The organism is Annamia dubia NIES-4383 (genome assembly GCF_055394725.1).
The window spans coordinates 519,044-749,729 of record NZ_AP025630.1 but is presented as its reverse complement, the minus strand read 5'-3'; the positions used below and the strand labels follow the sequence as shown (position 1 = coordinate 749,729).

General features: G+C 32.7%; 193 protein-coding genes, 4 tRNA genes and 2 pseudogenes (2 of these 199 cut by a window edge). 97 read left to right on the top strand and 102 right to left on the bottom strand.

Features of this window, described 5'->3' with window-relative positions; genetic code table 11:
- Together cpcA and Anndu_RS03510 are read right to left on the bottom strand one after the other, a co-directional pair.
- Positions 1 to 465: the 5' portion of a phycocyanin subunit alpha gene (gene cpcA, locus Anndu_RS03515; RefSeq protein WP_464103041.1), read on the bottom strand. 27 nt of this gene lie to the left of the window's left edge; only the first 465 of its 492 coding nucleotides appear in the window; the start codon lies at positions 463 to 465; the stop codon falls past the left edge of the window.
- A gap of 139 nt (positions 466 to 604) precedes the next feature.
- Positions 605 to 1,123 carry a phycocyanin subunit beta gene (locus Anndu_RS03510; RefSeq protein WP_464103040.1) on the bottom strand — a complete coding sequence of 173 codons (519 nt, stop codon included), beginning with the start codon at positions 1,121 to 1,123 and terminating at the stop codon, positions 605 to 607.
- A 1,132-nt stretch (positions 1,124 to 2,255) separates the two neighbouring features.
- On the opposite strand from Anndu_RS03510, the gene Anndu_RS03505 reads away from it, so the two are divergent.
- The 4 genes from Anndu_RS03505 (at position 2,256) to Anndu_RS03490 (ending at position 6,112) form a co-directional block, all read left to right on the top strand.
- On the top strand, positions 2,256 to 3,116 hold the full coding sequence (locus tag Anndu_RS03505) for a phycobilisome rod-core linker polypeptide (protein WP_464103039.1): 861 nt from the start codon (positions 2,256 to 2,258) through the stop codon (positions 3,114 to 3,116).
- A gap of 32 nt (positions 3,117 to 3,148) precedes the next feature.
- Positions 3,149 to 3,385 (top strand): phycobilisome linker polypeptide, encoded by a 237-nt coding sequence (locus tag Anndu_RS03500; RefSeq protein ID WP_464103038.1) that lies wholly within the window; start codon positions 3,149 to 3,151, stop codon positions 3,383 to 3,385.
- Between the two features lie 936 nt (positions 3,386 to 4,321).
- Entirely contained in the window at positions 4,322 to 4,540 is a 219-nt protein-coding gene (locus Anndu_RS03495) for a DUF4327 family protein (RefSeq protein WP_464103037.1), read from the top strand.
- A gap of 342 nt (positions 4,541 to 4,882) precedes the next feature.
- Complete coding sequence (locus Anndu_RS03490; RefSeq protein ID WP_464103036.1) at positions 4,883 to 6,112, top strand: LL-diaminopimelate aminotransferase; 1,230 nt, start codon at positions 4,883 to 4,885, stop codon at positions 6,110 to 6,112.
- Positions 6,113 to 6,192: 80 nt separating this feature from the next.
- On the opposite strand, the gene pdxA is transcribed toward Anndu_RS03490, so the two are convergent.
- The gene (pdxA, locus tag Anndu_RS03485) at positions 6,193 to 7,269 is read right to left on the bottom strand and encodes a 4-hydroxythreonine-4-phosphate dehydrogenase PdxA (protein ID WP_464103035.1); all 1,077 of its coding nucleotides are present in this window, start codon (positions 7,267 to 7,269) and stop codon (positions 6,193 to 6,195) included.
- Between the two features lie 157 nt (positions 7,270 to 7,426).
- Here pdxA and petM point away from each other — a divergent pair, with 157 nt between their 5' ends.
- Positions 7,427 to 7,540 carry a cytochrome b6-f complex subunit PetM gene (gene petM, locus Anndu_RS03480; RefSeq protein WP_464103034.1) on the top strand — a complete coding sequence of 38 codons (114 nt, stop codon included), beginning with the start codon at positions 7,427 to 7,429 and terminating at the stop codon, positions 7,538 to 7,540.
- Positions 7,541 to 7,684: 144 nt separating this feature from the next.
- Entirely contained in the window at positions 7,685 to 8,053 is a 369-nt protein-coding gene (psb28, locus tag Anndu_RS03475) for a photosystem II reaction center protein Psb28 (protein ID WP_464103033.1), read from the top strand.
- 108 nt (positions 8,054 to 8,161) lie between these two features.
- Here psb28 and Anndu_RS03470 read toward each other — a convergent pair whose 3' ends face one another.
- Positions 8,162 to 8,536, bottom strand: coding sequence for a Crp/Fnr family transcriptional regulator (locus Anndu_RS03470; protein ID WP_464103032.1), 375 nt, complete (start codon positions 8,534 to 8,536; stop codon positions 8,162 to 8,164).
- An 81-nt stretch (positions 8,537 to 8,617) separates the two neighbouring features.
- Here Anndu_RS03470 and Anndu_RS03465 point away from each other — a divergent pair, with 81 nt between their 5' ends.
- Positions 8,618 to 8,875, top strand: coding sequence for a hypothetical protein (locus Anndu_RS03465; RefSeq protein WP_464103031.1), 258 nt, complete (start codon positions 8,618 to 8,620; stop codon positions 8,873 to 8,875).
- Positions 8,876 to 8,987: 112 nt separating this feature from the next.
- On the opposite strand, the gene Anndu_RS03460 is transcribed toward Anndu_RS03465, so the two are convergent.
- Positions 8,988 to 9,716, bottom strand: a complete 729-nt coding sequence (locus Anndu_RS03460; RefSeq protein ID WP_464103030.1) for a 2-phosphosulfolactate phosphatase family protein — start codon at positions 9,714 to 9,716, stop codon at positions 8,988 to 8,990.
- An 88-nt stretch (positions 9,717 to 9,804) separates the two neighbouring features.
- Here Anndu_RS03460 and Anndu_RS03455 point away from each other — a divergent pair, with 88 nt between their 5' ends.
- From Anndu_RS03455 to Anndu_RS03445, 3 genes are all read left to right on the top strand, one after another.
- Positions 9,805 to 10,170: a hypothetical protein gene (locus Anndu_RS03455; RefSeq protein WP_464103029.1), complete on the top strand. Its 366-nt coding sequence runs from the start codon at positions 9,805 to 9,807 to the stop codon at positions 10,168 to 10,170.
- A 61-nt stretch (positions 10,171 to 10,231) separates the two neighbouring features.
- The gene (locus Anndu_RS03450) at positions 10,232 to 10,825 is read left to right on the top strand and encodes a DUF3611 family protein (RefSeq protein ID WP_464103028.1); all 594 of its coding nucleotides are present in this window, start codon (positions 10,232 to 10,234) and stop codon (positions 10,823 to 10,825) included.
- Between the two features lie 58 nt (positions 10,826 to 10,883).
- Positions 10,884 to 11,231, top strand: a complete 348-nt coding sequence (locus Anndu_RS03445; RefSeq protein WP_464103027.1) for a DUF565 domain-containing protein — start codon at positions 10,884 to 10,886, stop codon at positions 11,229 to 11,231.
- A 130-nt stretch (positions 11,232 to 11,361) separates the two neighbouring features.
- On the opposite strand, the gene glnA is transcribed toward Anndu_RS03445, so the two are convergent.
- Positions 11,362 to 12,777, bottom strand: a complete 1,416-nt coding sequence (gene glnA, locus Anndu_RS03440) for a type I glutamate--ammonia ligase (RefSeq protein ID WP_464103026.1) — start codon at positions 12,775 to 12,777, stop codon at positions 11,362 to 11,364.
- A 313-nt stretch (positions 12,778 to 13,090) separates the two neighbouring features.
- On the opposite strand from glnA, the gene apcB reads away from it, so the two are divergent.
- A complete protein-coding gene (gene apcB, locus Anndu_RS03435; protein ID WP_464103025.1) occupies positions 13,091 to 13,600 on the top strand; it encodes an allophycocyanin subunit beta in 510 nt (169 codons plus the stop codon).
- 75 nt (positions 13,601 to 13,675) lie between these two features.
- On the opposite strand, the gene Anndu_RS03430 is transcribed toward apcB, so the two are convergent.
- Positions 13,676 to 14,200: a hypothetical protein gene (locus tag Anndu_RS03430; protein ID WP_464103024.1), complete on the bottom strand. Its 525-nt coding sequence runs from the start codon at positions 14,198 to 14,200 to the stop codon at positions 13,676 to 13,678.
- 77 nt (positions 14,201 to 14,277) lie between these two features.
- Here Anndu_RS03430 and Anndu_RS03425 point away from each other — a divergent pair, with 77 nt between their 5' ends.
- Positions 14,278 to 16,518 carry a hypothetical protein gene (locus Anndu_RS03425; RefSeq protein WP_464103023.1) on the top strand — a complete coding sequence of 747 codons (2,241 nt, stop codon included), beginning with the start codon at positions 14,278 to 14,280 and terminating at the stop codon, positions 16,516 to 16,518.
- A 166-nt stretch (positions 16,519 to 16,684) separates the two neighbouring features.
- Positions 16,685 to 18,049: a ribosome biogenesis GTPase Der gene (gene der / locus Anndu_RS03420; protein ID WP_464103022.1), complete on the top strand. Its 1,365-nt coding sequence runs from the start codon at positions 16,685 to 16,687 to the stop codon at positions 18,047 to 18,049.
- A gap of 112 nt (positions 18,050 to 18,161) precedes the next feature.
- On the opposite strand, the gene Anndu_RS03415 is transcribed toward der, so the two are convergent.
- The gene (locus Anndu_RS03415; protein WP_464103021.1) at positions 18,162 to 19,229 is read right to left on the bottom strand and encodes an energy transducer TonB; all 1,068 of its coding nucleotides are present in this window, start codon (positions 19,227 to 19,229) and stop codon (positions 18,162 to 18,164) included.
- A 301-nt stretch (positions 19,230 to 19,530) separates the two neighbouring features.
- Between Anndu_RS03415 and Anndu_RS03410 the strand changes: the two genes are divergently transcribed.
- Entirely contained in the window at positions 19,531 to 20,406 is an 876-nt protein-coding gene (locus Anndu_RS03410; RefSeq protein ID WP_464103020.1) for a tetratricopeptide repeat protein, read from the top strand.
- A 22-nt stretch (positions 20,407 to 20,428) separates the two neighbouring features.
- Entirely contained in the window at positions 20,429 to 21,592 is a 1,164-nt protein-coding gene (locus Anndu_RS03405) for a cysteine desulfurase family protein (protein WP_464103019.1), read from the top strand.
- Between the two features lie 15 nt (positions 21,593 to 21,607).
- Here the strand turns inward: Anndu_RS03405 and pdxH are convergent, their stop codons facing one another.
- The 6 genes from pdxH to sufR form a co-directional block, all read right to left on the bottom strand.
- On the bottom strand, positions 21,608 to 22,243 hold the full coding sequence (pdxH, locus tag Anndu_RS03400; protein WP_464104027.1) for a pyridoxamine 5'-phosphate oxidase: 636 nt from the start codon (positions 22,241 to 22,243) through the stop codon (positions 21,608 to 21,610).
- 48 nt (positions 22,244 to 22,291) lie between these two features.
- Positions 22,292 to 23,032, bottom strand: coding sequence for an HAD family hydrolase (locus Anndu_RS03395; protein WP_464103018.1), 741 nt, complete (start codon positions 23,030 to 23,032; stop codon positions 22,292 to 22,294).
- A 93-nt stretch (positions 23,033 to 23,125) separates the two neighbouring features.
- Positions 23,126 to 23,470: a YbaB/EbfC family nucleoid-associated protein gene (locus Anndu_RS03390; protein ID WP_464104026.1), complete on the bottom strand. Its 345-nt coding sequence runs from the start codon at positions 23,468 to 23,470 to the stop codon at positions 23,126 to 23,128.
- Between the two features lie 80 nt (positions 23,471 to 23,550).
- Positions 23,551 to 23,745, bottom strand: a complete 195-nt coding sequence (locus Anndu_RS03385; protein WP_464103017.1) for a heavy-metal-associated domain-containing protein — start codon at positions 23,743 to 23,745, stop codon at positions 23,551 to 23,553.
- A gap of 83 nt (positions 23,746 to 23,828) precedes the next feature.
- Complete coding sequence (locus Anndu_RS03380; protein ID WP_464103016.1) at positions 23,829 to 24,077, bottom strand: hypothetical protein; 249 nt, start codon at positions 24,075 to 24,077, stop codon at positions 23,829 to 23,831.
- A gap of 152 nt (positions 24,078 to 24,229) precedes the next feature.
- Positions 24,230 to 24,874, bottom strand: coding sequence for an iron-sulfur cluster biosynthesis transcriptional regulator SufR (gene sufR / locus Anndu_RS03375; protein WP_464103015.1), 645 nt, complete (start codon positions 24,872 to 24,874; stop codon positions 24,230 to 24,232).
- Between the two features lie 371 nt (positions 24,875 to 25,245).
- Here sufR and sufB point away from each other — a divergent pair, with 371 nt between their 5' ends.
- The 8 genes from sufB to Anndu_RS03335 all read left to right on the top strand — a co-directional run bounded on the left by sufB (position 25,246) and on the right by Anndu_RS03335 (position 32,792).
- Positions 25,246 to 26,685 (top strand): Fe-S cluster assembly protein SufB, encoded by a 1,440-nt coding sequence (gene sufB / locus Anndu_RS03370; protein ID WP_464103014.1) that lies wholly within the window; start codon positions 25,246 to 25,248, stop codon positions 26,683 to 26,685.
- Between the two features lie 84 nt (positions 26,686 to 26,769).
- Entirely contained in the window at positions 26,770 to 27,357 is a 588-nt protein-coding gene (locus tag Anndu_RS03365) for a zeta toxin family protein (RefSeq protein ID WP_464103013.1), read from the top strand.
- On the top strand, positions 27,338 to 27,508 hold the full coding sequence (locus Anndu_RS03360; RefSeq protein ID WP_464103012.1) for a hypothetical protein: 171 nt from the start codon (positions 27,338 to 27,340) through the stop codon (positions 27,506 to 27,508). The genes Anndu_RS03365 and Anndu_RS03360 overlap by 20 nt, the downstream gene beginning before the upstream one ends.
- A gap of 40 nt (positions 27,509 to 27,548) precedes the next feature.
- Positions 27,549 to 28,415, top strand: a complete 867-nt coding sequence (locus Anndu_RS03355) for an Rpn family recombination-promoting nuclease/putative transposase (protein ID WP_464103011.1) — start codon at positions 27,549 to 27,551, stop codon at positions 28,413 to 28,415.
- Between the two features lie 89 nt (positions 28,416 to 28,504).
- Positions 28,505 to 29,302 (top strand): Fe-S cluster assembly ATPase SufC, encoded by a 798-nt coding sequence (gene sufC, locus Anndu_RS03350; RefSeq protein ID WP_464103010.1) that lies wholly within the window; start codon positions 28,505 to 28,507, stop codon positions 29,300 to 29,302.
- Positions 29,303 to 29,307: 5 nt separating this feature from the next.
- A complete protein-coding gene (gene sufD / locus Anndu_RS03345; RefSeq protein WP_464103009.1) occupies positions 29,308 to 30,684 on the top strand; it encodes a Fe-S cluster assembly protein SufD in 1,377 nt (458 codons plus the stop codon).
- 96 nt (positions 30,685 to 30,780) lie between these two features.
- The gene (locus tag Anndu_RS03340; protein WP_464103008.1) at positions 30,781 to 31,755 is read left to right on the top strand and encodes a DpnII family type II restriction endonuclease; all 975 of its coding nucleotides are present in this window, start codon (positions 30,781 to 30,783) and stop codon (positions 31,753 to 31,755) included.
- A gap of 8 nt (positions 31,756 to 31,763) precedes the next feature.
- Entirely contained in the window at positions 31,764 to 32,792 is a 1,029-nt protein-coding gene (locus tag Anndu_RS03335) for a site-specific DNA-methyltransferase (RefSeq protein WP_464103007.1), read from the top strand.
- Between the two features lie 145 nt (positions 32,793 to 32,937).
- Here Anndu_RS03335 and truB read toward each other — a convergent pair whose 3' ends face one another.
- The gene (gene truB / locus Anndu_RS03330) at positions 32,938 to 33,843 is read right to left on the bottom strand and encodes a tRNA pseudouridine(55) synthase TruB (RefSeq protein ID WP_464103006.1); all 906 of its coding nucleotides are present in this window, start codon (positions 33,841 to 33,843) and stop codon (positions 32,938 to 32,940) included.
- Positions 33,844 to 34,002: 159 nt separating this feature from the next.
- Positions 34,003 to 35,022, bottom strand: a complete 1,020-nt coding sequence (gene purM, locus Anndu_RS03325; RefSeq protein ID WP_464103005.1) for a phosphoribosylformylglycinamidine cyclo-ligase — start codon at positions 35,020 to 35,022, stop codon at positions 34,003 to 34,005.
- Positions 35,023 to 35,353: 331 nt separating this feature from the next.
- Between purM and Anndu_RS03320 the strand changes: the two genes are divergently transcribed.
- The 3 genes from Anndu_RS03320 (at position 35,354) to Anndu_RS03310 (ending at position 40,356) form a co-directional block, all read left to right on the top strand.
- Complete coding sequence (locus Anndu_RS03320) at positions 35,354 to 36,322, top strand: septal ring lytic transglycosylase RlpA family protein (protein WP_464103004.1); 969 nt, start codon at positions 35,354 to 35,356, stop codon at positions 36,320 to 36,322.
- Positions 36,323 to 36,624: 302 nt separating this feature from the next.
- On the top strand, positions 36,625 to 39,957 hold the full coding sequence (locus tag Anndu_RS03315) for a ribonucleotide reductase N-terminal alpha domain-containing protein (protein ID WP_464103003.1): 3,333 nt from the start codon (positions 36,625 to 36,627) through the stop codon (positions 39,955 to 39,957).
- A 162-nt stretch (positions 39,958 to 40,119) separates the two neighbouring features.
- Positions 40,120 to 40,356: a hypothetical protein gene (locus Anndu_RS03310; protein ID WP_464103002.1), complete on the top strand. Its 237-nt coding sequence runs from the start codon at positions 40,120 to 40,122 to the stop codon at positions 40,354 to 40,356.
- A gap of 263 nt (positions 40,357 to 40,619) precedes the next feature.
- On the opposite strand, the gene rppA is transcribed toward Anndu_RS03310, so the two are convergent.
- The 3 genes from rppA to Anndu_RS03295 all read right to left on the bottom strand — a co-directional run bounded on the left by rppA (position 40,620) and on the right by Anndu_RS03295 (position 43,163).
- Positions 40,620 to 41,318 (bottom strand): two-component system response regulator RppA, encoded by a 699-nt coding sequence (rppA, locus tag Anndu_RS03305; RefSeq protein ID WP_464103001.1) that lies wholly within the window; start codon positions 41,316 to 41,318, stop codon positions 40,620 to 40,622.
- Positions 41,319 to 41,350: 32 nt separating this feature from the next.
- Positions 41,351 to 42,523: a radical SAM family heme chaperone HemW gene (gene hemW / locus Anndu_RS03300; protein ID WP_464103000.1), complete on the bottom strand. Its 1,173-nt coding sequence runs from the start codon at positions 42,521 to 42,523 to the stop codon at positions 41,351 to 41,353.
- 70 nt (positions 42,524 to 42,593) lie between these two features.
- On the bottom strand, positions 42,594 to 43,163 hold the full coding sequence (locus Anndu_RS03295) for a late competence development ComFB family protein (RefSeq protein ID WP_464102999.1): 570 nt from the start codon (positions 43,161 to 43,163) through the stop codon (positions 42,594 to 42,596).
- Positions 43,164 to 43,432: 269 nt separating this feature from the next.
- Here Anndu_RS03295 and Anndu_RS03290 point away from each other — a divergent pair, with 269 nt between their 5' ends.
- Positions 43,433 to 44,512: a PIN/TRAM domain-containing protein gene (locus Anndu_RS03290; protein ID WP_464102998.1), complete on the top strand. Its 1,080-nt coding sequence runs from the start codon at positions 43,433 to 43,435 to the stop codon at positions 44,510 to 44,512.
- A 185-nt stretch (positions 44,513 to 44,697) separates the two neighbouring features.
- Entirely contained in the window at positions 44,698 to 45,165 is a 468-nt protein-coding gene (locus Anndu_RS03285; RefSeq protein ID WP_464102997.1) for a hypothetical protein, read from the top strand.
- 108 nt (positions 45,166 to 45,273) lie between these two features.
- Here the strand turns inward: Anndu_RS03285 and Anndu_RS03280 are convergent, their stop codons facing one another.
- The 13 genes and pseudogenes from Anndu_RS03280 to Anndu_RS03220 form a co-directional block, all read right to left on the bottom strand.
- Positions 45,274 to 45,444 carry a microviridin/marinostatin family tricyclic proteinase inhibitor gene (locus tag Anndu_RS03280; RefSeq protein WP_464102996.1) on the bottom strand — a complete coding sequence of 57 codons (171 nt, stop codon included), beginning with the start codon at positions 45,442 to 45,444 and terminating at the stop codon, positions 45,274 to 45,276.
- A 197-nt stretch (positions 45,445 to 45,641) separates the two neighbouring features.
- The gene (locus Anndu_RS03275; protein WP_464102995.1) at positions 45,642 to 49,892 is read right to left on the bottom strand and encodes an SDR family NAD(P)-dependent oxidoreductase; all 4,251 of its coding nucleotides are present in this window, start codon (positions 49,890 to 49,892) and stop codon (positions 45,642 to 45,644) included.
- A gap of 73 nt (positions 49,893 to 49,965) precedes the next feature.
- Complete coding sequence (locus tag Anndu_RS03270; protein WP_464102994.1) at positions 49,966 to 52,038, bottom strand: ABC transporter ATP-binding protein/permease; 2,073 nt, start codon at positions 52,036 to 52,038, stop codon at positions 49,966 to 49,968.
- A 158-nt stretch (positions 52,039 to 52,196) separates the two neighbouring features.
- Positions 52,197 to 56,663: a non-ribosomal peptide synthetase family protein gene (locus tag Anndu_RS03265; protein ID WP_464102993.1), complete on the bottom strand. Its 4,467-nt coding sequence runs from the start codon at positions 56,661 to 56,663 to the stop codon at positions 52,197 to 52,199.
- A gap of 90 nt (positions 56,664 to 56,753) precedes the next feature.
- Complete coding sequence (locus tag Anndu_RS03260; RefSeq protein ID WP_464102992.1) at positions 56,754 to 57,530, bottom strand: SDR family NAD(P)-dependent oxidoreductase; 777 nt, start codon at positions 57,528 to 57,530, stop codon at positions 56,754 to 56,756.
- 48 nt (positions 57,531 to 57,578) lie between these two features.
- Positions 57,579 to 60,857 carry an amino acid adenylation domain-containing protein gene (locus Anndu_RS03255; protein ID WP_464102991.1) on the bottom strand — a complete coding sequence of 1,093 codons (3,279 nt, stop codon included), beginning with the start codon at positions 60,855 to 60,857 and terminating at the stop codon, positions 57,579 to 57,581.
- Between the two features lie 33 nt (positions 60,858 to 60,890).
- The gene (locus Anndu_RS03250) at positions 60,891 to 61,691 is read right to left on the bottom strand and encodes an SDR family oxidoreductase (protein ID WP_464102990.1); all 801 of its coding nucleotides are present in this window, start codon (positions 61,689 to 61,691) and stop codon (positions 60,891 to 60,893) included.
- A gap of 78 nt (positions 61,692 to 61,769) precedes the next feature.
- The gene (locus tag Anndu_RS03245) at positions 61,770 to 62,396 is read right to left on the bottom strand and encodes a cupin domain-containing protein (protein ID WP_464102989.1); all 627 of its coding nucleotides are present in this window, start codon (positions 62,394 to 62,396) and stop codon (positions 61,770 to 61,772) included.
- 16 nt (positions 62,397 to 62,412) lie between these two features.
- Positions 62,413 to 62,562 (bottom strand): annotated as a pseudogene (locus Anndu_RS03240) (acyltransferase); the annotation flags it as partial.
- Positions 62,563 to 62,575: 13 nt separating this feature from the next.
- Positions 62,576 to 63,514 (bottom strand): putative capsular polysaccharide synthesis family protein, encoded by a 939-nt coding sequence (locus Anndu_RS03235; protein ID WP_464102988.1) that lies wholly within the window; start codon positions 63,512 to 63,514, stop codon positions 62,576 to 62,578.
- An 85-nt stretch (positions 63,515 to 63,599) separates the two neighbouring features.
- Complete coding sequence (locus Anndu_RS03230; RefSeq protein WP_464102987.1) at positions 63,600 to 64,205, bottom strand: LysR family transcriptional regulator; 606 nt, start codon at positions 64,203 to 64,205, stop codon at positions 63,600 to 63,602.
- Positions 64,206 to 64,286: 81 nt separating this feature from the next.
- On the bottom strand, positions 64,287 to 69,032 hold the full coding sequence (locus Anndu_RS03225) for an amino acid adenylation domain-containing protein (RefSeq protein ID WP_464102986.1): 4,746 nt from the start codon (positions 69,030 to 69,032) through the stop codon (positions 64,287 to 64,289).
- Positions 69,033 to 69,208: 176 nt separating this feature from the next.
- Positions 69,209 to 70,819, bottom strand: a complete 1,611-nt coding sequence (locus Anndu_RS03220) for a GUN4 domain-containing protein (RefSeq protein WP_464102985.1) — start codon at positions 70,817 to 70,819, stop codon at positions 69,209 to 69,211.
- Between the two features lie 430 nt (positions 70,820 to 71,249).
- On the opposite strand from Anndu_RS03220, the gene Anndu_RS03215 reads away from it, so the two are divergent.
- The 3 genes from Anndu_RS03215 (at position 71,250) to Anndu_RS03205 (ending at position 75,123) form a co-directional block, all read left to right on the top strand.
- Positions 71,250 to 73,019, top strand: a complete 1,770-nt coding sequence (locus Anndu_RS03215) for an ABC transporter ATP-binding protein/permease (RefSeq protein ID WP_464102984.1) — start codon at positions 71,250 to 71,252, stop codon at positions 73,017 to 73,019.
- Positions 73,020 to 73,107: 88 nt separating this feature from the next.
- Entirely contained in the window at positions 73,108 to 74,082 is a 975-nt protein-coding gene (locus Anndu_RS03210) for an MvdC family ATP-grasp ribosomal peptide maturase (RefSeq protein ID WP_464102983.1), read from the top strand.
- A 33-nt stretch (positions 74,083 to 74,115) separates the two neighbouring features.
- Positions 74,116 to 75,123, top strand: a complete 1,008-nt coding sequence (locus Anndu_RS03205) for an MvdD family ATP-grasp ribosomal peptide maturase (RefSeq protein ID WP_464102982.1) — start codon at positions 74,116 to 74,118, stop codon at positions 75,121 to 75,123.
- Positions 75,124 to 75,132: 9 nt separating this feature from the next.
- Here the strand turns inward: Anndu_RS03205 and Anndu_RS03200 are convergent, their stop codons facing one another.
- Entirely contained in the window at positions 75,133 to 76,704 is a 1,572-nt protein-coding gene (locus Anndu_RS03200) for a rhomboid family intramembrane serine protease (RefSeq protein ID WP_464102981.1), read from the bottom strand.
- Positions 76,705 to 76,782: 78 nt separating this feature from the next.
- Here Anndu_RS03200 and Anndu_RS03195 point away from each other — a divergent pair, with 78 nt between their 5' ends.
- Positions 76,783 to 77,766, top strand: coding sequence for an ABC transporter ATP-binding protein (locus Anndu_RS03195; protein ID WP_464102980.1), 984 nt, complete (start codon positions 76,783 to 76,785; stop codon positions 77,764 to 77,766).
- 92 nt (positions 77,767 to 77,858) lie between these two features.
- Positions 77,859 to 79,391 (top strand): LCP family protein, encoded by a 1,533-nt coding sequence (locus Anndu_RS03190; RefSeq protein WP_464102979.1) that lies wholly within the window; start codon positions 77,859 to 77,861, stop codon positions 79,389 to 79,391.
- A 56-nt stretch (positions 79,392 to 79,447) separates the two neighbouring features.
- Here the strand turns inward: Anndu_RS03190 and Anndu_RS03185 are convergent, their stop codons facing one another.
- The 3 genes from Anndu_RS03185 to Anndu_RS03175 all read right to left on the bottom strand — a co-directional run bounded on the left by Anndu_RS03185 (position 79,448) and on the right by Anndu_RS03175 (position 82,996).
- On the bottom strand, positions 79,448 to 80,593 hold the full coding sequence (locus Anndu_RS03185) for a hypothetical protein (protein ID WP_464102978.1): 1,146 nt from the start codon (positions 80,591 to 80,593) through the stop codon (positions 79,448 to 79,450).
- Between the two features lie 407 nt (positions 80,594 to 81,000).
- The gene (locus Anndu_RS03180; protein ID WP_464102977.1) at positions 81,001 to 81,330 is read right to left on the bottom strand and encodes a Nif11-like leader peptide family natural product precursor; all 330 of its coding nucleotides are present in this window, start codon (positions 81,328 to 81,330) and stop codon (positions 81,001 to 81,003) included.
- 73 nt (positions 81,331 to 81,403) lie between these two features.
- Entirely contained in the window at positions 81,404 to 82,996 is a 1,593-nt protein-coding gene (locus Anndu_RS03175; protein WP_464102976.1) for a glucose-6-phosphate isomerase, read from the bottom strand.
- A 191-nt stretch (positions 82,997 to 83,187) separates the two neighbouring features.
- Here Anndu_RS03175 and Anndu_RS03170 point away from each other — a divergent pair, with 191 nt between their 5' ends.
- The 3 genes from Anndu_RS03170 to Anndu_RS03160 all read left to right on the top strand — a co-directional run bounded on the left by Anndu_RS03170 (position 83,188) and on the right by Anndu_RS03160 (position 87,764).
- On the top strand, positions 83,188 to 84,105 hold the full coding sequence (locus Anndu_RS03170) for a methyltransferase domain-containing protein (protein ID WP_464102975.1): 918 nt from the start codon (positions 83,188 to 83,190) through the stop codon (positions 84,103 to 84,105).
- An 87-nt stretch (positions 84,106 to 84,192) separates the two neighbouring features.
- Positions 84,193 to 84,264, top strand: a tRNA-Thr gene (locus tag Anndu_RS03165).
- 410 nt (positions 84,265 to 84,674) lie between these two features.
- A complete protein-coding gene (locus tag Anndu_RS03160) occupies positions 84,675 to 87,764 on the top strand; it encodes a DUF726 domain-containing protein (protein WP_464102974.1) in 3,090 nt (1,029 codons plus the stop codon).
- 161 nt (positions 87,765 to 87,925) lie between these two features.
- Here the strand turns inward: Anndu_RS03160 and Anndu_RS03155 are convergent, their stop codons facing one another.
- Positions 87,926 to 89,239: a M16 family metallopeptidase gene (locus Anndu_RS03155; RefSeq protein ID WP_464102973.1), complete on the bottom strand. Its 1,314-nt coding sequence runs from the start codon at positions 89,237 to 89,239 to the stop codon at positions 87,926 to 87,928.
- Between the two features lie 159 nt (positions 89,240 to 89,398).
- On the opposite strand from Anndu_RS03155, the gene Anndu_RS03150 reads away from it, so the two are divergent.
- Complete coding sequence (locus Anndu_RS03150) at positions 89,399 to 89,971, top strand: Uma2 family endonuclease (protein ID WP_464102972.1); 573 nt, start codon at positions 89,399 to 89,401, stop codon at positions 89,969 to 89,971.
- 350 nt (positions 89,972 to 90,321) lie between these two features.
- On the opposite strand, the gene Anndu_RS03145 is transcribed toward Anndu_RS03150, so the two are convergent.
- From Anndu_RS03145 to cdf31, 3 genes are all read right to left on the bottom strand, one after another.
- On the bottom strand, positions 90,322 to 91,452 hold the full coding sequence (locus Anndu_RS03145) for a CO2 hydration protein (RefSeq protein ID WP_464102971.1): 1,131 nt from the start codon (positions 91,450 to 91,452) through the stop codon (positions 90,322 to 90,324).
- Positions 91,453 to 91,586: 134 nt separating this feature from the next.
- Entirely contained in the window at positions 91,587 to 93,068 is a 1,482-nt protein-coding gene (locus tag Anndu_RS03140) for an NADH-quinone oxidoreductase subunit M (protein WP_464102970.1), read from the bottom strand.
- 233 nt (positions 93,069 to 93,301) lie between these two features.
- Positions 93,302 to 94,207 carry a CDF family zinc efflux transporter Cdf31 gene (gene cdf31, locus Anndu_RS03135; RefSeq protein WP_464102969.1) on the bottom strand — a complete coding sequence of 302 codons (906 nt, stop codon included), beginning with the start codon at positions 94,205 to 94,207 and terminating at the stop codon, positions 93,302 to 93,304.
- A 176-nt stretch (positions 94,208 to 94,383) separates the two neighbouring features.
- Between cdf31 and Anndu_RS03130 the strand changes: the two genes are divergently transcribed.
- The gene (locus Anndu_RS03130) at positions 94,384 to 95,529 is read left to right on the top strand and encodes a quinone-dependent dihydroorotate dehydrogenase (protein WP_464102968.1); all 1,146 of its coding nucleotides are present in this window, start codon (positions 94,384 to 94,386) and stop codon (positions 95,527 to 95,529) included.
- Positions 95,530 to 95,704: 175 nt separating this feature from the next.
- Here Anndu_RS03130 and Anndu_RS03125 read toward each other — a convergent pair whose 3' ends face one another.
- Complete coding sequence (locus Anndu_RS03125; protein ID WP_464102967.1) at positions 95,705 to 95,938, bottom strand: hypothetical protein; 234 nt, start codon at positions 95,936 to 95,938, stop codon at positions 95,705 to 95,707.
- Between the two features lie 365 nt (positions 95,939 to 96,303).
- Between Anndu_RS03125 and zwf the strand changes: the two genes are divergently transcribed.
- The gene (gene zwf, locus Anndu_RS03120) at positions 96,304 to 97,833 is read left to right on the top strand and encodes a glucose-6-phosphate dehydrogenase (RefSeq protein ID WP_464102966.1); all 1,530 of its coding nucleotides are present in this window, start codon (positions 96,304 to 96,306) and stop codon (positions 97,831 to 97,833) included.
- 90 nt (positions 97,834 to 97,923) lie between these two features.
- Here zwf and Anndu_RS03115 read toward each other — a convergent pair whose 3' ends face one another.
- The gene (locus Anndu_RS03115; RefSeq protein WP_464102965.1) at positions 97,924 to 98,169 is read right to left on the bottom strand and encodes a DUF6761 family protein; all 246 of its coding nucleotides are present in this window, start codon (positions 98,167 to 98,169) and stop codon (positions 97,924 to 97,926) included.
- Between the two features lie 212 nt (positions 98,170 to 98,381).
- Positions 98,382 to 98,828, bottom strand: a complete 447-nt coding sequence (locus Anndu_RS03110; RefSeq protein ID WP_464102964.1) for a Fur family transcriptional regulator — start codon at positions 98,826 to 98,828, stop codon at positions 98,382 to 98,384.
- A gap of 138 nt (positions 98,829 to 98,966) precedes the next feature.
- Between Anndu_RS03110 and purS the strand changes: the two genes are divergently transcribed.
- Both purS and purQ read left to right on the top strand, forming a co-directional pair.
- On the top strand, positions 98,967 to 99,221 hold the full coding sequence (gene purS / locus Anndu_RS03105; RefSeq protein ID WP_464102963.1) for a phosphoribosylformylglycinamidine synthase subunit PurS: 255 nt from the start codon (positions 98,967 to 98,969) through the stop codon (positions 99,219 to 99,221).
- A gap of 72 nt (positions 99,222 to 99,293) precedes the next feature.
- Positions 99,294 to 99,977, top strand: a complete 684-nt coding sequence (purQ, locus tag Anndu_RS03100; protein ID WP_464104025.1) for a phosphoribosylformylglycinamidine synthase subunit PurQ — start codon at positions 99,294 to 99,296, stop codon at positions 99,975 to 99,977.
- A gap of 957 nt (positions 99,978 to 100,934) precedes the next feature.
- Here the strand turns inward: purQ and Anndu_RS03095 are convergent.
- A complete protein-coding gene (locus tag Anndu_RS03095; protein ID WP_464102962.1) occupies positions 100,935 to 101,966 on the bottom strand; it encodes a permease in 1,032 nt (343 codons plus the stop codon).
- Between the two features lie 261 nt (positions 101,967 to 102,227).
- Here Anndu_RS03095 and Anndu_RS03090 point away from each other — a divergent pair, with 261 nt between their 5' ends.
- On the top strand, positions 102,228 to 102,572 hold the full coding sequence (locus Anndu_RS03090; RefSeq protein WP_464102961.1) for an STAS domain-containing protein: 345 nt from the start codon (positions 102,228 to 102,230) through the stop codon (positions 102,570 to 102,572).
- Positions 102,573 to 102,609: 37 nt separating this feature from the next.
- Here Anndu_RS03090 and Anndu_RS03085 read toward each other — a convergent pair whose 3' ends face one another.
- Positions 102,610 to 103,449: an HAD family hydrolase gene (locus Anndu_RS03085; protein ID WP_464102960.1), complete on the bottom strand. Its 840-nt coding sequence runs from the start codon at positions 103,447 to 103,449 to the stop codon at positions 102,610 to 102,612.
- A gap of 187 nt (positions 103,450 to 103,636) precedes the next feature.
- Here Anndu_RS03085 and Anndu_RS03080 point away from each other — a divergent pair, with 187 nt between their 5' ends.
- The 3 genes from Anndu_RS03080 to Anndu_RS03070 all read left to right on the top strand — a co-directional run bounded on the left by Anndu_RS03080 (position 103,637) and on the right by Anndu_RS03070 (position 105,570).
- A complete protein-coding gene (locus Anndu_RS03080) occupies positions 103,637 to 104,659 on the top strand; it encodes a DnaJ C-terminal domain-containing protein (RefSeq protein WP_464102959.1) in 1,023 nt (340 codons plus the stop codon).
- A 62-nt stretch (positions 104,660 to 104,721) separates the two neighbouring features.
- Complete coding sequence (locus tag Anndu_RS03075) at positions 104,722 to 104,937, top strand: hypothetical protein (RefSeq protein WP_464102958.1); 216 nt, start codon at positions 104,722 to 104,724, stop codon at positions 104,935 to 104,937.
- A gap of 36 nt (positions 104,938 to 104,973) precedes the next feature.
- Positions 104,974 to 105,570, top strand: coding sequence for a M23 family metallopeptidase (locus Anndu_RS03070; protein WP_464102957.1), 597 nt, complete (start codon positions 104,974 to 104,976; stop codon positions 105,568 to 105,570).
- 100 nt (positions 105,571 to 105,670) lie between these two features.
- Here the strand turns inward: Anndu_RS03070 and rplI are convergent, their stop codons facing one another.
- Together rplI and Anndu_RS03060 are read right to left on the bottom strand one after the other, a co-directional pair.
- Entirely contained in the window at positions 105,671 to 106,129 is a 459-nt protein-coding gene (gene rplI, locus Anndu_RS03065) for a 50S ribosomal protein L9 (protein ID WP_464102956.1), read from the bottom strand.
- 137 nt (positions 106,130 to 106,266) lie between these two features.
- On the bottom strand, positions 106,267 to 106,920 hold the full coding sequence (locus Anndu_RS03060; RefSeq protein ID WP_464102955.1) for a tetratricopeptide repeat protein: 654 nt from the start codon (positions 106,918 to 106,920) through the stop codon (positions 106,267 to 106,269).
- A 414-nt stretch (positions 106,921 to 107,334) separates the two neighbouring features.
- Between Anndu_RS03060 and Anndu_RS03055 the strand changes: the two genes are divergently transcribed.
- The 4 genes from Anndu_RS03055 (at position 107,335) to Anndu_RS03040 (ending at position 108,718) form a co-directional block, all read left to right on the top strand.
- Entirely contained in the window at positions 107,335 to 107,799 is a 465-nt protein-coding gene (locus tag Anndu_RS03055; RefSeq protein WP_464102954.1) for a hypothetical protein, read from the top strand.
- 140 nt (positions 107,800 to 107,939) lie between these two features.
- On the top strand, positions 107,940 to 108,167 hold the full coding sequence (locus Anndu_RS03050; RefSeq protein ID WP_464102953.1) for a hypothetical protein: 228 nt from the start codon (positions 107,940 to 107,942) through the stop codon (positions 108,165 to 108,167).
- A 72-nt stretch (positions 108,168 to 108,239) separates the two neighbouring features.
- Positions 108,240 to 108,449, top strand: a complete 210-nt coding sequence (locus tag Anndu_RS03045; protein ID WP_464102952.1) for a hypothetical protein — start codon at positions 108,240 to 108,242, stop codon at positions 108,447 to 108,449.
- Positions 108,449 to 108,718 (top strand): type II toxin-antitoxin system RelE family toxin, encoded by a 270-nt coding sequence (locus Anndu_RS03040; protein WP_464102951.1) that lies wholly within the window; start codon positions 108,449 to 108,451, stop codon positions 108,716 to 108,718. Before Anndu_RS03045 ends, Anndu_RS03040 begins: the two co-directional genes overlap by 1 nt.
- An 87-nt stretch (positions 108,719 to 108,805) precedes the next feature.
- Here Anndu_RS03040 and Anndu_RS03035 read toward each other — a convergent pair whose 3' ends face one another.
- The gene (locus Anndu_RS03035) at positions 108,806 to 109,684 is read right to left on the bottom strand and encodes a 4-hydroxybenzoate solanesyltransferase (RefSeq protein WP_464102950.1); all 879 of its coding nucleotides are present in this window, start codon (positions 109,682 to 109,684) and stop codon (positions 108,806 to 108,808) included.
- Between the two features lie 92 nt (positions 109,685 to 109,776).
- Here Anndu_RS03035 and Anndu_RS03030 point away from each other — a divergent pair, with 92 nt between their 5' ends.
- The 4 genes from Anndu_RS03030 (at position 109,777) to rpmB (ending at position 114,394) form a co-directional block, all read left to right on the top strand.
- Positions 109,777 to 111,402, top strand: a complete 1,626-nt coding sequence (locus Anndu_RS03030) for a Ppx/GppA phosphatase family protein (RefSeq protein ID WP_464102949.1) — start codon at positions 109,777 to 109,779, stop codon at positions 111,400 to 111,402.
- Between the two features lie 38 nt (positions 111,403 to 111,440).
- Positions 111,441 to 113,048: a hybrid sensor histidine kinase/response regulator gene (locus Anndu_RS03025; RefSeq protein WP_464102948.1), complete on the top strand. Its 1,608-nt coding sequence runs from the start codon at positions 111,441 to 111,443 to the stop codon at positions 113,046 to 113,048.
- Positions 113,049 to 113,151: 103 nt separating this feature from the next.
- Positions 113,152 to 113,988 carry a ribosome biogenesis GTPase YlqF gene (ylqF, locus tag Anndu_RS03020; RefSeq protein WP_464102947.1) on the top strand — a complete coding sequence of 279 codons (837 nt, stop codon included), beginning with the start codon at positions 113,152 to 113,154 and terminating at the stop codon, positions 113,986 to 113,988.
- 169 nt (positions 113,989 to 114,157) lie between these two features.
- On the top strand, positions 114,158 to 114,394 hold the full coding sequence (gene rpmB / locus Anndu_RS03015) for a 50S ribosomal protein L28 (protein ID WP_464102946.1): 237 nt from the start codon (positions 114,158 to 114,160) through the stop codon (positions 114,392 to 114,394).
- A 204-nt stretch (positions 114,395 to 114,598) separates the two neighbouring features.
- Here rpmB and Anndu_RS03010 read toward each other — a convergent pair.
- The 3 genes from Anndu_RS03010 to Anndu_RS03000 all read right to left on the bottom strand — a co-directional run bounded on the left by Anndu_RS03010 (position 114,599) and on the right by Anndu_RS03000 (position 115,974).
- Positions 114,599 to 114,685, bottom strand: a tRNA-Ser gene (locus tag Anndu_RS03010).
- A gap of 154 nt (positions 114,686 to 114,839) precedes the next feature.
- Entirely contained in the window at positions 114,840 to 115,607 is a 768-nt protein-coding gene (gene larB, locus Anndu_RS03005; RefSeq protein ID WP_464102945.1) for a nickel pincer cofactor biosynthesis protein LarB, read from the bottom strand.
- A 34-nt stretch (positions 115,608 to 115,641) separates the two neighbouring features.
- The gene (locus Anndu_RS03000) at positions 115,642 to 115,974 is read right to left on the bottom strand and encodes a hypothetical protein (protein ID WP_464102944.1); all 333 of its coding nucleotides are present in this window, start codon (positions 115,972 to 115,974) and stop codon (positions 115,642 to 115,644) included.
- Between the two features lie 302 nt (positions 115,975 to 116,276).
- On the opposite strand from Anndu_RS03000, the gene Anndu_RS02995 reads away from it, so the two are divergent.
- From Anndu_RS02995 to Anndu_RS02985, 3 genes are all read left to right on the top strand, one after another.
- Entirely contained in the window at positions 116,277 to 116,729 is a 453-nt protein-coding gene (locus tag Anndu_RS02995) for an ATP-binding protein (protein ID WP_464102943.1), read from the top strand.
- Between the two features lie 286 nt (positions 116,730 to 117,015).
- Entirely contained in the window at positions 117,016 to 117,849 is an 834-nt protein-coding gene (locus tag Anndu_RS02990) for a metal ABC transporter solute-binding protein, Zn/Mn family (RefSeq protein ID WP_464102942.1), read from the top strand.
- Between the two features lie 41 nt (positions 117,850 to 117,890).
- Positions 117,891 to 118,634 carry a metal ABC transporter ATP-binding protein gene (locus Anndu_RS02985; protein WP_464102941.1) on the top strand — a complete coding sequence of 248 codons (744 nt, stop codon included), beginning with the start codon at positions 117,891 to 117,893 and terminating at the stop codon, positions 118,632 to 118,634.
- Positions 118,635 to 118,755: 121 nt separating this feature from the next.
- Here the strand turns inward: Anndu_RS02985 and Anndu_RS02980 are convergent, their stop codons facing one another.
- From Anndu_RS02980 to Anndu_RS02970, 3 genes are all read right to left on the bottom strand, one after another.
- Positions 118,756 to 119,367, bottom strand: a complete 612-nt coding sequence (locus Anndu_RS02980) for a CP12 domain-containing protein (RefSeq protein ID WP_464102940.1) — start codon at positions 119,365 to 119,367, stop codon at positions 118,756 to 118,758.
- 338 nt (positions 119,368 to 119,705) lie between these two features.
- The gene (locus Anndu_RS02975; RefSeq protein WP_464102939.1) at positions 119,706 to 121,082 is read right to left on the bottom strand and encodes an aldehyde dehydrogenase; all 1,377 of its coding nucleotides are present in this window, start codon (positions 121,080 to 121,082) and stop codon (positions 119,706 to 119,708) included.
- A 183-nt stretch (positions 121,083 to 121,265) separates the two neighbouring features.
- Positions 121,266 to 121,350, bottom strand: a tRNA-Ser gene (locus Anndu_RS02970).
- Positions 121,351 to 121,436: 86 nt separating this feature from the next.
- On the opposite strand from Anndu_RS02970, the gene Anndu_RS02965 reads away from it, so the two are divergent.
- The 4 genes from Anndu_RS02965 (at position 121,437) to Anndu_RS02950 (ending at position 128,145) form a co-directional block, all read left to right on the top strand.
- Positions 121,437 to 122,402: a PhoH family protein gene (locus Anndu_RS02965; RefSeq protein ID WP_464102938.1), complete on the top strand. Its 966-nt coding sequence runs from the start codon at positions 121,437 to 121,439 to the stop codon at positions 122,400 to 122,402.
- Positions 122,403 to 122,469: 67 nt separating this feature from the next.
- Positions 122,470 to 123,447, top strand: coding sequence for a PAS domain-containing protein (locus Anndu_RS02960; RefSeq protein WP_464102937.1), 978 nt, complete (start codon positions 122,470 to 122,472; stop codon positions 123,445 to 123,447).
- Between the two features lie 6 nt (positions 123,448 to 123,453).
- Positions 123,454 to 126,465: a PAS domain-containing protein gene (locus Anndu_RS02955; RefSeq protein ID WP_464102936.1), complete on the top strand. Its 3,012-nt coding sequence runs from the start codon at positions 123,454 to 123,456 to the stop codon at positions 126,463 to 126,465.
- A gap of 411 nt (positions 126,466 to 126,876) precedes the next feature.
- Complete coding sequence (locus Anndu_RS02950; protein WP_464102935.1) at positions 126,877 to 128,145, top strand: response regulator; 1,269 nt, start codon at positions 126,877 to 126,879, stop codon at positions 128,143 to 128,145.
- 188 nt (positions 128,146 to 128,333) lie between these two features.
- On the opposite strand, the pseudogene Anndu_RS02945 reads toward Anndu_RS02950, so the two are convergent.
- A pseudogene (locus tag Anndu_RS02945) lies at positions 128,334 to 129,792 on the bottom strand (NF041680 family putative transposase).
- A gap of 292 nt (positions 129,793 to 130,084) precedes the next feature.
- On the opposite strand from Anndu_RS02945, the gene Anndu_RS02940 reads away from it, so the two are divergent.
- From Anndu_RS02940 to tnpA, 3 genes are all read left to right on the top strand, one after another.
- Positions 130,085 to 130,825, top strand: a complete 741-nt coding sequence (locus Anndu_RS02940; RefSeq protein ID WP_464102934.1) for a response regulator — start codon at positions 130,085 to 130,087, stop codon at positions 130,823 to 130,825.
- A gap of 57 nt (positions 130,826 to 130,882) precedes the next feature.
- On the top strand, positions 130,883 to 131,428 hold the full coding sequence (locus Anndu_RS02935; RefSeq protein WP_464102933.1) for an NUDIX hydrolase: 546 nt from the start codon (positions 130,883 to 130,885) through the stop codon (positions 131,426 to 131,428).
- A gap of 704 nt (positions 131,429 to 132,132) precedes the next feature.
- Positions 132,133 to 132,555, top strand: coding sequence for an IS200/IS605 family transposase (gene tnpA, locus Anndu_RS02930; protein WP_464102932.1), 423 nt, complete (start codon positions 132,133 to 132,135; stop codon positions 132,553 to 132,555).
- Here the strand turns inward: tnpA and Anndu_RS02925 are convergent.
- The 3 genes from Anndu_RS02925 to Anndu_RS02915 all read right to left on the bottom strand — a co-directional run bounded on the left by Anndu_RS02925 (position 132,545) and on the right by Anndu_RS02915 (position 135,496).
- Positions 132,545 to 133,612, bottom strand: coding sequence for an aromatic ring-hydroxylating dioxygenase subunit alpha (locus tag Anndu_RS02925; RefSeq protein WP_464102931.1), 1,068 nt, complete (start codon positions 133,610 to 133,612; stop codon positions 132,545 to 132,547). The genes tnpA and Anndu_RS02925 overlap by 11 nt on opposite strands.
- Positions 133,613 to 133,753: 141 nt before the next feature.
- Positions 133,754 to 135,169: a DUF3084 domain-containing protein gene (locus Anndu_RS02920; protein WP_464102930.1), complete on the bottom strand. Its 1,416-nt coding sequence runs from the start codon at positions 135,167 to 135,169 to the stop codon at positions 133,754 to 133,756.
- 66 nt (positions 135,170 to 135,235) lie between these two features.
- Complete coding sequence (locus Anndu_RS02915) at positions 135,236 to 135,496, bottom strand: hypothetical protein (protein WP_464102929.1); 261 nt, start codon at positions 135,494 to 135,496, stop codon at positions 135,236 to 135,238.
- A gap of 97 nt (positions 135,497 to 135,593) precedes the next feature.
- Here Anndu_RS02915 and Anndu_RS02910 point away from each other — a divergent pair, with 97 nt between their 5' ends.
- Complete coding sequence (locus Anndu_RS02910) at positions 135,594 to 136,256, top strand: class I SAM-dependent methyltransferase (protein WP_464102928.1); 663 nt, start codon at positions 135,594 to 135,596, stop codon at positions 136,254 to 136,256.
- A gap of 95 nt (positions 136,257 to 136,351) precedes the next feature.
- On the opposite strand, the gene Anndu_RS02905 is transcribed toward Anndu_RS02910, so the two are convergent.
- Positions 136,352 to 137,092, bottom strand: a complete 741-nt coding sequence (locus Anndu_RS02905) for a cytochrome c biogenesis protein CcdA (RefSeq protein WP_464102927.1) — start codon at positions 137,090 to 137,092, stop codon at positions 136,352 to 136,354.
- Positions 137,093 to 137,271: 179 nt separating this feature from the next.
- On the opposite strand from Anndu_RS02905, the gene Anndu_RS02900 reads away from it, so the two are divergent.
- The 7 genes from Anndu_RS02900 to pheS all read left to right on the top strand — a co-directional run bounded on the left by Anndu_RS02900 (position 137,272) and on the right by pheS (position 143,176).
- The gene (locus tag Anndu_RS02900) at positions 137,272 to 137,484 is read left to right on the top strand and encodes a hypothetical protein (protein WP_464102926.1); all 213 of its coding nucleotides are present in this window, start codon (positions 137,272 to 137,274) and stop codon (positions 137,482 to 137,484) included.
- Positions 137,485 to 137,870: 386 nt separating this feature from the next.
- Positions 137,871 to 138,404, top strand: coding sequence for a LabA-like NYN domain-containing protein (locus tag Anndu_RS02895; RefSeq protein WP_464102925.1), 534 nt, complete (start codon positions 137,871 to 137,873; stop codon positions 138,402 to 138,404).
- 102 nt (positions 138,405 to 138,506) lie between these two features.
- Complete coding sequence (locus Anndu_RS02890; protein ID WP_464102924.1) at positions 138,507 to 138,926, top strand: Fur family transcriptional regulator; 420 nt, start codon at positions 138,507 to 138,509, stop codon at positions 138,924 to 138,926.
- Positions 138,927 to 139,368: 442 nt separating this feature from the next.
- Positions 139,369 to 139,542, top strand: coding sequence for a hypothetical protein (locus Anndu_RS02885; protein ID WP_464102923.1), 174 nt, complete (start codon positions 139,369 to 139,371; stop codon positions 139,540 to 139,542).
- Positions 139,543 to 139,648: 106 nt separating this feature from the next.
- Positions 139,649 to 140,758 carry a Holliday junction branch migration DNA helicase RuvB gene (ruvB, locus tag Anndu_RS02880; protein ID WP_464102922.1) on the top strand — a complete coding sequence of 370 codons (1,110 nt, stop codon included), beginning with the start codon at positions 139,649 to 139,651 and terminating at the stop codon, positions 140,756 to 140,758.
- A gap of 92 nt (positions 140,759 to 140,850) precedes the next feature.
- Positions 140,851 to 142,047, top strand: coding sequence for a Coenzyme F420 hydrogenase/dehydrogenase, beta subunit C-terminal domain (locus tag Anndu_RS02875; protein WP_464102921.1), 1,197 nt, complete (start codon positions 140,851 to 140,853; stop codon positions 142,045 to 142,047).
- Positions 142,048 to 142,183: 136 nt separating this feature from the next.
- Positions 142,184 to 143,176 carry a phenylalanine--tRNA ligase subunit alpha gene (gene pheS / locus Anndu_RS02870; protein ID WP_464102920.1) on the top strand — a complete coding sequence of 331 codons (993 nt, stop codon included), beginning with the start codon at positions 142,184 to 142,186 and terminating at the stop codon, positions 143,174 to 143,176.
- Positions 143,177 to 143,265: 89 nt separating this feature from the next.
- Here the strand turns inward: pheS and Anndu_RS02865 are convergent, their stop codons facing one another.
- A complete protein-coding gene (locus Anndu_RS02865) occupies positions 143,266 to 144,876 on the bottom strand; it encodes an iron uptake porin (RefSeq protein WP_464102919.1) in 1,611 nt (536 codons plus the stop codon).
- A gap of 684 nt (positions 144,877 to 145,560) precedes the next feature.
- On the opposite strand from Anndu_RS02865, the gene rne reads away from it, so the two are divergent.
- Positions 145,561 to 147,582: a ribonuclease E gene (gene rne, locus Anndu_RS02860; protein WP_464102918.1), complete on the top strand. Its 2,022-nt coding sequence runs from the start codon at positions 145,561 to 145,563 to the stop codon at positions 147,580 to 147,582.
- A 173-nt stretch (positions 147,583 to 147,755) separates the two neighbouring features.
- Positions 147,756 to 148,415 (top strand): J domain-containing protein, encoded by a 660-nt coding sequence (locus Anndu_RS02855; RefSeq protein ID WP_464102917.1) that lies wholly within the window; start codon positions 147,756 to 147,758, stop codon positions 148,413 to 148,415.
- Between the two features lie 37 nt (positions 148,416 to 148,452).
- On the opposite strand, the gene Anndu_RS02850 is transcribed toward Anndu_RS02855, so the two are convergent.
- The 3 genes from Anndu_RS02850 to Anndu_RS02840 form a co-directional block, all read right to left on the bottom strand.
- Positions 148,453 to 149,553: a hypothetical protein gene (locus Anndu_RS02850; protein ID WP_464102916.1), complete on the bottom strand. Its 1,101-nt coding sequence runs from the start codon at positions 149,551 to 149,553 to the stop codon at positions 148,453 to 148,455.
- Positions 149,554 to 149,642: 89 nt separating this feature from the next.
- A complete protein-coding gene (locus Anndu_RS02845; protein ID WP_464102915.1) occupies positions 149,643 to 151,388 on the bottom strand; it encodes an NAD+ synthase in 1,746 nt (581 codons plus the stop codon).
- 62 nt (positions 151,389 to 151,450) lie between these two features.
- Positions 151,451 to 152,302, bottom strand: coding sequence for a hypothetical protein (locus tag Anndu_RS02840; RefSeq protein ID WP_464102914.1), 852 nt, complete (start codon positions 152,300 to 152,302; stop codon positions 151,451 to 151,453).
- 251 nt (positions 152,303 to 152,553) lie between these two features.
- Between Anndu_RS02840 and Anndu_RS02835 the strand changes: the two genes are divergently transcribed.
- On the top strand, positions 152,554 to 153,804 hold the full coding sequence (locus tag Anndu_RS02835; RefSeq protein ID WP_464102913.1) for a branched-chain amino acid ABC transporter permease: 1,251 nt from the start codon (positions 152,554 to 152,556) through the stop codon (positions 153,802 to 153,804).
- A gap of 61 nt (positions 153,805 to 153,865) precedes the next feature.
- On the opposite strand, the gene Anndu_RS02830 is transcribed toward Anndu_RS02835, so the two are convergent.
- Positions 153,866 to 155,290: an AAA family ATPase gene (locus Anndu_RS02830; protein ID WP_464102912.1), complete on the bottom strand. Its 1,425-nt coding sequence runs from the start codon at positions 155,288 to 155,290 to the stop codon at positions 153,866 to 153,868.
- A 174-nt stretch (positions 155,291 to 155,464) separates the two neighbouring features.
- Positions 155,465 to 156,244 carry a nuclear transport factor 2 family protein gene (locus Anndu_RS02825; RefSeq protein WP_464102911.1) on the bottom strand — a complete coding sequence of 260 codons (780 nt, stop codon included), beginning with the start codon at positions 156,242 to 156,244 and terminating at the stop codon, positions 155,465 to 155,467.
- Positions 156,245 to 156,339: 95 nt separating this feature from the next.
- Here Anndu_RS02825 and murG point away from each other — a divergent pair, with 95 nt between their 5' ends.
- On the top strand, positions 156,340 to 157,401 hold the full coding sequence (gene murG / locus Anndu_RS02820; protein ID WP_464102910.1) for an undecaprenyldiphospho-muramoylpentapeptide beta-N-acetylglucosaminyltransferase: 1,062 nt from the start codon (positions 156,340 to 156,342) through the stop codon (positions 157,399 to 157,401).
- A 79-nt stretch (positions 157,402 to 157,480) separates the two neighbouring features.
- Here murG and Anndu_RS02815 read toward each other — a convergent pair whose 3' ends face one another.
- Positions 157,481 to 158,494, bottom strand: a complete 1,014-nt coding sequence (locus Anndu_RS02815; protein WP_464102909.1) for a DMT family transporter — start codon at positions 158,492 to 158,494, stop codon at positions 157,481 to 157,483.
- A 101-nt stretch (positions 158,495 to 158,595) separates the two neighbouring features.
- On the opposite strand from Anndu_RS02815, the gene sppA reads away from it, so the two are divergent.
- The 5 genes from sppA (at position 158,596) to Anndu_RS02790 (ending at position 162,195) form a co-directional block, all read left to right on the top strand.
- On the top strand, positions 158,596 to 159,417 hold the full coding sequence (gene sppA, locus Anndu_RS02810; protein ID WP_464102908.1) for a signal peptide peptidase SppA: 822 nt from the start codon (positions 158,596 to 158,598) through the stop codon (positions 159,415 to 159,417).
- 153 nt (positions 159,418 to 159,570) lie between these two features.
- Positions 159,571 to 159,987, top strand: coding sequence for a chorismate mutase (gene aroH, locus Anndu_RS02805; RefSeq protein WP_464102907.1), 417 nt, complete (start codon positions 159,571 to 159,573; stop codon positions 159,985 to 159,987).
- Between the two features lie 68 nt (positions 159,988 to 160,055).
- Entirely contained in the window at positions 160,056 to 161,093 is a 1,038-nt protein-coding gene (gene lpxD, locus Anndu_RS02800) for a UDP-3-O-(3-hydroxymyristoyl)glucosamine N-acyltransferase (protein WP_464102906.1), read from the top strand.
- Between the two features lie 101 nt (positions 161,094 to 161,194).
- Positions 161,195 to 161,608 (top strand): hypothetical protein, encoded by a 414-nt coding sequence (locus tag Anndu_RS02795; protein ID WP_464102905.1) that lies wholly within the window; start codon positions 161,195 to 161,197, stop codon positions 161,606 to 161,608.
- Between the two features lie 62 nt (positions 161,609 to 161,670).
- Complete coding sequence (locus Anndu_RS02790) at positions 161,671 to 162,195, top strand: GNAT family N-acetyltransferase (protein ID WP_464102904.1); 525 nt, start codon at positions 161,671 to 161,673, stop codon at positions 162,193 to 162,195.
- A gap of 79 nt (positions 162,196 to 162,274) precedes the next feature.
- Here Anndu_RS02790 and Anndu_RS02785 read toward each other — a convergent pair whose 3' ends face one another.
- Positions 162,275 to 163,579, bottom strand: coding sequence for a sensor histidine kinase (locus Anndu_RS02785; protein ID WP_464102903.1), 1,305 nt, complete (start codon positions 163,577 to 163,579; stop codon positions 162,275 to 162,277).
- 104 nt (positions 163,580 to 163,683) lie between these two features.
- Here Anndu_RS02785 and Anndu_RS02780 point away from each other — a divergent pair, with 104 nt between their 5' ends.
- Positions 163,684 to 164,340 (top strand): metallophosphoesterase family protein, encoded by a 657-nt coding sequence (locus tag Anndu_RS02780; RefSeq protein WP_464102902.1) that lies wholly within the window; start codon positions 163,684 to 163,686, stop codon positions 164,338 to 164,340.
- 124 nt (positions 164,341 to 164,464) lie between these two features.
- Here Anndu_RS02780 and Anndu_RS02775 read toward each other — a convergent pair whose 3' ends face one another.
- On the bottom strand, positions 164,465 to 164,680 hold the full coding sequence (locus Anndu_RS02775) for a hypothetical protein (protein ID WP_464102901.1): 216 nt from the start codon (positions 164,678 to 164,680) through the stop codon (positions 164,465 to 164,467).
- Positions 164,681 to 164,802: 122 nt separating this feature from the next.
- On the opposite strand from Anndu_RS02775, the gene Anndu_RS02770 reads away from it, so the two are divergent.
- Positions 164,803 to 167,874, top strand: coding sequence for a hypothetical protein (locus Anndu_RS02770; RefSeq protein WP_464102900.1), 3,072 nt, complete (start codon positions 164,803 to 164,805; stop codon positions 167,872 to 167,874).
- Positions 167,875 to 167,970: 96 nt separating this feature from the next.
- Here the strand turns inward: Anndu_RS02770 and Anndu_RS02765 are convergent.
- Both Anndu_RS02765 and Anndu_RS02760 read right to left on the bottom strand, forming a co-directional pair.
- A tRNA-Ala gene (locus tag Anndu_RS02765) sits at positions 167,971 to 168,043 on the bottom strand.
- Positions 168,044 to 168,134: 91 nt separating this feature from the next.
- Complete coding sequence (locus Anndu_RS02760; RefSeq protein ID WP_464102899.1) at positions 168,135 to 168,785, bottom strand: sigma-70 family RNA polymerase sigma factor; 651 nt, start codon at positions 168,783 to 168,785, stop codon at positions 168,135 to 168,137.
- Between the two features lie 110 nt (positions 168,786 to 168,895).
- Here Anndu_RS02760 and Anndu_RS02755 point away from each other — a divergent pair, with 110 nt between their 5' ends.
- The 3 genes from Anndu_RS02755 to uvrA all read left to right on the top strand — a co-directional run bounded on the left by Anndu_RS02755 (position 168,896) and on the right by uvrA (position 174,372).
- Entirely contained in the window at positions 168,896 to 169,471 is a 576-nt protein-coding gene (locus tag Anndu_RS02755; protein ID WP_464102898.1) for a glyoxalase-like domain protein, read from the top strand.
- A gap of 152 nt (positions 169,472 to 169,623) precedes the next feature.
- Positions 169,624 to 171,483, top strand: coding sequence for an ABC transporter ATP-binding protein (locus Anndu_RS02750; protein WP_464102897.1), 1,860 nt, complete (start codon positions 169,624 to 169,626; stop codon positions 171,481 to 171,483).
- A gap of 69 nt (positions 171,484 to 171,552) precedes the next feature.
- Entirely contained in the window at positions 171,553 to 174,372 is a 2,820-nt protein-coding gene (gene uvrA, locus Anndu_RS02745; RefSeq protein ID WP_464102896.1) for an excinuclease ABC subunit UvrA, read from the top strand.
- 127 nt (positions 174,373 to 174,499) lie between these two features.
- Here uvrA and Anndu_RS02740 read toward each other — a convergent pair whose 3' ends face one another.
- The 3 genes from Anndu_RS02740 to htpG form a co-directional block, all read right to left on the bottom strand.
- Positions 174,500 to 175,729 (bottom strand): DNA methyltransferase, encoded by a 1,230-nt coding sequence (locus tag Anndu_RS02740; protein WP_464102895.1) that lies wholly within the window; start codon positions 175,727 to 175,729, stop codon positions 174,500 to 174,502.
- Entirely contained in the window at positions 175,726 to 176,349 is a 624-nt protein-coding gene (locus tag Anndu_RS02735) for an ApaLI family restriction endonuclease (RefSeq protein WP_464102894.1), read from the bottom strand. Before Anndu_RS02735 ends, Anndu_RS02740 begins: the two co-directional genes overlap by 4 nt.
- A 104-nt stretch (positions 176,350 to 176,453) precedes the next feature.
- Entirely contained in the window at positions 176,454 to 178,454 is a 2,001-nt protein-coding gene (htpG, locus tag Anndu_RS02730; RefSeq protein WP_464102893.1) for a molecular chaperone HtpG, read from the bottom strand.
- Positions 178,455 to 178,782: 328 nt separating this feature from the next.
- Here htpG and Anndu_RS02725 point away from each other — a divergent pair, with 328 nt between their 5' ends.
- From Anndu_RS02725 to Anndu_RS02710, 4 genes are all read left to right on the top strand, one after another.
- Entirely contained in the window at positions 178,783 to 179,622 is an 840-nt protein-coding gene (locus Anndu_RS02725; protein ID WP_464102892.1) for a prohibitin family protein, read from the top strand.
- Positions 179,623 to 179,749: 127 nt separating this feature from the next.
- Positions 179,750 to 181,483 carry an ABC transporter ATP-binding protein gene (locus tag Anndu_RS02720; protein ID WP_464102891.1) on the top strand — a complete coding sequence of 578 codons (1,734 nt, stop codon included), beginning with the start codon at positions 179,750 to 179,752 and terminating at the stop codon, positions 181,481 to 181,483.
- A 227-nt stretch (positions 181,484 to 181,710) separates the two neighbouring features.
- Positions 181,711 to 181,905, top strand: a complete 195-nt coding sequence (locus tag Anndu_RS02715; protein WP_464102890.1) for a hypothetical protein — start codon at positions 181,711 to 181,713, stop codon at positions 181,903 to 181,905.
- A 68-nt stretch (positions 181,906 to 181,973) separates the two neighbouring features.
- Positions 181,974 to 182,717, top strand: coding sequence for a carbonic anhydrase (locus Anndu_RS02710; protein ID WP_464102889.1), 744 nt, complete (start codon positions 181,974 to 181,976; stop codon positions 182,715 to 182,717).
- A gap of 40 nt (positions 182,718 to 182,757) precedes the next feature.
- Here Anndu_RS02710 and Anndu_RS02705 read toward each other — a convergent pair whose 3' ends face one another.
- From Anndu_RS02705 to aspS, 12 genes are all read right to left on the bottom strand, one after another.
- On the bottom strand, positions 182,758 to 184,293 hold the full coding sequence (locus tag Anndu_RS02705; RefSeq protein ID WP_464102888.1) for a lysostaphin resistance A-like protein: 1,536 nt from the start codon (positions 184,291 to 184,293) through the stop codon (positions 182,758 to 182,760).
- 112 nt (positions 184,294 to 184,405) lie between these two features.
- Complete coding sequence (locus Anndu_RS02700; protein ID WP_464102887.1) at positions 184,406 to 185,191, bottom strand: hypothetical protein; 786 nt, start codon at positions 185,189 to 185,191, stop codon at positions 184,406 to 184,408.
- A gap of 304 nt (positions 185,192 to 185,495) precedes the next feature.
- Positions 185,496 to 187,058 carry a photosystem II high light acclimation radical SAM protein gene (locus Anndu_RS02695; RefSeq protein WP_464102886.1) on the bottom strand — a complete coding sequence of 521 codons (1,563 nt, stop codon included), beginning with the start codon at positions 187,056 to 187,058 and terminating at the stop codon, positions 185,496 to 185,498.
- Between the two features lie 148 nt (positions 187,059 to 187,206).
- Positions 187,207 to 187,875, bottom strand: coding sequence for a HEAT repeat domain-containing protein (locus Anndu_RS02690; RefSeq protein ID WP_464102885.1), 669 nt, complete (start codon positions 187,873 to 187,875; stop codon positions 187,207 to 187,209).
- A 120-nt stretch (positions 187,876 to 187,995) separates the two neighbouring features.
- Positions 187,996 to 190,401, bottom strand: coding sequence for an HD family phosphohydrolase (locus Anndu_RS02685; protein WP_464102884.1), 2,406 nt, complete (start codon positions 190,399 to 190,401; stop codon positions 187,996 to 187,998).
- A 100-nt stretch (positions 190,402 to 190,501) separates the two neighbouring features.
- Positions 190,502 to 191,383, bottom strand: a complete 882-nt coding sequence (locus Anndu_RS02680; protein WP_464102883.1) for a hypothetical protein — start codon at positions 191,381 to 191,383, stop codon at positions 190,502 to 190,504.
- Between the two features lie 205 nt (positions 191,384 to 191,588).
- Positions 191,589 to 193,052, bottom strand: coding sequence for a DUF1802 family protein (locus tag Anndu_RS02675; protein ID WP_464102882.1), 1,464 nt, complete (start codon positions 193,050 to 193,052; stop codon positions 191,589 to 191,591).
- A gap of 22 nt (positions 193,053 to 193,074) precedes the next feature.
- On the bottom strand, positions 193,075 to 193,263 hold the full coding sequence (locus Anndu_RS02670; RefSeq protein ID WP_464102881.1) for a type II toxin-antitoxin system HicA family toxin: 189 nt from the start codon (positions 193,261 to 193,263) through the stop codon (positions 193,075 to 193,077).
- A 2-nt stretch (positions 193,264 to 193,265) separates the two neighbouring features.
- Positions 193,266 to 193,484 carry a type II toxin-antitoxin system HicB family antitoxin gene (locus Anndu_RS02665; RefSeq protein WP_464102880.1) on the bottom strand — a complete coding sequence of 73 codons (219 nt, stop codon included), beginning with the start codon at positions 193,482 to 193,484 and terminating at the stop codon, positions 193,266 to 193,268.
- A gap of 167 nt (positions 193,485 to 193,651) precedes the next feature.
- Entirely contained in the window at positions 193,652 to 195,574 is a 1,923-nt protein-coding gene (locus Anndu_RS02660; RefSeq protein WP_464102879.1) for a P-loop NTPase fold protein, read from the bottom strand.
- A 61-nt stretch (positions 195,575 to 195,635) separates the two neighbouring features.
- On the bottom strand, positions 195,636 to 196,322 hold the full coding sequence (locus Anndu_RS02655; protein WP_464102878.1) for a hypothetical protein: 687 nt from the start codon (positions 196,320 to 196,322) through the stop codon (positions 195,636 to 195,638).
- 177 nt (positions 196,323 to 196,499) lie between these two features.
- Positions 196,500 to 198,296 (bottom strand): aspartate--tRNA ligase, encoded by a 1,797-nt coding sequence (gene aspS / locus Anndu_RS02650; protein WP_464102877.1) that lies wholly within the window; start codon positions 198,294 to 198,296, stop codon positions 196,500 to 196,502.
- 214 nt (positions 198,297 to 198,510) lie between these two features.
- On the opposite strand from aspS, the gene cobG reads away from it, so the two are divergent.
- Together cobG and Anndu_RS02640 are read left to right on the top strand one after the other, a co-directional pair.
- On the top strand, positions 198,511 to 199,872 hold the full coding sequence (gene cobG / locus Anndu_RS02645) for a precorrin-3B synthase (protein ID WP_464102876.1): 1,362 nt from the start codon (positions 198,511 to 198,513) through the stop codon (positions 199,870 to 199,872).
- 131 nt (positions 199,873 to 200,003) lie between these two features.
- The gene (locus tag Anndu_RS02640; protein ID WP_464102875.1) at positions 200,004 to 200,282 is read left to right on the top strand and encodes a hypothetical protein; all 279 of its coding nucleotides are present in this window, start codon (positions 200,004 to 200,006) and stop codon (positions 200,280 to 200,282) included.
- A 61-nt stretch (positions 200,283 to 200,343) separates the two neighbouring features.
- Here the strand turns inward: Anndu_RS02640 and Anndu_RS02635 are convergent, their stop codons facing one another.
- The 3 genes from Anndu_RS02635 to Anndu_RS02625 all read right to left on the bottom strand — a co-directional run bounded on the left by Anndu_RS02635 (position 200,344) and on the right by Anndu_RS02625 (position 204,878).
- Positions 200,344 to 202,068, bottom strand: a complete 1,725-nt coding sequence (locus Anndu_RS02635) for a hypothetical protein (protein WP_464102874.1) — start codon at positions 202,066 to 202,068, stop codon at positions 200,344 to 200,346.
- Between the two features lie 64 nt (positions 202,069 to 202,132).
- The gene (locus Anndu_RS02630) at positions 202,133 to 203,725 is read right to left on the bottom strand and encodes a hypothetical protein (RefSeq protein WP_464102873.1); all 1,593 of its coding nucleotides are present in this window, start codon (positions 203,723 to 203,725) and stop codon (positions 202,133 to 202,135) included.
- A 178-nt stretch (positions 203,726 to 203,903) separates the two neighbouring features.
- The gene (locus tag Anndu_RS02625) at positions 203,904 to 204,878 is read right to left on the bottom strand and encodes an ABC transporter ATP-binding protein (protein ID WP_464102872.1); all 975 of its coding nucleotides are present in this window, start codon (positions 204,876 to 204,878) and stop codon (positions 203,904 to 203,906) included.
- A gap of 243 nt (positions 204,879 to 205,121) precedes the next feature.
- Here Anndu_RS02625 and Anndu_RS02620 point away from each other — a divergent pair, with 243 nt between their 5' ends.
- Positions 205,122 to 206,897: an ArnT family glycosyltransferase gene (locus Anndu_RS02620; RefSeq protein ID WP_464102871.1), complete on the top strand. Its 1,776-nt coding sequence runs from the start codon at positions 205,122 to 205,124 to the stop codon at positions 206,895 to 206,897.
- Positions 206,898 to 207,049: 152 nt separating this feature from the next.
- Here the strand turns inward: Anndu_RS02620 and rpsD are convergent, their stop codons facing one another.
- On the bottom strand, positions 207,050 to 207,658 hold the full coding sequence (gene rpsD / locus Anndu_RS02615) for a 30S ribosomal protein S4 (RefSeq protein WP_464102870.1): 609 nt from the start codon (positions 207,656 to 207,658) through the stop codon (positions 207,050 to 207,052).
- 100 nt (positions 207,659 to 207,758) lie between these two features.
- Between rpsD and Anndu_RS02610 the strand changes: the two genes are divergently transcribed.
- Genes Anndu_RS02610 through Anndu_RS02595 form a run of 4 tightly spaced genes read left to right on the top strand, consistent with a single transcriptional unit; the run spans position 207,759 to position 216,539 of the window.
- Positions 207,759 to 212,198, top strand: a complete 4,440-nt coding sequence (locus Anndu_RS02610; protein ID WP_464102869.1) for a PAS domain S-box protein — start codon at positions 207,759 to 207,761, stop codon at positions 212,196 to 212,198.
- Positions 212,199 to 212,255: 57 nt separating this feature from the next.
- The gene (locus tag Anndu_RS02605) at positions 212,256 to 213,371 is read left to right on the top strand and encodes a hybrid sensor histidine kinase/response regulator (protein WP_464102868.1); all 1,116 of its coding nucleotides are present in this window, start codon (positions 212,256 to 212,258) and stop codon (positions 213,369 to 213,371) included.
- A 38-nt stretch (positions 213,372 to 213,409) separates the two neighbouring features.
- On the top strand, positions 213,410 to 214,651 hold the full coding sequence (gene argJ, locus Anndu_RS02600) for a bifunctional ornithine acetyltransferase/N-acetylglutamate synthase (RefSeq protein ID WP_464102867.1): 1,242 nt from the start codon (positions 213,410 to 213,412) through the stop codon (positions 214,649 to 214,651).
- A gap of 31 nt (positions 214,652 to 214,682) precedes the next feature.
- The gene (locus Anndu_RS02595) at positions 214,683 to 216,539 is read left to right on the top strand and encodes a chromosome segregation ATPase (RefSeq protein WP_464102866.1); all 1,857 of its coding nucleotides are present in this window, start codon (positions 214,683 to 214,685) and stop codon (positions 216,537 to 216,539) included.
- Between the two features lie 83 nt (positions 216,540 to 216,622).
- Here Anndu_RS02595 and Anndu_RS02590 read toward each other — a convergent pair whose 3' ends face one another.
- From Anndu_RS02590 to Anndu_RS02530, 13 genes are all read right to left on the bottom strand, one after another.
- Positions 216,623 to 216,787, bottom strand: a complete 165-nt coding sequence (locus Anndu_RS02590; protein WP_464102865.1) for a hypothetical protein — start codon at positions 216,785 to 216,787, stop codon at positions 216,623 to 216,625.
- A 299-nt stretch (positions 216,788 to 217,086) separates the two neighbouring features.
- Complete coding sequence (locus tag Anndu_RS02585; protein ID WP_464102864.1) at positions 217,087 to 217,398, bottom strand: RNA recognition motif domain-containing protein; 312 nt, start codon at positions 217,396 to 217,398, stop codon at positions 217,087 to 217,089.
- Positions 217,399 to 217,588: 190 nt separating this feature from the next.
- Positions 217,589 to 219,064 carry a bifunctional metallophosphatase/5'-nucleotidase gene (locus tag Anndu_RS02580; protein WP_464102863.1) on the bottom strand — a complete coding sequence of 492 codons (1,476 nt, stop codon included), beginning with the start codon at positions 219,062 to 219,064 and terminating at the stop codon, positions 217,589 to 217,591.
- A 21-nt stretch (positions 219,065 to 219,085) separates the two neighbouring features.
- The gene (yidD, locus tag Anndu_RS02575; RefSeq protein WP_464102862.1) at positions 219,086 to 219,325 is read right to left on the bottom strand and encodes a membrane protein insertion efficiency factor YidD; all 240 of its coding nucleotides are present in this window, start codon (positions 219,323 to 219,325) and stop codon (positions 219,086 to 219,088) included.
- A 45-nt stretch (positions 219,326 to 219,370) separates the two neighbouring features.
- On the bottom strand, positions 219,371 to 220,150 hold the full coding sequence (locus tag Anndu_RS02570) for a BsaWI family type II restriction enzyme (RefSeq protein ID WP_464102861.1): 780 nt from the start codon (positions 220,148 to 220,150) through the stop codon (positions 219,371 to 219,373).
- 23 nt (positions 220,151 to 220,173) lie between these two features.
- Complete coding sequence (gene dcm / locus Anndu_RS02565; RefSeq protein WP_464102860.1) at positions 220,174 to 221,196, bottom strand: DNA (cytosine-5-)-methyltransferase; 1,023 nt, start codon at positions 221,194 to 221,196, stop codon at positions 220,174 to 220,176.
- A gap of 123 nt (positions 221,197 to 221,319) precedes the next feature.
- Positions 221,320 to 221,721, bottom strand: a complete 402-nt coding sequence (locus Anndu_RS02560; RefSeq protein ID WP_464102859.1) for a fasciclin domain-containing protein — start codon at positions 221,719 to 221,721, stop codon at positions 221,320 to 221,322.
- Positions 221,722 to 221,818: 97 nt separating this feature from the next.
- Positions 221,819 to 223,108, bottom strand: a complete 1,290-nt coding sequence (locus Anndu_RS02555) for a CO2 hydration protein (RefSeq protein WP_464102858.1) — start codon at positions 223,106 to 223,108, stop codon at positions 221,819 to 221,821.
- A 234-nt stretch (positions 223,109 to 223,342) separates the two neighbouring features.
- On the bottom strand, positions 223,343 to 224,833 hold the full coding sequence (locus Anndu_RS02550; protein WP_464102857.1) for an NADH-quinone oxidoreductase subunit M: 1,491 nt from the start codon (positions 224,831 to 224,833) through the stop codon (positions 223,343 to 223,345).
- 111 nt (positions 224,834 to 224,944) lie between these two features.
- Positions 224,945 to 226,795, bottom strand: a complete 1,851-nt coding sequence (locus tag Anndu_RS02545; protein WP_464102856.1) for an NAD(P)H-quinone oxidoreductase subunit F — start codon at positions 226,793 to 226,795, stop codon at positions 224,945 to 224,947.
- Between the two features lie 399 nt (positions 226,796 to 227,194).
- Positions 227,195 to 228,106 (bottom strand): LysR substrate-binding domain-containing protein, encoded by a 912-nt coding sequence (locus Anndu_RS02540; RefSeq protein WP_464102855.1) that lies wholly within the window; start codon positions 228,104 to 228,106, stop codon positions 227,195 to 227,197.
- A gap of 148 nt (positions 228,107 to 228,254) precedes the next feature.
- Positions 228,255 to 229,298, bottom strand: a complete 1,044-nt coding sequence (gene rlmN / locus Anndu_RS02535; protein WP_464102854.1) for a dual-specificity RNA methyltransferase RlmN — start codon at positions 229,296 to 229,298, stop codon at positions 228,255 to 228,257.
- A gap of 49 nt (positions 229,299 to 229,347) precedes the next feature.
- Positions 229,348 to 229,491 carry a hypothetical protein gene (locus tag Anndu_RS02530; RefSeq protein ID WP_464102853.1) on the bottom strand — a complete coding sequence of 48 codons (144 nt, stop codon included), beginning with the start codon at positions 229,489 to 229,491 and terminating at the stop codon, positions 229,348 to 229,350.
- 495 nt (positions 229,492 to 229,986) lie between these two features.
- Between Anndu_RS02530 and Anndu_RS02525 the strand changes: the two genes are divergently transcribed.
- Positions 229,987 to 230,686, top strand: the 5' portion of a protein-coding gene (locus Anndu_RS02525) for a vWA domain-containing protein (protein WP_464102852.1). The gene runs 419 nt beyond the window's last position; the window shows 700 of its 1,119 coding nt (coding positions 1-700); the start codon lies at positions 229,987 to 229,989; its stop codon lies beyond the right edge, outside the window.

Sequence of the window (230,686 nt, the reverse complement as noted above, 5' to 3'; positions counted from 1 at the left end):
AATATAGTTGTTAACTTCAACTAAAGCTTCGCCAGTTACACCATGATTAGCTTTGACATATTTTAAAGCTTCAACATACCAGCTAGGAGCTAAGTCAAATGCACGGTTGATTTCATCAAGACCAGCAACTAAGTATTCATCCATGGGGCCAGTACCACCAGCAACTAAGCAATAGGTGATCATACGAACATAGTAGCCGATGTCACGAACACACTTAGCTTTACCTTCTGCAGTAGAAGCAAAGTTGCTACCAGGGGTAGAAGTGGTGTAAGGGAATTTGCTGTAAACAGCATTAGCAGCTCCACTAGCTAAAGAATCAGCTTTACCAGCGATAGCTTGAGCAGCAGCTAAACAAGAAGCCGCAGTTCTGAAACGACCGAAAGCGATTTGTAATTCAGTGTTGCTTAAAAAACGTCCTTGAGAATCAGCAGCAGCTACTGCTTCGGTTAAAGGTGTTTTAGACATTGTTAATTCTTCCTATGATTGTTTTAAGTTTTCCAAAAAACAGACTGTCTGAAAGTAAAGTTTGACAAATCTGCTAATTTCTCCTAACTAACTTTGGCTTAGTTAGAGAATGTGCGAGATAGTTTAAACTAACTATCTATTATGCAACTGCACTAGCTGCACGGTCGAAGTAGGTTGCGATTTCAGCAACTAAAGCACTGCAATCTCCAGGGGTGATTCCAGAAGGATCGTTAACAATAGCGATCGCAGCTTCTTTCATTTTTTGAACACCTACAGCAACGGAAGCACCAGGAACTCCTAAAGCAAGATAGGTTTCACGCAAACCATTAAGGCAACGATCTTCTAATACACTAGCGTCACCTGTGAAAATAGCATAGGTAACATAGCGTAAGATGATCTCCATGTCTCTTAAACAAGCAGCCATGCGACGGTGGGTATAAGCGTTTCCACCAGGAGCAATTAAAGAAGGCTGTTCAGCAAATAAAGCACGAGCAGCATTGGTAACGATCGCAGAAGCGTTTCCGGTAATACGGTTAACAGCATCAGCACGTTTTGCACTATCAGCAACTAAAGCTTTAAGAGCATTGATTTGGGAATCGCTTAGAAATTGTCCTTGGGCATCTGCCTGAGCAACAACCTTAGTGAATGCGTCGAACATTGAAGTTAATCTCCTACTAAATCGTTTGAGCTTTTGATTGAAGCTTAATCAAAAAATTAAGCTAAGGTTAAACGTTTGTTCTTAAACGTTAATTTTGTTTTTCGTTTTTTAGTTTCTCACCAATCTGACTAAATTTAACAAAATTAATAAAATTTAACAGAATCTTAAGAAACCTAAACAAGTTTTTATTTTGTCTGAGAAAACGGCTTTGATTATACACCACCTTTTAGGGTCTTAGTCAATCAGTCATTAATAAAACTTAATTTTATTTAACATTTTATTTAACCTATTGCCTGAGACTCGCCTGAGATTTACCAGAGATATTCTACTCAATATTGGTATTAAAGCTTTGGTATTCAAGCTATAGTTAAAAGGCTTAAGTCTAATCTCAACGCCCTCAGATTGTATTTATACAACACTGATGAACTTTTGTTTGTTACAACTTGTTAAGTTTTGTTTGTAGTTGTTGAATTTTTTGCTGTTCGTGATTTTTGCCCTTGAACTAAGCTCAAAATATTCCTTTTCCACAAACTGTTTTAACTTGTTGCTCCTTGGCAAAAATTTAAAACAGTGGTTTTGTTTATCTCCATTTTCGAGATTAAGGGAAGATGGAATTATTTGCTTATTTTTGTTAAATAACTATAAGAAACTTTACACAACTTTACAAACTACTTTTTTCAGCCCTCTATTTTTGAACATCAAAAATGGCTATGAGTCCGATCAATTATGCTTTATAGCTATTCTGTTAAAAATAGATTTTTTGACCATAATTTCAGGCTCAATCTAAATAATCAAGAAAACATTAAAATATCTCAATGAAAATTGAGTATTTTTACTTAAATTAAGCTAGTTAAAAAAAAATTTTTTGGCCTTAGTTATCAACCTAGAACAAAGGGAAAAAGCTTGATTTGATTAGAAAAAATTGATTGATCTCACCAAAAAAAAAGATAAATTTTGAGGTGATTAAACCTTGATTTTTAAATTTTTGTAACAAAAAGTAATAAATCTTTAATTTTTCGTTAGACAATTAAGCTAATAATCAATAATTGTACTTAAGACCTTAACTAAAAATCTCAACAAGGTTTTAGGTGATCATATTTTTTAAAAACCATCTCAATAGGAGAAAATTAACGTGGCAATTACAACCGAAGCATCCCGTTTAGGAGTGTCCCCCTTTTATGAAACCGCACCTGTAGAGTTACGCCCTAACTGGTCGGCTGAAGATGCACAGATCGCTATTAATGCGGTTTATCGTCAAGTGCTTGGCAATGATTACATCATGAACTCTGAGCGTTTAACTGCGGCTGAGTCCTTATTATGTAACGGTTCGATCACCGTGCGTGATTTTGTGCGTTTAGTCGCAAAATCTGAACTTTACAAGGAAAAATTCCTTTATAACAGTTTCCAAACCCGCACCATTGAGTTAAATATTAAACATTTACTTGGCCGTGCGCCTTACACTGAAGCTGAAGTGATCGAACATTTAGATCGCTATCAAAATGAAGGATATGGGGCTGATATTGATTCTTACATTGATTCTGATGAGTATGTTCAGAACTTTGGAGATAATATCGTTCCTTACTATCGTGGTTTTGAGACTCAAACCAATCAAACGATGGCGGGTTTCCCTCGGATGTTCCAACTTTATCGTGGTTATGCCACCAGCGATCGCTCTGCTTTAGGTAGTAAATCTTCTCGTTTAGCGGGTGATCTTGCGGCCAATAAAGTTTCTGCTGTAGTTGCTCCTTCCGGCTCTCTTGGAGCTTGGAACTACAAAGAATCTGTTAAAGGTATTACTCCTAACTTAGCTTTCCAAAATCCCAACCGTGATGGTCGTGTTTACCGTGTGGAAGTTGCTACTATGAACTTACCCAGATACCCTAAAGCACGTCGCATCAATAAAGCGATCTTTGTTCCTTTTGATCAATTACTTGATACTATGCAACAAGTTCGCAAAATGGGTGGAAAAGTAGCTAGTGTTACTTTAGCCTAGTTTAAAAACCAACTCAGGAGAGAATAAAAACTATGTTAGGTCAAACTGGTTGTATTTCCCCATCTAATAATCGAGTTTTTGTTTATGAAGTTACTGGCTTAAAACAAAACGATAATAATGATGGGAATAATTACTCGATTCGTAGTAGTGATAGCATTTTTTTACAAGTTCCCTATTCTCGGATGAATGATGAAATGCGTCGTATTTCGCGCATGGGTGGCAAAATTGTGGGCATCCGTCCTCTTGATAGTAATTCATCTGGAGAATAATTAAATAAATTAAATTTTTGTTAAATAATTTATTTAATTAATAATTTTTAATCTTAAATAAACGGAACTGCTTTGGTTTAAGGATTAAAGTAGTTCCGTTTATTGTTTTTTTTGCAATCCTAAACAATAACCCTGAATGTCTCTCAAAAAAAGCGATCTTTAAGCCAAAAAGCTAACCAGAGTAAACTGAGAGCTATTATTTGCTCAAAGCTCGAAAAATCAAAACTTGTTGTTAAAAGATAATCATAAATCCCAAGTAAAAGGTGTCAAAAAAGGAAATTCTTTCTTAATAATTTTGCCTAAAAACTAATAATAAATAAGTTGATTTATTATTTAATATTTGTTATAATAAAATCAATAATGTATAGAACTAAATCAATCACAAAATAAACACCAAAATCTGAACCTCGGAAAATTAGAATCAAAAAAATTAGTATAAATTTTGAAGGGGAAAGACTTACATCAGATGGTAGAATAGTTATGGTTGGGAAAACAAAAGCAATCAAAATGATATAATGTAATGGTTTGCATACTTTAATTTTTTAAAAAAACTTGCATTTAGATCAAAAGTAAGGTATAAGATAAGTAAGATTGCTTTTTCCGTTGCCAATCCTTTGTTTAGTTGGTAAAATCTTGATGGCAAAAATAAAAAGCAATAAGCCCACTCTCAAGGCTAATCTTAAGACGAATAAGCTGGTTCTCAACTATGCTTTCCAAACAATAACCATAAACAAAACAAAACAACAGGAATTAGCGTTCTTAATTAGGTAGTATTTATCAGTTTAAATTAATCGGTTGACAGTTAATAATTATTCATAATTAACTGCTATAAGTTTGATCTAATTGATAAATTGCTGTCAAATGTTTTCTAAAAACGTTGAATTTCAAAAACGTCAAATTACACAATTAGAATAGTATTTCACAACAAAATAATATATGATTAATACCGTTGCTCACCCAATGGTGAAGTTACAAAGTAAAGTTTCTTCTCTAGTTGCATCTAATATTCTTAAGCCTAGTGATAGCATCTGGAAAATTGCTTTTCTTTATGGAGATAATTGGGCTTATTGGAAACAAGAATTATTAGATTTTGGTTTTACAATGCAGGATCCCATTAGTGAATTAATAGCTGTTGAAGCTTGGGATGAAGAATAATTTTTGATTGAAAGTTTTTTCAATTTTATAGAGCTTTTTTCTAATAAGATTTTTAGGTTAATTTTAAGATTAATTAATCAAAAATCAATCTAAAAACAAAATTACTCGGATCAACTAAAAATTGTATTTTACCCCTAACTTTGCCAATACCCTTCTCCAGTGGGAGAAGGGTGGTTTTTTCCTAATATTAAATCAAAAATTATTAAATAATCCTTATATCGCTGATCCTACAAGGGTTTGGCTATAAAGATTAACATTTTTACCTTAACTTTAAATAACTAATAATTAAGGTTCAACAAATAAGATAAAATATTTAATGAACTTTATCTTATCAATTACAAAATGACCACAATTAACGATAATTATCTCAAACTTAAAGCCGGATATTTATTCCCTGAAATAGCCAGACGGGTTAATGTTTTCGCCGAAGCTAACCCCAACGCACCTATTATTAGGTTGGGGATCGGCGATGTGACAGAACCCTTACCCCAAGCTTGTTTAAAGGCGATGACTCAAGCTGTGCAAGATATGGGCGATCGAGCTAGTTTTAAAGGCTATGGGCCAGAACAAGGTTACTTGTGGTTACGGGAAAAGATTGCTAAATTTGACTTTCAGGCTAGAGGTTGCGATGTTGATGCTAGTGAAATCTTTGTTTCTGACGGTGCAAAATGCGATAACGGAAATATTTTAGATATTTTTGGCAATGATAACATTATTGCGGTGACTGATCCGGTGTATCCGGTGTATGTTGACACAAATGTTATGGCTGGACATACGGGGGAATGTAATGAAAAAGGAGAATATGAGGGTTTAATTTACCTTCCTGTTACTGCTGAAAACAATTTTGTGGCTGAGATTCCCTCACAAAAAGTTGATTTAATTTACCTTTGTTATCCTAATAATCCCACCGGAGCCGTGGCCACTAAAGCCTATTTAAAACAGTGGGTAGACTACGCTAAAGCTCACGGTTCAATCATTTTCTTTGATGCGGCCTATGAAGCATTTATTAGCGATCCCACCTTACCCCACTCCATTTTTGAAATAGAAGGGGCGCGTGAGTGTGCGATCGAGTTTCGTTCCTTTTCCAAAAATGCCGGATTTACCGGAACTCGTTGTGCTTATACCGTTGTACCAAAAACCTTGACTGGTAAGGCTTCAGACGGATCAGATGTGGAATTATGGAAACTGTGGAATCGCCGTCAATGTACGAAATTTAACGGTGTTTCTTACATTGTGCAAAGAGGGGCGCAAGCAGTTTACTCAGAAGAAGGACAGGCTCAGATTAAAGAATTAGTGAGTTTTTATCTCGGTAATGCTAAAATTATTTGTGACCAATTAACTGGGGCGGGATACACCGTTTATGGAGGGGTTAATTCTCCTTATATTTGGTTGAAAACTCCGAATAATTTATCAAGTTGGGATTTCTTTGATCAATTATTAGAAAAAGCCAATGTCGTAGGCACACCTGGCTCCGGTTTTGGGGCGGCAGGTGAAGGTTATTTCCGCATTTCCGCTTTCAATAGTCGGGAAAATGTAGAAGAAGCAATGAAACGAATTATTGCCAAAATGTAAGGCATAAGTATCTGAAAACAATCAGAGTAGAGACGTAAAATTTTACGTCTCGGCGTTTAAGCTTTTGATTTTAGATTGTTTTACAAGCTGTTTAATATTCTTTTTTCTGCTAATTCTTTAGCCAATTTAATCGCTGATTTCATACTATTAGCATTGGCGATTCCTTTTCCGGCAATATCAAAAGCGGTGCCGTGATCGGGAGAGGTGCGGATAAAAGGTAAACCAATGGTAGTATTCACCGCTTGATCAAAGGCCATGAGTTTCACCGGAATTAATCCTTGATCATGATATAACGCTAAATAGGCATCAGCTAAATGTTCCTCAGAAACCTCACTATTACCATACCATGCTTGAGCAGGTGTTACCCATAAAGTATCAGGTGGAATCAGACCTTTAAGAGTTGAATCTGAGTATTTTTTCTGCATTTCTTCTAACCATGAATTTAACCAATCTTTTTCCTCGGTGCCGAGTTGGCCATTTTCACCGCTATGGGGATTTAAACCAGAAATTGTAATTTTAGGGTAATTAATTCCGAAATCTTCTCTTAATGATTCAATTAAAATATGTAATTTTAATGACATTAATTCTGGGGTGAGGGTTTGTGAAACTTTATTCAGAGGAATGTGAGTTGTAGCCAATAAAGTGCGTAAAGTCCAGCCTGTATAGGGCGATCGCCCCACAAAGAGCATCCCATAATGTTTAACGCCACTGCGGTGTGCTAAAACTTCCGTTTGCCCCGGATAGTCATAGCCGGCCATTTTCCAATATTGCTTGGCGATGGGGGCTGTCACAATACCCTGAAACTCCCCGATTAAAGTGCGAGAAATGGCCTCTTGTAAATAAATAAAACTGGCCTCACCACTGGCCCCATTACCCCGCCCCGCTAAAATCTGTTTTAAAGTCACATTTTCCAAGGGAAGGTCTAGGATCTCAAAATCATCGGGATCAGCCAAAATAGAGGGATCAGGGAGTTGCTGATAGGCTTTTTTTAAAAGGGATGCACTGCCGATCAAAGTAAGTCGACAATTTTGGGTTACGCTGGGATCCTTTAAAGCCTTTAAAATAACTTCAATACCAATTCCACAGGGATCACCGATCGCAATTGCCAAATGGGGACATTTCTTGGTATTTTTCAAAAAGGTCGCTTTTTGCGTCATACTTAAAATTACACTTTTGTTTGGTTAAATCATGGGACTTGTAACAAGATTGTTTACATTGTCTCATGTTTACCACTCAAATTGGTATTATTTCAGTCAACTGTTACCAGAAAACGGTTATTATTATTAATAATGAAAAAAATAAGGAGATTAATAAATGTCTGCTGAATCAATGTTATTTAATGGAGCAATTTTATCAGTTGTTTTAACTTTAGTCGGAATGGCTTGGGGATTTTTATTAGTAAAAATTGAAAATGGCCAGTCTAAATAATTGAAAAATTAACTGCTTTCAATGGTGTTAAAAAAGAACAGGTGATAGATAACAGATTGATCTTTTCAATCTTTCTCCCTGTTCTTTTTAACAAAAAAAGAGTTAAAATATAATTAATATCTTAACTAAAATTGGTACAAAATTATGGTAACACCATCTATTGAATTTTTTGTCGGTCTTCCTGAAATTTTAAGTGATGTTCGTCTGCGCACTAATAAAAATACAGGAGTTCATAGTGTGGTTATGATTTTTGAAAATTTAAAAGCTTTAGAAAAAGGCAATAGTTTTACTCAACAGTCTACCGGAAATTTACATTTAATAGATGAGGAGGGAGAAATTACCGTTTCACCTTCTTCTACTAAAATGATTTTTGGGGGGGATGAAGGCCATGATTTAAAACAAGTAAAATGCACTTTTGAAGTCAATGATCAAACCCATTTAGAAAGGGTAATGCGTTTTTTACACCGTTATGCTGATGCCAATGGAATGGGCTATCAACCAACTGACAATTGATCCTTAACAATTGACAATTTTTCCTTATTTTCAATCCTCTCACTTTAGGGAGAGGTAATTGTCAATTGTTGATGTGGCCTAACCCTTGAGGCTTTGGGCTTGAAATAATTAATTAAAATTTTTTTCTATTTTTTGATCCATTAATTGTAAACGCCGAGCTAAAACTTTCATAATTTCTATGGAAAAAAAGGGGTTTTGTTGTACTAAAAAAGTAAATCTTTTTTGATCAATTGCCACTAATTTACAATCAGTATGAGCGATAGCCGTTGCACTGCGAAAAGCTCCTGGCTCAAGCATTGCCATTTCGCCAAGAGGCTCACCTTCGCCTACTGTTTCGATTAATTGATCTTTGAGTAAAATATTAACTTTACCCTCTTGAATTATATACATAATATGACCGGGTTTATCTTCTTGAAAAATGATACTTCCCGCTTTAAAAAGTTCAAAATTAGGATCATTTTTAAATAAACTAAATGTATTCATTGTTGATTCATTAAAAAAAATTTTTTCTATTATCTCAGATTTTTACCATAATTGATCAAGATTAAGCATTTTCTTAAAACAATGACTTTAGAACATTGCAAAGTTTGCGGCTCTTTAACCAGTACGGAATCGGAAATTTGTCTGATTTGCGGTTATCCTAGAAAGGGGAGAACAATGCCAAGATGGGTTAAATTTGTGGCTTTTTTTCTCGTTTTAATCTTCACTTTACCTGTAATTTTAAGCTTTTTTTATAAAATTGATTTTGAGGAATTTAAAAGAAGAAAAAAACATTTTGAGCCGACCGAAATAACCTCAATCTTAATCAATGAACGACAATAATTAGGGTTAAAATTTGGGGGAAAATGTTTTAACTTAACCCCCTAACCTTTCTCCTCTCAAGACAGAGGTAATTATTTAATCATTGTTAAATCTCAAACATCAATCAATTAAATTATTCTAAAAATTTAACTAAAACCCCTAATTCTGTTTGAATTGGTACAATGTCTAAAATGTCACTTTCAGAACAATATTTAAGATCTTCATACTGTTCTAATCTTAATAAGCGTTGACCATGACTAGAAAGGTGAAATAATCTTAATAAATTATCTTCCCATTGATTATATAAAGTTTCGGCGGCAATTACTTCGTCATTACCAATAGTTAAATCAACAGATTTTTTTAAACCAGAAACGATCGCCCCTGCACAGGCCGTATCTTCTAAAGAAAAAGTACCTTCCCATCCTGAGCCAATTAACCAAATAGTTTGGGGTTGATGAGCTAAAATAAAATTAACTGTAGCTTGACGATTTACTTGTGAAGCTGTAATAACCGTTTTAGCCTTGGCCACTCGATTTAAACAGCGAGTGCCGTTGGTGGTACTAATAAATAACCTTTTTCCGGTGACAGTGGCTGGGGTACAATCAAGGGGGGAATTTCCCATATCACACCCTTGCACTTTGGCACCGCCTCTTTCTCCTGCTCGGAGGCGTAAATTTGCCGGCCATTTTTCGCTGACTCTCATCAATTGATCAAGATCAGGGAATGCTTGTACAGAGTCGGCACCAGCATTTAAAGCAGTGGCGATCGTACTGGTGGCGCGTAAAACATCAATGACCACCGCACAATCGGGTAAACTATCAGAAGGTGTTTGTTCGGGAGTGTGATAAACGAAAAGTTCCACGATTTATAATGAAGTTATTACAATAAACATCAATTTTTAATTTTAAACGATTATGGGTGTAATTGTGGCAACTATTCTCAATAACAATATGAAAAATTATTTTGTATTTCAACGTCAAAAATCCGGTTTTTACTTGTATCTAGGGTTTTTATTAGGGTTTTTATTGTTAATATTAAATTTAACCAAAGTACAAGCACAAACCGTACCTTTAGATTATGATCTTCACCGAAATGATACTTCAAATCCAGTAACATTTCCTGATGAAACTATCAATAATAATGATAATTCGGCTGAAGAATTATCTGAAAATCAAGGGTCAAATTCACAAGAAAATAGCAATGAACCAATTATGATTTTTGTTCCACCCCCTGACAGAAATGGGCAAATTAATGTGAATCCGCCTCGTAAAAATTTAGCTGATCTTTTAATAATTCAACCAATGTTAATCCCTTAAACAATTAACATTAACAAATTACAAATTACCAATTATTATTATTATTTAAGTATTATTAATTATGACCAGAAAATCATCAGATTTAGCCGCTTCACCCATTCCGGGAGCAGTGTTAAGAGCCTCAGCTACTTTAAGATTAGCAGGAAATATTGGCTTTTGGGTGCAATTAGTTTTAGGTGTTGTGGCCGCTTTAATTTTATTATTTGCTAGTGCTAGTGTGATCGGTGGAAATCAAGCCCCCCAGCCCAGTAATTTCAGTCAAGGTAGTAATTTTGGTATCTTTTGTGCTACGGGGGGAATTTTAGCTTTAATGGTGAGTATTTTCTTCTTTTTTAGATATAGAACAATCTCCCAATATATGTTAACAACCGAACAAAGTTTAAGACCTAAAAAAGCTTATACTTTACAGATTATTAAATTAGGTTTAATTGCTAATTTAATTGGGATGGCTTTTGCGATTATTGGGGCTGAAGCTTTTGTAGGATTAGTATTAGGAAAATCTTTAACTATTCCTCAAGGTGCGGTTTTTAATAATACATCCCAATTAATTCAACCTAAAGATTTATTTATTATTTTAGCAAATACCCATACGATTACTTCCCATTTTACGGGTATTGTGATCGCTCTATGGTTATTAAATCGTATTAATAAATAGGGAATAAGTAACAAGTAATAAGTAATAAGTTAAAAGTAGAAAATAATCAAAAACGAAAATGCAAAAAACCCGTTTAAATCTTTTATTAACACAAACCACCGTCAAAATAGACTTATTTTTTATTAATCCTTGGCGTAGAATTGCTTTAATTTTAATTAGTTTTTTATTGGGAACAGTGATGGGAAATACCATTCCCACAACCGCAGGTCAAACTTCAGTAATTGATTTATTTTTAGCTGTTTTTTTAATCATTTTTACAGAATTAATTAGTATTTTTGTTTATGGAAGAAAAAAAATAAAACCACAAAATGATCAAAATAATTCTGTTTTTATTTCCGTGTTAAATTCGTTTAAAATTGGTTTAAGTTTTGGTTTATATTTAGAAGCGGTAAAATTAGCAACTTAATTAGACTTCTTGCACAATTCAAGGAAAAGGTAAAAGTATTCAACTATTATCAATTGAGAAAAAAAGCCCCTTTCTTTACTTAGGAAAGGGGTTTGAATTGGGTTAACTTAACTCTTAAAACAATCACTTTTTAGCAATCATAATAGAGAGAAAACTCATAAGGATGAGGACGTAAACGCATGGGGTTAACTTCATTATCTAACTTGTACTCGATCCAGTTTTGGATAAAGTCGGTGGTAAATACACCAGAGTCAGTTAAGAAACCATGATCTTTTTCTAAGGCTTCTAAAGCCGCTTCTAAAGAGCCGGGGGTAGAAGGAATTTTACTTAATTCGTCAGGGGTGAGATCGTAAATATCCACATCTAAAGACGCACCGGGATCCATTTCTTTTTTAATACCATCGATCGCCGCGCATAAAATGGCCGCAAACGCTAAATAGGGGTTACAAGTAGCATCAGGACAACGGAACTCAAAGCGTTTAGCTTTGGGGTTAGTACCCGATAAAGGAATACGGATGGAAGCGGATCTGTTACCTTGGGAATAAGCTAAGTTTACAGGAGCTTCAAAACCCGGAACTAGACGCTTATAGGAGTTGGTGGTGGGGTTAGTTAAAGCTAGTAAAGCGGGGGCATGGTGTAAAACACCGCCGATCGCATTTAAAGCCATTTTACTTAAATTTGCATATTCATTACCCCAGAATAAAGGCTGGCCATCTTTCCAAATGGATAAATGGGTGTGCATACCCGAACCATTATCATTAAATAAAGGCTTAGGCATGAAAGTAACGGTTTTACCATATTTCTTGGCCACATTTTTAACCGCATACTTATAAGTCATTAAATAGTCAGCCGCTTGGATAATGGGCGCAAACTTAAGCCCTAACTCATTTTGACCGCCTGTGGCCACTTCATGGTGATGTTTTTCGATGGGAACACCACATTCGGCCATGGTTAATAACATTTCGGTACGAATATCTTGAGCCGTGTCAGTGGGAGGAACGGGGAAATAACCCTGTTTGTAAGCAGGTTTATAGGCCAAGTTACCGCCTTCTTCAATGCGTCCGGCATTCCAACGTCCTTCAATACTGTCTAAAAAGTAGAAACCTTGATTTTCTTTTTGATCAAAACGAGCATCATCAAAAATGAAAAATTCAGCTTCAGGCCCAAAATAAGCAGTATCACCGATCCCAGAAGCACTTAAATAGTCAAGAGCTTTTTTGGCAATACTACGGGGATCACGGCTGTACCATTCCCCTGTACGGGGTTCTTTGATACTACAGATCATGCTTAAGGTTTTTTCCTTGAAAAAGGGATCAATCCAAGCCGTGTTAGGATCAGGCACCATGGCCATGTCGGACTCATTGATCGCTTTCCAACCACGAATACTAGAACCGTCAAAGGCTACACCTTCGGTAAAAGCATCTTCATCAATTAAATCTTTATAGAAAGAACAATGTTGCCAAATACCGGGCATATCAATGAATTTGAGGTCAATGATTTTAATATCATCGTCTTTGATCCACTTTAATACTTCTTGGGGGGTCATTATATTTTATAGCTCCTAAGATTTTAAGATATTGAGATATTGTAAAAGAATAACTTAGTTATGAACAGAATGAATCTTTACTCAAAATAAAAATGTTACTAAATATACCAAACTAAAAATTTTTATCTTCATTTCTTAAAGAAATGTATCAAAATGAGTTTATTTTATGGGTTGAGATCAAAATTTAACATCTTTGATGAGAAGATATACAGTGACCAGTGAACAGTGAACAGTTAAAAGCTAATAGCTGATAGCTGATAGCTAAACTAAGTTAAAATAAAAAAATTAAATTAATTTTAGGGAGAAAAATTTAATGAGAGATAAGGTGACAAGCCTCATTAGAAACTATGATGGTACTGGACGCTATTTCGATCGTGATGCGTTTGATACCCTCAAGTCCTATTTTGCATCGGGTACTGCTAGAATAACCGCCGCTAATGTTATTAATGCTAATGCGGCTAAAATTGTTAAACAATCTAGTAGTGAACTTTTTGAAACTGTACCTGAATTATTACGTCCGGGTGGTTATGCTTATACGACTCGTCGTTATTCGGCTTGTTTAAGAGACATGGACTATTATCTTCGTTATGCTAGTTATGCTTTAATTGCAGGTGATAACGATATTTTAGATGAGCGTGTTCTTCAAGGTCTACGGGAAACTTATAATTCTCTAGGGATACCGATCGCTCCTACGGTGGTGGGTATTCAAATTATGAAGGATATTGTTAAATCTTTAGTAGCTGATAGTGGTATTGAAGATACTTCTTTTGTGGATGCACCTTTTGATCACATGGCTCGTAAATTCGGTGATGCTTCTCTTTAATTTTCAAGCCAATTAATTATTATTATATTTCAAAAGTCGGGGATTTGTTAAATCTCCGACTTTTATCTTAAAATCTTAAAATAAGGGAATCATTATCCAAAGATCAAATAATAATAATAATAAACTAAAAATTAACAAAATAAAATACATCCAAGGTTGAGCTAAAGGGCGAATATCTGTAGTATCAATGTTGGTTTTTTCTTGAATTAATGTTACCATTTTATTAAAACCTGCAATCCTCATTGGTAACAGATAAGCCCGATCTTCTTGATGGGTAATAAAATAATAAACTAAGCCTCCTTGGCCGGTTGTTCTCATTTTTAAATTTTTAATTTCTTGCCAAGAAAGTTGCCATCCTTTTCTAAAAAATTTGGGGATCCATTGAGGATAAAATACCCCTATTTTTTCCGGATCTAAAATAACTTTTTCACTTAAAGCACCATTAATAATAATTAAACCAAAAATTAAAGCGATCAATAATATTTGAGGGGAAACGGGGGCTAAAGTTAATTTAGCTAAAAAAGGTAAGGGTAAAGTTAAGCCTAAATATAATAAAATTAAAGTGATTCTAATTAACGGAGAAATCGCAAAAATATTCATAAATAATTGATAATTGATAATTGATAATGGATCATTGATCATTGACCAATAACATCATTCTACCATAAATTAAAACATTGAATCAAAATCAACAAACATATCAAAGGTTAAAACAAGCGCTAAGTTTAGGGTTGCGCCGTCAAATTTTAATGGCGGTTTGTGAGAATATTAATCTTCGGGATCATTATGTGGCTAGTTTAGATCGGGAAATTTATCCTAGTTTACATTATGATTCAATTGAAAATGATAATTCTAGTCTTTTTGTGTCAATTAATTTGAATTTAGCTTCCCCTAATTTTTGGCATCAAATTGCACAATGGTTTAAACAAAATCAATCTAATATTTTACCAGATCAAAGAATTTATTTTCAAATTATTGGCATTGAAAAATTAACTAAAGAAACACCAGAAATTCAACGAAAATTTATTAAAAGTTTAAGTTATATCAAAAAATATATTCATAATTTAGATTTTAATTTATTATTATGGGTGTCTCGCCCTTGGTTAAATTATATTCAAAATACTGTGCCTGAATTTTGGTGTTGGCATACGGGAATATTTGAATTTGAAGGTGAGCCTACTCCTGTAATTTCAGCTATTTCTAAGCCTGAATTAACCTCTAATTCCCATGATTCTTATTTTGTTTTTAACTATCAAAATGAGTCTCATTTTAATCTTATTCAAGAGCCAATTTTACCGGAAAAAGTGACCGAAACCATCAGCCCTATTGTTGATCTTGATGATGATGAATATTTATTTAATTTAGTTAATTATGATCAAAGTGGTAATATTATTCAGGATGAAGAATTATCTGAAGTAGCAGAAGAATTTAATTTAGTAATTCCTCCTAATTTAAGTCAGGAATTAATCACAGAAGAAGACTTAGAAGAAGTTGATGCTGAAGCATTAGGAGAAAATTTAATTTCAGAAGAAGAATTACAATTTAATTTTCAAATTAATTTACCTGAAAATCAAACGGATAAAAGTGATGAAAATAATCAATTAATAACTATTAATGAAGGGGAAAACTCAAGGGAAATAAAAATAGAAAAAGAATGGAAAAATCAATCTTTATCATTAAATAATCTTGAAGACTTAGAAACTTTAGAAACATTAAATTATCCCCCTGAAATTATAGCAACTGCTTCTTTTCAAGTGGCCTATCAATATCGAGATCGCATAGCGGCAGGAGAAGTAAGTAAAGAAAATTTAAAAATAGCAATTCAAGCCTATCAATATGGGTTAAAATATTTACCTGAACAGGATCAAAATTTACCCGATCTTTTAAATGATTTAGGTAATTTATATTGGATGTTATCTCGTCAAATTGAACAAACAGAAGAAATTACTAATTTATTAAAAATAGCCATTCAATCTTATCAATTAGCGTTATATAAAATTCATCAATTACCGTTAGATTTAAGTCAAACTTATGCGATGATTCAAAATAATTTAGGGGCAGTTTATAGTGATTTAGCTAGATATAATGATCCCGAAATTAATCTAAAATATTCCATCGAATCTTATCAAGAAGCTTTAAAATTTCGTTCAAAAGATGAAGATCAAATTAAATATGGAGCAACTCAAAATAATTTAGGTACGGCCTATTGGCATTTATCCCAATTAACAAAATCAATTCATAATTTAAAAAATGCAATTAAAGCTTATCAAGAAGCTTTAGAGCAATATAATTCAGAAATTGATGGTCATAATTGGGCAATGATTCAAAATAATATAGGTACTGCTTATTGGAATTTATCTAATTATGAAGAACCGCAAAAATGGCTCAATAATGCTATTAATTGTTATCATCAAGCTTTAAAATATCGAACTCCTGAAACAGCCCCAGCCGCCTATGCGGCCACTCAAAATAATTTAGGTACTGCTTATTGGCATTTAGCTGAACAAAATCAACATGATTCTCAACAGTGGTATAATTATTTACAACAGTCAATTACTGCCTATGAAATTGCCCTTTATTTTGTAGATTTATTAAGCAAAAATCAACCCCCTATTGCGGTCAATTTTGAATTTTTAGTAACCTTAAATAACTTAGGTTTAATTAATTATCAAATTGCCAATAATTACTGTTTAAATTTATCCCAACTTGAAAAAAGTCATTATCTTGATTTAGCTTTAATTAGTTATGTTAAAGTATTAGAAGGAGAGAAAATAAATACTGACAATTATCAAACGGCTTTTAATGCTATTATTAAAACAATTAAAACTAAATTTGAACAGGAAGGAATGGCAGGCCAAACTTCTGCTTTATCCAAAATTCCTAGCAAATTTTTACCCGAAATTTTACCTAAACTTTAAATTTTTATTGGTTATTTCTTCTATCTAAAATTTATTTTCTTAAAAGCAATCCTATTTCTGCTATAATCAATAAAAATTTATTTTTTATTCTTTATTTGTTAATTTTTATCGTTGATCGTTCATACTTTATTCTTATTATTTGTTACTTATTATTTATTACTTAATTATGAAAAAATTACCGATTGTTGCTGTAATTGGTCGCCCTAATGTGGGTAAATCAACCCTTGTTAACCGCATTGCAGGAGATCAACAGGCGATCGTCCATGATGAGCCGGGGATCACCCGTGATCGCACCTATCGCCCCGCATTCTGGAGCGATCGAGATTTTCAAATTGTGGACACGGGGGGCTTAGTTTTTGATGATGATACTGAGTTTTTACCCCTAATCCGTGAACAAGCTACAATGGCTTTAAATGAGGCTTCTGTGGCGATTTTTGTCGTAGATGGCCAGCTAGGCGTGACGGCGGCCGATGAGGAAATAGCCCACTGGCTACGCCATCAGTCCGTACCCATCTTACTCGCCGTTAATAAATGTGAGTCTATTGAGCATGGTTTAACCCAAGCCGCTCAGTTTTGGTCTTTAGGTTTGGGCGAACCCTATCCCATCTCTGGTATTCATGGTAGTGGTACAGGTGAACTATTAGACGAAGTGATTAAATTTTTTCCTGAGTCTGATCAATTGGAAGAAACCTCAGAAATAAAAGTGGCGATCGTGGGTCGTCCCAACGTAGGAAAATCGAGTTTACTGAATGCCATCACCGGAGAAAATAGAGCAATTGTGAGTCCAATCTCCGGTACAACCAGAGATACTATTGATATGATTGTAGAAAGAAACGGACAAATTTTCCGTTTAATTGATACAGCAGGGATTCGGCGGAAAAAAAATGTGGAATATGGGGCGGAATTTTTCAGCATTAATCGTTCTTTTAAAGCGATTAGACGTTGTGATGTAGTATTATTTGTAATTGATGTTTTAGATGGTATTACAGAGCAAGATTTAAAATTAGCAGGGCGCATCATTGAAGAAGGAAAAGCAGTGATTATTATTGCTAATAAATGGGATGCAGTGGAGAAAGATTCTTATACAATTTATGACCAGAAAAAAATCATTTTTGATCGCCTTTATTACATGGATTGGGCTGATTTAATTTTTACCAGTGCAGTAACAGGAAAAAGGGTTGATAAAATATTAGAATCTGTGGTCATTTCTTATGAACAATATAACAGAAGAATTAGCACATCTGTTATTAATGAAGTTATCAAAGAAGCCGTCACATGGCACACTCCCCCCACTTCTCGCCAAGGAAAACAAGGTAAAATTTATTACGGTACACAGGTAAGAAGTCAACCGCCAACCATCGCTTTATTTGTTAATGATCCCAAAAGATTTAATGAAAATTATCGCCGTTATATTGATCGGCAATTTCGTCAACATTTAGGTTTTCAAGGAACACCTATTCGCATAGTTTGGCGTGGTAAAAAAGCCAGAGAAATGGAGAGAGAAACTGTCAATCGAGCGGTTAAAGTTTAAGGAGAAAATTAAATTAATTTTAGAATAATTGTAGAGAAGTAATTTATTACTTCTCTACCTAAATTTAGAATATCAAAAAGATTAAATAAGGTTAACAATTTTCAACGATTAATTATAATTGATTGTTATTTTCAGAAGTGGTCTCTTGAGGGGGAGTTGGTTCAGTGGTTGGTTCGGGAGTTGGTTCGGGAGTTGGTTCAGTGGTTGGTTCGGGAGTTGGTTCGGGAGTCGGTTCGGGAGTTGGTTCTACTGTTGGTTGGTTACAACGGTTCGGATCATAAGTAAATGAAATTTCCCCAGCATAGATTTTATAACGTCCGGTATCATTGCCAAAAGATTGATTATTCAAAAATTCACGGGCGGCCGGTGCGAAAATACCCTCACCAGGCCTCAAGGTTATATTTGTTAAATTTCCTTGAGGATCAATTCCTACTACATAAAATACTGTTTGTTCTAGTTTTTCAGTACAGGCACCTTGAGGATAAGTACCTCTAAAATTAATTATTTCACGGTTACAAATAGGATCACTAGAGTTATTTTTACAGTAATCATTTTCCCCATTACCATTGCTTTGTGTGTTATTATTATTGTTAATATTATTGTTAGAATTAGTATTATTTGTATTCGTATTATTGTTGTTAGTATTATTAGGATTTTTTGCAGTTTGCATTGCGGGAGGAGGTGGTAAAGGACTTCCTTCTCGAATAGAATTATTATTATTAATTCTTTGACGATTAGAAGTAGTTTGATTTTCTGAATTAATTACATAACGCTTCGTTGGTGGAACTGTAATATTATTATTATTATCCGATAATGAAGGAAGATTTGGTCTCATTGGAGGATAAGAAAAGCCCCGATTAAGATTTTGAGGCAGATCGGGGGGTAAAAGAAGATTTTGTGAGGGTAAAGGAGTATTAATATTGGGTAATGGTAAGGAATTAGTAGGTAAAGAAGCGTTTGCAGTGGCCGCTAAATTAGGTAAACGGGCTTGATCTTGTTCACTTAATGTTACAATACGCACAGTTTGAGGGATTTTGGGGGTTGAATTATCCGCTAATTTACTTAAGGCCGGAAAAAATACTGCGACTAACCCATGTAAGACAAAAGAGATGCCAAAACCTAGATTAAGAGGTTGTATTAATTGATCAGATAAAGATTTTAAATAAGTTAATTTAGACATAGTTAGTTAGTTAATTTATTAATTAATTTATAAATAAAAAATCTTTGACAATAGAAAATTGATAATTAACTATCCACTCTCAATGGTCAATTGTTGAACGATTAATAATTATAAAGATTTAATTATGTCATTGATTGTTCCATTTAGAATCATTTAAGATCTAGTTATTCAGTGGACAAGAATGGATAATTAAAAAAATTATGGTCAAGTTCTTAAAAAATTGTCCCAAGCTAGATTTGTCAACATCTAGTTATAATGAAAAATAAGAATATAATAATTATTATTGATTTTTTGACAAAAAATGCCTAAACGCTCTTGGTTAATTTCTCTTTTTACCTGTTTAAATCTTACCACTTTTTCGGTGGGAGGGGTTTGCGCTCAAGCCCTTTTACCCTATGCCATTGACTTAAATTCTGAACATTTAGAGGCTCAAGGGCAGGAATTAATTGAAGATGCGATCCAGTTAGTTCGCTTTCAACAAATTGATTTGGCTTTACCTTATGCCCAACTCGCCACACAATTAGCTTCTGAGAATTATGAAAGTTGGTTTATTTTAGGCTCTCTGTTGAGTCAACAAAAAAAATTTGACGAGGCCTTGAAAGCTTTACAACGGGCTTATCTTCTCAATCCCCGTGAGGCTGGGATTTTATTCAGTTTGGGATCGGTTTATTTTCAAACGGCTGATTATGAAATGGCCGCACAAAAGTTAGAGGATGCTTTAATACTTAAACCCGACTCGGTTAATGGTTTATTTGATCTAGGTAATACTTATTTAATGTTAAAACGCTATCCAGAGGCGATCGAGGTTTATCAAAAGTCCATTTCCCTTGAAGCCCAGTTTTGGCCTTCTTTGAATAATATTGGTTTAATTTATTATGAACAGGGGGAAATCGATCGCGCGATGGAATATTGGGAACAAGCCACTGAAGTTGATGATCAAGCCACTGAACCCCTTTTAGCCCTTGCTGTGGCATGGTATGATCAAGGACAAAGGGATAAGGCTTTTGCTTTAGCTGAATCTGCTTTAAGATTAGATTCCCGTTATGCTGATTTAAACTTTTTGAAAGAAAATCTCTGGGGGGATCAATTATTAGAAGATACGAAAACTCTGATTGAAACCTCTCGCATTCAAGCTTTATTACGACAACTGCCCATTCCCGATCTCGAAAACCAATAATCAATCATATAAATAACAAATAATGTCCCAACGTCCTATTTATCTTGACTGTCATGCTACCACACCAGTTGATCCTCAAGTTTTAGAGGCGATGTTACCCTATTTTACTGAACATTTTGGCAATCCTTCTAGTATTAATCATCTTTATGGTTGGGAGGCAGAAGCAGGTGTAAAAAAAGCCAGAAATATGGTTGCCCAAGCCATTAATGCCACTGCTTCAGAAATTATTTTTACCAGTGGGGCGACAGAGGCAAATAATTTAGCCATTAAAGGGGTAGCTGAGGCCTATTTTAATCAAGGTAGACATATTATTACGGTTCAAACGGAACATCGTGCGGTTTTGGATCCTTGTTTATATTTAGAAAAATTAGGTTTTCAGGTGACATTTTTACCTGTGCAAAAAGATGGTTTAATAGATTTAAACGAGTTTAAAAAAGCCCTTCGTTCTGATACAATTTTAGTTTCCGTGATGGCGGCCAATAATGAAATTGGGGTATTACAACCAATTCAAGAAATAGGAGAAATTTGTCATCATCAACAAATTTTATTCCATTGTGATGCGGCTCAAGCTTTAGGAAAAATTCCTTTAGATGTTCAAAATATGAAGATAGATCTGATGTCTTTAACTGCTCATAAAATTTATGGAGCGAAGGGGATCGGGGCTTTATATGTGCGTCGTCGTGAGCCAAGAGTTAAGTTAGCTTCCCAGATCCAAGGGGGGGGACAGGAAAGGGGTCTGCGATCGGGTACATTGTACACCCCTCAGATCGTGGGTTTTGGCAAAGCAGTAGAATTGGCTTTAGAAAAAATGGACTCTGAAAATGAGCGTTTACAAGCCTTAAGGGATCAACTTTGGCAGAAAATCAGCCATTTACAAGGCATTCACCTCAATGGCCATCCGACTCAACGCTTAAGCGGTAATCTTAATCTGAGTGTGGAAGGTGTGGACGGAGGCGCTTTATTATTAGGTTTACAGCCGATCGTGGCTTTGTCTTCGGGATCGGCGTGTTCTTCCACCGCCTCTGCACCTTCCCACGTTTTAACGGCTTTAGGTCATTCGGAAAAATTGGCTTATGCTTCTTTACGTTTCGGGATCGGGCGTTTTAACACGCAACAAGACATTGATCAGGTGGCTGAAGCAACCGTTTCCACGATCCAAGCTTTACGCATGGCCAAAAATTTTTAATTTGACCTCAAACCTTTAGGGGGCTAGTCTGTCTCTGAGCCAAAGCCCATTTTCCCGCCGATAACGGAGGCGATCGTGTAAACGGTTCGGTCGCCCCTGCCAAAATTCGATCGCATCGGGGATCACTCGAAAACCGCCCCAATGTTCAGGCCGTGGGATCGTTTGATCTTCATAGTCTTCTTTTAATTTCGCAAAATTTTGATCTAAAATTTCCCTTGAGGGGATCACTTCACTTTGTTGAGATACCCATGCGCCCAATTGTGAGTCTCTCGGACGTGAATAAAAATATTGATCGGATTCTTCAGAGTTTATTTTTTCAACTTTACCTTCAATCCTCACTTGACGCTCTAATTCTCCCCACCAAAAAACAAGAGATGCGTAAGGATTTTGACTTATTTTTTGTCCTTTTTGGCTTTTATAATTAGTAAAAAAGACAAATCCCCTTTGATCAAAGGCTTTTAACAAGACAATTCTGGCGGAAGGTTTACCGTCTGACGTTGTGGTGGCAAGGGTCATGGCGTTAGGCTCTAACAATTCTGAGTTTAAAGCCTGATCAAACCAGAGCTTAAACTGAGCAATGGGATCGGGATCGGCTTGTGTTTCTAATAAGCCTCCCTTGGTATAATTTAATCTTAAATCAGCAATAGACATCATAGATAATTAATAATGGATAATTGATAGTTAATAAATGACCAATGACTAATCACAAATTATAATTTGATCTAAAGATGAGATGGTAATATCCGCCGTTTCTAAATGGGAGGCTTCCGGTTTTCCCCAACAGATACCGATCGCCCCAGCCGCCTGAGCATTGTGAGCCATTGAAATATCCCCTAACGCATCCCCTACCATCAGCGTTTTCTGAGCTTTGATCCCCAATTTTTGACAAGCTTCTAAAAATAAACGGGGATCGGGCTTAGTTAAACCACCGTCTACCCCCATCATTAAACTAATATAAGCTGATAATTGATGATCTTTGACGAATTTTTCTACATTTTCCGTAGAATCAGCGGATAATATCCCTAATTTTAATCCTCCCTCAGCTAATTCTCTGATTACCTCTAAACTTCCGGTAAATAAAGGAGAAGTTTCACTGCGATCGCTCAGATATTGATCCGCCTGTTCAAAAGCAATTTTAGCCATATTTTTAGCCTCATACCAACTGCGGCCAGTTTCCGCAATATAGGCCGCCGCCGCAATTTCATTTTCCTTATGACTGCCCACCGCCATTAAACCAGTGGGATCCAAATATTGATCCTGTACCCCAAAAGCCATTAATAAAGGCTCACCAATACCAGGCACTTGAGCATCTACCATTCTGGCACGTTTGATCGCCAATGCCCATAAAAACTGATGGGAGTCTTGTAAAGTCCCATCTTTATCAAAAATAATACCTTCAATTTCTGTAAATTTAATATTTTTTACTTGAATATTTACCACTCAATAACCTCTATGAACTTACTTTTTAAGCAACAGGAGTTAACCTGTTGCCAATTAATTAAGATAAAATCATCTTAAATTAGTCTGAATTAATTATAAACCCGGAATATTTAAACCACTGGTTAATTCTTCCATTTTTTCGCGCATAGTTTGGGTAGAAGTTTGATAAGCATTTTTCATCGCTTCTAAAGTCAAGACCGAAAGTTCTTGCGCACTTTTACCCATTGCATCTGCGGAAATTATCACATTTAAAGGCTCTTGGTTTCCACTTAAAACCACTTCAACTAAATTATCAGAACTTTTACCGGAAATTTCCATTTTTTCCAGATCTTCTTGAAGTTGTTGCGCCCCTTCTTGAACTTGCTGTGCTTTTTTAAATGCCTCAGCAATTTCCCTCATTTTTCCTAAGCCTAAACCAAATCCTTTTCCAGCCATAATTTTTAGATTTATTTTTTTATTTAAAAGTTTACATTTCAATAATGTATCATAGTTTAAGTCATTGTGGCTAATTTCTGAAATTATGCCACTTCATGACCTGTTTGAGTAATTATTTTTTGTAATTGATCTTCAGTAATATCGTCACTTTCTACTGTCACGATTTTACTATTTATATCAATAGAAACTTGAGCATTACTAATATTATTTTTAATGGCCTTAGTAATATTATTTGCACAAACTTCACAGGCGATCGTTGGCACTTTTAAAGTAATCATAATTAGTTATTTGTTATTTGTTATTTGTACAATTAATTCCAGTTTAATTGTCCAGTGTCAATTGTCAATTGTCAATTATTTAATTACCATTTTAACACAGAAGCATCCGCTCCCTGTTCAAATCTAATTTTAGCTTCTTTTTCAAACCATTGAATAATTTGATCGCAAGTTAAATTTTCCAGATTAACTTGATATTCTTGAGCAATAATAGTTAAAAGTTTTAAAGAAGAAATAGTTAAACGAGTTAAAAATTTTTCCGAAGAAGTAAGCAAAGCTTGATCAACTTTTTGTGATTCTTCTAAAGTTAAAAATTGAGCAGGATTTTCTGACATATTGATTATTAATGATTAATTGTTATTTATTATATAATAAAAAGCTACATTTGTGATTCAAAAGTCGGAGATTTTTTAGATAATTAAAGACTAACTTTTATCTTTAAAGAAAATCCCCGAATTTTCTTCCTAACCAATAACAAATAATAAATCTATTTAGCTTTAATTAAATAGCCACAACTATGTTCACCATTATTAATCCAATGGGTTCTTTCTACAACACAATCAGGTAAAATATCAGAAAACATCTCTAATTCATGACCACAAATATTAGGAAAAGATTCCGCCACATCTGAGATCGCACAGTGATGTTCAGCTAATACAAATTGTTCCAATTCTTGAGAGCGTTTGATAATATGTAATTCCGCCATATAGCCTTCTTGCTGACGAATAGAAACTAAATTATTAATCCTTTCTTTTAAAGTTCCTTCACCTATTTTTTCCCGATATTCTAATGCTTTTCTTTGCCATTGTTTCTGCAAAACTTCTGCAACTTGTTCCTCTCCTACCGTCTCCATTAAAGTATCTAAAAAGGAAATTGTAAATTCTCCATAACGATGGGGATAGCGATCGCGCCCTAAACGACTGAGTTGATAAACATGGTTAGGTCGCCCCATGCCAGTCTGTACCGACTTAAACTCGATTAAACCCATTTCTTCAAGGTCTTTGAGATGTCGGCGGGTAGCTTGAGGGCTAATATCAAAGGTTTCAGCCAACTCTAAAGCCGTACCTTCTCCCTGCTTGAGTAAATAATCTAAAATATCCTGTTTAGTGGAGGCGTGTTGAGTGGTGGTCATATTATCCTAGAAAAAATGTACTATCTCAAGATGAATTTATAGAAACTAAAAATTTTTTCGTTTGACAACATATTTGTTGTTAATATATTCTACAATAAGAGTAAAACAACAAATTAATTGCTTTACTATGATTATAGTACAGTAGATTAAGATTTTAGCATTAACAAACAGTTTTATTTGTTATTTTAGTGCATGATAGATAATTAGCTATGGTAATCATATATACATAAATGAGGACAAGCCGAGAAAAAGCAGAGGTCAAAGCCTTACTAATCAAGGTTTTTAACCCTAACTTCTCCCCCAGAGCTAATTTAAAAATTTCCTGACTTTTTAACTATTTAGTTATCCTAAACAAGAGAACAATTTTTATTATGAGTACAACAGTAAAAACATTGGTAAATCAACCATATAAATATGGATTTGTGACTGATATTGAAGCAGATACTATTCCTCGTGGTTTAAATGAGGATATTATCCGCTTAATTTCTGCTAAGAAAAACGAGCCAGAATTTATGTTAGAATTTCGCTTAAAAGCTTACCATCAATGGTTAAAAATGAGCGAACCAAATTGGGCTGATGTTAACTATCCTCCGATCAATTATCAAGATATAATTTACTATTCTGCACCCAAACAAAAGAAGGAAAAACTAAATAGTTTAGAGGAAGTTGATCCCACTTTATTAGAAACATTTGAAAAATTAGGTATTCCCTTATCGGAACAAAAAAGATTAGGAAATGTGGCAGTGGACGCAATTTTTGACAGTGTATCTGTAGCCACCACATTTAAAGAAAAATTAGCTAAAGATGGGGTTATTTTCTGTTCAATTTCCGAAGCATTACAAGAGCATCCAGAATTAGTTAAAAAGTATTTAGGTTCTGTCGTTCCCATTGCCGATAATTACTTTTCTGCGTTAAATTCTGCGGTCTTTAGTGACGGTTCATTTGTATTTATTCCTAAAGGGGTAAAATGTCCAATGGAATTGTCAACTTATTTCAGAATTAATAATGGTGATACCGGACAATTTGAGCGCACTTTAATAGTAGCAGAAGAGGGAGCATCAGTTAGTTATTTAGAAGGGTGTACAGCCCCCATGTATGACAGCAATCAGCTTCATGCGGCCGTAGTAGAATTAGTGGCATTAGATGACGCTGATATTAAATATTCTACGGTGCAAAATTGGTATGCTGGAGATGAAAATGGCAAGGGAGGAATTTACAATTTTGTAACAAAAAGAGGCCTATGTAAAGGGGTAAATTCTAAGATTTCTTGGACACAAGTTGAGACAGGTTCAGCTATTACTTGGAAATATCCCAGTTGTGTGTTAGTGGGTGATAATTCTGTAGGGGAATTTTACTCGATCGCCCTAACAAATAATAAACAACAAGCTGACACAGGAACAAAAATGATCCATGTGGGAAATAATACGAAAAGTACAATTATTTCTAAAGGAATTTCTGCGGGAAAATCAAGTAATAGTTATCGAGGCTTAGTCAAAATTAATCCTAAAGCAAAAGGAGCAAGAAATTACTCCCAATGTGACTCAATGTTAATAGGAGATCAAGCTTCAGCTAATACTTTCCCCTACATACAAGTTGATAATAATACTGCCAAAGTTGAACATGAAGCATCAACCTCAAAAATAGGAGAAGATCAATTATTTTTCTTTGCTCAAAGGGGTATTTCTGAAGAAAATGCGATCTCAATGTTAGTAGGAGGTTTCTGTAAAGATGTATTAAATGAATTACCGATGGAATTTGCCGCCGAAGCCGATAAATTATTAAGCTTAAAATTAGAAGGCACTGTGGGATAATTAATAGTTGATAGTTAATAGTTATTATTAATCTGTGGAACAGACATCTTGCCTGTTAAAAAATCAAAATTTTATCAGTATAAAATGCCTAATTTATATATAATTAGCGGTGCAAATGGTTCAGGCAAAACCACCACAGCTAAAACAATCTTACCCTATTTTTTAGATGTTTATGAATATGTAAATGCCGATGAAATAGCCAAAGGAATTTCACCTTTTCGCCCTGAAAATGTAGCAATACAAGCAGGAAAATTAATGTTAAAACGACTAGATTATTTAGTCAAAAATCAAATAGATTTTGCTTTTGAAACTACATTATCAGGTTTAAATTATGTGAAATTCTTAAAACAATGTCAAAATCAAAATTATCAAATAAATTTAATTTATTTTTGGTTAAAAAGCCCTAAACTTGCTATAGAAAGGGTAAAACAAAGAGTTAAAAGCGGAGGACATAATATTCCAGAAGATGTGATAATTCGTAGATATTACAGAGGACAAAAAAACTTAATTAATAACTATTTAGCCTTATGTGATACATGGATTATTTATGATAACTCTAGTTTACCAATTCAATTAATATCAGAAAAAACACTTAATCAAGAAATAATTATTTATGATAATCAAATATATTCAAAGATAATTAAGGTAAATAATGAACAATCAAAAAACTGAATTATTATCACAAAAAATAGATCAAGGAGTAAAAAAAGCCATTAATTCTGCAATAGAAAAACATAAAAAATTAGGTGAATCTATTGCAATTTGGCAAGATGATCAAGTAGTCATTTTATCAGCCGATCAAATACCAATTATTAAACAATAGAAATTAATCTTATTTTATCACAAGCAAAATTAGAACAAATATGAGATTTATTAACCCTAAAACCGATTTTGCCTTTAAAAAAATTTTTGGATCGGATCAAAGTAAAGATATTTTGATCAGTTTTCTTAATAGTATTTTATATGAAGGTAATAATATCATTGAAGATTTAACAATTTTAAATCCCTATCAAGCCCCTGCTATTAGAGGAATTAAAGATACTTATTTAGATGTGAGGGCGAAAATTACAGGTAATAAAACTGTGATTATTGAAATGCAAGTTTTAAATGTAGAAGGCTTTGAAAAACGCATTTTATATAATGCGGCTAAAGCCTATTCCATTCAGTTAGAAACAGGGGAAGATTATACCCTATTAAATCCGGTAATTGCCTTAACAATTACTGATTTTAATATGTTTGAAATGGAAAAAGTTATCTCGAAATTTATCTTAAAAGAAAAAGATTATTTAGTTGATTATTCCATAGATGATTTAGAATTAGTGTTTGTAGAATTACCAAAATTTAAGAAAGAATTAACAGAATTAGAAACAGTAACGGATAAATGGATTTATTTTTTAAAAATGGCAAGAGAATTAGAAGAAATACCTGCTAATATGGAAGAAATTAAACCCATTAAAAAAGCATTTCAAATTGCTAATGAATCAGGCTTAACCAGAGATGAATTAGAAGATTTACAGAAAAGAGAAATCTATATTCATGATCAAAAAAATGCCATTCTTAAAGCTAAAAATCAGGGTATTGAAGAAGGAATTAAACAGGGAATTAAACAAGGTGAAAAACAAAAAGCCTTAGACATTGCTCAAAAATTAATTAATGTGTTAGATGATGAGACAATTTCTCAAACTACTGGCTTAACTTTAGCTGAAATTCAACAGTTAAAATTAAACTAAAAAATAATGACAAAAAATACATTTTATGATAAAATCTAAAAAGATTATTAAATCAACTTACAACCTTAATTTATTAACACAATTTAATTATGATTATAGAAAATAGCAAATTAATTTTATCCGTTAAAAATTTAACCGCTAATGTGAACGGTACACCCATTTTAAAAGGGCTTAACTTAGAAGTTAAAGAGGGAGAAGTTCACGCTATTATGGGGCGCAATGGCTCAGGAAAAAGCACTTTTTCTAAAGTTTTAGCCGGCCATCCTGCCTACGAAGTAACGGGCGGAGAAATTATTTATAAAGGGGAAAACTTATTAGAAAAAGAGCCTGAAGATCGAGCTTTAGCAGGTATCTTTTTAGCTTTTCAATATCCTTTAGAAATTCCGGGAGTTAGTAACTTAGAATTTTTAAGAGTTGCCTACAATGCTAAACAAAAATATTTAGGTTTAGAGGAAGTAGATGTGTTTGAATTTGAAGATTTAGTAGAGGAAAAATTAGACGTTGTAAAAATGGATCCCGCCTTTCTTCAAAGAAGTTTAAATGAAGGGTTTTCCGGTGGTGAAAAAAAACGCAATGAGATTTTACAAATGGCATTATTAGAGCCTACTTTATCTATTTTAGATGAGACTGATTCCGGCTTAGATATTGATGCTTTAAGAATAGTTGCTAACGGTGTCAATCAATTAGCAACCCCCCATACTTGTTCTTTAGTTATTACCCATTATCAACGCTTATTAGATTACATTGAACCTGATTTTGTTCATGTAATGTATGATGGTAGAATTATCACCAGTGGCGGTAAAGAATTGGCTTTAGAATTGGAAGAAAAAGGCTATGATTTCTTAGATGAAATTGCCGAAAAACAATTAGTTGGAGTGGGAGGTTAATCATCATGACATTAACACAAGATTTAATCTTTAAGCCTGAAGAAATATCTTTAAAAGAGGCCTATTTAGGCAAAATTTTAAGACAATGTGAAGAACAAAAACCTGTTTTTAATGTGGAGTTAGCAGGGTGGCTTCAAGAATTACGTCAAAAAGCCGCTTATGATGTGGTAAAATCAAATTTACCCACAACTAAAGATGAAGAATGGCGTTTTACCGATCTATCTTCTTTGTTAGAAAATGAATTTAAAATTGCTGAAGAAAGTAAACTTTCATTGTTAGATATTGAGCCTTTTATTTATCCTGAAGCTAATCAAAGTAGACTGGTTTTTGTTAATGGAATTTATGCCCCTAAATTATCAAATCTTTCCGCACTTCCTGAAGGAATTTATGTAGGAAATTTAGAAAATTTAGACTTAACAAATAGTCAAAAATTAGTTAAATATTTAGGGAAACAAGAAGAATCAAATGATGTTTTCACCTCTTTAAATACTTCTGGCTTAAAAGATGCTGCTATTATTTGGATTAACCGCAATATAGAGGTAAAAACTCCTATTCATCTCTTATTTTTATCTGTTCCCTCTTTTGATCATCCTACCATTGATCAACCTCGTACTTTAATCGTTTCTGAGCCTAACTCACAAATTGAAGTGATTGAGCAATACGGAGCGATTACTTTAGGATGCTCAGATCGCCCTCAGAATCATCCCTATTTTACCAATGCTGTTACCGAAATTTTCTTAGAAGAAAACTCACAAATTAAACATAGTCGAGTACAAAGGGAGTCGGGGGATGGTTTTCATATTGGGAAAACGGCAATTTTTCAAGCAAGGGATAGCCGTTATTCCTGTGTGGAGATTAATCTAGGCTCAAAGTTATTCCGTCATAACTTAGAAGTTAATCAACAGGGAGAACAAACGGAAACTAATCTTAATGGTTTAACCATTTTAGGAGGAAGACAGGTAGGAGATACTCACAGTATTATCCAATTAAATTATCCTCATGGCACAACTAATCAATTACATAAATATATTATTGATGAATTTGCTCAGGGTATTTTTAGTGGAAAAGTGTTTGTTCCTCAGAATGCACAGTTAACTAATGCGAGTCAATTAAACCGTAATTTATTATTATCTCCGAAAGCTCGGATTCATACCAAGCCAGAGTTACAGATCACGGCGGATAACGTCAAATGTTCTCACGGTGCAACGGTGAGTCAACTAGAGGATGATGAAATCTTTTACTTGCGCAGTCGGGGCTTAAATGAATATGATTCACGTCATTTATTAATTGATGCTTTTGCGGGTGAAATTTTAGATTTATTACCCATTGAATCATTAAATCATCGTTTAAGTCAATGTGTGGCTTGTCGCACTTTAGATTAGTTTTTCAATCATCAAAAATCAGGGATTTAATATTATTAAATCTCTGATTTTTAAAAATGGATCAAGAGTACATTAATTAAATAATTTGTAAATTTAATGAAGCGAACAACTGAAGATAAATTTCAAACAGTTATTAATAAAAACACATTTTATTTCTTCAATGCGAAATTTGAGGAAAAATATGAGGGTTATATCAATTCTATTAAAGAAACATTATTGAATGTCAAAAATAGAATTGAAATTGAAGGTTTAAAAAAAGAAATTTTTGAGGAATTAATCTCAGAAAAAGAAAATGGACTTAAAGCATTATTAGCATTATCTGGTTTATCAAATGAATCTTTAAAAAGATTAATAACTGTTATTAGAATAATTGATCATCCTGAGCTAAATAAGATTTTTTACAAACAACAATGGTCTCCTGAAAATGATGGTAATAATATCAAAGAATGGAGTGATAATCAAATATTGTCCTTAATCAAAAACAATAAATATTTTAGAAAAGGTATTGTTAATTTATTTTTTGAAGGTGCATCAATTAAATTTTTAGCACAAACAATACCATTATTTGAACTGAAAAAATTAAGTATTTCTAAATTAAAATTTGAAATACCAGAGTTACTAGACACGATCATACGTTATAAAGAAAAAGGTAGTTATTCTGGTAATAAACAAAATAATCCTGAAATTGTAATTGCAGAAATTTTAGATAAATTTAATCTTACTTTTGAAACAGGTGATTTAACCGAATTAATAGATAATGTTCCCGATAAAAAAAGAACAATGGATTTTATTATTCCTAACAAGAAAAATCCTTTGATTATTATAGAAAGTTCTTTTTTAGCTACAACTTCATCAGGACAAGGTGATAAATCTAAAACAGAAATTTCGATCAATACTCTCATTAAAAAACATTATCCTCAAGCTATATTTATTGGTTTTATTGATGGTATTGGCTGGTATGTTCGTAAAGGTGATTTAAAAAGAATAGTAACAGCTTATGATGATGTTTTTACTTTTCATCAAGATGAATTAAAAAGATTTGAAAAACTATTACAAAAAACTTTAAAATAATGAAAAATATGGAAAATTTTATTAATCAAATACATCAGGGAGACTGTTTAGAATTATTTAAAAATATTCCTGATAATTCTATTGATATGACTTTTGCCGATCCCCCTTTTAACCTCAAAAAAAAATATGCAACTTATCATGATAGTTTAGAATTTCAAGAATATTTGAATTGGTGTGAAAAATGGATTTTTGAAATGGTTAGAGTTACTAAACCTACGGGATCAATTTTTTTACATAATATTCCAAAATGGTTAACTTTTTACGCTAGTTATCTTAATAAAATTGCTTATTTTAAACATTGGATTTCATGGGATGCCCCTACTGCCCCTATGGGAAAATCCTTACAACCAGCCCATTATGGCATTTTATTTTATGGAAAATCAGCAAAAGAAACGAAAATTTATGAATTGCGATCACCCCATAAAAGAGACAGGAAACAAGGTTTTTTATTAAAAGATTATGGAGGCAAAAAAGATAAATTACATCCTTATGGACCATTAATTTCTGATGTTTGGACAGATATTCACAGAATTAAACATAATAAAAAAAGAGACTGCCATCCCTGTCAATTACCTATTCATTTGCTAGATAGATTAATATTACTTTGTACCGATGAAAATGATACAATTTTAGATCCTTTTTCTGGAACAGGTACTACCGCTATTTCTGCTAAAAGATTAGGTAGAAAATATATCGGGTTTGAATTATCACCTCATTATGTTAAAATTGCTCAAGATAAGTTACAATTAACAGAAGCTAATTATAAAATTAATGATATTTTTGTTAGTTTTTATCTCAATGAAATTGTCACAATTAGAGATCAAGATTGGGAAAATTTACAAAATTATTTTATTATTCCTGAACCAATCAGAAATATTGATTTTGACAAAACTAAATTAAAAAATAATATTTTTTTACCTGAAGATTTTATAGTAAGAGTTAATGAAGATAAAGATTATAATAAAAACGATTTAGAGCTTTTTCAAATTAATCCAGACTCGAATAATTTTGATTACATTCCCAATTTTAACTTTTAAAAGAACAAGCTTTTAAGACAAGATTTATTGATTCTTCCATTGATGGTTTGGCACAACTTGAGTTAATTCTTGATCATATAACTATTACTAATTTAGATTATAAGTTAAAGAGGGAAGTTCACATATATAAATAGAAAGGCAATTTTTAAAAACCCTGTAAAACTACTTTAGCCTTTAAAATTGTTTCATTTTCTGTTAAATTTAATTCTCCTATTCCTAACAGTAAACCTTCTTCATTTTTAACCCTAATACCTCGATCAAATGGTAAATTTGAATAATCATCTATCTCAATTTTTTGCCCTTGACACCATCTTTTTCCAATCTCATCTTTTAAAGTAATAACTGTTAAATGATCTAAAACTTTTTCTGGTGAAATAAAAGTTAAATTATCCTCTTGAATTTTCCTTTCTATTTCCTCAAAAGTTAAACTTTCTTCTATCATTAAACCACAACTTACAACCCTTTTTAAATTGGCTAAAGTTGCCCCCCTTTTGCTTAAAAAACCCAGATCCCTTGCGATCGATCTGATATATGTGCCACTACCACAGGTAATTTTTAATTCTAACTCAGGAAAATCCCCTGAAAACCAATTTAAAACTTCAATCTTTTCAATTTTAACTATTCTTTTTGGGACTTCTATATTTTTGCCTTTTCTAGCTAATTTATAAAGGGGTGTACCCCCTTGTTTAATCGCACTGAAAGCCGGAGGAATTTGCTCTATTTCCCCTAAAAAGCTAGGTAAATGATTTTTTACTTCTTCAAGGGTTAAATCGGGGCTTAAAATCGTTTTTAAAATTTCTCCTTCCAAATCATCAGTATTTGTGGAAATACCAAAACGAATTTTAGCGATATAAGCCTTAGTTTCCGGTAAAAATTGTAATAAACGAGTCACATTTCCAACGGCTAAAGGTAAAACTCCTGTCGCCAAAGGATCAAGTGTACCGCCATGTCCAATTTTTTTTAAGTGTAATAAACGTCTCATTTTTCCCACACAATCATGGGAGGTAAAACCTAAAGGTTTATTAAGATTAATAAAGCCTGATTTTTGCATTTTATTTTAATTTTTAACTTAAAAATTAAGTGTCATTTATTGAAGGGTTTATGGTAACAATGAAATTAATTTCATTGGGCGTTAATTATTAATTTGTTATTGCTTAAAGTATAGATGGCCTTGAAATTAATTTCAAAGACATCTATCCTATTAATAATATTAAAAAATAACCTCTCCTTTTCCTTCCATAACCTCACCAATCACATTGACAATTAACTTTTGATTGGTAAAATAGTTAATAGTTTGGTCTGCATCTTCTGGTGATACAATTAACACAAAACCAACCCCCATATTAAAAGTATCAAACATGGCCAGATCAGGCACATTTCCCATCTTTTGTAACCATTGAAAAATGGGGGGTATTTCCCAACTATTAGGAATAATTTTAACCGATTGATTTTGATTTAAACAACGGGGTAAATTTTCCGGTAAACCTCCTCCGGTAATGTGAGCCATACCCTTAATTTTTAAGTTAGATTTTAAGGCAGTTAATACAGGTTTAACATAAATTTTAGTCGGGGTTAAAAACATTTCTCCTAATGATTTTCCTTCAAATTCTTGAGGGCAATTTTCCCAACTTAAATTATTAGTTTCAATAATTTTTCTAACTAAAGAAAAGCCATTACTATGTACTCCACTACTGCCCAAGGCGATCGCCACATCGCCAATTTTAATTTGAGAACCGTCTAAAATTTTAGATTTTTCCACAATACCCACACAAAAACCTGCTAAATCATATTCCCCTTTTTGATAGAAACCGGGCATTTCAGCAGTTTCACCTCCTAATAAGGTACAATTACTCTGTTTACAACCCTCAATAATTCCCGTCACTACCTGAGCTAATTGTTCTTCATTTAATTGACCAGTAGCTAAATAATCTAAAAAGAATAAAGGTTCAGCCCCAGATGTGAGAATGTCATTGACGCACATGGCAACTAAATCAATTCCTACCGTGTGATGAGTATTCAGAGTATGGGCAATTTTAAGTTTAGTACCGACTCCATCCGTACCTGAAACGAGAACAGGCTCTTGATAACCAGTAGGAATTTGAAAACACCCTCCAAATCCTCCCAAACCTCCCAATACTTCAGGGCGATAGGTACTTTGTACGCCTTGACGGATTCTTTGCACAAAGGAACGTCCGGCCTCAATATCCACACCTGCATCTTTATAATCCATATTTTTTCCTCTAATTCAGCTTAAACAAACTATTTTAACGGATTAGGCCTTAACTTTAACAAAACTTAAAGTTATATAAAAAAAATTTATATAAAAAATTCTAATCAAAGGCTGTATTTATTGCATAGCTAGTTCTTTGGTCAGTTGTACTAATAGAAGTAAATACTTTTGTACTGTTTACATTTGTTCACAATGTTTAAGATTGTGCTAGTTTAAAAACTGTCAACTTATTACAAAAATTAATTTGCAATTTTGAAAGAGTCACAAGACTAACTCAATTTAGAAGTTAGACATAATTGGACTCAAAGTATCCCAATTCAAAGTATAAATTATGAACAAAACATTAGGACTTAGCCTTACGGCTATTTTATTAACGGCTACTCATGCCCTTCCCGTGCATAGCTCTACCAATTTTAGAACTAATGCTAAAATAGATGAAACCAAAAATACCAATCATAGGAGTTTATTCTCCTCGAATCAAAACTTAAATCAACAAAACTTAAATCAAGACAATTTAACTCAACCTTTTTGGTTAGAAGCGTTTAATCCAATTAAACATCCCCTCCCCCCTACCGATACTCAGCCTGAGTCTGATGGTGTTATCTCCTCTGTTTATGATTATCAAATAGATGGTAAAGCAGTTGCTACCGTTTATGTTGAAGAAATACCTGTTTTAACTTTTCTCAATCAAAATGCCCACCTTAGCGCTACACAACTGAGCGATCAACTCAATCAACTTCACCGCAACAATGTTGATCCTGAAACGATTACGGCTCAATGGAATGAAGAAAATAAATCCTATACCATCAATGTGGGTGATCAAGTTTTAATCACAATTAATAATAATGTCATCCTTGCGGATACAACCCAAGATCCCGCACAAGATAGCCTCCAAGTGGCTAACCGTTTACGCCGTTTATTAAGCGGTAATACCGTTGAATATTTATCGGAAATAGAAGGCCAACCCGAACCCCAAGCCGAACCCCAAACCCCAAACGTAGAGGTAATTAGACAGATCACGGGGATGGCTTCATGGTACGGGCCGGGCTTTAACGGTCGTCAAAGTGCCAATGGTGAAATCTTTAATCAAAATGCTTTGACGGCGGCTCATCGGAGTTTACCCTTTGGTACAATGGTGAGAGTTACGAACTTAAATAATGGCAGATCTGTGATTGTGCGCATTAACGATCGAGGCCCTTATGTTGGCAATCGTATTTTAGACCTTTCCGCAGGAGCGGCGCAACAGATCGGCATGATTTCTAGTGGTGTTGCACCCATTAGTTTAGAAATTTTAAGATAATTCTCAATTGAGAATCAATAAATTTTAGGGATTTTAAATCCGATTGAAAGTGTAGAGACGTAAATTTTTACGTCTCTACAGGTGTTTTAAACTAAATTAATTAAATTTAATGGCCTTGTCAATTGTCTATTAATAATGTATCGAGTTTTACATTTTAAAAAAAACTCTTGAGCAAAATCAACAAAAAAAACAGTATTTTAACATAAAATAACAAAAGTTTATATAGTGTTCTTTTTCAATATCTGTGTAATAATAACGCTACAGCTAGTGTTTTATTCAGTCAAATCATTACGAAGCTTATTATGCAACAAACTCTTACTTTGGAAAATCCTTCATGTTTTTCCCACCCGTCTGGGATCAATTCTTCTAAAATTCAAGTGATTAAACGCAATGGTACAAGAGCAAATCTTGATATTGCCAAAATTCGCTCCGTAGTAGAATGGGCTTGTCTTAATTTAGATGTCAATTCGATCGAATTGGAGGCGGGGTTGGATACCCGTTTAAAGGATGGAGTTACCACTAGGGAAATTCAAGATAATTTAATTCATTGTGCTTTAGAAATGTGTAGCCCTGATGAGCCGGAATGGCGTTATGTGGCGGGAAGATTACATATATGGAGTTTGTGGAAAGATACCCTCGTCAAAAGGGGTTATCAATATAGCAATTATCCCAAAACTGTACAGATGAAGGTGGCCGCCCAACAATATGATGAGCGGATCCTCACCTATACTAATGCGGAGTTAGAGGAAGCGGGAAGTTGGATTAATCCTGACTGGGATACGGATTATGATTATGCAGGGGCAGTATTATTAAGTAAGCGTTATCTCTTGCCCACTGAGTTACCTCAAGAGGCTTTTCTGACTTGTGCTTTATTGTTGGCGGTGGTGGAAAAACCCCAAGAGCGTTTAAAATATGCCCGTCAATTTTACGAGGCGATCGCTAAACGCAAAATTTCCCTAGCTACACCCATTTTAGCCAATTTAAGAATCCCCAATGGCTCATTATCTAGTTGTTTCATCTGTGCCATTGACGATAATTTAGAAAGTATTTTTGGGGAAATTACCAACGCCGCCCGTATCTCTAAAAATGGCGGTGGTGTGGGCATTAATGTGAGTCGGATCCGCGCTACGGGTAGTTGGGTAATGGGTAAGGAAAACGCCTCTGGTGGGGTGATCCCTTGGATTAAATTACTCAACGATACCGCCATCGCTGTAAACCAAGGTGGCAGAAGGGCTGGAGCGATTACGGTTTCGTTAGATGTATGGCATTTAGATGTGCCGGAATTTTTAGAAATGCAGACTGAAAACGGGGATCAACGTCGTAAAGCTTATGATATTTTTCCCCAATTAGTTATACCCGATGAGTTTATGCGTAGGGTAGTCACTAAAGAAGATTGGACTTTAGTTGATCCCTACGAAGTTAAGATGAAATTAGGGATTGATTTGGCTGAACTTTGGAGTAAAGAGTTTGAATCTGCTTATCAAAAAATCGAGGCTTCTTTAGCTGTTAATAATAACAATTCCCATGATACTCTGAAACTTTATCGAAAAGTTAATGCTAGAGAATTATTTAAGGAAATCATGCGATCGCAGGTTGAAACAGGGATGCCCTATTTAGCATTTAAAGATACGATCAACCGTGAAAATCCCAATCAACATGAGGGTTATATCCCCGGAGTTAACCTTTGTGTTGCTCCCGAAACCAAAATATTAACAGATAAAGGTCAATTTCCTATCATTGATCTAGTTAATCAATGGGTAAAAGTATGGAATGGTTTTGAATGGTCTGAAGTGCAAGTTAAGCAAACAGGAATTAACCAACCATTGTTAAAAGTTAATTTATCTAATGGAGAATCTCTTGAATGCACTTATTATCATCATTTCTGGATCAAAAAAACCTATCGTAGTCAACCGATCAAAGTAGAAGCAAAAGATCTCAATGTTGGAGATAAATTAATCAAGTATGAATTACCCTTGATTAGTAATGACAGCGATGTTGATTTTCCTTATGCTTATACATCGGGCTGTTTTTCTGGGGATGGTAGTTATTCAGGGGAAAATCACCCCGAATTAGATCTTTATGGAGAAAAGAAAAAATTAGTTGATTTTATTGCTATTCGTAATAAACTTTGGGGTAGTAAAAATCACACTAAAGTATTAGATGAAATAGCTATTTATCACGATGTTAAACAAGATCGAATAGTTTGTAAATTACCTTTAGATTTACCAAAAAAATACACCGTTCCTATTAATGGTTACACCGTTCAATCTCGCTTAGAATGGTTAGCAGGATTATTAGATACTGATGGCACAGTCTATTGCAATGGAGACAATGAAGGCTTTGCGATAAGCTCAATTCACAAGCAATTTCTATTAGATATTCGCTTAATGCTTCAAACATTGGGAGTTGACTCCAAAGTAACATTAATGTCCAATGAAGGTTTGAAATTAATGCCAAATGGAAAAGGTGGGCAAAAAGAATATTTTTGCCAAAAAACTTATCGGTTATTAATTAATTCTAATGGAGTATTTCAGTTAGCAAAATTAGGATTGAAAACTAACCGTTTAAAATGGAAAATCAAAAAACCGCAAAGAAAAGCCACTCAATTTATTCAAGTAACAAGTGTTGAGTTAACTTGCCGTCGTGATGATACTTATTGTTTTACTGAGCCTAAACGTAATTTAGGAATGTTTAATGGTATTTTAACTGGTCAATGTTGTGAAAGTTGGTCAAATGTTTCCCCCGGGAAAGAGGCTCACACCTGTAACTTAGATTCTCTCAATTTAGCTAATATTGAAGATTCCGAGCTTAAAGAGGTTTGTGATGTGGCGGTGCGGATTTTAGATAATACGATCGAGATTACAAAAGCACCTTTTACGGAAAGTGCCAACCATAACCAAAAATATCGCACCATTGGCGTGGGGGCGATGGGTTTAGCTGATTGGTTAGCTAAACGCCAATTATCCTACCGTCATTTAGAGGAAATTAACCAATTATTTGAAAATATTGGTTATCATTGTACTAATGCCAGTATGAAATTAGCCCAAGAAAGGGGAGCTTATCCTGCTTTTAAAGGTAGTGAATGGAGTAAAGGTAATTTAATCGGTGCAAAACCTTTAGAGTGGTTTTTAGAAAATGGCTCTGATCCTCAAAAATGGCAAGAATTAAGCGATAATGTGAAAAAATACGGCATTCGTAACTCCCATATCACAGCGATCGCTCCTAATACCTCATCATCCTTAGTACAGGGTTGTAGTGCAAGTATATTACCCGTGTATAGCCGTTTCTTTTATGATAAATGGGCAAAAGGCACAGTGCCGATCGCGCCTCCTTTCATTAATACGGCTTTTTGGTATTATCAAGAAAATAAAACCCTTGATCAAAAAGTAGTAGTAGAAGCGGTGGCAACTATTCAAAAATGGATAGATACGGGCATTTCAATGGAATTAATTTTCAACTTAAACCAAGGAATTTATTTTCAAGATGAGCCAGAAAGGGCGCTCAAAGCTAAAGATATTCTGGAAACTTTACTTTTAGCATGGGAAAAAGGCTGTAAAGCAGTTTATTATATAAGAACAGTGCAAAAGGATGATTTTAAAGAATTAAATGAAACCTGCGCCGCCTGTGCGAATTAAATATTAATTAGTTATTGATTATTGGTTATTACTTATTAGTTATTTGTAAGTAGGTGATTATTATTAAATATAAGGTGAACATTACTTATCAAATTAGTAACTAATAATAAATAACTAATAACAAATAACTAATAACAAATAACCACATTATTTTGAATAATTATGGATTTTGAAACATCATTACATGATACTTTAGGGAATCATTATCAAAGAGTATCAAAAAAATATAAAAATATTCCCCCAGACGTTGCTTTACAAATAGCCGCCCATCTTACGGTAGCGGAAACTCAAGCGATGTATTTGGCTAGTTTACAGGGTTTACAAGAAGAATTATCTTACGTTCGTAAAATTATGCAAAAAACTATGCTTTCTAGTAATTCTGAAAATAGCAATGTTTAATTAATTACTAATAGAAACTCTCCCCTTTTTAAGCAGAGCATTTTCAAAGTCAAATTTTATGATCTGTGTGAGCTTTTGATAATCAATTTTTTAGTTTATTTTTGATCTTAATAAATTTTGATCTTAATAAATCAAAAATAAACTAAAAAAAAGATAATTTCTAATCTAAATTGAACTCATCTACTTTTGTATTAATCTAGTTTTTAAAAATTTTTGATTTCATAATAGAAAAAATGCTCCCTTCTCCCACAGGAAAAAACGGGTTAAACATTACCAAAACGATAACCTTTCCCATAAATAGTATGAATAAGAGGAGTTTCTCCTGAAACCTCAATTTTTCTTCTTAATAAACGCACTAAGGCCGCTAAAACATTACTACTTGGTTGCTCTTCTTCACCCCATAAATATTGATGTATTTGTTCGTGGGTTAATAATTGATCTTGATTGGTCATTAAATATTCTAATAATTGTACTTCTTTTTCTGATAATTTTATCATTCTACCATGACGAGTAGCGATTTGATTTTCCCGATCTAATTCTAAATTTCCTACTTTTAAATGTTGAGAATTAATATTACTTTCAACTTGAGAAGATCGTCTTAATAAAGCCCTTACTCTAGCTAATAATTCTTTTAATTCAAAAGGTTTAATTAAATAGTCGTCAGCCCCTGCATCTAAGCCCATTACCCGATCATCTACCGTATCTTTAGCGGTTAAAAATAAGACAGGAGTTGTTTTATTTTGACTTCTAATTTTTTGACAAATTTCTAAACCGGAAATATAGGGTAACATCCAATCTAAAATTAACAGATCATAATCATTTTGTAAAGCTAATTGTAATCCTTTCATGCCCTGATCAGCTACATCTATATGATAACCTTCACAGCTTAAAATTTGACTGAGGGGATCGGTTAATTCCGCTTCATCATCTACTAATAAAATACTTAATTTTTCCTTGATCATATTAGTTATTATCTATTTGTTAACAATAAAGTTTATAGATTAAAAATTTCCGCTAAAATCGTATTAGAAAATAAAAATCCTTGGGGATCGGTTAAACTTAATCTTTGTTTTTCTTGATCTAATTTTACTAAATTTTGCTCCCTAAATTTGTCTAATATTTGTAAAATTTGTTTAACTGTTTTTTCCCCAAATTGATCATTAATTAAATTTAAACTAACTCCTTCTTTTAACCTTAAACCTAACATTAAAGTTTCTAATAACTGATCTTCTTGTGATAATTCTAGTTCATTAATGATACCATGATTATTAATTAAAGATTGTACCCAATCATAATATTTTTGACGGGTGCGAGGGCGAGTATATCTAATCTTATTAGTATAACTGGCCGCCCCCATGCCAAAACCATAATATGGTTTATTTTCCCAATAAACTCGATTATGTTGGCATTGAAAATTAGGTTGAGCATAATTGGAAATTTCATAATGATTATAACCGTAATTGGTTAAAATTTCCTGAGCTAAACAATACATTTTAGCGGTTATTTCATCACTAGGTAAAGGTTTTTGGCCGGGTTGATATTGTTTACCAAATGGGGTAACTTCTTCTAAGACTAAATCATAACAAGATAGATGTTTAGGGTTTAATTTTATAGCAGTATTTAAGGAAAATTCCCAATCTTTTAAAGTTTGCTCTGGTAAACCGGAAATTAAATCTAAACTATAGTTTTTAAAATCAACTTGATTAATCATTTCTATGGCATTAAATATATCATTTAAACGGTGTGTTCTGCCAATTTTTTCTAATAAATTATCTTGAAAAGCTTGTACTCCCAAACTAATGCGATTAACCCCTAATTTTTGATAAAATTTTAACTGATCTAAATCAAATGTTGCGGGATCAATTTCTAAAGATATTTCACAATCTTTTTCAATTCTAAATTTTTGATCTAAAGTTTCTAGGATTTTTGCTAATAAATTAATAGGTAATAAAGAGGGAGTGCCACCACCAAAAAAAATGGTTTTTAAACTACTCCCTAAATTAGCAGTAATGTTAATTTCTGCTAAGAGCATATTAACATAATTTTCAATAGATTTTAAGGAATTATAAGGGGCATGATCCCCCAAAACAGTTATGGGAAAATCACAATAAAAACAACGTCTTTTACAAAAAGGAATATGAAGATAAACGGCTGTCGGATTAGTCAAAATTAGTTATTTATGATTAATTATTAGTGATTGGTAATTTGTTAGCTATCAGTTAATTATTACTGATTATTTATAAATGATAACGCTCGTCAGCCCATTCGCCAAGATTAGAAATTCTCGTTTCATTTTGTCTTTTTTGCCATGCTTTAAAACGATTAATAGTTTCTTGTTTTTCCTCCATACTGGGAATTTTTTGTTCAGATACTTGATCAATCACATATTGAATTGAATCAATTAAATTAACCCATGTTAAATGTTTATATAATAATAAATTCTTTTGCTCTAAAAATATTTCTAATTCTTTTAAAACTTGATAACTTTCGTGAATATTATTATTAATTGGTAATGGTAAAGGATCAGATGATCTTAGAGGATCCCTTGTCACAGCCGAAATACCTTGACGCACAGCCGTTTGAATATCTTGAAGATATTTTTGTTGTGCCTTAATTTCCTGTTGACGCTTTCCTTTAACAGAAGAAGCATACATGGGCGGTAAACGATTTAAAGCAAAGGTTTCCACCTCAAGGGGATCAATATATTCCCTTAAGTTAGGCGGTTGTTTGTTTAACTGTTTTTGTACTTCTTCACGCACTAAAATTTCCATTACATTTTGATAGGTTTGAGTTTTGTGTTTTAGCATAATGGAGTCAACTGATTGCTGATGAAAATTAAATGAAAAATTAGAGAATGTAAACTTTTTTTGGTAGTTCATTCATTGTAACTAAAAAAAAGTAATTCTGATGAAAATTGTTTCGGCATAAGTTGTTTTGTAAAGAAAGATTAAGTTGTCTTTAAATTTTTAGCTCAACTAAATTATGATTTTAAATTAAAAAATCGAGTAGAGATCAAATTATTCAGATATAATAGGTAGACCTTAGTATTATTGATTGTTTCTTATATTTACAAACTATGTTAGATGTAATTATTATTTTTCTGTTTACGATCGCCGGAGTGGGGGTAGGCATTGATGGAATCAAGCTTTTACCCTCCCCTGTTTTAGATCAAGTTTCTAACCTTCAAGCCTTAAAATTAGTGTTTAGTGGCTTTTTTGGTTTAATTGGATTTGTGATTGGTTTAGTAGCTCAAACCACTTACCGCCGTTTAGAAGCCCAAATCCGCAATACGCCCATTGAAGTTATCTTAACTCGATCAGTAGGTTTAGTAATCGGTTTATTATTGGCTAATTTAATGTTAGCGCCAATTTTCCTATTGCCCATTCCCCAAGAATTTTCTTTTATTAAACCAATGATCGCTATTTTGGGAAGTGTGATTTTTGCCTTTTTAGGTATTAGTTTAGCTGATACCCATGGCCGCACTTTTTTACGTTTAATTAATCCTAATAGCATTGAAACTTTATTAGTTGCCGAGGGTACATTAAAACCCGCTTCCACTAAAATCGTTGATACCAGTTGTATTATTGATGGTAGAATTGAAGAATTAATTAAAACTGGTTTTATTGAAGGTCAATTATTAGTTCCCCAATTTGTATTACAGGAATTACAACAATTAGCAGATGCAGGTAATGATCAAAAAAGAGTAAGGGGAAGACGGGGCTTAGATATTTTAAATCAAATGCAAGAGGCTTTCCCCGATCGCATTATGATCCATCCGGCCGACTATGAAGATATTTCCACCGTTGATAATAAATTAGTGCGTTTAGCTCAAGAAATTAACGGCACATTATTAACCAATGATTATAACTTAAGTAAAGTTGCTAATTTACAAAAAATACTCATTTTAAATGTTAATGATCTCGCCCAAGCCGTGAGGCCGATCTATTTACCCGGTGATCATTTAGACTTAAAAATACTCAAACAAGGCAAAGAATCCCAACAGGGCGTAGGCTATTTAGATGATGGCACAATGGTGGTAGTCGAAGAAGGGAGAGACTATGTAGGAGATGAGTTACAAGTCATAGTAACTTCCGCCCTACAAACTTCTGCCGGAAGGATGATTTTTGCAAAATTAGCTAATGTTGTCACTAATTAGTTAATTTAATTAAAAAATTGTTAGTTGTGATTTTTTCGTGTTAAATTATTTGTTAAAGCTCAACAACTAACAATTAAATGATTAATTCTATTTACTATTAACAATTAAGCTAAAATTAATGATATAGTGAATAAAAAATCAACTAAAATTTTAGTTAATCTATTGCAGATTTTTGGAGTATTATAATGAGTGAAACTACCGCTACGAATTTTATGGGTATTGACCCTAATGAGGTTAATAAAAAACTACTTGAATGGGGTATTTCTCTTGATGAAATTGTTAAGAAAATTTCCTCCCTCGGATTGCCTGGGATCATCTTGATCATTGCTATTTCTGTATCAAGCACTACGACTTATCCTGTCGTTGCTGGCCTTGCAGGTTTAGGTGGGCCTTTAGGTATTCTTGGCGGCTTAGGGCTACTGGGTTTATCAACAGTTATTGGGGATGTAATTGGAGGTTATGGCATTGAAACTGTATTAAAATTAGTTTATAAAGAACGCCGTAAAAATGAAACTCAAGAAAGTTTAATTAAGGAAGTAGAAAGTTTACCAATTTCCGAAATTCTTAAACTTCATCTTAAACAAAGTATTGAGGTAGAAATAAATACAGAAGAACCTGTCAGCCCTAAACAAGTTGAAATTATTGAAGAATAATTTTTTAATTTGATCCTTGTTCTTTAATTAAATTTAGTCCTACAAAGCGAGGGTTTGTAGGACTGTTTTTATATTAGTAAATTGGCAAAATTTACTAATATGAATTAATTAACAATCTTCCCAGTCAGAAGGCCATTTTAAAGTCCAAATAGGGGGAGGATTGGATTCGTCAGATTCGGTAGTTTCGTCTGGATTAGGTGTTGGTTCTTCCGCCGCTTCTTCTAAAAAACGAGCGAAAAAAGGCATTCCTTCTGTTTCTAAGCTATTGATATAAGCCATATTTAAGTCCCTCTAATTTTTTGATTAACAAAGTTTAATTCAGAAACTGATTATAGCATACCCTGATTTTTGACAAATTGAACAAAAAATAGATTTTTGATCTATTTTCTAGTAGCTCTTAAAAATAGGGTATTTGCTCCTGCAAAATTTTCTTTTTTTATTATAAATCATCTTGCGATCATGGAAATAACTAATTTTTATAGTTCCCCTTCTTCATAATCTTCTTCAATTTTTGTCGTCACAATTCGATTTTTTTCAACTGTTTTAAGAACATTGATCGCCTCTGCTAAATCGGCAATAGTCGCATATTCTAACAAATTTTGTAACGATAATTCAATGGAGAAAATATCACTTAAACGGGAGATTACTTGACTTGCTAAGAGGGAATGACCCCCAAGTTCAAAAAAGTTATCATTAATGCTAATTTTTGGTAATTTTAAAACGGTTTGCCAAATTTGACTAATTTGAAATTCCGTTTCATTTCTTGGTAAAATCCAATTTTTATTGTCTTGACCTTGAATTTCTCTTAATAATTGTTCTTTATCTATTTCACCATTGTCTTTTAAAGGGAAAGATTCTTGTCTAAATAAAGCACATTGATAGAGATTTTCAAAAGGATCTGATAAGCAGATCTGGGAATCTAAATTAACAGAATTAGCATCATCTTTGACAGTGTAATAAGCTGTTAATTGTTGATTATTTTCTGCTAAGGATAGAAAGCGTTTAATTTTGGCATTATTACCATCTAAACCGATAATTGATTGATTATGATGATGGGATAAATTAGCCAAAAATGAATCTAATCCTTGTTGAACTGTCATCTCGAAATAACCTTGACTTCGAGTTAACTGTTGTGCTTGATAACCTTTACTAATACCTGTTTCTTGCCAAGTTGTCCAACTATAACAATAACTAGGAAATAAATTTTTAGCATTCTGATAGGAATTTAGTTGTTCTAAGAAAGTATTGGAAGCAGAATAAGAAGCGATGGCCGCCCCTCCAAAAAAACTAGCTAGGGAAGAAAAACTAATATAAATTCCCTGAGATTCTTTCAAAATTTGATGTAAATTCCAACTGCCTAACATTTTAGGGCGAAGAATATTTGCTAAGTTATCTTTTGTTTCTTCAAGGATTAATCCATCTTGATAAATTCCTGCTAAATGAATAATGCCATCAAGCTCACCTTGCCATTGGTTTTTAGCTTGTGTAATTGTTTGTTTTAATTGGTTAAAATCACAAATATCTACAGCTTGATAAATCACTTTTCCCCCGATATTTTCTAAACTTTCTAAGGTCTGAATTTTGGCAGAAAATTGATGATTTTGTCTGAGATAATCATCCCATTCTGTTTTGGGGGGTAAGGGTGTTTTACCAATTAAGAGTAATTGAGCTTGATAATTTTTTAATAAATATTCAGCAATTGGTGTCCCAATTCCCCCTAAACCTCCTGTAATGACATAAATGCCGCCTTTTTTAAAAGGTAATTGTTCGGGTATTTCTTGGCAAAAATTGACTTTTTCTAGGCCGGAAATAAAGCGTTTGTTTTGACGATAGGCGATCTCTTTTTCCCGTGAGATCACTTTAAGTTCTTCAATAAGATAAGCACTATTAATATTCGGGGGAGCAATTTCTAAATCAAGATGACGACTATTGAGCCAAGAAAGTTCAGCATTGATACTTTTAATTAATCCTAAAACTGGCGATTTTTCATAAGCAATTTCATCATTTTGGCTGACTAATTGGCTATGACTGGAAACAAATAATAATTGAGTATTGAGGTTAGAACCTTGAATTTTAGCAAGGGATTGGACTAAATATAATAAACTATAAATTCCGATTTCTTGAGCTTTTTCTAACTGTTTAGAATTAGTAATTTCTCCTTGATATTCTTGATAATTCCAAAGATGAACAATCTGATCAATATTAATTTTTTGTTGGGCTAAAGTATTAAATAAAAGTTCATAATCTTCTTTGCTTTCTGGTTGAATTTCATAATGATTATGACTAATTTGGGCAAATTTAGCTCCTTGAATTACCGTAATTACTGGTAAATTTTGGGCTTTAATTTCAGATGCTAAATGATTTCCCAAACCTAACTGATCGAGAAAAATTAAGGTATTATGGCCGCAAAGTTCAGATTTTAAATTAATAGGATTGCGTTGTTTCCAAATTTTACGATAAAACCAATTTGGAATAGTATTTGCATTTTCTAAAAGTAGATCAATTTCTTTGAGAATGGGGGTAAATTCCCCAGATTCAAAGCGTTTTGTTAACTGCGATCGCTGAATTTTACCAATAGATGTTTTGGGGATTTCCTGTTGATTTAAAGGGATTAAATATTGAGGATTAACGCCAAAACTATTAATAACTTTTTCTCGAATTGTTTTAATTAATTTTTTTAACTTATTTTGGGGTAAAGTTTCTGGACTAAAAAAGATGGCCAATTGATCGGTATTACTATGGGCATCATGGACGGCACAAGCGGCTGTATAGGAAGGATTTACCGATTCAATACTATCAACAATTATTTCAATTTCATGACTATAAAAATTAACTCCATTAATAATAATAGTTTCTTTACTTCTTCCAGTAATTACTAAATGCCCATTACTAATAAAGCCTAAATCCCCTGTTTTAAACCAACCATCTGCTAAAAATGCTTCTTGATTTGCGGATGAATTTTTATAATATGCGGGGAAAACTGGATCGCCTTTTACTTGTAAATTACCGATAGTTTCTTCGGGAAGTAAATTATTTTCATGATCAACAATTCGCAAACAAACTCCAGCAATTGGCAATCCTAAATCAGTAAAAGTTGTTGCTTGAGGATGGTCAGGATGGACTCTTTTTAAAGTCTGATTTAAGGAGTTTTTATCTACAGTATGAAAGAGTAAAGGTTGTTCTTTTGTAGGTTCAAAATAGGTAATTCCTGATCCCATTTCAGCCATACCAAAAGCAGGTCTTACTGTGGTTTTTTGTAAATTATATTGACGATTAAGGGTTTCAATAAAATCACTTACAGCCTTATCTGATACTGCTTCTCCCGCTACTAAAAAGAATTTTACACAGTCTAAATTCCAAATTTGATGAGGTTCTTTTTTGAGGGATTCATTAATTAAATTATAGGCAAAATTAGGCGCCCAACTGTGGGTAATTCTGTATTGATTAATTAAGTCTAACCAGTTAAGAGGACGACTTAAAATATATTTAGTTTGAACATAAATCATTTGACAACCAATTTCAATACAGCGAATGTGCCAATCGGAGATACTACCAATATGTTCAAAGGGCAACCAATTAAGAATAATATCCCCATTTTTATGGTTACAAATTATGTTTGTTCCCCTAGCACGAGAGAGTAAATTCTTATTAGTTAAAGTGATACATTTTGACATTCCCGTACTTCCCGATGTTAAGTTAAAGAAAACCACATCATCGGGTTGGGTTTGATAATAATTTGGTGCTGGTTGATGGGTTTTTAATTCTTCAATATAACTTAACTTTAATGATTGATTAGATACCCATTTTTCAAGTTTTTTAATCTCGGTTTCTTGAGTTTTATTAGTAATAATAAAAGGCTGATCTAATAACTCCCAAACTTGAGCAATTTTTTTAACATCATTGGTTAAATCTTTATAGGTGGGGGGGACAGAAATAATTAAAGGAATTATTCCCCCTAAAATACAGCCCCAAAAAGCAGGAATTAGGTCATTATGTTCAGATAATTGTAGAATTACTTGGGATTGAGGTTTTAAATTAAGTTGTTTTAATCCGGTGTAAATTCTTAGGGCTTCTTGCCATAATTCTTGATAGCTTTGAACTAACAAATTGCCATTAGATTGAATATAAGTAATAGTTTGATTTGGATAATTTTTAACGGCATTTTCGAGGCTTTCTGCTAAAGTTTGGGGTTGAGATAAAGATGTTACTAAACTTTTTCCCTGACTTAAAGCTAATTGATTTGAAGCAGTTTGAGAAGCTAAATTAATCTCATTTTTTGTCTCTTGTTCTTGATTTTGTTGCCAATTATTTTGAGATTTTAAGGGTAACAAATCTGAAAGATGGAGCGGTTTATTTTCTTTTTCGGCGGGTGTAATTAGGGTAGCAATTTGATCAATTTGAGGAAAATTTTTGATTGTATTCTCGGCTATTTGCGCTAAATTTTCGTCAATAATTGGGATAGATTTTAAAATATTTTCATCTACATTTCCCGTATTAGTTAAAGGAATGGTAGAAATAGGAATATAGTAATCAGGAAGTTTATGATTAGGTAATTTTGATTCTAAATCATTAGCTATTTCTTCTTGATTCCAGTTTCCTGTATAAACAAGATAGGCAATTAATCGTTGATTTCTCGTTAATAAATAACAATCTTCTACTAAAGGATTGGATAAAATAGTAGATGTTATTTCTTGATGATTTAAGAGTTTTTTTGTGTTAGCAATCATGGAAAAAATTAACTTACTTGAATTATTTTTGAACGAATAAATTTATTGGTAATTAATAAAAAAACACTCTGTTTTACACTTTAACCCATTTTAAAATATCAGGGTTTTTGTCATAACGATAAGTAAAACCGTCATTAGCGCTAATAGTTTGCCCCCGACTACCTTTATTTTTTACGGTACTAAGAGCATAATCGGTTAATTTTTGCATTTCTTGATGACTAAGATAGTTATTTGTTTCAATTTCAATTTCAATTTCAGGCTCAATTGCTTGATCTTCAATGATAATTTCTGCTAGTTTCGGCTCAATTTCTTGAGGTTCAATTACAATTTCTGTTGAGGTTGGTTGGTGGTTTTTATTGTTACTAGAATGAGAAAAAGTTGAGCGTGAAATATATTCATCCATCTCAACTAAACGCCAACTAGAATCCTCCGATAATTCTAATACTTTTTGATGATATTTAAACAAACTTTCTCGATGGCCTACACTAATAAAAGTTTTGCCCATTTGTTGTAATGTTTTGTATAGATTATCCTCATTTCTTAAATCTAATGCGCTAGTTGCTTCATCTAAAATAATGAAATTAGGTTGATTAACTAACAAACGAGCGAAAGCTAGACGTTGTTGTTCACCTAAAGATAATATATTTTCCCAAGGTAATTCTTCATCGAAATCTTTAATTTTCTCTAGTGCATCTTGAAGATTAACTTGCTTTAAAATATCTCTTAATTGTGATTCTGTAATAGAATTTTGTGTTTGAGGATAAATTAATTGTTCTCGCAGAGTTCCTAATATAATATAAGGGCGTTGTGGCAAGAATAAAATATCATTGAGGGCAGGTCTGATTAATTCGCCGCTACCCGTATTCCACAAACCAGAAATTGCGCGTAATAGGGAACTTTTCCCCCTTCCACTAGGCCCAACAATTAATAAACCTTGACTTGGTTTAACCGAAATTGATAAGTTTTCGACAATTACTTTAGCACAATCAGGTGTTTGTAATGTAAAATCATCAAATGCTAAATAATCATCTTCCATTACTTGAATGGTACTAATTATTTTAGGTTGTTCCCTCAATGAATCTAAAGCTTTTGAGAAGTTTTCTAAGCGTTCAATATAATTAACAAATTCCCCTGATTTACCAAATTCTTCTACTAATATAGATAAGGCTGTAGAAAAGAAAAAGCAAGAATAACTGGCTTGATTAACGTCTCCTAATTCGCTCAGTTGACCACTAATATATAAGGGAGCAACTATGATAAAAGGAAACAATTGCACTAGGGATTGATAACCTTGATTATATAATTCTTGATTTCTTTCCCAATCAATTCTTTTCTTGAAAACTTGTACAAAATTAGCGAATTTTCTTTGAATAATATTTAACTCTTTATCTTCACCTCTGAAAAAAGCAATTGATTCGGCATGATTACGAACATGAGTTAGGGCATAATTATAGTTTGCTTCTACTTCTAATTGTTCTTTACTAATTACTTTTAATTGTTGAGTAATATAGGTGGCAATAACATTACCAAAAATTGTATAAATAATCAAGAGAATAGAAATTGTTTTAGAAATTGACCACAGAATGATAATAAAAAATGTCATTTCTAATATTTTCTCAAAACAAATGGCTAAAAAGTCCATAGTTGTTCGAGCTAGAGGCTCAATTTCTTGAGCTAATCTTTGATCTGGATTGGTAATTTCCCCTTGAAAATTGATTTGATAATAAGCACGATCTTTAAAATATTTATTCAAAATTTTATTATTGATCCATTGATGCCAGTCTAGGGTGATGATTTGTCTTAAATTTTTGGAGAATCCCTTTAAGATCGTCATAAGCCCAAGAATTATGCCATAAACGATCACTAATTTAGTTAGTGTGCTTGAATCTCTGTTTTCGGTAGCGTCAATTAAATCTTTAAAAATAAAACTATTGAAAGCGTTAAAACTAACTAAAAGAACTAATAATATAATTAATAAAAATAACAGCCCCCATGAGCGAATTACATCGGAGAATGCTCTGGATTGGTCATCTTTTGGATACCAATATACTTGAAGAAAAGAAAATAGTTTGGAGACACTTTGGATAAATGATTGTGAATTTTCTTTTTTATTATTTTTGTCTGGATTTTTTTCTAAAACATTCATTGAATTTTCCTCTGGTAAGACAGGAAGCTGATAATGGACAATGCTTAATTACTAAGTCAAGTAATTAAGCATATCATAAAATAGTCAAATTTTTACTGGCAAATATTACAAAATTATGATCAATTCATAATTGATAATTGACAGGTAAATTTGAGGCCTTAATTTAAAAAACCAGTTTGATGGAAAAACTCAAAATATCTTGTTAATATTTCTTGATCTATGGGTGGAAAATTAAAATTAGTATTTTTTAATCCTATTAAAGTATTTTGGCTATCTAATTCTACCACCCCACTAAGCGCTAAATTTTGATCTGAAAAGTTATCTAAAACTGCGGCTAAAGCCTGATCTGGATTAATTTTACATTGTTTAATTAAGTTCGATCGCCAAGTTTCAAAATCAACTAATTTGAGATCATAACCCATTTTTTGAACACAATTAAATAAATAATTATTTAATGTTGGCTGAGGATTAATTAAATGAAAAGCTTTACCTAAAGAATTTTCTTGATTTGCTAAATAAACAATTGCTGAACTAACATAATCAACGGGAGTTAAATCTTCTGTACTATCACCAAAATCAGGGATCATTCCTAATTGAATACAACCTTTTAACATCCGACAAAATAAATCTTCAGTATTACAAATTCCTGTTTTACTATGGCCAATAATGCGAGATGCTCGAAAAATTGTAATAGGAATCCCACGTTTTAATCCTTCTAAAATTAACTTTTCTGCTACCCATTTACTTTGGGTATAACCTGCATTTAAGCCATGTTCTAAACCTAGTTGATCTGATTCTTTGATGATATTACCTTGGGCATAACTTGAAGAAAAAACTGATACTGTTGACACAAAATGAACGGGTTTTGTTTTAGTTAAACAAGCTAATTTTAAGATTTCTTGTGTGCCTAAAACATTAGTTGGTTTAAGAATAGAATAGGGATAAAGTCCATTTACCCACGCTCCATTATGATAAATTTGATCAATTTTTTGTGCTAATTCTTGAAAACCTGCTTCACAAATACCGAAATTTTTTTGAGATAAATCACCAATTACCGGAATAATTCTATGACTTATATTTTCTTGCCATAATTGAAAGTTTTTCAGTTTATTTTCTATTTTAGTTTGGGCTTTTTCTGGATTATTGGCACGAATTAAACAGTAGATATTAGCTGAAGTTTTGTTTAATAATTCTGCTAATAAATGAATCCCTAGAAAACCCGTTGCTCCCGTTAAGAAAATATTAATAGGTTGGCTTTTAAATTGATAGGGATGAGGTGGTTTTATTGACTGATTTAAAATAATTTCTTGCGGCCAATTAGGGGTTTTTTGTTGATAAAAATCAGAGGTATTTTGAGATAAATAATTATCTAAATTACTTGCTAATCCTGCGATGGTAGGTTCAGAAAATAGATAGTTTAAAGGAATATCTATTAAGAATTTTTCTTGTAATTTAGTAATAACTTGAATTGCTTTTAATGAATGGCCGCCTAAGTCAAAAAAGTTATCAAAAATACAAATTTCTTCTAATTGTAAAACTTTTTGCCAAATATCAGCAACTATTTTTTCTGTTTTAGTTTGGGGTAAATTGATAGTTTGAATTGAGTTATTTGTTTGAGGTGCGGGTAAGGATTTTCGATCAATTTTACCACTACTTAAAAGGGGTAATTCTGGCAATTCTACGAAGAAAGAGGGGATCATATAATCGGGTAATTTTTGTTTAAGAAAATTCCTTAATTTTTGCCGATCGATGCCTTGATTTTTGGGAACAATATAGGCGACTAATTGTTTATTATTTGGTTGATCTTCCCTAACAATAACTGCATGGGATTTGATGTCAGAATTTTCTGCTAAAACTGCTTCAATTTCCCCTATTTCAATGCGAAAACCTCGTAGTTTTATTTGATTATCAATTCTTCCTAAAAATTCAATATTTCCATCGGGAAGATAACGAGCTAGATCCCCTGTTTTATAAAGACGAACTGTTTGAAATTGATCAAAATTATGGGTAATAAATTTTTCTTTGGTTAAGTCTTGACGATGTAAATATCCTCTGGCTAAACCTAAACCACTAATTAATAATTCCCCAGGAATACCGATAGGAAGTTGTTGTAAATTTTGATCACAAATATAAACTTGAGTATTAGTAATTGGTTTACCAATAGAAACTGCATGAATTTGGGGCTTTTGTTGACTCAAATTAGGATTAAAAATTGTAGTAGTAATTGTTGCTTCTGTAGGCCCATAAGCATTAAGCCAAACTAGATCATTTCTGTATTGACTGGAGAGGATTTTTTGCCATAAAAATAATCTGTCTGGTAGCACTTCTTCACTACCTGTAATTACTAAGCGCAAACTATCAGGTAATAGGGTTAAAGATTGAGATAATTCTAATACCCATTCATGCCAATAAGTTGCTGGTAGATTGATAACGGTGAGGTTTTTATAATCAATAAATTGGCTAAATTCTTTTAAAGAAGAAAAGATATTTGTTGGGTGCATTACTAAAGTTCCACCTCTAACAAGGGTGGGATAAATTTCTTCGGCGGCTACATCAAATGTTAAAGAAGCGAATTGTAAAACCCGATCTTTTTGCGTTAAATTATAGGCTTTAATGATGGCGAGGCTATGATTAACTAAGCTTTTTTGTTCAATCATAACGCCTTTTGGTGTTCCGGTTGAGCCTGATGTATAAATTAAATAGGCTAAATTTTGAGCGTGATAATTGTTAGTTAAATTGCCTTGATTTTGCTGATTAATTATGGTTTTTTCCCGATCAAGATCAACAATTTTATCTGCATATTGATTAAAGAAATTACGGAATTTTGTTTGAGTTATTATTGCGGATATTTGAGCATCATTTAAGATATATTCTCGGCGATCTTGAGGATATTTAGGGTCTAAAATAATATAGGCCGCACCTGCTTTTAAGATTGCTAATAATGCGATTATTAAATCGGGCGATCGCTCTAGGCAAATACTAACTAAAGATTCTGTTTTAAGGCCTTTAGTTTGGAGATAAGTTGCTAATTGATTAGCCCGATGATTTAATTCTTGATAGCTGATTTTTTCTTGGTCAAATTCAATGGCGATCGCTGAAGGATTTTGCGTAACTTGTTGTTCAAATAATTCTTGAATAGTACAGTCTGGAATTGGATTAATATTGCACTGATTCCATTGTTTTAATAGGTCAGATTCAGAAGGGGTTAACATCTTTAATAAACCCAAAGGTTGATGGGGATAATTAACAATTTCCGTTAATAAAACTTGAAAATGCCCAGTCATTCTTTCAATGGTTTCTTGATTAAATAAATCAGAATTATAATCAAAAGAACCTACTAAACCTTCGGGGGTTTCTTGCATTGCTAAAGTTAAATCAAATTGAGCAACTAAAGCATTCATTTTGATAGGAGTTAACTCTAAATCTGCGATGGAAATATAATCAATATGGAGCTGATCTTCCCAAGAAAACATTACTTGAAATAAGGGGGTATAACTTGAATTTCTCTGGGGTTTGACTGCTTCTACAACTTTTTCTAGGGGTAAATCTTGATGATCATAAGCATCTAAAACAACCCCTTGAACTTGATGTAATAATTGTTGAAAAGAAAGATTATTTTTTAAACGAGTACGAATGGCTAAAGTATTAATAAAACACCCAATTAAAGGCTCAATTTCTGGAAATTGACGATTACCTGTAGGAATACCAATTACAATATCTTCTTGATAAGAATAACGATAAAGTAACAGATTAAAAGCTGTTAACATCGTCATATTTAAAGTTGATGCGGATTTTTGACTTAACTGTTTTAATTTTTGGCTTAATTCTTGATTTAAAATAAATTTACAACTATTACCTTTAAAAGTTTGAATAGGGGGGCGTGGTTTATCGGTGGGCAGGTCTAATAATGGTGGGATTCCTGTTAGTTGTTGTTGCCAATAATTGGTTAATTTAGTTAATTTTTCTCCTTGAATTTGTTGTTTCTGCCAGACAGCATAATCACCGTATTGAATAGATAAATCTGTTAAGGGGGGGGCTTCTTTTTTAAGAAAAGATTGATATAAAATGGTAAGTTCTTTTAATAAAACTTTCATTGACCAACCATCAAAAATAGAATGATGTAAACTTAAGCATAAAACATAGGAATCTGATTTTAATTTGACCAAAAAGGGACGCATTAAGGGAGCTTTACTTAAATCAAAAGGAGTATAAACTTCTTGATCTATTAAGCGATTTAATTCTTGATTTTGTTCGGATTCAGATAATTTTTCTAAATCAATTAATGGTAAATCTAATTTAATTTCTGGGCTGATAATTTGCTGGGGAATTTCATCAATTATTTGAAAACTGGTATGCAAAACTTCATGGCGTTGCATAATCGTTTCTAAGGCTTTTCTGAAATTTTCTACATCTAAATTGCCATTAATTTTAAATTGAAATGGCATATTATAAGTATAACCTTGAGCTTCTAATTGATAAAGAAACCAAAGTCTTTCTTGAGAAAAAGATAGGGGAATCTGTTGATTTGGCTCTCTTTTTGGGATTAGATTATTTTTTAAACCGATTCCTTTTTTTTTGAGTAAAAGTTTGAGTAGTTCTTGTTTATCCTGAGTATTATTTGCCATTATTTTAACTATATTTAATATTAATTAGTTTAGAATTATAAAGAGCTAATTTATGTTAAAACCTTAAATATTTAAGATTATTTTTTAATCTTAAATAGCGGTATAACCTCCATCTACCATTAAAATTGTTCCGGTAATATATGAGGAAGCTTCTGATGCTAAAAAGATCACGGGTGCAATTAATTCTTCTAGGTTTCCTGTCCTTTTCATAGGGATTCTTGTATATAATTCCCTCATTTCTTCAGGAGTAGATCGTAAACCTTCTGTTCCTTCCATCATATTATTCATATAGCCAGGAGCAAAACCATTGACTCGAATTTTATGATTAGCTAATTCTACAGCTAAGGTTTTTACTAATTGATTGACACCACCTTTTGCGGCACTATATGCTCCCGAAGATTTGGGAACAGCAACGAAAGCACAGATAGAAGAATTCATAATAATTGAACCTGCTGTACCTTGTTTAAGCATTTGTTTTGCTGCTAGTTGAGCGCAATTAAAATAACCTTTTAAGTCAACATTAATTACCGCATCCCATTGTGATTCTTCTAATTCATAAGTTGGTTTAAGAATTTCAATACCTGCATTACATATCATAATATCAAGTTGCCCATAATAACTAACAGTTTGTTCAATTAAATTAAGACAATCTTGACGATTGCAAACATCGGTATGAATTGCGATAGATTCTCCACCTAATTCTTTAATTAATTGAGCAGTTTCTTCGCCACCTGTTTGATTGATGTCTGCAATAACGACTTTAGCACCTGCTTGGGCTAATCCTTTGGCTAAAACTCTACCAATTCCTTTGGCCGCACCTGTAATAATGGCGACTTTTCCGGTTAAATCAAAAAGATTATAAATCATATTTTTTTGTAATTTTTAGATTGAACTTAATATAATAGCTTATTTTGTTTAGTTTTGAGCTAATAATGCTTTAATTTCTTCTGGTGAAAGTTTAGAAATTTCTTGAAATGTTAAGGCAATTTCGTTAAGCAATTCTTCACCTCCAACTATTTCACCCATTACTGTTACTAATTGACTAATTTTTGGATTGGTGAAAAGTTGACGTACAGAAATTTCTATTTCTAAAGTTTGGCGAATTTTACTAATAAGTTGAATTGCTTTTAAAGAATGGCCTCCTAACATAAAGAAATCATCTTCAATTCCTACTTTTTCCACTTCTAAAATTTCCGCCCAAATTTCAGTCATTACTTCTTCAATGGCATTACGAGGCGGAAGATAATTTTGAGTTGATAATAGGGAATTTTTTTCAGGAATTGGTAATTTTTGACGGTCAACTTTTCCATTAGGACTAAGTATAAAAGATGTCATTTCTACAAATGTAGAAGGGATCATATAATCCGGTAGCCATTTCTCTAAAAAAGAACGTAATTCAAGGAGATTTACTATTTCATTGTGACGGGGAATATAATAGGCCGCTAAATATTTTTCTCTGGCATTTTCACCCTGTACTGTAGCAACAGCTTGAGCAATTTGGGGATATTGATTTAAAATTGCTTCCACTTCTCCTAATTCAATTCTGTAACCTCTGACTTTAACAATATCATCAATTCTTCCTACATATTCGATGTCACCATTAGGTAAATAACGAGCTAAATCTCCTGTTTTATAGAGGAATGAATTAGCTTTAAAAGGATTAGAAATAAATTTTTCTTGGGTTAATTCAGGATTATTAAAATAACCCCTTGCTAAACCACCTCCTGTCACATATAATTCCCCTGTAATTCCAATGGGAACTGGTTGAAGATTAGAGTTTAAAATATATACCTTTACATTAACCGCAGGTTTACCAATTGGGATATATTTTGACCAGTTTTCAGGGTTTTGATCAAAGGCGTAACTCGTCACCAAATCGGCTTCTGTGGGGCCGTAAAAATTATAGAGTTTACAGTTTTTAAGTTGTTTAAATAGGTCAATCATTGGTTGAGTAATCTGTAACTGTTCTCCCGCAGATATGATTTCTCGTAAGTTAATAAATAAATGACTTTCTTCGCTGTAGGTTTCGATTAATTGTTGTAATAATGTTACTGGTAAAATAGCTTTATGAATGGGATTATTTGCTAATAAATTGGTTAATTTGGGTAAGTCTAAACGGCTTTCTTCTGTAGCAATAAATAAAGTCCCTCCTAAACACCAAGCGGCGAAGATTTCATGATAGCTAACGTCAAAATTAAAGGAAGCAAATTGTAAAAAATTTCGCTCTGATGACATTTTCGCCTGATGATGTTCAATAAGATTAGTTAATGATTGATGCACAATCATAATACCTTTAGGTACACCTGTAGAACCGGAACTATAAACAAGATAAGCTAAATTTTCAAGAGTAACTTTATTATCTAAATTTTGTTTATGTTCTAAGGTAATTTCTGACCATTTTTCATCTAGTAAAATAGAGTGAGGAATTAACTCACCATTTAAAACTGATTGACAATTTTTTTGAGTTAATAATATTTTTATTTGGGTATCTTTGAGGATATAATTTAATCTTTCTTGGGGATAATTGGGGTCTAAAGGAACACAAACTCCACCTACTTTTAAAACGGCTAAAATAGCGATCGCCATCTTTAAAGATCGTTCTAAACAAATGCCGATTAAAGTTTCTGAATTAACGCCAATTTTTTGTAAATAATGTGCTAATTGATTCGCCGATTCATTTAACTGTTGATAGGTTAATTTTTCCTCTTGAAAAACCACAGCGATCGCTTCTGGTGTTTTGATTACTTGTTGTTCAAATAATTGATGAACACAATGTTGAAGGGGATTTTCTGGGATAGTTTGATTCCATTCCACTAATAATAATTGACGTTCACTTTCAGTTAAAATTGATAATTCTTTAATTTTACGTTGATAATTGAGGGCAATTTCTGTTAGTAAATTTTCAAAATGACCCAACATTCTAGTAATAGTTTCATCTTCAAATTCTTCCCGAGGATAAATAATTTTAATACTTAAATTTTGGGTAGGAGTAACAATTACTGTTAAAGGATAATCCGCATTACCATGATCTTGCAATTCTCCCATTTTTAACCCCCCCATTTGATCAGGTTCTTGTTCAGTAAATGGTAGATTTTCAAAGACTAGAAAACTCTCAAAAACAGATTGAGGAGGGGGAATTTCACTCCATTTTTGAATATCAATTAAAGAACTATAGGAATATTGTTCTCTTTCTAAATATTCATCTTGTAATTGTTTAAACCAATCTAATAATTCAATTTCAGGATCAATTTTAATGCGAACAGGTAAGGTATTTAAAAAGATTCCTACCATCGTTTGAATCCCTGCAAAACTAGAAGGCCGGCCGGATACTGTTCCTCCAAAAACGATGTCTAATTCACCCGTATAATTATGTAATAATAATGCCCAAACTCCTTGAATTAAAGTAGCAAAAGTAAGACGATTTTCTTGAGCTAATCTTCTTAAATTATTGGTTATTTCTGAAGCTAAATAAATTTTTTGATTAACATAATTTTTACTTAATGTTACTTGATTATTTAACGGTTTATTTACTACTAAAGGAGTGGGAGAAGTAAAGCCTTGAAGATTTTTTCGCCAAAATTTTTCTGCTTGTGTTTGATCTTGTTTTAAAACCCATGTAATATAATCTTGATAAGGCCGAGGGCTAGGTAAATTTACAGTTTGATTGTTAATAATTCCGGCATAAAATTTACAAGCTTCATCCATCACAATGGCAGTGCTCCAACCATCTAATAAAATATGATGTCCTGTGATGATAAACTCATATTTTTCCTTATCTAAACGGATTAAATGGCATCGAGTTAAGGGGACTTGATCTAATTGAAAATAAGCGTCTTGATCACTTTTTAATAATTCAGTTAGTTTGAAAGCTTGTTCACCCGCAGAATATTGTTGCCAATCATAATTAAACCAAGGTAAATCAACATTTTTTCTCACAATTTGTAGAGGTTGTTTTGTTTTTTTCCATGCAAAACAAGTGCGAAAAATACCATGACGATCTACTACTTTTTGCCATGATAATTGAAAAGCATTAATGTCTAAATTCCCTTCTAAACTAATTTGTAATTGGGATAAATAAACCTTTGATTCAGGATTATATAAAGATTGAAATAACATTCCTTGTTGCATAGCAGACAAAGGATAAATTGCTTCAATATCTTTTTTTGTCGGGTTAGAGTTTTGAGATGTTACCATAGTTTTTTCCTAATATTTTAGTAATAGATAAAATTAAAATGCCGAAGCTGATGAACCCCCATCTACGGGGATTGTAATTCCTGTTATATAACTGGCACATTCTGAAGCTAAAAAAACTACTAAATTGGCTAATTCTTCCGCAGTACCAATTCTATTTATGGGAATTGTTTTAATAATTTCTTGTCTGAGTTGATCGGGGGTAATTCCTTCTTTTTTAGCATAAATTTCTAAGTATTCTCGATGTCTAGGGGTATCAATAATGCCCGGATTAATACTATTAATTAAAACATTGGATGCCCCTGTTTGTCTGGCAACTGACTTAGTAAAATTCATCAAAGCCGCATTGACAACTCCCGATTTAACTAAACGGGGTGAAGGTTCTTTTCCCGATGTACCAATAATATTAATAATGCGTCCCCACTGTTGATTTTTCATAATTGGTAATACTAAATTGGTTAAGCGAATATAACCCATTAATTTACCTTGAAATACTTTAAACCAATCTTCATCTGAGAGATTTTCGATTAAGTTTTCAGCAAAATTTGCCCCTTCAGAATTATTAATTAAAATGTCAATTTTGCCGTATTTATTTAAACTTTCTTTTACTAATTTTTCTGAATCATTAGCTTGGTGAACATCAGCCGTTAAACTTAAAATTGACTGTGAAGGATAGGCATTACTTAACGCTTGATAAGCTTCTTCTAAACGGTGGGAATTACGACCACAGATCACTAAATTACAACCCTCTTGAGCTAATGTTTCAGCGATAGTAAAACCAATTCCCGCACTACTACCAGTAATTAAAGCTACCTTGTTTTTTAATCCTAAATCCATAATTATGTTCTCTTGTTTAGATTAATAAATTGATCATAAAGTAAGTTAATTTAAAAATTTAATTAAATTTTAATTAACTTAAATTAAAAATTTCAGTAAAGAAATTTCTTGATCTGATGAATTATAACATTTTTGGGTAACTTTTGACGGGGCATAAAAAATTTGATTTGACCCTAATTTTTGAGTTTGATTTTCGATAGTTACTTGTAATTCACCATCAAGAATAAGTCCAATTGTTTCTTGTTCAATTTGATGTTCTACTATCTCATAACTCGGCGGAATTTTAATTAATAAAATTTCAAACCAATTCCCTTTGACTGATTGACAAGGTAAATTTGTAATTGAGTCTTGATTACTGGTCATAGTTAACATATAATCGGGTGATGGTGGAGCGGAAGAAATCTGTTTTAGATCAACTCCGATCATAGTTTCTGGTAAGGGATTAATACAACCATGAAAGATGTTAGCATCAGCTACATAAACATCTTTTAAAGGTTTTAAATTTTTAACAACATTGTCAATATACATTTCTAATTCACCTGAAATAACCATGCCAATTTGACTTTCTGGATGTTGATGTTTTTCAAGTTTAGCTAGGGGGGCAACTGATGCTAGTTGAAAAATGGTATCTTGACATTCAAAAATTGTTAATTCTACATCTTGATTGAGCTTTTTTGAATCAGAAATTGGAAAAAATAGAGACATAATTTAAGTTTTAAATTTAGGTTAATTGTTCTAATTTTTTGATCATTTTGGCCGGATTTCCTGCAACAACAGTAAAAGATTCTACATCTTTTGTCACCACAGATACTGCTCCGATAATCGCTCCTTTACTAATAGGAACTCCTTTCAGAATTCCAACATTAAAGCCGGATATTTTGATTCTATTTAGACCATTTACGTTTAAAAGCGTTGATTTCTTCATCAGTATAAAAATGTCGAACTAATGCTTGATCATAAATTTGATCTAAATATTCATTACTAAATTTAAGATTTTTTCTTAAATTATCATAAATTGCATACTCATGGGGTTCTAAAAGTTCAGTTCTTGCGTATTTTTTATTATTAAAATTTTCAATGCCTAAAAAAGTTTGCATTGCTTCGTGAACACAAGAATCTAACTTTTCTAATTTGAATACTAATAATTCAATATTTTGATCAGGAAAATCAACAATTGTATAACCTTTTTCTTTTGGAAATTCAATAGAACCAATGTCAATATTAAAAACTGGTTTTAATTCTAATTCAAACCAATCAAATTGTTTACAATAGAGAAAATCCTGTTCCCAAAATTTTTGAATTACATCTTCCATTGTGATGGAGCCTTGTTTAAATTTTCGGAAAAAATTAGATGGGAAAATAACACCACAGTCAATTATTTGGAAAAACCAAGAAATATTACGAGCGATAGGATCCCTCACTCCGGTGATAATTTTAATCTTTTTATTATGCTTAATTTCTTTAATTTTTTCACTTAAATATTTAGTAGTAAAAGAATGAACAGATGTAATTTCATAATAGGGTTTAGTCAAGTTAATTTCTTGCCAAATTTGAGCAGAATTTTCTGGGTTTAAATTATGAAGATGGTAAATAGGTTGATCGGGAATATGACTTTTAGTGTTTAAATAAAGACCCGCAGAGCCAACTTTTCCCATTTGATAAACAAATATTATTGAGGGATTGAGAAGCTCTTGTTGTAATTGACGCTTGGTTTTCCAGATAGTAATAATATTTCTAATAAAGGAGGTTATGGGAAAACTAGGGATGTCTCTAGGGGGATAATAATTAATAATTTTTGATAATTTTTCAGGTTGGATTTTCATGTTTCTTTGTTTGTTTATTTTCTAATGTTTAAGGAGAAAAAAAGCGATAGTTGTTCTTAATTTGTAGATTAATTACACACTTTAATTAAGTAATTTCTTGAGCTTTTTTATAGAAGATTGACCAACTCATATTAATCTTACCATATTGGGTAATAAATTCTAAATTATTATCTTCCAGAGCAGTCTCATTAGTAATTGCTAAATCTGCGATTCCTTCCTTTACCTGAATAGCCGCAAGACTTGTAGAATTAACTAATTCGACTTTAATATTATTTTGATTAAGAGAATCTGGCAATAAATAAGGCAGTAAAGGAAGGGGGGCAGGATGAGTTACAATGGTACAATTGTTGAGGACTAAATTATCATTTTTGCGCTTGGCTAATCCATAAATAGGAGTAGGATAAGTAAAAATTAAACCTAATCCTAAATTTGGCTCCATATAAAAATCATTAATTCGCTCATAAGCATGGGGAACTAATGCTAAATCAATTTGTTCTTGAAGTAAAGCTTCTTTTGATTCTGTAAAAGTATTAAATAAATGACTTGTGACAGAAATATCATAAGATTGCCATTGATTAATTAGATAATTTAAAGTGTGTTCACTGCTGGTATCTTTTGGGCCTAGTGTACCAACTTTTAAGGTTTTTTTGTTATTGTTAGGATAACAAAATTCCATTGCAAATTTGATCATGTTTTAAGTGACTCCTAGAATTTTTTTTAATAAGATTTTGTCTGAATTATGGTAAAGAAAAATTATTTGATGAGAGAATTGTTAATTTAATTCTAACAATAATTCATCTAATTCAGATTGACTCAAATCTGCATCAGGAAAATCAGAAGGGGTATAACTTCCTACTGCTGATAAGCAATGATCTATCAAATTTTCTAAATAATTTTGATAGGATTGAGCCAATTTTTCTATGGTAATTTTTTGGTGAAATTTCTTACTATATGCCCATTCCATTGTTAGTTTTCCATTAATAATAATTCCATTAAATTCAATTAAATGGGAACGTCTGCTTAATGGACTGTGAATAGAACCGATTAACTCTTGAGAAAACTGCCATTTTAGATTTCCTATTTGTTCCTCCGTAAATTGTCCTAAGTAATTAAAGCTAATTTCCGGTTGAACTTGGTTATCTACATTCAAGTTTAAACCCGATTTGAGATAATCACCAATTCCATAATCAATGCCCTTATTAGGAATGCTTCTTAATTGCTCTTTAACTAACTTCACACTTTCTTCAAGATCATCAGGATTTTTCAGGGTTAAACAGATCGGAAAAATGCTAGTAAACCAGCCCACTGTGCGAGATAGATTCAAGTAATCAACGATATTTTCCCGTCCATGTGCCTCTAAATTAAGCAATAAACTGGAAAAATTTGTCCAATGGTAGAAAGTTTGAACTAATGCTGTAAGTAAAATATCGTTGATTTGTGTATTATAAGCTTGAGGTACATCTTTCAATAGTGCTTGTGTTTGAGCTTCGCTTAAACTAGCCCACACTTTGTCACTATTGCCAACGGTGTTAAAGCTTAAATCGTTTTGATAGTCACGGGGTAGGGGATTAACTTTGCTTAAATCTTGATTTAACCAGTAATTTAATTTGCTTTTTAAATCTGGTTGTTGTGCGTATATTTGTAATGCTTCTGACCAATCTTTAAAAGAGCTAGTTTTGGGGGGTAATTCTACGGTTTTACCTTGTTCTAATTGTTGATAAGCAGTGGCTAAATCTTCTAATAAAATGCGCCAAGAAACCCCATCTACGGCTAAATGATGAATGATAATTAATAATTTATTTCTGTTACCTAATTGAAAGAGAACAACCGCAGTTAATAGGCCTTTTTCTAGGTTAAGCGATCGCTGTTTTTGATTAGCAATATTTTCGATATTTATTAACTGTTCATTTTCAGAAAGATCAGCCAAATTAACTACTTCAAAACTGAAAAAATCTCCTTGTTCACTATAGGCTTGTTGCCATTGTTGATCTTGTTGTTGAAAATGCAATCTTAGGGCATCATGATGATAGATTAATTTACTAATTGCTGTTTTTAAAAGTTCAGGTTGTAGGGTATCTAAAATATCTACCATCATGGCTTGATTAAAGTGTTCAGGTTCGGGAGAATTTTGCTCAAAAAACCATTTTTGAATGGGTGTTAAGGGAACATTTCCTGTTACTAAGCCTTGATTAATTTCATTGAAATTAGTTGTTTGTGCTACGACAGCTAATTGTGCAATTGTCTGATGACTAAATAGTTGTTTAGGAGTAATTTTTAATCCAGCTTGATTAGCTTTAGCGACAATTTGAATAGCGATAATTGAATCGCCCCCTAATTCAAAGAAATTATCATTTATACTGATTTTTTTTCTGCCTAAAACATCCTGCCAAATTTGAGCAAGAATTATCTCTTTTTCCGTACTAGGAAGAAGATAATTTTCCGATTCATTGCTCTCAATTTCTGGGATAGGTAAAACATTGCGATCTATTTTTCCATTTTGAGTAAGGGGAAAAGAATCTAAGAAAATCAAGAAAGCAGGAATCATATAATTAGGAAGCTTTTCTTTAAGAAAATTTCTTAAATCTGCTTCAGTTAGTTGTTTAGTTTTGGGAACAATATAAGCATATAAACGATTAATTCCAAATTGATCTTTTCTGGCAATAACTATTGCATTTTTGACTTGAGAATGCTGAAGTAAAACTGCTTCTATTTCTCCTAATTCTATTCTAAAACCTCTAATTTTTACCTGATGATCAATTCGTCCAATAAATTCAATATTACCATCAGCTAAATATTGGCCTAAATCACCAGTTTTATATAATTTACCCTCTCCAAAAGGATTATTTACAAATTTTTGTGCGCTTAACTCTGGGCGATTCAAATAACCTCTTGCTATGGCGATCCCACCTAAATAAATTTCCCCTGATACTCCGATGGGAACTGGCTGTAAACTTTCATCTAAAATATATATTTGTGTGTTAGGAATAGGACGGCCAATAGGTAGTTTGTTGTCATCTGGTTGGCACTGATAGGTAGTTGCCCAGACTGTTGCTTCCGTAGGCCCATAAGCATTGTATAAACTTCTTCCCACTGACCATTTTTTGGCTAATTCAATGGGGCAAGTTTCTCCGGCGATAATAATTGCCTCTAAACTTGGTAATTGAGTTTCAGGTAATGTGGCCAACGCTGAAGGTGGTAGTGTTATGTGGGTGATTTTGTGTCTATTAATTACCTCCCTTAATTCACTTCCCAGTATAAAGGATTCCGAACTTGCTAGATATAAAGAAGCACCTGTGATCACAGCCATCAAAATTTCAAAAATTGAAGCATCAAAGCTTAAGGAGGCAAATTGCCAAATCCTGCTGTTGGCCTTTACTTTGAATGTTTCTATCTGGGCTTGGGCTAAATTTGGCAATCCTTGGTGACATACCATTACCCCTTTTGGTTTTCCGGTTGAACCTGAAGTGTAGATAATATAAGCTAAATTTTCAGGTTTAATCCGATTTTCTGGATTATTACTGCTACTAGCTTCTGTTATCTTGTGCCAATGCCTATCTAAGTTAATAATTGGTGTTGATTCTTGACTAAATAGATAGCCTTGTTTTTCTTTTATGAGGATTAAAGAGGGTTTAGCATCTGATAACACATAATTAATCCTTTCTTGCGGATAATTGGGATCTATGGGTAGATAAACTCCCCCTGCTTTGATAATCCCGATAAAGGCTATGATTAGTTCCACAGAGCGTTCTAGGCATACTCCAATTATATCTTCGGGTTTAACCCCTGATTTTTGTAAATAATGGGCTAATTGATTGGCTTTTTCATTTAACTGTTGATAAGTGAGGGATTCTTCTTCATAAATAACTGCTATTGCATCGGGATTTTTAATAACTTGTTCTTCAAATAATTGATGAATAGATTTATCTTTAGGATAAATAGTTTTGGTTTGATTCCAGTCTATTAATAATTGTTGTTTTTCCTTCGCTGTGAGAATGGGTAAAGTGCCTAAAGTCTGTTCGGGATTATTAATAATTCCCTCTAATAAAATTTGAAAATGATCATTGAAACGATTGATTCTTTCCTGTGTAAATAAATCAGTATCATATTCCCAAAACCCTTTTAAATATGAGCCTTCTTCCCCTGCTATTTCTTCTATAACTAAAGTCAAATCAAATTTAATTCTTTTATTTTCGATTAAAATATGTTTGGCATTTACTCCCGGTAAATTTAAAGAACTATCGGCGATATTTTGCAGGGCAAACATGACTTGAAACAGGGGATTATAACTTAAATTACGTTCAATTTCTAAAGCGTCTAATACCTGTTCAAATGGAACATTTTGATTAGCGTAAGCCTCTAAAACAACTTGACGAACTTTTTCTAATAATTTTACAAAAGAAAGATCACCATTGAGGTAATTACGAATAACTACAGTATTAACAAAAAAGCCGATTAAAGGTTCAATTTCTTGGCGATTTCTATTAGCGGTGGGTGTACCAATTAAAATATCATTTTGATTGGTATAACGAAATAATAAAGTATAAAAAGCAGATAGTAATGTCATAAACAGAGTTACCCCTGTTTTCTTACTAAGATTGTTTAATTTTTCCGTTAAATTTGAGTCAATTTTAAAGTAAAGAGTATTACCTTTAAAGTTACAAATAGCAGGTCGAGGTTGATCCGTTGGTAATTCTAATAATGGGGGGGCTGTGGCTAGTTGTTTTTTCCAATAGTTTAACTGTTTTTCTAATATTTCACCTTGTAACCATTGTCTTTGCCAAACAGCAAAATCAGCGTATTGAATTGATAATTCTGGTAAAGAAATAGGCTTATTTGTTAACAATGATTGATAAAATTCAGATATTTCTTGAAATAAAACATTTTTTGACCAGCCATCTACAATAATATGATGAAATACTTTAATTAAAATATAATTTTGTGATCCTAAATCAAACAAAGTACAACGTAATAAAGGGGCTTGACTTAAATCAAAGGGTTTTTGTAATTCTTGAATGAGGATGTCTTCTACTTCTTTTTCTGTGTGATTTTTTAAATCAATTATTAATAATTTGATCGCCAAAGAGGGGGAGATTTTTTGAATTGGTTTTCCTTCAATCGTGGGAAAACTTGTTCGCAAAATTTCATGACGTTGTACAATTTCGTTAATAGTTTTTTCTAAAATCTCAAGGTTTAAGTCCCCTGTTAACTTAATGGCTAAAGCTTCATTATAAGAGGGATTTTGTTGATCCATTTGATAAAGAAACCACATTCTTTGTTGAGAAAATGATAGGGGTAAATCTCCCTCTCTGGCAACTTTAGTAATGGGAGTTTGAGGCTCTTGACTAATATGTTTTGTCCCCTTTAAAAAAGCAATTATTTCTGTTTTTTTTGTGCTAATTTTTTGTTTAATTTCTGTTGTCATAACTCCGGGGGGAGCTTGATATTTTAGTTTATCTTCTTCTAACCACAGTTTAATATTTAAAGTGTTTAAGTATGAGAATAGTTCTAAGGTTTTCATTTCTTTAAATACCTCCTGAAAATTAAATATAATAAATAAGTTTAAAATGAACGGGATGTTTTCAAATAGTAGAAAAATTATTTATACTATTTATATTAATAATTTTTCTTTTTGATAAAGTATATCATTTCAGGGGACATAATGTTAAGGCAGAAACAAAAATTACGCCAAACAGCTTAAATTTCTGAAAATGGGATCAACCCACAGGCTTGAACTTTAGTTAAAATAAGGTGTAGTTGCCAGATCAGCCAGTTACCCACTCGCCAAGATGCCACTGAATTGCTGTCTGAGGGTAAAAAATCACACCGATGTGACTCAAAAATTAACCAATGGACGGGAAAAAGACCAATTGGGTTTTCTAATTCTTCTAATTGTTGACTGATTTGATCATAATTGAGCCATTGACCTTCTTTGCGCCATCCTAAGCGATCACCTAGCTTCTTTTTTACTTCATAATCTATTCCATCATTGAGACTTAACCAAACGGTTTGTTGAATACTAAAACCAAAATTCCCGTTACTATAATAAAGCCAAAGTTGATCAATTTGTTTTAATTCTTGACAGGGAAAATTAATAATATCTTCGGGATAAACTTCATTCCAATAGGGTTTATCCATGATTTTTAATAATAGTTTAGTTGTCTGAAAATCTGCTTGTTGCCACTGTTTATTTTTTAGAAAGTCTCGTAATTGTAAAAAATCAAGGTCTATCACTTCTGGATTTAATAAACTGGGGGTATTTTGAGCAATTTTTGCCGTAAATTTATCGTTATGATCTAATCGTAATTGAGGGGAAAGATCAGGAATTTCGCTTAATATTTGTTGATTAGTAAATTGTTCTGAAAAGTAATTAGCAAAACATTCTCCCGATGTAAGTTCTTGAAAAACATCTTTTAATCGATCTTCTTTTTCATATCCTGTCACCATAAAATCAAGGAAAAATTCAGCATTCATTTCTGAATTTTCGATGTTAATATCCTCTAGTTGAAGTTGAAAAATATTATCTACTAAATATTTAATTTGACCTACGGCGGCGTAAAATTCTTCATCTACTTTAATCACTTCTTCTATTAAAGATTGAAACGGGGTAAAACAATCTTTAAGATAGGTTTCAAAGTTAATGGCATTTTGAGCTAGTTCGGCAATTTCTTGGCGCACTTGCTGAGATTTAATTTGATAATCATTGAGTTCTTCATAAACTTTTAATTCTTGAATTAATTTTTCAACAATTTTTTTTTGTTTTCTAGTATCTTCGGTTAATTTTTTTATTCCTTCCCCTAAAATTTTAGTTTTTTCCAACATCAAAAAAGAGGTTTTTCCTAATAGTAAAATCGCCTCTAAATTACCTTTTTTTTCTTGTTTAAGTTGACTGATAATTTTTTGATTATCACTATTTTTAATTGTTAATTTAATGCGTTCATAATCTAATATTTTTAATTGCTGATATTTTTCAGAAAATAAAAATTTAAGATTCTGACTCAATTTTAATAAAAATTGATAATAACTATCTTGATAAATTTCAAGTCCATTAATCAAAAAAATATAATCTTGAACTAATAGTTGAGTTTCGCTAAAAATTTCTTGCTGAGTGGCATTTTCTCGTCTTTTAAGAAATTTACCAAAGTAATAATGATAACGGACACCTTCTTGAATTAATTTTCGCCGTTTTTTAATCAGGTTTTGAAACTTTTTTAAACGTCTATGTTTAAAAATAGGTAATTGATAGCTTTGTTGATAAATAGCAATCTTTTTATAGGTGATCAACTGCTGTTTTTTGGGGATTAACATAAGCTATTTTGATAGTTTAATATTCTCATAAATTAACGCTTCAATAACGGAAATAATAGCATAACCCACACACCTTGTCATAACTTTTGTAATCATTTGATCAAATTCCATGATTTTTACAGATCAATTTTTAATTTTGTTTGAAATTAAATCCAAAAAAAACGGTTTAAGATTTTGAAAACCATCATCACAACAAGCATTGAACCATTTTACTAAGCTACGATGAATAACAATTGTGGTAGTTTTAAAAGATCGCCATTAATCACCAATTGCATTATACTATCCTTTGACACTATTATCAAATTAAATAGTTGGTTCGAGCAATTCTTAATTAAAAAAAAACCGATCAAAATCTATTTTTGTTCACAACAAATTTTTGATTAATTTTCACAAGATTACTTATAATATTGTCAACTATATCTTATTATTTATGCAAACTTCTATTGATCCTGATAATTTTTCCCCAAATATATCCTTACCTTTTGCTAAATTTTGGAGCAATTTAAAAATTGTAGCACAACCTTATTGGTATCCAACTGAGTTAAATGGCCGTGCTTTTGGCGATGTCATTGCTTCTTGGGGAATGCTAATTTTAGTCATTATAGCAACTTTTTCCACCGTAGCAGTTGAGGCTTTTAGTAGTTATTGGAATCGCTATGTACTTGATATTGTCATTGAAGAAAAGGATTTATCTAAATATCTTAATACCTTATGGATTTCTAGTGCTATTATTATTGTTGTTACTTTGTTATTTGCTTTTTCTCAATTTGTTCGCAATAAATTAGCCTTAAATTGGTATAAATGGTTAAGTAATCAAACTGTTAAGAAATATCTAGGAGAACGAGCTTATTATAATCTTAATTATACCCAAGGTTTAGAAAATCCAGATCAAAGATTAGCCAGAGAAATTGAACCAATTACAACTTTAACGATTCAATTTTTAATGACTGTTTTAGAGAAGGGTTTACAAATAATTACTTTTTCCATAATTCTTTGGACAATTTCTCAACAAATAACAGTTTATTTAATAATATATAGTATTTTGGGAAATATTGCGGCCATTTATTTAAGTCAAGAATTAAGTACAATTAATCAAAGGGAATTAAATGCCAAAGCTGGTTATAGTTATGCTTTAACTCATGTTCGTAATCATAGCGAATCTATTGCTTTTTTTCAAGGTGAAAATCAAGAAGCAAAAATTATTCAACGGCGTTTTGATCAAGTTATTGAAAGTAAGGAAAATTTGATTAATTGGGAACGTCTTAATAATGTTTTTAATCGAGGTTATCAATTGGCAATTTCTATCTTTTCAATGTTTATTTTAACCCCTATGTTTATTAATGATGAGATTAATTATGGTGAAATTAGTCAAGCGAGTTTATGTTGTTTTCTTTTTTCTAGTGCTTTAGGAAAATTAATTAGTGACTGGGGAACTTCGGGCAAAGTTTCTAATTATATTGAACGGTTAGCAAAATTTACTGATGCGTTAACACAAGTTAAGGAAGAAGGGGAAAATTTAAGTCAAATTATAACAATTGAAGACCATCGTTTAGCTTTTGAAAATTTTACTTTACAAACTCCTGATTATCAAAAAATAATTGTAGAAAATTTATCTTTATCTGTTACATTGGGAGAGGGTTTATTAATTGTTGGTGCTAGTGGTCGTGGGAAAAGTTCTTTATTAAGATCGATCGCTGGTTTATGGAAGTCAGGAAATGGTCGTTTAGTGCGTCCTCCGTTGAAAAAAATGTTATTTTTACCTCAACGTCCTTATATTATTTTAGGCACTTTACGAGAACAATTATTATATCCTAATGTTCAAAATCAAATTCATGATTGGGAGTTAGAAACTATCTTAGAAAAAGTTAATCTTAAACATTTACTAAAAGATAAAAATACTTTTGATAAAGAGGTTAATTGGGAACAAATTTTATCTTTAGGAGAACAACAAAGATTGGCTTTTGCGAGATTGTTAATTACTAGGCCAACTTTTACAATTTTAGATGAAGCAACTAGCGCTTTAGACCTAGTAAATGAAGCTAATTTATATCAACAATTACAAGAATTGGAGACCACATTTATTAGCGTGGGACATCGAAAAAGTTTATTTAATTATCATCAATGGGTATTAGAATTAACTGATAATTCTCAATGGCAATTTTCAAGAATAGAAGATTATCAATTGACGATTGATAATTAATAATTAATAGCTAATTTTTAATTAAAATAACTTGACTTATTTACTCAACTTAAGATAGACTGATCTTAAGTTGAGCCGAAGTAAAACTATGAAAAAAGATTTATCAAATGTTGTATTATTACTAACTCATAGTCAAGATTTTTTTACGATTGATCGTGTGGCCGAAGCAGTGGCAAAAAAAGGGGCTATCCCTTTTCGTTTTGATACGGATAAATTTCCTTTAGATGTTAAATTAACTGCAAAATTTACCCCTAAAATATCTCATGAATTAATTTATAATAATCAATCTATTAATAGTGAACAAGTGCGTTCTGTTTGGACTAGACGCATTTGGCAACCCTTAATTTCTCCTAATTTAGCACCTCAATTTAAAGAAGCTTGTCTCAGAGAATCTCAAGCAACTTTAACAGGTTTTTGGGATAGTTTAAGAGGGGCAATTTGGCTTGATAATTTAGCTCAAATTGATCGAGCTAATAATAAGTTATTACAATTACGTTTAGCTTCAGAAATTGGCTTAATAATTCCCCCTACAATTGTTACGAATAATCCTCAATCAGTGCGAGATTTTTTTGAACAAGTTGAGGGCAAAATGGTTAGTAAATTATTAACAAATGTTTCCCGTAGTATGGAAAAACCGGACTTTTTTATATATACTACAAAAGTAAGGAAAGAAGACCTCAAACAAGCCGATTCTTTGCGTTATTGTCCGATGGTTTTTCAAGCAGAAATTCCCAAAAAATTAGAGTTAAGAATTATCTTTGTGAATGGACAAGTTTTTGTAGGGGCTTTAGATAGTTCTATCTATCAAAATTCTACCGTAGATTGGCGTAGATCTGGGGTTAATGTTGTCTGGCAAAATCACCATTTACCTGATTTTTTAATTCAACAATTACAGGCTTTTATGAGTTGTTTAAACTTGAATTTTGGGGCATTTGATTTTATTGTTAATCCTGCGGGAGAATATGTTTTTTTAGAGGTTAATCCTCAAGGGGAATGGGGAATGTTAGAAAGGGATTTAGATTTACCTATTTCCGAGGCGATCGCCGATTTTTTAGTTGCTTAAAATTAAATTATTTTATTAAATTAAAAGAAAATTATGACAGTTTTAATTATTACTTATAGTAAGGATAATGAAAGTATTGATCTGGTGATTAAAGCGTTAAAAGATCAGGGAAAAAAAGCTTTTCGTTTTGATACAGATCGCTATCCTACGGAGGTAAAAGTTGATCTTTATTCAGGAGAAATTAGGGGAGGATTTTTGATTGATGGTGAACAAAAATTAAACCTCAATGAAGTATCTTCGTTATGGTATCGCCGGATGAGATATGGACATAAATTACCCCAAAAGATGGATCAACAAATGCGAGAAGCGGCTCTTCAAGAATGCCGTTTAACTATTAGGGGAATGATCGCTAGTTTGCCCTGTTTTCATTTAGATCCGATGGCTAATGTGGATCGAGCCAATCAAAAACAATTACAATTACAAATTGCTCAACAATTAGGATTATTAATTCCTCGCACTTTAACATCAAATAATCCCATTGCAGTTAAACAATTTGCTCAAGAATGTAAAGGCACTGGAATGGTAACAAAAATGTTGTCTCAATTTGCAATTTATGGCAAAAATAATGAGGAAATGGTGGTTTTTACTAGCCCAGTAACTGAGGCTGATTTAAACCATCTTGAGGGCTTAAAATTTTGTCCTATGACCTTTCAAGAAAAGATACCTAAAGCCTTAGAATTACGCATTACAATTGTGGGAAAACAAGTATTTTCGGCGGCTATTAATTCTCAAAAATTAGAGGGGGCAACTTACGATTGGCGCAAAGAAGGTAGGGCTTTACATCAACAATGGGAAGTTTATAATTTACCTTTAGAAATACAAGAAAAATTGTTACAATTAATGGCTTATTTTGGGCTTAATTATGGTGCGATTGATATGATTGTGACACCTGATCAACGTCATATTTTCTTAGAAATTAACCCCGTTGGTGAGTTTTTTTGGTTGGAACTTTTCCCTCCCTATTTTCCAATTTCTGAGGCGATCGCTAACCTTTTATTTAATAATTCTAGCTCAATTATTAAAAAATGTCCTAGATGGTAAGGGCTTAACTTAAATTAAAATAGGGATAAATAACCCACTAATTAAACCTAAAATAAAACCTAAAGCATGAATTAAAAAACTAACTTGGGGAGTCAAAAAATCAAAGATAAATTGAAATAAAATAATTAATAATAACAATTTTAATCTTTCGCCAAACATTCGAGATTTTTGCTGATAAGTCAGCTTAATAAAAATTGCTAAAATTACACCTACTAAACCCATGATCGCCCCCGAAGCTCCTACTAATAAAATGGGAATATTTGGATCAACAATAATAGGAGAAAGTAAGGTAAAAATAATCATTCCCCCCATGCCACTAATTAAATAAATTAAACCATAAAAAAAGTGGCCAATTATTTTTTCCACAAATGTACCAACTAGCCACAAACCTAACATATTCATGCTTAAATGTAGCCAACCATAATGAAGAAAATTAGCTGTAATTAAACGCCAATATTCTCTATTTTCTATCACATATTGGGGAATTAATGCCCCTAACTTTTCTAATACTTCAAGATTAGTACATCCTCCTTTGATTATTTCTAAACTAAATAAAATCAGATTAATTATAATTAAAAGTTTCGTAATATAAGTTTGCTTATTGTTGATATTAGTAATTTTTTGATATAATTTGCGATCAGCTAAATTATAATTAATTTTTTGATTTAATTCTTCAATAAATTTTTGATTATTACCTGTTTTACCTTGAATGAAATTGTGGGATAATCGCCAATTAATATTGTTAATTAACACTGGATGGCTAATTTGTTTTAAGTTTTGAAAAACTGGTAGGGCTTGAGTTTGATTCCCATGATAAAATTGAGCGGTTGCGATCCAAAATTGTTGAGTAGTTTTAGGAGCAAAATTCAAATAATTTTTTAAGATTTTTTCTACTAATTCAACTTCCCCTGCAAAACTTAAAACCATCATTCTAGTGAGATTAAGATTATTTTGATCCCCTGTTTTTTCTAAAATTGATTCTACCAGTTCAAAGTGATTTAATAATAGTTGAATTTGACCTGTTTCCCCTAGACAACGTAAATAATAAATTAATAAATTTGAGTCTTGATTTATTTGTTTTAAAGTTAATTGATTTTCAAAAAAATTTAAACAATTCTGCCAATCTCCCTTCAGCCAAAATAACATAATTTTAGCGAAATTATAGAAAGGATGAGATTGCTTGTATTGATCAATTAATCCTGTAGCTGTAGCGAGATTACCCTGATGGGCTATCTCTAAAGCCCTTAATATTTGAGGTAATTCTAAATAACCATCAAAGGGATGTAAATATTTTAAATAAAGAGATAATTTTCTTGCTTTTGTGTATTTTTCTTGATATAATAATTGATTAATTTCCTTTAAAATTGATAAAGGAGTTAAGATCAATAAAATCCAAATAATCCCGCCGATTATTCCTGCGAATTTAGGGACAAAATAAGTTAAGGTTAAAGTTATTAATAAAATTAAAGTAACAAGAATAACCCAACCTAAGTTTTTTTTTAATGAGGTGGGAACAGTTTTTATTAAAAGAAACAAACAGAATAAACAAACAGTCCAAATTAAAATATAATTAAGATCCATATAGTTAATTAAAATTCAAAAAATTATTAGTCATTGGTCATTTGTTAATTATCAATTATCCATTATCAATTAAAATTTATGTCTATTATTCAAGTTGAAAATTTAACAAAAGTTTATCCTGTTTCAGTTAAAGAATCTGGATTAAAAGGAACAATTAAACATTTTTTTCAAAGAAATTATAAAGAAGTAAAAGCAGTAGAAGATATTTCTTTTACCATTAATACGGGGGAGGTAGTTGGTTTTTTAGGCCCTAATGGGGCGGGTAAAACTACGACTTTAAAAATGTTAACAGGTTTAATTTATCCTTCTAGTGGGAAAATCACCGTAGCAGGGGATATTCCTTTTAATCGTCAAGCTAAATTTCTCAAAAAAATGAGTTTAGTTATGGGACAAAAACAACAATTAATTTGGGATTTACCTGCTTTAGATTCTTTTAGAATTAATAGGGCAGTATATCAAATTCCTGAACCAATTTTTCAACAGCGTTTAGATGAATTAATTGAAATGTTATCTTTAGAGGGAAAATTAACTAAACCTGTGCGTAAATTATCCCTTGGTGAGAGAATGAAAGCGGAATTATTAGCGGCTTTATTACATCATCCTCAAGTATTATTTTTAGATGAGCCGACTTTAGGTTTAGATGTTAATGCACAGGTAGCGGTGAGGGATTTTTTAAGGGAATATAATCAGCGTTATCAGGCTACAATTTTATTAACCAGTCATTATATGGCCGATATTACGGCTTTATGTGAAAGGGTTTTATTAATTTACCAAGGTAAGTTAATTTATGATGGTAATTTAGATAGTTTATTGGCTCAATTTTCCCCTTATCGAGAGGTTAAAATAGAGTTAGTTTCACCCCAATCTAAAGATATTTTAGAACAATATGGCGAGGTGGAGGCTATTGATGGTCAAGTGGTGAGATTATTGATTAAAAGGGAAAAACTTAAACCAGCGATCGCGCGGATCTTGGATGAATTAGATTTAATTGATTTTAGCGTTAATGATCCACCCATAGAAGACGTTATTGCAAAAGTATTTCAAGGTGAAATAATTTTATAATTGATAATTAATTTGTAACAAATGACCAATGACTAATGACAAAATAAGGTTAAAATAAAAACAGCTTTATTTTTAACAGTAATGAGGTTAATGTGAAAGAATCAATTAAAGCCATTAGTAATCATTTAAACAAATTAAATATAACTTTAACCAATCAAGTTAATGAAATCAAAAACACTATGTTAGAAGAATCCGGCACAGAAACAGCTAAACCAATTTCTAAACAAGAAATTAAAGCCAACTTAGAAGAAAGTCTCCAGTTACCTAGTGTTTCTAAGCCGTCTTATACTGTTAAAAATTTTTCTGCTCAAACTTGGCATCCTTTTTTTAAAGGTATTTTGTGGGGAATGGCTTTTTCTTTTACCGCTACTTTTTCTGGTGCGATCGGGGCTTTAGTTGTCTTGATGACTCCTTTTTTCCCTTTAAATAATGCTAACTCCGATGGCTCTTTATTTCAAAATCCCTTAGAATTATTAAGCCTTCAAAATTTAAAATCAGTTTTACAATATAAAATTTCCCGTCCGGTTAATATTTTAATTTTAGGGATCGATCGAGTGCCTCCAGACGAAAAAACCCTCGCCACGGATCTATTTGCCGGCCGCAGTGATACTATGTTATTAGTCAGATTTGATCCAACGGATCAATCCTTGAAAGTCTTATCTATTCCTAGAGATACCCGCATCGAAGACTCCAGACTTTCTACCCCGAAAATTAATCAAGCTAACGTGGAGGGGGGCGCGGAGTTAGCCGCCACTATTGTGAGTGAAAACTTTAATCATATTCAGATCGATCGCTATGTCAGAGTGACAACCGATGCTTTTATTGAATTAGTTAATTTAGTAGGGGGAATAGATGTTTATATCCCTCAAACTATGAAATATGATGATAATACTCAGAAATTACATATTGATTTAGAAGAAGGTTGGCAAACTTTAAGCGGAGAAGAAGCAGAGGGTTTTGCGCGTTTTCGCAAAGATCAAAATGGTGATATTGGGAGGGTACAACGTCAACAAATATTATTAAAAGCTTTAGGGGATAAATTAAAAAGTCCGATGATCCTTCCTCGCATACCCCAAATTATCGAATTATTACAAAAATATGTAGATACAAATTTAACTTTAGAAGAAATGTTTGCCCTAGTTAACTTTGGGCAACAAGTAGATAATAATAATATTAAAATGGTCTTATTGCCCGGCCGTTTTAGTCAACCAACGGAATATGAATTAAGTTATTGGATCATGTCTAAACATCAAAAAAATATCATTATGGAAGAATTTTTTGATCAAGATCTCGATAGTTCAGAAACTTGGAATAATTCCGATCAATCTTCCCAGACAAATGTTAGAATTGCCGTACAAAATGCCACTAATGAAAAAGAATTAGCCCATCAATTTGCTAATTATTTAATTCAAAATAATTATACAAATGTTTATGTAATTGAAGATTATCACCAGACCTTAGAAGAAAGTCAAATTATTGTTCAAAAAGGAGATTTTCAGTCAGCTAATAATTTAAAAGACTTATTAGGAATAGGCCATTTAGAAAGTAATTCTACTGGTAGTTTAGATTCTGATTTAACCATTAGAGTGGGTGAAGATTGGCTTCAAAAAGCAAACATTCATTAGTTGAAAACTAATATTTAATTAATATTTAATTACAATTAAATATTAATTAAATATTACTAAGATTCTTGTAATAACTTTAACTGACGTTGGATACTTTCTTGTAATTCTAATAATTCAGCAATATTAGTAATAGGAGAAGGATTAATTTTTTTGCGCGCTCGAATTTGTCTTAATTTTCTTTCTAATTGTTGAGCCATTTGTAAAGCTTGAGTCGCCATATCATTCATTTGTCTTTGTTGATAAAAAATCAAAGCTTTACCTCTTAAAATTTGTAAATTTCCTTCTTCTCCATGTTCCCCCGGATGTAATCTTAAGCGAAATAATAATCTTTCTCCTTGATAATATTTTTCAATTTCAACTTTAGTAATTTTATGCACTGTTACCGGAGGAAGATGGGCTACTCTTTTAATTTCCGTTAAAACTTCTCGAAAAACATCAATAGAAATTTCATTTACTGCAAATTGTAAAGCCCCATTTTGACTCCATAAAATTCGGCCATAATTAGCTTTTTGTTCAAAATATAAACGCCCAATTCCTCCTAATAAAACTCGGCCTAATAATTCTCGCCAAATTTGAGCAGGGGCTAGAGTGGCCAAAAAATCAGCCGGAGCGGATAAATAACGAGCTTCTACTTTTAAAGATGAAGATGTTTGATTTAATTGTATTTGAGAAATATCTTCATTTTTGTCAATATTTTTATCAATTAAAATAGCTGTATTTTCCAAGTCTGAAGCCGTAAGATCAGAAGATGATTTTTGAAATTTATTTCTAATCTCAGGGGGTAATTGTTCAAGTTCACTGTCATCTACTTCGATTTTTGTTTCATGTTCTTCTTGCTCATCTTCTAACATTTTTTGTTCAGAAATAATGGCTCGACTATAATTAAGATAAGATGAAATAATTATTTGATGAGTTTGTTGATCAATCTGTTTAATTTTTAAGCTATAATTAAACGGTGTGATCAAAATTTTAATATGATCTAATCCTAGAATATCATGAATATTAACCATTGCCAAAGTTAAGCAATTTTCTGCCAATTTAATCGGTAATAATTGATAATATTGACAGGTTTTTAATGGAATCAATGATTGGATTAATTCAAATGTTTCTTCTAAGTTAATATCATTTAATTGAAAACCAGTAGAATCAAGGTTTTCAATCGGATCATTTGACATTGAGGATAAATGAGGGGAATGAGTCATTTTTATTTCGTTTCACAATAATAAAGAAAAATTTTTATTAACCAAAAAGAGTTACTAATGTTTTAAGTTTTGTTTTAGATCATATTTTTGTGAATCTGTCACTAACTATTATATCTTATTTATCAATCTTGGATCGGAGTTTAATTGATCTTAATGATTACGCAAAGATTGGGCTATCTGATACACTTTACCTGATTGTTGAATCAGTTTATGTTCTTTCCAGTTAAGTATTTGGCCTATTTTGCTTAAACTCTGACCAGATTGTGAATATTTTACAATACCTTGTTATTCTAACGTCCAATCATGATTTTCTTTCTTAATCTTTTCTAAATATTTTTACTCAATTATGTTAAACTTATTCATTGATAATTGATGATTGATAATTTAAAACCCATAACCAATAACTATTAATTTTTTAATTTTTGAATTTTAGCCCATAAATCATTATTTTTACCCTTAGCCCAACGCAATTGACTAACTAAATGTTTCCAAGGTTTACTATTATCTGCCATTGCTTCTAATTCATCTTCTGTTAATAATAAAATATCATCTTGATTTTGTGTGGCCTCAATACTAGCCATTATTTCTTCTTTTGTAAAATGATAACCTTGTTGTTGACTTAGTTCCATTGAAATCTCAACAAAAGCATTTAGATCCTTCGCTTGACTAAGGCGATCTTGTAATAATTCTTCTTGTAAAATATCTTGAAAAAATTGCTCTAAACTTTCTTGACTCATAATATATTAAGTAATAAGTAATAAGTAATAAATTAAAAATAATGACTAATGACTAATGACCAACAACTAAATTTTATTTTAAATTAACTTCTAAAAGTTCAAGATTAGGGAATTTTTCCTGATTTAAACTAACTCGATCATTGGCACTTAAATGCCGTAAAATTTTATAAATAGTTTCAATAGAATCCCTTGAATTTATTTTTTCAGCCACTTGAGCTAAAGTTAAAGGAGTTTGATGATTAGCCAATAAATCTAATACTTTTCCTTGTAACTCTAACACCACTTGAGCCGCTTTTTTACCCGCCTCAACACCGGGCTGATGATAAGCATTAATATTGACTAAAGAAGCATAAAAACTAACAGACCTTTCATATAAAGCGATTAATGCACCCACCGAAAAAGGATTAACTTCTTTAATCGTTAAAGTGATCGAATCTCGTCCATTTTCCCATAAAGCTTGACGAGTTCCTAATAAAAATCCTGACAGAAAATCACCCGCAGTCGCTCCTTTTTCTATTTCCACCGATGAGCCTTGACGATCCTTTAAAACCTCAATAAATGTTACAAAAAAGTTCGGCACACCTTCCCTTAACTGTTGTACATAAGCGTGTTGATCCGTTGAGCCTTTATTGCCATAAACCGCTATCCCTTGATAAACTTTATTACCATCAAGGTCTGTTTCTTTACCTAAAGACTCCATTACTAATTGTTGTAAATAACGACTAAATAACAGTAAACTATCTTTATAGGGTAAGATTACCATATCTTTTTCACCTTTGCCCCCCGTGCCATAATACCAACTTAAGGCCAGTAAAGCGGCGGGATTAGTTTTAATGTCTTCTTGACGGGTAGCAAGATCCATTCTTTTTGCCCCCTCTAACATTTGATCTATATCTATCCCCTGTAAAGCGGCCGGTAATAAACCCACGGCCGATAGTTCAGATGTACGCCCCCCGATCCAGTCGTGCATGGGAAAAATAGCTAACCATTTTTCTTCCTCTGCCTGTTTTTCCAGTTTAGAGTTCATCCCGATGGCCGTTACCGCTACCGCATATTGGGGAAAATCTAAATTTTTGGCTTGATAGGCGGTTTGGGCTTCGATCATGCCGTTGCGAGTTTCGGGAGTACCCCCAGACTTAGAAATAACTAAAACTAAGGTAGTTTTGAGGCGATCGCCGATTTTTTGAAAAATGCGATCGATCCCTTGGGGATCGGAGTTATCAATAAAATGAATATTTAAGGGGGCGTTAACATCCGCAAGGGCTTCAGCCACAAACTCAGGCCCTAAAGCCGATCCACCGATGCCGATCGATAAAATATCCGTAAATTTTGCCTCATTGGGGGGGTGTATTTCCCCAGAATGAATTTTTTGAGTAAAATTTTTAATTTGTGCGAGGGTGTCTAAAATATCTTTTTTAATCGTTGGATCGGGAGCGATCGCCACATTTCTGAGCCAATAATGCCCTACCATTCTCTGTTCATCAACATTTGCGATCGCGCCGCTTTCTAAATCTTTCAGATCTTGAAAAACTTTGACAAACTTAGGTTTGATTTGCTCAAGAAAAGCCTCATCAAAGCCCATGCGACTAACATCAAGATAAAAATCTAAATCTTGATTGTAATATAACCAGTCTTGATAGCGTTGCCACAATTGTAAATTATCCATAAAAATCCCTATTAAATTAACATGATCAAATATTTTTATTATATTTGTAGTTTAGATTATCCAATGACTTAATGTTTAATTTCTGTTTTCTTTTTATCATCAACTTTCTAGTATTTATGCTTAGGGCTAGTTTCTATTACCATGTAACTATATAATAAAATTTTATTTATATTTTAGATCAAAAAAACATTATGGCTGTTAGTGCTACATCTCAAACTGATTTTACTTCTCGTTTGATTAATTTCATTTTATCCGTTAAACCCTTAGCTAATTTTATGAAAGCACAGGCACATCAGATGATGGTCAAACGTGCGGAAAAAATTGGTGTACCTTGGACAGAAAATGTGCAAAAATTATCCCAACGTGACTGGAAAACAGAACAAACTCAAGTCGAAAATCCCAATTTACAATATCCTGATTATTATTTAACTACTTTTCACTCCTATGATAGGGGAAATTTAAGCTGGGAGGCCGCATGGGAAGTGGAGTCGGCCGCCTACGCTGTCCATGCTAAAATTTGGGGGGAAGACCACAAAGATGGCGATCGCAAATTAAGAGAAAGCTATCATAATGTGATCAAAGAGGAAATTTCCATCAATCCTCAACAGATTTTAGACTTAGGATGTAGTGTAGGCATGAGTACCTTTGCCCTACAGGAATTATACCCCAGTGGGAAAGTGACAGGCTTAGATCTATCACCCTATTTTCTAGCAGTAGCCCAATATCAAGCACAAGAAAAAAATTATAACTGTCAATGGGTACACGCCCCCGCCGAAAAAACGGGTTTAGCTGATCAAAGTTATGATTTAATTTCAGCTTGTTTAATGTTTCATGAAATACCTCAAAAACCCTCACAAGAGATTTTTCAAGAAGCATGGCGTTTATTGAGTCACGGTGGTTATTTAACTATTATGGATATGAACCCCTATTCAGAAGTATTCCAAAACTTTCCTCCTTACGTTTTTACCCTGTTAAAAAGCACCGAACCCTATTTAGATGATTATATGACCTTTGACATCGAAAAAGCCTTAATTTCAGTAGGATTTGAACAACCCGTGATTAAAACCAATAGCCCTCGCCATCGTACCATAGTGGCGAGAAAAAGATAAATAAACACTTGACAATCTCAACTTATTAGTTTAGAATCGTAGATTAGAGTTAAAAAATAAGTTGAGATTATTAAAATTAACTTTAATGCTGGTGTAGCTCAGTGGTAGAGCAGCTGATTTGTAATCAGCCGGTCGCAAGTTCAAATCTTGTCACCAGCTTTTGTATGGAATTGTTACAAATAAACCCTTCTAGCCACTGAGCTATAAGGTAATTTGAGAATACAAGAATATTATTTATTATTAAGATCAAACTTAAGGAAAAATTTTTTAGTATATTCAACTTTCCACATTTTGATTTTGATCTAAAACATAATTTTGATTAATTTGTAGCATTTTCTACTGTAAATATCTTTTTTAAAATTATACAATAATTGAGTGGTGTGAGCAATTTAATCATGTTTTCTCCTCAAGTCACTACATTTAAAAAATCCCCGACTTTAAGATATTTTAAGTTATTGATCTTATCTTCTGTAATATTAATTAATGTTAAGTTTATGATTTTAACGATGATAACAGTTTTATAATTAGGACAAATATTTTCCCTTAATTTGATGATAAGGAGAATTAAAATGGATCAAGCGAATCTGATTAAATTGGCTCAACAAGGGGATTGTGAGGCTATTATGCAACTTTTGAGTCAAACTTTAAATAAAAATAAGATTAGCGTTTCTAAATGTACGATTAAAGAGGGTTGTTTACAGTTGATGTTATCGGCTGTTACTATTCCTCCTCAACAAAAAATAGTTGATTTTCTGCGTCAATGGCTAGAGAAAATTAAAATTAATTGTGTTACTAAAGTTAAAGTTTATGGTAAGGAAATAGGGGATGATTTTCCCGCTTGGCATGAGGAATTTAACTTAGAAATTAAGGCTCAACCTAATCTTAATGATTTGGCTAAAAAGGGCGATCTTTGTGCGATTGAAAAGTTAATTATTCAATGGTTAAATTTAAAAGATGTCAAATTAAAAGCTAGTTTAAAGGAGCAAAAGTTAAATATTTTAATTGTTTTAAGTTATGTACCCCATCCTGATTTTATCATGACTAAGTTAAAACAGGAATTGATTAATCTTAATATTAAAAATTGTAATTTTGTTAAGGTTTATGCTCAAAAAATAGGGGAGGATTTTCCTGAATGGCATCAAGAATTTTCGCTAAAAGTTGAGGAAGTAACGGGAGAATTTGTGACTGAAACGGCCAATAATTCGATTAATCAATCTTCAACTTTAGTTAAGGCTGAAACGTCAAATCAATTAACTAATAATAACAATGGTTCTAGTTTATTAAATAAAGCAAAATCAGGTGATGTAACGGCGATTCAAGGGGTATTAAATTATTTACTGAAAGATGATCAAATTTTTGCTGAAGTTAATCTGGTAAATCAATATTTACAAGTAAGTATAGTGGGAGAAACTATCCCAAATAAAGAAAAGCAAGTTAAATTAATTAGTAATTTTGTTAAGGAATTAAACTTAAATTCTGCTGAAAAATTACAAATTCTGGCTTGGCGTAAAGGTGATTCTTCTTGTGTTTGGACTGAACAAATTAATTTAAAAGCTCCTCCTGATACTACTAAGTTATGGAGAGCTATTACTGAAAAAGCTTCTGATGTTGGGGAAGTTTTATCAGGTCATTTTTCTGAATTTCAACAATCAAATTTAGGTAATCAAATTGGCCAAAATGTTCAAGGATTTGGTCAATTTATATCAAGTAAAATCTCCGATATTCAACAATCAAATTCAGTAGACTATAATTTGAATCGTCAAGGTACATCTGATACAAATTTAACTAATTATAATAATTCTTCTGAATTACAAAATATTACAAAAAACCATAATCATTATTTACAATATATCAATAAGCAAGAAAGATATGCTATTTTAAAAATAATCTTATGGCTATCTTATGCCGATGAAAATTTATCAGAAGAAGAAATTAAAAATATTTTAGACATTGCGCGTAGTTTTTGCATTGAAAATTATAATCCTCAGCAAGAATTACAAAATTTACCTAAAGAAATTAATCCTATTCTTCAGTATTTATCTTCCCGTGAATCTAAACAATATTTATTAAAATTATTAATACATTTCTGTTTCTGTGATAATGAATATTTAGCTAGTGAAAGATTAGCTTTATATGAAATTGCGATCGGTTTAGGTGAATCAGAAAATATTGTCGCCGAAGTAGAAAGTGAATATATTAAACAAGTTTCTATTGTGTTACAAAATAATCCTCAATTATTATCAAATATCAATCATCAGACAATACAGCCAAAACAAGATATAAATGATGGGAAAGCTTTAAAGGTTGCAGGTTTAGTTGGTGTAGGTGCTTTAGCCGTTGCCGTTACGGGTGGAATAGCCGCTCCGGTAGTGGGTGGAATTATTGGTGTTCACATTTTTGGATTAAGTGGAATAGCGGCTGTGTCTTCTGGTTTAGCCGCCATTGGCGGAGGCTCTTTAGCGGCTGGTGGTTTAGGTACGGTAGGAGGCTCTGCTATTATTACAACAATTGCTGGTTTAGGAGGTGGTGGTCAGGCATTAAAATCAGGCTTAAATTTATATGGAGATTTAGAAGAATTTAACTTTATTCCCATTAGTCCTAATCGTTATGCTTGTCATCGTTTAATTTGTATTCATGGATTTTTACAACAAGATGATTCTCCCCAGCAAGGTTGGGGAGCAGTTATGAGATATGATCATCAAAGTGATCTTTGGAGTTTAAATTGGGAATCTAAAACAAGAAAAGATGTCACCAATATTTTGTTTAATGATATAGGTTCAAAATTTGCAACAAGTGGATTAATGGGATTTATCGGGAAAAGTGCATTAAAAACAGCAGGGGGTTTATTAGCACTTCCAGCTACAGCATTATCAATTTTAAAACTTATTGATAACCCTTGGTTTGTTGCTAAAAATAGAGCCGAAAAAACAGGTAAACTTTTAGGAGAAGCGATCTCACAATTACCTTATCCTGTTTCTTTATTAGGTTATTCTTTAGGTAGTCGAGTAATAGCTTATGCCCTTGAATATCTGCAAAAACAAGGTCATTATGGTAAAGTTTTTGATGTTTATTTAATGGCAGGTGCAGTAAGCAAAAAACATTACACTTTTAATAGTGTTGATTTAGATTCAGTTGTCGTTAATAATATCTTTAATTGTTATTCTCAATTTGATGAAGTTTTATCTTATGTTTATCGCACAGCAGAATTAGGTGATGAACCGATTGGATTAAGTCCAATTAATCATCACAAAGTAACTAATTTAGATGTATCAAATATTTCTCCTCATCATGGTGATTATCCGAATAAACTAGATCAAATATTAGAATTATGCCGTCAACAAACACCACCAATTCAATTTAAAAATCGTAGTAGAAAATCAAAAGTAAAATTAAATGATGCGATTAAAGTAATTGAAATATTAAAGACAGTTCCCGGAATAACTAAAGCTGATCCTAGAGATTTTCATAGAGCAAACGCTTATATATTTTTACCAGATGGTTCAATCTTAAAAACATGGACTAATCCGGCCGGAGTATTGCACGTTTTTTTGAGTGATCCTAATGATAATATGATCTTTGGTGGTTATGTTGGTTGGATTCATACTGATGGATTAAAACGAATGTTAGAAAGAATTTATCAAGAATATAAACCTTATTAACTATCATTTAAAATTCAGTTACTATTAATATTAAAGTTATCAAATTTTTTAATTTACATTTGATTAAAATTTAGGAGTAATAATCGTGTTTAATCCATTAAATCATTTAGATCCTCAAGAAAAACAAGAGGAAATAATCCGTAATTATCAATTATCAATTGTTAATCATTTGGCTTAACAACTACTACCCCATAAGCGGAAGTATTTAAGTATTTTTGAGCGGTTTTTAATAAATCTTCGGCCGAAATACTCTCAATTAAACTGGGATAATTTAAAGCATAATCTAAATTACCTAATTGGGAATAATAATAACCGTATAAATTAGCTCGATCGCTCGGTTTTTCATTACTAAAAATAAATCTATTTCTCACTTGGGTACGGATGCGTAAAATCTCATTTTGATCAATTAATTCTGATTGTATCTTTTGAATATGATCAATAATTGCCGACTCTACCTTTTCAATATTTTCTGATGGTAACACCGCCGAAATATAAAAAGCTCCCTGTAATTCTTGAGTCATATTACTAACCCCAATTTGTGTGACTAAACCCCGATCTTCCCTCAGATCTCGAAATAAACGAGACATTTTACCCTGCCCTAAAATTACCGCTAAAATATCTAAGCCGTAAGTCTCCTCTAAGTCATTCATCCCCGGCACTCGCCACATCATTATTAAACGAGCCTGTTGTAAACTCTCATCAATATATTCTTTCCTCACAATTTCTGTAAAAGGAGTTTCTGAGTCTGGCAGTGCTACGGGAAAGGGAGATTTAAGAGGGTGTTTTTCTTCCGTTTCTTCTTGCTCAAAATTAACATAATGCTCAGAAAATCCATTGGCCACAATTTCAATTAACTTTTCTACAGGTAAATTACCCACTACGGCCGCCGTCATGGAGGAGGGAGTGTACCAATATTGGTGAAAATCTCGCATTTGTTGAGATTGTAAATTTTCAATGACATCCGTTGAGCCTAAAACGGGTCTACGATAGGGTAAAGAAGCAAAACAGGTTTCCATCGCCCGATAAAAAGTGCGTCTTCTGGGATTATCTTCTGACCTTCTAATTTCCTCTAAAACGACTAATCTTTCCCTCTCAAAAGCATCATGATCAATACTACTATTTAATAAAATATCTAATTGAAAAGGTGCTAAAAACTCAAAATCATGGGGGGCAGTAGTAATATAATAATGGGTGTAATCTTGACTGGTAGCGGCATTAGTAACCGCGCCTTTTTCTTCAATTAACCGTTCAAACTCACCTATTTTCAGTTTTTTTGTACCTTTAAAAATCATGTGTTCTAAAAAATGAGCCATCCCATTAATTTGATCGGCTTCCAAGGCGGATCCCACATTTAACCACACATTTAAGTTAACTGCTTCAACGGGCATCTGCTCGGCAATAATGGTTAAACCATTAGGTAAAGTGACGATGGTGGGTTGATTGATTTTGGAAGATTGAAGAAGTGTTAAGGTCATTAGTCTTAAAATTTATGGGTAAAATAGAATTAAAATAGCTTGTTATTTATCATAATATTGATTTAAAATAAAAACAACTATTTTTTGATTTGTTATTGGTTATTTATTATTATTTAATCTTTTTTTTAGATCAATTATCAAGATTTATTGATTAAAAATATGACTAATTTAACAATTGATTGTCAAAATGTTAATTTAACTGATGAACAATTTTTTCACTTATGTCTTAATAACCGTAATTTTCGCTTTGAAAGAAATCACAAAGGAGATTTAATTATTATGTCACCCACTGGCGGAGAAACTGGTAATAAAAATGCAGGTATTACGGCTCAACTTTGGTTATGGAATCATCAATTTCAGTTAGGTATGGTGTTTGATTCTTCTACAGGTTTTAAGTTACCAAATGGTAGCGATCGATCCCCTGATGCTAGTTGGATCCCTTTAACAAAATGGCAAAATTTAACACCCCAACAACAACGAAAATTTTTACCTTTTGCCCCTGATTTTGTGATAGAATTATTATCACCTACGGATCAATTAGATCAAACACAAATTAAGATGAATGAATATATAGAAAATGGGACAAAATTAGGTTGGTTAATTAATCGTAAAAAGAGAGAAGTAGAAATTTATCGTCAAGGAAAAGAAGTAGAAATATTAACTAATCCTCAAATTTTATCAGGGGAAAATATCTTACCTGATTTTACATTAAATCTTGAATTAATTTGGTAATATTGATCAAAAAGATTGTTTGTAGTTGGGCTTTAGCCCTTTTTTGATTAGCTTTTTAGCTTAATTTTAAGATTAATAAATCAAAAATTATTAAAAACTGGATAGTTTCTAATAGAAATTTAGTTCAATTTATTGAACGATTTTTGTTAGCATTGAACTGAAGTTCAATGGGAATTAAGGCTTTTAGGATTTAACCCGCTTTGAAATAAATTTCAAAGCTAACAGCGATCGTTCAATAAATTGAACTAAGAATTGTATTTTATAACCAACTTTGAAAACACCCTGTTTTTTAGGGCTAAAGCCTAACTACAAACTTAAATTTTTAAGTAAAAATAGATTAACATTAATTCTTAATTATTAATATTAGTTAAACGGGAAGTTAAAAAGCGATTCATCCACTTTTCAAAATAAACTCGATTGGCTTTTTTTTCTTCAATTTTTTCACTATCTACGGAATAAGGTGCTAAACCTTTAATAGCGGCCGTAGTTACACAATACATAGATTTTTGAAAACTCTGACAAATTTTTACTCTTAAGTCATTTTCCCCACGAATACCCTTTTGATAAACTTCTATTAAATAGTCTGGTAAAAAATGTCTCATATCTTGCATTAATAAAGTAGGAGGAATCCCTGCACTCCCGATGGGTAAAGGATCTGCGTACAATGCACCATAAGCAAACATTCCTTGATCATAGGGTATTTGATATGCTTGAGCATTGTAAGAAATTGTCCCCGGAAAAGGCGTTCCTCTGAAAAAAACGGCTTCTACATAAGGAATTGCTGTGTCTTGTAAAAAGGTTAATCCTGTTGTTTTAGGCAGAATTTCAAAGGTTTGATTTTTAACTTTTACGGTGTAAGTAATTGGTCTATTAGCATCAGCAACTAAACCGTTTAAAATATGGGTAACTACATCAGGAATTGTTTTAATTTCCCCTCGATCGTAGCGATCAGAAAGGTTAATAAAAATATCACTCATGACGCGCCAAAATTGCCCTAAAGCACTGTAGTAAGACATTTGTCTTAATTGTTCGGCTAAAAATTCAGGAAATATTTTATGTAAGGTTAAAATAAATAAATTATTTTTAAATTTTGCTTTGACTAATTCTTCAGTAATTGCTTTAAATTGATCACTATCTAAATATTGATCTAAATTGCCTCCACCATGCCACATCATGGCTTTCATACAATATTCTGCATATTCATAATTAATGCGATCATGCCACCAATGTTTTAATAATTTTTCGGTGGTAATTTGACCATTAAAATATTTAAAAAAGGGAAAAAAGTTAAACCATTGATGATCGGCAATATAACACAGATTAATCGAATAGGCATCTAAAACAATTCCATAACTTTTAAGAATACCTACCACTTCTAAGACATTTTCAGGTGAATCTTTTAAGAGGGCTTCTCCTGACTCTAAATGATAAATATATTCGGCTAAAGGATGTTTTGAGGGTTCTAATGTAATGTTATTCATTTGATATTTATTATTATTTAAGTTTTCTATATTATCTATAATAATTTTACATGATTTTGGATCAACAATTTTTTTAAGAAAAAAAGGTTGGATTAAATAATAGTAACCCAACCTAAAAATTTTAATCAAATCATTTAAAGTTTTGTCAAATATTGCCAGTCAGCAGTAACTAAAGATGAGGCTTGAATTTCACTCCAATCTATCACTAAATTGGGCTGTAAGCCAAACAAAATAATTAAAACGACTAACACTAAAGCGGGGGATAAATCTTTAACCACACTCACGGGGGGTAAATTCCCTAATTGATCAGATAATCTACCAAAAAAGACTCGGTTTACAACTAATAAAAAATAAACTGCGGTTAATCCTGTCCCTACTAAACAGAGTAAAGTTGGAATAGGAAAAATAGGAAAACTACCTCTAAATACTAAAAATTCAGAAATAAAACCTACCATTCCGGGGATACCTGAACTTGCCATTACTCCTAAAATCATTAAACTACCAGTTAAAGGTAAGCCTTTTTCTGGATTTAAAAGACCTGTTAATGCGGTAACATTGCGAGTTCCCGTTTTCTTATAGACAACCCCCACCAATAAAAATAAGAGGGCGGAAATTAAGGCATGACTTACCATTTGGAAAACGGCGGCCGTTAAAGCCAAAGAGGTACAAGCACAGGCGGCCAGTAAAATATAGGCCATGTGGGCGATCGAGGAATAGGCGACAACTTTTTTCATATCTTGTTGAGCGATCGCACAGGAAGCCCCATATAAAGCACTGATGGCCGCTAAAATTGCCAACCAAGGGGCTAACTGTACCCATCCTTCTAAAAATAAACCTACACCGAAACGTAATAAACCATAAGTTCCGAGTTTTAAGAGGACACCCGCCAAAAGGACGGAAATGGGGGTAGAAGCCTCAACGTGAGCATCGGGTAGCCATGTATGGAAGGGAAAAATAGGAATTTTGATTAATAAGCCGATTAAGAGGGGGATTAACAGTAGAACTTGCCGATCCACAGGCACAGAAAACCCTCTTAAAGTTTCATAATCGAAAGTATTAGCACCCGTTACCCAAACTAACCCTAAAAATGAGGCTAGAACTAAAATTCCTGAAAGGGCTGTATATAAAAGGAATTTCATGGCCGCATAACCCCGTCTTTGCCCTCCCCAAATCCCAATTAAAAAGTATAAAGGGATTAATTCTAACTCATAAAATAAGAAAAACAATAGTAAATCTTGTGCTAAAAAAGCACCTGCTACTCCGGCACTTAAAAGAAAAATCATTGAATAATAAAAACGAGGTCTTTCAATGATTTCATTAGTGCTAAAAATAGCGATTAAGGTTAAAAAACTGTTTAAAGCGATCAGGGGAAAAGATAGGCCATCTAAGCCTAAACTATAACTTAATCCTAACCATTGAATCCAAGAAATATGCTCTGTAAATTGCAAATCAGGAATTTTAGGATTAAATTGAAAAGCTAAAATAACATTAATTATTAAGATAATTGATGAAATAATTAAAGAGGTAGTGCGAATTTTTTGAGATGTAAATTCTTTTGGTAAGAATCCGATCGCAATGGCACTGATCAGAGGGATTAAAATTAATGATGTTAACATTTAATTTAAACTTAAAATAATTAAATAGTTGATTTAATCTAACTATGTTAACAATACAACATAAAGACTCTCTAGGCAATTAAAATTATCTGTTGTAGGGGCATAGCCTCACATTTTACTATTAAATAATTAATCACACAAATTATTAACATTATGCCCCTCAAACTGATAAAAATTGTCGTTTTTGTAACCTAATTAAAAGTAGTTAATCGGCAAAATTCTCCACTTTTTGATTAATAACTAATATTTTTTGATTGATATTCAGGCGGCTCAATATGGATCATCACCCTCACAGGCTCAAATTTTTCTTTTAATCGTTCCTCTATTTCCTCAGTAATTTTGTGAGCATTTTCTATGTCTTGTGCTTCTACAATTAAGTGCATTTCAATAAAAACCTGTCTCCCTAATAAACCCCTTGAGGCTATGTCATGGCAGTTGATCACGCCAGGTACTTCCATCACAATTTGATGAATTAACTCCGGTGCGATCGCAATTTCATCTACTAACCAAGGTAAATTTTCTTTTAAAACCTGCCAACCACTCTTAAAAACTAATAAAGCAACAGGAAATGATAAGATTATATCTAACCATTGCAAATAATCAATATGTAAAATATTAGATAAATAAACGCTTATTAAACCAATTAAAACCACAATTGTCACCCAAACATCACTCATGGTATGGTAAGCATCGGCAATTAAAATCGGACTTTGTACCCTTTTACCCTCTTTTCTTTCATAAAGTGCCACAAAAATATTAACACCTAAGACAATTAATAATAAACTTAATTCAGGAATAGAAATTTCAATCATTTTTCCACCATGTAAAATTCGCTCAATTGCACCTTGTAAAATCTCAAAACAAGCTATTCCTAAAAAAGCGGCAATTCCTAACGCTCCCACCGCCTCAAACTTTTGATGTCCGTAAGGATGATCCCGATCAGGAAGGGGAGAAGAAAAACGACTTGTAAACAATCCTAAGACATTATTAGCACTATCTGTAACACTATGTAAAGCATCAGCTTGTAAACTTAATGAACCAGTGGCAAACCCTACAACTGCTTTTAATGCCATCACAAATAAATTCAATAATAGAGTTAAAATTAAAACTTTGCGTACTTGAGAGCGATTATCAATCATTATATAATGATCTTCCTTAATTATAAATTTGAACTAATGTAATTATGTTTTCTTTCCCTATCATATTTCCAATTTAATTAATGTCTGAAAATCTTAATAAAAATTAAACATTTGTTAGTAAAAAGTTAAATTAAACTGCTATAATAAATAAGATTTATTCTTATTAAAATAGCTCTATGTTCAACTATACAAAACCATTTTACCCCTTGTTTCTGAGTGCCGTTAAAAGTAATCCCGAACAGGCACATTTACAATTAATAAATATGCTCTCTAATCTCGATCAATCATATCATAGCCCTTGGGCTAGATTCATCCGTCAACAGTTAGAAAAAACCTTCTGTGTTACTAATCAAAATTTACCCGAAAAATTAGCTCAAAAATTATGGGGTTTAAATTTTCATACCCCGTTAGGATTAGCCCCCGGCTTTGATAAAAATGGCTTGGCGGCGGGAATATGGTCAAGTTTTGGCTTTAGTTTTGCCGAGTTAGGGGCTGTCACCTTACACCCCCAAACGGGCAACCCTCGCCCCCGTTTATTCCGTCTACCCGAAGATCTGGCCGCCTTAAATCGTATGGGGGCTAATAATCTCGGTGCATCAGCGATCGCGCAAACTTTAGCACAAACATGGAAGCGAGAAGTAAGACAAATACCCATCGGAATTAATCTATGTAAATCAAAAATTACACCCCTAGAACAAGCTCATCAAGACTATTTAGGGAGTTTTCAACTATTAAAAAATGTAGCTGATTATTTTGTTATTAATGTTAGTTCACCCAATACTCCGGGCTTAAGAAGTCTTCAAGGGGGAGAAGAATTAGAGTTAATTCTATCAACATTACAACGGGAAAATCAAGGAGAAAAACCCATTTTAATTAAGATTGCTCCCGACTTAGAACTATCAGAAATTAAGACAATTATAGAACTAGCTCAAAACTATCAATTAGCGGGAATTGTGGCCACTAATACTACCATCAAAAAAGACAATTTAAAAACAAAAATTCTGCCAGAAACAGGCAATCAAATGACAGAAGAAGCTGGAGGAATTAGTGGCTTACCCTTAAAAGAAATTTCAACAAAAATAATTCGTTTTATCTATCAACAAACCCAAGGAAAAATTCCCATTATTGGGGTAGGAGGAATTTTTAATGCCCAAGATGCGTGGGAAAAAATAACGGCCGGCGCAAGTTTATTGCAACTTTATACCGGAATGATTTATGAAGGGCCTTGGATCGTAAAAAATGTTCAAGAAGGCTTATTGAAAAAATTAGAAGAAAATGGCTTTACACACATTTGTGAAGCGATCGGCACGGCTGGGAAATAAGATTTTAGATTACTAATTTTTTGGCGATCGCTTAAAAAGTAAAGAAGCGATCGCCATCTGTACAATAGTTTTAAACTTCAGAAATGATCAAGATTGGCTCAGAGTCGTAAAAGGGCAATATTACCGTTTTTTGCCCAAAATGAGTTGCACAAAAGAGAGATCTCATTTTGCTCATTTATTTGCTTTGTCTTGCAAATTTTACCCCTTTATAAACTCCAAAACCAACTAATCCTGCCACAGCTACAACTCCTGCAACTGGTAGAGCAACTGTTGTTGTTGTTGTTAGTCCGATAGCTCCTAAAATTCCGGGTGCAGAAGTAGTTACAGTAGCTACTGTTACAGAACCTGCACCTGCCATTGAACTTGCACCAGCAACAATTGCACCTACGGCTTTTGCATCATCCATCATTTTGACACTCTCCAAATTATTAAATATAATTAACTTTATATTCTTAATATAACTTCACTTTGACAAAAATGTTCAATAAAAGTCACATTAAACCAGTGTTTTTTTTATAAAAGAATGTGATAAAGATCACACTATAGACTTTTAAAAGATCAAGAAAAATGATTTTAAGTTGTTTTTTATATCTGAAAGCTTTGTTAGATCAGAGGGATTTTTGCAAAAAAAACTATTTGGGAACAAATCTAATGTTATGTAAAGGTAACTTAAGATTTTGGGCAATTTTTAATAGATCTACTAAAATGACAAAAGACAAAATACTGAAAAAGTGTTATTTTTAGCTGATTAGATCAGACAAATTTAAAATCTTTATGGTGACATTATTAGAAAACCCTTTACGGGTGGGACTTCAACAACAAAGAACTCCAGAACCTTTAATTTTAGTGATTTTCGGGGCATCGGGCGATCTTACTAAACGTAAGTTAGTTCCCTCTCTTTATCAATTAAAAAAAGAGCGTAGATTACCCCCAGAAATGACGATCGTTGGTGTGGCAAGAAGGGATTGGAGTGATGACTATTTTAGGGAACAAATGAAAGAGGGTATTGAGGAATTTTCTGACGGGATCGGTAGTGAAGAATTATGGTCAGATTTTGCCGAAGGTTTATATTATTGTTCGGGAAATATGGATGAAAAAGAAAGTTATGAAAAGTTAAATCAATTATTATCTCAATTAGATGGAAAGAGGGGAACAAGGGGCAATCGGGTTTTTTATTTAGCAGTTTCCCCTAACTTTTTTGCCCCTGCTCTTAATAATTTAGGGGCAACCGGAATGTTAGATGATCCGATTAAAAATCGTCTGGTAATTGAAAAACCTTTTGGCAAAGATTTAAGTTCAGCCCAAACTTTAAATCGGGCTGTGCAAAAAGTTTGTAAAGAGGAACAAGTTTACCGGATCGATCATTATTTAGGGAAAGAAACTGTCCAAAATTTATTAGTTTTTCGCTTTGCTAATGCCATTTTTGAGCCTTTATGGAATCGTCAGTTTGTGGATCATGTCCAAATAACCGTAGCTGAGTCGGTAGGGGTAGAGGAAAGGGCAGGTTATTATGACACTTCTGGAGCTTTGCGTGATATGGTGCAAAATCACCTGATCCAGTTACTTTGTTTAACGGCCATGGAAGCCCCTAACGCCCTCAATGCTGACAGTATCCGCAATGAAAAAGTTAAAGTTTTACAGGCCACCCGCTTGGCGGATATTCATAATTTACAAAATTCGGCCATTCGAGGACAATATAGTAAAGGATGGATGAAAGGGAAGCCAGTCACAGGTTATCGGGAAGAACCCGGAGTCAATCCCTTATCCACTACTCCCACTTTTGTGGCCTTAAAATTAATGATTGATAACTGGCGTTGGCAAGGTGTACCCTTTTATCTAAGAACGGGAAAACGCCTTCCGAAAAAGGTTTCAGAAATTGCGATCCAATTTCGCGCCGTCCCCTTATTAATTTTCCAGTCAGTAGCACAACAAACCAATCCGAACATTTTAACCCTCAGAATCCAACCAAATGAGGGAATTTCCCTAAGATTTGAAGCCAAAACACCAGGGGCTGATCTCCATACCCGTACCGTTGACATGGACTTTAGCTATGGTTCATCCTTTGGCATGACAACGGCAGACGCTTATCAAAGATTATTATTAGATTGTATGTTAGGGGATCAAACTTTGTTCACCCGTGCCGATGAAGTGGAGGAGGCTTGGCGTGTGGTAACACCGGCCTTAGCGGCTTGGGATGCACCAACGGATCCCAGCCTGATGCCCCAATATGAAGCGGGGACATGGCAACCCTCACAAGCCGAAGATTTAATTAACCGTGATGGTCGTCAATGGCGTAGACTTTAGTTAAGACAAAAGTTGATAATCTGTAGGGGAGAAGGGCTTTTCGCCCCTACAAAATCTGACAAAAATTGAGTGGGGAAAATCAAAAAACAATTAATAATAATCTACTTGGGCAAGGGGAAGTAATTCAAAATTAGAAGGATCACGCAAAAAACGGAATACTTCTTCCTCTAAACGATGAATCTGATAAGGTTCTAAAGAATTACTATGACGAAGACTACACACATAGCCATCCATAAACATCCTCAGATCCTCATAACGATGACCCCTATTCCATAAATCAACCAGCATATCGGTTAATTTTTGGTAATGACGAATTGCTTGAGCTTGTTGTAACATAATCACAAATTGAGTGCGCCTTTTCAGTGAATAGTAACCAGTAACCAATGACCAGTTTTAACTATTACTATACTTCTCATTTTAGAAGATTGTTGATTCATTTTTCCTGATTTTATAAAAAAAACAGATTCTGGCCATTTGCCATTGGCGATTGGTCATTTGTTAAAGTAATAAAAAAAAACTCAATTTAATCAATTCTTCAACCGTTTTAATTAATGATCATCGCTTTTTCCTTTTCCCTTATCCCTCACCCTTAGAAAAAAGCCATCGTCATTTCCCTTAAGATCACATTGATGACATAGGCCGAAAAATTCTAAGGTATGATAATATACTTTAAATTGATAGGATTTTTGTAATTGTTGTTCTAGTTTATGAACCGGACATTGATCGATCGGGATTGATTGACCGCAATTAATACAAGTAAGATGATGTTGATCACTTTGAATAGAACTATAAAGCGATTCTCCATTAGCTAAAAGTCTCATGGAGATTACCCCTTCTAATCTTAAGGCTTCAAGAGAACGATAAACTGTGGCTAATCCCATCTGATCTTTACGGCGGCGTAATTCCATAAATAGTTCCTGCGCCGAAAGGGGGCGGTTTAAACTTTTGATTAAATCAAATATTTTTTCTTGGGATCGAGTGCGTTTAGTTTTCATCTGGTCATTTGATAAGTTTGATCTTAACTTATCTTAATTTTATAATTTTCAACTTAATTTAAAAGATATTTTGGTTTAACAATGGTACACTAAAAACAAAAATTAAACTCATTGTATCTCAAATTTCTGATATTTTTTATGCCTACTTATGCTTCTCGTATTTATGTCACCCTGAGACCTTCTGTGTTAGATCCGGCCGGTGTGGCGGTTCAATCTGGTTTACAACACATGGGTTATGAGGGGGTAGAAAGTGTGAGAATTGGAAAATATATTGAGTTAACTCTCACTGCTTCCGATCCTGATAGTGCTAAACAAAAGTTAGATCAAATGTGTGATCAATTATTAGCTAATACTGTGATTGAAAATTATTCTTTTGAATTAACTGAAAAATAGTTATTTGTTATTCGTTATTGGTTATTCGTTATTAACTAAAGATTAATTTTAAATATTAATTATTCAATTATGTTGAAATTTGGCGTTGTCGTTTTTCCCGGATCTAACTGCGATCGAGATGTGGCCATGGTAACACAGGATTTATTTAATCAACCTACTCGCATGATCTGGCATGAAGAAACGGAAATTAATGAGCTTGATGTGGTTGTCATTCCGGGGGGTTTTAGTTACGGAGATTATTTACGCTGTGGAGCGATCGCTCGGTTTTCTCCTATTATTAAAAGTGTGATTGAACACGCTAATCAAGGTAAATATGTGTTAGGTATTTGTAACGGGTTTCAAATATTAACAGAAATTGGTTTATTACCAGGGGCTTTAATTAGAAATCGTGATTTACATTTTATCTGCGATCGTACCCCTTTAAAGGTAGAAAATAACAAATTACCTTGGACAAAAGTCTATCACAATCAACAGGTAATTACCATCCCGATCGCCCATGGAGAGGGGCGTTATTATGCCGATCAAGACACCTTAAAAGAAATAGAAGATCATCATCAAGTATTATTTAGATATTGTGATCAAAAAGGGGAAATTAATGAACAAACAAACCCCAATGGATCATTAAATAATATCGCAGGAATTGTCAATAAAAAAGGCAATGTTTTAGGCATGATGCCCCATCCCGAAAGGGCGGCAGATCCAATTTTAAAAGCTACCGATGGAAGAAGATTATTTGAATCATTAATTATTAATTAAAATCCCCAAATTTTTTAATAATTAGACTTAGTAGGTTGGATTAAATCAAAATCAACCTACTATTTTTAATCGATCTATTTTTAATCGATCAATCTATTTAATATTTAAAAAATAAATTTCTATTATGCCCAATGCTATCCTCACAACAACAATAGCAACGATCTTATACTGTAACCCAGAGACTTCCTGTTTTCTATGATCCTGTGCGGAGATGCCTTTAATCACACTTTAACCGATTTGCATTGCTCCCATTCATCAGCTTAGGAAATTTGAGTATTCAAGAAATTGATCGTTGCTATTGCGTTCGGACGAGACAGATTTAAAATAAACAGGCTTCGGACTAACTTGTCTTCTTTACACTCCCTGTTTATGGGTTGTGTATTGTACGTTTCGATCTATTTTACCTCTCTTATTATAACGTTAACTCGATTTGACTCTCTTTGATGATTCTATTTGATGACTAGATCTCATCAAGTCTTCTCATCAGGTTCTACCTGCTGATCTAATTATGATCTGATCATGATCTAGTTTGATCGTTTATTTGAAATTTGATATTTTTGATATTGGAATTCGATCTTTACCTAGATTCATTTTTAATTTACTTAGAGTTACCTTAAGTCAACTTTTTAAGCCTATTATCTGAGCTTATCGGGAAATTTGACTGAAATAAGCTACCTAAATAAGCCATCGGTGCTAGTTTTTTTTACTAGCCTGTTAACTCTGTTTTAGGGTTTGCCTGTTCATACCTTTGTGGTATCTGTCAGGGAAGCGTTCTTGATTGCTTCTATTATTAATATAACACTTGTTTTTATTTAGGTTTATTTTTGATACAAATCTTTACAATTCATTTTCAATTGTGATGGATTATTTCTAATCTGATTGTAGGTATTTTAATCTGGCCTTAAATACCTCTCCTGAGGGTGGAGAGGCAAGTTAGAAGTGGTAATTTTCGTTATTTTAACTTAAATAAAAGTCAAAAAATAAACTGCTAAGTAGTATTAATTGACTGGTTATTACTACAAAGTAAACGGCAAATTTTAATTTAACATTGGCGAATAGAAAGGTTAATGTTTTGAGATCAATGATTGAGCTAGTTAGTAAAAATGCTAAAATCGAGCCACTGGAAAAGGTTGATAATAAACTGGTGGCTAAGACTGAATTTTTGATTGTGCCAACGGAGACGATCGCGCCAAAAATTAATAATGAAATTATTTGCCATTTGGGGGTTGTACCTAATGTTAAAATTTGATTTTGCGGGATTAAAGTTGAGAGGATACTGGCGATCGCGCAACCAATGATTAATAAACTACCCCATTCTAATAATTCTCGACTGATATTGTCTCGAAAAAGCTTAATTTGTAGGGATTTTGGGAGTTCTGTGCCGTCTTGTTTGTGGGGATGATAAATAATTTTACCGAGTGCTTCTAAAGGCTGATAGGGTAGGGGAAATAAGAGGGAAGATCCGGTATAAATTAGGCGGGAAGCTTGATTTAATTTTGGTTGGGGTGAAGACATAACTAATGCTTTAACATTTTCTGAATTTTCTTCAATTTTGGGGGGGGTTGGGGGTGTCAATAAAGCAAATAAACTGCCCATCAAAATGGCGATCGCACTGGTAAAAATAATACGCCAATAAAAAAGATTAACCGATCCGTATTGAGCAAAAATCTTCCATGATAAGTATAAAACAATGGGATTAATGGTGGGGGCGGCGATTAAAAAGCTAATGATAATGGGTAGGGGTAGCCCTTGTAAAAAAAAGCGTCTGGCAATGGGAATAATACCATATTGCCCCACTGGGAAAAATAAACCTAAACCACTACCAATTAATGCTCCTAGTAGGGGATGACGGGGAAAATGCGATCGCCATTGATTTTGTTCAATAAATACCAATAAAGCACTAGAAACGATTACACCGAGTAAAATAAAAGGGGTGGATTCTAATAATAAACTAAAAAAGACGGTTAGAGTAGAGGTGATAGCAGTCATTGAGAAATTTAAGTTAGGGAAATAAGATCAAAATTATAAAAATTCTTAAAAACAGATCAATTTTAAAATTAGATTAGTCTATTTTGTAGTTTTTTAGTTTATAGTTTTTGAGGTGGGATCTGTGTTGCACAAAATTTGCACAATTGATCGATCACAGGAAAAAATTAATTTTCAAATTCACAAGAACTACACATTTAAATGTTAAATTAATTAGTATGAACAAGGTTATTTAACATTGTAAAGTGTAGGGAGAATAAGATTATGAGTTTAACTAATAATGCTAAGATTACCACTTTTGAACCTTCGGGTGCTTTTAGTTTAGCCAATGCTAACGAATTTCAACAGGAATTAAATAAGGCGGTTTCTTGTGAAAATAATCCTATTTTAGTTGTAGATATGGCTCAAGTCGACTTTTTAGATAGTGCGGGTTTAATGGTATTAATTAATGGTTTTAGTTTGGCAAAAAGTTTAGGCAGACGTTTTATAATTTGCTCTTTAGCTCCTTCTGTACGCATGATTTTTGAATTAACTCAATTGGATCGGGTTTTTGAAATTTTTGAAAGTAAAGATAATCTTGAATCACAATTAGTTGGTGTTAGTAATTAATTATTATTGATAATACAATTATTTTACTTTTAATAAGTTAAAGTCGAGTGTTTTTGATGTCTAAAAGATCATAAATAATTTTAGAAAAACCGTTATGATCAACACTGGCTGTTATTTGATATTGTTGTTTTAATTCTAAGGGGGCATTATCAACTACATAACTGTAATGGGTAAAATTTAATAAATCAATATCATTAAAATCGTTACCAATACCTAAACTAAATTGGGGATCAATTCCTAATTTTTGGCAGAGGAAATTGGCCGCATTCCCCTTGGAAACCGCTGGGTTAAAAAATTCCATCCAAATGGTTTGATGATCGATCGGTGAAGTCGCCCTAATAATTTTTAAGTTTAATTGGTTTAATAATTTTTGAAGATGATAAAAAGAGTCTAGGGTTTTTAACATGGTTAAAGCTTGAGTCGCTGACTGATTAAATTTACTGTGATCAAAAGGACGGCTAAATTTTTGATTTCGGGTTAAATAATTGGCAAAATCAGTTAAGATTGAAGTTGATTGATAATATTGAAAATAATGATTATGGGGGATGGGATCATAAATTAAAAAATTCTGATCTAAATCTAATAAAATTTTAGTAATTTCTTTAATAGTAGATTGGGGTAAATTATAATCTTGAATTAGTTGTTGATTGTGCCAATTAATAATACCAGCCCCTGAAGAAAAGATCACATAATCAATGGGAAAATCTAAACTAATCACATTTTTTAATGAATGTAAAGTGCGCCCTGTGGCAATCACTTTTATTACATCTTTTTGTTGAAGTAAGTTAAAAGTTTCTAAATCTGTTTGACTGATGGGACGGTTATGGGGTAGAATTGTCCCATCTAAATCTGTAAAAATAATTTTAATTTTTTTCATTATATTTATTAATCATAAATAGTTTTGATCAAGACTTAAAAGATAATTGTCAACTTTGATACACTGAGCTTGTGGAAGTGTTCATTGTCTATTGTCAATTGTTAAACCATATTGCTAACTTGAAAAAATTAGATTAAGATCAATTTACTTTATACCCAAAATATCAAATAAGAGGAGACTATGATTAATGGCTTCCACCGATTTTAAAGATTATTATTCCATATTGGGGGTAAATAAAACCGCCAGTGCGGAGGAAATTAAAAAAACTTTTCGCAAATTAGCATTAAAATATCATCCCGATCGTAATCCTAATGATAAACAAGCCGAAGCGCGTTTTAAAGAAATTAGTGAGGCTTATGAGGTTTTATCCGATGAAGATAAACGGAAAAAATATGATCAGTTTGGCCAATATTGGAAACAGGCTTCACAAAATGGCGGCTGGTCAGGAAGTGGAGTTAATACGGATGTTTCTGGCTTTGATTTCAGTCAATATGGTAATTTTGATGAGTTTATTAATGAGTTATTAGGTCGTTTTTCTACTACTGGAGGGCAAAGAAAAACTAATTATAATTATCGGACTACGAATGTTAATGTCAATCAAAATCCTTATCAAGATTTTGCCAAGGGTTTTGGTGGTAATAATGGTTATAGTTCTTATACGGAGAGAACTTCCACCCCTCAACAGGAAGCGACTATTCAATTGACTTATTCAGAGGCTTTCAGAGGGACGAGAAAGCGTCTTAATCTTGCTAATGAAATTGTAGATGTGAGGATTCCCCCCGGTGCTAAACCAGGCAGTCGCATTCGCATTAAGGGAAAAGGCTCGATCGATCCTTTTACCCGTAAACGGCAAGATCTTTATTTGAATGTGGAGTTACAGCCCCATTCCTTTTTTAATTTTGAGGGTGATCATTTAATTTGTGAAGTGCCGATCAGCCCTGATGAGGCGGTTTTAGGGGCTTCTATTGAAGTACCAACTCCCGATGGAATGGTAACAATGCGCGTTCCCCCTGGCATAAAATCGGGTCAATCTTTGCGTTTAAAAGGGAAAGGATGGCATTTACCCAAAGGCCAAAGGGGTGATCAACTGGTAAAAATTGCGATCGCTACCCCTCAAAATCCTAGCGCTCAAGAAAAAGAATATTATGAAAAATTACGCTCAATTAAAACCTATAATCCCCGTCAAAATTTATCTAATATGATGCTGTAATTATGGTTATTTGTTATTTGTAAAAATTTAGATTATCAATTATCAACTATTAATTATTAAAAATGGATTCAGACACAAAATTTGTTTTATTAGTGATGGGATTACCGATCGCCGGATTGATTTATTGTGGCATAGGAATCGCCATTATTGCTAATAGTGAAACCGTCAGAGAACACGCTTTTATTTCCGGCGCTTTATTTTTACTTGTGCCTTTAACAATTGGTGCGGTAATTTGGTTAAAAGCCTCGGCTAAAGCCTATCAAAAACACCATAAATAGCTATTAATTGTAATCTAATTAAATAAATTTAATGATATGAAATTTTTACGTTTTTTCTTAGTAATTATTAGCTCATTTTTAATTATTATTAGTTCTCAATTAATTAACTCACAAAATCAATCAGTTTTAGCTTTCCCCCCATCTTCAAATATTATTGCTACGGGTTGGCAAAATGCCTCCTTTCCAGTGGAAAATTTCCAAGGTTATACTTCAGGTTATGGCTATCGGCGATCGGCTACGGGTGGCAGTGGTACGGAGTTTCATCGTGGTTTAGACATTGCCGCCCCCCTTGGTAGTTACATCCGTAACTGGTGGGATGGCCAAGTGATTGATTTATCGGATCATAGCGCTTGTGGTACAATGATCACAATTCAATCGGGGTCATGGACTCATTTATATTGTCATTTAATGGGTCATGTGGAAAGTAGTGGAGAACAATTATATTTAGTTGATCCTCAAGGTGGTATTACATTGATGAAAGGGCAACAAGTTCAAGGTGGGGCGAGAATAGCCAGAGTTGGCATGACTGGACGTACTACAGGGCCTCATCTCCATTGGGGGTTAAAATATCAAGGGGAATATTTAGATCCGGCGATCGTTTTACGGGCAATGTATCAACAACAAAACGCTTAAATAATTGACAATTTTTCATTGAAAAAACCCCCTCGCCCACAGAGGGCTAGGGGTTAAGTGTGATGTTGATCTACCAAATTTTACTGTTCACTATTGACTTTTAGAGTGGTGCTACTTGAATTTCAATAGTAGCGGTAACTTCAGGATGTAATTTAACATCGGCTTTATAAAAGCCAACTTTACTAATTTCGGGGAGGGTAATACCACGGCGATCTACTTCTTGAGAAGTGCTTTCTTTAATTGCATCTGCCACATCTTGAGGGGTAACAGTACCAAAAATTGCTTCCGCTTCACCCACTTGTTTACGAATCACAAAACGTCCGATCGTTTCAAGGGCAGTTTTGCGAGATTTAGCTTCTTCTTTGATGGCTAATAAGCGTTGAAGTTCTTTTTCTTTTCTTTGGGCTACTTGTTTTAAAATACCGGGGGTAGCATAGTTACCGAAGCCTTGAGGAATCAGATAATTACGGGCGTATCCTGGTGCTACTTCAACTAAGTCGCCACTTTTTCCTAGTTTACGCACATCTTTAGTTAATACAACTTGTGATCTTTTAGACATATTTTTTAACCTCGTAAATTTTTAGTTTTAAATATAAAAGTTACACGAACTCCCTATTTTATAATTAAAGGGGTCTGATTGGCAATTGATAATTGATAATTGATCATGGAGAATTTCTTTTCCCTTGGCTCAAACAATTATCCATGATCAATTATTAACGATTGTAGCTGTTGTAACCAGTTTAAGACTTTTTGACGGTAAACTGAGGGGGAAGAAGATAAAGATAATTGTAATAATGCTCTTTGATAATCAGCGATCGCGCTATTCCAATCCCCTCTAAGATGATAGGTGTGGCCTCTTTCGGCGTAAAATCTTTCCCATAGGGAGGGGGAAAGTAATAAACCTAAATCAAAATTTTCTAAAGCCAGATCATATAAACCTAACTCCCGATAAGTAATACCTAAATTGAGTAAAGCCCGAAAATTAGTAGGATTATAATTTAAAGCTTTTTGATAATCTTTTAAGGCCTTGCTTAAATTACCCACTGCAATATAATAATTAGCACGATTATTATAGGCATTATCTAAACGAGGATTGAGAAAAATAGCTCGATTATAGTCTTTTAAAGCTTGAGGATATTGTCCTAATTTAAAGTAAATTAACCCACGATTATTATAATCTATACTGCTATTTGGTTCTTGATTCAAAATTAAGGTTAAAAGGGCGATCGCCTCATCATAAGCCCCCTGTTTAGCTTGAAAAGAAGCAACAGAACGCAATTGTGCCACAGAAAACCGTTGTGTTATAGACTTATGATCACAGGCAGATTGTGTAGATTGATTAGTATTCATCACCATTATTCCCTTGAATCAAAATGGGTGTTAATAACTACCTTAATTCTAAAATCAGATTAATCTAGGTTTTGAATGTGCCACTCATTCAAGTGTTTGGATTAAAATTGATTAGTCATTAAGGTTATACTTACACTATCTACAAGATCAGTACCAAAAATTTCGTAAAAGTTAACACAAAATTGAGAATTTAACAGTTTAAAGTTAAAAAGGTTTATGGGATCAAAACCTACAAATCAAGCCAATTCCCACAGATGAGGATTTAATTGAAAGCTTTACATTGATCAATTGTCAAGAAACGCTGACAATGTAACAGTCCACTAGAATTGATTTGTGATCACTGACTTATTTTGCTAGGATCTAAATTCGACATCAGAAAAATTGATTAAATTTTAATTATCAAAAAGAAAATTTATGGCAAATGTTACCCTATTTCCTTCAATACCCGATCTTTATACCGATGACTATTGTGTTTTTGGTTTGGCAACCTGTTTTTTCAGGGAAGATGGGGAAATACATCAAGTGGAAATTTTAGAGCCGATCCCCTCGGCCGCTTTAGAGGCCTTAATTAAAGGTATTCCCACCTCTTATCAAAAAGCGGTTGCTAAAACTTTAGGGGAAATTTTTACCGTAGACAATGTTAAAATTCCCGTTGAATTTCCTGAAACGACTAAATTATGTGAGGATTTTAACGATCGAGTGATTGCGGCCGCACGGACTTATAAAAGACGCACGGAAGCACAAAGTCATATTCCTTTAGGAATTATTTATGAAAGTTTTAATTATTCTACAGAGAAAAAACGCTTATTGAACATGGAAAATGTTGTAACAACCGATGATAATGTGAAACAACACGCCTATACTCATCAAACTCTTTAATTTTAGCTTAGATTTATCTGATTAAAAGCTATTATATTAATACAAAAAGTCGGGAATTTAACAAATTCCCGACTTTTGATTATTTTATTATTATAATTAAAGCAGTGTATAATCATAAAAACTAATAAAATATGAGTTCTATGAATTTTCAACTTAATGATACTTTAAGACAAGAACAATATCTGATTAAAAGAATTATTGGTGTAGGTGGTTTTGGTATTACTTATGAAGCTCTACATATTAATTTTAATCATTATTATTATGTTGAAAATAACGGGATTTTAACAGAAGAAAAAGCTTTAAAATATATTAATCAAATTGGATCGGCATTAGAAAAAGTCCATGAATTACAAACAGATAATCCTTAGCTAAAACTTAGGGCGATTTTATGTTAGAATTACAATTATTTTAAATCTAAAATTTTAGTAAATAATTTAACTATGATTCAACAACTCGAAAAAGCATTAACTAAATTAGCAGAACTTCCCGAATTAGATCAAGAAGCCATCGCTAATCGTATTTTAGCAGAAATAGAAGATGAAAAACTTTGGCATCAACAATTTCAAGAATCACAAGATCAACTAGCAAAACTAGCAGATGAAGCTTTAGCAGACTTTAAACAAGGAAAAACTTTACCCTTAGAATTTTAATGGAATCTCAAACTACTCCTAAATTTTGGAAAGCTTATTATAAACTGCCTCCACAAATTCAGGAAGCCGCACAAAAAGCTTATCAAATTTGGCAAAATGATCCTTATAATTCTAGTCTGCAATTTAAGCAAATTCACTCAATAAAACCGATTTATTCTGTTAGAATTGGTTTAGAGTGGAGGGCTGTTGGCATTAAAGAAGGTAATACAATTATTTGGTTTTGGATTGGTTCTCATGCTGATTATGATAAAATTATTTCTCAATTGTAAAATAAGTTTAGTAGGGTATGTCAGACCAATAAAAAATGATATTTTCCCTAATTTTTTTTATCTGATACACCCTTTCCCCCCCCACTTTTAAAACTGACTTAAAATCATTCCTGTTAATAAAATAAAGCCTAAAGTAACATTATCTCCAAACATTTTATTATATAAAATTCGGGGGATTTCTGGTTGTTTTAATTGTAAATATTGTCTGATCCAACCAACAATTGCAATAACTAAAGATAGCCAAAATATTAAATTCAAACCTAGTTGAAAGCCTAGATCACCTAATAATATTGCCGTTAAAAAATAAAAGATTCCCACCGCAGAAGGGGCATATTTTCCGAAAAATAAAGCACTAGAATTAATCCCAATTTTACGATCATCTTCTCGATCGGACATGGCATAAACCGTATCAAAACCTAATGTCCAAAAGACCGTAGCCCCCCATAATAACCATGTTTCAAGGCTTAAATTTGGTGTAATCGCACTCCAACTGATTAACACTGCAAAGCCCCACGCTAACGATAACACCAATTGGGGGATGGGAAAAAATCTTTTAGCTAAGGGATAACAGACGATAAAAGGCACGGCCAGCACCGATAACCAAAAACTTAAACTATTAAGATAAAATGCTAGTATGGCCGCGCAAACCATCGCTAACAAAGCCACAATTATCCCCACTTTAACGGATAACTCCCTAGCGGCTAAAGGGCGGGTTTTTGTTCTTTCTACTTGGGGATCTAAGTCTCGATCCCAAAGATCATTGATCACACATCCCGCCGCGCTGGTGACTAAACTTCCTAAAATAATTACTCCCACAAGGGGTAAAGGGGGCATTCCTTCCGAGGCTAAAAACAGCGCCCATAAAGCGGGTATCATTAAAATTAAACGCCCAGCCGGTTTATCCCAACGTAATAAACGGATTAAAACTGACCATGTGGATTCTATTTTAATTTGAGATTGAGTCATTTTGATTTTAGATTAATAATTTTAAATTTTTGGTACAGTTAAAGGTTATCTTTAATGATAGTTAATTCTTAATTGTTTTATTGGTAATTCTTATGGTGGATTCTCTCTATCAAATTAAACCGAATTTGGGTACTTTTGCCAAGCCAAACCCTCAACAAGATTGTACTTTAGCGGCCATTGATATTGGTACTAATTCCATTCACATGGTGGTGGTTAAAATTAATGCCCGTCTCAAAACTTTTTCCATTGTCACAAGGGAAAAGGATACGGTTAGACTTGGCGATCGCAACCCGAAAACTAAAGAATTAACTCCCGAAGCGATCGCGCGATCGTTGGCGGCCTTAAAAAGATGTCAAGATCTGGCCAAAAGTTTAAATGTTGATCATATCGTAGCCGTAGCCACCAGTGCCACTAGAGAATCTCCCAATGGCTCTGAATTTTTAGAACAAATTGAGAGGGAAATCGGGTTAAAAGTAGATTTAATTTCTGGTCAAGAGGAGGCCAGAAGGATATATTTAGGCGTATTATCGGGGATGGATTTTAATGATCAACCCCATATTTTAATAGATATTGGAGGGGGATCAACTGAATTAATCTTAGCAGATCAATATGACGCAAGGTTTTTAAGTAGCACCAAGGTGGGGGCGGTGCGTTTAACCCAAGAATTTGTAACCACGGATCCCATTAGTAACTATGAATACGGCTATTTACAGGCTTATATTCGGGGAATGTTAGAACGCACCACCGATGAATTGTTATCCTATCTTAAAACCAATGAACAGCCCCGCTTAATTGCTACATCAGGCACGGCGGAGACCTTAGCTATGATTATCGCTTTAGAACAGACGGGAGTTGAACCTAATCCTCTGAATGGTTATAAAATCAGTAAGCGTGATCTTAAAAGTTGGCTCAGAAAACTCTCATTGATGACCTGTGCAGAAAGATATAATGTGAATGGGATGAACGATCGCCGTGCGGAAATTATTGTGGCGGGGGCGTTAGTCTTATTAGAGGCGATGGAATTATTAAATATTGATGAATTAACCGTCTGTGAAAGGGCTTTGAGGGAAGGGGTGATCATTGACTGGATGTTAACTCATGGTTATATTGATAGTCATTTTCGTTATCAAAGTGAAATTAGACCCCGTAGTATCTTAAAAATTGCCCATAAATATCAAGTAAATTTAGACTCTAATCAGAGGATTGCTGAATTTGCCATTAAATTATTTGATAGTATGGAAAATAAATTACATCAATGGGGGGAAATGGAACGGGAATGGTTATGGGGGGCGGCCATTTTGTATAATTGTGGCTTACATATTAGTCATTCTGCCTATCATAAACACAGTTATTATTTAATCAGAAATGCTGAATTTTTAGGATTTACAGAAATTGAGATTGAAATGATGGCTAATATTGCCCGTTATCACCGTAAAAGTAAGCCAAAAAGAAAGCATGAACCTTATAAAAATTTATCTTTAATTCATCAAAAAACGATTAAACAATTGAGTGCAATTTTAAGATTAGCCGTAGCTTTAGATCGCCGTCAAATTGGGGCAATAAAAGATTTAACTTGTGTTTATGATCCCGTTAAACGCTTCTTAAAATTAAATTTAATTCCCGCTAATATTGCCGATGATTGTGCTTTAGAAATTTGGAATTTAAACCTTGAAAAACCTATTTTTGAGGAAGAATACCAAGTAATAATTGATAATTGATAATTTAATAAATAACGAATAACTAATAAAAAATAACCATGAAAGATCAACAACCAGTTAACATTTTAGTAGTAGATGATAGTCGAACCCATTTAAAAATTGTTCAGGCCGTTTTAACACCCCTGAAACAGACGATCATTACTGCTAATTCTGGTGAAGAAGCGATCGAATGTGTTAAACAAGAAGACTTTGCTGTGATTTTACTTGATGTTAATTTACCTGAAATGAATGGTTTTCAAACCGCCGCTAAAATGAGAGAAATTAAGCGATCTCAAACAACTCCAATTATTTTTATGACGGCCATGGAAACCAGTGATGTTAAACTATTTCAAGGTTATAATCAAGGGGCAGTCGACTTTTTAATAAAACCAATTCCCCCCTTTATTTTAAAATCAAAAGTTTCCGTATTTATTGAACTTTATCAACAAAATAATTTTATTACTTCCCAAACAACTTATATTGAACAAATTAGCGAAAATTTACAAAAACAAGAAGTACAAATTAAAGATCAATCTGCCCTCTTAGAATTAATCCAAGAAGCAATTATGATTTGTAATTTAGATCATAAAGTTGAATTTTGGAATAAAGGATCAAATCAACTTTATGGGTGGCGTAAAAATGAAATTATAGGTCAAAATTGGTATGAAATTTTGAAAGCAAAATCTACTGAATATTTAGAAGAAATTAAAAAAAAATTAATCTTAACTGAAACTTGGGATGGCGAATTTTTATTAACAAATAAACAAAATAAATCCTTAATTACTTATCACCGTTGGACATTAAGAACAGATCAAAAAGGTAAACCCATCGGTTATTTTTCGATTAGTTATGATGTCACTGATAAAAAAAGAGAACAGTTAGCCCTGCGGCGAAATTTAGAAAAGGAACAGGAAAAAAATAACTTTCAAAAACAATTTATTAATGATTGTTTTGGGGAGATTAAAAATACTTTAAATTCAATTTCTGGTACTATTCAAATGGTTAGACTCTATAAACAAAAATTAAATATAGAACAATTATTAAATCATATTGAAAGAATTGAAAATTATACTAAAGATACTCAGGAATTATTGGAAGATTTATTATTTATTATTAAAGCCAAAGACGGTGAAAATTTATTAAATCTTGTCCCCGTTAATCTCTATAAAATTTGTCAAAATTTAGTCAAAAGTTTAAAATTTGGCATTGGTAGAAATCATTTAATTAATTTTATCGCCGATGATGAAATTCAAGAAACGATAGCCCTTCAAACTTCTCCTACTATTATTTCTAGTACATCAAAAGATAAAACTTTGATGTATTTAGATGAAAAAATGATCTGGAAAATGTTAAATATTTTATTAAGTAATGCCATCCAATATTCAAAAGATCAAAGCTATATTGAATTACATTTAAGATATGAAGAAGATCAGGTTATCATCTTAGTTAAAGATCAAGGTATTGGCATTCCCACCGAAGATCAAGCTTATATTTTTGAGCCTTTTTATCGAGCTAAAAATACCGATATTATTACAGGCTTAGGTATTGGTTTACATCTTGTTCAAACTTATGTAAAATTACATCACGGTAAAATTATGATGACAAGTTTAGCAGGTCAAGGTACAACTTTTCAAATTACTTTACCCCGTAATTTAACACCAAATTAGTTAACAATTAACCCTTGACAATGGACAATTGACAATGATTTTTTATGATCAATTATCCATTATTAATTATCAATTATTTATTATTAATTATCAATTATTTATTATGTCAATAATTCAATGGTATCCAGGCCATATTGCCAAAGCAGAAAAACAATTACAAGAACAATTAAAATTAGTTGATGTAGTCTTAGAAGTCATTGACGCAAGGATCCCCCTTGCCTCCCAACACCCCCAGATCCCAAAATGGATCGGCGATAAACCTAAAATTTTAGTCTTAAATAGGGAAGATATGATCCCCGATCAACTCTGTCAACAATGGCGCGAATGGTTTAAACATCACGGCCAAACCGCCTATTTTACTAATGCTAAAATGGGTAAAGGTGTGGGCATTCTCAGTCAAGCGGTACAAAAGGCCGGAGAACAAATGAACCAACGCCGGAAAAATAGGGGAATGTTACCCCGCCCCGTGAGGGCAGTAGTTATCGGTTTACCCAATGTAGGAAAATCAGCTTTAATTAATCGTTTAGTGAGGAAAAATGTAGTTAAAAGCGAGAGGAAAGCGGGGGTAACTCGTCAACTGCGGTGGGTGAGAATATCTGAAACCATTGAAATGTTAGACGCTCCGGGAGTCATTCCTTGGAAATTAGAAAATCAGGATCATGCGGTAAAATTGGCTATTTGTCAGGATATTGGCGAGGCTTCCTATGATAATCAAATTGTCACAGCTAAATTTGTGGATCTGTTAGTAGAATTAGATTTAGGGGAAGTTTTGCAAAAAAGATATGTCTTAGATCCCTTGAGAATGACCGGAGAAGACTATGTTTATCAATTAGGTCAAACTAAATATAAAGGTGATGTAGAAAGGGCATCGTGTCAAATTTTAAACGATTTCCGCAAAGGTTTAATGGGGGCTGTACCCCTAGAATTACCTGAGATTTAACCATTAAAAATTATCAATTGATAATTTTATTGTCTTTTTGAGGAGAAATATTATAAAATGGTTAGGCTATAGTTAAAAAATTAGGCTAAAACCTAATTATAAAGAATTTTGATTGATTATAGCCGAATGAATATTATTTTAGCTCAAAAATTATATAGGAGAAAAAATTATGTCACGCCGATGTCAATTGACCGGAAAAAAAGCTAATAACGGTTTTGCGGTTTCTCACTCTCACCGCCGTACTAAAAAGTTACAACAAGTTAACTTACAATGGAAAAGAGTTTGGTGGGCTGAAGGGAAGCGTTGGGTAAAACTACGTTTATCCACTAAAGCGATCAAAACTTTACAAACTAAAGGTTTACAAGCAATGGCGGCTGAAGCTGGTATTAATTTGAATAAATGTTAATTTTTTAAATTATCATATTTTTAATTTATTTAGCATTGAACTCAAGTTCAATGCTGATCATTTTCTGAAAATTCTGAAAATGTTTAATAAAACCTAAAGTTTATCCAGATAGCACTTTACGGACATAGTAAACCTATGCCCGTAAAGTGTTATGCCCGTAAAATTTATGCCTGTAATTAATAAATCTTAATTAAAAATAAAAAACGGAGAGAGAGGGATTCGAACCCTCGTTAAAGTTTCCCCTAAACAGCATTTCCAGTGCTGCGCCTTCAACCGCTCGGCCATCTCTCCACTAGAGATAATATTTAATTGCTTAACCAGCATAGCTTAAGTATGGGTTAATTGTCAAGTATTTTATCTAATTTTCTTCAAAAAAAGTTATAAATGTTTTCCGTAGGGGTGAACGGCCGTTGTTCACTCCTACCCATGCTAACTTGATTTGAGCTTAAGATTTGAGACGGTGGGCAGTTCTTAAAATTTGTCCGGCTAAAATGGCCGCCCCAAAGCCGTTATCAATGTTAACCACTCCGATCCCTGTGGCACAGGAGTTTAACATGGTTAATAAGGGGGCAATACCTCCTAAACTCGCACCGTAACCAATGCTGGTGGGTACGGCGATCACGGGGCAGTCAACCATTCCCGCTACCACACTGGGCAAAGCCCCCTCCATTCCTGCTACCACGATTAAAACGTCACTGTGATTGAGTAAATCTCGATGGGATAATAAGCGATGAATACCCGCTACTCCCACATCCCAGAGTCTGTTTACCCTAAAACCACACAGTTCGGCGGTGACGGCCGCTTCTTCTGCCACTGGTAAATCGGCTGTTCCGGCGGTTAAAATGGAAATTAATCCTTCATATTTAGGGGGAATTTCTGAGGAATTGAGGGTACATATACGGGCAACTGGATAATATTTTAGGTCTCTAATTTGGGCTTTTAATTGTTGATAAATTTCGGGTGCTATGCGGGTAGCTATGACAAGGGGCGAATGTTTTTTAATGGTATAAATAATTTTAATAAGTTGATCAACTGTTTTATCTTGACCCCAGATAAATTCAGGAAAACCTGTTCTTAATTGACGATGATGGTCAATTTTGGCAAAATCGCTCACTGGTTCAAAGGATAAATATTTGAGTTTTTCAAGGGCTTGATCTGTTGAAATGTGGCCGTTAGCTACGGCTTTTAATAATTCTTCTAAATCGGTGGTCATGGCTAATCAATAATTAATAATTAATAATTTTTGGTTATTCTTTTAAACTAAAAAAGTTTTTGATTTTGCTCAATAATTCTTCAATGTCTTTGAAGGTAAGTTTTAACAGAGAAATCATCCCGATTGTAATTAATAAAAATCCAATAATAATATTGCGATCATAAAGATATAATCCTACAATTGCAATAAAATAAGGTGAGATAATTGAACTGATTTTTTCCATAACATTGACAATTTCAGGATTCTTTTCTGTTAAGGGTGAAGGGATTTTTAATTGTGTATTTTCTGAAACTGTATCATGGTCAATTTTAAGATTTTGATTTTGTTCATTGCTGATTTGATCATCATTAGATTTACGACTAAACATTATGTAATTCCTCCTAAAACGAATTTTTGATTAGCTTGTCTATTTGACAATTAATATTTTACTATAGTTTATCATTTGAAAGTTAATTAAGTTGCTTTTAAACTTTAAAAATTTTTCACTCTTTTTAATCCTCTACTTTTAACTAAAAGTAATTGTCAATTATCCAAGGTTAATTGTCAATTGTTAAAATATTGAGTTTTGTAATAAAAAAGATGACAAAGAAAACAATCCTAGTAACATAAGAATATAGCAGAAGGTTAAACCCTTACTTTTGCTAAATTATAACTATCAAAAAAATTAAGGTGAATAATTCCAAATCATCAGAGGTTATCACACAAACTTCTTTAACATTTGATACAGACTTAAATCAATTAGATCAAGTCTTGTCTTGGTTTGAATTGTGTAATCATTCTTTTATCTCTCGAAAAGATTGGTTACATTGTCAATTGTGCTTGGCTGAAGGTTTTACCAATGCTGTGCGTCATGCCCATAAAAACATAGATACTGCCCTTAAAATTGAAATTAAAATTACTCTTTTTTCTGATCGTCTCGAAATGAGAATTTGGGATTATGGAGAGCCTTTTGATTTAAAAAAGAAAATTAAAAATTTAGTTAAAATGCACGATAATAATTCAGACGGGAAAAGAGGTTTACTGATTCTTGAGCAAATAACAGATTATCTCGATTATACAAGAACTGAGCCTAATAGAAATTGTTTACTGATGATTAAAGAATATCATCCTATTTCTGCTTAATTTCATTTTGATGACATAATTTGAGTCAGCAACGGCAAAAGTCCGTTGCTATTTGCTTTTAACTATAATTTTTGTTAAGATTCTTGTCTTTTAGAATGAGAACGGTTATCATTATTGATATAATCTCAATTAATTAAGTTGTGATTATTTGTATTGATCATTCTTTCTATCAATCATGAGTTATTCCTTCAAAAAGATCATATTGAGCGTTTTTAGCTGTGGGTTTTGCTTAATAGGATGTACTCAAACGTCTCTCAAACCTCAATCTGTTTTGGATCAAACTAGCTTGTCTACTGCCTCCCAAAATCAGGGCAAAACCCTTGATCTGATGGTTAGTATTGCCCCTCAGAAATATTTTGCCCAAAAAATTGGCGCAGATCGCATTCAAGTTAATGTGATGGTTGATCCTACCATTGAGCCGGAAATTTATGAGCCGAAAACTCAACAGTTAACGGCTTTAACTGAAACCGAGGCTTATGTGAGCATAGGACTTCCCTTTGAGGATAAATGGTTAGATAAATTTAAAAATGTTAATCCTAAAATGAGCATTATTAACTCAGATCACAAAATTAATTTTTTAGAAATGAGTGAACATGATCATGGTCATGATCACGGAGAAACAAAGGAAAATGGAGCTTATTTAGATCCTCATATTTGGCTGTCTCCGTCTTTAGTCAAAACTCAGGCTCAGAATATTTATGAAGGATTAAAACAAATTGATCCAGACAATGAGCAATTTTATCGTCAAAATTTAGATAAATTTCTGTTAGAAATTAATCAATTAGATCAACAAATTAGAGCAAATTTAGCAGGGGTTAAAAATCGAAAATTTATTGTTTTTCATCCGGCTTGGACTTATTTTGCACATGAGTATAATTTAGAGCAAATACCAGTAGAAGTGGATGGGCAAGAGCCTAGTGCGGCGGAGTTAGCTAAACTTATTACTACTGCGAAAAATGAGCAAATTAAAGTTATTTTTGTTCAACCTGAATTTAAAACTAAAAATGCAGAAACTATTGCTCAAGAAATTAATGGGAAAGTGATAATGATCAATCCTAATGATCCTAATTGGGCTGAAAATTTATTAAATGTATCAGAAATTTTTAAAGAGAATTTATAAATTTCAATTATTAATTATCAATTATCTATTATCAATTATTAATGATGATTAAATTAGAAAATATTTGGGCGGGTTATGATCAAAATTTGATTTTACAAGATGTTAACTTAACAGTAAATGAACTGGATTTTCTTGGTATTATTGGGCCTAATGGGGGAGGAAAAACCACTCTTTTAAAAGTATTATTAGGCTTAATTAAACCAGTTCAAGGTAACATTAATATCATGGGTTATAGCCCAGAAAAAGGACGTAAATATATTGGTTATGTACCACAAATTTTTGAATTTGATCGTAATTTTCCTTTAAAAGTAGAAGATGTGGTAAAAATGGGTTGTTTGAGTCGAAAACGCCTATTTCAAAGATATAATCATAAAGATCAAGAAAAGGTGATAAAATCTTTAGAACAAGTTGGACTTTTCAAGTTACGTCAAACCTCAATTAGTGAACTTTCAGGCGGTCAAAGACAAAGGGTATATATTGCTCGTGCCTTGGCTTGTGAGCCTCAAATTTTATTATTAGATGAGCCTACGGCCAGTGTAGATCCTCAGTCACAAAAAGAGATTTATGAATTATTAAAAACCTTAAATCAAAGTATTACAATTATCATGATTTCCCATGATATGGGGGCGGTTTCAACTTATGTTAAAACAGTGGCTTGTTTAAACCGCCGTTTATATTATCATCAAGATAAATTAATCACTTCTGAAATGTTAGAAAAAACCTATCAATGCCCTATTGATCTGGTGACTCATGGTTTTCCTCATCGAGTTTTTAGGGAGCATTAAACTTTTAGCTTAATTGTTTTTTCTAAAATCAAAAATTATACAAAAATTAATTATTGTGATCTGTTTTAGCCCTCACCCCATTTCAGGGTAAGGGCGTTTTTTAAAATTAAGTTTTCAAAACTTAAGTATCATAAATTCTCGCTTCTAAAGCCTCAGGATTTTCCTCACAATATTCTTCAAAAAAAGTTTTGTCAGGTTTCTGAGCTTTTTGGTGAGCTAATTCTGCTTGTAATTCTTCTACAATATCCCAAGCTGAAGCACATTCACGGGAAGAAGCTCCTTTTTCTTGACAAATTTTCCGAGCATGATCTCTTGCTTTTGCTATTTCTTGTTCTAAAATTACAGATTTAGGGGCTTCAACAAAATTACTTTTGCGTAAAATATCACTAATAGAAATAATCCCTAAAAGTGAATCTTTAATAACAGGAGCGCGGCGAATGCCAGTATTAGCAAATAAACGTGCAACGTACTCTACGCTTAGATCAGGGTTAACGACAATGCAAGGTTTAGTCATAATTTCATAAACTCTTACTGTTTTTGGATCCTTACCAAAAGCGGTTACTTTATAAACAATATCCGTTTCGGTAACAATACCATAAGCATCCTCACCATGACGGAGATCGACAATTAAAGCGCGTAAATTTTTCTCTTTTAAGAGTTTTACCGCCTCTGCCACTGTCGCCGAGCCACGAATGCTGACGACATCTTTAGTCATTATTTGTTCAGCTTTCATAATTTTTTTTATTTTTAATAGTTTTTGTTAATTGAAATCTAATTTTTATTATATCTTAAAGTGGCTCAACTGTTATTTTTAATGACTGGTGTATCTAATTTTTGTAATTAAGTATAAATGCTTAAAGTAAACAAATAATTTTGTAAAAATATTTTTATTTGACTTGACTTAATCATCAATTTGTAGAGGTAAAAAAGTTAGATCTTCTCGTTTTAATGAGCTATTAATGACCAATGACAAAATCAAAAATTAAATTATTAAGTTTAAAAGTTTTTTAATTAAAAATTTCATTTCCAGTAAAAATAATTGTCAAATGTTCACCGTCAATTGTCAATTGTTTAAAGTAATTTTTTCATCTGTTCAATTTTATTTTCATAGGGAGGATAACGCCAATTAAACTCAAATAAAAACGATCTTTTTAAGATACTTTTTTGATGGGAAAATAGATCAAAACTTGTCTTACCATGATAAGCACCTATTCCACTATTTCCAACCCCACCAAAAGGTAATTCTGGAACTCCTACTTGGAAAATTGTATCATTAATACAAACCCCTCCCGAAGAAGTAGAATTTAAGATTTTTTCTTGAAAAGATTGATCATTTGAAAATATATAAAGAGCTAAAGGTTTCGGACGCTGATTGATAAATTTAATTGCTTCTTCTAATTGATTATATTCAAGAATCGGTAAAATTGAGCCGAATATTTCTTCTTGCATAATTGGAGAATTAGGATCAACTTGATCTAATAAAGTGGGGGCAAGATAGTTAGTTTCATGATTAATTTGTCCGCCAAAAATAATATTTTCTTGTGATAATAAATTACTTAATCTTTTCAATTGTTGTTGATTAATAATTCTAGCATAATCGGGACTTTGTTCAGGATTTTCACCATAAAAATTAACGATACATTTTTTTATTTCCGTGATTAATTCCTGTTTAATTTGACGATCAACTAATAAATAATCTGGGGCGATACAAGTTTGACCGGAATTAATAAATTTACCCCATGTAATCCGCTTGGCCGCCTCTTTTAAGTTAATATTTGTATCCACAATACAGGGACTTTTACCCCCTAATTCTAAAGTAACAGGAGTTAAATTTTTAGCGGCCATTTCCATCACAATTTGGCCAATCTTTGTGCCACCTGTAAAGAAGATATGATCAAATTTTTCTGTTAATAAAGCTTGACTGGTTTCCACTCCCCCTTCAATTACTTTAAGATAATTTGGCTCAAAATTTTCGTTAATTATCTTGTTAAGAATGTGGGAGGTATGGGGGGAATTTTCCGATGGTTTAATGATACTGCAATTACCAGCCGCTATCGCTCCAATTAGGGGACAAATTGCTAAAGAAAAAGGATAATTCCAAGGTGAAATAATTAAAATCTGCCCTAAAGGTTCGGGTTTAATATAAGCTGAAGCCGGAAAAACTATGAAAGGAGTTTTAACTTTTTTTGGTTTAATCCACGCTTTTAAATGTTTTAAAGCATAATCAATATCTTGAGTTACTGTTACTTCAAAAAAACCCTCTATTTCTGGTTTATTTAAGTCAGCTTTTAAGGCTTGTAAAATTTCTTTTTGATGTTCAACAATTAGCTGTTTTAACTTTTTTAATTGGTCAATTCTAAAGTTAAGCTCTTTTGTTTTCCCCGTAGCAAAAAATTCTCTTTGTTGAGAAATAATTTCAGCAATTGAAGATTTAGTTTCAGTTAACATAATTTATCAATTTGGATTAATAGTTAACAATCTATTTTAGCAATAAAATTTATTTGATTAAAGTACAGTTTTCCTCACCCGTTTATTTTGCCGTAGAGTTTTTAAAATTAGGGGTAAAAATGTTAACCTTAACCCCTTAAAACCCTCTCCCAAAGGTAAAGAGGCATGATTAATTTTTAGCAACGGAGAAGGTGAGATTCGAACTCACGGAAGCTTTCACTTCACCCGATTTCAAGTCGGGCGCGATCGACCACTCTGCCACTTCTCCAAATTTGATTTAGTTTTGATGGTATCATAGAAAAAACAGAATGTAAAGATAAATGTTTTCATCTTTTGCAACCTTAACTTAAATAAATGAGTGAAATTTCTCAATCTTTTCTACTACCCTCTATTGATAGTGCTATTGCCTTAGCCGGATCAGGGGAAGAAAATCTTAATTTTTTAGCTCGTCATACCGGAGTAAAACTGATTTTAAGGGGCCAAGAACTCTTAATTATTGGGTTAAATAAACCTGTAGAGCGTTGTGCTAAAGTGATTCAATTCTTAAAACCCTATTGGTCACAGGGGAAAGCCCTCTCTTTACCTGATTTTCACACGGCTTTTCAGGCCTTAGACTCAGGTAGAATGGAAGATTATCAAGATTTACAAAAAGACGTTTTAGCTACCACCAGACGGGGTGAAACCATTAGGGCTAAAACCTTCCGCCAACGTCAATATATTAATATGATTCGCAATCATGATATTACTTTTGGAATCGGGCCGGCAGGTACGGGAAAAACCTATTTAGCGGCGGTTTTAGCGGTTCAAGCCCTATTGAATGACCAGTGCGATCGCCTGATTTTAACCCGTCCGGCCGTGGAAGCAGGGGAAAGATTGGGCTTTTTACCCGGTGATCTACAGGAAAAAGTTAATCCTTTTTTACGTCCCCTTTATGACGCTTTATATGAGTTTATTGAGCCTACTAAATTACCCGATTTAATGACGAAAGGAAAAATTGAAGTCGCCCCCCTAGCCTATATGCGGGGAAGGACTTTAAGCAACGCCTTTATCATCGTGGATGAAGCCCAAAATACAACCCCCTCCCAATTAAAAATGGTCTTAACCCGTCTTGGGTTTGGCTCTCGCATGGTGGTAACGGGAGACATCACCCAAACCGATTTACCCCCCCATCAAGATTCTGGTTTAATTGTAGCCAGTAAAATTTTAAAATCAGTGGAGGGAATCGGATTTTGTTATCTCACCCAAAAAGACGTGGTTAGACATCCTTTAGTACAAAGAATTGTAGCGGCCTACGAAAACCAGTCAACAATTGACAATTAATGATTGACAATTAATTTTTTAGGTGTCAATTGTTAATATAAATTAAAATTATTTTTGAAGTAAAAAAATGATTGATCAAGAAAATTTAGCAGATCAAAATGCGATTCTCTCAGGTATTTTAGATGTAACTCAAGATGCCATTATTTGCATTAATTCGGAGCAAAAAATTATCCTTTTTAATCAAAGTGCAGTGGAAATTTTTGGTTATAAAGCTGAAGCTATTTTAGGTCAATCACTTGATCTTTTAATTCCCAAAAGATTTATTAAATCTTATCAAAAATATGTCAATAATTTTGCTGAAAATCAAACACTTTCAGTAGGAAAACAAGATCAGGAAATTTATGCAAAACGTGCCGATGACAGGGAATTTATGGCAGAAGCTACCATTTCTAAAGTTAGGATTAAAAATGAAACAATTTTAACTATTATTTTAAGAGATATTACTGCTAGAAAAAAAATAGAACTTGAACTACAGGAAAAAGAAGAAATTTTAAAAAACATTTATGAAAATGTAGAGGAAGTTATTATCTTTTTAGAAGTGTTAAAACAGGATGATTTTCGTTTTAAATATATTAATCCTGCTTTTAATCTTCATAATGTTATTTCCAGTGAACAAGTTTTAGGTAAAAAAGTCACGGAAATTTTATCACCTGAAATGATCAATCTTTGGCTACCACGTTATCAAAAATGTGTTAAAAGTCAACAAACTATTCAATTTGAACAATATTATAATGAAAATGGAATTATTACTTGGTGGTCAACTTCAATTAGTCCTATTAAAAATAATCAAAATGAAATTAAAGAATTAATTGTAATTGCTAAAAATATCACAGATAGTAAAAATGCACAAATTAATTTAAAAGAAAGTGAAGAAACATTATATCAAATTAGTGATAAGATTAATGAAGTTTTTTGGATTAGAGATTTAGCTACAAATGCGATTATTTATGTTAGTCCAGCCTATAGTAAAATTTGGGGATTTAGTTGTGAAAGTTTATATCAAAATCCCAATCAATGGATCGAAGCAGTTCATCCTGAAGATTGAAAAAATGTGGAAGATAAATTTTATAATCATCACGATGATTATGTGAATATTGAATATAGAATTATTCGATCAGATGGTTCAATTCGTTGGCTTAATGTTCGGTGTTTTCCTATTAAAAATAAAGAAAAAAATATCTATCGCACGGGGGGTTTTGCTGAAGATATAACCAGCAGAAAAGAAATAGAAAAAGCTTTAATTGAAAGTGAAAAAAGATACCGTTATATTTATCATAATACTCCAGTCATGTTACATTCAATTGATCAAACTGGAAAAATTATTAATGTCAGTGATTATTGGTTAAAAAAATTAGGTTATGAACGTCATGAAGTAATTGGTAGAAAATCAACCTATTTTTTAACGGCAAAATCTCGTCAATATGCTCAAGAAATGGTACTTCCTCAATTTATTAAAACAGGGGTTGTTTCAGATATTAATTATCAATTGGTTTGTAAAAATGGTCAAACTATTGATGTTTTATTATCCGCTTTTGGGGAAAAAGATGATAAGGGAAAAGTGATGAGAACTTTAGCAGTTTTAACTGATGTAACCCAATGGAATCAAGATCAAAAACAATTAAAATCTTTAACTCAAAGATTACAATTTTTAATTAATTGTTCTCCAGCTATTATTTATACTCTTGATCCCAATTATTATTATCATTTAACATTTGTCAGCCCCAATATTAAAGATATTTTTGGTTATGAAGCACAGGAATTTTTAGAAAATAAAAACTTTTGGTTAAATAATATTCATCCTGAAGATAAAGATTATGTTTTAAGTAATTATGAACAGTTATTTATTTATAATAATTTAAGTCAAGAATATCGAATTTTGTTACCTGATGGTAATTATTGTTGGATTCATGATGAAGTTAATTTAATTAGAGATTTTGAAGATCAGCCAGTGGAAATTATTGGTTATTGGGCGAATATTAATCAGAATAAAGAAGCGGAAAAAGCCCTCAATCATCAATTACAAAAAACGATACTTTTACAAAAAATTACTGATGAAATTCGCTCCAGTTTAGATCTTGAACAAATTGTGCAAATTACCGCTAATCAAATTGGTAAAATTTTTAAAGTTAGTCGTTGTTTAATTCATAGTTATCAAGAACAACCCGATCCCAATATTCGGGTAATTGCGGAATATATTAACGGTAATTTTAAATCAATGTTATCCCTAGAATTACCGATTAAAAATAATCTTTGGGAACAACAAATATTAAAACAAGATCAGGCTTTAGCTTGTGCTAATATTGACGAAGAAATGTTATTAAAAAACTCTATTAGTTTGTATGAAAATTATCAAATTAAATCAACTTTAGCCGTCAGAACTTCCTATCAAAATAAACCAAATGGCTTAATTTGTTTGCAACAATGTGACGTTTATCGTTATTGGAGTCAAGAAGAAATTGAATTAATAGAATCCGTGTCTGCCCAAGTGGGAATAGCCATCGCCCAAGCCAAATTTTTGAAACAAGAAAAACAACAAAGAAGGGAGTTAACAATTAAAAATTTTGAGTTAGAAAAAGCAACTCAAGAAGCAAAAGCGGCCAATTCAGCTAAAAGTGAATTTTTAGCAAATATGAGTCATGAAATTAGAACTCCCATGAATGCAATTTTGGGTTTTACTGATTTATTAAAAGACTTAATTACTGAAGATCAAGCCTTAAATTATTTAGCTTCAATTGTGGCCAGTGGGAGAACTTTATTAGCGTTAATTAATGATATTTTAGACCTCTCAAAAATTGAATCAGGAAAATTAAATATTAATTATGAACCTGTAGATTTAAGAATTTTAATAACAGAAATTAAACAAATTTTTTCCCAAAAAGCTAAACAAAAAAATTTAACTATTTTGACAGAATATCAACCCAATTTTCCCCAAAAAATTGAAATTGATGAAGTAAGAATTAGACAAATGTTATTTAATGTAGTGGGTAATGCCATCAAATTTACAGAGCAAGGTCATGTTAAAATTTCTGTTAATTATGAAGTTAATTTAGATCAAATTACCTTAAAAATGATCTTAACAATAGAAGATACGGGAATAGGAATTGCACCTGAAGAACAAACAATAATTTTTGATGCTTTTATGCAAAGTGAAAGTAAAACTACCCGCAAATATGGGGGAACTGGCTTAGGTTTAGCCATTACAAAAAGATTAGTTGAAATGTTAAAAGGAGAAGTTCAACTTAAGAGCGAATTGGGGAAAGGTAGTTGTTTTAAATTCATTTTTCCCTGCGTAAAAATTTTAGATCAAAAAGTAAATAAATTGTTGCTACAAGAGGATAAAAACTTAAATCAATTTGCACCAATTAAAATTTTAGTAGTTGATGATGTTAGATCGAATTTGGCTTTAATTCAGGGTTATTTTAGAAATACCCAACATCAAATTTTATTAGCAAAAGATGGCTTTGAAGCTTTAAAAATAACGAAAGAAAAACAGCCAGATTTAATTTTATTAGACTTAGTTATGCCTAATCTTAGTGGTGGGGAAGTTGCCACAATTTTAAAAAATGATCCCTCTACCAAAAATATTCCAATTATTATTTTAACCGCCTCAGCCTTTCACCAAGAAGAAGAATTATTAAAAGATATTTGTCAAGGATATTTACATAAACCAATGAAAATTTCTGAAGTAGTGGAAAAATTAAAACAAATTTTCCCAATTCTTGATCAAAATCATGCAATTTTAACCCATAATTCTCATTCTAATTTTGAATTATTTAACACCATTGATTTACCTTTATTAAGAGAATTATTAATTGAATTAAGCCAAATTAAACAATCAATTTGGCTTGAAATTAAAGAGACAATGTTTATTGAAGAAATCCAAGAATTTTGTCAAATTTTAATAGATTTAGGGACAAAATATCACTATCATTTTGTATTAGAATATGCCAAATCTTTAAAAATTGCCTTAGATGAATGTGATTTAATTCATTTAGAAAACACCGTTAATAATTATCCAGAAATTATTACCAATCTTGAAAAATATTTAAGTTTAGATAGATGAATTAACTAAAAATTACTTGTAATTTAACCATATAATCACTATCTTAATATGCCAGATTTACTTCTACAATTATCTACTGTAATTAAGATTTGATTTTTCTTGACAATTGATAATAAAAAGATAATAATAGTTTAACAATTGACAATTAACCTTTACTTAAAAGTAGAGGATTAAAAATAAGGAAAAATGTTTTATTTTTGCCCAATCAAGGGCAGGTTGGCGGGTGAGCAAAGTCAAACCATAAAGCTAATTAACCAATTTTCAATTGTCAACTGATCAAGTAATCAATAATTAAATTTCCATGAGTAAATTATTAATTATTCTTCTCAACTCAATCTAATCATCACCCTCACAATAATTAATATTCTCTAATTTTCTTAATTAAAAATATCTTATTAGTTAATTAAAATTATGATGCAAATGCCAACTTATAACCCCAAAAACTTTATTATTTTAGTAGTGGATGATGTGACTGAGAATCTGCAAGTTTTAATTAATATTCTCAAAAAAGATCAATATAAAATTAATTTTGCTAATAGTGGAAAACAGGCAATTACTAGGGTTAAAAGTGTCAAACCCGATCTAATTTTGCTTGATTTAATGATGCCAGATATGGATGGTTTTGACGTATGTGAATATTTAAAATCAGATGAAAAGTATCAAGATATTCCGATTATTTTTCTCACGGCTAGTCACGAAGAAAAACATATTTTAAAAGCCTTTGAAATGGGGGCGGTAGACTATGTAACTAAACCTTTTAAATCACAGGAATTATTAGCCAGAGTTAAGACTCATTTAGAATTAAAACACGCTCAAGATAAACTCCAAAATTCACAAAATTATTTAAAGAAAGCCCTAACAGAATTAGTTATTGCGAGGGATAAAGCATTAGAAGCAGAAACTGTTAAAAGTCAAATGTTAGCTAATACTAGCCATGAAATTCGTACTTTAATGAATGGAGTATTAGGCATGACAGAATTATTATTAAATACCTATTTGAATGATGAACAAACTGATTTTGTCATGACTTTAAAAAATAGTGGAGAAAGTCTGCTTAATTTAATTAATGATATTTTAGATTTTTCTAAACTTGAATCTGGTGCATTTAAACTGAAAAAAGCCCCTTTAAATTTACGAAAAATGAGCCAAGAAATTTATGATCTATTTGAGCTTTGCACCAATCCAAAAAATGTCAAATTTTTATTAGAAATTAGCCCAGAAATTTCTCACAATTTAATGTTGATTGGTGATGAATTTCGCCTACGTCAAATTTTTAGTAATTTAATTAGTAATGCGATTAAATTTACCCAACGGGGAGAAATTATTTTTAAAATTGAAACTGTGGTATTAGAAACAGAAACTGACGCAAATTTAAGCGAGAGAAATTTGAATTTAAAATTTACAATTAAAGATACAGGTATAGGTATTTCACCGGAAAATCAAACCCAATTATTTAAGTCTTTTTGTCAAATTTCCCATCAGATGGGACAACATTATGAAGGGACAGGTTTAGGATTAGCAATTTGTCAACAATTAGTACAATTAATGGGAGGAAAAATTGGGGTAGAAAGTGAAGAAGGAAAAGGCTCAACTTTTTGGTTTACTTTAAATTTAGAAATTTCAGATCAAATAATTACTTGTTCTGATGATATTGGACTTTGGACAAAAAGAAATTGGTAGAGGTTAAAATAGAAGATAAAAAAATAGACAAAGTAAAACTAACCTAAAATAATTTTAGGGGAAAAAAGATTAATTAACAGTCGTTTCTAATTGGACTTTGGACAAAAAGAAATTGGTAGAGGTTAAAATAGAAGATAAAAAAATAGACAAAGTAAAACTAACCTAAAATAATTTTAGGGGAAAAAAGATTAATTAACAGTCGTTTCTAACAGCAATTTAGCTATTTTGTTGACATTTTTGATTCTTTTTATAACCTGATAACGTGGTCTTTTCACTTGTATTTCACCTTTTTTCCGTCCAGAAGAATAACCACGGGGTTTGGGAAAATTAGAATTGATCTCAATGGTGCTAATAATTCTATAAAAGTCTCTCTGAACAGCACTGGGGTAATCTTACTCTCACGAAAATTAGGCAAATATTTCTCCCAAGGGCGGGGTAAGCAAACAGCTAAATTCCTTGCATTCCACAATTGAATATAAGCAATTAAAATTAGGTTCATCCAGTTTTCTTCATAACTTGTATGAGAGGTTAAATAGTCGTTCATTAATAATCTTTGTTTGCCAAATCGAAAAAAGTGTTCCAAGTCAAAACGTTGACGATAAGATTGATAAATTTCAAGCAAAGTTAATTCGTTACGGCGTTTACCAATGGCAATTAACCACATTGGTTTCCAAATAGAATTACCTTCTTGATCAGTAACAGTAATTTCCAATAATGTAAAGGGATAATCATGCAATTTATGTTCCTTTGTTCCCTTCATTAACATATTATTCCAACCCTTAATTTTGACATTTAATAATTTACCACGTTTCGTAGTAAAATTAGTTTGAATTAAATCATCAGGGGGATGCCAAGAAGTTGAATCTTTTAAATCAAATTTATCACCATACCAACGTGGATGTCCACTTTTTAACTCAGAAGAATCTTTGACAAAAGGACGAAAAAAAACACGATTACTTTTAACTCTGGTGACAACAAGTCGATCTTGATTAAGAACTTGTTTGCCAATAAAATCTTTTTGACTATAAAGACAATCTACGACAATAACTGATAGAATTATCTTAAATAATAATGAATCTGTCAAAACTTTATTAATCTGTTTATGAGCAACAGAAACATCTTTTTCATCGCTTTTTACTCGTTGAACTGATAAAGGAATTGTCCAAGAAGCATCACAATTAGATATTTTTTCAGGTAAGTAAAAAGCCAAGAATAAGCATGACCAATATTGATGGGTTTATTGCCTTTAATACTGTTAGGTTGATGAATAAACGTTTTATCAGATACAGTAGGAGAAAACTGGCGTGAATTAGGGGTTACATCAATGCCAAATAGATGAAACTTTCGCTGATTATTTTGAGGAATACTCTCTAAAATAATCTTAGATATTTCGGCTTTATTTGTGATTTGTGATTTCTTTTTTCCCGCTTTATTAAAATCAGCAATTGCTCGATAAATACTTTGGTATTTATGTTTAAATAGAGGATTTAAACTTAATTCCACGACTGTTTTAGCATCTTGATTACTACTAAGAGCATCGAGTAAATTCATCAAGGCATCTTTTCTTAAACCAAGACTTTGATATAATCGTTGACGACCTTGAATAAATTGTTCAACTTCTTGGTAATTTTTATTTTTGATTTTCATATTATTTTGAATAATAAACTATCTATTTATTCTAATCTATAGAACAAACTTGTTGAGAAAGAAAGTTTATTATTTGACATTATGCTATTAGACAATATTCAATTTCTCTTAATATAAATATCTTATTTTAATTTTTTCGGTCTGATGTGAGCTTCATTAAATCTAATTTTTTGTCCAAAGTCCAAATGATAATTTAACTAAAGAAATAACCAATCAAGATCATCAATATTCTAAATTTTCCCCTTTAAAAATCTTAGTAGCAGAAGATACTCCTGTTAATAAAAAAGTCATTATGAATCAATTAAAAAATTTAGGATATGAAGCTTTTTTAGTTGAAAATGGCCAAGAAGTGATCGATCAATTAGGAAAAGAAAATTATGATTTAATCTTAATGGATTGTCAAATGCCTGTCTTAAATGGTTATCAATCTACCCAACAAATTCGTCAACAAGAAAAGCAAGAAAATCAAAATCAACATATTATTATAATAGGTTTAACTGCTTCAGCTATGGAAGTAAATAAACAAAAATGTTTTGAGGCCGGCATGGATGATTATATTACAAAACCAGCGTCAACTAATGATTTAGAAATTGTGTTAAAAAAATGGTCAAAAATTATTAATAATTCAGGGGAAATTAAAGATCAAGAATTGAATTTAGAATCCTATTCCCTTAACAGAATTAAAAATATTAAATATCCGGTAGACATGGAAAGACTTTATAAATTTACCGGAGGTGATTTGGATTTTCAACATGAATTATTAACTTGTTTTGTGAGTGATACAAAAGTTAATCTTGAAGAAGCAAGAAAAGCGATTGATAATCAAGATGTGATGGAATTATTATTTAAAGTTCATAAAATTAAAGGTGCTTCTGGTCATGCGGGAGTTAATGTAATGATGGAAATTACTCGTAGTATTGAAAAACAGGCAGTTGGTAATAATTTAGACTTAATTCCACCTAAATTAAATAAAATAGAACAACTATTAAATGAAGTGGAAACTTTTGTTTCTAGTTATTTTGAGTTTAATTAACTTTTAAATGTTATATTTTAAATATATCTGTTAATTCAAAATAGACAAACTAATATTATGACTTTAGATTACGATCCCCCCCAATTACTAAAACATCGAATGTCCTATCAAGGGCGAAAATTTGGTTTTGATGTCAACTTTTTGCGCTTGCCGAATGGTGCGCAAGGGGAATGGGAATGTATTAGACATCCGGGGGGTGCTTTAGTCATACCAGTTACGGCGGACGGGCGCTTAATTTTACTTAAACAATATCGTTTTGCAGTACAGGGTAGATTAATTGAGTTTCCCGCAGGAACGGTGGAACATGGGGAAGACCCCCTTGAAACGGTCAAACGGGAGATCCAAGAGGAAACGGGCTATCGGGCGCATGACTGGCGATCGCTGGGGAAATTTCCCCTTGCCCCAGGGTATTCCGATGAATATATTTATGTCTTTGTGGCTTACGACTTAGAACAATTACCGGATCCCCCTTCTCAAGATGAAGATGAGGATATAGAAGTTTTATTTATGAGTCCAGATGAACTAGAAGAAGATATTAGAAATGGGCTTTCGGTAGATGCTAAAACGATCGCTAGTTTCTTTTTGGCTAAACCGTTTTTATAGCCTTAACTCTGAAGGGTTAAGGCTATACAAGCAAAGTCTGTCTGCACAGACTAATCTTAAGACTGCGTAGGCAGTCTTCGTCTTTATAGCAGAAGGCTTTAGCCTGTGTGTACCCATCAAGACAACGCCTTAACCCTGAAGGGTTAAGGCTACAAAAGCAAAGTCTGTCTGCACAGACTAATGTTAAGACGGCGAAGGCAGTCTTCGTCTTTATAGCATCAGGCTTTAGCCTGTGTGTACCCATCAAGACAACGCCTTAACCCTGAAGGTTTAAGGCTATAAAAGCAAAGTCTGTCTGCACAGACTAATGTTAAGACGGCGAAGGCAGTCTTCGTCTTTATAGCAGAAGGCTTTAGCCTGTGTGTACCCATCAAGACAACGCCTTAACCCTGAAGGGTTAAGGCTATAAAAGCAAAGTCTGTCTGCACAGACTAATGTTAAGACGGCGAAGGCAGTCTTCGTCTTTATAGCAGAAGGCTTTAGCCTGTGTGTACCCATCAAGACAACACCTTAACCCTGAAGGGTTAGGGCTACAAAAACAAAGTCTGTCTGCACAGACTAATGTTAAGACTGCGTAGGCAGTCTTTGTCTTTGTAGCAGAAGGCTTTAGCCTGTCTGTATATGTATATGTTTGATTTTATTTAATTAATCTGTGTCAATTATGTGTATAATAACCCTATGTAACAGTAAATCAATTAAAACAAATGCCGAGAAATTTTACCCAATTATATGCCCATTGTATTTGGGCAACATGGGATAGGTTGCCCTTGATCACACCTGATCTAAAAAAAATTGTTTATGCAGGAATTATTAGACAATGTGAACAATTAAATTGTAAAGTTTTAGCCATTGGTGGTATAGCCGATCATATTCATTTATTAGTCAATTTTCCCCCAACATTAAGCCTATCTAAATTAATCGGAGAAGTCAAAGGAAGTTCATCTCATTTGATCACCCATGAAATTAAACCAAATGAATTTTTTAAATGGCAAGGCGGTTATGGTGTATTTACCGTTAGCCAAGAAGATTTAGAAACAATAGCTCATTATATCAAAAATCAGGAAATTCATCATCTACAAAAACAATTAATTCCTGATTTTGAAATTGATGAAATTACTAATAATTAATTGCCTGTTGACGGATTAATTTTTGTACCTCCACAATGGTGCGATTTAATTCAAAATTACGCAATTTTTTATTCTCTAAAAACGATTTTTGTTCCTGTTCAATCATTTCCACATCTTGAATAATTAAACCTTCTAATAATTTTTTCGCACTATTAAATAAACTATTCTTCACAAAAAGACGAAATTTAACAGGTAATTTATGTAATCTCCAAAAAGCATTTAATGAAGTAAAATGCACTAAATAAGCTTTAGTTTGAGTTTCATTAATGGGACAAAAAAGACAATAAATTTTAAAATCATTACCTAAACTAGAAGCCCAATGGGGATAAATATAACTAACATCTAAAGGTTCGGGATGTAACTTTCTAAAAGCAGGGAAAAATAACTGGGAAATTGACCAAATTTTATCTATTTTATAATAACTTTGTGCTGTATAATGCGCATCAACTCGATCTTGATTTGCCGAAATATTTTGTAATTTTGCACTCGCCCACGCCTGATAATTGTCATGTAAATGTCCATGATACATATCCATAATATTTTCAATTAAATAGGAAAAATGAGCTTGACAATTAAGTTCAGCAAAAGAGGCTATATAATTCAAATGATCCCATTCAGGTAAACCCATTGGTTTAATTAAAGTATGATCTTCATCCCCTAAAAATAACCAAATAAAACCATCTAATTCTTGTACCGGATAGGAGCGAATTTTACAACTAGGAAGTTTTTGTTTTTCATCTAAATAGGGAACAAAAGCGCATTTTCCTTCCCCATTAAATTGCCAACCATGATAGGCACATTCTAAATTATTTTCTACTATTTTACCTGAACTTAATTTGACTTGACGATGGGGACATCTATCCTCTAAAGCGTAAATTTTACCCCCTTGATCTCGATAAATAACTATTTCTTGTTTCCATAAAGTAACAGCTACAGGTTGATGTTTAATTTCTCCACTGGTGGCTACTACATACCAATGATTAGGATTAATTCCACAATTACGAATATTCAAATTATTATGATTAAGATTACTTTGGGAAATGGTTGATAAGTTCATAGGATTATTTAATATTAGAATATAATTAGATTAATCAAATAAAATATAACATATAAATATAGATCAAAATTTATAATTTGACTTGAGTGCGATCGCAAGTTTTTGGCAATGTCAAAAAACCCTCACCCAATTTTAATAAATTTAAGATGTACTAAATAAAATTTGACCTTGACGCAGGGCAATTAATTTTAATTTTAAAGGCCCGATCGTATAAGTTGTATTAATAGCAACTGCTTGAATTTGATCGGGTATTTCCTCCATTTTTAATAATTGTTCCACAAAATCACTTAAAGTAGTAATACTCCCTTCTTCTACTTGAATTTCCCCCAAAATTCCCGCACTACGGGCGCGAAATTGAGTTGTAGCTAAAAGTAGATCTAATTGTTGTTGTAAAATAGTTTGAGTTAAATTATTCTTATCTAAAGAAACCGATGCAATCATTTGATTTTGAAGAAAAATTCTTTGATTTAAAGTAATATCAGCAAAAACTCTCACTTGAGTTTCACCTTTTAAATAATTACCTCCACTAATAATTCTGACTACAAAATCTTTTCCCGTTTGTAATTGAGTAATTAATTGAGCTACTTCTGCTTGGGTAATTTGAACAATTTGTTGATTTTGATCTGTGTTGGCTGTGGCTTCTAAAGCATTAACATTAGCTTGACGTAATAATTGATCTACGGCATTTTGAGCCATATTAGGGTCTTCAATTCTCACCCCACCAACTGCCAAAATTTGACCCCTTAATAAGCCCAAATTACCTTGACGTAAAACTTGATAATTTTCATAATATTGCCCTAAAATTTGTACTTGTTTTTCTAAAAAATTTAATTGTTCTTCAAGTTTTTCTCTTTGATTTTCTTTATCTTGTAAAGCCTGATCTTTACTAGAAATTTCCTGATCTAAATTAAAAATTAAATCATCTTGATGATTAATTTCTATTTCTAAATCAGCTTGTTGTTGTTTTAAAGAATTTAAAATAGAATCCTGATTTTTAATGGTAGAATTTTGTTGAGCTAATTGAACATCTCTTTGATTAACTAACATTTCTAATTTTTTACTTTGATTTTCTAAAATCTTCCTTTCTTTAATTAAATGAGTTTTTTCTTGATTTAATAATTGCAATTCATCATATAATTTACTGGTTTGTTTTGTCACATCTTTTAACTGCTTTTTCGCCATTTCAAATTTTTGATTAGCATTACTTAAACTGCTTTGAACTTGTTGAGCCTCAATTTTAACTCGATCTAATTCCTGTTGAATTTGTTGTTTTTCCAGATTTAATTTTTCTAAGTCTTTGCGCCCTTGTTTAAGAATATCATCTAACTTAAAAACACCATCACGCAAAGAACTACTTAAACCAAATAATAACCCTAAAGTAGAGGCCGCAATTAAAATGCCCGTCATGACTGTAATTACAACAGCCGTTTGACGGGGACGAAGATTAAAAATTGTTAATCTAGCTTTGCCGACTTTTGAACCAAGGCGATCGCCCAAAGTGGCGATAATTCCACCTAAAACTAAAACTGCCGCCACTAGGATATAAGCACTGGTCATTCAACTTTTACAATTGACAATTAAAAAATAATTAACTAATAACTGTTGATCTTTAGATCTGATCATTTATTCTTCCGCATATCTTTCCACACTGCCAAGGAAAACAGGCTCAACTCGGATCGCCACCACAGTGGAAGGGCGTAATACCATATATTCCCCTTGGAGATTTTTGATCGGTACATTGATAAAATCATTGGAATCAGATTTTGGCACTAATTCAGCACTGTACCACTTCTGAAAGTCTTTGATATTAGCAAATCTGACTTCTTCTTTGTGACCTCCAGACAGAAGAAGAAATACTGCATATTCATCCGGTGTTCTTGGCATACAAAATTATCCTTATAGACTAACTTCATCATCTTAAACTAAGATTAGACTTTAATTGATAACTTTTTTTTAAAAATTAATTTAATTTTTTTGATTTATGTCCAATCAAACTCTAGGCTTCAATGATCAACTTCATCAATATTTGCTTTCGATTTCAGTTCATGAAGCTGAAATTTTAACCCAACTACGTCAAGAAACGGCTCAACTTCCCATGTCTCAAATGCAGATCGCCCCAGAACAAGGTCAGTTTATGAGTTTTCTAATTAAATTAATCGGAGTTAAAAAGGCTTTAGAGATCGGAGTTTTCACCGGATATAGTTCCCTGATTACGGCCATGGCCTTACCTGAAGATGGGAAACTGATTGCCTGTGATCTTGATGAAAAATATACCGCTATTGCCCGTCAATATTGGCAAAAAGCCGGAGTGGATCACAAAATTACTTTACATCTTGCACCTGCTTTAGAAACATTAGATCAATTATTAGCACAAGGTGAGGCTGAAACTTTTGATTTTATTTTTATTGATGCGGATAAAAGAAATTATCCTAATTATTATGAAAAATCTTTAAAATTACTCAAAAAAGGCGGTTTAATAGCAGTTGATAATGTTTTATGGTCGGGCAAAGTTGCCGATCGAGAAATTCAAGATAAGCAAACTCAAGCTATTAGAGATTTTAACAATCAAATTTATCAAGATGATCGAGTTATAATTACTTTAATTCCTATTGCCGATGGTTTAACTTTAGCGATTAAAAAATAATTAAAGATCAAGCAAAATTTAACTTAAAAATTTGACAATTGATAGCGGCCAATTTTCAATTCTTTACCCTTAAGTAAAGAATTGAAAATTAAGTTTTAAAAAACATTATTAGGTAAACGAGATAACAGAGAAAATACACCAAATCCTAATAATAATACTCCACTAATTGGATTAATCCAAACTGACCAACGCCTTAATTCTAACATACTCTTAATAGTAGCGGTAAATGTACCTGCAATAATTAAAGGACAGACATAACCAGCAGTATAAGCTAATAATAACCCCCCCCCTAAAATTAAATCTTGAGTGCTAATAATCCATGCTAATAAACTAGCTAAAACAGGTGTGCTACAAGGGGAAGCAATTAAGCCAAAAGTTAACCCTATTAAATAGGATCTAATTGCGGGAGGAAAATCATTTTTGATCCAATCTGTATTACCTAAAGAGGGAAAATTTAAGGGGATTAATTCTAACAAATTTAATCCCATAATAATCGCAATTAAACTAACAATAATGGGCAAACCTAAACCAATTTGACCGTAAACTTTACCCACGGAAGCCGCTAAAATTCCTAAGGCGGCCAAGGTAGTGGCTAACCCTAAAGCAAACCAACTAGATTGAATTAAAGCTGTTAATTTTCCCTTAGCTTCATAGCCCCCAATATAACCAATTGTAATGGGTAACATTGATAACATACAAGGAGTTAAACTGGTTAATAATCCAGTTAAAAATATCAACAAAATACTTAAAAAACTTAAATGATTTAATTGATTTAAAACTAAATTATTTGACCATTGAGCTAAATTATATAATTGATAATTTAATTGTTCTAACATTTTTCTTAATGATTAATTCTTGTTTACTATCTTATTATATTGATTCAACAATTGACAATGATTTATTGATCTTCAGTCTTAATATTAATTACCTTAATGATTTTACTACTTTTATTAATCAAAAATCATTGCTATAATTGAAAATGTAAAGAATTGTAAACTTTTCTCAAAATAAATAAATGACTGAAAATACTACTGCTCAAACTATTGAAACTGCTAAGACTGAGACACCTCAGCCCAATGTTGATCCTAAAATCGAAGATCCCAAATTTGGATTTAATGATTATGCCGAGCGTTTAAATGGGAGAGCGGCCATGATCGGTTTAATAATTGCGATCGCTATTGAAGCTTTAACAGGTCATGGCGTTTTGTCATGGCTAGGTTTAATTTAATAGACATAGGATTAAAATACAAGAATTTGTAGGGGTGGACAGCCGTTCACCCCTACAAATATTTTTATCACACTATGATCAAAATGGGATAGGATTTGCTTATTACCATCAAATCGGGAAATTGTAAAACTAACTTTTTTGCCACTGGTCAAATTCTCTGTTTATAAGCTAAAGTATAAGAATCAAGATTTTGTCTAATCATTAAACCCATCTTGAACTGATTTTCAAGACAAAGATCAAGTGTTTAGTAACCTAACTTTTTGATAATTAAATAACACTTTTTTGTTCAATTTATTGGACATCTTCTTTAAGTTTCTCAAGTTAATTTGAGAACAAATTTTTTTACTTAATCTGAAAATTTTACTTAATTAACGAGGTTTTCAACCATGAATAATAAAGCTTTACAACGACCAAACTATATCAAAAAATTAGCTCTATTTGTAGATGCGTCTAATCTACTTTATGCGGCCAAAAGAATAAATTTAACTATAGATTATTTAAAATTAAAAAACTATTTAAGCCGTAATCATAGAGTAATCTATGCAGGTTTTTATATGGGAGTTGATTACAGTCAAACTCATCAAAGAAGTTTTATTTCTTTCTTAAAAAATATCGGTTATCAAGTCACAGCAAAACAACTATTAAAACGCTTTGATGGCACAAAAAAAGCAGATTTAGATGTAGAAATTGCCTTAGATATGTATAGATTAGCCCCCGAATATGATACGGCAATTTTAGTTAGTGGAGATCAGGATTTTGTCTATCCAGTTGATCTAATTCAACAACAAGGAAAACAAGTTAATATAGTTGGTTTAGATGGTACAACTAATGATGAATTAAAAGGAATTTGTCATAATTTTTATAATTTAGCGGCCATCGCTTCTGATATTGCCCAAGATTATTGTGAAAATGTCGCTTAATCTCAATATTAAATAATAAGTAATAAATAATAAGTAATAAGTGATATAGTCAAGATTAAATAGAAAAGAAAATAGATCAATTAAATTTTTAAATTTTTAATTATGGAAAAAACCCAAAATTTAATTCAAGAAAAAATGAAGGCAAAAGGCTTGAGAATTACCCCTCAACGCTATGCTGTTTATGCTAACTTATTATCCCGTTGTGATCATCCCACCGTAGAACAAATTTTAGAGCAAATAAATCAAGATTTACCGATCGCCTCTAAAGCCAGTGTTTACACAGCTTTAAGCGTGTTAAGACAAGTAGGCTTAGTCAGAGAAATTTTATTAGATGAAGGGAAAACTCGTTATGACGGCCGCACCGATGCCCATCATCATTTTGTTTGTCTGAATTGTGGCTCAATTTTAGATGTTGAATGGGACTATTTTCAGGATTTTCCATTACCAAAATTACCCCAAGGACTCACAAGCACAAGTTATGAAATTACAGTAAAAGGCTGTTGTAATAACTGTCAAAATTAAAATAACTCATAATTAAAGGGGTTTTTACTCCTATCTAAACAAAGTCTGCCTACGCAGACTTCTTTATTATAGCATTAAGCTTTAGGTTTAAAAATATCTTGAAATACATCAATATTACCCGTTAAATTTTTCTTTTTATTGGTAATTTAAAATAAAATTTGACCATGATCAAATACACAGAATTTGCACAAATGATCAATCAATTAAGTAATTAATCTACACAACTTTTACATATTTAAGCTGTAGTCTAAAAATATCAATAATCTTCAAACTTTGTTATTTATTATTTGTTTTTAAGACTGTAATTTCATCAAAAAAATATAACATAATTAACAAAAAAAATTAATACTTTTTTAAATATTTAGATTGACACAGCCGGAGATTATTTATCAATTGATAATTGACAATTGATAAACTTTAGGTTGGGAGGAGATGGAATATAATGAATACCATAAATATAACTGAAATAACCACTGGCCTTAATTGGCAAAAACTATTAATTACATTATTAATCTGGTTTGGCCTCGAACTTTTTTTAAATTGTTTAGGCATAGATGATTTAATAGATTGTACAGAATTTCTTTTTACTAAGGAACATATTGTTTTTTGCGGTTGAACTTAAGCTGAAATTGCTATTAGTAAAAATAATTAATTTTTCATAACCCTTGACTAATGGTTATAATTAATTTATAATCAGTTTGTCATTAATTTTTTTGAGAAAAATGGCTATTAAAAGATCATCAAACCCTGATCAAAAATCTACAAAAACCAAAAAAACTTTCAAACAATCTCAACATAGTTCTCAACATAGTGAAGATGATGAGTTACTCATTGCTACGGCAATGTTTGATGAAATAGATAATAATGAAACCGAAGAAAAAATCAGGCCTCATCGTTTAGCTGACTATATCGGCCAAAAAGATTTAAAAAGCGTTTTAGAAATTTCGATCGCAGCGGCCAAGGCCAGAAAAGAAACATTAGATCATTTACTTTTATATGGGCCTCCCGGACTCGGAAAAACTACGATGTCCCTCATTTTAGCATCAGAAATGGGGGTGAATTGTAAGATTACAGCCGCCCCAGCTTTAGAGCGTCCTAGAGATATTACAGGATTATTAATCAATTTAAAACCAGGAGATATTCTTTTTATTGATGAAATTCACCGTCTTAATCGCATGGCCGAAGAATTATTATATCCGGCGATGGAAGATGGACGTTTAGATATTACCATCGGCAAAGGTCAAGCTACCCGCACTCGGAGCATTCCCTTACCTCCTTTTACCCTTGTGGGAGCAACTACGAAAGTAGGCTCTTTAACCTCACCTTTGCGCGATCGCTTTGGGATGATTCAGAGGTTACAATTTTATGAGGTTGATGAGTTGACCCTCATTATTAAACGTAGTGCCGATATTTTAAACTTAACTATCACACAAGAGGGCGCAATGGAGATCGCCAGTCGTTCCAGAGGCACACCCAGAATAGCTAACCGTTTATTGAGAAGGGTGAGAGACTATACCCAAGTCAAAAAAATCGCAGAAATTACCCAAGAATCAGCCTCAGAGGCAATGGATGTTTATAATGTGGATAAAATGGGCTTAGACTGGACAGACCGACTGGTGTTAAACTGTATGATTGAACAATTTAATGGCGGGCCGGTGGGCTTAGAGGCAGTAGCGGCCGCAACGGGGGAAGATGCCAAAACCATAGAAGATGTTTATGAGCCTTACTTGTTACAAATTGGTTTTGTTAATCGTACCACTAGAGGAAGAATTGTGACTGAAAGGGCTTATCAACATTTAGGTTATGGTTTATTTGGTTTAGGGAAAAAATAATTTGGCCTCAAATTTTTAATTATCAACTAATAATTGCTATAATAAAAAACTTAATTTTAAATTATCAATATTAATCATTAATTTTTATTAAAATGACTTCAACTATTCCCACACATAAAAAAGCCAAAGCTTTAAAAACTGGTGGCCGCCGCCCCGCTAAAGACCTTTGTAGTGAGTGCGGCCTGTGCGATACTTATTATATTCATTATGTTAAACAAGCCTGTGCTTTTCTCAATCAACAAGTAGCCAAACTGGAAGAAGAAGCTCATGGTAGAAGTCGTAACTTAAATAGTGAGGATGATCTCTATTTCGGCGTTCATCTTCAGATGATGGCCGCCAAGAAAAAACAACCGATCGAGGGCGCACAATGGACGGGAATAGTCAGTAGTATTGCCTGTGAAATGCTCACCAAAGGCTTAGTTGAGGGGGTTGTCTGTGTGCAAAATACCCCAGAAGATCGCTTTCAGCCCATGCCTGTGATCGCCAGAACTCCCGAAGAAGTTTTGGCCGCAAAGGTAAATAAACCAACTTTATCCCCTAATTTATCCGTATTAGAACAGATAGAAAAAAGTAATTTAAAACGATTATTAGTGATTGGAGTAGGTTGTCAAATCCAAGCTTTAAGAGCAGTTGAACAAAAATTAGGCTTAGAAAAACTCTATGTTTTAGGTACTCCTTGTGTGGATAATGTGACAAGAGCAGGTTTACAAAAGTTTTTAGAAACTACCAGTCACTCCCCTCAAACAGTGGTACATTATGAGTTTATGCAGGATTTCAGAGTACATTTTAAACATGAGGATGGCAGTATTGAAAAAGTCCCCTTTTTCGGCTTAAAAACCAATCAGTTAAAGGATATTTTCGCCCCCTCCTGTATGAGTTGTTTTGATTATGTTAACTCCCTTGCTGACTTGGTGGTGGGCTATATGGGCGCACCTTTTGGGTGGCAGTGGATCGTAGTGCGTAATCAAACGGGTCAGGAAATGTTAGATTTAGTTCAAGATCAACTTGAGACTCAGGGCGTAATGTCTAAGGGTGATCGAAAACAAGCCGTTCAACAAAGTATCCCCGCTTATGATCAGGCGGTAACATTGCCCATGTGGGTGGCGAAAATGATGGGGGTAGTGATCGATAAAATTGGGCCTAAAGGTTTAGAATATGCTCGTTTTACCATTGATTCCCATTATACTCGCAATTATTTATATGTAAAAAGAAATCATCCTGAAAAATTAGAGAGTTTAGTGCCTGAATATGCGAAAAAAATTGTAAGCCAATATAAATTACCAAAATAAATTTTTAATAAAATCAATTTTTGACAATTGACAGTAAACCATAGATAATTAAAAGTTAATTTTGATGATTTTATCAAATTTGATTAAGGCTCAAGCCTTAATTTTTATTTTTATTTTTAAATTTTCAATTATTATTATGACATCTCTTGAAACTCAACTCCAAACTTTACAAACTCAAGCTTTAGGTGCGATCGCCGAGGCGGTTAGTTTAGAACAAATCGAACAATTAAGAGTAAATTATTTAGGTAAAAAAGGCGAATTATCTATCATATTAAAAGGAATGGGGAAACTTTCAGCCACAGAAAGACCAAAAATAGGTAGTTTAGCAAATGAGGTAAAAGAGTTATTACAACATAATTTAGATCAAAAACGTCAAGATTTACAACAGGCACAGATCAAAGCTAAATTAGAAGCCGAAACCCTTGATGTAACAATGCCCGGAGTCAGTCGTCCTTTAGGCCGTATTCATCCTTTAAATAGTACAATTGATCGAGTTTTAGATATATTTACAGGCTTAGGTTATACCCTAGCGGAAGGCCCTCAAATTGAGACCGATTATTACAATTTTGAGGCTCTTAATACTCCTCAAGATCATCCTGCTAGGGATATGCAGGATACCTTCTATTTAGCTGGAGGCAACTTATTACGCACTCACACATCCTCTGTTCAAATTCGGTATATGGAGAATCATAAACCTCCTATTCGGATTGTGGCGCCTGGCCGAGTTTATCGCCGAGATACTGTTGATGCAACCCATTCAGCCGTTTTCCATCAAGTAGAATTATTAGCCGTAGATAAAGGATTAACTTTTACCGATTTAAAAGGTACAATTAAAGAGTTTATTCGTCAATTTTTTGGTGATGATTTACCTACTTTATTCAGAGCTAGTTATTTCCCCTTTACTGAGCCTTCGGCGGAGGTTGATGTACAATGGAAGGGAAAATGGTTAGAAGTGATGGGTTGTGGCATGGTAGATCCCAACGTCTTAAAAGCGGTGGGCTACGATCCGGAAATTTATACAGGTTTTGCGGCCGGTTTTGGGGTGGAAAGATTTGCGATGGTATTACATCAAATTGATGATATTCGGCGTTTATATAATAGTGATTTAAGATTTTTAAAACAGTTTTAAATAAGAAAAAGTGCATTAATTAATTATTAATGCACTTAAACTAAATTACTCTAAAAAACCTAATTCCTAAAATTTATGTTAAGAATTGATTAGAATTTAAAGGTAGTACGGATCGCACCCACCCAAATCTCACTAGCATTCGTACCTTCGGGATCTAATACGACATAAACACCTGGGGTAACGCTGATATTTTTATTGATGGGGTAAAAATAATTAGCTTCCACAAGGTAAGAAGTGGTAGCATCAGAAGCAAAAAATGCTCCACCAGTACGGCTCATGTGGGGTAACATCCCACCACCAAGGTTTAACACTGCGCCATCTTTTCCTAAATCAAGAACGGAAAAGTTAGCCGCCCAGTTCCAAAGTTCTGCTGTTTGATTAGTGGTTTCTGCATTGGCGTCCACATAACCACCCCAAGCGGCAAAGTTAAAGCGATCGCTAATTTCCCAATTGGCTTGTAAACCGAAGCGATCAGCCGTTGTTGGGACTTTACCAAAAGGCTCATCTCCACTAGCCGTTCCGGTATTGCCTGTTAAATCAACATCAGAAGCCCCACCACTGGCCTTATCATGATAGGAGTGAGCGTAGGCAAAACCTAAACCAAAATTCTCACTAGGCTCCCAGTTTAATTGAGCTACGGCCGCATAAGAACCGTTGAAAAGTCCCCGATCAACTCCCGGATTTGAACCAGAACCAGTTAAATAGGCTAGATCAAGCCCAAAGGTATCACTAAACTCAATATTTGCACCTACCCCTGTATTGTCCACGTCCATGCGGTAAATAGCAGGGTTATAGCGTAAGAAACGACTTAATGCGCCGGTACTACTGCTATTCATGTAGGGGTTATAAAGATTTGAAGCAATATTTTCAAATTGTGCTAAGGGTGCTACCCATAATTTAGCTTTATCACCTACTTTGAAGTTATACCAAAGTCTGTCAATAACCACATCATTGCCATTACTATCATCATGACCTAAACGAGCCATTTGAGTAGGAGCGCTAAACTGACCAAAATTACCACTATTGAAACGGGTGTATAATTGATCATTACCATTGAAACTGGTGTCAAAGCCTAAACGAACTCGATTGGCTAAAATGGCATTATCATCGGTTACACTCCCACCAAATTGATTAGCAAGGGTAAAAATTGCTTCCCCTTTTAATTTGGTAGTAGTGGAAAATTGGTTAGCTTCTAACTCGTCCACACGCGCTTCTAAACTATCCACACGAGCGCCTAAAGCTTCTAACTCAGGTCTGAATTGATCTACTAAGCGTTGTAATTGATCAAATTCCTCACGACTCACAAAATCTCCGCCCGGAGCATTGATTTTTTCTAAACAAGCATTTAAGCCAGCCGCAAATTCATAACGAGTTAAAGGACGATTTCCTCGGAAAGTGCCATCGGGATAGCCTTCAATACAATCATAATTTTCGATTAGATTGCGTAAAGCCTGATAAGCCCAATCTCTGGGAGATACATCTCTTAACTGAGAGATACTATTAACTTGTCCCATTTCGGGATTAATAGTATTTGTCTCAATACTTGTATCATTATTATAATTTTCAATCTGTTCTAACAATGAATTGTTATTTTCAGTTGTATTTTCAGCAACATTTTGAGCAACGGCGTTATTAGCAAATAAAGATAAACCAACAACAGCCGGAGTTACTTTTAACAGATTCCAAATTTTTTTAGACATAATTAAACACTCCTCACATATTATTTAAAAATAAAAATTGATGGTGATCGCACAAACAATCATTACATCAGTTTTTAGCTTTTTTAATGATTTAACTCAACGATTGAACAAAGTTAATCAAGTTAAATGTTAAAACCATTATGAATCAAAATAACCTTTTCGTTAACATTTCATTTATTGAAATTATTTATCATTTATCTAAAACATATTTATATATTTTGATATGTTAATCGTTTGTTAATATTAATGTGGTATGGAATAAAATAAGTTCTAAATCGTAAGCCTTGATACAGACAAACATTAATTATTGCTAATTTTTTGCAGTTAAATTGAAGTTGATCTTGATCGGTGGCACTCTAAGCAAAAAACTTCAACAAAAGTGATCTTTGTAATGTAAAATCAAGGAACAGCTTAATCAATGAAGGCTGATCAAAGAGAATTGTTCTCCGAATCGAAGAAAGAGAGTCATAGTTAAAACTCCTCTCTACGACAAGTTAGTAAAAAAATATCTGTTTATATACAATTTTTTACCTTTAATCAATAGGAAAAGACTCAGTATTTAGGGGTTAAACAATTGTTAATTACCAATTGTCAATTGATCAATATTCTTAAAATTTAAGAAAGAAAACCTAAAAAGTCTTGTTCCAAATCCTGTTTTTATCAAAAGAATTTTGAGGAAATTGAATGCCAAAGCAAATTATTATTGCGGAACAACATCATATTGCGGCCGTTTTTTGGGAAGATCAAATTCAAGAATTAGTGGTAGCCACTGGTAATCAACAAGTGGGTGATATTTATCTTGGAATTGTTGAAAATGTGCTTTCTGGAATTGATGCGGCTTTTGTTAATATCGGTGATGCCGAGAGAAATGGTTTTATTCACGTTAGCGATCTTGGCCCTTTACGTTTAAAGAAAAGTGCCGGAGCAATTACTGAGTTATTAGCTCCGCAACAAAAGGTTTTAGTACAGGTAATGAAAGAGCCGACTGGCAATAAAGGGCCTCGTCTGACTGGTAATATTAGTTTACCCGGTCGTTATCTCGTCTTAATGCCCTACGGCCGAGGGGTTAATTTATCCCGCCGGATTAAGAGTGAAGATGAGCGCTCCCGTTTACGAGCTTTAGCCGTCTTAATTAAACCGGCCGGCATGGGTTTATTAGTGCGCACGGAAGCGGAAGGCCAAAAAGAGGAAGCGATCATGGAGGATCTCGAATTTCTCCAAAAACAATGGGAAGTGGTGCAGATCCAAGCCAATTCCCTGCGGCCGCCTTCTTTACTCAATCGGGATGATGATTTTATTCAAAGAGTCTTGAGGGATATGTACAGTGGGGAAGTTAACCGCATTGTGGTGGACTCGGTGAATGGTGTAAAAAGGGTCAAACAGCAGTTAATGAACTGGGAAGGGGGACGGGCTTTAGAAGGGGTGTTTATTGATGCCCACCGTGAACGTCAACCGATTTTAGATTATTTTCGGGTCAATGCGGCCATTAAAGAGGCTTTGAGGCCTAGAGTTGAGTTACCTTCAGGGGGTTATTTAATTATTCAACCAACGGAAGCTTTAACGGTGATTGATGTTAACTCCGGCTCTTTTACCAAGTCGGCCACGGCTAGAGAAACGGTGGCATGGACAAATAGTGAAGCGGCCACGGAAATTGCCCGTCAATTAAGATTGAGAAATATTGGCGGTGTGGTCATTGTGGACTTTATTGATATGGATTCACGGCGCGATCAGTTAAAGTTATTAGAACATTTTAATAAGGCTTTAAGAGCGGATAAAGCCCGTCCCCAAATTGCCCAACTTTCTGAGTTAGGTTTAGTGGAATTAACCCGTAAACGTCAAGGTAAAAATATTTATGAATTATTTGGTAAAACTTGTCCTACTTGTGGAGGTTTAGGTTATTTAGCCCATTTACCCGGAGAGCCTGAGTTACAATGTTTGGAGACTTCGGTGGTTATTCCTTCTATTCCAACGATTATTCCCCCTAGTCGTTTTGTGGAATCTGAATTTGAGGATAGTAAGGACTTAGGTGGATATAATGGGGAAAAAGGTTTTGAGGTGGCCGAGGAAACTCCCAGTAATATAGACTTATTACACCATCCCAATTATCAGGAGCAGGGTGCGGCCAGTAATATTCGCCGCCGCCGCCGCCGTATTGGGGAAGAACAGAAAGAGGAAATTCCCAGTCGTCCGATCCCGAAGGAAATTGAAGTGCCTACGCCCAGAGAGCAGCGCGATCGCCATATTAGTTATCGAGGCCGTCGAGAGGAAATACCCGTAGAAAAGGTAACGATTGATATGACACCACTAGAGCAGGAACTTTATGCGTTAATGGGTGTTTCGCCTTTAATTCGGGTGGAGCAACAGTTTAAAAATCCTCGCTGTGTGCAGGTAACGATTAATTCTGTTGAAAATCAACCTTATCAAAAGTTAAGTGATGATGATGGGGAAGAAATTGTTGAGGATATTTCTACTGAGGCGGAGTCTTTAGTGGAAGATAGTTTTTATCAACAGGATGAAGATCAATCTGATCTAATTTCAGTGTCAAAAGGGGCTGAAAATTTATCTGATTTTGAGGAGTTGCAACAAGATTTAACTGATCAATTAACTCCAGAAATTGAGGAAATTGAGGATGATAATTTAGAAGGTGATGATGAAGATCAACGTCCAATTGTTCGCCGCCGCCGCCGCCGTTCTTCAGCACAATAAGTAATAAATAATCAGTAATAAGTAATAAGTAATAAATCATAAAATAGTTAACTTTATTTGCTAAGAATAATTGGGGACTGCTATTGTGAATTGACTATTTTTAGATAAAATCAGTTATGCTTAAAATATCAATTATTTAAAAATTGAATGTCAACAAGTTTTTACTGAGCAAAATGAATCGAGTTCATTGTTATCGTTTATTAGGTTTAAATTCTACGGCGGGGCTAGAAGAAATTAAGGCCTCCTATCGGCGTTTAGCAAGACAATATCATCCTGACTTTAATCAAAATAATCCACAAGCTCAAAATCATTTTATTCGTCTGACGGAAGCTTATCAATTTCTTAAGGAGATTTTCCCTCCCGATGAGATTAATTTACCCCATCTTTCTCATTCTCAAAATGGGGATCAAGTATCAACAAAAACCGCTAATTTTAAACGTAAAAAGCCTAATTCTTTCCTTCAGAATGAAACTACTGATCAACAACCTTTTGCTAAGATTAATTTTGATCAGAATACTAATAGAAATTATGAGAAAAATACCGAACAAGATCAAAAGTTAAAATGGCAATGTTATGATCAATTAAGAACTATGATGAAAGAAAAAAGATTTGCGCGTGCGATCACTTTGGTTGAGGGTTTAAGTTATCGTCTGCCTTATGATCCTGAAGTGCGTCAATGGCAGGCCATTGTATATCAACATCAGGGAAAACAATTTTTACAGCAAAAACAAATTCAAAAAGCAAAAACTTATTTTCAAAAGGCTTTGCGCACAGATCCTTATAATCGTATTTTACAAGCTGAAATTCAAAAAGATTTAGCTATAATTAAATAGCTTTAATAACTAATAACTAATAACTAATATTTAATAACTAATTAGCTCCCCGTCTGCGTCTACCTCTGGTGCGAGTAGCACTAGAAATATCATATTCAAAGGCCGCTCCAATGCCAAATAAAACTGCTGAAATAATAAATAAAACTTCAAACAATGAGCCACTTTCATAGTCTAATTTTTGGGCTTCAATAATGGCATAGTTATATTTATTCCAAGTATCAACTAAATAAAGACTAAAGGTAGCCAATGCGATCATACGCCATGACTGGGAAAAACGTCCTCCCCAAAAAGCTAATAATAAAGTAGTAGCAATAATTAATAAAATTAAATCGGCAATGATATAAAAGAAATTAACCGGAGTTTTAAATTTAGTCAGAAATTGATCTAAACTATCTACCCATTTTGGCCTTCTTAACTCGGCGTTACTAAGTTCGGTTTTTTCTATCTGGGCGGGTTTTTCCGTTGGAGTAGGTTGTTGTGTTGCGGTTGGTGGGGCGGGTTTTTTTGTTTGTGCTAAAAATGGTTTTGTATTAAAAGAAGAAAGATCCGCCGAGGCGATCAAGGTTTGCCTTTGATCATTAAAAGGAAGTTGGGAAGTTTCAGGGGTTTTTTGCGCCCCTGCCGGAATGATAACAGTGAGCCAAACTGAGATAATAATTCCTAAAATGCCGATCACTCCTACAATTATCCATTGTTTGAGTTCTAAATTTAAACGTCTGGGTAAAACGGCTAATAACATTCCCCAACCCACTAGAATATAAAAAGCAATATAAAACAGGTCAGCAGGTGAAACATAGGGATCCATGCCCCAATATAATTCCCACCAACCATAGACTAGATCCCCTAAAAAATAACAAAGCATTCCCAAACCGATCCCTAACCAAACATTGCGCCCACTAGCGATCTGGGGACTTTGCCAGTTACGATAACATAATAAGGCCGCCGCTAAAAAGGGGATCAGTTCTAAGATATAAGTCCCGATGGAATACCATAAAGGATAATCTTCTTCTGGTGGTTTAACGCTGAATAATAGAAAGAATAACAGCGCAATAAAAGACCAAATAATGCCTATATATACAATTGTTTGACCTTTAAGCAGGTGACTCCAGAGTGATGTTTTTTCAACAGAAGTAGTCATATTTTTGCAATTGAAACTTTAATTTTTAACATTTAAAATTCAAATTTTTAATTCTTCAGTCAACTTTAAGGGGCAGGTTTTGAACCTAATTAATTAATTGTCAATTGTCCATTGTCAACTGTCAACTGATTAAATTGCCATTGACTAGCAATGGGCATTCTCCAACCTGTGCCAAAAGCCCGATCAGTAATTTTTAAGCCAGGAGGGGCTTGTCTACGCTTAAATTCTGCTCGAAACAGTAATTTTGTAATTTGATTGACAATTTGCGCTTGATACCCCCTTTCAATTAGTTGTTGTGGGGATTGATGTTCATTAATTATATGATAGAGAATATCATCTAATTGATCATAAGGTGGTAATGAATCTTGATCTACCTGATTAGGTTTTAATTCCGCACTAGGGGCTTTACTTAAAATATTTGAGGGTATTACTTCTTGATCACGGTTTAACCAACGGCACAGGGCAAAGACTTGGGTTTTTGGCACATCGGCGATCACGGCCAGGCCTCCATTCATATCCCCGTAGAGGGTACAATAACCTACGGCCATTTCTGATTTATTGCCCGTTGAAAGTAATAAATAACCAAATTTATTGGCGATCGCCATTAAAAGATTTCCCCTGATCCGTGATTGGATATTTTCTTCTGCAATGCCAAATTCCGTATTTTCAAACATTTTTTCTAACATTTGATCATAAGCTAACATTGCTTTTTCGATGGGTAAAATTTCGCTATTAATACCTAAATTGTTAACTAATTGTTGGGCATCAGTGATCGAATGTTCTGAACTATAGGGAGAAGGCATTAATACTCCTAAAACATTTTGAGAGCCTATCGCTTCGGCGGCTATGGCCGCTACTAAAGCCGAATCTATACCCCCACTTAACCCTAAAATAACTTTAGAAAAACCGCATTTTCTAACATAATCTCTTACCCCTAAAACTAAAGCTAACCAAATTTCTTCTTCTTGAGTTTCAGGTAAATTAGAAATTAAATGATTATGATTAGATAATTGGGTTTTTTTGACCGCAAAAAGATCCTGTTGATGATGATGATAGGAAATAATAGTAAGATTAGATTTAAAACTACTACCCCGACAAATTAAATCACCTGACTTATTAAAAGCAACGCTATTTCCATCAAAAATTAAATCATCATTACCGCCAATTTGATTAACATAAATAATTGCTTTTTGATAGCGTTTAACCGCATGATTTAACATTTCTTCTCTAATTTTTTGTTTCCCCACCGTATAGGGAGAAGCGGATAAATTAACCAAAAAATCTACGTTTAAATTAGCTAATTTTTCTAAAGGATTGAGGGCATAATTTTTCTGTCCCCAAAATTCTTCATCATTCCAAATATCTTCACAAATAGTAACACCAATTTTAATCGCAGTAGAATCAAAATGTAAAGTTAAAACATTAGCTGTGTGGCCTGGTTCAAAATAGCGGTTTTCGTCAAAAACATCATAAGTAGGCAATAAACTTTTATGAAAAACCTGCTCAATTTTACCTTGATGTAATAAACTAATACTATTAAAAAGGGGTTTCCCCCCCTGAACTTTATAATGATAATTCCGAGTAATAGTTCCCACTAAAACCGCTAAATTAGGGGGTAATTGTTGTGCCAACTTTTGACAAGTTTTTTCAACAGATTCAATAAAACTAGGGGCTAATAATAAATCTTTAGGAGGATAACCACATAAAGAAAGTTCAGGAGTTAATAACAGTTTAACCCCTGCTTGATCGGCAATTTCACCAACTTCTAAAATTTGTTGAGCATTGCCACTAAGATCGCCAATAATAGGGTTTAATTGTGCTAGTGCAATTTTCATTTGAGCCTTCAATTTAGGATGAAAGATTATTAATTGTCAATTGTGGTCGGGCTTAATTTTGACTAACGAGGTTTAGGGGGGGGAGCTTTTCTAACTTTTGCTTGGGCGATCATTTGATCTTTTTCCTCGTGAGAAGTGCCTTGTTGTCTGGCGGCGGGGGTGGAACGAAAACTAACATTTGTGCCTTCGGCCGATTGTTCTAAAACTAACAGGGGAGTGGGTTTCGCCTTTTGATCCCAATGAATAGCAACTACTCGGCCTTGAATAGCAGGTTGCCAAGTATCTTCAACTTCTGACGGATTCAAATATTTCTCAATACACATAATAATTTGTTGAATCGTATTAGAAGTAGATTGAGTGGGCAACTTAGTTAATTTAATTTGCACACGGAATAACACCCGTTTGGTGCGTTTACCTTGGCTTTCCGTTTCATAAAAAATCTCAAACACCTCATCAATATTTCGGCCACTGGTATTAGCCATGCCCACAGTGGCCGCACTAGCGGTATTAGGCCGTAAAGCCACTGTAATTAATTGTTTAATTTGAACTTTAACTTGGTTAATAATGGCATAATGGAAAACCTGTTCATCCATTCTCATGCGAAGATAATCAAGGTTAAATTCACGGGAATGGACAAGATCTGGGTTAGTTTCCATTTTCTTGATCGTATTGAGTGCCAATTTTAATTTTTTCTGAATATCGGCGGTTTTATACTGTTCTAAACGAATTGTTTTATCTTTTTTTTGTAGTTGTAGTTTGCCATAAATAGATAAACCCACCAGTGCGATCGCAAAGATAATCGTAGTGGAGAACCAAATGATTGTCCAAGGGATCCCCCCTGAAGCTTGGGGCTGAGGGGGTGTTGATGGTTTTTGTGCGATCAGTGGTTGACTGATGATGATTGAGGAATACATTTTGCGTAAATTATTTATATATTTTTTAAATTAAATTTATATGCTTTTATTTTAGAATGTTCTAACCAAGTTAGATCTTAAGAATCATGTTATTTTGATTATGAGATGATTTTATTGATATTTCTTTAATTTTAAAACTGTTTTCAGGATTTTCGGGGAAAAACAGGAATAATTTTTGTAATTACCCATTGATCAAATTTCCCTAGAACAGATTAAACTATTGACTGATTACTGATTACTGATAATTAATTATGACGGGTTATTTTGTTTCTTTAATAATTTCTACGGGAATTTTTGGTTTATTCGCACTAGGTTTAAATTTACAGTGGGGTTTTGCAGGTTTAATCAATTTTGGTCATGTGGTTTTTATGACCATTGGGGCTTATACTACTGTTTTACTCACTAAATCGGGTTATTTGGAAAATTTACCCCAAAAAATGTTAGAAAATTTTGATTGGATCAATCAAAATCCTTTGATCAAAGATTTTTTACTTCAACTTAGTTCCATCATGCCAGATTCAATCCCGATCATTTTAGCAAGTTTAATCGGCGTGATTTTTGCAACAGTTTTAGGTTTAATTATTGGCACTTCAACTTTACGTTTAAGGGAAGATTATTTAGCCATTGTAACGATTGGCGTATCAGAATTAATAAGATTAATTGCTTTAAATGAAGAATGGTTAACGGAAGGTTCTTTTGGCGTACAAGGTTATCCCCTCCCTTTAGATCAATTTGAACCCACAATCGTTGGTAAAATCATCATGATCGCTATTTTAAGTATGTTAGGAATCTTTGCTTTATGGCAATTATGGAAAGGTTTGAAACATCAAACTAAAAATCTTCAATTAACTAAAAAACCCCTTAGTTTAATCCTTTGGACTGTTATTTCAAGTCTATTTATTTTAACTATTTATATTAGTGGTGTAATTGCATTATTTGATTATACTTATAAAGCAGGTTTAATGTTATTAATTTTATTAGCCGTAGCATTAGTTTATTGGGCTTTAGAAAAATTAGTCAATTCCCCTTGGGGACGGGTTTTAAAAGCGATCCGTGAAGATGAAGAAATTGCAAAAGCTTTAGGGAAAAATGTTTTTTGGTATAAACTTCAAGCATTAATGTTAGGCGGTGCGATCGCCGGAATAGCAGGTTCTTTTTATGCTTGGCAGTTAACCAGTATTTATCCCACCAAAGCCTTTGAACCCTTAGTAACTTTTAATGCTTGGACAATTGTGGTGATCGGAGGTGCGGCCAGTAACCCCGGAACATTAATTGGGGCAACAATTTTCTGGGCTTATGACTCAATTACCCGTTTTGCTTTACCCCAATTAGTAAAGTTTTTAGATCAAGTTTTTAAAGGAGTAGGAATAGCCGATTTTGTTGATGATGCTCGTTTAGGGGCTTTTCGCATTATGATTATTGGTTTAATTTTAATGGTTTTAATGGTGTTACGTCCCCAAGGAATTTTAGGTAATAAAAATGAATTAAGTTTAAACAAATAATTCATAATTAATAATTGATAATTAATATAATTATTAATTGTCAATTGTTTAAGCCTTAATTTTAATTAAAATACCTAGAAATACGCCAATATTTTTGAATTAAAGGATAACGAAAACTATAAACATTTCCAGATATATTTTTCATCTGAATTAAATAATAATCTTTCATCAACATTCTTAACACAGAAATAGTAATTTCTTCATTATTAGTTTTTGGTTTTGTATTAATAGAATGCCATAACTTTTGAAAGGACATAGGCGGATTCATTGACAAAATATCTAAAATATCTAAAGCATAATTTTTTTCTTCTTCACTATAATAATTGTCAATTCTTTCTCGATAATGATCCATTTTCCAAGGATTAAAAGGATTTCTTAAACATTGATCCACTATTTCTAATATTTTATTACGATTGATTTCTTCATTTAAGGGTTTAATTTGTTGAATTAAATGATGAATATAAAAAGGAATACAATCCACCGCCTGAGCTATTTCTTGGGCGATTGCTTCTCGATTTTGACAGTTAATTTTTTCCCCTTCCATTAACTTTAAAGTTAAATCAATCCCATCCCTTAAACTTAACGGATGGCCGTCAACCGCATACATATCATTGGTAGGATCATGACGATAACCCGATTGTTGTAAATGACGGATAATGTGATGTAGCCCGATCGAGCCTGAAAATAACATCCTCACATCGGCATAGGTTTGACGCACCGATCTAAGGGTATCCAACAACTCCATCGCCGCCTCATTAGAAAAATTCCCTAACATATGGGAGATTTCATCCCAGATAAAAACGACTTGACGCTCTTGAATTGTCAATAAATCTTCAAGAGTTTTTATGAGTAAAATCTTCCAATATTGATCTAAACCAACGGGAAAACGATAATCATTAAAAGAATATCCAGTAATTTGACTCACAAAGTCCCGAACCCTTCTGGCCGTGCCAAGATCGCGCAAATAGGTTTCTAAATCTTGCCAGATCGCCTCCACAAAATCAATAGGAGTTCTAATATTTTCCACATCACGATAAATAACTAAAAGATCGCTGGGGGCTTGAAGTTTCATCTTTTTTAAAACCGTACTTTTACCAATTCGCCTTTCCCCCAAATAAATTAAACTTTGTTGACGCAATCTTTCCCATAAATTAAGAATAAATTGATCCCTGCCAATTACTTCCTGTGGTGCAATTTCGCCCCCCGGATTTGCCTTAAAATAACCATGTTTAAACTGAAAATTTTTAATAGTATCATTCCAATCTTTTTCAGGTTTAGAAGCCTCTTGCCAATCCAAATTTAACTCTTGACAAAGACGAATAAAAGTGTTGATAGACACAGGTTTACTATTAAGAAATTTAGCAACAGAATCAACAGAAATTTGTAAATTTTCAGCAATTTTTTTTCTAGTTAATTGCTTAAGGGCTAAAACTTCTTCAATTTGAAAAAGAGAATTTTTGTTTAATTGTAAGGTTTTGCGAATCATATTATTGTTTTAATAATTGTAAAAATACAATAGATAATGAATTTTAAGGAGTTTCAATCATGAAAAATATTGATCTAACAACAAATACATCAAATATTCATGAAATTTTAGCGTTAGCAGTAGAAGAAACTGTTATTATTAAAACTGCTAACGATAAAGAATTTCTATATCTTACTATTCATCAATAATTACTCTTTGAGTAATTAAAGTCATGCCGTCACCCCTCACCAAAAGGGCAGATAACCAACGCTGATCAGCTACTAAAGGAGCTTTTACCCATTTAAAAATACCACCTGCTGATAAGATTTCTAAATCAAAAGAACTAGGGTTTAAATAAAGATTTCCAGTGGTACGTTCTTCAATTACTGACCCTAAAAGAAGGTCATTTCCTAATGGTTCATTTACAATAACATCAAAGGGAAATCTCTCTCCTCGTTTGACTCTTTCCGGTAAATTAACTGTTACTTGTGGAGGATTTTCTCCTGAAGTTAATTGAGTTTTTTCCGCTAAAATTTCTTGACGAATAATTTGTTGATTTTCAATATATTGGCGAGATGTTAAAGTAGAATTAAGCCACACTAAACGCCCATCTAAAATTTGTGTTCCTTGAATAGTTGTTAAAGTTTCAACAATTATTTGATTACCATTTTGTTCCCAAGAATTTAATTGTGTGCGATAATTCAAATTAGGAAAACGATACCATAAAGCATTTAAAGATTGAGATAAAATATCAGTGTTAATACCATCAGAATTAGTAAAATTGGTATTATAAAAAGCTAAAACCTGATTAAGATTATGTTCATTGGCCGCACTTTCAATCTGTTCTAATAAAGTTTTTAACTCAGCAGGAGCATTGTCCGCCGTTTGAGCGCTAGAAATTTGACCACAACTGATAGTTAAACCAATTCCTAACAAAAAAGAAACAAGAGACTTTTTAAAATAGGGAAATTTCATAATTAATAAATATTTTTCTTGTAAATTAATTACTTATATTGTAATTTGTTATTAACCAATAATTATCAATCTTGAATTTTAATTTTTAACTGTTTATGGAATCTAAACCACGTTTATTAATAGCGGCTAGTGGCACAGGTGGCCATCTTTTCCCCGCCCTTGCTGTTGCTCAAAAATTACCCCATTATCATATTGAATGGTTGGGCGTTCCAGACCGCCTTGAAACGACTTTAGTTCCTCAATCTTATCCTCTACATAAAATTCCTGTCAGTGGGTTTCAAAAACCTTTAGGACTCAATACCCTCATAACTATTATTAATTTAATTAAAAGTTTTTTTCAAGTTTATTTTCTTTTAAAAAACAATAAAATCAACTTTGTTTTAACAACGGGCGGTTATATTGCCGCACCTGCCATTTTAGCGGCTTATATGGCCAAAATTCCCGTCATTTTACATGAATCTAACTGTTTACCGGGGAAAGTAACCCGTGTGTTTGGGCGTTTTTGTAATTTAGTTGCCCTTGGCTTTGAACAAAGTAGTAAATATTTACCAAAAATTCACACCCGATGGTTAAGTACCCCCGTCAGAACTGAGTTTTTAGAGCCTCAGCTTCTTGAGTTACCCATTCCCGAAAATGTGCCTTTAATCGTAGTTATGGGAGGCTCACAAGGAGCAGTTGGTATTAATAAAATAGTAAGAGAATGCGCTTTAAGTTGGTTAGAAAAAGGGGCTTATATTGTTCATTTAACAGGAACACAAGACCTCGAAAAAGATAATTTTCACCATCCTCAGTATTTTTGTTTTCCTTTTTATGAAAATATGGCTGGATTATTACAAAGGGCTGATCTAGCCATCAGTCGGGCTGGGGCGAGTGCTTTAACCGAGTTAGCCTTCACCCAAACCCCTTCTATTTTAATCCCCTATCCCTACGCCGCCGAGGATCATCAGCGTTATAATGCACAGGTTTTTGCCGAAGCTGGATCGGCCTATCTTTATGAGCAGAAAAATTTAACTTTTGATTTATTAAAAGAAAAAGTTTTATTATTATTAAATAATCCCACATTATTAACAGAAATGAAGGGAAAAACTAGCCAGTTAATTTTAAAAGATAGTGCGGAAAAATTAGCTAATTTAATTGAAGAATATGTCAATACCTAAGCTTGGCAATATAAACCAGTGCCTTCAGGATCAAAAATTTTTTGATTTTAACTGTTGATTTTGTTGATCAATCAAGAGCTTAACCTCCAATTAAAATTAAAGCCCAATGGCCAATTTTTAAAGAGACTGATTTAATTAATAATTGAATTTGTTTAGTTAATTGTTCTCTTTGATTGATTAAATAAATACTAATTAAGGTTAAACTTACCCCAAACCATTGTAAATTACTTAAAACTTCATCTAATAATAAATTCCCAAAAAGTAAGGCGAAAACTGGTGTTAAAAAAGTTAAAGCACTTAAACTGGTTAAATTACCCTTTGTTGCTAAAAAGAAAAAGATTCCATAAGCTAAAGCACTACCAAAAAGTGTAGAATAAGTTAAACTTAACCAATTACTAAAAGTTAAATTAATTAGTTGATTTGATTCGGTCAAATTTGATAGAATTAATAAAGGAATACCCCCTAAAATCATGTGCCAACCTGTGGCTATAATGGGGTCAACATGGCGGGTTACATATTTAATTAAAATTGTACCCACGGCCATGGATAAAGAAGCCCATAACATTAATAATTCACCACTATTAAAAACACTTGACCAAGTAAAAGAAATGTCGTTAAAATTACCTTGAAATAGATCAAAAATTAGTTGATCTGGTAAACCAATTAAACTAATACCAATTATGCCAATTAATAAGCCTAAAATTCCCCAAAAACCGATCATTTCACTAAATAACCATGCTGATAATAAGGCCACTGCTAAAGGTTGGGAGTCTATGATCACCGATCCTAAACCTGCGTTAGTTCTTTGTAAACCTTGCGCTAAAAAACCTTGAAACATTGTGCCATCTATTAAGCCAAATAGGGCGATCCACAACCATGCTTTTAAACTTTGGGGTTGTTTTCGGCCTAAAATAGTCGCCGTGAGTAAAACTAAAATTCCCGCCGGAATTAAGCGAAAAGCCGCAATAAATAAGGGGGTGGTGTGGGGCATAACCCCTTTCATGGCTACCATAGCCGTTCCCCAAAAAAAGAAAGGAGCGATTAAAATTAGTGCAGTTACTGAAAAAATTGAGGCTTTAGGGCTAATTTGCATAAATACTGATGATCTTATCTTTTATAATGGGTCTTAATATGTCTTAACATTATTGTAATCAATTGTATAGTTTTGTAAACTTAATCAAAATTTAAACTTTTATGGTCTGGTTTTTTAAATCGAAACGAAAAAAACAAATTGCAAGAATTGAAATTAACGGTGCGATCGCCTCTGATACCCGCAAACAAGTTTTAAAAGCTTTAAAAGAGGTGGAGGAAAAGGAGTTTCCCGCTTTATTGTTGCGGATTGACTCCCCCGGAGGCACGGTAGGCGACTCCCAAGAAATTTATGAAGCCTTGAAAAAGTTAAGGGAAAAGGTCAAAATTGTGGCTAGTTTTGGCAATATTTCCGCTTCTGGGGGCGTTTATATTGGCATGGGGGCGCAACACATTGTGGCCAATCCGGGTACAATTACGGGTAGTATTGGGGTTATTTTACGGGGTAATAATTTAGAGCGTTTATTAGATAAAATTGGCGTATCTTTTAAGGTGATAAAATCTGGCCCTTATAAGGATATTTTGTCATTTGATCGAGAATTAACCCCACAAGAAGAAGAAATTTTACAAAATATGATTGATAATAGTTATCAACAATTTGTGGAAACCGTGGCCGAGGGTAGAAAGTTAGCAGTTGAAGAAGTGAAAAAATTTGCTGACGGGCGCATTTTTACCGGACAACAGGCTTTAGAATTAGGAGTAGTAGATCGCTTAGGTACGGAAGAAGATGCTCGGCGGTGGTTAGCTGAAATGGTTAAATTAAATCCTGATAAAACGGAATGTTACACCATTGAAGAACCTAAACCTTTTATTCAAAGATTTTTATCTCGAAATATTCTTAATATTTCTTCATTGAATCAAACGATTAATTGGGTACAATTTGAATTAGAAACTAATGGTCAACCTTTATGGTTATATCGAAATTAGTTATTGGTTATGAGTTGAATGAGCATTAAGGCTAAAGCCTGATGCTACAAAAACAAAGTCTGCCTACGCAGACAGACTTTGTCTATATAGCCAAACCCTGACGGGTTTGGGGCAATAATGTTATCAATTATTTTCAAGGAGGGAATTTGCAAAGTGACTTGGAAAGTTAGAGCAATAAGAGGGGCAACAACGGCACAAACTAATAGTATACAGGCGATCGAGGAATCGGTCAAACAATTATTAGATGAAATTGAAGCGCGCAATGATCTTGATCCTGAAGAAGTAGTGAGCGTTATTTTTACCGCTACGGCTGATCTTGATGCCATTTTTCCGGCGGCGATCGCTCGTCAACGCCCCCACTGGGAAAATGTGCCTTTATTAGATGTACAACAAATGGCTGTGGAAAACAGTTTAAAACGCTGTATTAGAGTCTTAATTCATGTTAATACACCTAAACCTCAAATTGAAATGTATCATTGTTATTTAAACGGAGCAAAAAATTTACGGCCTGACTGGAATTTAGCACAGGTAGCCACTCCCCTAACTTCCGCTTTATCCCATCGTTATTAAATTTGTTCTTAAATTTTAACTATCAAATTTAACTATTAAAAATTGTTATTTTTAAAATTTAACTATTTATGAAGTTTAGCCAAATTGTTGACAAAATTAAACCTTTAATTACTGATCATAGTTTAAATTACCATCATTTTGATCCAGAAATTATCAAAGTTACACCCATCGAAAAAACCGAACAAGATACGATTAGTTATATTGAAGGAGATAAGTTTGCTAATAAAATTAATGATACTGTGGCCATTGCTTTAATTTTACCTAATAATAAAAATCTACAAAAAGAAGCAGATAAAAGAAAGATCGCATGGTTAGCGGGGGAAAATCCTCGCTTACTTTTTGCTCAAGTAATAGCTTTATTTTATCAACCTTTTCGCCCTCAACCTTCACGCCATCCCAGTGCAATTATTGATCCTAGTGCCATTTTAGGAGAGGAAATATATATTGGTGCGAATGTAGTGATTGAAAAAAATGTAGTCATTGGCGATCATACTTGTATTATGCCCAATGTGGTGATCTATCCTGATGTGAAAATCGGTAAACATAGCCTTTTACATAGTAATTGTACTATCCATGAGCGAAGCCACATCGGTGATCATTGTGTGATCCATAGTGGGGCGGTGATCGGGGCTGAGGGTTTTGGTTTTGTACCCACAGCCCAAGGCTGGTATAAAATGGAACAGTCAGGCTATGTCATTTTAGAGGATGGGGTGGAAATAGGCTGTAATAGTGCGGTTGATCGCCCTTCCGTTGGCACGACTCACATCGGGAAAAATACAAAATTAGATAATATGGTACATATCGCCCATAGTTGTCAGATCGGGCAAAATTGTGCCATGGCCGGCCAAGTTGGCATTGCTGGGGGGGTGACAGTGGGTAATAATGTAATTTTAGCAGGTCAAGTGGGAATTGCGAATCAAGCTATAATAGGAGATGGAGCGATCGCTTCGGCTAAAACGGGTATTCATCATAATGTGGGGAAAGGTGAGGTGATCTCAGGCTATCCGGCTATGCCCCATCATCTTTATTTAAAAGCTTCGGCTATTTATAAGCGTTTACCTGAAATCTACCAAAATATTAAGAAATTAACTAAATTATTACCGTAAAATATCAGTTATAACTCCCTTTCTTAAAACGATTAGGTGCAAATAATAGAAAGATTTAATAACTTAATTCTGATTTAATTATAAAAAAAGGAGAATAAAAAATGAAAACCTCATTAATTTTAACGAGTATAATATTAAGTTTAAATATTTTTTATCCATTAAAACAGACAAACGCTCAAATCTTATATAGACCTCAACGCACAATTCCGGGGGTAAGTAGTGACTGTTTAAATTATATGATGATGGAGGGGGGACAATATGTGTGCTTAAGTTATAGTCAGGGTTCAACTACTACCCCCCCCATGCCTTCAGCCCCCCCCGTGCCTTCAACTACTTCAACTCCAGAAATACCACCTAAGACTGATGATCAAAATTCATTGCCCGTTGGGGTGCAAACAATGCCAACGGAAATTAACTCCGTTAATGAGACTCAAACGATGCCTCCTAGTGAAACGATCGCCCCTTCCCAACAAAATATAACACCAAGCACACCACCAGTTAATTTATTAAATTAAGTTTGATTGACAAGAGTTTATTTGTTGATTATTGTAAATAATAGTTTATTGAATGAAATGGCATGGGGTTTTTAAACAAGCTATTTAATCCCTCAAAAGAAAAACCACAATCTAAAGAAATTTCCTTTAAAGGGGAGTTATTAGATCAGCGTATTTATCGTGAACATGGGCGACAAATTTGGTTTAGCACTGAGCGCGAAATTGATGTCTATGAATTAGAGGAGTTATGCGATCGAGTAGGCTGGGCGCGCCGTCCGATCCATAAGGTTAAAAAGGCACTAAAATTTAGTTTTTTAGTGGTTTGTATGTGGGAGGTGCGTGGTAGTCATCGCCGTTTAATTGGTTTTGCTCGTGCTACCTCGGATCATGCTTTTAATGCTACGATCTGGGATGTGGTGGTAGATCCGCACTATCAAAAAAAAGGTTTAGGTAAAGCGATGATGCAATTTATGATCAAAAAGTTGCGTAAATTAGATATTTGTAATATTACCCTTTTTGCCGATCCCCATGTGGTTAATTTTTATCAAAATTTAGGTTTTATTCTTGATCCTGAAGGCATCAAAGGGATGTTTTATTATGATAATTAATTCTTTAAAAATTAACAATTAACTTGATCAAAATAACTAGGGGTGAACGGCCGTTCACCTCTAGTTATTTTTATTGGTATTAATTAATAATTGGCTGTTTTAAAGGTAAAATAATTTTAAGCCAAGCTCCTTTTGTTTCGGGATGATTTTGAGCATTAATTATACCTTGATGGGCCTGAATAATATTTTGAGTGATCGCTAAACCTAAACCACTTCCTTGAGTAATTAAAGCTTGATCTTGACTTAAATTAGATTGTCTTTGACGGGAAGTATCCCCACGATATAACCTTTCAAAAATATAGGGTAAATCTTCTGTTTTGAAGCCTTCTCCTGAATCAATTATATTAATTTCTACACTATCATTTTCACTAATTAAGCTATGATTATTAATTAATAATTTAACAATTCCCTGTTTTAGACTATGCTTAATACTGTTATCAAATAAATTAATAAATACTTGAGTTAAACGATTATGATCCCCTTCTAATTCAATTTTTTCTAATCCTGAAATCTCTATTTTTATTTCTTTTTGATCGGCGATCGGTTTAATACTTTTCCAAACAGAATCAATTAATTCCCTTAATTCTATCATTTCAAAATGAAGATTTTGACTTGGATTTTCGCTAATTTGACTTATTTCTAACCATTCTTGGGCTAATTGAATTAAACGAGTTATTTCTTTTAACATTTGTTTAACCCAATCTTGATCGGGGGGTGTTAATCTTTTTTCTAAGGTTTCTGCTACTAAATAAATTGCCGTTAATGGTGTGCGCAACTCATGGGTTAAATCAGAAATTGCGCGATCGCGCGATCGAGATAGATCCACTAAAGGTTGTTGACTAATTAAAAAAACCCCCACCTGTTGCTCCGTTAATGGAAAACTAATTGCCTTTAAAGCTAAAGAATTAAGCTCTTTTTTTTCCTGTATTGGTTCAAAATTAGTAGTATAATAAACCCATTCTATCTCCTGTTTTTTTTGAGTTTTACGAGTATTTTCGATTAATTGATCTAACTCATAAGAGCGAACTAACTCTAATAATAAACGAATTTGTCCAGATTTCCAACGATTAATATTTAATAATTCTTTAGCCTGATGATTACAATATAATAATTGATTTTCTTGATCTACTTGTAAATAGCCGATCGGCGCAAAATTGACTAAATCCTCCCATTCTTGAATTTCTTGATTGAGAGTGGCTTTATCTTGATGAAGTTGACTTAATTCTCGACGTAAAAGTGATAAACTCGATAAAGAGGGAATTTCATCTTGATGAGAGGGAAAAGACACTAATATTTGTTTAAGTCTTTGATTAAAATAATTTTGTCGCCAAATCAAAATGCTAATCCCGAATAATAAACCAAAGAGGAATGAAATAAGATCCATTTTTTATAAAAAAAATATAAATTAAAATATTAAAAAAATTTTTTGAGTTAATACTTTTATTTTAGATGATACCTATTAAAACTTAGCAAAAATGAGGTAATTAAATGTTAACAAAATTTGGAGTCATTGGCGATATTCACTGTGAATCAATTTTATTAGAAATAACTGTTAATTTTTTTAAAGAAAATAATCTTAATCATATTTTAACAGTGGGTGATATTGTTGATGGGCAAGGTGATGTTAATTTATGTTGTGAAATTTTACAAAAATTTCAGGTTATTGCCGTTAAAGGAAATCATGAAAGATGGTTTTTTGAGAATCATTTAAGACACCTAAAAAATGCGACTCAATTAACAGAAGTTAATCCTAATTCTTATGAATATTTAGCTAATTTACCAGCGACTAAAGTATTGAATACCCCCCAAGGTTTATTATTATTATGTCATGGTTTGGATCGGGATGATATGATTAAATTAAATCCTGATGATTGTGGTTTTGCAATTGAATCAAATTTATCTTTACAAAATTTAATTACATCTCAAAAATATAAATATGTAATTAATGGCCATACCCATTTAAGAATGGTTAAAAAATATGGGAATTTAACAATTATTAATGCCGGAAGTTTAAAAATAAAAACTAATTATCATCGTAAACCATGTTTTTTAGTTGTTGATTTAATTAATCAAATAGTAGAATTTTACGAATTTAAACAGGAAGATCACAAACAGGTTTTTTTAGCAGAAAAGGTTAAATTTTAATAAGTAATTATTAATTTTGATTTAATAATTAACTCTACTTAAAAATAGATGATTGAAAATAGGGAAAAATTATTAGATTTTTCCCCTTTTTTCTTTTTTCATTACTTGGGCAAAAAGTCTATTCTCAATCATCTATTGACAATAAAGGTAAACGATTGCCCCTAAAAATTTCTTCACTCATTTTACCCCATTCAATTAAATTATCTTCAAGTTGATTAAACATCCCTATACTTATTAAAAAAGGTAAAGTGATCAAACTTAAACTAAAATCAGATGCAAAACAATTTTGTTGATTAAAATTACCTTGATCTTTAGGTGATTCCTGAACAAAATTAAACATAAATTAACCCCCTTTTCATAATTTTAAATTGTCAATTTTGAATTTATAATTAAAATAATACTTGTAGTCTGATCAAAATTAGATTAAAGTATTCTTAAAATATTACGCTAACTTCTGACGGTATGTTGAAACAGACTCAACGCCCCACAACATCTAATCCATCCGAATCACTCAGCCCTAAAAAGTGGGTGATCCAAACCATGCAAAAGGCGGTAGGGGAATCAGCCAAAATTCGTTTACAAGTTCGTTTACGGGGTAATAATTTACACTTATTATGTGAAACTGCCACCCCCACACAACCTGACACCATTTTACCCCATTTAATTGCAGGGATTAAAAAAAGTTTTAAACTTGATCCCCATCATTTTTCCCTGCTTAATCATCATTTTTCCCCCCCTATTTATCAGATCGTAGTCTATGGTAAAGTTTTTACCCAGAAAAAACATGATTGGGTTAAAACAATTCACATTAACCATCCTAATCCTCTTAAACAAGCGTCCACCTCAGAGGTAGAAGCGATCGCCGGAGCAATTATTTCCTATAAAACTTTAGCCCAGTCTGGCTCAACCGAAGCGATCGCCCGTTATCTGAGTCATCAATTTAGCTATTTAGGAGTCAGTATTAAAGTTAGGCGAGAGAAATTACCTCTTAAACAGCAAAAAGAAGAAGCTCAATATAGGCTCAAAGTTATTTGTGAGTGTAATTATAGTCCCGAACCGACCCTACTGGCTGAACCCATCACCCAAGAATTAAGAAAATTAGAGTTACATGGTTTTACTGAAGGGCTTATTTACGCCCAAGTTTTGGGAGAAAATGAGCCAGATTGGACTTTAAAAATTGACCTAACCCATCCCGATTTAATGCTGAAAGAATGGGCAAATTGGGGAGATGGAGAATCAATGATTAGACTTTTAAATAAAGAATTAAAAGATAAAAAAATAACTATTCAAGGCGAATTAAAAGCAAAAACACTCCATTTATTTTGTTATCATGCCTCAAAAGAAAGTCCAGATCAAAAAAATACTGTCAAAGAAATTACCGATTATTTAGATAATATTTCCCCCCAAGGAATAGAGGCAGTTAGTATTTATGGGATTAGACCAATTAAACAAAAACAGATTTCAATAGAGTTTAATCAGCAAAAACAAAAACCAGTTTGGATTGAATGGTATAAATTACCCGCATCTTTTAGCGATGAATTAAAGAAAACACCATCAGAATTAGCTCAGGAAGACAACTTAGATGCTCTGAATTTTTTAATAAATCGGGCTTTAAATCATAATTTAGACAGACGTTTAAAAACTGGGGGCATTCGCATTCAACTTAAACAGAAAAACGATCTACTGCACATTTTAGCGGAAGCAGTGGTTTGCCCCGCACAAAGTCAGGTTTTACCTCTCCTCGGAAAATTATTCCGTAATTTAACCATTTCGGGAGTCAGGGGGATCCGCATTTACGGGCGCAGATCCGGTCAAATTAACTCCCTTTGGCATGAAAATATTGATTTTATTAAGAGAAAATCATCTAATCATGAGTTATTACCAGAATTTACTAACAATTATTATTTAGATATATCACCAGAATTTTTAGAGGATAATTCTCCTTCAACGGAAAAAAGCAATCAAAATAACCGCCAATTAATAACTAAATTAAATTATTTACAAAAATTAAGTTTAAAAATTCAATATTTATTAGCCAAATCAGGCCTATTTATTACTAATAATACTAATGATTTTCAAGTCTCTTATGCAATAGATCAAAAGGAATTAGAAGCCTACAAAGGATTAAAAGTCGCTACGGTTTGGGGCATTTTAGGTATTTTATTAACCTTACAATTAGATTGGGTTTTAGGGCGTACAATTCCCATTCAAATTGAAAGTAAAAAACCCGATCTAACTATTACTAAAGCAACAACTGAAACGATTAATCAAAATATTAATTTACCTGAATTATCCTTACAAAAATCAGATTGGAAAAGTGCAAACTCCGCAGAAAAAAATAGTTTTACCCAGATGGGATCCACAGAAATTATTGCAGAAGTAGAAACAAGAGATCAAGAGCGATCGCAACAGTCAGTCAGCGAAATTTTAGCAACTTATAAAAAGAAAAATCCTCAATTTAACAATCCATTTTTAGAAGAAAAATTAGCCCTTTATCAACATCGAATTGAAAATGAAGGTGTAGCAGATATTATTATTATTGGAAGCTCAAGAGCCATGCGTGGAGTGGATCCATATGCTTTACAAATAGCATTAAAACAAAAAGGTTATGGTAACTTAAATATCTTTAATTTTGGAGTTAATGGAGCAACAGTAAAAATAGTTGATTTAATTTTAAGACAATTATTAACCCCTGAAGATTTACCAAAAATTGTCATTTTTGCTGATGGTGCGAGGGCTTTTAATAGTGGAAGAAATGACACCACTTATCAAATGATTGAAAAATCAGAAGGTTATCAACAATTATTAGCGGGAATATTTCCTCCCGTGAAAGAAAATAACATCAATAATTCAGCTAATTCTAATTTAATTAAACCTAGCTTTTCCCAACAATATCAAGCCGTAGATCAATGGTTAAATAATAATATATCTAAACTATCTTCAGCATATACCCACCGAGATGAAATTAAAACTAATTTTAGGGATCAATTTGTTAAATTTTTTAAATTTATTGATCTACCTAAAATCAAAAATAAACACAATTCAAATACAAAAGAAAATGGACAAATAGTAACACCAAATGGAATAGATTATGATGGATTTTTCCCCTTATCTATTAAATTTAATCCTAATACTTATTATCAAGATCATCCCTTAGTAATGGGTGCTTATGATAGTGATTATCATAACTTTAATTTAGAAGGAGAACAACATGAAAGTTTATTAAGTTTAATTAATTATTTACAACAACATAATGTTCAAATAGTCTTTATAAATCAACCTTTAACTGATAATTATTTAGATCCAATTAGAAGTAAATATGAACAAGAATTTAATATTTATCTGCAAAAAATTAGTGAAAAATATCCCCTAGTAGTTAAAAATTTTGTAAATAGAAAATCATGGCAAAAAGAATATAATCTATTTTCAGATCCCAGTCATTTAAACCGTTATGGAGCTTATCAAGTAGCTCAAGAATTAGCGATCGATCCGTTAATTAATTGGGGAATTTTTAAAACAGTTAATCAAAAATAGTCATTAATTATTAGTAATCTTATCTTTTAATTTTTCGTTGCTAAATTAACTATTTAACTTTTTGAATTAATGTTTTGAATTAATGTTTTGAATTAATGGAGCTAAGGAGATTCGAACTCCTGACCCCTGCAATGCCATTGCAGTGCTCTACCAACTGAGCTATAACCCCTTTTTATTTTTTCATTAATCTATAATGCCTTAGATCCCTTCATTTCGTCAAGTGTTTTTTCAAAAAATTTTAAATTTTTTTTAAATTTAATTTAGGCAATTTCTAAAACCCTGTTCTGATCAAGGTTTTCAGGGGTGATCCCGTAAATAATTTTTAAGTCTTCGGGGAGTGACTGCTCTAATAAAATTTGTCCTTTTTCTAATTTTTGTTTAACTTCCGCCGGAGTGCAAAGTTGCCCCTCTGCCTGAAGATAGGCGGCGATGCGGGTTTCACTCCAATGGTAATTTTCTGACATAATTAACATTAAACGTAGATCCGGCGCTATTAACTCTAATGCCTGTTCTAAATAACACCATAACGGCGGTGGAGCTTCATTTAAGTTATAATTAATGGCCTCTACGGGCGGTAAATCAAATTGATTGAGACATAAGGCCGTCATATTGATTAACCAATTTTGAAAAGAGCTTGTTTCTCCTTCATCTTCTGGCGGTAAGACTAAGCCCCTCATTTCATAAAAGATATGTCTCCATGTTAAGCCAAAAAGATAGTCCGCTTGTACTGGTGATCTGGCACTATGGGAGATCAGGGTATAAACGATCGGGCTATAACGACAAACAATCGTGATAAAATATTTACTTTGCTCTGGGTATCTTTGAAAAAGGGTTAATAAATCTCGATCGCTATAGTGAAACAGCGATTTGACTAAACGGTGATTGGCTTCTGGAAAATGAGGGATTCGCATTTTTATAAATCAGTTTCTTAACTATTTTTCAGATAATCAGATTTTAGTTTATCTAACTATCAAATATTATTACAATACAATAACTTATTATTACCTAATTATTAATGACCATGATCAATTTTAATTTTACCTATTATTTTAGCTCATTTTTACCCTCTTTACCCTTAGATAGTTTATTTTCTACCCAAGGCATCATGGTGATGCTTTTAATGGCTTATGCGGGGGCAATGTGGATGTTTTTAAGTAGCGCCCCTAAAGTTTATACTATTATGGTTTCCGATCTTAACATTGCTAAGGGTTTTTATGAGGGGTTATTAAATTTACCTGTGGCGGATATTCCTTTACATTATTATTACAATTATGAACAAACTTTAGGTTTAGGAGCGATCGATCCTAACTATCTGGCGGCTAACCCGATGGTATCTAACCCAAGGGGCTTACAGGGCAATGAGGGTTTATGGTATCAATTAAAGAAAAATTCCCAATTACATATTATCGCAGGGGCGAATTTAGGGGAAAAAAATCAACAGCGTCATGTCTGTTTTGATGACAAATGTTTAGGTGATATTTTATTAAGAATACAAGCTAGACGTTTAAAATATAAAGTTAGAAGTAATCGGCCGCTTAATTTTTTAGTTAAAGATCTTGACGATCGAGTTATTGAAATGGCAGTAGTTAATAATTAGTTATTTGTTATTTGTTATAAAATTATTACAAGCCCCAAACCCTCCCAGACTATTACACAGCCTGTGCAGACAGGCTTGGTTTTTATAGCATAAGGCTTTAGCCTTAATGAAATATTATTCGATCAAACTTACATTTTTAAAATTAAAATTAAATGAATATTATTAACAAAAAAAAAGAAAATGATTGGGGTTTATTCTTAAAATTACTCCCCTATGCCCGTCAAAATTTAATCGGTTTAATTCTCTCATTTGTCTTATTAATTCCTATTTCTATTACTGGGGCTATTCAACCTTTAATTATAGGGGAAGCAGTCTCTTTATTACAAAAAGAAAAAACATGGAGTTTTTTACAAAATTTATCTTTAGATCAGGGTTTAAATGTATTAGTAATTATTTTAAGTGGTAGTATTATTACTCGCTTAATTTTCCTCTCTTTACAAGGTTATATTGTGCAAAAAGTAGGCCAAGAAATTACAACTGGTATCCGTCAAGATCTATTTAATCATATTACGGCCTTAGCTTCTAGTTTTTTCGATCGCACTCCTGTCGGGCGTTTAGTTACCCGTATTACCAATGATGTGGAGGCTTTAGGGGATGTTTTCGCCACAGGAGCGATCGGTATTATTAACGATGTTGTTTATATAATTGTGATTTTAATAACCATTTTTTCCCTACAATGGAAATTAGCATTAATGTTAGTTTTAATGTTAATTCCGGTGAGCAGTTTAATTATTTATTTTCAACATCAATACCGTAAAGCTAACTATATTTCAAGGGATGAATTATCAAAATTAAATTCAATGTTACAGGAAAATGTAACAGGTATTAATATTGTTCAATTATTTAGACGAGAACAATTTAATGCGGAACTTTTTAGAAAAGTTAATCATAGTTATCAACAAGAAGTTAACAAAACAATTTTTCATGATTCTGCCATATCTTCTACTTTAGAATGGATTTCTTTAATAGCAATCGCCGGAGTATTATGGTTAGGTGGAAACTATGTTTTAAATGATAGTTTAACCTTTGGTACATTATCAGCATTTATCTTATATTCCCAAAGATTATTTAATCCCCTAAGACAATTTGCCGATAAATTTACCATGTTTCAATCAGGTTTTACGGCCATAGAAAGAATCAATGAATTAATGAATGAACCTATTGAAATTCAAGATAGAAAAGAGACAATTTCCTTAGATGAATTAGAAAAAAATAGCAATATTGAATTAAAAATAGTGCAAAATCAAGATGGTTTTTATTATGCCAAAAATCAGCCCATTAAACAAGGAGAAATTATCTTTGATCATGTGTGGTTTGCTTATAAAAATGATGAGTATGTTTTAAAAGATTTAAACTTTACAATTCCCGCCGGCCAAAAAGTTGCTTTAGTCGGGCCAACTGGGGCAGGAAAAAGCTCAATTATTAGACTCTTATGCCGTCTATATGAGCCAACACAAGGTAGAATCTTAATAGATGGAGTGGATATTAGAGATTTATCTCAAACAGATTTAAGAAGATATGTGGGCGTAATTTTACAAGAAAGTTTTATCTTTGCAGGTGATGTTAAACGCAATATTACATTAGGGGAAAATTATAGTTTAGAGGAGATTAAAAAGGCGGCGGAAATGACAAATGTTGCTCCTTATATTGAAGCTTTACCCCAAGGTTATGATACAATTTTAAGAGAGAGAGGAACTAACTTATCAGGAGGAGAAAAACAATTATTAGCTTTTGCAAGAATTGCCATTAGAAATCCTCATGTTTTAGTATTAGATGAAGCTACCTCTAGTTTAGATGTAGTAACGGAAAAATTAATCCAAAATGCACTAGATCAGTTATTATTAGAACGTACCGCAATTATTATTGCTCATCGTTTATCTACTATTAGAAACGTAGATCAAATATTAGTGCTGAAAAAAGGAGAATTAATTGAGTCTGGCTCCCATGAAAGTTTATTAGAACAAAATGGTTTATATTCGAGTTTATATCAATTACAAAAATTAGGGAATTAAACTTAATTTAGGTATGATATTTAATAATCATTAGATTTGTTGTAATTTATTTAATTAATATTAATAGAAATGAGTGATCTTAATCTGATTCGTATTCGTGGGGCGAGACAACATAATTTAAAAAATGTTGATTTAGATCTTCCTAGAAATCAATTAATTGTGTTTACTGGAGTATCAGGAAGTGGTAAATCTTCTTTGGCTTTTGATACCATTTTTGCCGAAGGACAAAGGCGTTATGTTGAGTCTTTAAGTGCCTATGCTCGTCAATTTTTAGGACAGTTAGATAAGCCCGATGTTGACTTTATAGAAGGCTTAAGCCCCGCTATTTCTATTGATCAAAAATCAACTTCTCATAATCCTAGATCAACGGTGGGAACTGTTACGGAAATCTATGATTATTTTCGATTATTATTCGGCCGTGCGGGAAGCCCCCATTGCCCCATTTGTGATCAAAATATTGAGCCTCAAACGGTGGATCAAATGTGCGATCGCATCATGGAATTACCTGATAAAACTAAATTTAATTTACTTGCGCCCGTTATTAGGGGGAAAAAAGGTACACATAAAAAGTTACTTTCAAGTTTAGCAAGTGAGGGTTTTGTCAGGGTAAAAATTAACGGTGAAATTAGGGAATTATCTGATAATATTGAATTAAATAAAAATCATAATCATGATATAGAAATAGTTGTAGATAGATTAATTAAAAAAGCAGGAATTGAGGAAAGATTAGTTGACTCATTAACAACTTGTTTAAAACATTCAGAAGGTTTAGTAATAGTAGATATTCTATCAGAAAATAGTGAAAATATTACCTTTTCTGAAAAATTTGCTTGTCCCGATCATGGGGCAGTCATGGAAGAATTATCACCCCGTTTATTTTCTTTTAATTCACCTTATGGGGCTTGTAGTCATTGTCATGGTTTGGGCAGTTTACGCACTTTTTCACCTGATTTAATTGTACCCGATCCTAAATTAAAATTAGGTAATGCGATCGCCCCTTGGAATGATGGAGATAAGAGTTATTATTTAGGTTTATTAGAAGGTTTAGGAGATGTTTTGAATTTTACAGTTAATACTCCTTGGTATGAGTTAAATTTTGCCCAAAAAGAAGCAATTTTATATGGTACAGAAGAAGAAATTTATTTTGATTTAGATACCCGTTATCGTGAAGGTGGTTATTATCGTAAATATAAAGGTGTTATTCCCATTTTAGAGAAACAATATAAGGAAACTTCCTCTGAAGTATTAAAGGAAAAATTAGAAAAATTTATGATAGATCAACCTTGCGAAGTATGCAAAGGAAAAAGATTAAAACCTGAGTCTCTTTCCGTTAGATTGGGTCAGTATAATATCATAGATTTAACCCATGTTTCTATTAAAGAATGCTTAGATAAAATTAATAATATAAAATTGACAAAACGTCAAGAATTAATAGGAGAATTAGCCTTAAAAGAGATTAAACAAAGATTACAATTTTTGTTAGATGTGGGCTTAGATTATTTAACTCTTGATCGTAGTGCCATGACTTTATCTGGAGGGGAAGCACAAAGGATCCGTTTAGCAACACAAATCGGCTCAGGTTTAACGGGTGTTTTATATGTCTTAGATGAGCCTAGCATCGGTTTACATCAAAGAGACAATCAAAGATTATTAGAAACTCTCAAAAAATTAAGGGATTTAGGTAATACTTTAATCGTAGTTGAACATGATGAAGATACAATTAAATCGGCTGATCACATTGTTGATATAGGAGTAAAAGCGGGACTGCATGGGGGAGAAATTATCTATCAAGGAAATTTTCAAGGCTTATTAAAATCTAAAAATTCTTTAACAGGTGCTTATCTTTCAGGAAAATTAAAAATAGAAACTCCCGAAGTTAGGAGAGAGGGCAACGGTAAAAATTTAATCTTAAAAGGGTGTAATAAAAACAATTTAAAAAATATAAATGTTAACCTACCATTGGGAAAATTAGTAGCTATTACCGGAGTATCAGGATCGGGTAAATCTACCCTGATCAATGATTTACTTTATCCCGCCTTACATCACCATTTAAACGGCAATTATCCCTTCCCTAAAGAGTTAAAACAACTAATAGGAATTGAACACATTGATAAAGTGATAATTATTGATCAATCACCCATTGGCCGCACCCCTCGCTCGAACCCCGCCACCTATACAAAAGCTTTTGATCCCATTAGAAATATTTTTGCAGAAACCATCGAAGCAAAAGCAAGAGGTTATCAAGCAGGACAATTTTCTTTTAATGTTAAAGGAGGACGTTGTGAAGCCTGTGGAGGGCAGGGAGTTAACGTGATCGAAATGAATTTTTTACCCGATGTTTATGTGCAGTGTGATGTGTGCAAAGGTAGCCGTTATAACAGGGAAACTTTACAAGTTAAATATAAAGGTTTTTCGATTTCAGATGTGTTAAATATGACCGTTGAAGAAGCCTTTGAACTATTCCAAAATATCCCCCAAGCATCGAAAAGATTACAGACATTAATTGATGTGGGTTTAGGTTATATTAAACTGGGACAAAATGCCACAACTTTATCAGGAGGAGAGGCACAAAGGGTTAAATTAGCAACAGAATTATCCAAAAGATCAACGGGTAAAACTTTATATTTAATTGATGAACCGACTACAGGATTATCATTTTATGACGTACATCATTTATTAAATGTTTTGCAAAGATTAGTAGATAAAGGTAATAGTATAATTGTAATTGAACATAATTTAGATGTGATTCGTTGTAGTGATTGGATTATAGATTTAGGTAAAGAAGGCGGCGATCGAGGTGGTGAAATTATTGCCGAAGGTACACCGGAAAATGTGGCTAAAAATCCCAATTCTTACACCGGAAAATATTTAAAAAAAATTCTTAATTAGTTACTTTAAATTAAAGCAATAATTTAATTAGGGGATAGGGTTTTATTGAAAATGCCATCCCCTAATATAAGCTCAACAAATTAAACTTTTTCTGTTAATTTTACACAAAATTTTTCATTTCTTGTAATTATTGATATTTAATATTTATCTTATCAAATAAATCTAATTTGTTGTTGAGAGTAGTGTGAATTTGTAAAGCTGGAGATTGGATAATAAATAAACCATCAAAAGATAAATATTCTTTTAATAAATCATTATCATTAGTTTGAATTAAAATAACTATTTTTGCTTGTTTAATTTCCTTTGCTTTTAATAAGTGAGAAATTGCCTCTATTAAACTTTCATTATCTTTTTGAACTTTAACTAAAACAGGAGTATTTTCAAATTGTTGCCCTAAAATAGCATCTATTCCCTTATTTCTTTGCACAGGATAAAAGTTTATTCCTTTTAATAAACTAAGGGCTTCTTGATCTGCATTTAGATAAGATTTTCTGCCTTTTTGTAATAACTTTGATTCAGTTTTAATTAATTCTTGTAATCTAATATTTGATAATTCTACTGCCTCAGAAGATTGATCAATTCCGATAAAATTTCTCTTTAATAATTTAGCCGCTACACAAGTTGTTCCACTGCCACAAAAAGGATCAAGAATAACATCATTTTCATCTGTTACAAGTTCAATAATTCTTTCTAATAAGAGTACAGGTTTTTGTGTTGGATAACCTACTCTTTCTTTAGCTTTAGGATTTAAAAAAGGAATTTCCCAAACATCATTTAAGGGTACACCTTTTTTCTGGTTACTATGTTTAAAATTTCCGTTTTCATCCCTTTCATAGATAGACTTATTATCTTGATTTCTCACTCTTTTTTGTAAAATTTGGTCTAAATTTGTTGTTTCGGAATAATCAGTATAAATAGTGTTAAATTTAAAATGTTGAGAATAAGAATAAAAATAAATATTTTGATGAGTTGAAAGTAAACCTTTTTTAGAATTTGACCAGCGTTTATAAGTCCAAATTATTTCTGATTGAAAATTATCTTCTCCAAAAATATCATCTAAAATTAATCTAATAATATGTTGAGCTTTTTGATCACAATGTACAAAAATCGAGCCAGTTTCACACAGTAATTCTTTCATTATTTTAATTCTTTCATAAAGAAAATTACCATAAACCTGTTCACTATGCCAAATATCATCAAAACTAAATTCTTTTGTGCGCTCTTTATTTTTAAGTTTATGAATTTTATTGCTAAAAAAAGGTGGATCAAGATAAATTAAATCCACTGAATTTTTCTTAATTAATTTCATAACTTCTAAACAGTCACCTAAATGAATTTGATTGATATATTCTTTCATTTTTTTTGATTTTCTTGAGCAATATTTTCTAATAATAATTTTAAATCAATTTCGGTACGATTTTTTACATATTCCCAAGCTTGATCACCCCAATAATATTCACCTCCAATACCTTTATAAAGAGTTTCTAATGTTTCTTGAATTTTCTTAGCTTGTTGTCTATTTGGATAATAAAACATAATTCTAACTGGTTTAAAACCTGCATCAGCAATAACTTTAATTCTCGTATGTTCTTTATTAATATGATCTCCGTCTGTTGTAGCATCACGCCATTTTATTTCGATCGCATCTGAATTAACTAAACAATCAATTTCAAAAGTTTTTGGTCTTTTTCCCATTGTATTAGGAATTTTAATAGAATCAGATTCAGGAAATTTAGATTTAAAACATAATTTAGTGGCTTCTTCAAGAAAAGAACCCGCATATTTATAAAGAAAACGGCCTTTATTTTGGTAAATATCTATCTTTTTGCCTTCTTCAATACTTACACCTAAAACTTGATAAATTAAGAAATGAGATTGATCATCTAATTTCATTTCTTCAATTCTAGCATCAATTTGTTTACTTAATTTTTTAGCATAAGTTTGAGCTAAAGTTTTTAATTGATTTTTGATTGTCATAATAAATTTTTAACTAGATTTATATTGATTATATCTCTTATTAAGAAAAAAAGGAGGTTAAGAAATTTAACCTCCCCTTTTGAATCAAAAATTTTAAATTAAAATTAAACTTTTTCTGTTAATTTTGTTAACACTTGATTCGATCTTTGCACAAAGTTTTTCAGCCCTTGCGCATCAAAGGCTTTTTGTGCCATTAATGCCAGATCATAAACATGATTACACATCATATTTACTAACTCTTGATTGGGTGAAGTTCCATCACCTTGAATGATACTTCCCTTACTTAAATTGTAAATATTTTCTACTAAAGGATGACTAATATTAATCATTAACACATGATCATCAGGAAAAGTCATTGTAGTTTGTTGTAACATAGCTGTCATTTCCTGCATCCGGCGCATAGCTTCGGGTAATAATACCATCGCAGGAGGAGTATCTTGAGCATTTTCAGTTCTCAAAGATTCAGTTTTAATGTTAACTCTGGGTTTATTCAAAGCTTTTTCAAATAACTCTTTGATCACTTCACTTTTCGTTTTATTAGTAGTAGGATCAACGATTTCTTTAGCTTTATCTTGATCTACTAAAGTTTGATCTAATTCTGAATCAACTCGACAGAATTTAACATCAGTATATTCTCTTTCTAAGAAGGGAATAAAGTAATTTGTATCAATGAAAGAATCAAAATATAATACTTCTAAACCTTGATTTTTATATAACTCGATATAAGTGGCTTGACTACCTGTATCAGTGGTATAAAATACTCGGTTTTCGTGTTTTTCTTTATTCCGTTCTAAGTATTCTTTTAAAGTGGTGTAAGGTGCTGTATCAACAGAGGTTTTAACTCCCTCTCCTTTATTTTCTTGACTAACATCATGCCAAACATCATCACCAGAGTCCACTTCAACTTTTGGCTCATTACTATTAGCTTTAATGGCCGCACCTTCAAAGGTTGTACGATAAATAATTAAGTCTTCAACTTGCTTTTTAAATTTATCATCTTTGAGTGAACCGTATTTAACAAATGTGCCAATATCTTCCCAACAACGGATATATTCAGAGCGATCTTCACTGTATAAAGATGTTAGGCGATCGCCGACTTTTTTAGAAATATAATCAGCAATTCTTCTGACTGTACGATGATTAGTTAAAGCACTACGGGACACATTTAAAGGTATATCAGTGCTATCAATAACACCCCGTAAAGGCATTAGAAAATCTGGGATTACTTCTTCACAATGATCGCTAACAAATACCTGATTACAGAATAGTTTGATCTGGCCTTTTGTTACGTCTACATCTGGTCTTAATTTGGGAAAATAAAGTATACCATCAAGGATAAAAGGATAGTCAGTTTTTAAGTGAACCCATAATAAAGGTTCTTCTTGAAAAGGATATAAATAACGGTAAAATTCGAGGTAATCTTCTTTCTTTAAATCTTGGGGAGATTGCTTCCATAATGCTTTTTCTTGGTTAATTCTTTCCCCTTCAAAACGAATTTGAACGGGCATAAAATCGGAATAAGTTTTTACTAATTGTCTAATTCTTTGACTTTCTAAATATTCCGTTTCTTCATCCATTAAGGTTAAAGTAATGGTTGTACCTCTAGTTTTGCGATCGCTGGGGGATAACTCAAACTGAGGCGATCCATCACAACTCCAATGTACTGCTTCTGCCCCTTCTTTATAGGATAAAGTATCAATTTCAACCTTAGTTGCCACCATGAAAGCAGAATAAAAACCTAAGCCAAAATGACCAATTAAATCATTAGCATTTTTACCATATTTAGTAATAAATTCTTCGGCACTAGAAAAAGCAACTTGGTTAATATATTTTTTAATTTCATCTGCTGTCATCCCGATGCCATTATCGGAAATAGACAGAGTTTTATTTTCTTTATTAACATCAATAATAATTTCGGGTTCGCCCATCTCGCCCTTTAATTCACCCGCAAGGGAAGCCATTTTAAGTTTAGAAATAGCATCAGCCCCATTAGAAATTAACTCTCTTAAGAAAATTTCATGATCGGTATAAAGAGACTTTTTAATAATGGGAAAAATATTCTCAGTATGGATCGTAATATTACCTTTTTCAAGTACAGTTGTCATAGTTTAATCTTACTTTTACAAATGAATTTTACTAATGAAATTATGTTAATATTTTGAACCATCAAGTAACATTTTGAGTCGGGCATTTACCCCCCTTTCTTGATACGGTTTTCCCTATCAGTTACTGATGTTGAAAAAATACTAGCCAAAAATACTATTATACTGTACAATGGGGATTAATAGGTCATGACTAATGACCCATATCAATGACCAATGAACAAAAGGGAATGAGATCAGCTTTTTGGCGATCGCTCGTTCCCTTTTTCCTATTTGATTAATTTTAATCTGATTTTAACTATATTTTTTTGCTCAAAAATAAATTATAAATATGAAAAACTCTTTTACTAATAATTTTATTTCAGTATTTGGCGGAATTATAGCCGCTTTAATTGTTTTAATTGGTTTTAATTCTTTTATTATTATTAATCCCGGCCAAGCAGGGGTTTTAAGTGTGTTAGGAAAGGCTCAAGATGGTGCTTTATTAGAAGGTTTACATTTTCGTCCTCCCCTTATTTCAAGTGTAGATATTTATGATGTTACGGTTCAAAAATTTGAAGTTCCGGCTCAAAGTTCTACTAAAGATTTACAAAATTTAACCGCTAGTTTTGCGATTAATTTTCGTTTAGATCCCACTCAAATTGTTGAAGTAAGAAGAACTCAAGGTACATTAGCTAACATCGTTACTAAAATTATTGCACCTCAGACTCAAGAATCTTTTAAAATTGCGGCCGCTAAAAGAACAGTTGAGGAGGCTATCACCCAAAGAGGCGAATTAAAACAAGATTTTGATGATGCCCTCAATTCTCGTTTAGAAAAGTATGGAATTATTGTGTTAGATACTAGCGTTGTTGATCTCAATTTTTCCCCCGAATTTGCTAAAGCAGTGGAAGAAAAACAGATTGCTGAACAACGGGCGCAAAGGGCTGTTTATATTGCCAGAGAAGCGGAACAAGAAGCTCAAGCTGATGTTAATAGAGCAAAAGGTAAGGCAGAAGCTCAAAGATTATTAGCGGAGACTCTGAAAGCTCAGGGTGGCGAGTTGGTACTCCAAAAAGAGGCGATCGAGGCTTGGAAGTCTGGGGGCGCACAAATGCCTAAAGTTTTAGTCACGGGAGGGCAAACTGGAAATGTGCCTTTTATTTTTAATTTAGATGATATTCAAAAATAATTAAAAAAGAATCAAAAAATCGGGGGTAAAATTGATTAACTTACCCCCAATAACTTTCCTAATCATCACAAGAAAGTTCATTTATAATTAATAAAAATTAAGTTAAAACTATTGTAATAAAAATTTAATGTCATCTCAAAAAACATCAAGTTATAAATTACTTATTCCCTATATTCGCCCTCAAATTAATACTATTATTCAGGCTTTAATTTGTACCATTGGTTTTACAATTTTTTGGCCAATTTTAGCTAGTTTAGCGGGAAAAATGGCAGAGTTTATTGGGGCTGGAAATGTACAAGAAATCATTAAATATGCAGGTATTGCGGCCATTGTTTTTTTAATTCGGGGTGCGGTACAATATGGTCAAGATACCTTAATGGCTAAGGCCGCATTAAAAATTGCTCTCAATTTAAGATGTAAAGTTTTCGCTCATTTACAAACATTAAGTTTAAATTATTTTGAAACAGCAAAAACGGGTGATCTTTCCTATCGTTTAACTGAAGATATTGACCGCATTGGAGAAGTAATTAATAAAGTTTTTCATCAATTTATCCCTAGTATTTTACAGGTAATTGTAGTAATCGGTTATATGTTTTATATCAACTGGAAATTAACCACAGCTACCTTAATTATTGCCCCTTTAATGGCAGTTTTAATTGGTTTTTTTGGGGAAAAACTATTACAATATAGTCGCAAAAGTCAAAGCAAAATTTCTAGTTTATCTTCTTTATTAACGGAAAGTTTTAGTGGTATTCGTTTAATTAAAGCTTTTGTCGCAGAGGATTATGAGTTAAATCAATTTACCCAAGAGTCAGAACAAAACCGCCGTGCTAAATTATCCACAGAAAAAGTTAAGGCTTTGCAATTTGTTGTAGTGGGTTTTTTAGAGGCCATGAGTGTCATTTTTCTATTCTTTTTAGGGGCTTGGCAAATTAATCAAGGAAGTTTAACAGGAAGTCAATTTGTGGCATACGTTGCGGCCGTTGCTTTATTAATTGATCCCATTGCAATTACTACCAGTAATTATAATGAATTTAAGCAAGGTGAAGCATCAGTTGATCGCATTTTTGAATTATTAGAATTACAACCTTTAATCATAGAAAAAAATGATGCAACTGCTTTACCACAAATCACAGGAAAGGTCGAATATCAAAATCTTTCCTTTTATTATCAGGAAGATAAGCCTATTTTTAGTAATCTTAATTTAACTGTTAATTCGGGTGAATTAATTGCTTTAGTGGGAGCGTCTGGAGCAGGTAAAACTACCTTAGTTAATCTCTTACCTCGCTTTTATGAACCAATAGCAGGAGAGGTCTTAATTGATGGTATTAATATTAAAAATGTGACCTTAAAAAGCCTCCGTCAACAAATAGGAATTGTTCCCCAAGAAACGATTTTATTTTCGGGAACTATTGCCCAAAATATTGCTTTTGGACAACAAGATTTTGACTTAAAAGAGGTAGAAAAAGCGGCAAAAATTGCCAATGCTGATTTATTTATTAACGAACTTTCACAAGGTTATTATACTTATGTGGGGGAAAGGGGAATTAATCTGTCTGGAGGGCAACGTCAACGCATTGCGATCGCACGGGCGATTTTTCTCAACCCGAGAATTTTAATCTTAGATGAGGCTACCTCAGCTTTAGACTCAGAATCAGAAGCATTAGTACAAGAGGCTTTAGAGAGGATTATGACGAACAGAACGGTGTTTGTAATTGCCCATCGTTTGGCTACGGTGCGCCGTGCTGATCGTATTTTAGTCATGGATAAAGGGGAAATTATTGAATCGGGAACACATCAACAATTATTAGATAAAAATGGACGTTATGCTCAATTTTATGCTCAACAATTTTATGATTAAGTGATTTAATTAGTATTTTTTTATGAAAAATATCTTGTGAAAATAGAAAAAACGCCATACTTTTCCAAGATACATATTTAATTAATAAATATATATTATATTAATTGATAAATAAAAATTAACTCAAAATTGCGATCTTTTTTGACCGTTTTAGATTACTATAGATTAAAGACAATGCTTTAAGCAGTAACCATCTAATTACATCAATAAAAGAGGATACATAAGTTATGTTAAATATTGCTGACATGAAAATCATTTTAACTCTTTTCTTTGTCTTAATTTATGGCATAAGCCTATTATTTTCACTACCTCAATTATTTAATAATCAAGGTGAAATTAAGATTAATTTAAGTCAAGGAGGCAATTGGTTAATTTTTCGATTTGCGTTATTAATTCCAATTATTTTAGTTCAAACTATTTAAAATTATTAGTTTTTTATCGGCAAGATAATTTAAAATTTAACTGATTATTTTAATTAGAAAACTAAAAAATGACGGAAAAATGTAATCTTAATTTAAGTCGCAGAAACTTACTTAAATTAGGGGTGGGATTAGTTGGTACAGGCACATTAACGGGCTGGATCGGCAGTAAAGTTTTAGCACAACCAATTACTGAGCCGGAAGTTTTAATTGCTGACAAGATTCAACCTACTGGCTCAAATTTAACACCTGATCAGGCTTTAGCCCAATTAATGGGCGGAAACAAGAGGTTTGTCGAGCAAAAAAGAGTTAATCCTCATCAAGATTTTATGAGGTTAAAAGAGGTTTCTGATGCTCAAACTCCCTTTGCCGCTATTCTCAGTTGTGCTGACTCCAGAGTAGTGCCTGAAATCGTTTTTGATCAAGGCATCGGCGATTTATTTGTGGTGAGAGTGGCCGGAAATATTGCCATGCTTGAGGGCATTGCCAGTGAGGAATATGGTGTTGGAGTTATTGGTGCATCTGTACTGATGGTTTTAGGGCATGAGGGTTGTGGGGCGGTTAAAGCGTCTCTGACGGGTGGAGAGTTACCGGGGGTGATCGAGTCTCTGGTTTATGGGATTAAACCTGCGGTGGATGCTTCTGAAGGGCAACCCGGCGATCATCTGACTAACGCTATTAAAGAAAATGTCAGAATACAGGTAGCCCGACTCAAAAATTCTGCGGTTATTGCCCATGCGATCGCCGAGGATAAATTAAAGTTAGTAGGTGCATACTATGATTTAGATAGTGGAGAGGTGAGTTTAGTAGATTAATCTCGCCCAAAAAATAAAAATAATTTTTATTAAATAAATATTAATTTCCCCCACTTCCTAACACAAATAAACCCAATAAAGTGCCACTATTCCAGACAGAATGAAGTAAGATTGATGCTAATAAATTTCGACTGCGACTATATACAAACCCAAGGATAATTCCTAACATTAATAGGGGCAAAACTTCCGATAAACTAAGATGTGCTAAAGCGAAGATTAAACCACTAATTAAAATTGCTCCCCATAGGGGTACATATTTAGTTAAAGATGATAATAAAAAGCCCCTAAACATAATTTCTTCAAAAAAGGGAGCGGCGATCGAAGCGGTAAAGAAAAAGATGCTTAAAGCTAATTTATCTTGTGCTTGTAAGGCTAAGAAAAGTAAATCATTACTCCCTCCTTGCCCTTGCCAAAATTGTTGATTAATTAAAGAGATAATTAAGACTAAAGGTAAGGCTACAAAATAACCTCCCAAGCCCCATAAATACCATTTGCTGTCACCTTTAAATTTAAACCAATCTGATGGTAAAGGGAAAAAAGATTGAATCGAATAATATAAAATTGATAGGCCTCCCACCGTCATTAAAAGATAGGTAACTAACACATATAAAGCATTACCTCTGATTGAAAAAGTGCTAGGATCAAGCCCTAAAAGTGAAAAAATAAAGCTTAAACCAAAGGGTAAAATTAACTGTTGAACGCTAAAAAAACCGATAATAAAAACAAACCAAATTGTTTCACCATTCCAAGGAGTTTCCCATAGTTTACCTTGATTAACTGCTAAAATTGAATTTTCTTTTTTTAGGAAAAATTGAACAATTAAAAATATAATTAAACCCAAACCCAAAAAACTACCAACCGCCGGAATAGCTGATAAAATTAATAGTTTAATGATCGCTTGTTGAGCTTTTGTTTGTTGCTTTTCTTCAAGATTAAGTAATGCCTGATTTTGATTAGTTACTTGATAATATTGATATAAAACTCGATCTTTAAACCAGCCTTTTAAATTAAGATTAATTTGAGTTAAATTTTCCTGATTAAGATTAGTTGAATTTTGCCAAATATTAATTAAAATTGGTGCTAAATTAGATTTTTCCGTTAAATTTTGCCAAATATTTAAAGCTCGATCAATTTTACCCTGTTGAGCCTCTAAAATACCTAATTTAAGATTAATTTCGTCTATAAATTGATTACTTTTATTGATTAATATTTCTAACTGTTTAACCTGACTAGAATTATTAAAAGAACTGTTTTTAATTGTATTTAATTGATTTTGATAATTATTAATCGTAATTAAAGTTGTTTCTTTAATTTTTTCATATTGTTTTTGAACATTTGTATAGGGATTTTCACCTAATAAAGTATTTAAACTTTTAGTTAAATTTTCCTGATTAATTTCATTATTATCAACTAATGTTTCAGTTTTTAATTGCGCACCTTGTAAAATAAAATTAGTTTGATATAATTCTAATTGACTTTGAATTTGCGGTTCGGTTAAACTACTTCCTAAAGATAGAAACATTTTAACCACTGCAAAAATAGTTAATAAAATTAAAATAAGTCTTTTTATCGTCATAATTTTAGTTATTTGTTATTCGTTATTTGTTATTTGTAATAAAAGTTTTGCTTATTATCAGGTACAATTTGACAAAGGACTAATGACCAATTACCAATGACAAAATAATTAATTACATTCCACAATAATTGGCGGTTTTTGTAACCTTCGCAACTTCAATGGGAGGGAGATTTTCTAAACTAGGATTATACCAAATAATAAACTCACTTAAACCTACTTCTGTTTTAGGATCACCCCAATCATAAGTATAGCCTAAACCCGTCCAAGGATAGACCCTCGTATAACCATTTTGGGGGTCGATCGGAGCTTGTAAATTAATAAATTGATCCCGTTGTTGTTGAAACCAATTTTGATAAGCTTGACTGGTTTGCTTTAATTTTTCGGAGTTACGAAGTTCGGCAATACTATCAGTAATTTCCGGATCTGCACTAGGCCTTAATAAATATTTTGGAGACACCCAAATTTCCACAATTTCCTGATAATTAGTATTAGGAGTTAAGCCTAATAATTGTTCCAATCTTAACTTTAAATCTCCCCCTGTTTGCTGATATTTTGTACAAAAATCTTTCAATTCTGGTACGACTGTTACCCATGCGATCACCGATTCATTATCTCTCTTTAAAATATCACCTTGTTTGAATCGGCCTTCCCCTTTCCATGTGGCAACTAAAATACGACTATTTTCCCGATCTTGAGGATTTTCCCAAACCAAATTATTATTATTAGAATTAATCGCAGTTAAATCATTAATAATTTCAGTTTGTTCATCAATACTTGCGTCATAAATTGAAGATAAATAAGCCGAAGGTAATTGATTAGTTTGAGCTTTTGCAGGTTGATGATTTAATTCATAACCTATACACAAAAAAGTAAAAAATGCGATTATAAATAATAGCATTCGATTGGTTTTTAAGAAGTTTCTCATTAACATAAATTGTATTTTTAGTTTTGATTGATTAGTTAATAATATTGTACCCTAAGTTAGAATATTTTTATCATTATCAATTAATTTATTAATTTGTCATTTGAGTAAAAAACTTAAACAACCTTTTTTTCAAAAAAGGTTATAGTCAAACATTAATATTAATTAATTTTAACCTTGACTATTTAACAATTTAATTTATTTGATAATATTTAACAAGTCGGAGATTTTTCCTAGTATCTTTTTTTCTAAAAATGACTAAAAATCTCCGACTTTTTAGTTAAACTAAAGCTTTTTCTTTTGTTTCGATCGGCGCACTTAAAGCTTCTTCTAAAGTTGCACAACCTAATCTTTTCTCTAAAATATTCATTACTTCGCGCCCAAAATCATCGGGATTTTGATTCCATGCTTGTAAACAAACTTCCCCAAAAAATGACCCCAATGGCTCAGGATTCCATAACAATTTTTTCGCTGTCCAAGGCATTAAACTCATCGGATTATAACCTTTTTCTAAAATATTATTATTAAAGGCATAATCTTCTAAATGGGTATGGGGTTGTAAACCGATAAAAAAGATGGCAGGTTCAACTTTTTCTACTCCGAAAATACGCTCTAATTCTCGATGATAAGCAACAGTTTGACGGATAGTATCAAAGGTTTCATCTATTACATTAAATGAATAATTAACTGATACTATATCATTAAAACCAGCCGCTTTTAAATCTCGACAATTTTGCAAAACTGTACGCAAATTATAGCCCATTCTCATCTTTCTAACTAATTCTTGTGAACCGCTAGTAATACCTATTTCAAAATAATTCATTCCGGTTTTTACCATCAAATCGCATAATTTTGGAGTTAAATTATCCGCCCGAATATAGGCCGCCCAATGTATATCTTTCATGCCTGATTCTATTATTTTTTCTAATAATTCGATCGCATCATTAATATATTTTTTAGCAGGAATAAATTGGGCATCGGTAAACCAAAAATTACGGATCCCACGCTCATAAAGTTGACGCATTTCTTTAACAACTTCATCCGCCTCATTTATTCTCACCTGTTTCCCTTCAACTACGGTATAAACACAATAACAGCAGTTATGAGGACAACCGCGCTTAGTTTGTACTCCGATATAAAAATCACTTTCTGCAAAATAATAATTAAATTCCGGCCAAATACTCTCTATATAATCATAATTACAGGTACTCTTTTCGATAGCAGTGGGTTGTTCATGGATAAGACCCTCTCTGGGGTTACTTTCCCCCACCACATAACACCTTTCATCCCTAAAATCTTGATTTTTTAACAGTTTTTCTAATAACAATTCACCCTCACCCACTGACACAATCGTACCTTGGGGTAATTGGGTTTTTAACTGTTCATAAAAAACACTCACAGCCCCGCCCCCAACTATTACACGGGCATTTTGATTATACTTTCTAGCCCTAGCTAAACCCCGTTTAATTAAACCTTCATTACGCCATAATTCACTGTAATAACTAATAAATACCTTTAAGCCTCCTAACGCTCCCCTGAATTTAATCAGAGGATTATTAGCATAATAAAACTCAAAAGCATTTTGTAAAGGGTTGCCCCCCCTACCACCGACAGGAGCATAAATCTGAATATCTCGCCAAGAAAAGACTAATAAAGTCGGTTTAAACTCATCAATACACTGATCTAAAGCTTTTGAATAGTCAAGGGGTGGCACTGTGCCAAGATCAAAAATTTTCTGTTCAATGTCTGGAAAGCATTTGTGAACATGATCGGATAAATAGACAACCCCGATGGGAAAAATGGGGTTACAGGGAAGCCTTACATATAAAATGCGTTGAGTCATTGTCAATGATGAATGATTAATTATTTTTTTAAGATTTCGTTAAAAAAGTTTATATATCTTAACTTTAGCGATATTTCAATTTTTAAGCAACAATTTTAATACTTGACAGGTGACATTAAAAATTTAACAGTAAAAAAAATTAAAAAGGTTAGTTTTGATTTAATTTATTCAGAGCATAAAGCGCCGCTTGTCTAACTTGTTCATGATTATCTTTAGTTAAAAAGTTTAAAGCCGCTCTACTTTTAGGAGTATCAAAATTACCTAAAGCTTCTGCTAAACGCTGTCTTAATAGCCAATCTTCAGAGGATGCAAAATTTAAAATGTCATCTAAGGCTTCCACTGCTTTAATCTCCCCTAAAGAGGCGATGGCCGCTTGTTGTAACACCACTTCATCACTTTTTAAAGCATTTAATAACACATCTTTGGCACGGGGATCCTTTAAATTCCCTAAAGAGACGGCCGCACTAAACCTCACCAACCACTCAGTATCCTCATAAAAAGCCCTGACTAAAGTATCAAAAGCCCGTGGATCTTCCAAATAACCCAAAGCACCTGCCGCATCAGCCCTGATGCCATAGTCAGGATCCGTTTCTAATAGTTTAATTAAAATGGGATAACATTCCTCTGTCACCTTAATGCCCAAAGCAAAAACCGCCATTGAGCGTACGGGGAGCATTTCATCATATAAAACTTTTTTAATTAAAGGCACGGCTTCTTCAGGGGAATAAGCTCTTAAGCCTACCAATCCTAAAAGACGATCTTTGGAGTTAGGGCTATTTAATTTTTCTGAAATTTCAGCGAGAGTAAGTTGACTCATAAAATAACTTTGTAATTTTAAAATAAATTTATTTAATTTTAATTTAACGAAATTACAAAATTATTGCTACGATCGAGCCATAATCCCCCATTTAAAACCATTCTGACAACTGATTAATCCTTATTTTTGAGAAAAAGGTTCTAAGGCCGCTTTAGGATAAGCGATTCTTTGATGATTAAATTGTTGCCATACTTTAACAAATACATCAGCAATAATCGGTAATTCCTCCCATTTTAAACCACTATCTACTAATTGCCCATCTTGCCAACGGGTTTTAAAGATTTTTTTAAGAGTCTTTAAGGCTTGATCAGTGGTCACATCTTTTAAGGAACGCAGGGCGGCCTCACTACCATCGGCTAACATTAAGATTCCCGCCTCTCTGGATTGGGGAATCGGCCCATCATAGCGAAAATCCCCTTCATAGACTGATTTATGCCCTTGATTTTCTTGTTCTTTGGCTTGAAAATAAAAATAAGATATTAATAAAGTACCTTGATGTTCGGGAATAAAGTCTCGGATCGCTTTAGGTAGTCCGTATTTTTTGGCCATAACTAGGCCTTGGGAAACGTGCTTTTTGATGATTTGCGCACTGATCCAAGGATCGCAGATCTGATCATGCTTATTCGGCCCCCCCATTTGATTTTCAATAAAGCCAAGGGGATCGTGCATTTTGCCAATATCATGGTATAAAGTCCCCGCTCTGACTAATTCTACGTTACAGTGTAATTCACGCGCGGCGGCCTCGGCGAGGGAAGCCACAAATAAAGTATGTTGAAAAGTGCCGGGAGTTTCAGTAGCCAAGCGTTTTAATAAGGGGCGATTGGGGTTACATAATTCTGCTAATCTGATGGGGGTAATTAAATCAAATAATTTTTCTAAATAGGGTGAAATTCCTAAAGCAAGAATACACCACGCTACGCCCGATAAGCCATAAAGTCCTGATTCTAATAAAACCACAGTCCAAATACTTTTGATGGCCGCACTGGGGATCAGATTTAAAATTAAAAATGTTCCCCCCTGTGCCAAACCCACTCCCATGCCTAAAAAGGCTAATTCTTCTCTTGATCTTAGATTAGATGCGATCGCACCGGCCACCATGCCTCCGATCGCACCGGCCATTAAATAATCCCAAGCCACTCCCCCTGTTGTCCAAGCCACAAAGGTAGTAGAAAGGCTAACATGGGTGATAGCGACAACGGGATTATAAAAACTACTGACTAAAAAACCGATTACCGGAAGGGGGCTATAGGGAATATTGGCGATCGCCGTTAAGGGGGGGGCTAAACTCAATAAAAAAAGTAAAACATAATCACGCATTCGCAAACTACGGTGAGTTTTATGAAGAATGAAAGCAAATAGCCCCACCGTAGAGCTAACAAATAATCCAGTAATAATTAAACCTTGCCAATGAACAGTACGGCGACTCAAATTAAAACCATCTAAAAGCACAAATTGAGACTGATTAATCACATCACCTTTTTTAACAATAATATCACCTTGTTTAATTTTAACGATGACCGTTTCCACTTCTTCAACTGCCTTTTGCGCTCTGGCTTTAGTTTCTTCAGTATTTTCAATTAAATTAGGTTGTAAAGTAGCTAATAAAATTTTTTTTAAAATAGAAGTAGTGGGATTTTTAACACGCCAATGAAGTTGAAGATCGATAGTTTCTTCCAGTTGACTTTTAGGCAAACCTTCGGGAATACCTTGAGTTAAAATCATTTGAGTAATCTCAAAAATTTGGCTTTGAATTTCTTGATAAGCTTGATGATTGAGAGTTAATAATAATTCTTTTTCTTCTAAAGTTAAATCAATACGCATATTTTCCGCCAAATGATGCCATCCTTCTTGATAGCGTTGTCTAATCAATCTAATCTCATTAAAAAAGTCGGAAAATTCTAAGGGAGAAGTTTTATTTTGATAACTTTTAAGCTCAAAAAATGCCTGAATTAATTGATGATTACTATTAGTTAAAAGGGGGGCTGACTGTCTAATTAAATTATCTAAATAAAGCCAATCTTTTTCACTACAGGATCTTAAATAATCTTGAGTCTTTAAACTTAAAATATCTAAGGTAACAAAAGGTAAAAAACCGATTGCCTGACGAGTTAAATTAATTTGATCAATCGCATTTTTTAAATTATTATGAATTTGTTGATTGATGATCGGATCAACTTTTAAAACAGGTATTACTCCCGTTTTAGCTTGTTTACGCTTTTCTTCCGTAGTTTGTAAATCTTCAAAAAATCCATCGGTTGGAGCAATAATTGTTTCCGTAGCAATAGTATTAACTGCTAATTTTGGTTGATTATAAAAACGATAACCAACAATACTGGTAAAACTAACAATTGTCGTAATAAAAATAACAGGCGAATGGGTTTTTTTGATATGATAAGCAAGATTAGGTTTTTTGTTTGATTCAATATCCGAATATGGCAAAGGATGATGTTGATCTTGATCTTTTTGCGCTAATAATGAAAAATTAATTTGTTTTAATTTTTCGAGAATTAATTGTAATTTATCCATTTCTTATTGATTATTTTTCAAGGGAAAAGTAAAAACAAAATTGATAAGTGACAATTGACAATGAGTTTTTTTGATTGTAAAATGTCAACTTATAAAATCGTTAACGAGATTGAATAATCTGAGGTAAAGCAACAGCAACTGAGGGATTAAAATTATTAATTAATTGGGGATCATAAACACCAGCCCAGAGTAAAAATAATTGTCGACTAAGTTTGTCACAAGTGAGATAAATAGGTTGTTGTTTAATGATCATTCTCCATTTTAAAGGTAAACCGTACCAACCCTGATTAAGTCCGCCTAAACTAGCAGTTAAGCTAGTGGTAATTAAAGGATCAATACTACTTTGTTTAGCTCTAGCTAGACTAATTTCTATATTATCTATTGTATCGCTAAAATAATAAATTGCCATCGCTAAAGGATTATTTTCACTTTGGGGGTATTGTTGCAGAATTTTAATAATTTTAGTTGAAGTTTGAGCCTTTTTTTTCTGTTGATTAATCACTCTTAATTTATCATTCAAAGGTGTTTGAATATGACTAATTTTTTCTAATAATTGCTCTAAAAAAAACTGACTTTTAACTTTTTCCGTGATAATTAAATTGATCGCTTCAGCATAAATAATTAAATCAAGTTTTATACTTTCAAATTTATCATCTTTCGGAAATATTTTATTTAATTGCTCTTGCCACAAAGTTAAATTTTCTTGATAATAAAGGTTAAGCCCTAGACTAGCCAAAGCTAATTTTGGACTATGATTTAATTGTTCAAAATTATTAATTTTATCTTCTATTTTTTTAGTTAAACAGCAACCATAATTAATAATTAAATCTTCAATAATTTGCCATTGTAATTGACTCCATGAAGCTAAATGAATTTTATGAGATTGATCACCTTGAAAAATGTTAGGTGAATAGATTAATTGTTCCCCAATTAAACAACCCATTAATGAGCCTTGAATGCGATCTAAAAATGTTTTTTTCATCTTATGATTGATTAAATTTATTTAATAATTTAATAAATTAGCCTAATTTTCATTTGACCTCAATTTTTCAAAAATGCTATTATTTTTAATAGGGTGTTTTAATTCTTGTAATGAAAATATTAAAAATTACTCTGATCTAATCTAATTTTTTTAGAAGAATAATGCCTATTTAGCTAAGGGTATTTTAACATAAAATATCATGTCATTATATCTCTAAATTTCGCACAAAATAAAAGTGATCGCTTTTAATATTGCCCCTTTTAATTCTACCTAAATAACCAGTTAAAGGAGAGGAAAGTTCAATTAAAATTTCCGATAATTGTTCTCTAGTTAAAGGAGAATTATGATTATTAACTTTATAAGCACCTTCTAACTGATCAAGATTAGTTTCTTTTAATGTTTTGACTAAATTAATAATCTTTGATCTAATGTTAATTTGATTTAAAAGCTCATCAATATATTGATTAATTTTATTATCAGATTCTTCCCCAAAAGGCTCTTTTTCTAAAATATTTTTTAATTCAAATAGATTAATTAAGCCCGGAAAATTGGCTTTAATTTCTACTAATTTTTCTAAAATTTCGGGTGTAATTAAATTCATTTTGTTACCTATAGCAGTTAAATTTGCATCTTTTGTAAATTCACCAGAAGCGAATATTAATTTAAGACAATTATTAAAATTTTCTGATTGTAAATATTTATTTCCTAATTTTATTAATTGAAAAGCCGCACCATCTTTATTATCAGATATTTTAGTAGATTTACTTGCTTTACATTCTCCCACAATCGGGTAAGGAAAATCAGCATAAACATCTAAACCTCCTGCTCCTCCGGTTTTTTCTGGATTTAAACTATCTTTTAAATTAGGATCATTACTATTATTTTGAAACCCCAAAAATTGTAAAGCTTTTCTCACAATTTTCTCAAATTTATCACCATCGCTAGAATTACCTAAACTAGAAATAGTTTTAAGCCAATCATTTTCTGGTTTTTTACTCTCAAATAAATCAAGATTTGACCAATTAAAAAAAGTTTGTAAATCTGTTAATAATAAATTTTCTTTTTGTTGATTTAAACTAACATTATATAATTCATTATATAAATATTCAAGGTTAGAATGTTTAACAGGGGTTTGATTTTCTAATTCTTGACAACGTAGCTCAAAAATTTCATCTTCTAAAATAGGTTTATCTTCACAAGCATTAATAGGATGAGGTAAAACTAAAAATTGTTTATTATTTTCTAAATTTTGAGGAATTTGTAACCTTTCAGATAATTGATAAACTCTTAAATAAGCTACAAATAAATAGGGGCGATCTTGTAAAATTTCCTTAAATAATTCCGGTTTCCAAATAGTTGAATTTGCTAAACTTTCTAAAGATTCAGACTCATCAAACATTTGACATTTTTCACATTTTGCCCATGCTTTAATCATGCCATTTTTTAAATCTAATGATTCTCTTTCGAGATTAGCAATAGGTGAAAAATAAGCAGAATAATGTTTTTGAGGATTTAATTTTAAGCTTAAATTAAGATCAGGATAAAGAGCAAAAGATTGACCAACTCTTAAAGTAAGACGGGGTAAAATTGCAATACTTCTACCTTGTATTAAAGCACTTAAATCTGCAATCGGCAATCTTAAAGCTGTATCTAATTTTTGATGATTCATAGTTTAATAATTATCATTTTTACTAAAATTTTGGAGGTAAATTTGCTTGTTTACAAAGAGCATTGGCCGTAATGCGATCAAAAGTTCGATGTCTCTTAATAGGAATTGTTTTAATTTGATTAGTATAAATAGAATGATTACCACCTTCTCTTAATAGATAAAATCCATTTTGTTCTAAATATTTAATCAAATCTGAGCGTTTAACTGACACGATTAAACCTCCACAGGTATTTGTTCTAATAAAGAATTTCCTAATGGAATTTCTTTATTTTGTTGACGATAAGCAAGTATCATTTCCATGGTGGCATCTTTTAACATTTCTCTGCATTCTTCGATGGTTTCACCTTCTGTAATGACTTCTTGCCATTCAATTAATTGTCCCATATAACCACTATCGGTTTTAATATATTGTGCGGTATAATTGATTAACATAAGCTATTTTTTAATCATTAATAGTTTAAGATTTTGCTTAAAATTTAATTATATCAATTTTGGAAAGCTAAAGCGACTAACTTAAGAATAATTAATCTAAAAAGCATAATCCCTTTAGCAGATTTTTGAATTTAGTAATAAAATTAATTCTATTACTAAATTATTAACTATTGATCAATTCCCGAAAAATCCGAAAAGAAATCATCAGTTTCATTGCCATTATTATTAATAATTTCCTCTTGATTTTCCGATTCATCTTCAACTAAATTAGTAGGAATTTCATGGGAAGGATCACTTAAAATTTCTTTGAGTAAAGCGTTATATTCTCCTAAGAAATATTGTTGACCTTTTGTATTGACAAATTCTTGAAATTCTTGCTCTGTAAAATCATAATCAACACCTTGTTTTTTATGAACTCTTAAGAGGGCTAATAAGGGTTTAAATTCTTCTTTTTTGAGGGGTACATATTCGCCACCTTTATTTTTAATTAAAGGTGTAATACACTTGTCTTCTATAGCTTTTCCCCATTTTCGATCTTCAGAACGAACTAAACAACCACGAGTTAAATTAAATTTTTCATAATCATTTAAACGATTTAATCCAGCCGCTAAAGAATTACCATTTAATTGCTGTAAAACAGCGACACCGATCACCACTTGATGATTATTTTCTTTACCAATAATCTTAAAGTTTAAATAATTATCCTTCTTATTTTTTGGGATAACTCGATCAGTAACTTTCTCAATCTTTACCCTTTCAATAGTTTTACCAATTAAACCTTTTAAACTAAATAAAAGAGCATCAGCAATGAGATTATTATTATCTAGTTCACTGTCATCTATTTCTCCTTCCATTTCATTCAAAAAATAAGGTTCAATCTTTGATTCTATGGGCTGAACACCATTGCCATTGGGAGGATGACAATTTTCTTTACACCATTTTAAAAACATTCTTACAGAAAGTCTGGCTTGATCTAATTTCTTAAGTTGATCTTCTGTAAATTCAAAAGGATAAGTAGGTGAGGGTGGAATAAGTTGATATTTTTGATAATAAGAATTTAACCACCAGCTTACAAAATCAATAATTGATTCTTGATTCATATAATTTAATTTTAGTGGTTTTTCTGGCAGTTCAGTATTAATTTTTTGCTGATCTGCTTTTGGTATTTCTCTAATTTTATTTCTCCATGTATCAGGCATCATAACACTTAAAATAACTCCTTTTTTTAAGTTTTCAAAAAGAGTTTTGATTAATCCTGCAATGATCACACTAATATGTAAACCAGTATCAGTATTAATACTTTCAACTGTATCTAATTCATCAAAACAAATAACTAATTCTTTGTATTGACCAATAATCTTTAAAATTTCAATTACAGCATCAAAAGATTTATTTTGAGAAGGTAAATCAAGTATCTTATAAAATTTTTCCGCAAGTTCCTGACCTCCTAACCATTTAATCGCTGACGATTGATACATTTTATTAGGAGAAAGAGTCCAAAAAATTGCCTGTACAATGTCTGGATCTTCCACTTCATGACTATGACAATAACGCTTAACTAAGTCTTTCAAAATTCGGTTAACTTTATCTTGATCTGGATCTTTTGCTAAAAGATTTAAAAGTTGTTGAGGATTTCTTAAATTTTTCAGTTGTGGATGACAATTTTTTGCCATTAATGCCGCAATCTCTTGCCATTGCATCACGCCAAAACTACCAATTTTTCCTAAACTATTGCTTAATTTTTGTTGAAACTGCTCTTTAATCGGACGGTTGACATCATGCTCATTCACATAGACAAATAAGCCTTTACCATCTTTTTGCAGTTGATGGCGGATCCGCCCAATCACATGGGTTTTTCCTGTGCCATCTTGTGCTGTGATCAAGAGCGAGGTAGTGGTATATAAACCGTTATGAATATTTTGCAATGCCTTAAATACCAAGTCGGAAGCATGGGCATTAATGGCGGGAAAATCAACAAAACCATCGCCCCACACATCATTAACATTCATAAAAGGAGGCTTGGCAAAAGGATTCTGCTCTTTTAGGGTTTTATTGATTTGATCAAGGGGAGAAACTTGTGCTGTGTTCATAATCTTAATAAAAATGAAAAGTTAACTAACAGAAAATAAAATTTGAGAAATGGAGAATAAGCTATAAAAGTTGAATATAATAGCGAATTTCACCCATAAAGTTTTGGACAGAATCTTCAATTTTATCTTGGGAAATATCGCTCATTTCACCCCCAATCAATTGAATTAAATCATTACCTTGCATTTCAAAAAGCCAATCTCGAAATTGAGAGCGTGATAAGCACTCACCTAACTCTCGGCGTACTTGATAAATAGGCACTAAATCATCCATATTATAATCTCGGTTAAGACGATTATAAATATCTAAAATAACTTTTTCAAACTCTTGATATGTTTCGATTTTAGCTACTTCAGATTGAGTAGTTTTTACTTGATTTCTTGGTTGTAAATTAGCTGATCTGATCCATTTTAATAAAGCATTAGCAACCCTTGATCCCACCTGTTGACCAGTAAATATAAATTCAGGATTTGTTAAGCCTTTCCTTAATTTTTCTAACCCAATTTCTGTTAATAAAATAGTTTGATTTCTGCCCTGTTTTTCTAACGTAATAGCGTTAATTTCTGCTAATTGTTGATAAATTTTCTGGTAATCTTGATTACGCTCATTGGTACGAGTTAAAACTTTATTTAACTCACTCTGTTTAACCGCAAAATTAACGCCACCTAAATTCCATAAAAATAATAATAAACGAGTTTGATTCTCAAAATCCGTACCTTTTAAGCCTTTAACTATCGTTTTCTGTGTCATATTCTCAAAATTGCAATAAAGTTATATCTTATTATTATCTCAGATCAGAGTATTAATGACAAAAAAATTTTGTTAATGTTAAATTTTTTTACACATAAATAAAAGTCGGAGATGTCACAGATCCCCGACTTTTATTTGTTTTGCCTTTTGATAATTATGTTTAGCAAAACTTAAAATTTATTCTTTAATTTTTGGTTTATAAGTGGAAGCAACTTGTAATTCTTTTAATTGTTTTGCGTCTACAGTTGCGGGGGCATCTGTTAATAAACAACTAGCTTGTTGTGTCTTCGGAAAGGCAATTACATCACGGATTGAATCTTCTTTTGCTAATAACATAACTAGCCGATCTAAGCCGTAGGCAATACCGCCATGAGGAGGAGTTCCGTATTCAAATGCTTCTAATAAAAAGCCGAATTTATTGTTAGCTTCTTCTTGGGATAAACCGATAGTTTCAAATACTTTTTCTTGAATATCTTTTTGATAAATTCTTAAGCTTCCTCCCCCAATTTCAATACCATTAAATACTAAGTCATAAGCTAAAGCCCTAGCGGTTTTTAAATCATTAATATCCTCTGGTTTAGGTGCGGTGAAAGGATGATGTAAGGCTTCTAAGCGTTTTTCATCTTCGTTCCATTCAAACATTGGGAAATCCGTAATCCACACTAAATTGATTTTATTTTCATCAATTAAGCCTAGTCTATTTCCTATTACTTGACGTAAGCGATCTAATGATTTATTAACGGTGGCAGTATCCCCCGCACCAAATAATAATAAATCCCCTGCTTTAGCGTTAGTTCTTGTTAATAATTCTAACTTTTGTTCTTCTGTTAAATTATCTTTGATCGCGCCAATGGTGTCAATTTGATGATCTTCCCTAACTCGAATATAAGCCAACCCTTTACCGCCCACATCCGTAACTTCTTTAAATAAGTCTCCACCCGGTTTAATCTGTACATTAGAGATAAATTCGTTACCGTTAGGAATGGGTAAAACTTTCACTTGACCGCCACTTTTAACCGCTCCAGAAAATACTTTAAAACCTGAATCTTTCATCAGATCAGAAACATCTACTAATTCTAAACCAAAGCGCAAATCTGGCCGATCTGTGCCATATTTTGCCATTGATTCTTGATAGGTTAAACGGGGAAAGGGAGATGATAAATCTATATTTTTAACGGTCTTAAAAATATAACTAACTAATCTTTCATTAAGGTCAATAATTTGATCCATCGTCATAAAACTCATTTCCAGATCTAACTGGGTAAATTCTGGTTGACGATCAGCGCGTAAGTCTTCATCACGGAAACAACGAGCTATTTGATAATAGCGATCGAATCCTGAAACCATCAATAATTGTTTAAAAAGTTGGGGCGATTGGGGTAAAGCGTACCATTCTCCGAGGTTAACTCTTGAGGGTACTAAATAATCCCTCGCACCCTCTGGGGTAGAGCGTGTTAAAATTGGGGTTTCTACTTCAATAAAGTTTTCTTGATCTTCTAAGAAACGGCGCATTGACTTAACAACTTGATAGCGTAGTTGTAAGTTTTGATTCATCTTTTCCCTTCTTAAATCTAAATAACGGTATTTTAACCGTAAATCCTCTCTAACATTCCCTTCTAAATCCGCATTAGACACCGCAAAAGGCAGTTGTTTTTCTACTTTATTTAAAATATTAATTTGATCAGCATAAATTTCAATTTCTCCCGTAGCTAATTTGGGGTTTAATGATTCTTCAGGACGTTGATTAATTTTACCTGTAACTTGAATTACATACTCATTTCTGAGGCTATTGGCATCTTGATAGGAGTTTGGTGTGCGTTGAGGATCGCTTACTATTTGCACAATACCAGTGCGATCGCGCAAATCAATAAAAATAACGCCGCCATGATCCCGACGACGATCCACCCAACCGCAAAGGGTAACAGTTTCGCCTATTTGATTAGATCCCAATTGACCACAGTAATTAGTACGCATAATTGATAATTCTTGATAAAAATTAAATATACAATAAATAATATTTTGTTTAGTTACTTGAACTTGTTGAAAATCTAGTAAAAAAAACTAGCAAAATGTAATCTTACATCTCTCTTTAACTTTTAGCAATATGTTATCAATTGACAATTGACAATGGATAATTGACAATTGTTGAATGATCTAATCTCTGGGTTGCACACAGGAGGAAATAATTTTGAGTTGGTTATATGATGCGATTAGCTGTCCGGGTCTATTTTACGGGACTTCGGCACAAGATGGTTTTTTGATTCGATTGCGGGTCCCAGGGGGTGTGATTAATCCTTTACAAGCAAGAGCCATCGCCTCTTTAATGGCATATACTGAGCAAAATCAAATTCAAGTTACAAATCGCGCTAATTTACAGCTTAGAGGCGTTAAAATTGCCCCATCTTTACCAATTTATCAAGATTTACAAAAATTAGATTTAGCTAGTCAAAAATCGGAATTAGATCATTTGCGTAATGTGATGACTAGCCCCACTTTTGCTATTGATCCACAGGAATTAATTAATAGTTATTCCCTCGTTAAATCTATTATTAATTACATCGAAAATCACCCCCAAATACATCAACTTTCTGCTAAGTTTAGTGTGGGCATTGATGGGGCTGGCCAAGTGGGTATTGGTACTCGATCTCCCCTCACTTTTGAACATCGTTATAATGATCTTCAATTTTCAGCAATTAAACAAGAGGGAGAAATTTATTTACATTTAGCTTTAGGGGGAAATAAACAGTTATTTGATACGAAAATTCTAATAAAACCGGAAAATTTAATCCCCTGTTTTGAGGTTTTAACTAATCTTTATCTTGATTATATTATTAATAATCATAGTGCAAAAAAACCACGTTTAAGAAATCTTTTAGAAGATAAAGGTTTAACTTTTGTGATTGATCAAATTACAAAATCATTAACTTTTCCATATCAATTAAAAAAAGTTTCTTTAGCAGCGACTTTACCCTATAGTTATTTAGGGATTCATCAGCAAAAACAAGAAAATTTATCTTATCTTGGCTTAAGTTTATCTTTAGGTCAAATCACATTAAAACAATGGCAAGGATTATTAAAAATATTAGAAAATTTTGACCTTCAAGAAATTCGTTTAACCCCTTGGCAATCAATTTTATTACCTAATGTTCCTAATTTTAAACTTAATCAAATTATTAATGAATTAGAAAATTTAGATTTATCAATTGATCCAGATAATCCCCAAAGCTCGATCGTAGCCTGTGCAGGGCGATCTGGCTGTGGCCGTGCCATAACTAACACCCAAGATCATGGCCGAATTTTAATCAATTATTTCCAACAACATTTACAGCCCAAAAAGCCGATCAATCTTCATTTAACAGCCTGTCCAAAATCTTGCGCCCAGCCAAGTCCAGCCCAAATTACCCTTTTAGGTACAATGATTGAAGATCAAGGCCAATTAGTGGAAGGTTATCAAATTTATGTTAGGGATCAAGAAAATTGCACTCAAACTCAGATCGGGGAATTACCTTTTGATCAAATTCCTGAGATGATTGTAAAGTTAATTAATTAATTTTTGTAATTTTTGATCAAAAATTTTAACAAAAATTAAGTAAGATGTCGGTATCGGATTTCCCCATTTTTACGGTAAAATTTAAGCATAATTTATTGAAAACAAACAATTGAGATTTAGAATTTTAAGCTATGAATGAACAATCTATAGTAGAAAATGATGAAATTCGTTCCTTTCAAGGGGACAGAATTGCAAATTTAGAGGATCTAATCGAAACTTTGCGTATTGCTGAGGAAATTGCACTCAAAGGCTATTTAATTACCAGTTCAGAATTGGCGGATCTGATGGATATAAATGCCAGTGCTGTCACCAGTAGAGGTGATCATTGGTCTTGGCGTAACTGGGTAGTTTCAAGAGTTCGCAGAGAAGGTAATCAAATTTTATGGCAATTAGAAAAGGCCGAGTCTTAGATTAATGATTCAACAATTGACAATTGACAATTGTTGAAAGGTAATTGTCAACTGTTTACTGTCAATTGTCAACTGATAAAAGTGCTTTTGTTTCTGATTCTCCGGCTTTTTGTAATTGTTTTTTGATCTGATTTGTTAATACTAAAATTACAAAAGTTTGGGTGATCATACTAAAGAAAATTACTTCGGAAAGACAATATTTAGTTGCTACAATTGGTAATGGAGTGAATAACCATAACCAATGGTTTTGGGGATTAATATTTAAAATTCCTAAAATTAGATAGGGTAAAATCATCATTGTAATAATAGTAAAACCGGCCAAAATAGTTCTTTTTGCTGTTTTTTGATAGAGAATAAATTGAGTAATTGTTGCATATAATACAGCAATAATTGCGTTAAGTATTATCCCCCAAAATAGGCCTAATTTATCTTGATCATTAATTGGAGATGAGTTAATTTTTAATAAGAAAATCATCGCTAAAAAATAAGTAATTGTGATGGTAATATTCAGGGCGATCGCTAATATGGAGGGGCTTTTTTCTCCGAAAATTAATTCTTGAAGTAAACTAGATTTTCTGATATTTTGATGGCGAAATCTTACCCAATCTTGTAATTGTTGGCGGTGGGGGCTTAAAGCGGCTGTTAAAATTAAAAACAAAATTAAGTTTAAAAAGAGTGCTAAAGTAATATTTTCATAGAAAGAAGAATGATTAGTTTCTAAACTAAAACCTAAATTGATAATGATAAAACAAATGGTGATTAAATAACTTTGTTTTTTTGTAATTAATGTGCCTAAAGGATTATGAAAACGCCGTTTAATTCCTTGAGTTAACCAATAAGTCCAGAGGGAATAATTAATAATTATAAATCCAAAACTAGACCAAATAGTTTGCCAGAAATGTTGTTTATAAAATTGTAAATTTTGTAATTTATTTAAACTTAAATAGTTGACTGTATCGGGATTAATTTTAGTGGCATCTACTAAAAATGTTAAAAAGATTGTAGGATTAAAAATCATTAACCAATCAATAGCATTTCCCACAATTATACTATTATAACTATTAACTAAAATGGTAGTAGTCATTGAAAGAAATAATAAAACAATTCCACTTCCTAAAAAAGCTTGAAAACCGATTAAATTTGAACTAACTAAACTATAAGTTAAAGCGGTATGATAAAAGAAAGCACAACTAAATATTATTACTAAATAAAAAACTAAGATTAAATGTATAGGAATATGGGCAAAGATAGCGGCACACAAATGAAAAGGAATTGCTAAGAAACAGGTATAATAAATGATACTTGGCACACCTAAAATTTTACCAAGAAAAATAGTTTTGACCGATTGAGGGCTAAGACGAATAAAGTTTAATGTGCCTTTATTTTCTTCTTTTGATAAGTCAGCAATTAACGTATATGTACCGCCAACTAATAACACAAATATTCCCACTATACTTAAGGTAATAAATAGATCTAACCACCATAATTGATGGAAAAGATGTACAATATTTCCTAATTGATCTCTGACACAATAATTGTTAGGATTGCCATAATTTCCATAGTAATAATCTGGATAGGTATTTGTGGGAGGAATACCGACACAATAACGATGAAAATTATCGTAAGGTTGGGGTAATTTACCCTGCATCAAGATATAAATTAAAAACTGTCCAATGATCGAAATAAAAGAGGCCAGAATTAAATTATTTTTGTTAATTCTTCCTTTAATTTCTCTAAATAATTGGGGATTCCAATTTGCAATTTGATTAATAATTTTTTCTTTCATAGTCTTTATTGCTTAGTGGTTATTGGTTATTACTTTTTACTTTTTACTTTTTACTGATTGCTTATTATTGACTAGCTAAAATTGATTTTGTTTCCGATTCCCCTGCAATTTTTAGTTTTTTAATTAAAGAGGAAGTTAACCAACTTAAAATTCCAATTTGAATAAAAAAACCTGCGATAAATGTAGGTATTCCTCCTTTTATAAAGGCACAAATTGGAACAGGAGATAAAGTCCAAATTAAGGTAAAATCTGGTATTTTTAGGGTAAAAGCAATACTTAATGATACGGGTAAAATGATCACAATTCCCAAAATAATTGCGGCGAAAATTTCTCTTTTATTGGTTTTCATAAGTAGGCAATGTTGAATAATTATAGCATAAATTAAACCTATATTTATGGTTAAAATTAATGCTAATATTATTTCAGTAATTGTAAATTCATCCAGATTAAATCCTTGTTCTTTTGGTATTAAGAAAACCCAACTACTCCACAGGATAAAAGTAACTAACCCATTAACAGCGATCGCTAGAAAAGAGGGGCTTTTTTCTCCTATTAATAAGTCTTGCCAAAGGGGTTGATTTTCATTCATTTTATGACGGTATCTAGCCCAGTCTAATAAATTTTGACGGTGGGGCGTAATTGAGGAGATTAAGATTAAATAACAAATAGGAATTAAAGTAAAGATAAAAGCAAATCCTAATGCAAAATGATCTATTTTAATTCCTCCTTGATAAGTGGGAATAAGAAAGCCTAATAACCAAATTTGAAAAGAATTGATTAAACCATAACCTTGAATTTTGCTTAGGGGTGTATTGTTAGGATTATTAAAGTTTCTATTAACAGCTTCCCAAAACCAATAGGTAAGAGTTAAAATTGAAATTATTAACCATAAATAAGCTAAAAAGGGAATGCTTCCTAATGGTAATAAAAACCATGTAAACCAAGTTAAATCAGGTTGATAATAATGATAATAGTCGGGATATAATTCCGGGTGATATAATTGATGACTAAAATCAATTAATTGGGTGTATGGAATCCCCAATAAAAAAGGGATCAAACAACCAAAACCTGTAATAGTATTACTAGAAACAAAAGAGTTATTTTTTGAGGTAATTAAAAGGGTATAAAATACTGAGAAAATCGCAAATAATAAACCTCCTGCGATCCATAAACTATACATTCCCAATAGCCAAAAAATGGAAATTTGCGAGTTAATTCCGGCGATAAAATGGAGAGGAATACTTAAGAGAATACCAAGATAAATTAAACTGGGAACGCCTAAGATTTTACCTAATAAAATTCGATAACTTGATTGGGGAGTTAAGCGAATAAAATTTAAAGTTCCTCGGCTTTGTTCTTTGCTTAAATCTGATGTAATTTGATAAACTCCGCCTAAATAAGCAATAAAAGGAATTAAATAATTGAAGCTTTTAAAGAGAGATTGCCATTCAATATTCCAGACTGATTTCTGACAAATATTATTAACTGGATCGTATTGAATACAGTTATTTTCAGAAAATGTTGAAAACATTAATACTTGTATAATTAAGGTAATCGTTAAGCTTAAAATAAGATTGCGATTTTTAAAATTACCTTTTAACTCTCGGAATAATTGAGGGTTAAAATCGCCAATTTGATCTAATATTTTTGTAAACATAATATTGGTTATTTGTTATTGTTTATTCGTTATTAGTTATTAGTTATTTTAAAGTGATACAGGCATCTTGCCTGTTAAAAAATATTATTATTACAGATGAGATGCCTATTAAAAAACATTATTGTTACAGGCAAGATGCCTGTACTCCTAATAACTGATTACTGATTACTGATTACTGTTAACTGACTTGTTGATGCCCCATTTTTAAGAAAATTGTTTCTAAATCTTCTGTTTTACAATGAAATTCTGTAATAGGAATATCTTGATTAATTAATTGTTTTAATAAGACAGAAATATCTTCAGAAGTACCTGAAAAATTAACTTTTAAAGTATTATCTTTGTTTAAATTTTCCCAACCTTGAACAGAAGAATTATTTTTTAATTCACTTTCTAAAGCGTCCATTTTGCCAAGGGTAGAAATGATAATTTGTTGATGAGATAAACGCTTATATAAATCATCAAGTGAACAACTTTCTACTAAATACCCTAATTCCATAATACCCACCGAGGTGCAAAGTTCTGCCAAATCTGATAAAACATGAGAAGAAATTAAAATTGTCATGCCCACTTCTTGCAAAACTTTAATAATTTCTCTAAAGTGCATTCTAGCGCGAGGATCTAAACCGGAAACAGGCTCATCTAATAATAATAATACAGGTTCATGGATAATCGTTCTAGCCAAGCTTAAACGCTGTTTCATGCCCCTTGATAAAGTGGAAATTAAACTATTTCTTTTGCTAGTAAGATCAACTAATTCTAACACTTCATTGAGTCTTAAACGTCTTTTAGGCTGTTTTAAATAATAAAGCCTCGCAAAATAATCCAAATAATCCCACACGGTTAAATCATCATAAAGGGGAAAATCATCTGGTAAATAACCTAAACTTTGCTTTAAACGGGGATTACTGTCATCCCTTAATAATCGTTGCCCATTGATATAGATTTCCCCTGTGGTGGGTTCTTCCGCCGCCGCTAACATTCGGATCAAGGTGGTTTTCCCCGCACCGTTAGGCCCGATCAAGCCATATACTTCACCCCGATCGACCTGTAATTCTAAATCATTAACGGCAATTTGTCGTTCAAATTGCTTAGTTAAACCATAAGTTGCGATCGCAAAACGCTCTTTATGTTGATCTTCCATCAGATTAACCATAATTAATAACCATCAAAAGCTATATTTTTTAACTAAAATCTATCTACAATTAGCTTAACCTGTTCTACGGAAAAATGATAAAATTTAATATAATTAAAAACTCGGTAAAAATACTATATAATAAATAAAATATTATAAAAAACAGATTAGTTTTTAAATTAGTTAAATTTTTGATTAATTATTAATCAATTGTCAATTATTGAATGTATAATAATTTTTATTTTAAAAAATTTTTTTCGCTAAATGTTAACCTTCAAAAATCTTAATTTAACTCAAAAACAAGCAACAATTATTGCTATTTTAATAGTTATTTTGACAGCTTTGATCGCCTTTTTTTATCAATTAGGAAATATTGGTTTAATAGATAAAACTGAACCAATGTTTGTGGAGGCCGCCCGTCAAATGGTTATTACAGGAGATTGGCTTACTCCCTATTGGAATGATGCGACTCGTTTTGATAAACCGCCTTTAATTTATTGGTTAATGGCCATTTCTTTTAAAATATTTGGTATTAATGAAATGGCCGCTAGATTACCCTCAGCTTTGTTTGGTTTACTTACAGTTTTATTAGTTTTTTATCTCATTTATTTAGTCAATCAAAAAATATTAATTACTCAAGAAAATCCAGATTTAACTAATCATAAAAATCTCTTAATTGCCACCATTGGAGCATTAATAACCATCTTAAATCCAGCTTGGATTGCTTGGTCAAGAACAGGGGTTTCAGATATGTTATTATCTAGTAATATTAGTTTAGCTTTATTATCATTTTTTATTGGTTATATTCATCATCAAGAAAAACCGAAAATTAAAACTTTTTGGTATTTAGCTTTTTATGTTTTTTCCGCTTTAGCTGTCTTAACAAAAGGGCCTATTGGTATCTTATTTCCCGTCATTATTATTGCAAGTTTTTCCATTTATGTTAAACAATGGAAACCAGTTTTAAGGGAACTAAAATTACATTTAGGTATGCCATTATTTATCATTATAACAGTACCTTGGTTTATTTTAATTAGTCTTAAACATGGATCGGAATATATTGATACTTTTTTCGGTTATCATAATTTTGAAAGATTTACAACCGTAGTCAGTAATCATCCCGGCCCTTGGTATTATTTCTTTCCTGTTTTATTTGGCGGTTTAATTCCTTGGTCATGTTATTTACCCTTAGCAATTATTAGATTAAAATTTTGGCAAAGAAACCATTATATTGAGCAAAATCGAGAAAATCAATTAAGTTTATTTGCTTTAATTTGGTTAGTTGTTATCTTTACCTTTTTCTCAATTTCTGTTACTAAATTACCTAGTTATATTTTACCAGTTTTACCTGCTGAAGCAATTTTAATTACTTTCACATGGCAAGAAATAATTACTAAATCAAAACCAAATTTTCCTACATGGGCTTATAATTTAACCGCTATTTTTAACATTATAATTTTAATAGCAATGGCCTGGGCAAGTTTTAATCTTCCTAACTTTTTAGGAAATAATCCTTTAACACCTAATCTTCAAAAAGATTTAACTTTATCCCCTACCCCAGAAATAGCTTCTATCCTATGGATATTAATGGCAATTATTAGTATTATTTTATTATTTAAACCTCAACAAAAAAGTTATTTATGGTTAACAAATGCTTTAGGATTTTTAATCTTTATTCCCACTTTTCTATTACCTAATGCGAAAATTTATGATCTTGATGCCCAATTACCTTTAAGAAAATTAGGCCTAACAATTCAACAAATGAAACAGACTCAAGAAGAAGTTTTATTAATTGGTTTTATTCGCCCTAGTTTAGTATTTTATAGTCAACATCCGGTAAAATTTTTTAATAGTACATCGGAAGCTTTAAGCTATCTTAATCATGCCACCAATCAAGGAGCTAATAGTTTTTTAATTATTGCCCAACCGGAAAAAATTGCTGAATTAAATTTAACTAAAAATAGTTATGATCTCATTGATCAACAAGGAGTTTATCAACTAATTAGATTAAGAAAAACCGTAGGTTTAGCCATGTTTTAAAATAGTCAATTATTCAATATCAATTATTAGTAAAAAGACTGTAGGGGTCAACAATGGTTGACCCCTACGAATTAATAAATATAAATAATTAAGGTTATGTTCTGACGGATTCCCTTAAAATAAAAGCATTTTTTAATAAATTTATATAGCGTTTATACCTTACGAGAATAATACTCAACAACTAACAGTTCATTAATTTGTAAAGCGATCCATTCCCTTTCGATCACACCGTTAACTTTACCAATCATGGTATTTTTATCAAATTCTAAATGACTTGGTAAATTAGATAAACCCGGATATTCCATATTGGTTTGAACTTGACGACGAGAACGATCCCGATCTCTGACGGTGATCACATCTCCCGGCCGACAATTATAACTAGCAATATCCACCACTTTGCCATTAACAGTAATATGTCCATGGTTCACCAACTGACGTGCCGCCGGAATTGTCCCTGCCATCCCTAAACGGAACACCGTGTTATCCAAGCGCATTTCCAATAATTGTAACAAGCTTGTACCCGTTGAACCAGTAGCACGACGAGCTTTTTTCACATAACGAATTAACTGTTTTTCGGTAACACCGTAGTTAAAACGTAATTTTTGTTTTTCTTCTAAACGGATCGCATATTCAGAGCGTTTTTTGCGACTTTGTCCATGTTGTCCTGGTGCATAAGCGCGGCGAGGATTTTTGCGAGATAATCCGGGTAATTCCCCTAAACGCCGTACAACTCTAAGACGTGGCCCTCTATATCGAGACATATATTGTAATTCTCCTATGTTATTTTCTAAATTTTGCCCCAAATTCATTATTATAATATTAAAGGGTAATTTGATCAAAAAAGAATTACATCGGGTGAAGATGATGAAAAATTTTGCTCCCAATGTCACGGTGAAACCTCCAGTTAAGGGCGAGAAACTATTATTTGATTTGGCCTTAAGAATTGGTCAATCACTTAATCTCAATGAAATTTTACAAACTACTGTCACGGAAATTCAACAATTTCTGAAAACAGAAAGGGTCATTATTTATCAATTACAAAATGATGGTAGTGGCATGGTGGTGGCTGAAGCTGTGACGGGAAAATGGAATCATTTGTTAGGCCATAAAATTTATGATTATTGTTTTGCTCAAAAGTGGCTCGAACCTTATCAAAATGGCCGGATTCAAGCAATTAGTAATATTTACGAGGCTAATTTATCTTCCTGTTATCTCGAACTGTTAGCAAAAATGCAAGTTCGAGCTAATTTGGTTATTCCCATTGTGGAAATGTCGCCCCAAATTTTAGATCGGAAAAATCAAGAAAAATCGCTCTGGGGCTTATTAGTAGCCCAACAATGTTCCCATATTCGTTATTGGCGTAATTCAGAATTAGAATTATTACAAAATTTAGCTGTTCATCTTTCGATCGCCATTCAACAGGGTAAAATCTATCAGGAATTAACGGAAAAATCAGTTAAAAAAACCCAATTTGAAAAGCAATTAAAACACCAACAAAAAATCCAAAATCTCCTAGCGGAGTTAAGGCAATTTGCTATTAAAAATGATAACTTTAATCAATTGATGAAACAAGCCATCAAAGTGGTTAGTAAATATTTTAAAATTGCTTATTGTAGTATTTTAGAATTATTGCCTAATGGATTAGCATTTATTTTAAGAGAAGGAATAGGTTGGAATCAACAATGGATTGGTAAAATAGTCATGACTGCTGATCCCCACTCTCCGGCCGGCTATATTCTTTTTCATAAAAAACCAATTGTTATAGACGATTTAAGGGTAGAAACTCGTTTTAGTGGCACACCTTTTTTACATAATGAAAATTTAATTAGTGGCATTATTATTTTAATTGAAGGGGAAAAAAATCCCTTTGGAATTTTAAATATTTATACCAATCAAAAACATTCTTTTTCTTCAGAAGATGTTAAATTTTTGGAGGGAGTGGCCAATATTTTGGCCTCGGAAGTGTCACGCTATCAAGCCAAAGAAGAATTGGATCGCTTTTTTAATTTATCATTAGATTTATTTTGTATTGCGGGAACTGATGGTTATTTTAGAAGAATTAATCCTAGTTTCGTTAATATTTTAGGTTATTCAGAGGAATATTTACTTCAAGCCTCTTTTATTTCTTTATTACATCCCGAAGATATTAACCCAACTATTACGGAAATTAATAAACTTAGTCAGGGTATTTCCTCTCATCATTTTGAAAATCGTTATCGTAAAGCCGATGGCAGTTACTGTTGGATTTCTTGGAAGGCTTATCCATACGAAGATAACCTAATTTATGCCGTTGGGCGAGATATTACCAAAAATAAAGAAACAAAGGAAAAATTAAATGCTAGTGAGCAAAAATTCCGTCATATCGCCGAAAATATCAGGGAAATCTTTTTTATTCAAGACAGTCAATCTCAAAATTTAACCTATATTAGCCCTGCTTTTGAAGATGTGTGGGGTATTTCCTGTGAAAATTTATATCTTAATCCTTCCCTGTGGATTGAGAGGATTCATCCCGAAGATCGAGAAGAAATTAAACAGTATTTTGACCATCCCTTAGCTCACAAACACTATAATCAAGAATATCGCATTATTCGCCCTGACGGTGAAATTCGGTGGCTGTGGTGTCGCACTTTTGCAGTTCATAATCATTTGGGCGAAGTTTATCGAATTGTAGGTATTGCTGAGGATATTACCCAACGTAAAATCGCTGAAGAAGAACTAAAAACTCTCAATGAAGAATTAGAAAAAAGAGTTAAAGAACGCACGGAAGACTTACAAAATACCACTTCACGCTTAATGGCTTTAATGGAAAATTTACAAATGGGAATTTTAGTAAAAGATGAAAAAAATCAGATTATTTTAGCGAATCAAGCTTTAAATAAAATTTTTAAATCATTTATTCCTAATATAAATCTTAATCAATCAGATTCTTATTGTTGTGGCCAAAGTTATGAAGCTATTTTTATTGATCCTCAAGGCTATTTACACCGTCAAAAAGAGATTTTAGCTCAACGTCAAGTGGTGATGGACGAAGAATATCGGCTTAATAATGGGACAATTATTGAGCAAAGTTATGTTCCAATTTGGGTTAATCATCAGTATTCCGGTGATTTATGGTTATATCGAGATATTACCCATACCAAAAAAGTAGAAATTGCCTTAAGGGAAAGTGAAACAAAATTCCGCACTTTTATTCAAACCGCAGGGACGGTTATTATCGTTTTATCCTCTGATTATTTAATTTTAGAATGGAATGAAGCGGCGGAAAATATTTCTGGTTATACTCGTGATGAAGTATTAGGAGAGAATTATTTACTATTATTTCTATCACCTCAAGATCGAAAAGTTACGACTAAATTAATCACAGAAATCATGTTTAATCGCTCGGAAATTAAACATTATGAAAGTAATTTTTTAACGAAAGATGGCAGTCAAAAATTAATGTTATGGAATCTTAATTCCTTAGAAAATGGGGATAATAACGCTGTTGGAGTAATTATTTGTGGCCATGAAATAACTGTAACAGAAAAAGCTTTAAAAGAAAGTGAAGAAAGATTTAGAAGTATTTTTAATCAAGCGGCCGTTGGCATTGTACAAATGTCAATTTCCGGTCAATTTTTCGTAATAAATGATAAATTTATGCAGATTGTTCAATTTTCAGAAGAACAACTCAAAAAACTCAATTTTCAAGATTTAATTCATCCCGATGATGTGTCGGAAACTTTAACGTATTTAAGTGATTTATTAACTAAAAATCAATCTAATATTTCTATTGAAACTCGTGTTATTTGCGAAAATCAAACTATTAGATGGGTGAATTTAACCATGTCTTTAGTGTGGGAATCTCCCCAATTTCCTAAATATTTTATTGGCATTATTCAAGATATTAATGATCGTTTTATTGCGGAGGAGGCTTTGTGGGATAGTGAAGAAAGGTTTAGAGCTATTTTTGAACAGGCGGCGGTGGGGATGAGCATTTGTAACTTAAATGGATGTTTTTTCCGAGTTAATCAGAAGTTTTGTGAGATTGTGGGTTATTCCCATTTTGAGTTATTACAACGTACTTTTTATGATATTACGGCGGTTAAATATCGGGAAAAAAATCAAGAATATATTGCTCAATTATTAGCAGGAGAAAGAGAGAATTTTAGTATGGAAAAATGTTATGTTTGTAAGGATGGCACGGTACGCTGGGTTAATGTTTTGGTGTCTTTAATGAGAGATCATACCCGTCAACCAAAATATTTTATTTATGTAGTAGAAAATATCAGCGATCGTAAAGAAGCAGAAAGATTACAAGGGGAATTAATGCGCAGAAATAAATCAATAGTTGAAGCCTTAGGTGAAATAGTTTATGATCGTTTTATTCCTCAGAAAAAAATCCATTGGGAGGGGCATTATGAGAAGGTTTTAGGTTATAATAAAAATGAAATTGGCACTGATGAAAATAGTTGGTTAGAAAGAATATATCCCGATGATCTGCCCCTAGTAATGAGTGAAATTAAACGTGCATTTTCTGAAGATAAACTTTATGATTTAGAATATCGTTTACGACATCAAAATGGCAGTTACCGTTGGGTATATGATCGTGGAGTCATGCACGGCCAATATCAAGGCCAGCCTAGACAGGTGATCGGCGTAATGCGCGATATTACCCAAAGAAAACAGGCTGAAGAAAAATTAAGAGCAAGTTTAAGCGAAAAAGAAGTATTATTAAAAGAGATTCATCATCGAGTAAAAAATAATCTTTATGTCATTTCTAGTTTATTAAATATTCAGTCTACTTATGTTGAAGATCCGGAGGTAATCGAGTTTTTTCAAGATAGTAAAAATCGCATTCAAACTATGGCCATGATTCATGAACAATTATATCAATCAGATGATTTGGCACAAATTGATTTTAAAGAATATTTACATCGTTTAGTTAATAATTTATTATCATCTTATAATCCTGATCCCGATCGAATTAAAGCAATTATAGATGTAGAATCATTACATCTTGATCTTGAAATAGCTATTCCCTGTGGATTGTTAATTAATGAGTTAGTAACAAATGCTTTTAAACACGCTTTTGCGCAGAAAAAATCAGGACAATTAACCATTAGTTTACATCAAGATAATCACCAAAAAATTCATTTAATGGTAGAAGATAATGGTCAAGGAATGCCTCAAAATCTTAATATTGAACAAGCCGATTCTTTAGGTTTAAGATTAGTTAGAATTTTAACTGAACAATTAGATGGAGAATTAACTTTTCAAACTTCAAATCAAGGGACTTCTTTTCATTTAGAAATTTTATCATAATTTGGGTTATTCGTTATTGGTTATTTGTCAATTATTCATTATTTTCTATTAACTGTTATGAAAGAACTTACAAAAATATTAATTGTTGAAGACGAATTAATCGCCGCCGATAGCTTAAGAATTGACCTAGAAAAATTAGGCTATCAAGTAACAGGAATCGCTAATTCCCATCAAAAAGCTCTTAAAAAATTAACTGAAAAATTACCAGATTTAATTTTAATGGATATAAAATTAAAGGGTAATGATAATGGTATTTTATTAGCAGAAGAAATTAGGAAAAACCTGAATATTCCTATTATTTATTTAACAGCATACGCCGATCCTAATACCTTAAAACAAGCGAAAACAACTTCACCCTACGGTTATTTAGTTAAACCATATAAATTAAAAGATCTCAGCGCCGTTATTGAAATTGCTTTGCAAAAATATGAAGACGAAAAAAAATATCAAGAATTATTAAAAAAAGCAGAAGAATTAAATCAAATGAAAACCCATGCTTTAGCAGTGGCCTCCCATGATCTACGTTCCCCTTTAACTAATATTTTAGGATTTTCAGAATTATTAAAAGATTATGGCGATCAACTTACAGAGGAAAAAAAACAACTTTATTTTGATAAAATTAAAGAAGCAGTTTTTAATATGAATGAATCCCTTGAAGAATTATTATTAATTAGTCGGGCTGAAGAAGGAAAATTAAAAATTTATCGAGAAACTATTAATATAGTTGAATTTTTCCAATCAATAATTGATGGATTTTATCCTAATTTAGACCCAAATCAAATCCTTAATTTTTCCTCACAATCTCAAGAATGTATTACGGATATAGACCGTAATTTAACGCGCACAATTTTAAATAATTTATTATCTAATGCGATTAAATATTCACCCAAAGGCGGGGAAATTAATGTTAATTTAACATGGACTAATGAAGAAATTAAATTTTCAGTTGAGGATCAGGGCATGGGTATTCCTCCTGAATATCAAGCAAGAATGTTTCAATTATTTCAAAGAGCGGAAAATGTGGGTACAATTAAAGGCAACGGATTAGGTTTATCAATTGTCAAAAAAGCAGTAGAATTACAGGGGGGACAAATTAAATTTCAAACACAACTTAATCAAGGAACAATATTTGAAGTTTATTTTCCCAGAATTATGATCCAAAATAGACTATAATAATCCATCAATTAAAAAGGCGTTGAGGTATAACATCAATGGGAGACTGGACAGCAATACAAGGTAATGTTACCGCACCAAGAGGCTATCAGGCCGCCGGAATAACTGCCGGACTAAAACCTTCAGGACAACCGGATCTGGCTTTAATTTTTTCCGAAACCGAAGCGATCGCCGCCGGACTTTTTACCCAAAGTCAAGTCAGGGCGGCCTGTGTGGACTATTGTAAACAAAGATTACAGGCAAAGCCTTACGCACAGGCAATTTTAGTTAATGCGGGTCAAGCTAATGCGGCCACGGGTGAACAGGGGTGGCAAGATGCTTTACAATGCGCCCAAACCTTGGCACAAACTTTAAATATTTCTCCAGAGGCGGTTTTATTGGCTTCCACAGGGGTGATCGGCCATCGCATCAAAATGGATCAAATGTTGAAGGGTATCCCTCAAGTCGTCTCAACCCTATCCACCCAAGGGGGAGATCAGGCGGCTAAAGCTATTATTACCACTGATTTAATTACTAAGTCTATTGCCTTAGAAACCACCATTGAGGGGCGGCCGGTGAGGATCGGCGGTATTTGTAAGGGATCGGGCATGATCCACCCCAATATGGCGACAATGTTAGGTTTTATTACCTGTGATGCGGCCGTTTCTCCCCATTTATGGCAGGAAATGTTAACAAGGGCGGTCAATAAGAGTTTTAATCAAATTACCGTAGATGGTGATACCAGTACCAATGATACCGTAATTGCTTTAGCTAATGGTCAATCTCGCACCACTACGATCACCGAGATGAATGCTAATGGCGAAAAGTTAGAGGCTATGTTAACGGCTGTGTGTCAACATTTGGCTAAGGCGATCGCTCGTGATGGTGAGGGGGCAACTTGTTTATTGGAGGTACAGGTAACGGGCGCACAGGATGAAACCTCCGCCGCTGCGATCGCTAAAACCATTGTGGGATCATCGTTGGTTAAATCGGCTATTTTTGGACGGGATCCTAACTGGGGACGTATTGCAGGGGCGGCCGGCCGTGCGGGAGTAGTGTTTGATCAAAATAATTTACAGATTAAACTAGGTGAGTTTTTAATGATGGAAAATGGTCAACCTTTAACGTTCGATCGTCAGGCGGCCAGTGACTATATGAAAAAGGCTTCCCAAGGTGCTTATTTACAGGATGATACGGTTTTAATTTCCGTTTCTGTGGGTAATGGATCGGGATCAGCGATCGCATGGGGTTGTGATTTAAGTTATGATTATGTCAAGATTAATGCTGAATACACAACTTAACCAATGACCAGTGAACAGTGAACAGTGACCAATGATTAAAATTATGCCAAATGTTGATGATTCTACTGCCTCAAAAGTACAAAATAAATGGTTATTTAGTTGGCAGTTATGGGGGATTATTTTAGTTTTAATTTCAGGTAGTATTGGCTATTTTGCTACTGCTACTCTGTTAAAATTATCTCCTAATCCTAATTGTGCTACCATTTATTTACCAATTGCCTCTGCTTCCACTCGTCTTTATTGTGCTGAACTTGAAGCACAGAAAGGGGGAGTGGAAAATCTGCTCAATGCCATTGCTTTAATGGATAAAATTCCTAGTGATCATCCTTTACAAAAAAATATTCAAAAATATCGGGAAGAATGGGCAGGACAAATTTTAGAATTGGGGGAAAAAGAATTTCAAGAGGGCAGACTAGATCAGGCCATCGCCATTGCCCAAAAAATACCTTTTAATTCTCAAGCTTATCAAGTGGTAGAAGAAAGATTAAAAACATGGCGTGAAATTTGGTCAAAAGGTGAAAGTATTATTAAAGAGGCTGAATTTAATTTACGTTCTTCTGAATGGAATAAAGCCTTTAGTGATGCCGTTAATTTAACTAATTTGAAAAATCGTTATTGGGCTATTACTAAATATGAAGAATTAGTTAGTAAAATTCAACTAGCTAAGGATGAAAGTGCTAAATTAGATTCGGCTTATGTTTCTTTGCGCAATGGGGATGCGGATAGTTTATTAACGGCGATCGAAATTGCTAGTCAATTTAAGAAAGATAGTTATGCTTATAAAGAGGCTCAAGAATTAATTAGTGATGCTCAAAATAAATTATTAAAAAAGATGCAATCTTTTGTTGATAATCGTCAATGGAATACTTTAGCTAGAATTTCCAATCAAATTCCCTCTAGTTTACAGTTAGAAGATCAAATTACAAATTGGAGTAATCTGGCTAATGCGGGAATTAAGGCTCAAATCGGTACGGTGGCAAGTTTGGAGGAGGCCATCAATGAGGCTCAAAAAATTGCGATCGGCAATCCTTTATATGAAGATGCACAGGATTTAATTAATAGATGGCAAAATGAAATTGACGGTGTTACCCGTTTAAATCAAGCGCGCGAATATGCACAGGTGGAAAGTAAAAGTAATTATCAGGCGGCCATTGCTGAAGCCAGTTTAATTCCTTCCAGTAATCCCCGTTACGAGGAAGCACAGGATCAAATTCGTTCATGGACTCGTCAAATAGCGGTTATTGAGGATCAACCCATTTTAGATTTAGCGAAACAATGGGCGCGGGGTGGCAATATAGATTCTTTACAACGGGCGATCGATCAGGCTAGATTGATCGGCGTGGATCGGCCTCTCCATTCTGAGGCAAAAGATTTAATTCGCAAATGGCAAGGACAAATTCAAATCCAACAGGATCGCCCTATTTTAGATCAGGCCATCGCCCTAGCTAATGCCCAAGACTTTTATCAAGCCATTCAAGTGGCTCAAAATATTAATTCCGATCGAGCTTTATACGGTGAGGCTCAAGGTAAAATTAACAGTTGGCGAAGGGAAGTGACGGCGATCGAAACTTTACAAAGGGCTAACCGCACAGCCTCGGCCGGTACTTATCAAGCCCTTTCCCAAGCTATTCGCACTTTAAATAATATCCCTCGCAATACAAGTGTTAGCCCTCAAGTGTCGGAACTGAGTAATCGTTGGAGTTATCAAATCTTAGCCATCGCTCAGGAACAAGCCACCATTTCCCTAGAAGATGCCATAACCATCTCTAAATTAATTCCTTCCTATACGGCGGCCTATAGTTCCGCTCAGATCCAGATCAAGGCCTGGCAAAATTTACTTAATCCTCCTTATCCCATACCTGATAACATCCCTTTACAGTACCAATAAACCCATTTCTCAAACGTAAAAAGCCCCACACCCAAGGGAAAAAATAGGTGTGAGGCAAAGGTTAAACTAAATACCACAATTATTTAGTTTTCATCTTGATCCTGAGAATCAAGATCATCCTTGCGATCGCTGTTATAACGTCTACCACTTCCTCCTCTGGAAGAAACATTAGTTTGTTTACGGAAATGACGTGCATAAGCCTGATTTCTTAGGGCTTTTTCTTTTTTTAAATTGCGACGTTTAGCCACTGTTTTGTCCTCATAAAAGAATTAAAATGAAAAACTTGGTGAGAAATATCAGTAAATAGGATTCTCCCCAAAAGTTTAATCTTTCATTCTCCCATCAATTTTAAGATTAGACGCAGATCAAAGATTAAACTTAAGAGAACATCAATTTTTAAGAGTAAAAATTGATGTTCAATCTAACTACCTATCATATCAAACAAAGTTATCAAAGTTATTTAAGATGATAAGGTTTAGTATTCCAGATTTATTATTTCACCAAGATTCAAGGGGAACTTAAATTTTTTAAATGAGCAGAATTGATTTTAGTATCTACTACGACGGTTATCGCCTCTACCGCCACCGTAACCACCACGACCGGAATTGTTACGGGGTTGACGTTCTCTGGCTTGGTTGACTTTTAAGTCACGACCCATCCATTCTGCACCATCTAATTTTTCAATAGCGGCATTTTCTTCAGAAGGTGATGACATTTCCACAAAAGCAAAACCTCTTTTACGACCGCTATCACGGTCTGTAGGAATAGAAACTCGATTAACTGTTCCATATTCACCGAAAACCTCTCTGAGGTCATTCTCTTCAATCTCATAAGAGAGATTACCAACATAAATTGACATGAATTGTCTCCTAATCAGGCATTTATCAAAATTAAACATTGTGTCGAGATAAGAAGATTGGGGAGAACAAACCTGTCAACACTTGAAAACAAACTAACAAAATTGATCACCATTCTTTTTTTCTGACTTTTCCATTTTAACACCTTTTCTAAAAAAAAACCGTGTTTAGTTAAGATATTTTGATATTTTTTTAAAATTGATTTTTTAAATAGTTAATAAAACTAAATCGAATGTCCTCTCCTTGCTTAATTAACTTGATTTCAGCATTTTCTAAGGTTAAATAATCTAAGCCGATTTCTTTCCCTGTTAATAAAAAATCATTGATTGCTACTCGATAGATTTTTTCTATATCTAAGGGTTGATTTTTGATTAACCATTGATTTGTTTGGGGATTTAAACTAATATTCGCCGTCTGTAAAAAGCCCCCTGTGCCTTTATTAGCTAACCCTTGATTTAAAATTTTTTCTAATAAACTGCCTTTGATTTCTACTGATAAAATTTGACCGCCAAAGGGTAAAATCCGAATGATGTCATATTGGGTAATTATACCCACTGGTAAAATATCATCTATTCTAATCGAACCGCCGTTAAAAATAGCGATTTCTGCTTCTGGGATGGTTTCTAACATTCCTTGGGCGATCGCCTCGGTTAAACCGGTGGGATGATTTCTCACACTGGCTTCTAAACCGTCTAAAGGCTCACTAATATCTGCCACCACTTCCTCTGGTTCAAAACCATTGATACGAAAAGCGTTAAAAGCTCTTTCTAACCATTGATTAACGATTTGTGCAACTTGAGAATCATCTGGTATTTGTTCATTAATAGGTTGTAAATATGATTTAATTTGTAAATTATTTTTGTCAGTATCATAGCTTAATTGATGTATATAAGCTGTTCTTGCATTGGCATCAGCTTTAAAAATAGGAGTAAAATCAGAGCCTCGCCACTGTTGAATGTTCTCATGTTCATGACCGCCTAAAATTAAATCAATTTCGGGGATATTTTCTGCTAAATACTGATCTTGTGCTAAAGCTAAATGAGTTACGGCAATAATAATATCAGTTTGATCTTTAATTTTATTAACTTCTTGTTTGACTGTTTCAATAGGATCTAAATAGGTAATATAATTAGCTGGATTACTAGGTAATGTAACTCCAATTAACCCTATTTTAATAGTTTTACCTTCTTTTCCTGTTATTTCAAAAATTAAAGATTGGGGAATATTTGGTAAAAATTGGCCATTTTCATCTAAAACATTACTAGAAAACCATGTAAATTTTGATTCTCTTAAGCGTTGATAAAATTCTTCTTTTTTGAGATCAAATTCATGATTTCCAAAGGTAGCATAATCTAAACCAACTGCGTTCATCACATCTACAATGTGCTGGCCGGCGATGGCTTCTCCATTGATTTTAGCTGTTCCCAAGGCGGAGGGACTGAGTAAATCTCCGGCTAATATAGTATAAGTGTGAGGATTTTCTGATAATAATTGCTTTCTTAAAGTAGCTAATCTAGCTAATCCGCCCACTTTGCCACCGGAAACAGGTGTTATTTCATAAATGTCATTAACCTGTAACAAATTAAGATTAATTATTTCACCATAAGCGGGATAGGCTGCGGAGATAGTAAAAAAAGTGATTAAGAATAATTTTTTAAGAAATTTCATATTAAATTGTTGATTGGTAGGTTAATGATGATTGTGAGGTTCAAGTAAGGGAGGAACGGGATCATAACCTCCCGGATGGAAAGGATGACAGCGTAAAATGCGTTTAATGGTCAAATAACCGCCTTTGAAAGCTCCAAAACGGGCGATCGCTTCTAAACCATATTGAGAACAGGTAGGATTAAAACGACAACTAGGAGGAAATAAAGGTGAAATAAAAGCTTTATAACCTTTAATTAATAAAATTAAAATATTTTTTAACATGATTATTGATTATGCGTTATTTATTTTTAATTATAAAACATATTACTATAAGATTAAATTATTAACAAAAGTTATTAAATTTGACATTGGAGCAATAAAATCAGGCAAATTAACTGTAATATTTTTCGCAATAAAAGCTTGATCAAAAAACTTTAACATCCCTCTTTGTTGAGGATTATTAATTTCGTCATAAAAATTAATAGTTGCAAAACAAATTTTAGGTAAATTATCTACATTATAAGAAATATCATATTTATCTTTAACAGAGCAATCATTTGAGGTGGCAATTTCCATTAATAATTTCCATTTATAAGTTTGTGCCGCTCTTTCTCTTAAAGAAGTTTTTAAAGATAAAATGATACATTGATCTAATTTATTGTCTTCTTTTAGAGAATAAATTATTAAATCACAATCTGGTTTTTGAGTTTCTCCACCAATATTAATTGTAGCAATATTTTGAAATCCATCAATAACAGATGGTTGACTGGTAATAAAAATTTTTTCTTTAATATTACCAACTATTTTATTTTTCAGAAAAATATAAATAACAGCAAAAGGAAATGTATTTCCAACAACGGTTTTTTTTGCTTGACTTTTATCTTTAATTATGTTTTCTTTTAAACGCTTATCTAAAATTTGATCAACTTCTGAATGAGCAGAAGTAATAATTTTATTTAATTCATTAAAGACTAATTTACAGCCTTCTTTTTGATCTTTAAATGATTGGATAAAATTATCTATTCTTGATAAAGTTGGTTGCATATAATATGCAGATTGAATTTTTTTTAATTCTTTGAGTTCTTGTTGATTTAATTGATAAGTCATAATGGTATTATTTAAAATAATAATTAAGCAAAAACTAAAGGCATTTCTAATTGTTTAACTTGAGTAAATTTAACTATTTCAGACTTATTTAAAGATTGAATCATTGCTTTAGCTATTTCTTTAACAATAGGTACAGCAACAGAATTTCCAAACTGTCTATAAGCTCTAGTATCACTTACTGTAATTTTAAAACTATCAGGAAAACCTTGCAACCTCGCACATTCTCTAGGCGTTAATCTGCGAGGATTTTTATCTTTTTGAGGTATTAAAATTTCCGATCCATCTTTATAATATCTCGCACTCAGGGTACGACTTTTTCCTTCTAAATTAACTAAACCATAACCAAAACCATTACCTTTTACTTTATGTTTTTCAGCATAATTTTGTAAATATTGCCATAAATGATCGGTTAATGTATATTTTTGATCTACATTATTTTCTAATATATCTTTAATCTTAATATCTATCTCTTTTATATTAGGAAATTCAAATTTTATTGGTTCTCTAAAACCTACTAAAAAAATTCTTTTGCGATGTTGAGGTAATAATAAACTAGCATCAATTACTTGATAATAAAGATAATAACCTAATTCCTCGGTTAAAGTTTTTTCAATAATTTTAAAAGTTTTTCCCTTGTTATGACTGAGTAAATTTTTAACATTTTCTAATAAAAAAGCTCTCGGTAATTTTTCCTTTAAAATTCTGACTATTTCAAAAAATAAAGTTCCCTGTGTAGGATGATTAAAACCATGAGCATTACCTAAAGCATTATGTTTAGTTACTCCAGCAATACTAAAAGGTTGACAAGGAAAACCACCAGTTAAAATATCATGATCTGGTATCATTTTAGCATCTATTTTTTGAATATCTCCGGCGGGTAAATCACCAAAATTATCTTGATAAACTTTTTGAGAAAATTTATCCCATTCTGATGCGAAAACACATTCACATCCTAAAGATTCAAAAGCTAAACGAAAGCCCCCAATACCTGCAAATAAGTCAATAAATTTTGGTGTATTAAAAATATTTAATTTCGATGTTATCATGATCAAAAAATAGTTTTTTTCTATTTTAACATATTTTTATCCTTAAAGAAAAGTCGGGGATTTTTTCAATCTCCGACTTTTTATTGTTATATTTAATTTAATATTAATAATATTAATATTAAATTAACCCATTAAAATAACATTATCAATTACATGAATTACGCCGTTATCTGCTTCAATATCCGCCATAATTACCGTAGCATTTTTAACTTCAAAATTATCACTACAATCAATAGAAATTGGTGATCCTTCCACAGAAATCACAGAATTAACCTTTTCTAAATCGGCTTTCATTAATTTTCCGGGTACTACATGATAGGTTAAAATTCGTGATAATTGGGGTATATTTTGCACTAAAGTGGTGATAGTTCCGGGTGGTAATTTAGCAAAAGCTTGATCCGTTGGTGCAAAGACTGTAAAGGGGCCGGGGCTATTTAAAACATCAACTAAATTGGCGGCACTAACGGCAGTAACTAAGGTTTTAAAGTTATCATTATTAACAGCAATATCTACAATTGTAGGCATTTTTAAAAACTCCTTGTTAATGATTTTTTCAGATTGAATAAATGTTTAATTTTTGACTACCTCAAAGTCGGAGATTTTTAAAATCCCCGACTTTTTATTATCTATAATCAGGATTTTGAATATCTCTTAAACGAGCTTCTGGACGTTTAAAACGATCCATTTGTGCCTCGAAAAATTGACGATTTTTCATTAAATGTTTCGGGTTTGGATCATCTAAGGGATATAATAAAGCTGTTCTTAATGCTTGAATAACTGCGGAAGTTACGTTATACATTGAACGCTGAAAAGTAATACCTAATTGGATCAATTCATCATCTTCTCCTCGACAATTTTTCTTGTAATATTCTTTTAAATAATCAGGTAGAAAATGATACATATCATCCATTAATAATGTTGGTGGTATTCCTGCTGTTCCAACGGGGAAAACATCAGCATATAAAATGCCATAATGAAAGTCTTTTTGATGTTCGGGAACTTGTTTTGCTTGGGCATTATAAGACTTAGTTCCTCGGAAGGGTGCGGTGCGATAAAATACTGCTTCTACATAAGGTAATGCCGCTTCATATAACCATGTAAAACCTTTAGATTTTGAGATGATTTCGTAACATTTTCCATCAATATAAACATGATGATAAATAGGTCTTCCGGCGATGGCAAAAATACCATTAACTAAGAAATTCATAGCATCAGGAACGCCTTTAAAACCTCCTTCATCATAAATATCTGACATTTCGTAAAACACAGGACACATTACTTCCCAAAATAGGCCTAAGTTAGAATAATAAGAAAGTTGTCTGACCTGTTCTAAGAACATTTCAGGAAATAATTTATATAACCCTAACATTACAGGATTTCCTTTAAAATAAGCCTTAATTGCTAGATCTGCGTTATGTTTATATTCGTCACTGTCTAGGTAAGAATCAAATTTACCCATGCCCATATCACGACCGTGCCAATACATTGCCCTCATACAAGCTTCGGCAAATTCCATATTAATTCGGTCATGCCAGAGATGATGAAAAAGTTTTGAACCTTTGATAGTTTCCCCTTTTTCCATAAACTCAATTAATTCGGGATGGGCTTCAGCAATACCTCGCCAAATTCTTAAGTCTGCTGTGTCTCCTGCGTAGTGATTTTTTAAGTCTAAATATTCTTTAGGTAGGAAATATTTAAAGAAGGGTAAGGGGTTTAAAAATACTCTTTCAGCTATATATAATAAGTCGCGCCAATAGAAGTCCATTGGCACAGCATAAGCTTTATAAATGCCGATAATTTGCATTAGATTTTCAGGGGTATCTGGTAACATTGAGCCACCTGCTTCTAAGCGATGAATAATATCAGCAAATTCGTGAGTTGATGGGGGAATTTTGGTTAATATTTCTGTCATTTTTGATTCTCCTGTTAATTATTAAAAATTGAATATTTACAATTATTATTATTGGTGTGCAACAGGCATCTTGCTTGTAAAAAAAATGAATTTTTTAGGATTAATTGATTGCAAAAATCTTTTTTAGTTAGTTAGAAAGCAAGATGTCTGTACCACAATCAATAATTAATAATTTTAAATTAAATTAATTTTTTACAATTTTCACAGCCAAGATGCCTATGTCACATTAATTAATTATTTTTGAGCAATTTCAACATTAATAGGTGTTAAAGTTGCAATTAAATGATCCGTTGTGGGTTCGATCCAACGGGTTAAATATTGAGGTTGAATACCTAAGAATAAAATCAAGGCCGCTAACACAAATGCGGGGATTTTTTCTAATAATAAAACTTTGGGATAATAAGCAAGTTTATTATCCAGTTTTCCGAAACAGGTACGATTTAAAAGTATGACGAAATAAACCGCAGTTAAACCCGATGCAATAATACATATTAAGGTTGCGATGGGAAAGATAATAAAACTACCTTGAAAAATGATAAATTCTGAGATAAAACCAACTAATCCCGGAATACCTGCACTTGCCATTCCTCCCCCAATTAATAAGGCACTTGTTAATGGTAAACCTCTAATCGGATTCATTAAACCGTTAAGTTTATCTAAATCTCTTGTACCTGTTTTTCTTTCGATAATTCCTACTAGATGAAATAGTAAAGCTAAAATTAATCCATGACTAATCATTTGCGCTACTGCACCTAATAAACTTAACTCGGTTGCGGCCGCACAAGCTACTAAAATATAGCCCATGTGACCGATAGAACTATAGGCTACCATTCGCTTAATATCTTTCTGGGCAATAGCAGCTAAAGCCCCATATAATACGGAAATTGTGCCAATTAAAGCAAGTCCGGGAGCGACTAATTTCCAAGTATCAGGAAATAATTGTAAACCAAAGCGAATTAAGCCATAAGTTCCTAATTTTGCTAAAATTCCTCCTAATAAAATTGTGGTGGCTGGTGATGCTTCAACGTAAGAATCTGGTAGCCAAGTATGCAAAGGTACAAGGGGAATTTTGATCCCAAATCCAATTAATAATAGGGTTAAAAGAATGAATTTTGTATTAGCAGATAAAGCTAAAGTATGAATTTGACTATAATCAAAACTGCCCGATCCACTAAACCAAGTTATGCCTAAAAAAGCGGCTAATACTAATAGTCCAGAAACGGCTGTATAGAGTAAAAATTTAATGGAAGCATAGCCTTTTTTCTCTCCTCCCCAAATGGCAATCATTAGATAAAAAGGGATTAATTCTAATTCATAGAAAATCAAGAAAAATAATAAATTACCCGCCATTAATGCGCCTGAAATTCCCGAATTAATTAATAAAATTAGGGCATAATAAAGGCGAGGGCGTTCTACTTTTTCCCCGATGCTATAGATAGCAATTAAGGTTAATAATCCATTTAAAAATACTAAGGGTAAGGATAAACCATCTACTCCTAAACTATAGTTTAATCCGATTTGAGGTATCCATGTTACATACTCGGTAAATTGCATTTTTGAGATGCCTAAATCGAATTGACTTAATAAATAAATACTTAAACAAAGGGCAACAAAAATAAATAAGGTGGTGATATTTCTTAAAGTATTGGTTTTTATGGGATTGGGTAAAAAACCAACTATTAAAGCCCCGATCAAGGGTAGCCAAAGAATTAAACTTAATGTCATTTTTTTCTATTATTAAGTTAAGGTTTTTAGTATTTAGATTGCTTTTAAATGAATTTCAAAGCTAAAAATAAGGTTTGATCTTAGCCTTGAAATTAATTTCAAGGCTTTTTTTTAAACTAAATTAGGAAAAAGAGGAAAGCAAATTAACAAGATAAATAGGGCAAGTCCAAGTACAATAGAAAGGGCATAAAATTGAGCTTTTCCTGAAACATTATACTTTAAACTTTGTCCACTAAAAACAGTTGCTAAACCCACAAAATTAACTACTCCATCTACAAAATATTTATCAAACCAATCAATAATTTTGGAGATGAATCCTACCACGGCCACAATTGTTAAACGGTACAATTCTGGGGTGTACATATCATAAGCAAAAAAGTCTTGTAATGCTTTTGGCTTAAGTTGAATTGGTTTTTGAATTTTATCATTTAAGTAGATATAAGCACTAATTCCCGCTCCTAAGAGAGTAGAAATAATTAAGCTTATTACTACGCTTAAATTTAATTCATTTAAACTAGGTAAAACCCCTAATTCTGATAAAATAATAGGTACATGAATTGAAATTCCGGCGGTGATCAGAGTAGGTAAAACTAAAGCCCATAAAGGCTCAGGTGATCTCACCGTCATTTCTTTAGGTTTACCACAGAAAATTAAGCAAAATTCTCTGGTAACACTGAAAGTTGTTAAGCCATTAACTAGGTTAATAACTATTACTAAAAAAGGATAGTTTTCTGTTAATAAATTACTACTAATTTGTGCTAGAGACCAAAACCCGCCTAAAGGGGGAAATGCGACTAAGGAAGCCGCCCCTATTAAATAGGCAATTCCTGTTAGTGGTCGGCGAGAAAATAGCCCTCCGTATTGGGTTAAGTCTTGGGTAATATTTGTTAACACAACTGAGCCGACACTCATTACTAAAAGTGCCATTGCTACGGCATAGGTGAGTAATACTAAAAGAATTGTTTGAGCCTGTTGTGTCCCTACGGCAATAAATAATAAACCCATGTAAGCACTAACAGTATAGGACAGGGATCTTTTAATATCAATTTGGGCGATGGCAATTAAAGAAGCCCCCACCGCAGTGATAGCACCAACGGTAATAATAGCAGTCGAAATTACAGGGGAAAGGGTAAAAATTGTCTGTAATTTAATTAAAACCCAACCACCGGCCGCCACAACTAAACTATTTCTTAAAATGGTCGCAGGAACGGGACTTTCCATCGCTTCGTCTAACCAAAGATGAAGGGGAAATTGCGCACATTTTCCTAAAGGGCCGGCCATTAAAGTTAAGCATAATAAATTAGCAATTGTAGGAGAAATATCGGCAGTTTTTGCCCAAATTTCTAACTCATGAAAATTCCATGTTCCGGTTAATGGTAAGAGTGCTACTACCCCCATTAATAAGAATAAATCTCCTACCCTTTTTGTTAGAAATGCGTCTCTAGCTCCCGTTACTACAAGGGATTGATTGAACCAATAACCAATTAAAAGATACGTTCCTAGAGTTAAAATTTCTAAGATTACATAGCTAAAAAAGAGGTTATCACATAAAACTAAACTACACATTCCCGCTTCAAATAAACCCATTAAAGCGTAAAATCTAGCCCAACCCCAATCCATTTCTAAGTAACCGATCGCATAAATTTGGGCGGCTAAATTTAAGGTTGTAATTAATACTAAAGCCCCCACCGTTAAAGTTGATATTTCTATATCAAAAGTGAGGTATAAAGTATTAAGTTTTAACCAAGAAAATGAGATTAATTGAGCAGGAGTTCCCCAAATTTCTTTTAAGGCTAATAAACTATGCACCCAAGCAACTATGGTCATCACAATATTAAGATAACCAGAAGGCCTTGGGCCAGTTTTTCTGATAATTCCAGGAAACCAGAAAATAGAAAGTAAAATTCCAATTAAAGTATAAATCGGAATTAACCAAATACTGTTACTAAAAAAATAATTCATGTGATTTTTATTTAATAGAAAAAAATCAAAAAATGACATAGAAAATTGATACAATTAGAGTAATATTCTCTTTTGTATTATTTATGATTTTAAATATGACTAAAACATCCCCCGTTTTTTAAAACATTTAAAACATGGGGGTTATGTTTTAACTGAAAGATTTTTTTGATTGATTTGCTTTTATTTTATCAATAGACATTGATAAAAGTCAATACTTATTTTTATATTGATAGATTTTTAAGTATATAATTTTTTCTTATATCATAAGCAAAGCCATAGGTAAAACACTATTAAAAGTTGATGGCTACCCCCTACGGGTGAAAATGCCGTGCAACCCTAGAGTTTTACAGGCCATAAAAAACCCTCATTAGGATTAAAATTAAAGGTAAATTTTAATATTTATTTTGATTCATAAACCGGAATATTTTTACTTTCAGTTAATATAAATTTTAAAAAAGCTTGAGCCACAACTGATAATTGTTTTCCCGTTAAATAGGTAGCATACCAATTTTTATTAATGGGAAAATTCTGCACATCAAGAATTGCTAATTCCCCACTTCCTTCACTGATTAAAGTATGACGTGATAACACAGAAATTCCTAGACCTCCAGCGATTGCTTGTTTAATCGCTTCATTACTACCTAATTCTAACCTAACTTTAACTTCAATATTATGTTTATTAAATAAATTTTGAATCGCTTTTCTTGTGCCAGAACCTGCTTCACGCATGATAAAAGTCTCATTATTAAGAGCAGTAATGGGAATATTTGTTTGATTAACTAAGGGGTGATCTTTTCTGGTTACAACCACTAAAGGATTATCTAAAAAAGCCTCACCACAAAGGTCTATTTCTTGAGGCATATTACTTAAAATATATAGATCATCTTGGTTTTTTAACATTCTTTTTTGTAAATTTTCATGGTTAAGAAACTGTAGAGAAATATCAATATCTGGATACTTTTGACAAAATAAACCTAATAGACGGGGAATAAAATATTTAGCAGTAGTAATTACACTTAAACTTAATTTTCCCTTTTGCATCCCTTGAAGGGCGGCCACTTTCATTTCAAAATTATCAAGACTGCTAAATATTTCTTGACAAGTTTCTAATAAAGCTTGACCTCCATCTGTTAAATAAAGTCTTTTTCCGATCTGTTCAAATAACGGCAAACCGATCGCTTGAGTTAACTGTTTGATCTGAGTTGAAACCGTAGGCTGAGTAATCATTAATTCTTCTGCGGCCTTCGTAAAACTGCCCTGTCTAGCACATACTTCAAATACTTTTAATTGATGTAAAGTCGCTTTTTTCAAAACAAAATCCTCCGTAATTTTTAACTTTTTCTGTTATTTATTGATATATTTAGTACATATATTGATGTTTGTCAATATAAAAATCAATTTATATAGTCTTTTGTTTATCAAGGAGCGATTTAATTAGTTATCAAAATTTTTGAACAACTCAAATCGAATTTTCTGATCTTAACTGCCCACAGGCCGCATCGGCTTCTAAGCCTCTGGAATAACGCACAGAAACCTCTATTTTAGATTTTTCTAAAGCCTCTTTAAACTCATTAATCCTGTTTTTGGTTGGACGCTGAAAATCGGCTTCACTAATGGGATTATAGGGGATTAAATTAACATGACTCTGAAATCCTTTTAAATGTCTGGCTAATTCCTCCGCTTGAGTAGGAAAATCATTAACATTTGCGAGTAAAATATATTCAAAAGTAACTCGTCTTTTGGTAATTTTAACATATTCCCTACATTCATTTAATAAATCTGACAGAGGATAATGAGTTGCCGTTGGGATTAATTTGACCCTTAAATTTTGGTTGGGGGCATGGAGACTCACCGCTAAAGTGGCTTGTAACTGATATTGTGCCAGTTGACGGATTTTTCCGGGGATGCCAACGGTGGAAACCGTCAGCGATCGCGCCCCAATACCCAGATCGTGATTTAATGATTTTAAAGCCTTAACCACCTCATCTAAATTCATCAAAGGTTCACCCATGCCCATAAATACCACATGGGTAACACGGCGATCGAAGTCTTCCTGTACGGTTAAAACCTGATCAATAATTTCATGGGCTTTTAAATTACGAGTAAAACCGCCCTTACCTGTGGCGCAAAACTCACAAGCCATCGGACAACCAACTTGAGAGGATACACAAACGGTTAAGCGTTTGGCCGTGGGAATACCCACCGTTTCGATCGTTTTACCATCAGCTAATTTTAATAAATATTTACGAGTTTGATCCGGTGCAATACTACAATAATCAATGGTAGATCTACCAATCGAATAATTAGCTAATTGTTCGCGCCATTGTTTAGGAAAAACAGAAATATCTTGTAAATTTCTGACCCCTTTTTGATAGATATATTGATATAATTGTTGACCACGATAAGCAGGTTGATCTTGGGAGATCACCCATTGAGTTAATTCTTCTAAAGTTTGACCTAATAAGGGTTTTTCTGTGATTAAAGGTTTAATTTCTGTTAACATAATGATGGAATAAAAATTAAGTGAATAATTAATAATTAATAGTTGTATTTTATAATTTTCTCAAATTTTCCCGACATTCTTGTAAATTGCGATCGAGCCTAAAAATGGCTTTTCGATATTTGATTGAGGAAAAATACCAAATAGAATCGATCCCTATGGCTAATCCTATCATAAAACTGATTAATACATTCATAAATTCGATTTATTTTTGATGATCTATTAAGTTTTTAAGATAATTGTTGAAACTGTTTTATTTTTATTTAACAATTGATAATTAATTTTACTTAAAAGTAAAAGATTGAAAATAAAGAAAATTTTTTTAAATTTTACCCTTTAAAGGGCAACTTTTCAAGGGAATTAACAAATTATCAATTGAGGAATTGAGTATTTTATTATTAACTCTTAATCGAGAGGATTTACTCATCAGATTTAAGTCAGAATTAAATTAATTTATCTGTAAATTCTGATTTATTTTGACAAAAAATCAAGGGTATTTTAAATTAGTGTAAAAGTCTCCGACTTTTCTACTATTAAAGTAGTATCATCAAAAATAACTGAAATTAAAAAATAATTGTTATAATCAAATCGTGATCAATCTTTAATAAGTATTAATTCATACAATCTTAACTTGGAATGTATCTACATCAATATTATTTAAAAATATTAATATTCAAATGTCTCATTTGTTATGAAAAAAATTAAATTAATTACTTTCGGTTTAACCTTATCTTTATCATTTTTAGCATTAATTAATCCCGTTAAAGCGGTGGAAACAGCTAAACCAAAAATTCAAATAGCAATCTTACTAGATTCTAGTAATAGTATGGATGGCTTAATTGATCAAACTCGTTATCAATTATGGGAAATTATTAATTCTTTAACTAAAGTTACTAAAAATGATGAAAAACCTGAATTAGAAATAGCTTTATATCATTATGGTAATGATTCTTTACCCTCTAGTGAAGGTTATTTAAGGTTATTAAATGATTTTACAACCCAATTAGATCTAATCTCAGAAAATCTTTTTGCAATTCAAACAAATGGTGGTGAAGAATACGCCGGATGGGTGATCAGATCTGCTGTCAATCAGTTAGAATGGAGTAATTCTGATCAGGATTTTAAAGCTATTTTTATCGCCGGAAATGAGCCTTTTAATCAAGGCTCTGTTGACTGGCAAGAAGCTGTTAATTTAGCAAAAGATCAGCAAATTTTAGTTAATACAATTTATTGTGGAAATGAAGAAAGTGACGAGCGATCGCTGTGGGCAATGGGGGCTGAAACAAGTGGCGGTAGTCATGTAATTATTAATCAAAATGAAACTCTTACTTTCGTAGAATCCCCCTATGATAACGAAATTACCGCTTTAAATGAACAATTAAATACCACCT

Coding starts and splice junctions, on each gene's coding strand:
- Anndu_RS02635 (WP_464102874.1), bottom strand. CDS start 202,068: ATGAAAGAAAAAATTATTAATCAAATTGCAAATTGGAATCCCCAATTA.
- Anndu_RS02550 (WP_464102857.1), bottom strand. CDS start 224,833: ATGACATTAAGTTTAATTCTTTGGCTACCCTTGATCGGGGCTTTAATA.
- sufC (WP_464103010.1), top strand. CDS start 28,505: ATGATTATAGAAAATAGCAAATTAATTTTATCCGTTAAAAATTTAACC.
- rne (WP_464102918.1), top strand. CDS start 145,561: ATGCCAAAGCAAATTATTATTGCGGAACAACATCATATTGCGGCCGTT.
- Anndu_RS03180 (WP_464102977.1), bottom strand. CDS start 81,330: ATGAGTCAAGAAAGTTTAGAGCAATTTTTTCAAGATATTTTACAAGAA.
- Anndu_RS02770 (WP_464102900.1), top strand. CDS start 164,803: ATGTTGAAACAGACTCAACGCCCCACAACATCTAATCCATCCGAATCA.
- Anndu_RS03315 (WP_464103003.1), top strand. CDS start 36,625: ATGCAACAAACTCTTACTTTGGAAAATCCTTCATGTTTTTCCCACCCG.
- Anndu_RS02680 (WP_464102883.1), bottom strand. CDS start 191,383: ATGAAAAAAACATTTTTAGATCGCATTCAAGGCTCATTAATGGGTTGT.
- Anndu_RS03310 (WP_464103002.1), top strand. CDS start 40,120: ATGGATTTTGAAACATCATTACATGATACTTTAGGGAATCATTATCAA.
- Anndu_RS03490 (WP_464103036.1), top strand. CDS start 4,883: ATGACCACAATTAACGATAATTATCTCAAACTTAAAGCCGGATATTTA.
- Anndu_RS02850 (WP_464102916.1), bottom strand. CDS start 149,553: ATGACTACTTCTGTTGAAAAAACATCACTCTGGAGTCACCTGCTTAAA.
- Anndu_RS03025 (WP_464102948.1), top strand. CDS start 111,441: ATGAAAGATCAACAACCAGTTAACATTTTAGTAGTAGATGATAGTCGA.
- dcm (WP_464102860.1), bottom strand. CDS start 221,196: ATGATAACATCGAAATTAAATATTTTTAATACACCAAAATTTATTGAC.
- Anndu_RS02795 (WP_464102905.1), top strand. CDS start 161,195: ATGAAAACCTCATTAATTTTAACGAGTATAATATTAAGTTTAAATATT.
- Anndu_RS03170 (WP_464102975.1), top strand. CDS start 83,188: ATGGCTGTTAGTGCTACATCTCAAACTGATTTTACTTCTCGTTTGATT.
- Anndu_RS02570 (WP_464102861.1), bottom strand. CDS start 220,150: ATGACTTATCAATTAAATCAACAAGAACTCAAAGAATTAAAAAAAATT.
- Anndu_RS03075 (WP_464102958.1), top strand. CDS start 104,722: ATGGATTCAGACACAAAATTTGTTTTATTAGTGATGGGATTACCGATC.
- Anndu_RS03470 (WP_464103032.1), bottom strand. CDS start 8,536: ATGAATACATTTAGTTTATTTAAAAATGATCCTAATTTTGAACTTTTT.
- Anndu_RS03185 (WP_464102978.1), bottom strand. CDS start 80,593: ATGACTCATTCCCCTCATTTATCCTCAATGTCAAATGATCCGATTGAA.
- Anndu_RS03290 (WP_464102998.1), top strand. CDS start 43,433: ATGTTAGATGTAATTATTATTTTTCTGTTTACGATCGCCGGAGTGGGG.
- Anndu_RS03275 (WP_464102995.1), bottom strand. CDS start 49,892: ATGATTGCTAACACAAAAAAACTCTTAAATCATCAAGAAATAACATCT.
- purM (WP_464103005.1), bottom strand. CDS start 35,022: ATGGATTATAAAGATGCAGGTGTGGATATTGAGGCCGGACGTTCCTTT.
- rppA (WP_464103001.1), bottom strand. CDS start 41,318: ATGATCAAGGAAAAATTAAGTATTTTATTAGTAGATGATGAAGCGGAA.
- Anndu_RS03245 (WP_464102989.1), bottom strand. CDS start 62,396: ATGTCTCTATTTTTTCCAATTTCTGATTCAAAAAAGCTCAATCAAGAT.
- Anndu_RS03195 (WP_464102980.1), top strand. CDS start 76,783: ATGTCTATTATTCAAGTTGAAAATTTAACAAAAGTTTATCCTGTTTCA.
- uvrA (WP_464102896.1), top strand. CDS start 171,553: ATGAGTGATCTTAATCTGATTCGTATTCGTGGGGCGAGACAACATAAT.
- Anndu_RS02825 (WP_464102911.1), bottom strand. CDS start 156,244: ATGAAATTTCCCTATTTTAAAAAGTCTCTTGTTTCTTTTTTGTTAGGA.
- Anndu_RS02725 (WP_464102892.1), top strand. CDS start 178,783: ATGAAAAACTCTTTTACTAATAATTTTATTTCAGTATTTGGCGGAATT.
- Anndu_RS02660 (WP_464102879.1), bottom strand. CDS start 195,574: ATGAACACAGCACAAGTTTCTCCCCTTGATCAAATCAATAAAACCCTA.
- apcB (WP_464103025.1), top strand. CDS start 13,091: ATGAGAGATAAGGTGACAAGCCTCATTAGAAACTATGATGGTACTGGA.
- larB (WP_464102945.1), bottom strand. CDS start 115,607: ATGACCACCGATTTAGAAGAATTATTAAAAGCCGTAGCTAACGGCCAC.
- Anndu_RS02975 (WP_464102939.1), bottom strand. CDS start 121,082: ATGTTAACTGAAACTAAATCTTCAATTGCTGAAATTATTTCTCAACAA.
- rpmB (WP_464102946.1), top strand. CDS start 114,158: ATGTCACGCCGATGTCAATTGACCGGAAAAAAAGCTAATAACGGTTTT.
- Anndu_RS02785 (WP_464102903.1), bottom strand. CDS start 163,579: ATGGATCTTATTTCATTCCTCTTTGGTTTATTATTCGGGATTAGCATT.
- Anndu_RS03385 (WP_464103017.1), bottom strand. CDS start 23,745: ATGATTACTTTAAAAGTGCCAACGATCGCCTGTGAAGTTTGTGCAAAT.
- Anndu_RS02760 (WP_464102899.1), bottom strand. CDS start 168,785: ATGCGAATCCCTCATTTTCCAGAAGCCAATCACCGTTTAGTCAAATCG.
- aspS (WP_464102877.1), bottom strand. CDS start 198,296: ATGCGTACTAATTACTGTGGTCAATTGGGATCTAATCAAATAGGCGAA.
- Anndu_RS02530 (WP_464102853.1), bottom strand. CDS start 229,491: ATGAATGTATTAATCAGTTTTATGATAGGATTAGCCATAGGGATCGAT.
- rplI (WP_464102956.1), bottom strand. CDS start 106,129: ATGTCTAAAAGATCACAAGTTGTATTAACTAAAGATGTGCGTAAACTA.
- Anndu_RS03320 (WP_464103004.1), top strand. CDS start 35,354: ATGAACAAAACATTAGGACTTAGCCTTACGGCTATTTTATTAACGGCT.
- Anndu_RS02985 (WP_464102941.1), top strand. CDS start 117,891: ATGATGATTAAATTAGAAAATATTTGGGCGGGTTATGATCAAAATTTG.
- murG (WP_464102910.1), top strand. CDS start 156,340: ATGGAATCTAAACCACGTTTATTAATAGCGGCTAGTGGCACAGGTGGC.
- Anndu_RS02960 (WP_464102937.1), top strand. CDS start 122,470: ATGATTGATCAAGAAAATTTAGCAGATCAAAATGCGATTCTCTCAGGT.
- Anndu_RS02700 (WP_464102887.1), bottom strand. CDS start 185,191: ATGCTATTATTTATAATCGCATTTTTTACTTTTTTGTGTATAGGTTAT.
- Anndu_RS03225 (WP_464102986.1), bottom strand. CDS start 69,032: ATGAAAACCTTAGAACTATTCTCATACTTAAACACTTTAAATATTAAA.
- Anndu_RS02735 (WP_464102894.1), bottom strand. CDS start 176,349: ATGACAATCAAAAATCAATTAAAAACTTTAGCTCAAACTTATGCTAAA.
- Anndu_RS02885 (WP_464102923.1), top strand. CDS start 139,369: ATGAATACCATAAATATAACTGAAATAACCACTGGCCTTAATTGGCAA.
- Anndu_RS03235 (WP_464102988.1), bottom strand. CDS start 63,514: ATGAAAATCCAACCTGAAAAATTATCAAAAATTATTAATTATTATCCC.
- pdxH (WP_464104027.1), bottom strand. CDS start 22,243: ATGTCTATTGCTGATTTAAGATTAAATTATACCAAGGGAGGCTTATTA.
- Anndu_RS03070 (WP_464102957.1), top strand. CDS start 104,974: ATGAAATTTTTACGTTTTTTCTTAGTAATTATTAGCTCATTTTTAATT.
- Anndu_RS02815 (WP_464102909.1), bottom strand. CDS start 158,494: ATGCAAATTAGCCCTAAAGCCTCAATTTTTTCAGTAACTGCACTAATT.
- Anndu_RS03280 (WP_464102996.1), bottom strand. CDS start 45,444: ATGGCTTATATCAATAGCTTAGAAACAGAAGGAATGCCTTTTTTCGCT.
- Anndu_RS03050 (WP_464102953.1), top strand. CDS start 107,940: ATGAATTTTCAACTTAATGATACTTTAAGACAAGAACAATATCTGATT.
- sufD (WP_464103009.1), top strand. CDS start 29,308: ATGACATTAACACAAGATTTAATCTTTAAGCCTGAAGAAATATCTTTA.
- Anndu_RS03040 (WP_464102951.1), top strand. CDS start 108,449: ATGGAATCTCAAACTACTCCTAAATTTTGGAAAGCTTATTATAAACTG.
- lpxD (WP_464102906.1), top strand. CDS start 160,056: ATGAAGTTTAGCCAAATTGTTGACAAAATTAAACCTTTAATTACTGAT.
- Anndu_RS03295 (WP_464102999.1), bottom strand. CDS start 43,163: ATGCTAAAACACAAAACTCAAACCTATCAAAATGTAATGGAAATTTTA.
- Anndu_RS02935 (WP_464102933.1), top strand. CDS start 130,883: ATGACTTTAGATTACGATCCCCCCCAATTACTAAAACATCGAATGTCC.
- Anndu_RS02905 (WP_464102927.1), bottom strand. CDS start 137,092: ATGTTAGAACAATTAAATTATCAATTATATAATTTAGCTCAATGGTCA.
- Anndu_RS02940 (WP_464102934.1), top strand. CDS start 130,085: ATGAATCAATTAAAAAATTTAGGATATGAAGCTTTTTTAGTTGAAAAT.
- Anndu_RS02555 (WP_464102858.1), bottom strand. CDS start 223,108: ATGACAGAAATATTAACCAAAATTCCCCCATCAACTCACGAATTTGCT.
- Anndu_RS02640 (WP_464102875.1), top strand. CDS start 200,004: ATGAATGAACAATCTATAGTAGAAAATGATGAAATTCGTTCCTTTCAA.
- Anndu_RS02585 (WP_464102864.1), bottom strand. CDS start 217,398: ATGTCAATTTATGTTGGTAATCTCTCTTATGAGATTGAAGAGAATGAC.
- Anndu_RS02925 (WP_464102931.1), bottom strand. CDS start 133,612: ATGAACTTATCAACCATTTCCCAAAGTAATCTTAATCATAATAATTTG.
- Anndu_RS03130 (WP_464102968.1), top strand. CDS start 94,384: ATGTTCAACTATACAAAACCATTTTACCCCTTGTTTCTGAGTGCCGTT.
- Anndu_RS02910 (WP_464102928.1), top strand. CDS start 135,594: ATGTCCAATCAAACTCTAGGCTTCAATGATCAACTTCATCAATATTTG.
- htpG (WP_464102893.1), bottom strand. CDS start 178,454: ATGACAACTGTACTTGAAAAAGGTAATATTACGATCCATACTGAGAAT.
- Anndu_RS03410 (WP_464103020.1), top strand. CDS start 19,531: ATGCCTAAACGCTCTTGGTTAATTTCTCTTTTTACCTGTTTAAATCTT.
- Anndu_RS03335 (WP_464103007.1), top strand. CDS start 31,764: ATGGAAAATTTTATTAATCAAATACATCAGGGAGACTGTTTAGAATTA.
- Anndu_RS03140 (WP_464102970.1), bottom strand. CDS start 93,068: ATGTTAACATCATTAATTTTAATCCCTCTGATCAGTGCCATTGCGATC.
- Anndu_RS02620 (WP_464102871.1), top strand. CDS start 205,122: ATGTTAACCTTCAAAAATCTTAATTTAACTCAAAAACAAGCAACAATT.
- Anndu_RS03125 (WP_464102967.1), bottom strand. CDS start 95,938: ATGATGGATGATGCAAAAGCCGTAGGTGCAATTGTTGCTGGTGCAAGT.
- yidD (WP_464102862.1), bottom strand. CDS start 219,325: ATGTTAAAAAATATTTTAATTTTATTAATTAAAGGTTATAAAGCTTTT.
- Anndu_RS03215 (WP_464102984.1), top strand. CDS start 71,250: ATGCAAACTTCTATTGATCCTGATAATTTTTCCCCAAATATATCCTTA.
- Anndu_RS02695 (WP_464102886.1), bottom strand. CDS start 187,058: ATGACTCAACGCATTTTATATGTAAGGCTTCCCTGTAACCCCATTTTT.
- Anndu_RS02780 (WP_464102902.1), top strand. CDS start 163,684: ATGTTAACAAAATTTGGAGTCATTGGCGATATTCACTGTGAATCAATT.
- truB (WP_464103006.1), bottom strand. CDS start 33,843: ATGCAAAAATCAGGCTTTATTAATCTTAATAAACCTTTAGGTTTTACC.
- Anndu_RS02900 (WP_464102926.1), top strand. CDS start 137,272: ATGACTGAAAATACTACTGCTCAAACTATTGAAACTGCTAAGACTGAG.
- Anndu_RS03200 (WP_464102981.1), bottom strand. CDS start 76,704: ATGGATCTTAATTATATTTTAATTTGGACTGTTTGTTTATTCTGTTTG.
- Anndu_RS02655 (WP_464102878.1), bottom strand. CDS start 196,322: ATGACACAGAAAACGATAGTTAAAGGCTTAAAAGGTACGGATTTTGAG.
- Anndu_RS02830 (WP_464102912.1), bottom strand. CDS start 155,290: ATGATTCGCAAAACCTTACAATTAAACAAAAATTCTCTTTTTCAAATT.
- Anndu_RS02965 (WP_464102938.1), top strand. CDS start 121,437: ATGAGTGAAATTTCTCAATCTTTTCTACTACCCTCTATTGATAGTGCT.
- Anndu_RS02690 (WP_464102885.1), bottom strand. CDS start 187,875: ATGAGTCAACTTACTCTCGCTGAAATTTCAGAAAAATTAAATAGCCCT.
- Anndu_RS02845 (WP_464102915.1), bottom strand. CDS start 151,388: ATGAAAATTGCACTAGCACAATTAAACCCTATTATTGGCGATCTTAGT.
- Anndu_RS03085 (WP_464102960.1), bottom strand. CDS start 103,449: ATGAAAAAAATTAAAATTATTTTTACAGATTTAGATGGGACAATTCTA.
- Anndu_RS02665 (WP_464102880.1), bottom strand. CDS start 193,484: ATGTTAATCAATTATACCGCACAATATATTAAAACCGATAGTGGTTAT.
- sufR (WP_464103015.1), bottom strand. CDS start 24,874: ATGACCACCACTCAACACGCCTCCACTAAACAGGATATTTTAGATTAT.
- Anndu_RS03415 (WP_464103021.1), bottom strand. CDS start 19,229: ATGTCTAAATTAACTTATTTAAAATCTTTATCTGATCAATTAATACAA.
- Anndu_RS02855 (WP_464102917.1), top strand. CDS start 147,756: ATGAATCGAGTTCATTGTTATCGTTTATTAGGTTTAAATTCTACGGCG.
- Anndu_RS02545 (WP_464102856.1), bottom strand. CDS start 226,795: ATGAATTATTTTTTTAGTAACAGTATTTGGTTAATTCCGATTTATACT.
- rlmN (WP_464102854.1), bottom strand. CDS start 229,298: ATGTTAACAGAAATTAAACCTTTAATCACAGAAAAACCCTTATTAGGT.
- Anndu_RS03360 (WP_464103012.1), top strand. CDS start 27,338: ATGAACAATCAAAAAACTGAATTATTATCACAAAAAATAGATCAAGGA.
- Anndu_RS03450 (WP_464103028.1), top strand. CDS start 10,232: ATGACCAGAAAATCATCAGATTTAGCCGCTTCACCCATTCCGGGAGCA.
- Anndu_RS03220 (WP_464102985.1), bottom strand. CDS start 70,819: ATGTTAATCCCCAAAAAACAGCAGTTGATCACCTATAAAAAGATTGCT.
- rpsD (WP_464102870.1), bottom strand. CDS start 207,658: ATGTCTCGATATAGAGGGCCACGTCTTAGAGTTGTACGGCGTTTAGGG.
- Anndu_RS03110 (WP_464102964.1), bottom strand. CDS start 98,828: ATGAAAACTAAACGCACTCGATCCCAAGAAAAAATATTTGATTTAATC.
- Anndu_RS03355 (WP_464103011.1), top strand. CDS start 27,549: ATGAGATTTATTAACCCTAAAACCGATTTTGCCTTTAAAAAAATTTTT.
- Anndu_RS02560 (WP_464102859.1), bottom strand. CDS start 221,721: ATGCCTACAATTGTAGATATTGCTGTTAATAATGATAACTTTAAAACC.
- Anndu_RS03090 (WP_464102961.1), top strand. CDS start 102,228: ATGAGTTTAACTAATAATGCTAAGATTACCACTTTTGAACCTTCGGGT.
- ylqF (WP_464102947.1), top strand. CDS start 113,152: ATGTCAATAATTCAATGGTATCCAGGCCATATTGCCAAAGCAGAAAAA.
- Anndu_RS02980 (WP_464102940.1), bottom strand. CDS start 119,367: ATGAAAGCTGAACAAATAATGACTAAAGATGTCGTCAGCATTCGTGGC.
- Anndu_RS02790 (WP_464102904.1), top strand. CDS start 161,671: ATGGGGTTTTTAAACAAGCTATTTAATCCCTCAAAAGAAAAACCACAA.
- Anndu_RS03365 (WP_464103013.1), top strand. CDS start 26,770: ATGCCTAATTTATATATAATTAGCGGTGCAAATGGTTCAGGCAAAACC.
- Anndu_RS03510 (WP_464103040.1), bottom strand. CDS start 1,123: ATGTTCGACGCATTCACTAAGGTTGTTGCTCAGGCAGATGCCCAAGGA.
- Anndu_RS03210 (WP_464102983.1), top strand. CDS start 73,108: ATGAAAAAAGATTTATCAAATGTTGTATTATTACTAACTCATAGTCAA.
- Anndu_RS03285 (WP_464102997.1), top strand. CDS start 44,698: ATGAGTGAAACTACCGCTACGAATTTTATGGGTATTGACCCTAATGAG.
- Anndu_RS02875 (WP_464102921.1), top strand. CDS start 140,851: ATGACTTCAACTATTCCCACACATAAAAAAGCCAAAGCTTTAAAAACT.
- Anndu_RS03035 (WP_464102950.1), bottom strand. CDS start 109,684: ATGACTCAATCTCAAATTAAAATAGAATCCACATGGTCAGTTTTAATC.
- purS (WP_464102963.1), top strand. CDS start 98,967: ATGCCTACTTATGCTTCTCGTATTTATGTCACCCTGAGACCTTCTGTG.
- Anndu_RS02920 (WP_464102930.1), bottom strand. CDS start 135,169: ATGACCAGTGCTTATATCCTAGTGGCGGCAGTTTTAGTTTTAGGTGGA.
- Anndu_RS02775 (WP_464102901.1), bottom strand. CDS start 164,680: ATGTTTAATTTTGTTCAGGAATCACCTAAAGATCAAGGTAATTTTAAT.
- Anndu_RS03000 (WP_464102944.1), bottom strand. CDS start 115,974: ATGTTTAGTCGTAAATCTAATGATGATCAAATCAGCAATGAACAAAAT.
- Anndu_RS03260 (WP_464102992.1), bottom strand. CDS start 57,530: ATGATTTATAATCTTTTTGATTTAACCGGAAAAGTCGCCATTATTACA.
- Anndu_RS03465 (WP_464103031.1), top strand. CDS start 8,618: ATGACTTTAGAACATTGCAAAGTTTGCGGCTCTTTAACCAGTACGGAA.
- Anndu_RS02895 (WP_464102925.1), top strand. CDS start 137,871: ATGAATAATAAAGCTTTACAACGACCAAACTATATCAAAAAATTAGCT.
- Anndu_RS02710 (WP_464102889.1), top strand. CDS start 181,974: ATGACGGAAAAATGTAATCTTAATTTAAGTCGCAGAAACTTACTTAAA.
- Anndu_RS02715 (WP_464102890.1), top strand. CDS start 181,711: ATGTTAAATATTGCTGACATGAAAATCATTTTAACTCTTTTCTTTGTC.
- Anndu_RS02840 (WP_464102914.1), bottom strand. CDS start 152,302: ATGTATTCCTCAATCATCATCAGTCAACCACTGATCGCACAAAAACCA.
- Anndu_RS03380 (WP_464103016.1), bottom strand. CDS start 24,077: ATGTCAGAAAATCCTGCTCAATTTTTAACTTTAGAAGAATCACAAAAA.
- cdf31 (WP_464102969.1), bottom strand. CDS start 94,207: ATGATTGATAATCGCTCTCAAGTACGCAAAGTTTTAATTTTAACTCTA.
- Anndu_RS03405 (WP_464103019.1), top strand. CDS start 20,429: ATGTCCCAACGTCCTATTTATCTTGACTGTCATGCTACCACACCAGTT.
- Anndu_RS02605 (WP_464102868.1), top strand. CDS start 212,256: ATGAAAGAACTTACAAAAATATTAATTGTTGAAGACGAATTAATCGCC.
- Anndu_RS02890 (WP_464102924.1), top strand. CDS start 138,507: ATGGAAAAAACCCAAAATTTAATTCAAGAAAAAATGAAGGCAAAAGGC.
- Anndu_RS03175 (WP_464102976.1), bottom strand. CDS start 82,996: ATGGATAATTTACAATTGTGGCAACGCTATCAAGACTGGTTATATTAC.
- sufB (WP_464103014.1), top strand. CDS start 25,246: ATGAGTACAACAGTAAAAACATTGGTAAATCAACCATATAAATATGGA.
- sppA (WP_464102908.1), top strand. CDS start 158,596: ATGGTCTGGTTTTTTAAATCGAAACGAAAAAAACAAATTGCAAGAATT.
- Anndu_RS03265 (WP_464102993.1), bottom strand. CDS start 56,663: ATGGCAAATAATACTCAGGATAAACAAGAACTACTCAAACTTTTACTC.
- zwf (WP_464102966.1), top strand. CDS start 96,304: ATGGTGACATTATTAGAAAACCCTTTACGGGTGGGACTTCAACAACAA.
- Anndu_RS03500 (WP_464103038.1), top strand. CDS start 3,149: ATGTTAGGTCAAACTGGTTGTATTTCCCCATCTAATAATCGAGTTTTT.
- Anndu_RS03160 (WP_464102974.1), top strand. CDS start 84,675: ATGGATCAAGCGAATCTGATTAAATTGGCTCAACAAGGGGATTGTGAG.
- ruvB (WP_464102922.1), top strand. CDS start 139,649: ATGGCTATTAAAAGATCATCAAACCCTGATCAAAAATCTACAAAAACC.
- Anndu_RS02630 (WP_464102873.1), bottom strand. CDS start 203,725: ATGTTTACAAAAATATTAGATCAAATTGGCGATTTTAACCCTCAATTA.
- Anndu_RS03205 (WP_464102982.1), top strand. CDS start 74,116: ATGACAGTTTTAATTATTACTTATAGTAAGGATAATGAAAGTATTGAT.
- Anndu_RS03150 (WP_464102972.1), top strand. CDS start 89,399: ATGACTAATTTAACAATTGATTGTCAAAATGTTAATTTAACTGATGAA.
- Anndu_RS03495 (WP_464103037.1), top strand. CDS start 4,322: ATGATTAATACCGTTGCTCACCCAATGGTGAAGTTACAAAGTAAAGTT.
- der (WP_464103022.1), top strand. CDS start 16,685: ATGAAAAAATTACCGATTGTTGCTGTAATTGGTCGCCCTAATGTGGGT.
- Anndu_RS03145 (WP_464102971.1), bottom strand. CDS start 91,452: ATGAATAACATTACATTAGAACCCTCAAAACATCCTTTAGCCGAATAT.
- psb28 (WP_464103033.1), top strand. CDS start 7,685: ATGGTAACACCATCTATTGAATTTTTTGTCGGTCTTCCTGAAATTTTA.
- Anndu_RS03250 (WP_464102990.1), bottom strand. CDS start 61,691: ATGGATTTAGGATTAAAAAACAAGGTAGCTTTAATTACTGGTAGTAGT.
- Anndu_RS02675 (WP_464102882.1), bottom strand. CDS start 193,052: ATGAATCATCAAAAATTAGATACAGCTTTAAGATTGCCGATTGCAGAT.
- Anndu_RS03455 (WP_464103029.1), top strand. CDS start 9,805: ATGAAAAATTATTTTGTATTTCAACGTCAAAAATCCGGTTTTTACTTG.
- Anndu_RS03270 (WP_464102994.1), bottom strand. CDS start 52,038: ATGAATGTTTTAGAAAAAAATCCAGACAAAAATAATAAAAAAGAAAAT.
- petM (WP_464103034.1), top strand. CDS start 7,427: ATGTCTGCTGAATCAATGTTATTTAATGGAGCAATTTTATCAGTTGTT.
- argJ (WP_464102867.1), top strand. CDS start 213,410: ATGGGAGACTGGACAGCAATACAAGGTAATGTTACCGCACCAAGAGGC.
- Anndu_RS03055 (WP_464102954.1), top strand. CDS start 107,335: ATGGCAAATGTTACCCTATTTCCTTCAATACCCGATCTTTATACCGAT.
- Anndu_RS02740 (WP_464102895.1), bottom strand. CDS start 175,729: ATGAAAGAATATATCAATCAAATTCATTTAGGTGACTGTTTAGAAGTT.
- Anndu_RS02835 (WP_464102913.1), top strand. CDS start 152,554: ATGACGGGTTATTTTGTTTCTTTAATAATTTCTACGGGAATTTTTGGT.
- Anndu_RS02705 (WP_464102888.1), bottom strand. CDS start 184,293: ATGACGATAAAAAGACTTATTTTAATTTTATTAACTATTTTTGCAGTG.
- Anndu_RS03255 (WP_464102991.1), bottom strand. CDS start 60,857: ATGGTAACATCTCAAAACTCTAACCCGACAAAAAAAGATATTGAAGCA.
- Anndu_RS02750 (WP_464102897.1), top strand. CDS start 169,624: ATGAATATTATTAACAAAAAAAAAGAAAATGATTGGGGTTTATTCTTA.
- Anndu_RS02950 (WP_464102935.1), top strand. CDS start 126,877: ATGATGCAAATGCCAACTTATAACCCCAAAAACTTTATTATTTTAGTA.
- tnpA (WP_464102932.1), top strand. CDS start 132,133: ATGCCGAGAAATTTTACCCAATTATATGCCCATTGTATTTGGGCAACA.
- Anndu_RS03230 (WP_464102987.1), bottom strand. CDS start 64,205: ATGATCAAATTTGCAATGGAATTTTGTTATCCTAACAATAACAAAAAA.
- Anndu_RS02595 (WP_464102866.1), top strand. CDS start 214,683: ATGATTAAAATTATGCCAAATGTTGATGATTCTACTGCCTCAAAAGTA.
- Anndu_RS02625 (WP_464102872.1), bottom strand. CDS start 204,878: ATGGTTAATCTGATGGAAGATCAACATAAAGAGCGTTTTGCGATCGCA.
- Anndu_RS03445 (WP_464103027.1), top strand. CDS start 10,884: ATGCAAAAAACCCGTTTAAATCTTTTATTAACACAAACCACCGTCAAA.
- Anndu_RS03155 (WP_464102973.1), bottom strand. CDS start 89,239: ATGACCTTAACACTTCTTCAATCTTCCAAAATCAATCAACCCACCATC.
- Anndu_RS02580 (WP_464102863.1), bottom strand. CDS start 219,064: ATGAAATTTCTTAAAAAATTATTCTTAATCACTTTTTTTACTATCTCC.
- Anndu_RS03340 (WP_464103008.1), top strand. CDS start 30,781: ATGAAGCGAACAACTGAAGATAAATTTCAAACAGTTATTAATAAAAAC.
- glnA (WP_464103026.1), bottom strand. CDS start 12,777: ATGACCCCCCAAGAAGTATTAAAGTGGATCAAAGACGATGATATTAAA.
- Anndu_RS03060 (WP_464102955.1), bottom strand. CDS start 106,920: ATGAATACTAATCAATCTACACAATCTGCCTGTGATCATAAGTCTATA.
- Anndu_RS02720 (WP_464102891.1), top strand. CDS start 179,750: ATGTCATCTCAAAAAACATCAAGTTATAAATTACTTATTCCCTATATT.
- Anndu_RS03080 (WP_464102959.1), top strand. CDS start 103,637: ATGGCTTCCACCGATTTTAAAGATTATTATTCCATATTGGGGGTAAAT.
- Anndu_RS02865 (WP_464102919.1), bottom strand. CDS start 144,876: ATGTCTAAAAAAATTTGGAATCTGTTAAAAGTAACTCCGGCTGTTGTT.
- Anndu_RS02610 (WP_464102869.1), top strand. CDS start 207,759: ATGATGAAAAATTTTGCTCCCAATGTCACGGTGAAACCTCCAGTTAAG.
- Anndu_RS03095 (WP_464102962.1), bottom strand. CDS start 101,966: ATGACTGCTATCACCTCTACTCTAACCGTCTTTTTTAGTTTATTATTA.
- Anndu_RS02915 (WP_464102929.1), bottom strand. CDS start 135,496: ATGCCAAGAACACCGGATGAATATGCAGTATTTCTTCTTCTGTCTGGA.
- Anndu_RS02755 (WP_464102898.1), top strand. CDS start 168,896: ATGATCAATTTTAATTTTACCTATTATTTTAGCTCATTTTTACCCTCT.
- Anndu_RS03115 (WP_464102965.1), bottom strand. CDS start 98,169: ATGTTACAACAAGCTCAAGCAATTCGTCATTACCAAAAATTAACCGAT.
- Anndu_RS03430 (WP_464103024.1), bottom strand. CDS start 14,200: ATGAATATTTTTGCGATTTCTCCGTTAATTAGAATCACTTTAATTTTA.
- Anndu_RS03045 (WP_464102952.1), top strand. CDS start 108,240: ATGATTCAACAACTCGAAAAAGCATTAACTAAATTAGCAGAACTTCCC.
- pheS (WP_464102920.1), top strand. CDS start 142,184: ATGACATCTCTTGAAACTCAACTCCAAACTTTACAAACTCAAGCTTTA.
- Anndu_RS02685 (WP_464102884.1), bottom strand. CDS start 190,401: ATGGATAAATTACAATTAATTCTCGAAAAATTAAAACAAATTAATTTT.
- pdxA (WP_464103035.1), bottom strand. CDS start 7,269: ATGACGCAAAAAGCGACCTTTTTGAAAAATACCAAGAAATGTCCCCAT.
- Anndu_RS03030 (WP_464102949.1), top strand. CDS start 109,777: ATGGTGGATTCTCTCTATCAAATTAAACCGAATTTGGGTACTTTTGCC.